This window comes from Streptomyces sp. NBC_00353 (genome assembly GCF_036108815.1).
Taxonomy (GTDB): Bacteria; Actinomycetota; Actinomycetes; order Streptomycetales; family Streptomycetaceae; genus Streptomyces.
Map to the genome: position 1 here is coordinate 6771453 of NZ_CP107985.1, position 227649 is coordinate 6999101.

Annotated in this window: 206 protein-coding genes, 4 tRNA genes, 5 pseudogenes and 1 riboswitch (1 of these 216 cut by a window edge); of the genes and pseudogenes, 90 read left to right on the forward strand and 125 right to left on the reverse strand. The window is 70.0% G+C overall.

Going from position 1 to position 227649, the window contains the following annotated elements; translation table 11 throughout:
- A protein-coding gene (locus OHA88_RS30460; protein WP_328627859.1) for a M4 family metallopeptidase crosses the window boundary here: on the reverse strand, window positions 1-766 show its 5' portion. Its footprint begins 308 nt before the window's first position; 766 of the gene's 1074 nt are visible here — the first part of the coding sequence; it begins with the start codon at window positions 764-766; the stop codon falls past the left edge of the window.
- A gap of 293 nt (window positions 767-1059) precedes the next feature.
- On the opposite strand from OHA88_RS30460, the gene leuA reads away from it, so the two are divergent.
- The 5 genes from leuA (at window position 1060) to OHA88_RS30485 (ending at window position 6058) form a co-directional block, all read left to right on the forward strand.
- The gene (gene leuA, locus OHA88_RS30465) at window positions 1060-2847 is read left to right on the forward strand and encodes a 2-isopropylmalate synthase (protein ID WP_328627860.1); all 1788 of its coding nucleotides are present in this window, start codon (window positions 1060-1062) and stop codon (window positions 2845-2847) included.
- Window positions 2848-3053: 206 nt separating this feature from the next.
- Window positions 3054-3731 (forward strand): TerB family tellurite resistance protein, encoded by a 678-nt coding sequence (locus OHA88_RS30470; RefSeq protein WP_326603654.1) that lies wholly within the window; start codon window positions 3054-3056, stop codon window positions 3729-3731.
- Between the two features lie 139 nt (window positions 3732-3870).
- Complete coding sequence (gene recO, locus OHA88_RS30475; protein WP_328627861.1) at window positions 3871-4617, forward strand: DNA repair protein RecO; 747 nt, start codon at window positions 3871-3873, stop codon at window positions 4615-4617.
- A 40-nt stretch (window positions 4618-4657) separates the two neighbouring features.
- Complete coding sequence (locus OHA88_RS30480; protein WP_030921038.1) at window positions 4658-5485, forward strand: isoprenyl transferase; 828 nt, start codon at window positions 4658-4660, stop codon at window positions 5483-5485.
- 42 nt (window positions 5486-5527) lie between these two features.
- A complete protein-coding gene (locus OHA88_RS30485) occupies window positions 5528-6058 on the forward strand; it encodes a YcxB family protein (RefSeq protein WP_328627862.1) in 531 nt (176 codons plus the stop codon).
- 81 nt (window positions 6059-6139) lie between these two features.
- On the opposite strand, the gene OHA88_RS30490 is transcribed toward OHA88_RS30485, so the two are convergent.
- From OHA88_RS30490 to OHA88_RS30505, 4 genes are all read right to left on the reverse strand, one after another.
- A complete protein-coding gene (locus OHA88_RS30490; protein ID WP_030921032.1) occupies window positions 6140-6580 on the reverse strand; it encodes a Fur family transcriptional regulator in 441 nt (146 codons plus the stop codon).
- A 65-nt stretch (window positions 6581-6645) separates the two neighbouring features.
- A complete protein-coding gene (locus OHA88_RS30495) occupies window positions 6646-7560 on the reverse strand; it encodes a metal ABC transporter permease (protein WP_328629828.1) in 915 nt (304 codons plus the stop codon).
- The gene (locus OHA88_RS30500) at window positions 7557-8339 is read right to left on the reverse strand and encodes a metal ABC transporter ATP-binding protein (protein WP_328627863.1); all 783 of its coding nucleotides are present in this window, start codon (window positions 8337-8339) and stop codon (window positions 7557-7559) included. The genes OHA88_RS30495 and OHA88_RS30500 overlap by 4 nt, the downstream gene beginning before the upstream one ends.
- A 38-nt stretch (window positions 8340-8377) precedes the next feature.
- Entirely contained in the window at window positions 8378-9331 is a 954-nt protein-coding gene (locus OHA88_RS30505) for a metal ABC transporter substrate-binding protein (protein WP_328627864.1), read from the reverse strand.
- Window positions 9332-9486: 155 nt separating this feature from the next.
- On the opposite strand from OHA88_RS30505, the gene OHA88_RS30510 reads away from it, so the two are divergent.
- Together OHA88_RS30510 and OHA88_RS30515 are read left to right on the forward strand one after the other, a co-directional pair.
- The gene (locus OHA88_RS30510) at window positions 9487-10869 is read left to right on the forward strand and encodes a glycine--tRNA ligase (protein ID WP_267005274.1); all 1383 of its coding nucleotides are present in this window, start codon (window positions 9487-9489) and stop codon (window positions 10867-10869) included.
- Between the two features lie 100 nt (window positions 10870-10969).
- Window positions 10970-11173, forward strand: a complete 204-nt coding sequence (locus OHA88_RS30515; RefSeq protein ID WP_267005275.1) for a hypothetical protein — start codon at window positions 10970-10972, stop codon at window positions 11171-11173.
- Between the two features lie 54 nt (window positions 11174-11227).
- Here the strand turns inward: OHA88_RS30515 and OHA88_RS30520 are convergent, their stop codons facing one another.
- Together OHA88_RS30520 and OHA88_RS30525 are read right to left on the reverse strand one after the other, a co-directional pair.
- A complete protein-coding gene (locus OHA88_RS30520; RefSeq protein ID WP_328627865.1) occupies window positions 11228-11812 on the reverse strand; it encodes a TetR family transcriptional regulator in 585 nt (194 codons plus the stop codon).
- An 80-nt stretch (window positions 11813-11892) separates the two neighbouring features.
- Window positions 11893-12900, reverse strand: coding sequence for an aldo/keto reductase (locus tag OHA88_RS30525; protein WP_328627866.1), 1008 nt, complete (start codon window positions 12898-12900; stop codon window positions 11893-11895).
- Window positions 12901-13181: 281 nt separating this feature from the next.
- On the opposite strand from OHA88_RS30525, the gene OHA88_RS30530 reads away from it, so the two are divergent.
- Window positions 13182-13400, forward strand: a complete 219-nt coding sequence (locus tag OHA88_RS30530; protein ID WP_267005278.1) for a DUF6243 family protein — start codon at window positions 13182-13184, stop codon at window positions 13398-13400.
- A gap of 96 nt (window positions 13401-13496) precedes the next feature.
- Here OHA88_RS30530 and OHA88_RS30535 read toward each other — a convergent pair whose 3' ends face one another.
- Window positions 13497-14966: an MFS transporter gene (locus OHA88_RS30535; RefSeq protein ID WP_383933475.1), complete on the reverse strand. Its 1470-nt coding sequence runs from the start codon at window positions 14964-14966 to the stop codon at window positions 13497-13499.
- 101 nt (window positions 14967-15067) lie between these two features.
- Here OHA88_RS30535 and OHA88_RS30540 point away from each other — a divergent pair, with 101 nt between their 5' ends.
- Complete coding sequence (locus OHA88_RS30540; protein ID WP_443044308.1) at window positions 15068-15976, forward strand: MmyB family transcriptional regulator; 909 nt, start codon at window positions 15068-15070, stop codon at window positions 15974-15976.
- Here the strand turns inward: OHA88_RS30540 and OHA88_RS30545 are convergent.
- Window positions 15949-17451, reverse strand: a complete 1503-nt coding sequence (locus tag OHA88_RS30545) for an MFS transporter (RefSeq protein WP_328627867.1) — start codon at window positions 17449-17451, stop codon at window positions 15949-15951. The two genes, OHA88_RS30540 and OHA88_RS30545, sit on opposite strands and share 28 nt — an antisense overlap.
- A 161-nt stretch (window positions 17452-17612) precedes the next feature.
- On the opposite strand from OHA88_RS30545, the gene dusB reads away from it, so the two are divergent.
- From dusB to OHA88_RS30565, 4 genes are all read left to right on the forward strand, one after another.
- Complete coding sequence (dusB, locus tag OHA88_RS30550; RefSeq protein WP_267005281.1) at window positions 17613-18761, forward strand: tRNA dihydrouridine synthase DusB; 1149 nt, start codon at window positions 17613-17615, stop codon at window positions 18759-18761.
- A gap of 624 nt (window positions 18762-19385) precedes the next feature.
- Entirely contained in the window at window positions 19386-22124 is a 2739-nt protein-coding gene (gene ppdK, locus OHA88_RS30555; protein WP_443044309.1) for a pyruvate, phosphate dikinase, read from the forward strand.
- Window positions 22125-22728: 604 nt separating this feature from the next.
- Window positions 22729-23838, forward strand: coding sequence for an ArsR/SmtB family transcription factor (locus OHA88_RS30560; protein WP_328627868.1), 1110 nt, complete (start codon window positions 22729-22731; stop codon window positions 23836-23838).
- A gap of 162 nt (window positions 23839-24000) precedes the next feature.
- Window positions 24001-24411: a VOC family protein gene (locus tag OHA88_RS30565; RefSeq protein WP_326603643.1), complete on the forward strand. Its 411-nt coding sequence runs from the start codon at window positions 24001-24003 to the stop codon at window positions 24409-24411.
- A 40-nt stretch (window positions 24412-24451) separates the two neighbouring features.
- On the opposite strand, the gene OHA88_RS30570 is transcribed toward OHA88_RS30565, so the two are convergent.
- The 4 genes from OHA88_RS30570 to OHA88_RS30585 form a co-directional block, all read right to left on the reverse strand.
- Window positions 24452-25381, reverse strand: coding sequence for an oxidoreductase (locus OHA88_RS30570; RefSeq protein WP_328627869.1), 930 nt, complete (start codon window positions 25379-25381; stop codon window positions 24452-24454).
- Window positions 25382-25457: 76 nt separating this feature from the next.
- Window positions 25458-25817, reverse strand: coding sequence for a nitrite reductase small subunit NirD (nirD, locus tag OHA88_RS30575; RefSeq protein ID WP_328627870.1), 360 nt, complete (start codon window positions 25815-25817; stop codon window positions 25458-25460).
- Window positions 25814-28402 carry a nitrite reductase large subunit NirB gene (gene nirB, locus OHA88_RS30580; RefSeq protein WP_328627871.1) on the reverse strand — a complete coding sequence of 863 codons (2589 nt, stop codon included), beginning with the start codon at window positions 28400-28402 and terminating at the stop codon, window positions 25814-25816. Before nirB ends, nirD begins: the two co-directional genes overlap by 4 nt.
- A gap of 1 nt (window position 28403) precedes the next feature.
- Complete coding sequence (locus OHA88_RS30585; RefSeq protein ID WP_328627872.1) at window positions 28404-29627, reverse strand: NAD(P)/FAD-dependent oxidoreductase; 1224 nt, start codon at window positions 29625-29627, stop codon at window positions 28404-28406.
- A gap of 193 nt (window positions 29628-29820) precedes the next feature.
- On the opposite strand from OHA88_RS30585, the gene OHA88_RS30590 reads away from it, so the two are divergent.
- The gene (locus OHA88_RS30590) at window positions 29821-30606 is read left to right on the forward strand and encodes a sulfite exporter TauE/SafE family protein (protein WP_328627873.1); all 786 of its coding nucleotides are present in this window, start codon (window positions 29821-29823) and stop codon (window positions 30604-30606) included.
- Between the two features lie 15 nt (window positions 30607-30621).
- Here the strand turns inward: OHA88_RS30590 and OHA88_RS30595 are convergent, their stop codons facing one another.
- The 3 genes from OHA88_RS30595 to OHA88_RS30605 all read right to left on the reverse strand — a co-directional run bounded on the left by OHA88_RS30595 (window position 30622) and on the right by OHA88_RS30605 (window position 33608).
- Entirely contained in the window at window positions 30622-31245 is a 624-nt protein-coding gene (locus OHA88_RS30595; RefSeq protein WP_328627874.1) for a class F sortase, read from the reverse strand.
- Between the two features lie 104 nt (window positions 31246-31349).
- Complete coding sequence (locus tag OHA88_RS30600) at window positions 31350-32366, reverse strand: hypothetical protein (RefSeq protein ID WP_328629968.1); 1017 nt, start codon at window positions 32364-32366, stop codon at window positions 31350-31352.
- Between the two features lie 450 nt (window positions 32367-32816).
- Window positions 32817-33608: an aminotransferase class IV family protein gene (locus OHA88_RS30605; RefSeq protein WP_328627875.1), complete on the reverse strand. Its 792-nt coding sequence runs from the start codon at window positions 33606-33608 to the stop codon at window positions 32817-32819.
- A 74-nt stretch (window positions 33609-33682) separates the two neighbouring features.
- On the opposite strand from OHA88_RS30605, the gene OHA88_RS30610 reads away from it, so the two are divergent.
- Window positions 33683-34300, forward strand: a complete 618-nt coding sequence (locus OHA88_RS30610) for an NADPH-dependent FMN reductase (protein ID WP_328627876.1) — start codon at window positions 33683-33685, stop codon at window positions 34298-34300.
- A 59-nt stretch (window positions 34301-34359) separates the two neighbouring features.
- On the opposite strand, the gene OHA88_RS30615 is transcribed toward OHA88_RS30610, so the two are convergent.
- Window positions 34360-36009 (reverse strand): M4 family metallopeptidase, encoded by a 1650-nt coding sequence (locus tag OHA88_RS30615; RefSeq protein WP_328627877.1) that lies wholly within the window; start codon window positions 36007-36009, stop codon window positions 34360-34362.
- A 206-nt stretch (window positions 36010-36215) separates the two neighbouring features.
- Here OHA88_RS30615 and cutA point away from each other — a divergent pair, with 206 nt between their 5' ends.
- On the forward strand, window positions 36216-36554 hold the full coding sequence (gene cutA / locus OHA88_RS30620) for a divalent-cation tolerance protein CutA (RefSeq protein WP_030970255.1): 339 nt from the start codon (window positions 36216-36218) through the stop codon (window positions 36552-36554).
- Between the two features lie 2 nt (window positions 36555-36556).
- Entirely contained in the window at window positions 36557-37024 is a 468-nt protein-coding gene (locus OHA88_RS30625) for a gamma-glutamylcyclotransferase family protein (protein WP_328627878.1), read from the forward strand.
- Here OHA88_RS30625 and OHA88_RS30630 read toward each other — a convergent pair.
- Complete coding sequence (locus tag OHA88_RS30630) at window positions 36984-39074, reverse strand: molybdopterin oxidoreductase family protein (protein ID WP_328627879.1); 2091 nt, start codon at window positions 39072-39074, stop codon at window positions 36984-36986. The genes OHA88_RS30625 and OHA88_RS30630 overlap by 41 nt on opposite strands.
- Before the next feature lie 132 nt (window positions 39075-39206).
- Window positions 39207-39920 carry a SanA/YdcF family protein gene (locus OHA88_RS30635; protein ID WP_326603632.1) on the reverse strand — a complete coding sequence of 238 codons (714 nt, stop codon included), beginning with the start codon at window positions 39918-39920 and terminating at the stop codon, window positions 39207-39209.
- A 159-nt stretch (window positions 39921-40079) separates the two neighbouring features.
- On the opposite strand from OHA88_RS30635, the gene OHA88_RS30640 reads away from it, so the two are divergent.
- From OHA88_RS30640 to OHA88_RS30665, 6 genes are all read left to right on the forward strand, one after another.
- Complete coding sequence (locus tag OHA88_RS30640) at window positions 40080-40907, forward strand: Cof-type HAD-IIB family hydrolase (RefSeq protein ID WP_443044310.1); 828 nt, start codon at window positions 40080-40082, stop codon at window positions 40905-40907.
- Between the two features lie 66 nt (window positions 40908-40973).
- Complete coding sequence (locus OHA88_RS30645) at window positions 40974-41909, forward strand: sirohydrochlorin chelatase (RefSeq protein ID WP_328627880.1); 936 nt, start codon at window positions 40974-40976, stop codon at window positions 41907-41909.
- A 36-nt stretch (window positions 41910-41945) separates the two neighbouring features.
- Complete coding sequence (locus OHA88_RS30650; protein ID WP_328627881.1) at window positions 41946-43256, forward strand: deoxyguanosinetriphosphate triphosphohydrolase; 1311 nt, start codon at window positions 41946-41948, stop codon at window positions 43254-43256.
- A gap of 442 nt (window positions 43257-43698) precedes the next feature.
- Window positions 43699-44958 carry an NAD(P)/FAD-dependent oxidoreductase gene (locus OHA88_RS30655; RefSeq protein WP_328627882.1) on the forward strand — a complete coding sequence of 420 codons (1260 nt, stop codon included), beginning with the start codon at window positions 43699-43701 and terminating at the stop codon, window positions 44956-44958.
- A gap of 150 nt (window positions 44959-45108) precedes the next feature.
- Window positions 45109-47013: a DNA primase gene (gene dnaG, locus OHA88_RS30660; protein WP_328627883.1), complete on the forward strand. Its 1905-nt coding sequence runs from the start codon at window positions 45109-45111 to the stop codon at window positions 47011-47013.
- Window positions 47014-47238: 225 nt separating this feature from the next.
- Entirely contained in the window at window positions 47239-48366 is a 1128-nt protein-coding gene (locus OHA88_RS30665) for an RNA polymerase sigma factor (RefSeq protein WP_328627884.1), read from the forward strand.
- A gap of 16 nt (window positions 48367-48382) precedes the next feature.
- Here the strand turns inward: OHA88_RS30665 and OHA88_RS30670 are convergent, their stop codons facing one another.
- The 4 genes from OHA88_RS30670 to OHA88_RS30685 form a co-directional block, all read right to left on the reverse strand.
- A complete protein-coding gene (locus tag OHA88_RS30670) occupies window positions 48383-50308 on the reverse strand; it encodes an ABC transporter ATP-binding protein (RefSeq protein WP_328627885.1) in 1926 nt (641 codons plus the stop codon).
- Window positions 50308-52041 (reverse strand): ABC transporter ATP-binding protein, encoded by a 1734-nt coding sequence (locus tag OHA88_RS30675; RefSeq protein WP_328627886.1) that lies wholly within the window; start codon window positions 52039-52041, stop codon window positions 50308-50310. Before OHA88_RS30675 ends, OHA88_RS30670 begins: the two co-directional genes overlap by 1 nt.
- A 170-nt stretch (window positions 52042-52211) precedes the next feature.
- Window positions 52212-53657, reverse strand: a complete 1446-nt coding sequence (locus tag OHA88_RS30680; protein WP_328627887.1) for an FGGY family carbohydrate kinase — start codon at window positions 53655-53657, stop codon at window positions 52212-52214.
- A gap of 60 nt (window positions 53658-53717) precedes the next feature.
- Window positions 53718-54023 (reverse strand): YtxH domain-containing protein, encoded by a 306-nt coding sequence (locus OHA88_RS30685; protein WP_326608456.1) that lies wholly within the window; start codon window positions 54021-54023, stop codon window positions 53718-53720.
- 204 nt (window positions 54024-54227) lie between these two features.
- On the opposite strand from OHA88_RS30685, the gene OHA88_RS30690 reads away from it, so the two are divergent.
- The 6 genes from OHA88_RS30690 to OHA88_RS30715 all read left to right on the forward strand — a co-directional run bounded on the left by OHA88_RS30690 (window position 54228) and on the right by OHA88_RS30715 (window position 59032).
- A tRNA-Asn gene (locus OHA88_RS30690) sits at window positions 54228-54300 on the forward strand.
- 5 nt (window positions 54301-54305) lie between these two features.
- A tRNA-Asn gene (locus tag OHA88_RS30695) sits at window positions 54306-54378 on the forward strand.
- 225 nt (window positions 54379-54603) lie between these two features.
- A tRNA-Ile gene (locus tag OHA88_RS30700) sits at window positions 54604-54680 on the forward strand.
- Window positions 54681-55383: 703 nt separating this feature from the next.
- Complete coding sequence (locus OHA88_RS30705) at window positions 55384-55575, forward strand: hypothetical protein (protein ID WP_267005305.1); 192 nt, start codon at window positions 55384-55386, stop codon at window positions 55573-55575.
- A 260-nt stretch (window positions 55576-55835) separates the two neighbouring features.
- A complete protein-coding gene (locus OHA88_RS30710) occupies window positions 55836-57719 on the forward strand; it encodes an ABC transporter ATP-binding protein (protein WP_328627888.1) in 1884 nt (627 codons plus the stop codon).
- A 44-nt stretch (window positions 57720-57763) separates the two neighbouring features.
- Entirely contained in the window at window positions 57764-59032 is a 1269-nt protein-coding gene (locus OHA88_RS30715) for an MFS transporter (RefSeq protein WP_328627889.1), read from the forward strand.
- Window positions 59033-59104: 72 nt separating this feature from the next.
- On the opposite strand, the gene OHA88_RS30720 is transcribed toward OHA88_RS30715, so the two are convergent.
- From OHA88_RS30720 to OHA88_RS30735, 4 genes are all read right to left on the reverse strand, one after another.
- Window positions 59105-59905, reverse strand: a complete 801-nt coding sequence (locus OHA88_RS30720; RefSeq protein WP_328627890.1) for a VOC family protein — start codon at window positions 59903-59905, stop codon at window positions 59105-59107.
- A 120-nt stretch (window positions 59906-60025) separates the two neighbouring features.
- Entirely contained in the window at window positions 60026-61396 is a 1371-nt protein-coding gene (locus OHA88_RS30725; protein ID WP_328627891.1) for a carboxyl transferase domain-containing protein, read from the reverse strand.
- On the reverse strand, window positions 61389-62861 hold the full coding sequence (locus OHA88_RS30730) for an acyl-CoA synthetase (protein ID WP_328627892.1): 1473 nt from the start codon (window positions 62859-62861) through the stop codon (window positions 61389-61391). The genes OHA88_RS30725 and OHA88_RS30730 overlap by 8 nt, the downstream gene beginning before the upstream one ends.
- Before the next feature lie 127 nt (window positions 62862-62988).
- The gene (locus OHA88_RS30735) at window positions 62989-64218 is read right to left on the reverse strand and encodes an MFS transporter (protein ID WP_443044311.1); all 1230 of its coding nucleotides are present in this window, start codon (window positions 64216-64218) and stop codon (window positions 62989-62991) included.
- A 126-nt stretch (window positions 64219-64344) separates the two neighbouring features.
- Here OHA88_RS30735 and OHA88_RS30740 point away from each other — a divergent pair, with 126 nt between their 5' ends.
- Window positions 64345-64776: an Lrp/AsnC family transcriptional regulator gene (locus OHA88_RS30740; protein WP_030925866.1), complete on the forward strand. Its 432-nt coding sequence runs from the start codon at window positions 64345-64347 to the stop codon at window positions 64774-64776.
- On the opposite strand, the gene OHA88_RS30745 is transcribed toward OHA88_RS30740, so the two are convergent.
- The 3 genes from OHA88_RS30745 to OHA88_RS30755 all read right to left on the reverse strand — a co-directional run bounded on the left by OHA88_RS30745 (window position 64754) and on the right by OHA88_RS30755 (window position 68105).
- Window positions 64754-66343 carry a GAF domain-containing protein gene (locus tag OHA88_RS30745; protein WP_328627894.1) on the reverse strand — a complete coding sequence of 530 codons (1590 nt, stop codon included), beginning with the start codon at window positions 66341-66343 and terminating at the stop codon, window positions 64754-64756. The two genes, OHA88_RS30740 and OHA88_RS30745, sit on opposite strands and share 23 nt — an antisense overlap.
- A gap of 18 nt (window positions 66344-66361) precedes the next feature.
- The gene (locus OHA88_RS30750) at window positions 66362-67399 is read right to left on the reverse strand and encodes a rod shape-determining protein (RefSeq protein ID WP_328627895.1); all 1038 of its coding nucleotides are present in this window, start codon (window positions 67397-67399) and stop codon (window positions 66362-66364) included.
- A 130-nt stretch (window positions 67400-67529) separates the two neighbouring features.
- Complete coding sequence (locus OHA88_RS30755) at window positions 67530-68105, reverse strand: hypothetical protein (RefSeq protein ID WP_326603603.1); 576 nt, start codon at window positions 68103-68105, stop codon at window positions 67530-67532.
- A gap of 78 nt (window positions 68106-68183) precedes the next feature.
- Here OHA88_RS30755 and OHA88_RS44705 point away from each other — a divergent pair.
- Window positions 68184-68462: pseudogene (locus tag OHA88_RS44705) on the forward strand (SCO2400 family protein); the annotation flags it as partial.
- A gap of 21 nt (window positions 68463-68483) precedes the next feature.
- Entirely contained in the window at window positions 68484-69137 is a 654-nt protein-coding gene (locus OHA88_RS30760; protein WP_328627896.1) for a hypothetical protein, read from the forward strand.
- A 171-nt stretch (window positions 69138-69308) separates the two neighbouring features.
- Here the strand turns inward: OHA88_RS30760 and OHA88_RS30765 are convergent, their stop codons facing one another.
- Complete coding sequence (locus OHA88_RS30765) at window positions 69309-69746, reverse strand: MarR family winged helix-turn-helix transcriptional regulator (protein ID WP_267005314.1); 438 nt, start codon at window positions 69744-69746, stop codon at window positions 69309-69311.
- A gap of 160 nt (window positions 69747-69906) precedes the next feature.
- On the opposite strand from OHA88_RS30765, the gene OHA88_RS30770 reads away from it, so the two are divergent.
- The 5 genes and pseudogenes from OHA88_RS30770 to OHA88_RS30790 all read left to right on the forward strand — a co-directional run bounded on the left by OHA88_RS30770 (window position 69907) and on the right by OHA88_RS30790 (window position 73253).
- On the forward strand, window positions 69907-70926 hold the full coding sequence (locus tag OHA88_RS30770) for an NADP-dependent oxidoreductase (RefSeq protein ID WP_328627897.1): 1020 nt from the start codon (window positions 69907-69909) through the stop codon (window positions 70924-70926).
- A gap of 88 nt (window positions 70927-71014) precedes the next feature.
- The gene (locus OHA88_RS30775) at window positions 71015-71443 is read left to right on the forward strand and encodes an organic hydroperoxide resistance protein (protein WP_328627898.1); all 429 of its coding nucleotides are present in this window, start codon (window positions 71015-71017) and stop codon (window positions 71441-71443) included.
- Between the two features lie 70 nt (window positions 71444-71513).
- Window positions 71514-71630: pseudogene (locus OHA88_RS30780) on the forward strand (alpha-L-arabinofuranosidase C-terminal domain-containing protein); the annotation flags it as partial.
- A 204-nt stretch (window positions 71631-71834) separates the two neighbouring features.
- Complete coding sequence (locus OHA88_RS30785; RefSeq protein WP_326603595.1) at window positions 71835-72623, forward strand: EI24 domain-containing protein; 789 nt, start codon at window positions 71835-71837, stop codon at window positions 72621-72623.
- A gap of 21 nt (window positions 72624-72644) precedes the next feature.
- Complete coding sequence (locus OHA88_RS30790) at window positions 72645-73253, forward strand: LysE family translocator (protein WP_267005318.1); 609 nt, start codon at window positions 72645-72647, stop codon at window positions 73251-73253.
- A gap of 7 nt (window positions 73254-73260) precedes the next feature.
- On the opposite strand, the gene OHA88_RS30795 is transcribed toward OHA88_RS30790, so the two are convergent.
- Window positions 73261-73866 carry a TetR/AcrR family transcriptional regulator gene (locus OHA88_RS30795; RefSeq protein ID WP_326814330.1) on the reverse strand — a complete coding sequence of 202 codons (606 nt, stop codon included), beginning with the start codon at window positions 73864-73866 and terminating at the stop codon, window positions 73261-73263.
- Window positions 73867-74026: 160 nt separating this feature from the next.
- Between OHA88_RS30795 and OHA88_RS30800 the strand changes: the two genes are divergently transcribed.
- Window positions 74027-76495, forward strand: coding sequence for a beta-glucosidase family protein (locus tag OHA88_RS30800; protein WP_328627899.1), 2469 nt, complete (start codon window positions 74027-74029; stop codon window positions 76493-76495).
- Window positions 76496-76581: 86 nt separating this feature from the next.
- On the opposite strand, the gene OHA88_RS30805 is transcribed toward OHA88_RS30800, so the two are convergent.
- Together OHA88_RS30805 and OHA88_RS30810 are read right to left on the reverse strand one after the other, a co-directional pair.
- Window positions 76582-77580, reverse strand: a complete 999-nt coding sequence (locus OHA88_RS30805) for an aldose epimerase family protein (RefSeq protein WP_328627900.1) — start codon at window positions 77578-77580, stop codon at window positions 76582-76584.
- Window positions 77581-77609: 29 nt separating this feature from the next.
- The gene (locus OHA88_RS30810) at window positions 77610-78527 is read right to left on the reverse strand and encodes an SGNH/GDSL hydrolase family protein (protein ID WP_328627901.1); all 918 of its coding nucleotides are present in this window, start codon (window positions 78525-78527) and stop codon (window positions 77610-77612) included.
- A 351-nt stretch (window positions 78528-78878) separates the two neighbouring features.
- On the opposite strand from OHA88_RS30810, the gene OHA88_RS30815 reads away from it, so the two are divergent.
- Entirely contained in the window at window positions 78879-79373 is a 495-nt protein-coding gene (locus tag OHA88_RS30815) for a DUF3145 domain-containing protein (RefSeq protein ID WP_030970308.1), read from the forward strand.
- A gap of 156 nt (window positions 79374-79529) precedes the next feature.
- On the opposite strand, the gene fabF is transcribed toward OHA88_RS30815, so the two are convergent.
- The 5 genes from fabF to OHA88_RS30840 form a co-directional block, all read right to left on the reverse strand.
- Window positions 79530-80792 (reverse strand): beta-ketoacyl-ACP synthase II, encoded by a 1263-nt coding sequence (gene fabF, locus OHA88_RS30820; RefSeq protein WP_030925891.1) that lies wholly within the window; start codon window positions 80790-80792, stop codon window positions 79530-79532.
- A 77-nt stretch (window positions 80793-80869) separates the two neighbouring features.
- Window positions 80870-81118 carry an acyl carrier protein gene (locus tag OHA88_RS30825; RefSeq protein ID WP_030925892.1) on the reverse strand — a complete coding sequence of 83 codons (249 nt, stop codon included), beginning with the start codon at window positions 81116-81118 and terminating at the stop codon, window positions 80870-80872.
- A gap of 63 nt (window positions 81119-81181) precedes the next feature.
- Complete coding sequence (locus OHA88_RS30830; protein ID WP_267005322.1) at window positions 81182-82183, reverse strand: ketoacyl-ACP synthase III; 1002 nt, start codon at window positions 82181-82183, stop codon at window positions 81182-81184.
- Window positions 82184-82196: 13 nt separating this feature from the next.
- Window positions 82197-83111, reverse strand: a complete 915-nt coding sequence (locus OHA88_RS30835) for an ACP S-malonyltransferase (RefSeq protein ID WP_328627902.1) — start codon at window positions 83109-83111, stop codon at window positions 82197-82199.
- Between the two features lie 89 nt (window positions 83112-83200).
- The gene (locus tag OHA88_RS30840) at window positions 83201-84400 is read right to left on the reverse strand and encodes a PucR family transcriptional regulator (RefSeq protein ID WP_267005324.1); all 1200 of its coding nucleotides are present in this window, start codon (window positions 84398-84400) and stop codon (window positions 83201-83203) included.
- Between the two features lie 171 nt (window positions 84401-84571).
- Here OHA88_RS30840 and OHA88_RS30845 point away from each other — a divergent pair, with 171 nt between their 5' ends.
- Entirely contained in the window at window positions 84572-85228 is a 657-nt protein-coding gene (locus OHA88_RS30845; RefSeq protein ID WP_326603584.1) for a pirin family protein, read from the forward strand.
- A gap of 31 nt (window positions 85229-85259) precedes the next feature.
- Here OHA88_RS30845 and OHA88_RS30850 read toward each other — a convergent pair whose 3' ends face one another.
- On the reverse strand, window positions 85260-86084 hold the full coding sequence (locus OHA88_RS30850; RefSeq protein WP_328627903.1) for a serine hydrolase domain-containing protein: 825 nt from the start codon (window positions 86082-86084) through the stop codon (window positions 85260-85262).
- 112 nt (window positions 86085-86196) lie between these two features.
- Between OHA88_RS30850 and OHA88_RS30855 the strand changes: the two genes are divergently transcribed.
- Together OHA88_RS30855 and OHA88_RS30860 are read left to right on the forward strand one after the other, a co-directional pair.
- Complete coding sequence (locus tag OHA88_RS30855; protein WP_030925902.1) at window positions 86197-86652, forward strand: MerR family transcriptional regulator; 456 nt, start codon at window positions 86197-86199, stop codon at window positions 86650-86652.
- Between the two features lie 5 nt (window positions 86653-86657).
- Entirely contained in the window at window positions 86658-87674 is a 1017-nt protein-coding gene (locus OHA88_RS30860) for an aldo/keto reductase (RefSeq protein WP_328627904.1), read from the forward strand.
- A 79-nt stretch (window positions 87675-87753) separates the two neighbouring features.
- On the opposite strand, the gene OHA88_RS30865 is transcribed toward OHA88_RS30860, so the two are convergent.
- The 3 genes from OHA88_RS30865 to OHA88_RS30875 all read right to left on the reverse strand — a co-directional run bounded on the left by OHA88_RS30865 (window position 87754) and on the right by OHA88_RS30875 (window position 90930).
- Window positions 87754-88713: a DUF4429 domain-containing protein gene (locus OHA88_RS30865; protein WP_328627905.1), complete on the reverse strand. Its 960-nt coding sequence runs from the start codon at window positions 88711-88713 to the stop codon at window positions 87754-87756.
- Between the two features lie 85 nt (window positions 88714-88798).
- Window positions 88799-90010: an alpha/beta hydrolase gene (locus tag OHA88_RS30870; protein ID WP_328627906.1), complete on the reverse strand. Its 1212-nt coding sequence runs from the start codon at window positions 90008-90010 to the stop codon at window positions 88799-88801.
- 224 nt (window positions 90011-90234) lie between these two features.
- On the reverse strand, window positions 90235-90930 hold the full coding sequence (locus OHA88_RS30875) for a TetR family transcriptional regulator (protein ID WP_328627907.1): 696 nt from the start codon (window positions 90928-90930) through the stop codon (window positions 90235-90237).
- Between the two features lie 117 nt (window positions 90931-91047).
- On the opposite strand from OHA88_RS30875, the gene OHA88_RS30880 reads away from it, so the two are divergent.
- Window positions 91048-92658, forward strand: coding sequence for an MFS transporter (locus OHA88_RS30880; protein WP_328627908.1), 1611 nt, complete (start codon window positions 91048-91050; stop codon window positions 92656-92658).
- A 197-nt stretch (window positions 92659-92855) separates the two neighbouring features.
- Window positions 92856-93242: a peptidase inhibitor family I36 protein gene (locus OHA88_RS30885; RefSeq protein ID WP_267005332.1), complete on the forward strand. Its 387-nt coding sequence runs from the start codon at window positions 92856-92858 to the stop codon at window positions 93240-93242.
- A gap of 82 nt (window positions 93243-93324) precedes the next feature.
- Here OHA88_RS30885 and aceE read toward each other — a convergent pair whose 3' ends face one another.
- Window positions 93325-96057, reverse strand: a complete 2733-nt coding sequence (aceE, locus tag OHA88_RS30890) for a pyruvate dehydrogenase (acetyl-transferring), homodimeric type (protein ID WP_326603568.1) — start codon at window positions 96055-96057, stop codon at window positions 93325-93327.
- A gap of 499 nt (window positions 96058-96556) precedes the next feature.
- On the opposite strand from aceE, the gene OHA88_RS30895 reads away from it, so the two are divergent.
- The 3 genes from OHA88_RS30895 (at window position 96557) to OHA88_RS30905 (ending at window position 98388) form a co-directional block, all read left to right on the forward strand.
- Window positions 96557-96994 (forward strand): DUF3052 domain-containing protein, encoded by a 438-nt coding sequence (locus OHA88_RS30895; RefSeq protein ID WP_030925917.1) that lies wholly within the window; start codon window positions 96557-96559, stop codon window positions 96992-96994.
- 189 nt (window positions 96995-97183) lie between these two features.
- Window positions 97184-97642, forward strand: coding sequence for a peroxiredoxin (locus OHA88_RS30900; RefSeq protein WP_328627909.1), 459 nt, complete (start codon window positions 97184-97186; stop codon window positions 97640-97642).
- A 170-nt stretch (window positions 97643-97812) separates the two neighbouring features.
- Complete coding sequence (locus tag OHA88_RS30905; RefSeq protein ID WP_030925919.1) at window positions 97813-98388, forward strand: TerD family protein; 576 nt, start codon at window positions 97813-97815, stop codon at window positions 98386-98388.
- On the opposite strand, the gene OHA88_RS30910 is transcribed toward OHA88_RS30905, so the two are convergent.
- Window positions 98378-98524 carry a hypothetical protein gene (locus OHA88_RS30910; protein WP_328627910.1) on the reverse strand — a complete coding sequence of 49 codons (147 nt, stop codon included), beginning with the start codon at window positions 98522-98524 and terminating at the stop codon, window positions 98378-98380. The genes OHA88_RS30905 and OHA88_RS30910 overlap by 11 nt on opposite strands.
- 51 nt (window positions 98525-98575) lie before the next feature.
- On the opposite strand from OHA88_RS30910, the gene OHA88_RS30915 reads away from it, so the two are divergent.
- The 3 genes from OHA88_RS30915 to OHA88_RS30925 all read left to right on the forward strand — a co-directional run bounded on the left by OHA88_RS30915 (window position 98576) and on the right by OHA88_RS30925 (window position 101240).
- A complete protein-coding gene (locus tag OHA88_RS30915; protein WP_267005336.1) occupies window positions 98576-99151 on the forward strand; it encodes a TerD family protein in 576 nt (191 codons plus the stop codon).
- Window positions 99152-99222: 71 nt separating this feature from the next.
- Window positions 99223-100365, forward strand: coding sequence for a DUF475 domain-containing protein (locus OHA88_RS30920; protein ID WP_328627911.1), 1143 nt, complete (start codon window positions 99223-99225; stop codon window positions 100363-100365).
- 140 nt (window positions 100366-100505) lie between these two features.
- Complete coding sequence (locus tag OHA88_RS30925) at window positions 100506-101240, forward strand: TerD family protein (protein ID WP_030925925.1); 735 nt, start codon at window positions 100506-100508, stop codon at window positions 101238-101240.
- A 111-nt stretch (window positions 101241-101351) separates the two neighbouring features.
- Here OHA88_RS30925 and OHA88_RS30930 read toward each other — a convergent pair whose 3' ends face one another.
- The gene (locus tag OHA88_RS30930; RefSeq protein WP_328627912.1) at window positions 101352-102239 is read right to left on the reverse strand and encodes a TerD family protein; all 888 of its coding nucleotides are present in this window, start codon (window positions 102237-102239) and stop codon (window positions 101352-101354) included.
- Window positions 102240-102459: 220 nt separating this feature from the next.
- Between OHA88_RS30930 and OHA88_RS30935 the strand changes: the two genes are divergently transcribed.
- From OHA88_RS30935 to OHA88_RS30950, 4 genes are read left to right on the forward strand one after another with little or no spacing between them, the layout of a single operon-like run.
- On the forward strand, window positions 102460-103623 hold the full coding sequence (locus OHA88_RS30935) for an HpcH/HpaI aldolase/citrate lyase family protein (protein ID WP_328627913.1): 1164 nt from the start codon (window positions 102460-102462) through the stop codon (window positions 103621-103623).
- 10 nt (window positions 103624-103633) lie between these two features.
- Entirely contained in the window at window positions 103634-106168 is a 2535-nt protein-coding gene (locus OHA88_RS30940) for a phosphoribosyltransferase (protein ID WP_328627914.1), read from the forward strand.
- Window positions 106169-106200: 32 nt separating this feature from the next.
- Window positions 106201-107121: an HAD family hydrolase gene (locus tag OHA88_RS30945; protein WP_328627915.1), complete on the forward strand. Its 921-nt coding sequence runs from the start codon at window positions 106201-106203 to the stop codon at window positions 107119-107121.
- A gap of 53 nt (window positions 107122-107174) precedes the next feature.
- A complete protein-coding gene (locus OHA88_RS30950; protein WP_328627916.1) occupies window positions 107175-107834 on the forward strand; it encodes an O-methyltransferase in 660 nt (219 codons plus the stop codon).
- Between the two features lie 21 nt (window positions 107835-107855).
- On the opposite strand, the gene OHA88_RS30955 is transcribed toward OHA88_RS30950, so the two are convergent.
- The 4 genes from OHA88_RS30955 to OHA88_RS30970 all read right to left on the reverse strand — a co-directional run bounded on the left by OHA88_RS30955 (window position 107856) and on the right by OHA88_RS30970 (window position 110973).
- Window positions 107856-108068 (reverse strand): FmdB family zinc ribbon protein, encoded by a 213-nt coding sequence (locus OHA88_RS30955; RefSeq protein ID WP_313937139.1) that lies wholly within the window; start codon window positions 108066-108068, stop codon window positions 107856-107858.
- Between the two features lie 29 nt (window positions 108069-108097).
- Window positions 108098-108697: a DUF4383 domain-containing protein gene (locus OHA88_RS30960; RefSeq protein ID WP_328627917.1), complete on the reverse strand. Its 600-nt coding sequence runs from the start codon at window positions 108695-108697 to the stop codon at window positions 108098-108100.
- Between the two features lie 66 nt (window positions 108698-108763).
- Window positions 108764-110131 (reverse strand): hypothetical protein, encoded by a 1368-nt coding sequence (locus tag OHA88_RS30965; protein WP_328627918.1) that lies wholly within the window; start codon window positions 110129-110131, stop codon window positions 108764-108766.
- A gap of 71 nt (window positions 110132-110202) precedes the next feature.
- The gene (locus tag OHA88_RS30970) at window positions 110203-110973 is read right to left on the reverse strand and encodes a DUF4097 family beta strand repeat-containing protein (protein ID WP_328627919.1); all 771 of its coding nucleotides are present in this window, start codon (window positions 110971-110973) and stop codon (window positions 110203-110205) included.
- Between the two features lie 199 nt (window positions 110974-111172).
- Between OHA88_RS30970 and OHA88_RS30975 the strand changes: the two genes are divergently transcribed.
- Window positions 111173-111247, forward strand: a tRNA-Val gene (locus OHA88_RS30975).
- Between the two features lie 68 nt (window positions 111248-111315).
- Here OHA88_RS30975 and OHA88_RS30980 read toward each other — a convergent pair.
- From OHA88_RS30980 to OHA88_RS31035, 12 genes are all read right to left on the reverse strand, one after another.
- The gene (locus OHA88_RS30980) at window positions 111316-112470 is read right to left on the reverse strand and encodes a tyrosine-type recombinase/integrase (RefSeq protein WP_328627920.1); all 1155 of its coding nucleotides are present in this window, start codon (window positions 112468-112470) and stop codon (window positions 111316-111318) included.
- Window positions 112470-112658 (reverse strand): helix-turn-helix domain-containing protein, encoded by a 189-nt coding sequence (locus tag OHA88_RS30985; RefSeq protein ID WP_328627921.1) that lies wholly within the window; start codon window positions 112656-112658, stop codon window positions 112470-112472. Before OHA88_RS30985 ends, OHA88_RS30980 begins: the two co-directional genes overlap by 1 nt.
- Window positions 112655-113935 (reverse strand): replication initiator, encoded by a 1281-nt coding sequence (locus OHA88_RS30990; protein ID WP_328629833.1) that lies wholly within the window; start codon window positions 113933-113935, stop codon window positions 112655-112657. Before OHA88_RS30990 ends, OHA88_RS30985 begins: the two co-directional genes overlap by 4 nt.
- A gap of 138 nt (window positions 113936-114073) precedes the next feature.
- Window positions 114074-114280: a hypothetical protein gene (locus OHA88_RS30995; RefSeq protein ID WP_328627922.1), complete on the reverse strand. Its 207-nt coding sequence runs from the start codon at window positions 114278-114280 to the stop codon at window positions 114074-114076.
- Between the two features lie 90 nt (window positions 114281-114370).
- Complete coding sequence (locus OHA88_RS31000; protein ID WP_328627923.1) at window positions 114371-114919, reverse strand: GGDEF domain-containing protein; 549 nt, start codon at window positions 114917-114919, stop codon at window positions 114371-114373.
- A 5-nt stretch (window positions 114920-114924) separates the two neighbouring features.
- The gene (locus OHA88_RS31005) at window positions 114925-115260 is read right to left on the reverse strand and encodes a SpdD-like protein (RefSeq protein WP_328627924.1); all 336 of its coding nucleotides are present in this window, start codon (window positions 115258-115260) and stop codon (window positions 114925-114927) included.
- A gap of 23 nt (window positions 115261-115283) precedes the next feature.
- On the reverse strand, window positions 115284-115439 hold the full coding sequence (locus tag OHA88_RS31010) for a hypothetical protein (RefSeq protein WP_326603548.1): 156 nt from the start codon (window positions 115437-115439) through the stop codon (window positions 115284-115286).
- 18 nt (window positions 115440-115457) lie between these two features.
- Window positions 115458-115649: a mobile element transfer protein gene (locus OHA88_RS31015; RefSeq protein ID WP_326603546.1), complete on the reverse strand. Its 192-nt coding sequence runs from the start codon at window positions 115647-115649 to the stop codon at window positions 115458-115460.
- 14 nt (window positions 115650-115663) lie between these two features.
- Window positions 115664-116329 (reverse strand): DUF2637 domain-containing protein, encoded by a 666-nt coding sequence (locus OHA88_RS31020; protein ID WP_328627925.1) that lies wholly within the window; start codon window positions 116327-116329, stop codon window positions 115664-115666.
- Between the two features lie 79 nt (window positions 116330-116408).
- Window positions 116409-116582: a hypothetical protein gene (locus OHA88_RS31025; protein WP_326603542.1), complete on the reverse strand. Its 174-nt coding sequence runs from the start codon at window positions 116580-116582 to the stop codon at window positions 116409-116411.
- An 80-nt stretch (window positions 116583-116662) separates the two neighbouring features.
- On the reverse strand, window positions 116663-118024 hold the full coding sequence (locus OHA88_RS31030) for an FtsK/SpoIIIE domain-containing protein (protein ID WP_328627926.1): 1362 nt from the start codon (window positions 118022-118024) through the stop codon (window positions 116663-116665).
- Window positions 118025-118029: 5 nt separating this feature from the next.
- The gene (locus OHA88_RS31035; protein WP_326603537.1) at window positions 118030-118371 is read right to left on the reverse strand and encodes an SCO3933 family regulatory protein; all 342 of its coding nucleotides are present in this window, start codon (window positions 118369-118371) and stop codon (window positions 118030-118032) included.
- A 415-nt stretch (window positions 118372-118786) separates the two neighbouring features.
- Here OHA88_RS31035 and OHA88_RS31040 point away from each other — a divergent pair, with 415 nt between their 5' ends.
- Window positions 118787-119863, forward strand: coding sequence for an XRE family transcriptional regulator (locus OHA88_RS31040; RefSeq protein ID WP_443044384.1), 1077 nt, complete (start codon window positions 118787-118789; stop codon window positions 119861-119863).
- Here the strand turns inward: OHA88_RS31040 and OHA88_RS31045 are convergent.
- Window positions 119847-120638 (reverse strand): NUDIX domain-containing protein, encoded by a 792-nt coding sequence (locus OHA88_RS31045; RefSeq protein ID WP_328627927.1) that lies wholly within the window; start codon window positions 120636-120638, stop codon window positions 119847-119849. The two genes, OHA88_RS31040 and OHA88_RS31045, sit on opposite strands and share 17 nt — an antisense overlap.
- A gap of 1266 nt (window positions 120639-121904) precedes the next feature.
- Between OHA88_RS31045 and OHA88_RS31050 the strand changes: the two genes are divergently transcribed.
- The gene (locus tag OHA88_RS31050) at window positions 121905-122975 is read left to right on the forward strand and encodes an IS630 family transposase (RefSeq protein ID WP_328627928.1); all 1071 of its coding nucleotides are present in this window, start codon (window positions 121905-121907) and stop codon (window positions 122973-122975) included.
- Between the two features lie 18 nt (window positions 122976-122993).
- Here the strand turns inward: OHA88_RS31050 and OHA88_RS31055 are convergent, their stop codons facing one another.
- Both OHA88_RS31055 and OHA88_RS31060 read right to left on the reverse strand, forming a co-directional pair.
- A complete protein-coding gene (locus OHA88_RS31055) occupies window positions 122994-123563 on the reverse strand; it encodes a DinB family protein (protein ID WP_328627929.1) in 570 nt (189 codons plus the stop codon).
- A gap of 129 nt (window positions 123564-123692) precedes the next feature.
- Window positions 123693-123902, reverse strand: a complete 210-nt coding sequence (locus tag OHA88_RS31060) for a hypothetical protein (protein ID WP_328627930.1) — start codon at window positions 123900-123902, stop codon at window positions 123693-123695.
- 231 nt (window positions 123903-124133) lie between these two features.
- Between OHA88_RS31060 and OHA88_RS31065 the strand changes: the two genes are divergently transcribed.
- Window positions 124134-125084 (forward strand): hypothetical protein, encoded by a 951-nt coding sequence (locus OHA88_RS31065; RefSeq protein WP_327239570.1) that lies wholly within the window; start codon window positions 124134-124136, stop codon window positions 125082-125084.
- A 901-nt stretch (window positions 125085-125985) separates the two neighbouring features.
- On the opposite strand, the gene OHA88_RS31070 is transcribed toward OHA88_RS31065, so the two are convergent.
- Both OHA88_RS31070 and OHA88_RS31075 read right to left on the reverse strand, forming a co-directional pair.
- Complete coding sequence (locus OHA88_RS31070) at window positions 125986-126432, reverse strand: hypothetical protein (protein ID WP_328627931.1); 447 nt, start codon at window positions 126430-126432, stop codon at window positions 125986-125988.
- A gap of 278 nt (window positions 126433-126710) precedes the next feature.
- Window positions 126711-127262, reverse strand: a complete 552-nt coding sequence (locus OHA88_RS31075) for a flavoprotein (RefSeq protein WP_328627932.1) — start codon at window positions 127260-127262, stop codon at window positions 126711-126713.
- A 443-nt stretch (window positions 127263-127705) separates the two neighbouring features.
- Here OHA88_RS31075 and OHA88_RS31080 point away from each other — a divergent pair, with 443 nt between their 5' ends.
- Entirely contained in the window at window positions 127706-129787 is a 2082-nt protein-coding gene (locus OHA88_RS31080; protein WP_328627933.1) for a restriction endonuclease, read from the forward strand.
- A 425-nt stretch (window positions 129788-130212) separates the two neighbouring features.
- Here OHA88_RS31080 and OHA88_RS31085 read toward each other — a convergent pair whose 3' ends face one another.
- The 8 genes and pseudogenes from OHA88_RS31085 to OHA88_RS31120 form a co-directional block, all read right to left on the reverse strand.
- Window positions 130213-131493: a PIN-like domain-containing protein gene (locus OHA88_RS31085; protein ID WP_328627934.1), complete on the reverse strand. Its 1281-nt coding sequence runs from the start codon at window positions 131491-131493 to the stop codon at window positions 130213-130215.
- Between the two features lie 1057 nt (window positions 131494-132550).
- The gene (gene snpA / locus OHA88_RS31090) at window positions 132551-133315 is read right to left on the reverse strand and encodes a snapalysin (protein ID WP_328627935.1); all 765 of its coding nucleotides are present in this window, start codon (window positions 133313-133315) and stop codon (window positions 132551-132553) included.
- A 485-nt stretch (window positions 133316-133800) separates the two neighbouring features.
- Window positions 133801-133944, reverse strand: a pseudogene (locus OHA88_RS31095) (polyphosphate kinase 2); the annotation flags it as partial.
- Between the two features lie 807 nt (window positions 133945-134751).
- Window positions 134752-135137: pseudogene (locus tag OHA88_RS31100) on the reverse strand (tyrosine-type recombinase/integrase); the annotation flags it as partial.
- Window positions 135138-135173: 36 nt separating this feature from the next.
- Complete coding sequence (locus OHA88_RS31105; protein ID WP_328627936.1) at window positions 135174-135977, reverse strand: hypothetical protein; 804 nt, start codon at window positions 135975-135977, stop codon at window positions 135174-135176.
- A gap of 182 nt (window positions 135978-136159) precedes the next feature.
- Window positions 136160-136585: a hypothetical protein gene (locus OHA88_RS31110; protein WP_328627937.1), complete on the reverse strand. Its 426-nt coding sequence runs from the start codon at window positions 136583-136585 to the stop codon at window positions 136160-136162.
- Between the two features lie 122 nt (window positions 136586-136707).
- Window positions 136708-137022 carry a DUF6416 domain-containing protein gene (locus OHA88_RS31115; protein WP_328627938.1) on the reverse strand — a complete coding sequence of 105 codons (315 nt, stop codon included), beginning with the start codon at window positions 137020-137022 and terminating at the stop codon, window positions 136708-136710.
- A 488-nt stretch (window positions 137023-137510) separates the two neighbouring features.
- Window positions 137511-137654 carry a hypothetical protein gene (locus tag OHA88_RS31120; protein ID WP_328627939.1) on the reverse strand — a complete coding sequence of 48 codons (144 nt, stop codon included), beginning with the start codon at window positions 137652-137654 and terminating at the stop codon, window positions 137511-137513.
- A 204-nt stretch (window positions 137655-137858) separates the two neighbouring features.
- Between OHA88_RS31120 and OHA88_RS31125 the strand changes: the two genes are divergently transcribed.
- Together OHA88_RS31125 and OHA88_RS31130 are read left to right on the forward strand one after the other, a co-directional pair.
- The gene (locus tag OHA88_RS31125) at window positions 137859-138425 is read left to right on the forward strand and encodes a SigE family RNA polymerase sigma factor (protein ID WP_328627940.1); all 567 of its coding nucleotides are present in this window, start codon (window positions 137859-137861) and stop codon (window positions 138423-138425) included.
- Window positions 138422-139639, forward strand: a complete 1218-nt coding sequence (locus OHA88_RS31130; protein ID WP_328627941.1) for a WD40 repeat domain-containing protein — start codon at window positions 138422-138424, stop codon at window positions 139637-139639. Before OHA88_RS31125 ends, OHA88_RS31130 begins: the two co-directional genes overlap by 4 nt.
- Here OHA88_RS31130 and OHA88_RS31135 read toward each other — a convergent pair whose 3' ends face one another.
- The 6 genes and pseudogenes from OHA88_RS31135 to OHA88_RS31160 all read right to left on the reverse strand — a co-directional run.
- Window positions 139640-139783 (reverse strand): hypothetical protein, encoded by a 144-nt coding sequence (locus OHA88_RS31135; protein WP_443044312.1) that lies wholly within the window; start codon window positions 139781-139783, stop codon window positions 139640-139642.
- A gap of 835 nt (window positions 139784-140618) precedes the next feature.
- The gene (locus OHA88_RS31140) at window positions 140619-141308 is read right to left on the reverse strand and encodes a hypothetical protein (RefSeq protein WP_328627942.1); all 690 of its coding nucleotides are present in this window, start codon (window positions 141306-141308) and stop codon (window positions 140619-140621) included.
- A gap of 761 nt (window positions 141309-142069) precedes the next feature.
- Window positions 142070-142735, reverse strand: a complete 666-nt coding sequence (locus OHA88_RS31145; RefSeq protein ID WP_328627943.1) for a hypothetical protein — start codon at window positions 142733-142735, stop codon at window positions 142070-142072.
- 142 nt (window positions 142736-142877) lie between these two features.
- A complete protein-coding gene (locus OHA88_RS31150; protein WP_328627944.1) occupies window positions 142878-143720 on the reverse strand; it encodes a YhjD/YihY/BrkB family envelope integrity protein in 843 nt (280 codons plus the stop codon).
- A 607-nt stretch (window positions 143721-144327) separates the two neighbouring features.
- The gene (locus OHA88_RS31155) at window positions 144328-145086 is read right to left on the reverse strand and encodes an SDR family NAD(P)-dependent oxidoreductase (RefSeq protein ID WP_328627945.1); all 759 of its coding nucleotides are present in this window, start codon (window positions 145084-145086) and stop codon (window positions 144328-144330) included.
- A gap of 116 nt (window positions 145087-145202) precedes the next feature.
- Window positions 145203-145433: pseudogene (locus OHA88_RS31160) on the reverse strand (aldo/keto reductase); the annotation flags it as partial.
- Between the two features lie 150 nt (window positions 145434-145583).
- Between OHA88_RS31160 and OHA88_RS31165 the strand changes: the two are divergent.
- Window positions 145584-146141, forward strand: a complete 558-nt coding sequence (locus OHA88_RS31165; RefSeq protein ID WP_328627946.1) for a helix-turn-helix domain-containing protein — start codon at window positions 145584-145586, stop codon at window positions 146139-146141.
- 178 nt (window positions 146142-146319) lie between these two features.
- Complete coding sequence (locus OHA88_RS31170; protein ID WP_328627947.1) at window positions 146320-147039, forward strand: hypothetical protein; 720 nt, start codon at window positions 146320-146322, stop codon at window positions 147037-147039.
- A gap of 88 nt (window positions 147040-147127) precedes the next feature.
- On the opposite strand, the gene OHA88_RS31175 is transcribed toward OHA88_RS31170, so the two are convergent.
- Window positions 147128-147673: a GNAT family N-acetyltransferase gene (locus OHA88_RS31175; RefSeq protein ID WP_328627948.1), complete on the reverse strand. Its 546-nt coding sequence runs from the start codon at window positions 147671-147673 to the stop codon at window positions 147128-147130.
- 557 nt (window positions 147674-148230) lie between these two features.
- On the opposite strand from OHA88_RS31175, the gene OHA88_RS31180 reads away from it, so the two are divergent.
- The 3 genes from OHA88_RS31180 to OHA88_RS31190 all read left to right on the forward strand — a co-directional run bounded on the left by OHA88_RS31180 (window position 148231) and on the right by OHA88_RS31190 (window position 150339).
- The gene (locus tag OHA88_RS31180; protein ID WP_326603490.1) at window positions 148231-148671 is read left to right on the forward strand and encodes a DUF7144 family membrane protein; all 441 of its coding nucleotides are present in this window, start codon (window positions 148231-148233) and stop codon (window positions 148669-148671) included.
- Window positions 148672-148700: 29 nt separating this feature from the next.
- On the forward strand, window positions 148701-150050 hold the full coding sequence (locus OHA88_RS31185) for a DUF1254 domain-containing protein (protein WP_328627949.1): 1350 nt from the start codon (window positions 148701-148703) through the stop codon (window positions 150048-150050).
- Between the two features lie 61 nt (window positions 150051-150111).
- Window positions 150112-150339, forward strand: coding sequence for a DUF2277 domain-containing protein (locus OHA88_RS31190; RefSeq protein WP_267005368.1), 228 nt, complete (start codon window positions 150112-150114; stop codon window positions 150337-150339).
- On the opposite strand, the gene OHA88_RS31195 is transcribed toward OHA88_RS31190, so the two are convergent.
- The 4 genes from OHA88_RS31195 to OHA88_RS31210 all read right to left on the reverse strand — a co-directional run bounded on the left by OHA88_RS31195 (window position 150326) and on the right by OHA88_RS31210 (window position 154260).
- Entirely contained in the window at window positions 150326-151006 is a 681-nt protein-coding gene (locus OHA88_RS31195) for a DedA family protein (protein ID WP_267005369.1), read from the reverse strand. The genes OHA88_RS31190 and OHA88_RS31195 overlap by 14 nt on opposite strands.
- A gap of 211 nt (window positions 151007-151217) precedes the next feature.
- Window positions 151218-151676, reverse strand: a complete 459-nt coding sequence (locus OHA88_RS31200) for a DoxX family protein (RefSeq protein ID WP_328627950.1) — start codon at window positions 151674-151676, stop codon at window positions 151218-151220.
- A 112-nt stretch (window positions 151677-151788) separates the two neighbouring features.
- Window positions 151789-153495: an alkaline phosphatase D family protein gene (locus tag OHA88_RS31205; RefSeq protein WP_328627951.1), complete on the reverse strand. Its 1707-nt coding sequence runs from the start codon at window positions 153493-153495 to the stop codon at window positions 151789-151791.
- Window positions 153496-153615: 120 nt separating this feature from the next.
- Window positions 153616-154260, reverse strand: coding sequence for an HNH endonuclease family protein (locus OHA88_RS31210; protein WP_328627952.1), 645 nt, complete (start codon window positions 154258-154260; stop codon window positions 153616-153618).
- 218 nt (window positions 154261-154478) lie between these two features.
- Between OHA88_RS31210 and OHA88_RS31215 the strand changes: the two genes are divergently transcribed.
- Window positions 154479-155213, forward strand: a complete 735-nt coding sequence (locus OHA88_RS31215; RefSeq protein WP_328627953.1) for an ABC transporter permease — start codon at window positions 154479-154481, stop codon at window positions 155211-155213.
- Window positions 155214-155260: 47 nt separating this feature from the next.
- On the opposite strand, the gene OHA88_RS31220 is transcribed toward OHA88_RS31215, so the two are convergent.
- Complete coding sequence (locus OHA88_RS31220; protein ID WP_328627954.1) at window positions 155261-155926, reverse strand: HAD-IA family hydrolase; 666 nt, start codon at window positions 155924-155926, stop codon at window positions 155261-155263.
- Window positions 155927-156101: 175 nt separating this feature from the next.
- Entirely contained in the window at window positions 156102-157130 is a 1029-nt protein-coding gene (locus tag OHA88_RS31225; protein ID WP_328627955.1) for a peptidoglycan-binding domain-containing protein, read from the reverse strand.
- Window positions 157131-157250: 120 nt separating this feature from the next.
- On the opposite strand from OHA88_RS31225, the gene OHA88_RS31230 reads away from it, so the two are divergent.
- Window positions 157251-159293 (forward strand): MFS transporter, encoded by a 2043-nt coding sequence (locus OHA88_RS31230; protein ID WP_328627956.1) that lies wholly within the window; start codon window positions 157251-157253, stop codon window positions 159291-159293.
- A gap of 63 nt (window positions 159294-159356) precedes the next feature.
- Here OHA88_RS31230 and OHA88_RS31235 read toward each other — a convergent pair whose 3' ends face one another.
- The gene (locus tag OHA88_RS31235; protein WP_267005376.1) at window positions 159357-159836 is read right to left on the reverse strand and encodes a GNAT family N-acetyltransferase; all 480 of its coding nucleotides are present in this window, start codon (window positions 159834-159836) and stop codon (window positions 159357-159359) included.
- Between the two features lie 586 nt (window positions 159837-160422).
- Between OHA88_RS31235 and OHA88_RS31240 the strand changes: the two genes are divergently transcribed.
- A complete protein-coding gene (locus OHA88_RS31240; RefSeq protein ID WP_328629835.1) occupies window positions 160423-162408 on the forward strand; it encodes a bifunctional glycosyltransferase 87/phosphatase PAP2 family protein in 1986 nt (661 codons plus the stop codon).
- A 156-nt stretch (window positions 162409-162564) separates the two neighbouring features.
- Here OHA88_RS31240 and OHA88_RS31245 read toward each other — a convergent pair whose 3' ends face one another.
- Both OHA88_RS31245 and OHA88_RS31250 read right to left on the reverse strand, forming a co-directional pair.
- The gene (locus tag OHA88_RS31245; protein ID WP_328627957.1) at window positions 162565-163539 is read right to left on the reverse strand and encodes an AEC family transporter; all 975 of its coding nucleotides are present in this window, start codon (window positions 163537-163539) and stop codon (window positions 162565-162567) included.
- Between the two features lie 154 nt (window positions 163540-163693).
- Window positions 163694-164971: a cytochrome P450 gene (locus tag OHA88_RS31250; RefSeq protein WP_328627958.1), complete on the reverse strand. Its 1278-nt coding sequence runs from the start codon at window positions 164969-164971 to the stop codon at window positions 163694-163696.
- A 282-nt stretch (window positions 164972-165253) separates the two neighbouring features.
- On the opposite strand from OHA88_RS31250, the gene OHA88_RS31255 reads away from it, so the two are divergent.
- Window positions 165254-166423, forward strand: coding sequence for a steroid 3-ketoacyl-CoA thiolase (locus tag OHA88_RS31255; protein ID WP_267005379.1), 1170 nt, complete (start codon window positions 165254-165256; stop codon window positions 166421-166423).
- Window positions 166424-166544: 121 nt separating this feature from the next.
- Here the strand turns inward: OHA88_RS31255 and OHA88_RS31260 are convergent, their stop codons facing one another.
- The 15 genes from OHA88_RS31260 to OHA88_RS31330 all read right to left on the reverse strand — a co-directional run bounded on the left by OHA88_RS31260 (window position 166545) and on the right by OHA88_RS31330 (window position 183939).
- Window positions 166545-166973 carry a transglycosylase SLT domain-containing protein gene (locus OHA88_RS31260; RefSeq protein WP_328627959.1) on the reverse strand — a complete coding sequence of 143 codons (429 nt, stop codon included), beginning with the start codon at window positions 166971-166973 and terminating at the stop codon, window positions 166545-166547.
- A gap of 285 nt (window positions 166974-167258) precedes the next feature.
- On the reverse strand, window positions 167259-168098 hold the full coding sequence (locus OHA88_RS31265; RefSeq protein WP_328627960.1) for an ECF transporter S component: 840 nt from the start codon (window positions 168096-168098) through the stop codon (window positions 167259-167261).
- The gene (locus OHA88_RS31270) at window positions 168095-169804 is read right to left on the reverse strand and encodes an ABC transporter ATP-binding protein (protein WP_328627961.1); all 1710 of its coding nucleotides are present in this window, start codon (window positions 169802-169804) and stop codon (window positions 168095-168097) included. Before OHA88_RS31270 ends, OHA88_RS31265 begins: the two co-directional genes overlap by 4 nt.
- Window positions 169801-170952, reverse strand: a complete 1152-nt coding sequence (locus tag OHA88_RS31275; protein WP_328627962.1) for an energy-coupling factor transporter transmembrane component T — start codon at window positions 170950-170952, stop codon at window positions 169801-169803. The genes OHA88_RS31270 and OHA88_RS31275 overlap by 4 nt, the downstream gene beginning before the upstream one ends.
- Window positions 170949-171641 carry an SCO2322 family protein gene (locus OHA88_RS31280; protein ID WP_425895458.1) on the reverse strand — a complete coding sequence of 231 codons (693 nt, stop codon included), beginning with the start codon at window positions 171639-171641 and terminating at the stop codon, window positions 170949-170951. The genes OHA88_RS31275 and OHA88_RS31280 overlap by 4 nt, the downstream gene beginning before the upstream one ends.
- Window positions 171638-172903: a prenyltransferase/squalene oxidase repeat-containing protein gene (locus OHA88_RS31285; RefSeq protein ID WP_328627963.1), complete on the reverse strand. Its 1266-nt coding sequence runs from the start codon at window positions 172901-172903 to the stop codon at window positions 171638-171640. Before OHA88_RS31285 ends, OHA88_RS31280 begins: the two co-directional genes overlap by 4 nt.
- A 64-nt stretch (window positions 172904-172967) precedes the next feature.
- Window positions 172968-173152, reverse strand: a riboswitch (cobalamin riboswitch).
- Window positions 173153-173236: 84 nt separating this feature from the next.
- Window positions 173237-174598, reverse strand: a complete 1362-nt coding sequence (locus OHA88_RS31290) for a phosphomannomutase/phosphoglucomutase (RefSeq protein WP_328627964.1) — start codon at window positions 174596-174598, stop codon at window positions 173237-173239.
- Window positions 174591-176195: a glycoside hydrolase family 13 protein gene (locus tag OHA88_RS31295; RefSeq protein ID WP_328627965.1), complete on the reverse strand. Its 1605-nt coding sequence runs from the start codon at window positions 176193-176195 to the stop codon at window positions 174591-174593. Before OHA88_RS31295 ends, OHA88_RS31290 begins: the two co-directional genes overlap by 8 nt.
- A complete protein-coding gene (locus tag OHA88_RS31300) occupies window positions 176192-177439 on the reverse strand; it encodes a Gfo/Idh/MocA family protein (protein WP_328627966.1) in 1248 nt (415 codons plus the stop codon). Before OHA88_RS31300 ends, OHA88_RS31295 begins: the two co-directional genes overlap by 4 nt.
- Window positions 177436-178509 carry a glycoside hydrolase family 130 protein gene (locus OHA88_RS31305; protein WP_328627967.1) on the reverse strand — a complete coding sequence of 358 codons (1074 nt, stop codon included), beginning with the start codon at window positions 178507-178509 and terminating at the stop codon, window positions 177436-177438. The genes OHA88_RS31300 and OHA88_RS31305 overlap by 4 nt, the downstream gene beginning before the upstream one ends.
- 7 nt (window positions 178510-178516) lie before the next feature.
- The gene (locus OHA88_RS31310; protein ID WP_328627968.1) at window positions 178517-179380 is read right to left on the reverse strand and encodes a carbohydrate ABC transporter permease; all 864 of its coding nucleotides are present in this window, start codon (window positions 179378-179380) and stop codon (window positions 178517-178519) included.
- Window positions 179381-179384: 4 nt separating this feature from the next.
- On the reverse strand, window positions 179385-180284 hold the full coding sequence (locus tag OHA88_RS31315; protein WP_326603452.1) for a carbohydrate ABC transporter permease: 900 nt from the start codon (window positions 180282-180284) through the stop codon (window positions 179385-179387).
- Window positions 180285-180292: 8 nt separating this feature from the next.
- Window positions 180293-181579: an extracellular solute-binding protein gene (locus OHA88_RS31320; protein WP_328627969.1), complete on the reverse strand. Its 1287-nt coding sequence runs from the start codon at window positions 181577-181579 to the stop codon at window positions 180293-180295.
- Window positions 181580-181657: 78 nt separating this feature from the next.
- Window positions 181658-182677: a LacI family DNA-binding transcriptional regulator gene (locus tag OHA88_RS31325; protein WP_326603448.1), complete on the reverse strand. Its 1020-nt coding sequence runs from the start codon at window positions 182675-182677 to the stop codon at window positions 181658-181660.
- A gap of 224 nt (window positions 182678-182901) precedes the next feature.
- Window positions 182902-183939 carry an MBL fold metallo-hydrolase gene (locus OHA88_RS31330; protein WP_328627970.1) on the reverse strand — a complete coding sequence of 346 codons (1038 nt, stop codon included), beginning with the start codon at window positions 183937-183939 and terminating at the stop codon, window positions 182902-182904.
- Between the two features lie 219 nt (window positions 183940-184158).
- Here OHA88_RS31330 and OHA88_RS31335 point away from each other — a divergent pair, with 219 nt between their 5' ends.
- Both OHA88_RS31335 and OHA88_RS31340 read left to right on the forward strand, forming a co-directional pair.
- Entirely contained in the window at window positions 184159-185640 is a 1482-nt protein-coding gene (locus OHA88_RS31335) for an aldehyde dehydrogenase (RefSeq protein WP_328627971.1), read from the forward strand.
- Entirely contained in the window at window positions 185640-185873 is a 234-nt protein-coding gene (locus OHA88_RS31340) for a ferredoxin (RefSeq protein ID WP_328627972.1), read from the forward strand. Before OHA88_RS31335 ends, OHA88_RS31340 begins: the two co-directional genes overlap by 1 nt.
- A gap of 83 nt (window positions 185874-185956) precedes the next feature.
- Here the strand turns inward: OHA88_RS31340 and OHA88_RS31345 are convergent, their stop codons facing one another.
- Complete coding sequence (locus OHA88_RS31345) at window positions 185957-187432, reverse strand: extracellular catalytic domain type 1 short-chain-length polyhydroxyalkanoate depolymerase (protein WP_328627973.1); 1476 nt, start codon at window positions 187430-187432, stop codon at window positions 185957-185959.
- Window positions 187433-187676: 244 nt separating this feature from the next.
- Here OHA88_RS31345 and OHA88_RS31350 point away from each other — a divergent pair, with 244 nt between their 5' ends.
- From OHA88_RS31350 to OHA88_RS31360, 3 genes are all read left to right on the forward strand, one after another.
- Complete coding sequence (locus tag OHA88_RS31350; RefSeq protein WP_328627974.1) at window positions 187677-188663, forward strand: aldo/keto reductase; 987 nt, start codon at window positions 187677-187679, stop codon at window positions 188661-188663.
- 96 nt (window positions 188664-188759) lie between these two features.
- Window positions 188760-189593, forward strand: a complete 834-nt coding sequence (locus OHA88_RS31355; protein ID WP_267005398.1) for a 3-hydroxybutyrate dehydrogenase — start codon at window positions 188760-188762, stop codon at window positions 189591-189593.
- Between the two features lie 45 nt (window positions 189594-189638).
- Entirely contained in the window at window positions 189639-191618 is a 1980-nt protein-coding gene (locus tag OHA88_RS31360; protein ID WP_267005399.1) for a helix-turn-helix domain-containing protein, read from the forward strand.
- 61 nt (window positions 191619-191679) lie between these two features.
- Here the strand turns inward: OHA88_RS31360 and OHA88_RS31365 are convergent, their stop codons facing one another.
- The 7 genes from OHA88_RS31365 to OHA88_RS31395 form a co-directional block, all read right to left on the reverse strand.
- Window positions 191680-192621 (reverse strand): alpha/beta fold hydrolase, encoded by a 942-nt coding sequence (locus OHA88_RS31365; RefSeq protein WP_328627975.1) that lies wholly within the window; start codon window positions 192619-192621, stop codon window positions 191680-191682.
- Window positions 192618-193772: a branched-chain amino acid ABC transporter permease gene (locus OHA88_RS31370; protein ID WP_267005401.1), complete on the reverse strand. Its 1155-nt coding sequence runs from the start codon at window positions 193770-193772 to the stop codon at window positions 192618-192620. Before OHA88_RS31370 ends, OHA88_RS31365 begins: the two co-directional genes overlap by 4 nt.
- Complete coding sequence (locus OHA88_RS31375) at window positions 193769-194656, reverse strand: branched-chain amino acid ABC transporter permease (RefSeq protein WP_326630718.1); 888 nt, start codon at window positions 194654-194656, stop codon at window positions 193769-193771. Before OHA88_RS31375 ends, OHA88_RS31370 begins: the two co-directional genes overlap by 4 nt.
- The gene (locus tag OHA88_RS31380; protein WP_328627976.1) at window positions 194656-195402 is read right to left on the reverse strand and encodes an ABC transporter ATP-binding protein; all 747 of its coding nucleotides are present in this window, start codon (window positions 195400-195402) and stop codon (window positions 194656-194658) included. The genes OHA88_RS31375 and OHA88_RS31380 overlap by 1 nt, the downstream gene beginning before the upstream one ends.
- A complete protein-coding gene (locus OHA88_RS31385) occupies window positions 195399-196190 on the reverse strand; it encodes an ABC transporter ATP-binding protein (RefSeq protein WP_328627977.1) in 792 nt (263 codons plus the stop codon). Before OHA88_RS31385 ends, OHA88_RS31380 begins: the two co-directional genes overlap by 4 nt.
- Window positions 196191-196193: 3 nt before the next feature.
- A complete protein-coding gene (locus tag OHA88_RS31390; protein ID WP_328627978.1) occupies window positions 196194-197441 on the reverse strand; it encodes a substrate-binding domain-containing protein in 1248 nt (415 codons plus the stop codon).
- Window positions 197442-197663: 222 nt separating this feature from the next.
- The gene (locus OHA88_RS31395) at window positions 197664-198275 is read right to left on the reverse strand and encodes a TetR family transcriptional regulator (protein WP_328627979.1); all 612 of its coding nucleotides are present in this window, start codon (window positions 198273-198275) and stop codon (window positions 197664-197666) included.
- Window positions 198276-198503: 228 nt separating this feature from the next.
- Between OHA88_RS31395 and OHA88_RS31400 the strand changes: the two genes are divergently transcribed.
- The 3 genes from OHA88_RS31400 (at window position 198504) to OHA88_RS31410 (ending at window position 201739) form a co-directional block, all read left to right on the forward strand.
- On the forward strand, window positions 198504-199838 hold the full coding sequence (locus tag OHA88_RS31400; protein WP_328627980.1) for a glycosyltransferase family 4 protein: 1335 nt from the start codon (window positions 198504-198506) through the stop codon (window positions 199836-199838).
- Between the two features lie 63 nt (window positions 199839-199901).
- A complete protein-coding gene (locus OHA88_RS31405) occupies window positions 199902-200666 on the forward strand; it encodes a class I SAM-dependent methyltransferase (protein ID WP_328627981.1) in 765 nt (254 codons plus the stop codon).
- The gene (locus tag OHA88_RS31410; protein ID WP_328627982.1) at window positions 200663-201739 is read left to right on the forward strand and encodes a prenyltransferase; all 1077 of its coding nucleotides are present in this window, start codon (window positions 200663-200665) and stop codon (window positions 201737-201739) included. The genes OHA88_RS31405 and OHA88_RS31410 overlap by 4 nt, the downstream gene beginning before the upstream one ends.
- A 24-nt stretch (window positions 201740-201763) precedes the next feature.
- On the opposite strand, the gene OHA88_RS31415 is transcribed toward OHA88_RS31410, so the two are convergent.
- Window positions 201764-202057 carry a hypothetical protein gene (locus OHA88_RS31415; RefSeq protein ID WP_030970483.1) on the reverse strand — a complete coding sequence of 98 codons (294 nt, stop codon included), beginning with the start codon at window positions 202055-202057 and terminating at the stop codon, window positions 201764-201766.
- 153 nt (window positions 202058-202210) lie between these two features.
- Between OHA88_RS31415 and OHA88_RS31420 the strand changes: the two genes are divergently transcribed.
- On the forward strand, window positions 202211-202762 hold the full coding sequence (locus OHA88_RS31420) for a hypothetical protein (RefSeq protein ID WP_328627983.1): 552 nt from the start codon (window positions 202211-202213) through the stop codon (window positions 202760-202762).
- Between the two features lie 40 nt (window positions 202763-202802).
- On the forward strand, window positions 202803-203579 hold the full coding sequence (locus OHA88_RS31425; protein ID WP_328627984.1) for a maleylpyruvate isomerase family mycothiol-dependent enzyme: 777 nt from the start codon (window positions 202803-202805) through the stop codon (window positions 203577-203579).
- Between the two features lie 9 nt (window positions 203580-203588).
- On the opposite strand, the gene OHA88_RS31430 is transcribed toward OHA88_RS31425, so the two are convergent.
- The 5 genes from OHA88_RS31430 to OHA88_RS31450 all read right to left on the reverse strand — a co-directional run bounded on the left by OHA88_RS31430 (window position 203589) and on the right by OHA88_RS31450 (window position 209403).
- Window positions 203589-204602, reverse strand: coding sequence for an LLM class F420-dependent oxidoreductase (locus tag OHA88_RS31430; RefSeq protein WP_328627985.1), 1014 nt, complete (start codon window positions 204600-204602; stop codon window positions 203589-203591).
- 113 nt (window positions 204603-204715) lie between these two features.
- Window positions 204716-205555 carry a DUF5336 domain-containing protein gene (locus OHA88_RS31435; protein ID WP_328627986.1) on the reverse strand — a complete coding sequence of 280 codons (840 nt, stop codon included), beginning with the start codon at window positions 205553-205555 and terminating at the stop codon, window positions 204716-204718.
- Between the two features lie 198 nt (window positions 205556-205753).
- On the reverse strand, window positions 205754-206695 hold the full coding sequence (locus OHA88_RS31440) for an N-acetylmuramoyl-L-alanine amidase (protein WP_328627987.1): 942 nt from the start codon (window positions 206693-206695) through the stop codon (window positions 205754-205756).
- 22 nt (window positions 206696-206717) lie between these two features.
- A complete protein-coding gene (locus OHA88_RS31445; protein ID WP_389726294.1) occupies window positions 206718-207305 on the reverse strand; it encodes a class I SAM-dependent methyltransferase in 588 nt (195 codons plus the stop codon).
- 298 nt (window positions 207306-207603) lie between these two features.
- A complete protein-coding gene (locus tag OHA88_RS31450) occupies window positions 207604-209403 on the reverse strand; it encodes an MFS transporter (RefSeq protein WP_328627988.1) in 1800 nt (599 codons plus the stop codon).
- Window positions 209404-209652: 249 nt separating this feature from the next.
- On the opposite strand from OHA88_RS31450, the gene OHA88_RS31455 reads away from it, so the two are divergent.
- From OHA88_RS31455 to OHA88_RS31465, 3 genes are all read left to right on the forward strand, one after another.
- Window positions 209653-211830, forward strand: a complete 2178-nt coding sequence (locus OHA88_RS31455; protein WP_328627989.1) for an acyl-CoA dehydrogenase — start codon at window positions 209653-209655, stop codon at window positions 211828-211830.
- Between the two features lie 231 nt (window positions 211831-212061).
- Window positions 212062-213258 (forward strand): lipid-transfer protein, encoded by a 1197-nt coding sequence (locus OHA88_RS31460; protein ID WP_328627990.1) that lies wholly within the window; start codon window positions 212062-212064, stop codon window positions 213256-213258.
- 55 nt (window positions 213259-213313) lie between these two features.
- Entirely contained in the window at window positions 213314-214840 is a 1527-nt protein-coding gene (locus tag OHA88_RS31465) for an MFS transporter (RefSeq protein WP_328627991.1), read from the forward strand.
- Window positions 214841-214879: 39 nt separating this feature from the next.
- On the opposite strand, the gene OHA88_RS31470 is transcribed toward OHA88_RS31465, so the two are convergent.
- The 4 genes from OHA88_RS31470 to OHA88_RS31485 are packed head-to-tail and all read right to left on the reverse strand — an operon-like array spanning window position 214880 to window position 218410.
- Window positions 214880-215512, reverse strand: coding sequence for a response regulator transcription factor (locus OHA88_RS31470; protein ID WP_267008115.1), 633 nt, complete (start codon window positions 215510-215512; stop codon window positions 214880-214882).
- A gap of 5 nt (window positions 215513-215517) precedes the next feature.
- A complete protein-coding gene (locus tag OHA88_RS31475) occupies window positions 215518-216738 on the reverse strand; it encodes a sensor histidine kinase (RefSeq protein ID WP_328629836.1) in 1221 nt (406 codons plus the stop codon).
- An 11-nt stretch (window positions 216739-216749) separates the two neighbouring features.
- A complete protein-coding gene (locus tag OHA88_RS31480) occupies window positions 216750-217475 on the reverse strand; it encodes an ABC transporter permease (RefSeq protein ID WP_328627992.1) in 726 nt (241 codons plus the stop codon).
- On the reverse strand, window positions 217475-218410 hold the full coding sequence (locus OHA88_RS31485) for an ABC transporter ATP-binding protein (protein ID WP_328627993.1): 936 nt from the start codon (window positions 218408-218410) through the stop codon (window positions 217475-217477). Before OHA88_RS31485 ends, OHA88_RS31480 begins: the two co-directional genes overlap by 1 nt.
- A gap of 283 nt (window positions 218411-218693) precedes the next feature.
- Between OHA88_RS31485 and OHA88_RS31490 the strand changes: the two genes are divergently transcribed.
- From OHA88_RS31490 to OHA88_RS31500, 3 genes are read left to right on the forward strand one after another with little or no spacing between them, the layout of a single operon-like run.
- A complete protein-coding gene (locus tag OHA88_RS31490; protein WP_327240344.1) occupies window positions 218694-219548 on the forward strand; it encodes a MaoC/PaaZ C-terminal domain-containing protein in 855 nt (284 codons plus the stop codon).
- Window positions 219549-219594: 46 nt separating this feature from the next.
- The gene (locus OHA88_RS31495; protein WP_267005424.1) at window positions 219595-220671 is read left to right on the forward strand and encodes a Zn-dependent alcohol dehydrogenase; all 1077 of its coding nucleotides are present in this window, start codon (window positions 219595-219597) and stop codon (window positions 220669-220671) included.
- Window positions 220672-220714: 43 nt separating this feature from the next.
- Window positions 220715-221662, forward strand: a complete 948-nt coding sequence (locus OHA88_RS31500) for a 3-oxoacyl-ACP reductase (protein WP_328627994.1) — start codon at window positions 220715-220717, stop codon at window positions 221660-221662.
- Window positions 221663-222047: 385 nt separating this feature from the next.
- Here the strand turns inward: OHA88_RS31500 and OHA88_RS31505 are convergent, their stop codons facing one another.
- Window positions 222048-223430: a hypothetical protein gene (locus OHA88_RS31505; RefSeq protein WP_328627995.1), complete on the reverse strand. Its 1383-nt coding sequence runs from the start codon at window positions 223428-223430 to the stop codon at window positions 222048-222050.
- Between the two features lie 210 nt (window positions 223431-223640).
- Between OHA88_RS31505 and OHA88_RS31510 the strand changes: the two genes are divergently transcribed.
- The 4 genes from OHA88_RS31510 to OHA88_RS31525 all read left to right on the forward strand — a co-directional run bounded on the left by OHA88_RS31510 (window position 223641) and on the right by OHA88_RS31525 (window position 227640).
- The gene (locus OHA88_RS31510; protein ID WP_328627996.1) at window positions 223641-224678 is read left to right on the forward strand and encodes an ABC transporter substrate-binding protein; all 1038 of its coding nucleotides are present in this window, start codon (window positions 223641-223643) and stop codon (window positions 224676-224678) included.
- A 153-nt stretch (window positions 224679-224831) separates the two neighbouring features.
- Complete coding sequence (locus tag OHA88_RS31515) at window positions 224832-225677, forward strand: Nif3-like dinuclear metal center hexameric protein (protein WP_328627997.1); 846 nt, start codon at window positions 224832-224834, stop codon at window positions 225675-225677.
- Window positions 225674-226417, forward strand: a complete 744-nt coding sequence (locus tag OHA88_RS31520; RefSeq protein WP_328629837.1) for a zinc ribbon domain-containing protein — start codon at window positions 225674-225676, stop codon at window positions 226415-226417. Before OHA88_RS31515 ends, OHA88_RS31520 begins: the two co-directional genes overlap by 4 nt.
- Window positions 226417-227640 carry a bifunctional RNase H/acid phosphatase gene (locus OHA88_RS31525; protein WP_328627998.1) on the forward strand — a complete coding sequence of 408 codons (1224 nt, stop codon included), beginning with the start codon at window positions 226417-226419 and terminating at the stop codon, window positions 227638-227640. The genes OHA88_RS31520 and OHA88_RS31525 overlap by 1 nt, the downstream gene beginning before the upstream one ends.
- Window positions 227641-227649 lie beyond the last annotated feature (9 nt).

A 227649-nucleotide genomic window follows, 5' to 3' on the forward strand; every position in this document is an offset into this window, starting at 1 on the left:
TGCCGAGCACATCGTCGTCGTACGCCGTTCCCGGCGCCTTCATCGAGCGCAGCGCCTGCCCCTGGACCCGGGGGGCCAGCAGTCCGGCGCCGATCAGCCAGTCGGCCCGGTCCGCGGTCTGGCCCAGCGAGTACTGCTTGACCAGGGAGCCGAAGACGTCCGACATGGACTCGTTGAGCGCGCCGGACTGGCCGAAATAGCTCAGGTTGGCCGTGTACTGGGTGAGGCCGTGCGTCAGTTCGTGGCCGATCACATCGATGGCGACGGTGAAGTCGAGGAAGATCTCCCCGTCCCCGTCGCCGAAGACCATCTGCTCGCCGTCGAAGAACGCGTTGTTGTACTGCTCGTCGTAGTGCACGGAGCCGATCAGCGGCAGCCCGTTGCCGTCGATCGAACGGCGGCCGTACGCCGTGAGCAGCAGTTCGAAGGTGGCGCCGAGTCCCGCGTACGCGCGGTTGACGCTCGCGTCCTGCGTCGGCTGCTCCCCCTCGGAGCGGACCTTGAAGCCCGGCAGCTGCGTGCCGTGCCGACAGTCGTACAGGATGCGCTCGGGCTTGTCGGACTCCGTCCCCGTCGCCACGGTGGGCACGGAGGGGACGAGGGTGGTCATCTGGCGGCGGGTGCGCCGGGCGGCGTCGCCCTCCAGGGTGCGGCGGGCCGGACCGGAGAGACCGGGGTCGTCGGCCTGCGACAGCTTGTCGAGAACATGGGGCGGCACGATCGTGCAGAAGACGGGATGGAACCCGTGCTGAGGTCGAGGCTGCATGGGGTCGACTGTGGCACCGCGTCACCGTCGTGTCACTGGTTGCCATCAGGATTGACGAAATGGAGTGATTGATCACTGTTTACCCGTTACCGGCACTCGGTCCCGCATACTGATACGGACCGACATCCCAGGCACCCCTCGGTTAGTCTCGTTGCATCATGCGTTACGGGCTGCTTCTTCTTAGCTGCCGCGGCGAGGGCCTGTAGTCGTAGGCCGACCCCCTCCCCGCGGAGTCTGGTGCTGCAGCGACACAGTCGGCCGTCCCATTGCTGGACCCCGAGGAGCCGTACGCCATGACCGCCGTGAATCCCGCCCGGACCTCTGCCGAGAACTCCGTGGGCCGCCCCACGCCGATCACCAACGCCACCGCGCTGCAGAAGCCGTCCGGGATGCCGATCCACAAGTACGGCCGGTACGCGGCCGTCGACATCCCCGACCGCACCTGGCCGGACAACCGGATCACCGTGGCGCCCCGCTGGCTGTCCACCGATCTGCGCGACGGCAACCAGGCGCTGATCGACCCGATGTCGCCGGCCCGCAAGCGCGAGATGTTCGACCTGCTCGTACGCATGGGCTACAAGGAGATCGAGGTCGGTTTCCCGTCCTCCGGTGAGACCGACTTCGCGTTCGTCCGCTCCATCATCGAAGAGGGCGCGATCCCCGAGGACGTGACGATCTCCGTCCTCACCCAGGCCCGCGAGGAGCTGATCGAGCGAACTGTTGAATCACTGGTCGGTGCGCGGCGCGCCACCGTGCACCTGTACAACGCCACCGCCCCCACCTTCCGCCGCGTGGTCTTCCGCGGTTCGAAGGAGGAGGTCAAGCAGATCGCGGTGGACGGCACCCGGCTGGTCATGGAGTACGCGGAGAAGATCCTCGGCGACGAGACGATCTTCGGCTACCAGTACAGCCCGGAGATCTTCACCGACACCGAGCTGGACTTCGCGCTGGAGGTCTGCGAGGCAGTCTGTGACGTCTGGCAGCCCGAGGAGGGCCGCGAGATCATCCTCAACCTGCCCGCCACCGTGGAGCGTTCGACACCGTCCACACACGCGGACCGGTTCGAGTGGATGTCGCGCAACCTGTCGCGCCGCGAGCACATCTGTCTGTCGGTCCACCCGCACAACGACCGCGGCACCGCCGTCGCCGCTGCCGAACTGGCGATCATGGCCGGCGCGGACCGGATCGAGGGCTGTCTGTTCGGCCAGGGCGAGCGCACCGGCAACGTCGACCTGGTGACGCTGGGCATGAACCTGTTCTCGCAGGGTGTCGACCCGCAGATCGACTTCTCGCAGATCGACGAGATCCGCCGCACCAGCGAGTACTGCAACCAGATGGAGGTCCACCCGCGCCACCCCTACGCGGGCGACCTGGTCTACACCGCCTTCTCCGGCTCCCACCAGGACGCCATCAAGAAGGGTTTCGACGCCATGGAGGCCGACGCGGCCGCCCAGGGCAAGACCGTCGACGAGATCGAGTGGGCGGTGCCGTACCTGCCGATCGACCCGAAGGACGTCGGCCGCTCGTACGAGGCCGTCATCCGGGTCAACTCGCAGTCCGGCAAGGGCGGAATCGCCTACGTCCTGAAGAACGACCACAAGCTGGACCTGCCGCGCCGGATGCAGATCGAGTTCTCCCGGATCATTCAGGCCAAGACCGATGCCGAGGGCGGCGAGGTCACGCCGACGCAGATCTGGTCCACGTTCCAGGACGAGTACCTGCCCAACCCGGAGAACGCCTGGGGCCGCGTACAGATCCGTTCCGGTCAGACGACGACCGATTCCGACGGCCGGGACACGATCACCGTCGACGCGACCGTGGACGGCACGGACACCGTGCTGACCGGATCCGGCAACGGTCCGATCTCCGCGTTCTTCGAAGCGCTGCAGGCCATCGGCATCGACGCCCGTCTGCTGGACTACACCGAGCACACGATGAGCGAGGGTGCGAGCGCCCAGGCCGCCTCGTACATCGAGTGCGCGATCGACGGAAAGGTCCTGTGGGGCATCGGCATCGACGCCAACACCACGCGGGCCTCGCTGAAGGCGGTCGTCTCCGCGGTCAACCGCGCGACCCGCTGACCGGCGCCCGAAAGGGCGCACAGGTGCATGATCGACGAACCCCGTCACCCGGTTCCCGGGGGCGGGGTTCGGCCATCTCCCGACGGTTGTGACGATCGAGGTGCTGACGCCACATCGTGACTGTGGTTAACATCACGTCGACACGGCAATGTTGCCGGAGCGTTACGGAGGTGTGCGACGTGCGGTCAGCCCTGGGACAACGCGCCATGAAGCTGCGTATCTGCGGCATCCGCACCATCTGGGACGCCGTCGCCGACGGCGAGTTCTTCTGCCCCGGCTGCGGCGGCGACCGCAACTACCGCCGTCTCACCGGCCGTCGGCGCTTCACCGTGCTCGGCGTGCCGCTGATGCGCCGCGGCACCGTGGGCCCCGTCGTCGAATGCGCCGCCTGCCGCACGCACTTCGACACCGACGCGCTCGACCACCCCACCACCACCCGGTTCTCCGCGATGCTCAGGGACGCCGTCCACACCGTCGCCCTCGGTATCCTCGCCGCCGGTGGCACCACCTCGCGCACGGTCCTGGAGACCGCGGTGGCCACCGTGCGCGGCGCCGGATTCGACGACTGCACGGAGGAGCAACTCTCCACCGTCGTCGAGGTGCTCGCCGCGGACATCGGCCACGGCTCCGCCTTCGACGCCGCGGCCGAGGCGTGCGGCGCCGCCCTCGCCATCGAGCTCCACGAGGCGCTGGAACCACTCGCCCCGCATCTGGCGCCCGCCGGACGTGAATCGATCCTGCTGCAGGGTGCCAGGATCGCGCTCGCCGACGGCCCGTACAGCCAGGCCGAGCGCGAGGTGCTGACCACGGTCGGTGCGGCGCTGCAGCTCTGCGCGGACGACACGGCCCGGCTGCTCGCCGCGGCGGCGCGTACCCCGTCCTAGCGCCTGCTCCCCGTGCCCCGGCGCGCCCCGCCCCGGCAGTTCCGGGCGGCGCAGCACGCGGTACCGGCCGGCGGAAGCCGAACCGTACGGTCTTCGGGGGCGGGCCCGCTCCGGTGCGCGCGTACAGGACAATGGACGCATGAGCTTGTTCCGGGACGACGGCGTGGTGCTGCGCACGCAGAAACTGGGCGAGGCCGACCGGATCATCACGATCCTGACCCGCGGCCACGGCCGGGTGCGGGCCGTCGCCCGCGGTGTGCGGCGTACGAAGTCGAAGTTCGGCGCCCGCCTCGAACCGTTCTCCCATGTGGACGTGCAGTTCTTCGCGCGCGGCAGCGAACTGGTCGGCCGCGGTCTGCCGCTGTGCACCCAGAGCGAGACGATCGCGCCGTACGGGGGCGGCATCGTCACCGACTACGCCCGGTACACCGCGGGCACCGCGATGCTGGAGACCGCCGAGCGCTTCACCGACCACGAGGGCGAGCCCGCGGTCCAGCAGTATCTGCTGCTCGTCGGCGGACTGCGCACCCTCGCCCGGGGGGAACACGCGCCGAACCTGATCCTCGACGCCTTCCTGCTGCGTTCCCTTGCCGTCAACGGTTACGCACCCAGCTTCGAGGACTGCGCGAAGTGCGGAATGTCCGGACCGAACCGATTCTTCTCCGTCGCGGCGGGCGGCGCCATATGCGGCGACTGCCGGGTGCCCGGCAGCGTCGTACCCTCAGCAGAGGCCGTCGCCCTGCTGAGCGCGCTGCTCACCGGTGACTGGGAGACGGCCGACGCGTGCGAGGCGCGGCATGTCAGGGAGGGGAGCGGGCTGGTGTCCGCCTATCTGCACTGGCATCTGGAGCGCGGACTGCGCTCGCTGCGTTACGTAGAGAAGTAACCGACACCGGCACAGCAGGCACAGGGAGACGAGACAGCTCATGGCAGTACGCGGGATCCTCGGTGGCCGTAACAGGCGCGTATACAAGACCCCCGAGCCGCACCCCTCCGGGGCCACGCCCCCGAAGATCCCCGGCGAGCTGGTGCCCAAGCACGTCGCCGTCGTGATGGACGGCAACGGCCGCTGGGCCAAGGAACGGGGCCTCCCGCGCACCGAGGGCCACAAGGTCGGCGAGGGCGTCGTCATGGACGTCCTCAAGGGCTGCATCGAGATGGGCGTCAAGAACCTCTCGCTGTACGCCTTCTCCACCGAGAACTGGAAGCGTTCGCCGGAAGAAGTGAAGTTCCTGATGAACTTCAACCGGGACGTCATCCGCCGCCGTCGCGACGAGATGGACGAACTGGGCATCCGCATCCGCTGGGTGGGCCGGATGCCGAAGCTGTGGAAGTCCGTCGTCCAGGAGCTCCAGGTCGCCCAGGAGCAGACGAAGGACAACGACAAGATGACGCTGTACTTCTGCGTCAACTACGGCGGCCGGGCCGAGATCGCCGACGCCGCGCAGCGCATCGCCGAGGACGTCGCGGCCGGAAAGCTGGACCCGGCCAAGGTCAACGAGAAGACCTTCGCGAAGTACATCTACTACCCGGACATGCCGGACGTGGACCTCTTCGTGCGTCCCAGCGGTGAACAGCGCACCTCCAACTACCTGATCTGGCAGAGCGCGTACGCCGAGATGGTCTTCCAGGACGTGCTGTGGCCGGACTTCGACCGCCGCGACCTGTGGCGGGCCTGCCTGGAGTACGCCCAGCGCGACCGGCGCTTCGGCGGCGCGGTGGAGGGTTCGGAAACGGCGGAGCCGACGGCCTGACCCTGCCGGTAGGATCACGGCTCTTCATACTCGGGAGGGGCCATGAGCGAGCAACAGGGGACCGTGCACGGTGCGGTCGAGCTGAGATACCGGCCGGTGCTGCAGGACTACTCGGCGGCGCTCCGCGCCCGCAACCGGGTCGGTGCGGCGGGCCGGCGGCAGCGGATTCTGGGGGTGGCCGCGACGGGGTGCGCCGTCGTGGCCATCGCACTGTCCCTGGTGAGTGGCACCGACGCCCCGGTGCCGCTGCTGGTGGCGCTGCTGTTCTGCGGCCCGGTGCTGCTCCTGAGCCCGTGGCTGGTGGCGCGCCAGCTGTTCCGGTTCGTGGGGCGGCAGGGCGAGTTCCGGGTACGGGTCGAGGAGTCCGGCGTCACCGTCGACACCGACAACTCCAGTACGGTCGTCAGGTGGCAGGCACAGCCGCGGTACCTGGAGACAGCAGATCTCTTCGTGATGCTCAGCGACGACAGGAACGCCGTCGGCCTGACCGTGGTGGCCAAGCGCGGCGTCCAGGACCCGTCCGACGTGGACCGCCTGCGTGAGATCTTCGACCGGCACCTGACAAAGGCCTGACAGTCGAAGTCCGGCACCGTCCAGACTCTCCGGCGCTTGCGGAGCGGAGGCCCGGAGGCGAGGCCGAGCCCCCGGAAGCGGTCACCCCGCCGTCGGGCACTCCGCGCACTCCGCACACGTACCGAAGACCTCCACCGTGTGCGCCACGTTCACGAACCCGTGCTGCGAGGCAATCGTCGCCGCCCACTGCTCCACCGCCGGCCCCTCGACCTCGACGGCCTTGCCGCAGACCCGGCACACCAGATGGTGGTGGTGCTCCCCGGTCGAGCACCGCCGGTACACGGACTCGCCGTCGGTGGTGCGCAGGACGTCCACCTCGCCCGCGTCGGCGAGGGACTGCAGGGTGCGGTAGACCGTGGTCAGCCCGACCGAGTCACCGCGGTGCTTGAGGACATCGTGCAGCTCCTGGGCGCTGCGGAACTCGTCCACCTCGTCGAGCGCCGCCGCCACCGCGGCGCGCTGCCGGGTCGACCGGCCGCGTACCGGGGATGCGTTCGTTCCACTGATCGGCGCCGTCGCCACAGGTGCCTCCTCGTGTCGCCCGTACATGTGTCGGGCCATTGTGCCAGTCCGCCCGCGTGCCGGGGTCAAACCCGGACGTCGTCCGAGGCCGGTCGGACAGCCGGTACGTCCGGAGTCTTCCCTTCCAGGGTGCACTGCGCCGTAGCCGTTTCGCTGCGGCGGGCGCGCCGTGCGGCCAGCGGTGCGGCGAGCAGGGTCAGGGCGACGAAGACGCCGATGGCCAGCAGCACGATCGTCGCGCCGGGCGGCACGTCCTGGTAGTACGAGGTCACGGTGCCGGCCAGGGTCACTGCCGTACCGATGACGACGGACAGCACGAACGTCACCTTGAAGGACTTCGAGATCTGTTGCGCGGCCGCGACCGGCACCACCATCAGCGCGCTGACCAGCAGCAGACCGACGACGCGCATCGCGACGGTGACGGTCACCGCCGCCGTGACCGCGATCAGCAGATTCAGTGCACGCACCGGCAGGCCGGTGACCCGCGCGAACTCCTCGTCCTGGCTGACCGCGAACAGTTGGCGACGCAGCCCCAGCGTCACCAGCAGCACGAAGGCGGCCAGCAGACAGATCGCGGTGATGTCCTCCGACGAGACCGTGGACAGCGAGCCGAAGAGGTACGAGGTGAGGTTGGCGTTGGAGCCGGTGTCGGAGAGGTTGATCAGCAACACACCGCCCGCCATGCCTCCGTAGAACAGCATGGCCAGCGCGATGTCGCCGCGCGTACGCCCGTACCAGCGGACCAGCTCCATGACGACCGAGCCGACGACGGCGACGGCCGTGGCCATCCAGACCGGGCTGGTGGAGAGCAGGAACCCGAGGCCGACCCCGGTCATCGCGATATGGCCGATTCCGTCGCCCATCAGGGCCTGGCGGCGCTGGACGAGGTAGATCCCGACGGCGGGGGCGATGACGCCGACGAGTACGGCGGCGAGCAGGGCCCGCTGCATGAAGGGGGGCTGGAGGAATTCCGTCATCAGGTCAGCAGTCCCGTCCGGGCGGGCTCGGAAGCCGCGTGGGGGTGTACGTGGTCGTGGCCGGGCAGCGCGTGCTGGCCCAGGGCCTTCGGGGGTGGCCCGTCGTGCATCACACAGCCGTCGCGCAGCACGATCGCTCGGTCGATGAGGGGCTCCAGCGGGCCCAGTTCGTGCAGCACGAGCAGCACGGTGGTGCCGGTGGCGACCTGCTCGCGCAGCGTCTCGGCGAGGATCTCCTGGCTGGCCAGGTCGACGCCCGCCATCGGCTCGTCCATGATCAGCAGCTCGGGTTCGGCGGCGAGCGCGCGGGCGATGAGCACGCGCTGGTGCTGCCCGCCGGAGAGGGCGCTCACCGAGTCCTTGGCCCGGTCGCCGAGGCCGACGAGCTCGATGGCCCGGTCGACGGCGTTCCGGTCCGCCTTGCGCAGCAGTCCCAGCTTCGTACGGGACAGCCGCCCGGCGGAGACGACCTCGCGGATCGTGGCAGGGACGCCGCTCGCCGCCGTCGTGCGCTGCGGTACGTAGCCGATCCGCGCCCAGTTACGGAAGCGGCGCAGCGGGGTGCCGAACAGCTCGACCGAGCCGCTGGTGAGCGGGACCTGGCCGATGACGGACCGGACGGCGGTCGACTTGCCGGAGCCGTTGGCGCCGAGCAGGGCGGCGACCTCACCGCGGCGCACGGTGAGATCGATGCCGCGCAGTACGGGGCGCGCGCCGAGCGTGGCCGTGGCTCCGCGCAGGGTGATCACGGGGTCGGGCTTGGTGCTCCGGGGCTCGGGCATGAGCGTCTCCGATACTGCTGTGGCGAGTGTTGCGTGGGTCACTTCGCGCCGAGCGCCTTCTGGAGCGCGGCGAGGTTGGACTGCATGACCTCGATGTAGTTATCGCCCTTGGACTTGGCGGTGATTCCCTCGAGGGGGTCGAGGACGTCGGTCTTCAGGCCGGTGTCCCTGGCGACGGTCTTCGCGGTCCTGTCGCTGGCGAGCGTCTCGAAGAAGACGGTGGTGGCGTTGCTCTTCTCCGCGATGGAGTGGATGTCCTTGATCCGGGCGGGGCTCGGCTCGGCCTCGGGGTCGATGCCGGCGATGCCCTCCTGGACGAGCCCGTAGCGCTCGGCGAGGTACCCGAAGGCGGAGTGGGTGGTGATGAACGTCTTGGTGGCGGTGTCGCTCAGGCCCTTCTTGTACGACGTGTTCAGCGCGTCGAGCTTCTTCACCAGGGCGTCCGTGTTGGTGCGGTAGTCCGCGGCGTGGTTCGGGTCGGCCTTCTCCAGGGACTTTCCGACCCCCTTGGCGACCTCGGCGTACTTCACCGGGTCCAGCCAGATGTGCGGGTCGGCCCCGGCCCCCTCGCCCTCGTGCGCATGGCCGTGCTCGTCGCCGCCGGTCTCCGTGCCGTGGTCCTCCAGCGTGGTGAGCTTTGCCGCGTCCACGGAGTTCCTGACCCCGGACTGCGCGATCGCGTCGTCGACGGCGGGCTGGATACCCTTGAGGTACAGGATGTAATCGGCGTCGCCGAGCCCGCCGATCTGCCGCGGGCTGAGCTCCAGGTCGTGCGGCTCGACGCCCGGCTTGGTCAGCGTGGTGACCGAGACATGGGTCCCGCCGATCTCCTCGGCCAGGAACTGCATGGGATAGAACGAGGCCACCACATCCAGCTTGTCCCCGTTCTTGCTCTCGGCGGCGTCGGAGGTGGAGCAGGCGGAGAGCGCGGTGAGACCGAGGGCGACGGCCCCGGCGACAGCGGCGGTGGGTATGAGGCGGCGTACGTTCATGACACTCATTTTCAACAAAAGTGGAAACGATTGTCAACAAGCTCGGTGAGAGGCCCTGCTCACCATCTGTCCGCGCACCGATTTGATCCAGGGGGCGTGCCCGCCGGTAATCTGAAGCATTCGCCGTTCGTCGTCGTCGTAATGAAGAGAGCACCGTGGCCGCCGACAAGATCGACTCCATCGTCAGCCTGAGCAAGCGCCGTGGCTTCGTTTACCCCTGCAGTGAGATCTACGGCGGCCAGCGCGCCGCCTGGGACTACGGGCCGCTGGGCGTTGAGCTCAAGGAGAACCTCAAGCGCCAGTGGTGGCGCTACATGGTCACTTCGCGCGAAGACGTGGTCGGTATCGACTCGTCGGTCATCCTCGCCCCCGAGGTGTGGGTCGCCTCCGGCCACGTCGCCACGTTCACCGACCCGCTGACCGAGTGCACCTCCTGCCACAAGCGCTTCCGCGCGGACCACCTGGAGGAGGCGTACGAGGAGAAGCACGGCAAGCCGCCCGTCAACGGCCTCGCCGACCTCAACTGCCCGAACTGCGGCAACAAGGGCACCTTCACCGAGCCCAAGCAGTTCTCGGGTCTGCTCTCCACGCACCTCGGCCCGACCCAGGACTCCGGCTCGGTCGCCTACCTGCGCCCCGAGACCGCGCAGGGCATCTTCACCAACTTCGGTCAGGTGCAGCAGACCTCGCGCAAGAAGCCGCCGTTCGGCATCGCGCAGATGGGCAAGTCCTTCCGGAACGAGATCACTCCGGGCAACTTCATCTTCCGCACCCGCGAGTTCGAGCAGATGGAGATGGAGTTCTTCGTCAAGCCGGGCGAGGACGAGCAGTGGCAGGAGTACTGGATGGAGCAGCGCTGGAACTGGTACACGGACCTGGGCCTGCGCGAGGAGAACATGCGGTGGTTCGAGCACCCGAAGGAGAAGCTCTCCCACTACTCCAAGCGCACCGCTGACATCGAGTACCGCTTCCGCTTCGGCGGCAGCGAGTGGGGCGAGCTGGAGGGCGTCGCCAACCGCACGGACTACGACCTCAAGGCCCACTCCGCCGCTTCCGGCACGGACCTGTCGTTCTTCGACCAGGAGGCCGGCGAGCGCTGGACTCCGTACGTCATCGAGCCGGCGGCCGGTGTCGGCCGTTCGATGCTCGCCTTCCTCCTCGACGCCTACATCGAGGACGAGGCGCCCAACGCCAAGGGCGTCATGGAGAAGCGCACCGTGATGCGCCTCGACCCGCGCCTCGCGCCGGTCAAGGTCGCGGTGCTGCCGCTCTCCCGTAACCCGCAGCTGTCGCCGAAGGCCAAGGGCCTCGCCACCGACCTGCGGAAGAACTGGAACATCGAGTTCGACGACGCGGGCGCCATCGGCCGTCGCTACCGTCGTCAGGACGAGATCGGCACGCCGTTCTGCGTCACCGTCGACTTCGACACCCTCGACGACAACGCGGTGACGGTGCGCGAGCGCGACACCATGAAGCAGGAGCGCGTCTCGCTGGACCAGATCCAGGCCTACCTCGGCGCCCGACTGCTGGGCTGCTGACGCACCACGGTTCCACGGCGAAGCCCCCGGTTCCTTGTACGGAACCGGGGGCTCCGTTGCACACTGGGCACACGCGACCACGCGTCAACAGGAGGCTCGGATGCCGTCCATGACCACCAGCAAGGTCAGCAGATGGGATCAGCACGGCCGTGAACATGTCGTCCATGTGCGGAAGTCGGGGATCCAGCGGCAGCTGAGCTGCGACACCTGCGACTGGCGCAAGGGCGTGCAGTTCCTGCCCTGGCTCAAGGCCGAGGAACACCTCGCCGAGGTCCACCAGGCCACGGTCGACCCGACGGCCTGACCCCGACGGCTGTCCGGCGGCGGCCTGCCGCGACCGGCTCCGTGTACAGCGCTGTTACGCGCGCAGGCCGCGCAGCAGCAGGTCCGAGACGGCGGTGAACTCGGCGCCGATGGCAGGGTTCTGCCATTCGGCGGCGTACGCCGGGTCGTGGAAGCGCGCCGTCGCGTCGAAGACCGCCTGAGCGGCGACCGCCGGATCGTCCACCGCGAACTCCCCGCTGCGCACACCCTCCTCGACGATCTCCCGCAGCTGCCCGACCAGTTCGCGGATGTGCGCCTCGACGACCGTGCTCTCGCCGATCAGCACGATGTAGGTCGCGAACAGCTCGGGGTCGTCACCGGCCTTGTGGCGCTTGGCCTCGAACAGCGCCGTCAGCCAGTGCTGCAGCTTCGCCGGGGCGGGCTCCGCCGACGTGTTGATGATCTCCGTGAGCGCCACCTCGGTCCGGGTCAGCCAGCGAGCGGTCACCGCCTCGCGCAGCGCCGACTTCGTACGGAAGTGGCGGTAGACGCTGCCGTGGCTGACGCCGAGCGCGCGGGCCACGTCGACCACCGTCGCCTTGGCGGGGCCGTAGCGGCGCAGCACGTCCTCGGTGGCCTCGAGAATGCGCTCGGGGGTCAGTGGGTCGGCTGACGGCATGGTGTCTGTGCTGCCTTTCGGAGGGCGCCGGTCGGGGAGCTGCCCGGCGGGGGCCGCACCCCGACGACCGTACCCGGAGCTCAGCGCTCGCTGTCGAGGTGGGCCATCTGGTTCTCCGGGTAGCGCGCACCGGCGGCCGCGCCTGCCGGGACGGCCTCCTCGATCGCGGCGAGGTCGGCGGCGTCCAGCGTGACATCCAGGGCGCCGAGAGCCTCGGTGAGCCGGTCGCGGCGGCGGGCGCCGACGAGCGGCACGATGTCCGTACCCCGGCCGAGCACCCAGGCGATGGCGATCTGGGCGACCGAGACACCCTTCTGCTCGGCGATCTTGCGCAGGGCATCGACCAGATCGAGGTTGTGCTGGAGGTTTCCGCCCTGGAAGCGGGGGCTCATCGCGCGGAAGTCCCCGGGGGCCAGCTCGCGGTCACGGCTGAAGTGCCCGCTGATCAGGCCGCGCGACAGCACCCCGTATGCCGTGACGCCGATGCCCAGCTCGCGGCAGACCGGCAGGATCGCGTCCTCGACGGACCGGGAGATCAGCGAGTACTCGATCTGCAGATCGGAGATCGGGGCCACCGACGCCGCCCGGCGGATCGTGTCCGCGCCGACCTCGGACAGGCCGATGTGGCGGACATGGCCGGCCTCGACCAGCTCGGCAATGGCACCGATGGTCTCCTCGACCGGCACGTCGGGATCGACACGGGCGATCCGGTAGATGTCGATGTGGTCGGTGCCGAGCCGCTGGAGCGAATACGCGGCGAAGTTCTTCACGGCGGCAGGGCGGCCGTCGTACCCCGTGAAGGCGCCTTCGACCGTGCGCAGCGCGCCGAACTTCACGCTGGTCAGCGCCTGCTCGCGAGCGGCGCCGGGGGCGGTGCGCAGCGCCTCGTTGATCAGCAGTTCGTTGTGACCCATGCCGTAGAAGTCTCCGGTGTCCAGCAGGGTGATGCCCGCGTCGAGCGCGGCATGGATGGTGGCGATCGACTCGGCGCGGTCGCTCTCGCCGTACAGCGCGGACATGCCCATGCAGCCGAGTCCCAGTGCGGAGACCTGCGGGCCGGTGGAGCCGAGCGTGCGGGTGGTGGTCATGAAGGACTCCCGTGGGGAAAAAGGGGGCGGGCCGTACACAACTGTGGCATGAGGGATGACAGATTTCAATATCTGTCAGTCCATCGTCGTGGCGCTCCACCCGGACGGCCCGAAAAGCTGGTGCTGGGCCCGGTGCGGCCGGGGTACCGTTCCCGTATGTCTTCGTTCTTCCAGATCTACGAGTGAGAGCGCGGCGGGCCCGGAATCTCTCCGCCCGCCGCCCATCGGATCGATCCCAGGTCGCTCACGACCTCACGACTCACCACGAACGGGAGAACCCCGTGGCCAAGAGCCGCAACAACCTTCTCGGCGTCGGCGGACAGCGCAAGAAGCTGTCCCGCGCCGAACAGCAGGGCGCGGGCACCGCGCGCGACGCCGACCGCAAGACGGCGGCCGACCAGAAGCAGGAGCTGCTGCGCAAGATGCGTGAGCGCGCGCAGTCCGCCGGGTCCGCACAGTCGGACGACTCCTCGGAGCAGGACCGGCAGGCGCAGAGCTGACGCCTTCTCATCATCCGTACGACGGTGGGCCCGGATCACATCGAGTGATCCGGGCCCACCTTCGTACCTGAACCGTGCCGCGTCCGTCCCCCGCACTCACGCCACCACGCGCGGCAGCCGCAGGCTCAGCAGCGTCGTCAGCGCCACCGCCGCCAGCTGCACCAGCAGCGCCACGATCAGCGCGTCCCGCATGCCCGATCCGGGGACCAGGGCGAGGAACAGCGTCCCGAGCGTCGCCACACCCAGTGCCAGCGCGGCCTGCTGCGTCGTCGTCATCACTCCGCCGCCCACCCCGGCCCGCTCGGCCGGTACGTCGGAGAGCACGATGCGGAACAGGACCGGCAGTTGCAGCCCCTGGCCGAGACCGGCGATCGCCACGCCCGGCAGCAGGGCCGGGAGCCCCAGGTCGGGCCAGCCGAGCCACACAGTGAGCGCGAGCACCGTGACACCCGCGCCCTGGATCAGCCCGCCCGCCGTCACGACCCGGCTGCCGAACCGCCGTACCAGCCGCGGACCGGCCAGCGAGGCCGCGAAGAAGGCCACCGCCATCGGTGCCAATGCCAGTCCGGCAGCGGCCGGACCCAGCTTCAGGCCCTGCTGCAGCGCCACCGCGATGACGAACATGAAGCCGCCGAAGCCGAGCGAGAACGGCAGCACCAGCGCCAGACCGCGCCGCAGCGAATCGAGCCGCAGCAGGCTCGGCGGGATCAGCGGGATCTGTCCGCGCCGGTCGGCCCGCTGTTCGACGCGGTAGAAGGCGGCCGCGGCGATCGGGAACAGCGCGAGGGAGATCCAGGTCCACACCGGCCAGCCCGCGGCCCGTCCCTCCGTCAGTGGCGCCAGCAGCGTCACCAGTGAAACGGCGAGCAGCAGCGTCCCCGGTACGTCGATGGGCGCGGGCCGGTCCGAGCGTGTCTCCGGCACCGCACGGGCGGCCAGGACCAGCCCCACCGCTGCCACCGGCACGTTCACCAGGAAGACCGACCGCCAGCCCGCGCTCTCGCCGAACACCGACGACAGCGGAGCGGCGGCGACCAGTACGCCGCCGAGGATCTGGCCGGCGACCATCGAGAGCCCGGCCGTCGCCCCGTAGAGGCTCATCGCACGCGCCCGCCGGTGTCCGGAGGTGGCGGCCTGGATGGTGGCGAGCACCTGCGGCAGCATCAGCGCCGCCGAGGCGCCCTGCGCCACCCGTGCCCCGACGAGCGTCCAGGCATCCGGGGCGAGCCCGCAGGCCAGTGAGGTGAGTGCGAAGGCCGCCATGCCGGTGAGGAAGAGCCGGCGCCGCCCTGCCATGTCGCCGAGCCGGCCGCCGAGGACGAGCAGGACGGCGTACGCGAGTCCGTAGCCCGCGACGACCAGTTCGAGCAGTGCGGGGCCCGCGGCCAGATCCTTGTCGATCGTCGGCAGGGCGACGTTGACGATGAAGAAGTCGATGAGCGGCAGGGCCGCACCGATCAGCACGGTGAACAGTCCGAGCGTGCCGAGTACCGGGGTGGGATGGTCGTGCCGCACCACACGGGTGGTGAGGGCGGATGTCTGCGTCCGTGCGGTGGATTCACTCACGGCATCGACGATCGCCCGAATCGCAGCCTGGTACCAGAGTGTCTTTATCCTGGTACAAACGGCACCTGGCACAGGGCCGGGGCGTTCGGCACGCTGGGAGCATGACGACGATGGTGACCGAAGCGCAGCAGCTGCCCCACGGTCCCGGGTCGGCCGGTTCGGCCGAGCCGCCGGAGACAGAGGTCCGGCGGCATGAACTCGCGGGCTTCCTGCGCAGCCGGCGCGAGCGCATCACCCCCGAGCAGGTGGGTCTGCCGCGCGGCCGCCGCAGGCGCACCCCCGGGCTGCGCCGCGAGGAGGTCGCCCAGCTCTCGGCCGTCGGCGTCACCTGGTACACATGGCTCGAACAGGCACGTGACATCCAGGTCTCGCCCCAGGTCCTGGACGCCCTCGCCCGCGCCCTGCTGCTCGACCGGAGCGAGCGCACCCATCTCTTCTCCCTGGCGGGCGCCGTCGACCCCGCCCCGGGTACGGAGTGCCCGAGCGTCACCCCGGCGCTGCGCGAGATGCTGTGGCAGCTGGACCCGATCCCGGCCTGTGTGCAGAACAGCCGGTACGACATCCTCGCCTACAACAAGACCTACGGGCGGCTGCTCTGCGACCTGGACGCCGTCGCCCCCGAGAACCGCAACTGCATGCTGTTGTCGTACACCGACGAGAACTGGCGCGCGTCCGTCGTCGACCTCCCTGAGATGAACCGGGTGATGGCCGCCAAGTTCCGCGCCTCGATGGCCGAGCATCTCGCCGAGCCCGCCTGGAAGGCCCTGGTCCAGCGACTGGAGACGGCCTCACCGGAGTTCCGGGAGATCTGGGCGCGCCACGAGGTCGTCGGCCCCGGCGGCCGGACCAAGCTCTTCCGCAACGCCCAGGTCGGACTGGTGCGCCTGGACCACACCGACCTCTGGCTCGGCCCGTCGACCGGTCCGCGCATGGTGACGTACGTCCCCGCCGACGAGGAGTCCCGGGAGCGGCTCGAGCGCCTTCACGCTTTGGCGCTCACCGAAGTCTGACCTCCGTACCCGGCCCCGGACCCGGTCTCGGCCCCGGCCGGGGCCTCCAGCCGTCCGGCCGTGCGCTGCGCCGTCTCGCGGGCCCACCGCCCACTGGTCAGCGCCCCCACCAGCAGGACGGCCAGACCGCATCCGGTGATGATCCACCAGGCGGGCTTGCTCGCGTCCACGAAGGCGGTGGCATACCCGGCGCCGCGCGGGGAACCGCTACCCGCCACCCCCGCCGCCAGCACCGCGCCGATCACGGCGACGCCCAGCGTGCCGCCGATCTGCCGGCTGGTCGAGGCGACCGCCGCCGCCACGCCCGCCTGAGAGCGCGGCATCCCGGAGACGGCGGTGTTGGTGATCGGCGCATTCACCATGCCGAAGCCGAGACCGAACAGCACATAGCCCGTGAACAGCAGCACGTTCTGCGTCTCCGCGTCGAACGCCGCGAACATCAGCCCGCACGCCGTCATGGCCGCACCCGCCACGAGCAGCGAGAGCCGGGGCCCCCGGCTGCCGACGAGCCGCCCCGACAGCGGGGCGCAGACAAAGGTGAGAGCGGCCATCGGAAGCATGTACAGACCGGCGTGCAGGGCGCTCAGACCGCGCACGTTCTGCAGGTACAGCGTGTTCAGGAAGAGGAAGCCGCTCAGGGCGGCGAAGGCGCAGACCGCGATGGCGGTGGCGCCGCTGAACGGGGCGCTGCGGAAGAACCGCAGGTCGATGAGGGGCTCGGCGCGCCTGGGCTCGTACAGCAGGAGTCCGATCAGGGCGCACGCGGCGAGCGCCGCGAAGCCCAGGATCTGCGGCGAGGCCCAGCCGGCCGAGGGCGCCTCGATGATCGCGTAGGTCAGTGAACCGAGCAGTGCGATCACCAGCAGCTGTCCCACGGGGTCGGGGCGGCGCGGCTTCGGGGCGCGGGACTCGGGGACGTACCGCCAGGTGAGCAGCAGCGCGGCGAGACCGACCGGCAGATTGATCCAGAAGATCGACCGCCAGCCGACCGAGTCCACCAGCAGGCCGCCGACCACCGGTCCGGCCGCCATGGAGATGCCGACGACACCGCCCCACACACCGATGGCGCGGGCGCGCTCGCGCGGGTCGGTGAAGGTGTTGGTGATGATCGACATCGCGACGGGGTTGAGCATCGAGCCGCCGACCGCCTGCACCATCCGGAACGCGACCAGCGACTCCAGGTTCGGAGCGACGGAGCAGAGCACCGAGCCGAGGGTGAAGAGCACGAGCCCGATCTTGAAGACCTTCGCCCGTCCGATCCGGTCGGCGGTGGAGCCCGCCAGCATCAGCAGCGAGGCGAGGACGAGCGTGTAGGCGTCGATCGTCCACTGCATGCCGGCGACGGTCGCATGGAGCTCCCGCTGCATGGAGGGCAGAGCGACATTGAGGACGGTGTTGTCGAGACTGACGATCAGCAGACTCATGCAGCAGATCGCCAGAACCAACTGCCGTCGGCGGTGGGTGAGCTCAGGCATACATAGATAGTACGGTTAACTAACGACTGTCGCCGCCGGAAGGCCCCGACCGGCGCCCCTGGTATGTCTGTCCGGCGCCATCGCCGGTACGGACTGCGGCACCCGTCCCCCGTTCCGCGGTGCCTGCCGAAGCTGCTTCTGTCGTACGCGACAATGGAGCAATGACCACGCTCGCCCCCTCGCTCCCGCTGCTCCGGATCGGCCCGCACACCGTGCAGCCGCCGGTGGTGCTCGCACCCATGGCCGGTATCACCAACGCGCCGTTCCGCACCCTGTGCCGGGAGTTCTCCGGCGGCAAGGGACTGTTCGTCAGCGAGATGATCACGACGCGGGCGCTGGTCGAGCGCAACGAGAAGACCATGCAGCTCATCCACTTCGACGCGAGCGAGACCCCGCGCTCGATCCAGCTGTACGGAGTGGACCCGGTCACGGTCGGCAAGGCCGTCCGCATGATCGTCGACGAGAACCTCGCCGACCACATCGACCTGAACTTCGGCTGCCCGGTCCCCAAGGTGACCCGCAAGGGCGGTGGCTCGGCGCTCCCGTTCAAGCGGCCCCTGCTGCGCGCGATCCTGAACCAGGCGGTCTCCAATGCGGGTGACCTGCCGGTCACCATCAAGATGCGCAAGGGCATCAACGACGACCACCTCACCTACCTCGACGCGGGCCGGATAGCGGTGGAGGAGGGCGTCACGGCCGTCGCGCTGCACGGCAGGACCGCCGCTCAGCACTACGGCGGTACCGCCGACTGGGACGCGATCGCCCGCCTCAAGGAGCACGTCCCGGAGATCCCCGTCCTCGGCAACGGCGACATCTGGTGCGCGGACGACGCCCGCCGGATGATGCGCGAGACCGGCTGCGACGGCGTGGTCGTGGGCCGTGGCTGCCTGGGGCGCCCGTGGCTCTTCGGCGACCTGGTGAGCGCCTTCGAGGGTACGCAGACGCGGCAGGCGCCGACGCTGCGGGAGGTCGCCACCGTCATGGTGCGGCACGCGACGCTGCTGGGGGAGTGGATCGGCGACGAGACCCGTGGCGTGATCGACTTCCGTAAGCACGTGGCCTGGTACCTCAAGGGCTTCTCGGTCGGCTCCGAGATGCGCAAGAAGCTCGCGGTCACCTCGTCGCTGGACGAGCTGGGTGCGCAGTTGCACGAGCTCGACCTGGACCAGGCGTGGCCGGACGGGGCCGACGGGCCGCGCGGGCGCACCTCGGGCAACAACCGTGTGGTGCTGCCGGACGGCTGGCTGAAGGACCCCTACGACTGCTCGGGCGTGAGCGCGGAGGCGGAGCTCGACACGTCGGGCGGCTGAGGCGACGGCTCCGGTTCGGACAGGGCCCTGCGGAGGGTGTCACTCCACCCCCGCGGGGCCCTTTCGTATCTCCGGCATCAGGCACCGGGTGCCCTTGCCTCGCGTCTGCTCATCTGAGCGCAGATCGGGTGCGGGTTGGAGGCGAACCGGGCGGCGTGAGGTGCCGCGCCGGGCGATCGAGGCGCCCTGCTCCCATTTCCCTCGCCCTGTGCGGTCGTCCTGTGACCATACGTAGCTCTCGGGGTGTCCGGATGATGACATCTGAGCGCCTGGTGCAGCGTGATTCTCGCCACCCCTGAGGTCATCATTGCTCAGATGAGCGGGATTTTGGGGACTGCATTTCTCAAATGATGGCACTCGGTGCCATCCGACTTTACTTTGATCGATCGATGCATCCACTACCCAGCGTGCCGAATATCTGCCATCTCCAACGCTCTGGGTGATTATGAGTTCAAGAGTCGAACGGCCGTGTCCGGGAGGCGGAACCGTACGCAACTTTCGATCTGCTGGCGGACGAGTGGTTAAGGCCGCATGACGCGCAAGTGGACGTACCCAGGCACCTTCGATCTGGGTATGTTCCTGGCCGTCAGGGCAGCCACCCGCGTCCTCGAGGAGTCGAGACCCGTGTCGGAAAACAAAGATCCCCACGTATCCACCCCGGAGCTCCAGGGTCAGAAGTTCGTTTATGACTTCACCGAGGGCAACAAGGATCTGAAGGACCTGCTCGGCGGGAAGGGCGCCAACCTCGCCGAGATGACCAACCTCGGGCTGCCCGTCCCTCCGGGCTTCACCATCACCACCGAGGCGTGCAAGGTCTACCTCGACAGCGGCGAGGAGCCGAGGGCGCTGCGCGACGAGGTCAGTGCGCACCTCGACGCCCTCGAGAAGCAGATGGGCAAGAAGCTCGGCCAGGCCGACGACCCGCTGCTGGTCTCCGTCCGCTCCGGCGCGAAGTTCTCGATGCCCGGCATGATGGACACGGTTCTCAACATCGGCCTCTCCGACGCGTCCGTCGTCGGCCTCGCCGCCCAGGCCGGCGACGAGCGGTTCGCGTGGGACTCGTACCGCCGCCTCATCCAGATGTTCGGCAAGACCGTCCTCGGCGTCGAGGGCGACCTCTTCGAGGAGGCGCTGGAGGCCGCGAAGCAGGCCAAGGGCGTCACCGTCGACGTGGATCTCGATGCGGCCGACCTGAAGAAGCTGGTCAAGCAGTTCAAGAAGATCGTCACGCGGGACGCCGGACGCGACTTCCCGCAGGACCCGCGCGAGCAGATGGACCTGGCCATAAAGGCCGTCTTCGACTCGTGGAACACCGACCGGGCCAAGCTCTACCGCCGCCAGGAGCGCATCCCCGGCGACCTCGGCACGGCCGTCAACGTCTGTTCCATGGTCTTCGGCAACCTCGGCCCGGACTCCGGTACGGGGGTCGCGTTCACCCGCGACCCGGCCAGCGGCCACGCCGGCGTGTACGGCGACTACCTGCAGAACGCGCAGGGCGAGGACGTCGTCGCCGGTATCCGCAACACCGTCCCGCTCGCCGAGCTCGAGTCGATCGACAAGAAGTCGTACGACCAGCTGATGCAGATCATGAAGACGCTCGAGACGCACTACAAGGACCTGTGCGACATCGAGTTCACCATCGAGCGCGGCCAGCTGTGGATGCTCCAGACCCGGGTCGGCAAGCGCACGGCCGGTGCCGCCTTCCGGATCGCCACACAGCTGGTCGACCAGGGGCTCATCGACGAGGCCGAGGCGCTGCAGCGGGTGACCGGGGCGCAGCTGGCGCAGCTGATGTTCCCGCGCTTCGACGAGGACGCCAAGACGCAGCTGCTCGGCCGTGGCATCGCCGCGTCTCCGGGCGCCGCGGTCGGCAAGGCGGTCTTCGACTCGTACACCGCCGTCAAGTGGTCCCGCTCCGGCGAGAAGGTCATCCTGATCCGCCGGGAGACCAACCCCGACGACCTCGACGGCATGATCGCCGCCGAGGGCATCCTGACCTCCCGCGGCGGCAAGACCTCGCACGCCGCCGTCGTCGCCCGCGGTATGGGCAAGACGTGTGTCTGCGGCGCCGAGGAGATCGAGGTCGACACCAAGCGTCGTCGGCTGACCGTCGGCGGGACCGTCGTCGAGGAGGGCGACATCGTCTCCGTGGACGGCTCCACCGGCAAGGTGTACCTCGGTGAGGTCCCCGTCGTCCCGTCCCCGGTCGTCGAGTACTTCGAGGGCCGGATGCACGCGGGCGCCGACGACGCCGACGAACTGGTCGCCGCCGTGCACCGGATCATGGCGTACGCCGACCGCGTCCGCAGGCTGCGGGTGCGGGCCAACGCCGACAACGCCGAGGACGCTCTGCGGGCCCGCCGCTTCGGCGCCCAGGGCATCGGCCTGTGCCGCACCGAGCACATGTTCCTCGGCGAGCGCCGCGAGATGGTCGAGAAGCTGATCCTCGCGGACACGGACGAGGAGCGCGAGACCGCGCTTGCCGAGCTGCTTCCGCTGCAGAAGGCCGACTTCATCGAGCTGTTCGAGTCGATGGACGGACTGCCCGTCACCGTACGGCTGCTCGACCCGCCGTTGCACGAGTTCCTCCCGGACATCACCGAGCTGTCGGTACGCGTCGCGCTCGCCGAGTCCCGCAAGGACGCCAACGAGAACGACCTGCGTCTCCTGCAGGCCGTGCACAAGCTGCACGAGCAGAACCCGATGCTCGGTCTGCGCGGCGTACGACTCGGTCTGGTCATCCCCGGCCTGTTCGCGATGCAGGTCCGGGCGATCGCGGAGGCGGCCGCACACCGCAAGAACGCCAAGGGCGACCCGCGCGCCGAGATCATGATTCCGCTCGTCGGCACGGTCCAGGAGCTGGAGATCGTCCGCGAGGAGGCCGACCAGGTCATCGCCGAGGTCGAGGCGGCCACCGGCACCGCGCTGAAGCTGACCATCGGCACGATGATCGAGCTGCCGCGCGCCGCGCTGACCGCCGGTCAGATCGCCGAGGCCGCACAGTTCTTCTCCTTCGGTACGAACGACCTGACCCAGACCGTGTGGGGCTTCTCCCGGGACGACGTGGAGGCCTCGTTCTTCACCGCGTACCTGGAGAAGGGCATCTTCGGGGTGTCGCCGTTCGAGACGATCGACAAGGACGGTGTGGGCTCCCTGGTCCGCAGCGCGGTCGCGGCCGGCCGGGCCACCCGCCCGGACCTCAAGCTCGGCGTCTGCGGCGAGCACGGCGGCGACCCGGAGTCGGTGCACTTCTTCCACGAGGTGGGCCTCGACTACGTCTCCTGCTCGCCGTTCCGGATCCCGGTCGCGCGTCTGGAGGCGGGCAGGGCTGCCGCGGAGTCGAAGGGCAGCGACAGCCGCTGACCTGAATCCACCCCGGACTCCAGGGCTGTCGTCGGCTCACCCGGACCCTCACCGACTCGACGACAGCCCCGGACAACCCGGAAGCGGCGGCACCCTGTGCGGGGGTGCCGCCGCTTCGTCATGTCCGGCAGCCGCCAGGGCGGGTGCCGGGTTCCGTAGGCCGGACGGTGTGTGGAAACGGTCGGTCGTGAGTGGCCGTGGGTGAATGGGGCATCCGGCCTCGCACAAAGGAAAAAGGCGCAAGCGCTTTCGGTGTTCGCCGTTCGCCCATCGGCCCATTGCATCGTTCAATACGCAAAGATATAGACGGTGAACGGACCGGGGTGCGGCCCATGGATCCCCACCCATGGGCCGCACCCGGCTTACCCCCGTCGGACACGGAGCCGCACCGTCCGCCGACCGCCGCCGAACGAGCAAAACCCCCCACGGCCTTCACTCGCTCTTACGGTCGGCTCAGGTTCGTGCCCGACGTCGTACAGCTTTTCCGGTGACGGTGGGGTTCGGCGAGACGTTTCACCTCTGGCCGAAACCCCGTGGTGACGTCCTGTGACGGTGCGCATACCCTTGAGCGGGGGTAATTGCGGATGCAACAGGTGGGGGTTCGGTGCTGCGTATCCATGTGTCCGGGATGGACCTTTCCAAGGTGCGGATGGCCACACGGCCGGACGCATTGTGGGAAACCATTCTGAGTTTTCACCGGCTGAGGGACCGGCGCGCTTCCACGGTGTTCGGGAAATGGCGCACGGAAACCCGGCCCCGGCTGAATGGTGAGACACGCCTGCTCGCAGCCCTCGTGCCACCCCGCGGCTATTTCCCGGACTTTCTGACGCCCTCCCGGGAAGGCAGTGAGCCGCACGGCTTCGATGCCGGAATGGAGGCGCTGCGCGACACCCCGGCCGAGCGGCTCCACGCCGAACTGGGCCTGCTGCGCGCCGACTGCCGTGAGCCCGGACGGCCGTTGTCGCTGGGCGGCCGGCACGGCGGCGGGCACGGCTCCGGGCGCGGGGTGCGGTCCGGCGGCGTACGGCCCGCGGGCGGGCGGCCGGGGGACGGACGGCCGGTGCCGCCCGTCCGGCTGGACGCGCTCTCCGAAGGGCGGACCGAACCTCTCGGGCGGCTCATCACCGCCCTGCGCGGCTACCACCGCGCCGCCGTCGAGCCGTACTGGCCGCACATCCAGGCCAGCATCGAGGCCGACCGGGCCGTCCGCGGCCGCGCCCTCCTCGACGGCGGCGCCGACGAACTCCTCGCCTCCCTCCCGTCCATGATCCGCTGGCGGGCCCCGGTGCTGGAGGCGGACTATCCCGTCGACCGTGAACTGCACCTGGACGGCCGGGGGTTACTGCTCCAGCCGTCGTTCTTCTGCCGCTCCACCCCGGTCGTCTACCGCAACTCGAAGCTCACACCCGTCCTCGTGTACCCGGTCACCCACTCCGCCGCCCCGGTCTTCGCCGAGCCCGGCCCGGGCCCCTGGCTCGGCAGGCTCCTGGGCAACACCCGGTCGACGGTCCTCCAGGCCATCGGCACGGGCTGCACGACCAGCGAGCTCGCCCGCCGGGCCGGGGTGTCCCTCGCCTCGGCCAGTCAGCATGCGTGCGTGTTGCGCGAGGCGGGGCTGGTACGCACCCTGCGGCACGGCAGCTCGGTCCTGCACACGCTCACCCCGCTGGGCGGCTCGCTCCTCAGGGGAGGCGCACCGCTCGCGCTCCCATGACAGGTGGGAGCGGACGGCTCGGGGGGTGGGGACACTCCGCTCAATGGGTGGGGCGGGCTGCTCCGGATGATTTCCTCGCCCGTCGCGATGAGTTCCGCGCCGACCTGCCGTCTACCCTTCGACCGCGCTCACCCGGAGCGCCGCCGAGGAGAAGAGACGGACATGACCCAGATGATCTTCGTGAACCTTCCGGTCAAGGACCTGGAGACGACCAAGGGCTTCTTCGGCAAGCTCGGCTTCTCGTTCAACCCGCAGTTCTCCGACGAGACCACCGCGTGCCTGGTCATCAGCGACACCATCTTCGCCATGCTCATCACCGAGCCGCGCTTCAAGGAGTTCACCAAGAAAGAGATCGCCGATGCCTCGAAGACCACCGAGGCGATCATCGCGCTCAGTGCCGAGAGCCGCGAGGAGGTCGACGAGCTGGCCGACACGGCGCTCGCCTCCGGGGGATCGCCCGCCAACGAGCCCATGGACCACGGGTTCATGTACGGCCGTTCCTTCCAGGACCCCGACCACCACATCTGGGAGGTCGTGTGGATGGACCCGGCCGCAGTTCAGAGCCAGGGCTGAGCCGTCCAGGGCCGAGCCGCAACGTTCGCCCCGGGCCCGGTCAGGACTTGAGGCCCGGCCAGGTCACCCCCGTGAGCTGCTCGGACGCCACCCACAGCCGTTCGCCCGCCACGTCGTTCAGCGTCCAGCGCGCCCGCCAGGACGGGGCGGGCGCACCCCGCCAGCCCAGCAGCTTCGGGCCGGTGAACGAGTCGGGGCGCACGCCGGGCGCGGTGGCCGCATACAGCGTCGGCAGCGCACCGGACGACGCGGGCTGGGCAACGAGCCGGTTGCCCAGTTCGAAGACCCGTTCCGCCGCCTTGCGGTTCTCCATCCGTACGCCCGCGGTCTGCAGATTGGTCGCCGCGTAGCCGGGGTGTGCGGCGGCGGCCACGATGTCGGATCCGGACGCCGCGAGCCGGCGCGCCAGCTCGTGGACGAAGAGCAGGTTCGCTGTCTTCGAGCGGCCGTACGCGATCCAACGGCGGTAGTTGCGCTCGCTGTTGAGATCGCCGATGTCGATGTTGGACGCGGCGTGCATCGCGCTGGACACGCTCACCACCCGGGCGCCGGGGGTGTCGAGCAGTTTGGGCAGGAGCAGGCCGCCCAGAGCGAAATGCCCGAGGTGGTTGACGCCGAACTGGGTCTCGAAGCCGTCGGCCGTCCTCCCGTACGGCAGGGCCATCACACCCGCGTTGTTGATCAGCAGATCCAGCCGGTCGGACGGGTACGCCGCGGCGAACGCCCTCACCGAGGACAGATCGGCCAGATCCAGGGGTGCGAACTCCACCCGCGCGTCCGGCACGGCAGCCCGGATGCGTGACTCGGCCTCCTTGCCGCGGCTCTCGTCCCGGCACGCCAGCAGCACCCGCGCGCCGCGGCGCGCCAGCTCCAGTGCCGTGACGAGTCCGATGCCGCTGTTGGCTCCGGTGACCACGGCCGTACGGCCGCTCTGGTCGGGGATGTCGCTCGCGTTCCAGCCCTGGGTCATGGATCAAGCGTACGGCCGGGACCTGTTGGCCGGAATCGGCTGCGGGGCGTTCCTGTCCCGGGCTTCGCGGAGCCCGTCAGGCGGCGCGCACCGCGAAGACCGGGACGCGCACCTCGTCGTCGTCCAGGCAGGCGCCCGTCGCCAGGTCGAAGCGCTGCTTCAGCAGCGGCGAGGCGACGAACGGACGCCCCTCGACGGACCCGAGCAGGCCGCGCGAGAGAACGTACGCCCCGGTGAACGGATCGCGGTTGTCGATCGCGTACGCGCGCCCTGCCCGGTCGACGAAGAGCGCGACCTGCCGGCCGTCCGGGAGGAGTGCCGCGATGCCCCGCCCGGGAGTCAGCCGCGACAGCTCGCAGACCGTGAACCAGTCAGTTCCGTCGGCGAGTTGGAGGACCGGAGTCTGCTGTGCCGTAGCCATCGTCTGTGCGGTCATCGGGAAGAGGTCCCTTCGAGAGTGCGGACAGCGAGCACCGGGCCGGCGAGGATCTCCAGGTCGGGCTTGACCTGGTCGCGTTCCGGGACGAACTTCACCGACGGGTCGGGTGCGTCGGGTGCGTTGACGAAGGTGACGAATCGCCGCAGCCGCTCCGGGTCGTTGATGGTCTCGGCCCACTCGTCGCGGTAGCCGGCGACATGGTCGGCCATCAGCCGCTCCAGCTCCTCGCAGAGCCCCAGCGAGTCATGGACGACGACGTCCCGTACGTGGTCGAGGCCGCCCTCGATGCGGTCCAGCCAGGTCGAGGTGCGCTCGAGACGGTCCGCGGTGCGGATGTAGAACATCAGGAACCGGTCGATGAGGCGCACCAGTTCGGCGTCGGAGAGGTCCTGGGCGAGCAGGTCCGCGTGGCGCGGTTCGGCGCCGCCGTTGCCGCCCACGTACAGGTTCCAGCCGCCTGCGGTGGCAATGATCCCGAAGTCCTTGCCACGGGCCTCCGCGCACTCCCGGGCGCAGCCGGACACCGCCGACTTCAGCTTGTGCGGCGAGCGCAGCCCGCGGTAGCGCAGCTCCAGGTCGATCGCCATCCGTACCGAGTCCTGCACGCCGTACCGGCACCAGGTCCGGCCCACGCAGGACTTGACCGTGCGCAGCGACTTTCCGTACGCGTGCCCGGACTCGAATCCGGCGTCCACCAGACGCGTCCAGATCAGCGGCAGCTGGTCGACACGGGCGCCGAACATGTCGATCCGCTGGCCCCCGGTGATCTTCGTGTAGAGGCCGAAGTCGCGGGCGACCTCGCCGATCACGATCAGCTTCTCCGGGGTGATCTCGCCTCCCGGGATGCGCGGCACGATCGAGTACGAGCCGTTGCGCTGGAGGTTGGCCAGGAAGTGGTCGTTGGTGTCCTGGAGGGCCGCCTGCTCGCCGTCCAGCACATAGCCGCTCGCGCCGAGCGCCGGAGCCAGCGACGCGATGATCGAGCCGACCGTCGGCTTGCAGATCTCGCAGCCGTCCCCGCCGCGCGCGGCCTCACGGCCGTGGGAGTCGAGCAGTTCCGCGTACGAGGCGATACCGAGGGTGCGGACGATCTCGTACAACTCGCTGCGGGTGTGCGAGAAGCAGCCGCACAGACCCTTGTCCTGGCTCTGCGGCAGCAGCTGCCCGATCACCTTCACGCAACTGCCGCAGCCGGTACCGGCCTTGGTGCACTTCTTCACCTCGGGCAGCGTGGTGTGCTCGCAGATCGCGCCCTTGGTGACGTTGTGGCAGGAGCAGATCACCGCGTCGTCCGGCAGCGCGGACGGGCCGAGCGTGACCGGGCCGCCCGCACCGGCCGGCAGCACCAGCTGCTCCGGGGCGACCGGCAGGACCGTACCGGTCATCGGCCGCAGCGTGCCGTACTGCTCGGCGTCCCCGACCAGCACCCCGCCGAGCAGGGTGCCGTCCCGGCCGATCACCAGCTTCTTGTAGACGCCGGTGCGGGAGTCCGCGTACACCACGTCGAGGCAGCCCTCGGCCGTGCCGTGCGCGTCGCCGAACGACGCCACGTCCACCCCGAGCAGCTTCAGCTTCGTCGACAGATCGGCGCCGGTGAACGCCGCCGCCCTGCCCGCGATCACCTCGGCGGCCGCCTGCGCCATCTCGTAGCCGGGCGCGACGAGTCCGTACACCCGGCCGTCCGCGGCCAGTGCGCACTCGCCGATCGCGAAGATCGCCGGGTCGGAGGTACGGCACTCCTCGTCGACGACGATGCCGCCGCGTGGTCCGACCGCCAGACCGCAGTCGCGGGCCAGCTGGTCCCGGGGGCGTACCCCCGCCGAGAAGACCACCAGGTCGGTGGCGAGCGACGAACCGTCGGAGAGTTCCATCCCGGTCACCGCGCCGTCCTCGCCCGCGGTGACCTCCTGCGTACCGACGCCCGTGTGCACGGTGAGGCCCATGGACTCGATGGTGCGCAGCAGCGCCGCGCCACCGCCTTCGTCGACCTGCACCGGCATCAGCCGGGGCGCGAACTCCACGACGTGTGTGTCGAGCCCGAGCCCCTTCAGCGCGCCCGCCGCCTCCAGCCCGAGCAGCCCGCCGCCGACCACCGCACCGGTGGTCGCCGTCCTGGCGTACTCCTCGATGGCGAGGAGGTCCTCGATCGTGCGGTAGACGAAGCAGCCCGCGGCGTCCTTGCCGGGGACCGGCGGCACGAAGGGGTACGAGCCGGTGGCCAGCACCAGCGTGTCGTACGCGAAGGTCTCTCCGGAGCGTGCGGTGACCGTACGGGCCTCGCGGTCCACGCTCTCGGCAGGGTTGCCGAGATGCAGCTCGAAGCCGTGCCGGTCCATGAAGCCCGGCTCGGCGAGCGACAGGTCGTCCGGGGTCCGCCCGGCGAAGTAGGAGGTGAGCTGGACCCGGTCGTAGGCGGCGCGGGGTTCCTCGCAGAGGACGACGACCCGGGCGGTGCCCGCGGTCGCGGTCAGTCCGCGGTCGGCGAGCGCCTCCAGGAACCGCTGGCCGACCATGCCGTGTCCGACGACCACGATCGTGGGCACCGGGGCGGTGTGGTCGGTCGGGGGAGTGGACACCGGCATCTCAGAAGCCTCCGTCGTTGGTGAGCAGATGGAGCAGGGACGTTTCGGCGGGGAGCGGTTCGTCGTCCTCCCAGGTCCGGGCGAGCGTGCCGACCGCGGCGAGATCGCCGAGCAGCACCCCGCCCGCCAGCCGGTCGCCGCGCACGACGACCGAGCGGTACGCGCCACGCGTGGCGTCGGCGAGCCGGACGACGTCGTCGCCGGGCAGCGGCCGGGACTCCCCGAACGCGGCCAGATCGAAGGGGCCCGCGGGGCCGGCAGCCGGACCGTGCAGAGTGAGGCGGGTCAGGGCGCGGGTCCCCTCGTAGCGGGCGGGCCGCCCGGCCAGCACCTGGGCGAGCACATCGGCCTGCTCCAGCGCCGGGCCCGCCAGGCCGTACACGGTGCCGCGGTGCTCGGCGCAATCGCCGATCGCATGGATGTACGGATCGGAGGTACGCAGCCCGTCGTCGACGACGATGCCCCGGCGTACGTCCAGGCCGGCCGCCTGCGCGAGCCCGGTCCTGGGACGTACACCGCAGGCCAGCACCGTGATCTCGGCCGCCAGCTCGTAACCGTCGGCGAGCTCCACCGCCCGCACCGCGCCGTCGGCGCAGCGCAGTCCGCGAACCCGGCACTCGGTGTGCACCTCCACGCCGAGACTCTCCAGGTGGCGCCGGAGCAGCCCGGCAGATTCGGCGTCCAGCTGCCGCTCCATGAGGTGTTCGCCCTGCTGGGCAAGCACCACCTGCGCACCGCATGCGGCCAGCGCCCGGGCGGCGGACACACCGAGCAGTCCGCCGCCGATGACGACGGCGCGCGCACTCCGGGTGCCGGCACGCACCGCTTCCCGCAGCGCAAAACAGTCGTCGAGGGTACGGAACGCATGCACCCCGTCCGGCATCTCGGTGCCGAGCCCGCGCAGCGGCGGCAGCACCGGGTTCGACCCGGTGGCCAGTACCAGCCGCCCGTACCGCACGACGCTTCCGTCGTCGCAGTGGACCAGCCGGTCCGCCCGGTCGATCCGCACCACCCGCACCCCGCGCCGCACCTCGGCCGGGGGCAGGGCGATGACCTCGGCCGCGTACCGTCCGGCCAGAACCTCGGCCAGCAGCACCCGGTTGTACGGGGCGTGCGTCTCCTCGCCGATGACGGTGACGCCGGGCATCCGGGCGGCGAGCCGTGCGCCCGCCATCCCGGCGCCGATCACCACCACACGTGCCGTGTCCGCCGTCTCTGTCGTCATGGTGAGCAGCCTGAGCGGCGGGTGTTACCCGACCGGATCCTCGCTGTTTCCCGGGAGGAACCTTGCGCTCAGCGTCCCCGCAAGCCGTCTGTGAGGGTGCTGCGGTCCGGGAACCTCAGAGTTGGCTCAACTTTCCGGTGATCCGGACGGGAAAGTTGGACGGGACACGTATCTCGTCCTTACAGTCGCGACCATGCCCGACATCACGCTGACCACCCTTGTCGTCCTCTGCCTCGCCGCTGCCGCCGCGGGCTGGATCGACGCGGTGGTCGGCGGCGGCGGACTGCTCCTGCTGCCCGCGCTGCTGCTGGGCCTGCCGCACGTCCCGGCCGCGCATGTCCTCGGCACCAACAAGGCGGTCGCGATCGTCGGTACGTCGGGCGCCGCCGTGACCTACGCGCGCAAGGCGCCGGTGAAGGTCGGGACGGCCGTCCGGATCGGGCTCATGGCGCTGGCCGGATCGATGACCGGAGCCTTCTTCGCCGCCGGGATCAGCAGTGACGTGCTGCGTCCGGTGATCATGGTGGTACTGCTGGCGGTCGCGGCATTCGTGATGCTGCGGCCCCAGTTCGGCAAGGAGGCCGCCGAGGCCACGGACCGCAAGGTCACCCGGGCCCGTACCGTCACCGCGATCGTGCTGGTCGGCGGCGGCATCGGCTTCTACGACGGGCTGTTCGGACCCGGCACCGGCACGTTCCTGGTGCTCGCGCTGACGGCCGTGCTCCACCTCGATCTCGTGACGGCGTCCGCCACCGCCAAGATCGTCAACGTCTGCACCAACGGCGGCGCCCTCGCGATGTTCGCCTACCAGGGCAATGTGATGTGGCAGCTGGCCGCGCTGATGGCGGTGTTCAACCTGGCGGGCGGGCTGCTGGGCGCGCGGACGGCGCTCCGGAAAGGCAGTGAGTTCGTCCGGGGTGTACTGCTGGTCGTGGTGTTCTCACTGGTCGCGAGACTCGCCTTCGACCAGTGGTCGTAAGGGCGCGGGCGGGGGTCACCGCACGCCGGTGAGGTGCGCGTACGCCACCACATTGCCCTGGTAGCCGGTGGTCTTCGAGAAGCCGCCGCCGCAGGTGATCAGCCGCAGCGAGGCGTTCGGCGATGCGCCGTACACCCTCTGGTCGGGGAAGTCCTTGTTCGCGTACACCTCGATGGCGTCGAGCGAGAAGACGGCGGTGTGCCCGTCCCGGCGGTCCACCTCGATGGTGCTGCCCTTCGCCAGGGACCCCAGGTTGTAGAAGACGGACCGCCCCTGCACGTTGTCGACATGACCGACGACGAGCGCGGTGCCCTTGGCGCCGGGCGGGGTGCCGTCCTTGTACCAGCTGACGACGTTACGGTTCTCGGCCGGCGGCACGGCGAGACTGCCGTCGGACCTGAGTCCGAGCCGGATCATCGGGGCGTCCACCCTGATGCTGGGGATGCGGAGACGGATGGGTGTCGAAGGGCGTAGCGGTTCGGCGATCGGTGAGCCGGGCTGCACTTCGGGACCGGCCGCGAAGGCCTGGGCAGCGGTCGGCTGCGGCGGCATCAGCTGGGTTTCGGAGCCGTTCCGGATCAGCCAGATGCCGACCAGCACTGCGACGGCGACCAGCCAGCCCTTGGCCTTCTGGGGCACGGTTGTCCTCCGGAGTGGGAAAGGTGGGAAATTGGTCCCGTCCCGGTGGCGCGGGGCCACCGGGACGGAATCCTGGCGGTGACGGGGGCGTGGATACGCCTCCGTCAGCTGCCGGCCTGCGTGCCGCTCGCCCGACGACGCAGGAGCCAGGCTCCGCCGACGGCGGATGCGGCGAGAACGCCGACGCCCGCCGCGATCTGGGTGGTGTCCGGGCGGACGGAGCCGCCTACACCAGTTTTGACGTGCCCGGAAGGACCGGTGGGCGAGTCGTAGCCGCCGCCGTCCCCGTTCCCGGTGTCGCGTCCGCCGATTCCGTTTCCGTTTCCGGTGTCGCGTCCGCCGTTCCCGTTCCCGTTCCCGGTGTCGCGTCCGCCGTTCCCGTTCCCGTTCCCGGTGTCGCGTCCGCCGTTCCCGGTGTCGCGTCCGGTTCCGTGTCCGCCGTTCCCGGTGTCGTGTCCGCTGTTCCCGTTCCCGTTCCCGTTCCCGGTTTCGCGTTCGCCGTTTCCGGTTTCGCGTTCGTCGTCCCCGTCCCCGTTCCCGTTCCCGTTCCCGTTCCCGGTTTCGCGTTCATCGTCCCCGTTCCCGTTTCCGGTGTCGCGTTCGCCGTTTCCGGTGTCGCGCCCCGTGTCGCTTCCCGTGTCGCGCTCGGGTGGGGTATCGGATTGCCCGATGGAGGTGCCGAGCCCGAAGGGGTTCGCGTTCCCGATGAGGCTCTCGCCCCTGGCGGCCAGGTCGTCCAGGGAAGGCAACTTGGACCCGGTGCCCGGGTCGTCACTGGAGGCGTTGTCCTGCCCGGTGTCCCTACCGTCGTCCTGTCCGGTGACCCGTCCCGCACCGGTCTTCTCCGGCACCCTGAACGTGTCGGCGAGCGCCTCCGTTTCGCTGGCCGGTGTCCGTGCGGATACCCCTGCCTCCAGGGAGTCCGCACGCCCGGTGGCCTTCGTTTCGCTCCCGGAGGCCGTGGTTCCGACCGTGTCCCCCGAAGCCGCGGCGGCCGGAGGTATCTCCAGTGGACCGAGCTCACCTGCGTACGCTGACGGCGCGGCAGTGAAGAGGCCGATCGCAGCAACGGTGAGAGCTGCGGCGGCGGTGCCGGTCACGGAGCGGGCAGGACGGGGCATGGGGGGTTCCTCCGAGCGAAGGCGCTGGCTGGTGTCTCCTGACTCCGAGCTAACGGGCGGCCCGCCACCCACGCCTGCTGACGTCGAGTCAGCTTTCACTCGATCGGCCCGGCCCTGCCTCCTTGTCGGGCGGTATATCTGCAGGTCACAACCCTGTTCGAGGAGGGCTCGGCCCGCCTCGCGACACGCCGTGCCGATTGGGTGACGACCTTCGGGGCGGGGGTGGTGTACGTCACATGCATGGCCTCGCCTACCCCGGGCACACGCACATCACCCCCCACGGGACGGCTTCCTCCGGCCGCCCGGCCGCCGTCCCCGTCGGACCCACTCCCCCCTGGGCCCGACGGGGACGGCCTCCCTGTGTGCGGGGAGGGCGAAGCCGATCGGCCCGGCGACGGCGATGCAGCCGGCCGGGCGGTCGAGCACCCCGGAGCCGCCGCGTGGGCGGCCTCAGACGGCGTCCCAGGGGGCGCCCTCGTACGCCAGCCCCACCTGCTTCATCAGTTCCTCGTCGACGGTGAACTCCGTGTCGTCGATCCGCCGGATCGGCGCGATGCCCTGTGAGTTGGTGAGGAACGCCGACCGGAAGGCGCCGATCCCGTCCAGCGTCACCGGCCGCCGTACGGATGCCGGCCCGGCCCCCGGAAGCTCCTGTTCCAGCAGGGCCATGGTGACGCCGCGGAGCGACGGGGCGGCGGGCCAGACGACCGAAGTGCCGTCCCAGAAGGCGATGTTGGTGATCGCGCCCTCGGCCACCGCCCCGTCCGGCGCGGTCAGCAGGGCCTCGTCGAAGCCGGAGCGTGCGGCCAGCCGCCCGTAATACGTCTGGCCGAACTCGCCGGGCCGCTTGATGTGCGGCACGGTGCGGACGTACGGAACGGACATCAGGCTGTGCGGTTCGGGGGACTTCTGCGCCGGTCCGCGCACCGTGACCATGACCGTCGCCTCCGTGTCGCCGGGCGGCAGGAAGGCGTACACCCGGGTCGAGGCGTCCCGTACTCCCGCACCGTCGAGTGCGTGCCGGATCAGCTCGCGGATCCGTTCGCCGTCCAGGCCATGGCCGAACAGTTCCTGATTTGCGGCGTCCAGGCGGGCCAGGTGGAAGGCGAGGCCCCGCACCTTTCCGTCCCTGACCTGCATGGCCGTGAAGTGGCCGTAGTTGGAGAAGGCGGGGATCAGGAGATCCGCCTCCGTGGCTGCGTGTCCGTTGAACTCGGCGTACAGGGGTTCGGCGGTCGTCATGTGTTCCACCGTAAGCCGAAGGGGTGGACGATGCGGCTTGACCTCAACCTTGGTTGACGTACGAGGCTCGCTGCATGGACCTCATGACACCTGCCCCTGTCGCATCCGCCACCACCGCGCCCCTGAAGGTCGCGGTCATCCTCGCCAGTAACCGCGAGGGCCGCTTCGCCCCCGTGATCGCCGACTGGTTCTTCTCCCGTACCGCGGACCACCCGGACATCGAGACCGACCTCATCGACGTCGCCGACCTCGATCTCCCGTTCGCCCTCTCCCACCGCCCCGGCCCCGACGTACAGGCGCAACTGGCCGAGGTATCACCCCGGTTGGCCGCCGCCGACGCCTTCGTCGTCGTCACGCCCGAGTACAACCACTCGTTCCCTGCCCCGCTGAAGAACCTCATCGACTGGCATCACGCCGAATGGCAGGCCAAGCCCGTCGCCTTCGTCTCGTACGGGGGAGTGTCCGGCGGTCTGCGCGCTGTCGAGCACCTCCGTCAGGTCTTCGCCGAACTGCACGCCGTCTCCATCCGCGACACGGTGTCGTTCCACAACGCGGGCGCCCTGTTCGATGACGACCGCAGGCACAGGGATCCGGCGGCCGTGGACGCGGCGGCGAAGACGCTGCTCGATCAGCTCGTCTGGTGGGGGCAAGCGCTGCGCGAGGCCAAGGCGGTGCGTCCGTACGGTAATTGACGGGTGACCGAGCAGGTGCAGGTCCCGAAGCGGGCAGCCGCTCCGGGACCTGCTCCAGGTCAGCCGACCGACACCGCCGACCAGGCCGCGGCCACCGCGTTCTGCTCCGCGCTGCCGGCGCCGTACAGGTCCTTCGCCGCGTCGAGCGTCGCGGTGCGGGCGCCCGCGTACTTGGTGGAGGACGTCATGTAGACGGTCAGCGCTCGGTACCAGATCCTGCCGAGCTTGTCCTTGCCGATGCCGCTCAGTGTCGCCCCGTTGCACGTGGTGCCGTTGTGCTGGACGCCGCCGATGACCTTCGGGCCGCTGCCCTCGGCCAGCAGATACGCGAAGTGGTTGGCGACACCGGACGAGTAGTGCACATCCAGATTGCCGACCGAGGAGCTCCAGCAGTCCGCCGAGTTGCCGTCCTTGGAGGGCTGGTCCATGAACCGCAACGCGGCCTTCCCGAAGCCGGACTTCACGATCTTCTCGCCGATGAGGTAGTCGCCCGGGTCCTGCGGGTTGTTCGCGTGGAACTCCACCAGCGTGCCGAAGATGTCGGAGGTGGCCTCGTTGAGACCGCCCGACTCACCGGAGTAGGTGAGGGCCGCCGTCTTGGACGTCACGCCGTGCGACATCTCGTGCCCGGCCACATCCAGCGCGACCAGCGGTCCGAAGGTCGAGCCGTCGCCGTCCCCGTACGTCATGCAGAAGCAGCTGTCGTCCCAGAAGGCGTTGTTGTAGCCATTGCCGTAGTGCACCCGGTTGTACGAGCCCTTGCCGTCCCCGGCGATGCCGTTCCGGCCGTGCACGTTCTTGTAGTAGTCCCAGGTGGTGTCCGTGCCGTACTGGGCGTCGACCGCCGCCGATGCGCGGTCGGAGGTGGTGCCGTTGCCCCAGTGGTTGTCGGCGTCGGTGAACAGCACCGCGGGCGCCCGGCTCCAGCAGATGGTGAGGATGCAGCCGTCGGTCTTGTTCTGCGCGTCACCGGAGTAGGTGTTGCCGCGCGTCGCATCCTTGAGCTGGTACGTCGATCCCGACTGGGTCGTCTGCAGCGGGACCGTACCGCTGTACAGCGACCGGCCGTCGCCGGACGCCGTCTCCAGGCTGTCCCAGGCATCGATCTGCCGGCCCGTGCGCGCGTCGGTGAGCACGACGCGGGCGACCGGGTTGCCCAGTGAGTCCTTGCCTGCCGCCTCGGTGCGCCAGGCCAGCCTGGGTGCGCCGTGCAGGGCGTCCACGACGAGCTGCGGCTGTGCGGCGACCTTGCTGAGCTTCACGCCGCGGTGGGCCGAGCGCAGTGCGGCCGCGCCCAGGTCGGCGGCGCCCGACGCGGAGAGCGACGGGGTCACGGTCGGCACGGCGAGATCACCGCGGACGGCCCGGTCGGCACTCCTGTACGCGCCGTCGGGTGCGAGGTGGACGATGAAGTCGCCGCCGAGGACCGGAAGATGGCGGTAGGTGCGGTCGTAGCGCACATGCTGGCTGCCGTCCTTGTCGACGACCACATCGCGCACCGCGGTGTCCTGGGCGCCGGTGAGGCCCAGTGCGGTGGCGTGCCCGGTGAGCGCGGCCTCGGCGTGACGGACGGCGGTGGCGGGGCTCGGGGCCGGGTGGCCGGCCGCGGCGGCGCCCGTGGTCGCGGTGAGGGTGGAGGTCAGCAGGGCGGCGCCGACGGCGGCTGTGCCGAGCAGGGTGAGGCGCGATGCATGCCGAATCGATCTCATCGGACTCCTCGGGGTGCGGGGGGAAAGGGCGATCTGAGCGGTGCTTCTGAGCTCGCCTCAGATTTAAGGGTTCATGACATGTCATGTCCATACCGCAACGGTGATGAAGGAGGACACAGCACCGAACCGCCCCGACAATCGACGAGAAGGACACGCCACAGGCACAAGATCCGAAGAGCAGGGCCGAAGAGCTGAGGAGACCGACGGTGACAACGCCGGCATGGCTGACCGTTCTGACCACCACGGACAGCGAGGAGAAGGCCCACGCCCTCGCCCAGGGCGCGGTGGAGGCGCGACTTGCGGCATGCGCGCAGATCTCCGCGCCCGTCACCTCCGTCTACCGGTGGCGGAACGCCATCGAGACCACGGAGGAGTGGCAGGTGCTGTTCAAGACGGTGGCCGGACGCTACGACGAACTGGAGGAACACCTCCGGGCGGCGCACGACTACGAGACCCCGGAGATCATCGCGACGCCGGTGGTACGGGGAAGCGACCGCTACCTCGCCTGGGTGACTGCGGAGACGGCTCCGGTCACGGCCCTCTGACCATGCCGCGGACCGACCCCGAACTGCCCTTCTTCGTCTACGGCACGCTGCTGCCCGGCGAACCCAACCACGACCTGTTCCTCCGGGACCGGGCGATCGCGGAACAGCCGGCCCTGCTGCCGGGAGCCCTGCTGTACGAGGGCCCCGGCTACCCGTACGCGATCGAGGGCCACGGCACCGTGCGCGGCACGCTCGTCACGGCCGCGCCCGCCAGGTACGCGGAGCTGCTCGTCGTCCTCGACCGGCTGGAGGAGTACGTCGGACCGGGGCACCCGCGCAATCTCTACGAGCGGGTCGCCCGCGAAGTCCGCCTTCCGGGCGCGGTCCCGCCCGCCACCGGAACCGCCCGCGCCTGGGTCTACCTCGCCGCCGCCCCCGTCACCCGCACCCTCCGTACCGGCGGCATCCCCATCCCGGGAGGCGATTGGCTCACCCGGCGGCCGCCTCCACCCGCACCGCGCACACCTTGAACTCCGGCATCCGCGACACCGGGTCCAGGGCCGGGTTCGTCAGCGTGTTGGCCCGGCCCTCACCCGCCCAGTGGAACGGCATGAAGACGGTGTCCTGCCGGATCGCCCCGGTGATCCGGGCGGGCGCCACCGCCCGCCCGCGCCGCGACGTGACCGCCACCGGATCGCCCTCCGCCACCCCGATCCGCTCGGCGAGCCGAGGATGCAGTTCCACGAACGGGCCGGGGGCTGCGGCGTTCAGCTCGTCGACCCGGCGGGTCTGCGCACCCGACTGGTACTGGGCGACCACCCGACCCGTCGTCAGTACCACCGGATACTCCCGGTCGGTCTCCTCGGCGGCCGGACGGTGCGTCACGGGTACGAACCGCGCCCGCCCGTCGTCGGTGGCGAACCGGTCCAGGAACAGCCGCGGCGTACCGGCATGCTGCTCGTCCGGGCACGGCCAGAACACCCCGTTCTCCGCCGCGATCCGCCCGTACGTGATCCCCGCATAGTCGGCGGGACCGCCCGCGGAGGCGCGCCGGAGCTCGTCGAAGACCTCCTCGGGGTCGGTGGGGAACCCCTTGCCGTGCCCGAGGAGCGCGGCCAGCCCGTGCAGCACCTCCAGATCGCTGCGGACGCCGTCCGGCGCGGTGACCGCCCGCTGCCGCAGCAGCACCCTGCCCTCCAGACTGGTCGTCGTCCCGGTCTCCTCCGCCCACTGCGTCACCGGCAGCACCACATCGGCCAGCGCCGCCGTCTCCGACAGCACCACATCCGCGACCGCGAGGAAGTCCAGCGACCGCAGCCGCTCCTCCACATGCGCGGCGTGCGGCGCGGACACCACCGGGTTGGACCCCATCACCAACAGCGACCGCACGTCCGTCCCCAGCGCGTCGAGGAGCTCGTACGCACTGCGCCCCGGCCCCGGCAGCGAGTCCGGGTCAACCCCCCACACCTGCGCCACATGGCTGCGCGCCGCCGGGTCGGTGAGCTTGCGGTAGCCGGGCAACTGGTCTGCCTTCTGCCCGTGTTCGCGCCCGCCCTGGCCGTTGCCCTGCCCGGTCAGACAGCCGTAGCCGGACAGCGGTCTGCCCGCCCGGCCGGTGGCCAGACAGAGGTTGATCCAGGCGCCGACCGTGTCCGTGCCCTTGGACTGCTGCTCGGGTCCGCGCGCGGTCAGCACCATGGCGTTCTGCGCATCGCAGAACATCTCGACTGCCTCCCGCAGCTGCGGCACCGGCACCCCGGTCAGCCGCTCCACCAGCTCCGGCCAGTGCGCCATGACTCCGGCCCTGGCCTCGTCCCAGCCGGTCGTACGGTCGCGCACGAACTCCTCGTCCACCCGGCCGGCCGCCACCACCAGATGCAGCATTCCGAGCGCGAGCGCGAGATCCGTGCCGGGCCGGGGCGCCAGATGCAGATCGGCCTGCTCGGCGGTGCGGGTCCGGCGCGGATCGATGACGATCAACCGGCCACCGTTCTCACGCAGTTCGGTCAGAAAGCGCAGCGCGGGCGGCATGGTCTCGGCGAGGTTCGACCCGACGAGGATCACGCACCCGGTGCGCGCGATGTCCTCCAAGGGGAACGGCAGCCCGCGGTCGAGGCCGAAGGCCCGCTGGTGCGCGGCGGCCGCCGACGACATGCAGAACCGCCCGTTGTAGTCGATCTGCGAGGTCGACAGGACGACCCGGGCGAACTTCCCGAGCGCGTACGCCTTCTCGTTGGTGAGCCCGCCGCCGCCGAACACCCCCACGGCATCGGGCCCGTGCGCGGCCCGGGTGCGCCGGAGCCCGTCGGCGATCGCGGCCAGCGCCTCGTCCCAGCCGGCCGGCTCCAGCTCGCCACTGACCGCGTCACGCACGAGCGGTCCGGTCAGCCTCACCCGTGAGGAGAGCACGGCCGGTGCGGTCCGGCCCTTGCCGCACAGGGCGCCGCGGTTGACGGGGAAATCGGTACGCTCCACGACCTCGACCACCGGGCCGCCGGTGACCGGTCGCAGATTCATCCCGCACTGCAGTGAGCAGTACGGGCAGTGGGTCGCGGTGGGGGCAGTCTCGGTGCGGGCCATGTGCCCCAGCGTGCGAGCCAGGTGTTACGCGGACGCCCGCGACCGGTTACGCCGCCGGAACGTGGACCTCAGCCCGCCTCCGCCGGGCCCGTGAGGTCGGCCTCCGCCGGGCCGGAGAGGCGGTCGGCGTCCTCACCGCCCGCCGGTCGCCAGGGCCTCCCCGACCCCGGGCTCCTCGGGCCCCAGGAAGTGCGGATCCGGCTTGAACATCGCGTCCAGGGCCGCCTTCCCCGCCGCGAACACCTCTCGCGTCCCGCCGTAGTACCAGGTCGCATCGTGCTTGGCGTCGACCCCGACCCCGTACGCGTCGATACCCGCGGCCCGGCACAGCGCGATTGCCCGCCGGATGTGGAACCCCTGGCTCACCAGCACGGCCCGGTCGACCCCGAAGATCTTCTTGGCCCGCACGCAGGAGTCCCACGTGTCGAACCCGGCGAAGTCGCTGACGATCCGCTTGTCCGGGACCCCGTGCGCCACGAGATACGCCCGCATGGCATCCGGCTCGTCGTACTCCTCCCGGCTGTTGTCCCCGGTCACCAGCACGACCTTCACCTTGCCGTCCCGGTACAGCTCGGCGGCCGTGTTCAGCCGGTTCGCGAGGTACGGCGACGGCTTCCCGTCCCACAGCCCGGCCCCGAACACCACGGCGACCTGCTGCGCGGGCGCGTCCGCGGTCGTCCGGACACGGGCGTCGGCGACGGAGTACATCCAGGTCGCGGGAGCCAGGCCCAGCACACAGGCTGCCATCACCCCCTGCACGACCCACCGCTGTCCACGCCGCGTGCGCGGCCGGCGCGGCCGCAGCCGCCCGAGCCACCCCAGCCATTGCGGCCGCTTCCCTCGCATCGGAGTCCCTCGGTCGGTGTCATTGCGTCAACTGATCGGACGAGTATCAGGTCAAAAGGGTTCTCCACGCCGCGACTTTCTTCACCCGGACCGGCCCCGGTCGCAGGCCCGCGTGCCGTACGCACACCGGGCGCGGACCCCGCCCAATAAAATCGGCCGATGTTGCTTCCCCGGCTGATCGCCTCCGACCTCGACGGCACTCTTCTGCGCCGCGACGGCACCCTCTCGTCCCGCACCCTCCGCGCGCTGCGCTCGGCCGAGAGCGCCGGTGCGGAGGTCGTCCTCGTCACCGCCAGGCCGCCCAGGTTCGTCGACCGGCTCGCCGAGGCGACGGGTCTGACGGGGACAGCGGTGTGCAGCAACGGCGCGCTGGTCTACGACATCGGGACGCGTACGGTCGTCTCCTCCCGCGCCCTGCCCGTCACCGTCGCCCAGCGCGTGGCCACCGCACTCGCCGCCGTCCTGCCCGAGGTGGGGTTCGCCCTGGAGACCGGCAACCAGGTCCTGTACGAACCGGCGTACCGGCTGCGCCTGTCGGAGGACATCGACGCCGAACTGCCCGTAGCGTCCCTGGCGGACCTGTGGCTGACCGACGTACCCGTCACCAAACTCCTCGCCTGGTCCGACCGGCTCGACGCGGACACCCTGCTGGCCGCAGCCCGGCAAGGGGTGGGCCCGGCGGGCAGCGAAGTCCAGTTCACCCACTCCGGCGGGCGCGGGCTCCTGGAGATCAGCGCGTCCGGGGTCACCAAGGCGGGCACTCTCGCGGAGCTCTGCGCCGGGCGCGGCATCGACGCCACGGAGGTCATCGCCTTCGGCGACATGCCCAACGACCTGACCGTCCTCGACTGGGCGGGCACCGGATACGCCATGGGCAACGCCCACCCGGCCGTGCTCGCCGCCGTACCGACACACACGATGTCCAACGAGGAGGACGGGGTGGCCCACGTCCTGGAGCGCCTCTTCGGGCCGCCGACCGCGCCGTGAGCCCGTGGCAAAGACCCGTCACCCCTGCGCAACGACCTGGCAACCTGCGCCCGCCACCATCGGTGCATGACGGAGTCGGCATCGGCACAGCCCCGTGAGTCCCTGCCTCTCGACAGCACAGCGCAACTGTTGACCCGAATCACCGCCCAGCTCGGCGCCCAGCTCAGCCATGTCTCCCTGAACGGAACGCGCAGACCCATGCACCACCGCACCGGCGGCTCCGCACCGGGCTCCGCCACCACCACCCACGCCCCCGCCCTCGTCGCCGTGGCGCACGGCAGCCGCGACCCGCAGGCGCTGCGCACGGTCATGACGCTGCTGGACCGGGTGCGGGAACTGCGCCCGGGGCTGGACGTCCGGCTCGGCCACATAGAGCTGAACGAGCCGCTCCTGCCGGCAACCCTGGCCGGCCTGGGGTCCGGTGCCGCCGTTCTCGTACCGCTGCTGCTCGGCCGCGGCCACCACGTCAAGCGGGACATACCTGCGGCACTCGCCGTCGCACCTGCCCTGCGGGCCACGATCGCCGCGCCGCTCGGGCCGCACCCCCTGCTCGTCGAGGTGCTGTACGGGCGGCTCGTCGAAGCGGGCTGGCCGGCCGAGGAAGCCGACAGCCGCGGCTCCGCCGTGGTCCTGGCCGCCGCCGGTTCCCGCGACCCCGATTCGGCCGCGGACACCCGCCGCACCGCACGGATGCTCAGCGAACGGCTCGGCGGAGTGCCCGTCGTCGCCGCGTACGCCTCCGCCACCACGCCCACCGTCCCCGTCGTGGTGCGCGCCCTCGCCGCCCGCGGCCGGCACCGGGTCGCGGTCGCCTCGTACTTCACCGCACCCGGCCGGTTCGCGACGGCCGCCGCCGCTGCCGCCCCCGGCACCGCCGCGGCCCCGCTCGGCGCGCACCCCGCGATGGCGCGACTGCTCCTGCACCGGTACGACCAGGCGTTGGCCGGCGCACTCCCGGCAGATGAAGTCGCGACGAACGGCCATCTCCTGGCGTCCGCCTGAGCATTCTTGTCGGTCCGGCCGTTTACTGTCGTGACCATGGACGGTACGCGGGGCACACAGGAACACGGCACCACGCCCTATGGCGCGGCCGACACCGAGCGCTGGGACACCGAGCCCGACAAACGGCCGGGCCGCACCGCCTTCCAGCGGGACCGCGCCCGGGTGCTGCACTCCGCCGCGCTGCGCAGACTCGCCGGGAAGACCCAGGTCGTCACGCCCGGCACCCGCAGCCTCGTCTGGGACGCCAGTCCCCGGACCAGACTCACGCACTCCCTGGAATGCGCCCAGGTCGGCCGGGAGCTCGGCGCGGCGCTCGGCTGCGACCCCGATCTGGTCGAGACGGCCTGTCTGGCGCACGACATGGGCCACCCGCCGTTCGGGCACAACGGCGAGCAGGCGCTCAACGACTTCGCCTCCGACTGCGGCGGCTTCGAGGGCAACGCCCAGTCGCTGCGGCTGCTGACCCGGCTGGAACCGAAGCGGTTCGTGCGCGACGTGCGGACCGGCGAACTGGTCAGCGTCGGGCTCAATCTGACCCGGGCGGCGCTGGACGCCGCCACCAAGTACCCCTGGCCGCGCGGCGGCCACCCCACCGACCCCGGCTCCCGGAAATTCGGGGTGTACGAGGACGACCTGCCGGTCTTCGAGTGGGCCCGCAAGGGCGCCCCGTCGTACCGCAAGTGCTTCGAGGCCCAGGTGATGGACTGGTCCGACGACGTCGCGTACTCGGTGCACGACTTCGAGGACGGTCTGCACGCCGGCCACATCGACCCCAACTGCCTCTTCGCGGAGCCGGAGCGCCGCGAGATCTGGGACGTGGCGATCGGGCGCTACGTCCCTCTCGACACCGACCCGCAGGAGCTGGCCGACGCCCTCGACCGGCTCATCGGCCAGGAGTGGTGGCCGCACGGCTACGACGGATCCGCCGTCGCCCAGGCCCGGCTGAAGGACGCGACGAGCCAGCTGATCGGCCGGTTCTGCCTCGCCGCCGAGACCGCCACCCGCCAGGCGTACGGAGCCGGTCGCCTCGGCAGGTACGCGGCCGAGCTCGTCGTCCCGCGCGGGGCACGCAATGAATGCGCGGTCCTCAAGGCGGTGGCCGACCGCTATGTGATGCAGCGCGCCGAACAGGAAGCGATCCGTGCCGACCAGCGGATCGTCATCGCGGAACTGGCCGCGGCGCTGACCGCGCGCGCCCCCGAGGGCCTGGAACCACAGTTCCGCGCGCTGTACGAGCACGCCTGCGACGACCGGTCCCGCAAGCGCGTCCTGGTCGACCAGATCGCGGCCCTCACGGACGCCTCGGCCCGCTCACTGCACACCTCGCTCACCTCCCGGGGACGGTGAGGGGCCGCCGGGCGGTACCCCGGTGCGGTCACGTCCCCCAGCGCCCTGCCGCCGCGCGCCCTGCCCGGAGGCGGACCGGCCGCCCGCGCTCCGGGCCACCTGTGTGCTGCGGGCGAAAGGTGCCCCGGCGGGCCGCCGTCCGGCATACGGATGCCTGCCCCCGTACCCCCGTATTCGCCTGCCTGTTCGGCGGCCGCGGGCAAGTCCTGCGGCCGTGGGGCGCGGCGATGGCGGTCGGCAACGGCGCAGGTGATGTGCTGGGAGCACATGCCACGCCGGGCGGGCGCGCGGCTCCGCCCGGGGCCCGTTCCGCGCGGCGTGGGCCCCGGCCCGTGGCCACCGGGTGTGACCTGATCGGGGTACACCCTCTTTCGCCATCACGCTGCGTGCGGGACGCTCGCAGGTGGCGGCGGAGCGCAGCAAGCACCGAGGAGGCACCAAAGTGGTCGACGCACATCGGACGTTCGTCATCGTCGGGGGAGGACTGGCCGGAGCGAAGGCAGCCGAGACACTCCGTTCGGAGGGTTTCAGCGGCCGGGTGATCCTGGTCGGCGATGAGCGCGACCATCCGTACGAACGACCTCCCCTCTCCAAGGGCTATCTGGCCGGCAAGGAGGCCCGTGAGAGCGTCTTCGTCCATGAGACGGCCTGGTACGCGGGCGCCGATGTGGAGCTCCACCTCGGCCAGCCCGTCACCGCCATCGACCGTGGCGGCCGCTCCGTGGAGCTCGGCGACGGCACCGTCATCCACTACGACAAGCTGCTGCTCGCCACCGGCGCCGAACCCCGCCGTCTCGACATCCCCGGTACGGATCTGGCCGGCGTCCACCATCTGCGCCGCCTCGCCCACGCCGACCGGCTGAAGAACGTGCTGTCCGCGCTCGGCCGCGACAACGGCCATCTGGTGATCGCCGGGGCCGGCTGGATCGGCCTGGAGGTCGCGGCGGCGGCCCGGGGATACGGTGCCGAGGTCACCGTCGTCGAGCCGGAGGCGACCCCGCTGCTCCGGGTCATCGGCCCCGAGCTCGGCCAGATCTTCACCGAACTCCACAGCGACCACGGCGTCCGCTTCCACTTCGGCACCAGGCTCACCGAGATCATCGGTCAGGACGGCATGGTCCTCGCCGCCCGCACCGACGACGGCGAGGAACACCCCGCCCACGACGTCCTCGCCGCGATCGGCGCCGCCCCGCGCGCCGCCCTCGCCGAAGCCGCCGGTCTCGCGATCGCCGCCCGCAGCGACGGCGGCGGCATCGCGGTCGACGCCTCTTTGCGCACCTCCGACCCGGACATCTACGCCGCCGGGGACGTGGCCAACATGCCGCACCCGCTGTTCGGCACCCGGCTGCGCGTGGAGCACTGGGCGAACGCGCTCAACAGCGGCCCGGCCGCGGCCCGCGCCATGCTCGGCCGGGACGTCGGCTACGACCGCGTGCCGTACTTCTTCTCCGACCAGTACGACCTGGGGCTCGAATACTCGGGCTGGGCGCCGCCGGGCTCGTACGACCAGGTCGTCATCCGCGGCGACGCGGGCAAGCGGGAGTTCATCGCGTTCTGGCTGAAGGACCGCAGGGTGCTGGCCGGGATGAACGTCAATGTGTGGGATGTCACCGAGACCGTGCAGGAGCTGATCCGGACCGGCCGGCAGATCGACCCGGACGCGCTGGCGGACCCGTCGGTGCCCCTGGAGTCGCTGATCTGAGCGGTATCAGGACGGTGTTCTGCGCCGTGTTCCCCGCCGTCTTCTCCATCGCGTTCTCCGTCGCCGGGCGGTCGTGATCAGGGTGTCGTCCGGCGCCCGCGACGACGTCCGCGGGCTCCTGCTGTCCGCCCTCACCCGTAGACTTCACCCGTGGCAGGCAGGATCAATGACGACGATGTGAAGGCGGTCCGGGACGCGGTCCCGATCGACGCCGTCGTTTCGGAGTACCTCCAGCTGCGGAACGCGGGCGGGGGCAACCTCAAGGGGCTCTGCCCGTTCCACGACGAGAAGTCGCCCTCCTTCCAGGTCAGCCCGAGCAAGGGACTCTTCCACTGCTTCGGCTGCCAGGAGGGCGGCGACACCATCGCGTTCGTGATGAAGATCGACCACCTCTCGTTCTCCGAGACGGTCGAGCGGCTCGCTGCCAAGGCGGGCATCACCCTGCGCTACGAGGAGGGCGGCTACAACCCCTCCCACCAGCGCGGCGAGCGCATCCGGCTGGTCGAGGCGCACAAGGCCGCCGCCCAGTTCTATGTCGAGCAGCTGGACAGTCCCGAGGCGGAGATCGGCCGGAAGTTCCTCGCCGAGCGCGGCTTCGACCAGGCGGCGGCCGCCCACTTCGGCGTCGGCTACAGCCCGGCCGGCTGGGACCACCTCACCCGCTACCTCCGGGGCAAGGGGTTCAGCGACCGGGAGCTGATCACCTCGGGCCTCTCCCAGGACGGCCGCCGCGGCCCCATCGACCGCTTCCGAGGCCGGCTGATGTGGCCGATCAGCGACACATCCGGCGAGGTCGTCGGCTTCGGTGCCCGCAAGCTCCGCGACGACGACAACGGGCCGAAGTACCTCAACACCCCCGAGACCGCGATCTACAAGAAGTCGCAGGTGCTGTACGGCATCGACCTCGCGAAGAAGGACATCGCGAAGGCCAGCCGGGCCGTCGTCGTCGAGGGCTACACCGACGTCATGGCCTGCCACCTCGCCGGCATCACCACCGCCATCGCCACCTGCGGTACGGCCTTCGGCGGCGACCACATCAAGATCCTCCGCCGGCTCCTGATGGACAACGGCAGCGCCCGGGTGATCTTCACATTCGACGGCGACGCGGCCGGTCAGAAGGCCGCCCTGCGGGCCTTCGAGGACGATCAGAAGTTCGCCGCGGAGACGTACATCGCGATCGCCCCGGACAACATGGACCCGTGCGATCTGCGGCTCGTCAAGGGCGACGAGGCCGTCCGCGACCTGGTCGAACCACGCACGCCGCTCTTCGAGTTCGCGCTCCGCCAGATCGTCGGGCGGTACGACCTGGAGACCCCCGCTGGCCGCGGCGCAGCCCTCGACGAGGCCGCCCCCGTCGTCGCCCGGATCAAGAACAGCTCCTCGCAGCACGAGGTCGCCGTCCAGCTGGCCGGGATGCTCGGCATCCTCGACACCCAGTTCGTCGTCAAGCGCGTCGCCCAGCTGGCCCGCTGGGCCCGCGACCGCGGCGACCGGGGCCCCGCCCCTGCGCCCACCCGCGGCGGCCCCCAGCACCAGCAGGCCCGGCCCACCGCCGGCCCGTCGGGCCCCGCGCTCCATCTCCGCAGCCCCGCCCACCGCACCGAGCGCGAGCTGCTCAAGCTCGCCCTGCAGCGGCCCGCCCTGGTCGCCCCGGCCTTCGACGCCTACGGGGTCGACGAGTTCACCGCCCCGCCGTACGCGGCGGTGCGGCAGTGCATCGCGGAGGCGGGCGGTGCCGAGCGGGGCCTCGCCGACACCCGCGAGTACCTGGTCGGCGTCCTCGGTGCCGCTCCCAACGACACGGTGCGCAAGCTGGTCACCGAGCTCGCCGTGGAGGTCTTCCACGGCAAGTCCATCGACGAGGCGTACGCGGGTGAGCACCTGGTCAAGGTCCGGCTGCGTGCCGTCGACCGCCGGATCAACGACGTCCAGGGCAGCCTCAGCCGTCTCGGCAGCAATGTGGCTCCCGACCATCTGGCGGCCGCGCAGAACGAGGTCTGGGTCCTCCAGCAGTACGCCCAGTCCCTGCGGAACAACGGCGCCGACGCGCTCTGACGCGACCGGGGCCGGTCCGGCGGATCATGGCCGGGCCCGGCCTCCCCGCGCGTAACCGGCCGGTTACGGACCGGACTCAGAAAGTCCGCGCACGCCCCTCGTGGCGGCGATGTGTCTTCCCCCACACTGGGGGGCGGTGCCTGAGTCATCGGAGCGCGGTCGGCCCACTGCACGGTGGACCTCCCATCCCCGCGATCCGGCAGCGATCACCTGGAGGTCGCCCCCGTGCAGACCCGGACCGTGACCACAACCGAGCGTGTCTCGGCCGTCCCCGCGCAGAACCGGGCCATGCATCATCCGGAGGCAGCGGTGGACCCACTGACACCCGAACCGCCCGAACCGTCGGAACCGCCCGAGTCGGTCGTCGCAGCCGACGCCGTCCTGGAGGAGCAGGCGGAGGTGCCCGAACTCCCGGAGTCGCGCGGCCGCACCGACACCGGCGGCCCGTCCTCCGACCTCTTCCGTCAGTACCTGCGGGAGATCGGACGCATCCCGCTGCTCAGCGCCGCCGACGAGGTGGAGCTCGCCCGCCGTGTCGAGGCCGGCCTCTTCGCCGAGGAGCGGCTCGCGAGAACCCCGGACCCGGACTCCCGACTCGCCGTCGATCTCGACCGGTTGGTGGTCATGGGGCGGATGGCGAAGCGCCGCCTGATCGAGGCGAACCTGCGCCTCGTCGTCTCCGTCGCCAAACGCTACGTCGGCCGCGGACTGACCATGCTCGATCTGGTCCAGGAGGGGAACCTCGGACTGATCAGGGCCGTCGAGAAATTCGACTACGCCCGGGGCTACAAGTTCTCGACGTACGCGACCTGGTGGATCCGGCAGGCCATGTCCCGCGCCCTCGCCGACCAGGCGCGGACGATAAGGGTCCCGGTCCATGTCGTCGAGCTGATCAACCGCGTCGTACGGGTGCAGCGCCGGATGCTCCAGGAACGCGGCTACGAGCCGACGCCCGAAGAGGTCGCCGCCCAGCTGGACCTGACGCCGGAACGGGTCGGCGAAGTGCTGCGGCTCGCTCAGGAACCCGTCTCGCTGCACGCACCGGTCGGCGAGGAGGACGACGTCGCGCTCGGCGACCTGATCGAGGACGGAGACGCGGCGTCCCCCGTGGAGTCCGCCGCGTTCCTGCTGCTGCGCGAGCACCTCGAAGCGGTGCTCTCCACCCTGGGCGAGCGGGAGCGGAAGGTGGTCCAGCTGCGCTACGGGCTGGACGACGGCCGGCCCCGCACACTCGAAGAGATAGGCCGGATCTTCGGCGTGACGCGCGAACGCATCCGCCAGATCGAATCCAAGACCCTCAACAAGCTGCGGGACCACGCCTTCGCCGACCAGCTCCGCGGCTACCTGGACTGAGGTCGTACCGAAGAGATCAGTCGACCTCGGCGACCGCCTGCGCGAACTGCGCCGCGTACAGCCGGGCGTACGCCCCCTGCGCCTCCAACAGCTCGTCGTGCGTGCCCTGTTCGACGATCGACCCGTCCTCCATCACCAGGATGACGTCCGCATCCCGGATGGTGGAGAGCCGGTGCGCGATCACAAAGCTCGTACGGCCGTGCGCGAGACGGGCCATCGCCTTCTGGATCAGCACCTCGGTACGGGTGTCGACGGAGCTCGTGGCCTCGTCGAGCACCAGGATCACCGGGTCCGACAGGAACGCCCGCGCGATGGTGATCAGCTGCTTCTCGCCCGCGCTGACCCCGGTGCCCTCGTCGTCGATCACCGTGTCGTAACCGTCCGGCAGGGTACGGATGAAGCGGTCGGCGTGGGCCGCCCTCGCCGCCTCCTCGATCTCCTCCCGGGTGACCTCGCGCGAAGCGCCGTACGCGATGTTGTCCGCGATCGACCCGCCGAACAGCCAGGTGTCCTGCAGGACCATGCCGATCCCCGACCGCAGCTCGTCCCGCGACATCTGCGCCACGTCGACGCCGTCGAGTGCGATCCGGCCGCCCGTCACCTCGTAGAACCGCATCAGCAGGTTGACCAGCGTCGTCTTGCCGGCGCCGGTCGGGCCGACGATCGCGACCGTGTGGCCCGGCTCGACGTTCAGCGACAGATTCTCGATGAGCGGCTTGTCCGGCTCGTACCGGAACGACACCTTCTCCAGCGAGACGCTGCCGAGCAGCTCTGCCGGGCGCCCACCGGTCCGGGCGTCGGGGCCCTGCTCCTCGGCGTCCAGCAGCTCGAAGATCCGCTCGGCCGAGGCGACACCCGACTGCACCAGGTTCGCCATCGAGGCGACCTGCGTCAGCGGCATCGAGAACTGCCGCGAGTACTGGATGAACGCCTGGACGTCACCGATCGACAGTGCACCCGACGCCACCCGCAACCCACCGACGACGGCTATCAGCACATAGTTCAGGTTCGACACGAACATCATCAGCGGCTGCATGATCCCGCTGTTGAACTGCGCCCGGAAGCTCGCCTCGTACAGTGCGTCGTTCTGCTCGGCGAAGTCCCTCGCGGACTCCTCCTGCCGCCCGAAGACCTTCACCAGGGAGTGCCCGGTGTACATCTCCTCGATATGGGCGTTGAGCTTTCCCGTCACCTTCCACTGCTGCACGAACTGCGGCTGCGACCGCTTGCCGACCTTCGTCGCCACGACCACCGACAGCGGCACCGTCACCAGCGCCACCAGGGCCAGCAGCGGCGAGATCCAGAACATCATGATCAGCACGCCGACGATGGTGAGCAGGGAGTTGATGAGCTGGCCCATCGTCTGCTGCATCGTCTGAGAGATGTTGTCGATGTCGTTCGTCGCCCGGCTGAGCACCTCGCCGCGCTTGGCCCGGTCGAAGTACGACAGCGGCAGCCGCGCCAGCTTCGTCTGGATGTCCTCGCGCAGCTGGAACACGACCTGGTTGATGATCCGGATCGACAGCCGGGTGGCCACCAGCATCAGCAGACCGGCACCGACATAGACCGCCAGCGCCGTCAGCAGTACGTCGCCCACTGCACCGAAGTCGATGCCGTGGCCGGGGACGAAGTCGACCCCGGAGAGCAGGTCGGCCAGGCCGCTGTTGGTCTTGCGCAGGCCCTCGACGGCCTGCTCCTTCGTCGTGCCCTCGGGCAGCCGCCGGCCGATGACCCCGGCGAACACCAGGTCGGTCGCCCTGCCGAGGATCTTCGGTCCCACCACCGAGAGGCCGACGCTCAGCACGCAGGCCGCCAGCATCCCGTAGAGCGAGGCCCTCTCCGTCGCGAAGCGCTTCAGCAGCCGCTTCGAGGACCCCTTGAAGTCCATGGACCGGTCGGTCGGCGCCCCGCCCGCCATCATGCGTCCGCCAGGCCCGGCCATTACGCGGCCTCCGCTTCCGTCAGCTGGGAGAGCACGATCTCCCGGTAGGTTTCATTGCCGTCCATCAGCTCGTGATGGGTACCGGAGCCGACGACCCGGCCCTCGTCGAGCACCAGGATCCGGTCCGCGTCACGGATGGTGGACACGCGCTGAGCCACGATCACCACGGTCGACTCGGCGGTCTCCTGCGACAGCGCCCGGCGCAGCGCGGCATCCGTCGCATAGTCGAGCGCGGAGAACGAGTCGTCGAAGAGATAGATCTCCGGTCGCTGCACCAGCGTCCTCGCGATCGCGAGTCGCTGCCGCTGCCCGCCGGAGACATTGGTGCCGCCCTGCGCGATCGGCGCGTGCAGCCCGTGCTCCAGCTCCTCGACGAACTCCTTGGCCTGCGCGACCTCCAGCGCGTGCCACAACTCCTCGTCGGTCGCGTCCGGGTTTCCGTACCGCAGATTCGTCGCCACCGTCCCGGAGAACAGATACGGCTTCTGCGGAACCAGACTCACCGTCTTCGCCAGCAGCGTAGGCTCCAGCGTCCGTACGTCCGTGCCGTCGACCAGTACGTGACCGTCCGTCACATCGAACAGCCGCGGTACGAGACCGAGCAGCGTCGACTTCCCGCTGCCCGTCGACCCGATGATCGCGGTCGTCTCACCGGGCCGCGCCACCAGATCCACTGACCGCAACACCGGCTCCTCGGCGCCCGGGTAGCGGAAGTCCGCGGCCCGCACCTCCAGATGACCGTGGGCGCGCAGCTCCCGCACCGGCTCGACCGGCGGCACCACGCTCGAATCGGTCTCCAGCACTTCCTGGATGCGCTCGGCACACACCTCGGCGCGCGGCACCATCATGAACATGAAGGTGGCCATCATCACGGACATGACGATCTGCATCAGGTAGGAGAGGAACGCGGTCAGCGCGCCGATCTCCATACCGCCGCTGTCGATCCGGTGCGCACCGAACCAGACCACGGCGATCGACGACACGTTCACGACCGTCATCACGGTCGGGAACATCAGCGCCATCAGACGCCCGGTGGAGAGCGCCACATCGGTCAACTCGGTGTTGGCGCCCCGGAACCGCTTCTCCTCGTACCCGTCGCGGACGAATGCGCGGATGACCCGGTTGCCGGTGATCTGCTCGCGCAGCACCCGGTTCACCGTGTCGAGCCGCTCCTGCATCGTGCGGAACAGCGGCCGCATCCGCCGCACGATGAGACTCACCGCGATGCCGAGCACCGGCACCACCGCGAGCAGCACCGCCGACAGCGGAACGTCCTGGCCGAGCGCCATGATGATGCCGCCGACACACATGATCGGCGCCGAGACCATCATGGTGAACGTCATCAGGACCAGCATCTGGACCTGCTGGACGTCATTGGTCGTACGGGTGATCAGCGAGGGTGCCCCGAAGCGCCCGACCTCACGTGCCGAGAACGACTGAACCCGGTCGAAGACCGACGCCCGGACATCCCGGCCCAGTGCGGCCGCAGTTCGCGCACCGTAGAAGACCGCCCCCGTGTTGCAGACGACCTGGGCGACGGAGACGGCGATCATGATGCCGCCGTACGTCAGGATGTAGCCGGTGTCCCCCTCGACGACACCGTTGTCAATGATGTCGGCGTTGAGAGAGGGGAGATAGAGAGTGGCGCAGGTCTGCAGCAGCTGGAGAGCCACCAACAGCATGATCGGTTTCTTGTACGGGCCGAGACAGGCCCGCAGGAGTTTTATGAGCACGCGTGTCTCTCGGAGTCGGCAGGAGGTCGGGAGTCGACTCATTTTCCGGCAAGGCCCGGCGTGACCGCGAACGTTTTTCCTCAAGCCCAGGTCAAAAACATGACCCGGTCCACCTGTCGGAGACCGAACCTCCGGCCGGGGGACCGGCCTTGTCACCCAGAGCGGTCGGATCAGAGCGCGGAGTCGAACGCCCCGGGATGGATCTGGTCCCGCGTCGCCCGGTACTGCTGCCGCACCGCTTGACCGACCGGCAGCTCCTCGCCCGGCTCCAGCACCTGCGCCGCCGCGCCCTGCCAGGCCGGGGGGGTGCGCGGATCGAGCGTCCCCCGCGAGACCCCCAGCGCCCAGGCCGCCTGCCGGGCCGCACCAAGCGCCGCGTACTCGGCCGGCTGCGGTACGACGACCTGTGTACCGAACAGCGCAGGCGCAAGCCCCTGCACGGCACTCAGCTCGGCCGCCGCACCCAGCAGGAACACCCGCCGCACCTCGACCCCGCGGTCACGCAGCACATCGAGCGCGTCGGCCAGCGAGCACAGCATGCCCTCGAACGCGGCCCGGGCCAGATGCTCCGGCTTCATCGACTCCCGCCGCAGCCCGCTCAGCGTGCCCGCGGTGTGCGGCAGATGCGGGGTGCGCTCGCCCTCCAGATACGGCAGCAGTACGAGCCCGGAAGCGCCCGGCGTCGACTTCAGCGCCAGCGCGGACAGCTCCTCCAGACTCTCCAGACCCAGCATCTCGGCGGTGCCGCGCAGCGCACGCACCGCATTGAGCGTGTACACGACCGGCAGATGCATCCCGGTGGCATCCGCGAACGACGTGATCATCCCGGACGGATCGGCCAGCGCCTCGTGGTGCACCGCCATCACCGAACCTGAGGCCCCCAGCGACACCACCGCGTCGCCGGGCCCGACCCCGAGCCCGAACGCCGCCGCCATCGTCTCGCCGGTCCCGGCCGAGATCAGCAGGCCCTCCGGCGTCGTCCCGGCCGCATCGGCGGGGCCGAGCACCTCCGGCAGCGCGGCCTGGTGCCCGAGCGCGAGCTCCACCAGATCGGGCCGGTACGCCTCGCTCCCCGCCGACCAGTACCCCGTCCCCGACGCGGCACCCCGGTCGGTGGTCCGCCGGTTCGGCCGGCCCAGCAACTGCCAGACCAGCCAGTCGTGCGGCTGCAGCACCGAAGCGACCCGCTGCGCCGCCTCCGGCTCGGTCCGCGCCAGCCAACGCAGTTTCGACACCGGTTGCGCGGCCTGCGGCACGGCCCCGACCGCCTGGGCCCAGGCCTGCCGCCCGCCGAGCCCGTCGATCAGATCGGCCGCGGCGACCTGCGCCCGCTTGTCGTTGCCGAGCAGCGCCGGGCGTACGAGGTTGCCCTGCCGGTCCAGCGGCACCAGACCGTGCTGTTGCGCGGACACGCCGATGGCCTGGACGCCTTCGAGCAACCCGCCGGTGGCCGCCTCACCGAGTGAGAGCAGCCACACCTGCGGATCGACCTCGGTGACCTTCGCCTCGACGGGATGTGCGGCGTACCCCTGCCGGAGTACGGCACCCGTGTCCGCATCGCAGACGACGATGTGTGTGAAGGCCGAAGAACTGTCCAAGCCGGCGACTATGCCCATGATGAAGATTCTGCCGCACCGCCGGAGCTTTCCCGTACGGAAGGCGGGTGGCCACCCCTGTTACGTATTGCTGGTGCCCCAGTCGTCCTCGACACCCTGGCCCTGGCTCCGCTCCCGCACCGACCGCACCCGCTCGACCACCGAGGCGGGCACCTTGTCACCGACCTTGACGCTCACCGCGTGGTACGCCTTGCCGGCGAACTCGCGGCTGCTCTGTGCCGCGGACTCGGCGGTATTGCGCACGGCCGGGTTCTGGGCGATCTGACGTGCGGACTTCTTCAGCTGCTCGTAGCGCTCGCGTCCGGCCCGAGTGCCGATGACGTAACCGAGGGCCAGGCCGGCGATGAACGTGAGCCGGTACCGCATGGCTGCCACCCTTCTCCTGCTCCGTGCTTGCTGCGTATGTGCTCGGTGCGACGTGTGCTGCCCGCCTACCCGCCGGGGCCCGAGATCACCCGGGGCGATACCGATTGGCGGAGCACCCCCCTGCTTGCGCTAATGTATGTGTCGCAGCGAACGCGCGCCGCCCGGCAGCAGCCAGGCAGGTAGGGTTCGGTGCAAACGCAGCAATCCCCTGTAGCTCAATTGGCAGAGCAGCCGGCTGTTAACCGGCAGGTTACTGGTTCGAGTCCAGTCGGGGGAGCGCGATCCCCTGTAGCTCAATTGGCAGAGCATTCGGCTGTTAACCGGAGGGTTACTGGTTCGAGTCCAGTCGGGGGAGCGGAACGGAAGAGGACCCTTCGGGGTCCTTTTTCGCGTGCCGGGCCGGAGGCTGATCCGACGGCCGGTGCCGGACTCTTTCGTGTCCGCTTCGCGCCGTCCGGAACCGGGCAGCCGGCAGCGCAGTCCTCAAGGTCAGGCGAAGCCGACCATCCGGAGCGAGAGATCGTATGACCGGCTATGCTGCGGCAGACGGCGCGCACACATGTGCGCGCCACGCCGAAAAGGGGCGGTAGCTCAGCCGGTTAGAGCAGCGGACTCATAATCCGTCGGCCGTGGGTTCGAGTCCCACCCGCCCCACCACGACGGCCGCAGCGCAGGAACGTTCCAGCCTCCTGGAAACAAGGATGCACGCGCGGCGGCGTCGAACGTGCAAGACACGCTGAAGGCCGTTCGCAGGCCCACTGTCGGCTCAGAGGCCGACGCTCACGAGGTGACGGAGCCCCGACCGCGCATGCGGCCGGGGCTCCGTCGATATCCCGAACTCCGTGTGTACCGACCGGTTTCGTCCGGGCGTGCGTCAAGTGGGTCGGCTGCTGGTGGTGTTGAGGCGGCGTGTGAGGGCTGTGGCGCCTCGTTGCTGCGCCCTGACGCTCGGTACGAGCATTTTTCTTTGCGTTAGCAACGCGCTTCGCTCATCGTGACTCCGGGGCGCACCCTCGAACGGTAGTGGCGCGCCGTCACGCTCCGGTGCCGTTCCGTCGCGCCCCGCCCATGCCTGCGGGTGCCTGGCGGCTGTCGACCCGGATCTGTGGGGGTGTGGGGCCGCTGCGGCCGATTTCGTCAGCGATGCTGCGGGCGTGCTCCGTTGTGCCGATGAGGCGCCCCGTGGACCGCTTTGTGCCCGCGCATCACGCCGGGCGATACCCGAATATTCGCCTAGAAATATGGCTTTTGCCCGAATTCGTACGCGTACGACTTGTTGGTCCCGTGAAGGCGTCGTAGTGTCGATAGTGCCGCGGCAGAAACAGGGTGCGGCATACCAAACTTCCCAAAGGAGGCGAAGATGAACGTTCGTGACATCTTCCGCCATGGGGGTGGCAGGGACCGTTGGGGCGGCTGGGGCGGCTACGGCGGCTACGGCGGTTACGGCGGTTACGGCTACGGCTTCGGCCGACGCGGACGTGGACGCCGCTTCGGGCGCCGAGGCTACGGCGGCTACGGCGGCTACGGCGGCTACGGCGGCTACGGCTACTGACCGGTCACCCAGAATCTCCAAACCCCTTACACGAGGCTGGCCCGCGCAACCGCGCGGGTCACGCCTCGTGGTTTTGGGGCCCGCACCCCAGGGGCCTCCCGTTCGGACCATGTCGACCTGCGGCCCCTGGCAGGCGTTCCGCAGCGCTCTTCAAAGGTTGAATCACGACGGCATCGCAGATCGCGCCGTGATCCGGCCCCGATCCGGGAACAGGCTCCGGCGGTTGTCCGCGTTCCGCACTCCTCAGTGATGTGAGGCTCATGCGCCTTCTCGGCCCCCTCGCGCGCCCCGACGAGCCGCCCCCGGAATCGGTGACGGACGTTCCGATCCGTACCGACCCCATCAGCGTGGTGCGGTCGTTCCGACGGTTCTGGCCGCTCACCTATGGCGACCGGCGCTGGCTCCTGCTCATCTGCGTCCTCGCCAGCGTGACCGCGGTCGCGGAGACCATCACCATCCTTCTCTTCGCGGAACTGACCGACAACGCTCTGCAGCAGGGATCCGTCAGTGCCTTCTGGAAACCTGCTGGTCAGTGGCTCACCGTGGCCGTCATCGGTGCGATCGTGGGGTATCTGTGCAGCTCGCTCGCGGTCTGGACCGCCGAACGCTTCGTGATGCGGCTGCGGGCCCGCGTCTTCAGTCATCTGCAGACGCTGCCGCCCCACTTCTACCAGCGCAATCGCCGCGGTGACCTGGTCGAGCGGCTCACCGGCGATGTGGAAGCCATCGAAGCCCTCGTGGTCTCCGGCATCGTCGGGGCTGCGACCGCTCTCTTCAACACCTTCTTCTACGCTGCCGCCGCTGTGTGGCTGAGCTGGAAACTGGCCCTCGCCACGTTTGCCATGATCCCGCTCTTCTACCTCGTCACCCGCGTGTTCACGGGCCCTCTGCGCGCGGTGTCCCGGCGCGGACGTGCGGCGGACGGTGCCATCACCGCCGTGGTCGAGGAGACGCTGGTCAACGTCGTCATGACCCAGGCGTACAACAGGCAGCACGACGAGGAGGAACGGCTCCTCGGCAAGGCGCGTGCCCGGTTCAAGGCGGCGGTGCGAGGCACCCGGCTCGCCGAGCTCTACGAACAACTCGTAGAGGTCCTCGAAACGGTGTGCGTCCTGGTGATCATCGGCCTGGGGGCGTGGCAGATCTCCACGGGCGGGATCACACTCGGGCAGCTCCTCGCCTTTGCCGCCTTCGTCGGCTCCCTCTACCCGCCGATCCGCTCCCTGGGCCAGCTCGGTCTGACGGCCACCGCCGCGACCGCCGGAGCCGAGCGGCTTCTGGAGATCCTCGACACCCAGCCCACCGTCACCGACCCGGGCGCATCCGTCGCGGCCCCGGCCCGGCGGCGCGCTGTTGGCGAGGTGGAGGCGCGGCAGGTCGACTTCCACTACCCCGGTAACCCGGAGCCGGTTCTCCGCGGTCTCTCGTTCACCGCGGTCCCCGGCGAGCTGCTGGTCATCACCGGCCCCAGCGGAGCCGGCAAGTCGACCCTGGCCGCTCTGCTGCTGAGGTTCTACGACCCGGACTCCGGCAGCATCCGGCTGGACGGCACATCCGTGGACCAGTTGCCGCTGACCTACCTCCGCCGGAACATCACGCTGCTGCCGCAGGACACCCTCGTCCTGCACGACACCATCGAGCAGAACATCGCGTGCGGGCGCACCGACACAACTTTCCGTGACATCGAGGAGGCCGCGCGGGCAGCCGACGCGCACGATTTCATCCGTGCGCTTCCCGACGGCTACGACACCGTTGTCTCACCCGGCACGTCCCGGCTCTCCGGAGGCCAGTTGCAGCGCATCGCGATCGCCCGTGCCATGGTCCGCGACGCGCCCGTTCTCCTTCTCGACGAGCCCACCACCGGCCTGGACGCACTGGCCGCACAGCGCATCCTCGGCCCGCTGCGACGCCTCGCCGAGGGACGCACCACCATCGTCATCACGCACGACCTGGCCCTCGCCGCCGACGCCGACCGCATCCTCGTGCTGGACGAGGGGCGTCTGGTGGAGTCGGGCACGCACGCCCAACTGCTCGACCGCAGCGGCCTGTACGCCACGCTGTTCGACGCCAAGCCCTCGCGTGGCAACGGCACCGTGAACGCACTCGCCAAGCATGCGCGCCCATCGGGGATCCATTGGCGGTAGGGCCCTAGAAGGAGCCGGCTCCGGACCGGTCGTTACCATCCGCTGTGACCGAAACGACCGAAGAACCTGTACATCGCACGCGCATACTCGCCGACCTGACTCCGCTGCGGACCTCGCCCGACTACCGGCGGCTGTGGTTCGGGAACACGGTTTCCTGGATCGGGCAGGGGATGACGGCGCTCGCCGTGTCGCTCCAGGTGTACGACATCACCGGGTCCGCCTTCTCGGTCGGGCTCATCGGGTTCTGTTCGTTTCTGCCGCTGGTCGTCTTCGGGCTGTACGGCGGAGCCATCGCGGACACCGTCGACCGGCGCAAACTGGGGCTGGCCAGCTCCTCCGGTTCGTTCGTCCTCGCCGTCGCACTGGTCGCCGCGACCGTCGCCGGGGTCGAGCAGTTGGGGCTGCTGTACGCGGTCGTCGCCCTGCAGGCGGTCTGCTTCGCGCTCAACTCACCGGCCCGCAGCTCGATGGTCGCGCGCCTTCTGCCGGCCGAGCAGCTGCCCGCCGCAAACGCGCTCAGCTCGATCACCAGCACCACCGGTGCGCTGGTCGGGCCGATGCTGGGCGGACTCATGGTCGGCTGGTGGGGGTACCGGGCCGCCTACACCGTCGACGCCGTCACCTTCACCGCCGCGCTGTACGCGATGTGGCGGCTGCCCTCGATGCTCCCCGAGCGCGGGGACGACGCGGGGAGCGAGAAGCGGGCGTCCGTGGTGGGCGGGCTGCGGTTCCTGGCGGCGCGGCCCATTCTGCGGATGACCTTCTTCACCGACCTGTGCGCCATGGTCCTCGCCCACCCGCGGGCGCTCTTCCCGGTCGTCGCCGTGGTCTGGTACGGCGGTGACGCGAAGACCACCGGGCTGCTGGTCGCGGCTCCGGCGCTGGGCGCACTTCTGGGCGGGGTGTTCTCCGGCTGGCTGAGCCGGATCAGACGGCACGGACTCGCGGTGATCGCCGCCGTGACCTGCTGGGGCAGCGCCATCGCCGTCTTCGGGCTGACCCGCCAGCTCTGGCTCGGGCTGGTCCTGCTGGCGCTCGCCGGCTGCGCGGACACCGTCTCGATGGTCTTCCGGAACACCATGCTCCAGGCGGCGGTGCCGGACGAGATGCGGGGGCGGCTGCAGGGCGTGTTCATCGTGGTGGTGGCCGGTGGGCCGCGGCTCGGGGACTTCCTGGCGGGTTCGGTCGCCGATCTGGCGTCCCCGACGGTGGCGGCCACCGGGGGCGGCATCGCATGCGTGGTCGCGGTGTCGCTGCTCGCGTTGAAGTGGCGGGGATTCGCCCGGTACGACGCCCGGGATCCGCAGCCCTGACAGGGCGGGGCCGTGGCCCGGGCCCGGCCGGTCACGCGGGCCGGCCGGCCCCCGGCGGCGCGGCTCCTCCGTTCAGGCGGTCGCGTCGGAGAACTTCGGCATCTCGCCCTCGGTCGTCTTGACGTCGATCACGGAGAATGCCGCGCCCTGCGGGTCGCTCAGCGCCGCGAACCGGCCGAACGGGCTGGTCATCGGGCCGAACCGGAGAATCGCCCCGCGCTCCGTCGCCTTTGCGACCGCCGCGTCGCAGTCCTCGACGGTGAAGTACACATTGAGGTACGGCGGTACCTCGGGCGGGAAGTCGTCCGTCATCTTCATCCGCCCCAGGACCGGGTCGGCGCCCAGGTCGTAGAGCGCGAAGTCGATCGCGTCGTCCTGCATCTGCTTCACGCGGTACGGGAAGACACCGGGGAAGAACGCGTCCGACTTCGCCGGGTCCCGGGTGAACACCTCGGCCCAGCAGTACGCGCCCGGTGTTGCCCTGGCCTCGAACCCTTCGTGCCGCCCCGCCTGCCACACACCGAAGACCACCCCGCCCGGGTCGCGGGCCAGTGCCATCGAGCCGAAGTCGCCGACCTGCATCGGCTCCATCAGTACCTCGCCGCCGTTGTCACGGATCTTCGCGGCGGTGGCGGCGGCGTCCGGCGACGCGAGGTACAGACACCATGCCGACTGGCCTTCCTGGCCGGGCATCGGGGGCACGACGGCGGCCACCGCCTTGCCGTTCGCGTACGCCTGCGTGTAATTGCCGAACTCCGACGACGACTCGCCGAACGTCCACCCCAGCACGTCACCGTAGAAGCTCTTCGCTCCCTCGACATCGGTGAACATCGCGTCCGCCCAGCACGGGGTGCCCTCTGGTTCCACAGCCATGGTTCAGCGCTCCTGACTCGGTGATTCGGTCCGGGTTTTCACGCTAAGGGCTGTCCCGTAGTCCCTGGTGGACCGGCGCGCGGCGTCGGATGCGGTGCATCGCAAGGCGGAGGGGCATCCTCATAGCGGCCCGCCGGCGGCCGTGGCCTCCGGGCCCGCGATGCCGCGGGCGACCCCCAGCTCCACCAGGTCCTGCGGACGCAGGCGCAACTGGTCGGCCGTGGCCTGCACGGCGTCGGGGGAGCGCTTCAGGATGGCTGCCGCGAGCTCCGGGGCGATGACGGAGAAGTAGCTGTCCTGGGTGACATATGTGTTCTCCGGCGCCGCCAGGGCGAGTGCCCCGCCCGAGCCGCCCTCGCCGATCACCAGGGTCGTCACCGGGACCCGGGCCTCGGCGATCGCCGCGAACGCATCGGCGATGGCGGCCCCCGCGCCCGCCCGTTCCGCCTCGGCGTCGTTCGCCGCCCCTGGGGTGTCGATCAGGGTCAGGACGGGCACGCCGAGCCGGTCCGCGAGCCGGATCACCCGGGCCGCGGTCCGGTAGCCGGCCGGGCGGGTCGCGGTGCCGCACTGGGCGACGTACGCGATCGGCCGGCCGCCGCGTACCCCGAACCCACAGAGCAGCCCCGGATCCGTACCGCCGCACCGGTCGCCGCTGAGCGGCAGCAGGTGATCGAAGTACGCGTCGAGATACGCCCCGGCACGCGGCCGGGCCGAGGAACGGGCCTGCTGCACCGCGTCCCAGCCGGTCGCCGGCAGCCCGGTGGCCGCGAGAGTGCCCGGGACCGGCGCGGGGACGGCGGACTCGTCGACGGCTGCCGCCCTCAGCGCGCCCAGCCACCGCCCCAGCGTCCGTGGCAGCTCGTCCGGTTGGACGACCGCGTCGATCTGGCCCGCCGCCAGTTGGCCCTCCGCCGCGTACGCCGACGGGTCCGCGTCCGCCGGCCGCACCCGCGATCCGGCGAACCCGATCTGGGCCCCGGGCAGCGCCAGGATCACGTCGGCGCCTGCCCCCAGCGTGGCCCAGCCGCCGCCCGTCGTCGGATCGCGCAGGACCGCGAGCTGCGGCAGACCCGCCGCCCGCAGCCGTGCCGAGGCACGTGCCACCCGCTGGAGCTGGGTGAGCGCGATCATGCCCTCCTGCATCCGGCTGCCGCCCGTCGCGACGATCGAGACGAGCGGCAGCCGCCGGGTGAGTGCGGTCCCGTAGGCGGCTTCCAGCAGGTCCCCGGTGCGCTGCCCCAGCGATCCGCCCAGGAATCCGAACTCGAACGAGACCAGCACACACGGCCGGCCGCCGACCGTGGCACGGCCGTGGACGACGGACTCCTCCTCGCCGGTACGTGCCGCGGCGCGGGCCCGGGAGTCCGCGTAACCGGACCAGGAGAGCGGACCGTCCACCGGTATCTCCGCGCCGGGCGGGGTGTCGGACTCGGTGAAGTCGTCGGTGACCGCCGCGATCGCCTGCCGCGCCGTCAGGCGCCTACGCACCGAGCGACCGCTTCATGATCTTGCCCATGTCGTTGCGGGGCAGCGCCTCCAGATAGCGGACTGTGCGGGGGCGCTTGTGCGGGGCCAGCTGGGCCGCCACGTGGTCTGCGAGCTCGGCCTCCGCGGGCGGTGCGGCCGGGTCGGCCGGCACCACCCAGGCGACGATCCGCTCGCCCAGGTCCGGGTCCGGCTCCCCGGTGACGGCGGCCTCGCGGACGCCCGGGTGGTCCAGCAGCGCGTTCTCGATCTCGCCCGCGCCGATCTTGTAGCCGCCGCTCTTGATCAGGTCGGTGGCCTTGCGGCCGACGATCCGTACATAGCCGTCGGCGTCGAGGGCGGCCATGTCGCCGGTACGGAACCAGCCGTCCTCGGCGAAGGCGGCCGCCGTCGCGTCGGGGCGGTTCAGATAGCCGGCGAAGAGGTTCGGGCCGCGCACCTGGATCTCGCCCACCGCACCCTCGGCCGTCGGATCGTCGAGCGGGGTGCCGTCCTCCTCGACGAGCCGGAGTTCGACGCCCCGCAGCGGTGCGCCGACCGTCCCGGGGCGAGGCTCGCCGTCCGCCCGGACGCCTGTGTTCATCAGGGTCTCCGTCATGCCGTACCGCTCGATGACCCGCCGGCCGGTCGCCGCCGCGATGCGTTCGTGGTCATGGACCGGAAGGGCGGCCGACCCCGATACCAGCAGCCGGGCCCCGGCGAGAGCCTTCGCCAGCTGGGCCGCCTCCGGTGTCGCCGTACCGAGCGCCTCGGCGAGCCGGTGGTACATCGTCGGCACGCCGAACAGCATCGTGGCGCCGGACGACAGCTCCCGGGCCACGCCCTCGGTGGAGAACCGCCCCAGATGCCGCACCGATCCGCCCCGGCGCAGCGGCCCGAGCACACCCAGGATCAGGCCGTGCACATGGAACAGCGGCAGGGCGTGCACAAGGACGTCGTCGCCGGTCCACTGCCAGGCGTCCGCCAGCGCGTCCAGCGAGGCGGCGATCGCGCGGCGGGGCAGGATCGCCCCCTTGGGCGGGCCGGTGGTGCCGGAGGTGTAGACGATCAGAGCGGGGGACTCGGGGGAGGGTTCGGGAAAGACGACGCCCTCGGCCGCCGCTGCTGCCGTGTCGACATCCGTACGGTCCAGCGCGGCGAGCATCGGCGGGAGCACGTCGCCCGCCCGGGCCAGCACCACCGACGGGGCGCTGTCGGCCACGATGTGCGCCAGTTCGCGTGCGCCGGTCTTCGGGTTGAGGGGGACGGCGGGCACCCCGGCCCGCAGCGCCGCCACCACCGCGACGACGGTCTCGGCGGTCGGCGTGGCCCAGACGGCGACCCTTCCCACGCCCGCGAGCCGCGCGGCGAGTGCGTCGGAGGCCGCGGCCAACTGTGCGTACGTCAGGGTGTGTTCACCGAACCGGACGGCTTCCCGGGCGGCCGCGGGGCCGGTTCCGTCATGCAGCGCAGGCAGAAGAGAAGTCACCCTCCGACCCTAAGGGCTGTCCCGAGATCCCGGGCGGGTGCACGACGACGGCGACGGCACCTCTCCCCCGTAGCCTCAACGGCACGGGGGTACCCCCTCCGTTGCCGGAACGCCCGCGGGACAGCCCTCAGACAGCCGGCTCGGGCGTCCTCCGGTCCCGCTGAATGTTCCGCATCCGCCCGTACGCGTACACGCATCCGGCCAGTGCCAGGTCGGACAGCAGCATGAAGCCGATCGAGTACGAGCCCTTCGCGCTGTAGATCGCGCCCATCACCAAGGGTGGGACGAAGCCGCCGAGTCCGCCCATCGCGCCGACGATTCCGGTGACGCTGCCCACCTTCGGCTGCGGTGTCACCTGCGAGACGAGGGCGAAGATGCTGCCGCTCGACGTGCCCAGTCCGGCCGCCATGCAGAGCAGTGCGATCGTGCCGCCCGGCGCCAGCTTCGGGTCGAAGGCCTGAACGATCGCCATCAGTGCGGCCAGCCCCAGTGCCGCCGAGGTGACCAGCGCCGGGTGGATGTGGTCCGAGAGCCAGCCGCCGATCGGCCGGAAGACGACGGTGACCAGGGCGAACCCGGCGGCTTTCGTGCCGGCGTCGGTCGGCGAGAGGCCGTACCAGGTCTTCAGATAGGTCGGCAGATAGACGCCGAACGCCACGATGCCGCCGAAGCCGATCGCGTACAGCGCGGAGAGTTCCCAGGTGACCCGCAGCCGCCCGGCGTCGCCCAGCCGGTGGCCGAGCGAGTCGGTCGGTACCTTCCGGTCCGGGGGGTCGCTGATCAGCGCCGCAGCCAGTGCCGCGTACACCACCAGAGCACCGGCGACCACGAGGAACGGAAGGTTGTCGCCGTGCCGGGCGATCCGCGGGGTGAAGTAACCGGAGAGTGCGACACCCCCCATGCCCATGCCGAACACACCCAGCGCGAGCCCTCGATCGGAGGGCGGGAACCACGAGTTGACCAGCGGGATGCCGATCGCGAACGTCGTGCCGCCCAGCCCCAGCAGAAAGCCCACGGCGAGCATCGCCCCGTACGAGTTCCTCGCCGGGATCAGCAGCAGTACGGGGACGATGGTCAGCGCCGAGACCAGCGGGAACATCAGCCGGGCGCCGTACTTGTCGGTGAATGCCCCCGCCGCGATCCGGCCCAGCGAACCGACCAGCACCGGCACGGCGACCAGCAGCGACTGCTCGAACGAGCTCAGCCCGAGCCGCTCCTTGTAGTCCCCGGAGAGCGGCGCAATCAGGTTCCAGGCCCAGAACGTGAGTCCGAAGCCGATCGTGGCCACCACAAGGTTGCGGTATGCGGCCGCGGACGGCCGGCCTGTCCGAGCGGGAGACTGCTTGACGGCTTCCACCCTGCAAGTCAAGGCCGGGCGGTGCCGGTGGGCCCGTCGGCCTACGCCAGGCGGGTCACGGGTCCACCGGCCCGGCCGAGGCGGTCTCCGCAGTCGTAATTCGGCACAAGCTGCGACAATCGCGGTATGGACCGTCTGGACAGGGAAATCCTCAGCGTCCTCCAGGAGGACGCGCGGATCTCGTACCGCGATCTGGGGGTACGGGTCGGCCTCAGTGCCAACGCCGCGGCCGACCGGGTGCGGCGGCTGCGCCGCGACGGCGTGATCCGCGGCTTCACCGTGATCATCGACCCGGCCGCCGACACCCGAACGGGCCTGGTCGTCTTCATCGATGTGACGCTGCGTATCGACACGACCAACGAAGTGTTCGAACGGGCGGTTCTCGCCCTGCCCGGCATCACCGAAGTGGTGCACGTGACGGGCGGGCACGACTACCTCGTACGGGCCACGGTCGCCGACACCGCCGCCCTGGACGGACTGCTGCGCCGGCTCAAGCGGGAAGCGGGCGTGGCCCACTCCAGCACTCGGGTCGCGCTCAGAGCGGCGCCTGCCAGGTGAACGTCGTGGAGCGCGAGCCGTCGTCGCCCCGCCCGTCGTCGGCGACCGCCAGCCGGACTGCGGCCCGCCCGTCGGGCAGCCGCGCCGTCGCGTCCACCTCCACCTCGATGGCCGACACCCCGGTCCGACGGTGCGCCGCCGCGAGCGCGCCGCGCAAAGCCGCGAGGAGCTGCCGGTCCGCGGGCTGCCGTACGAGTGAGTCCACCGCCCCGGTGAACTGCACCGACGGCTGGAAGCCGAGGACGGAGGCCGCGCCCCCGGTCTCCCGGAGCACCCGGCCGCGAAAGGTGCTGGGTGCCTCGGTGGGCGGCTGCTGGAGGGCGAAGATCGCGGTCCGTACTTCCTGAATGGTGGAGTTCAGCTCGTCGACGGCCTGGGTGAGCAGCTCGTCCGTCTCCGGGGCGGCCGCCCGGCGGCGGGTCGACTCCAGCATCATCTCGGTCGCGAAGAGCCTCTGGACGACGAGATCGTGCAGATCGCGGGCGATCCGGTCACGGTCCTCGTACACCGCGAGCTGTTCCCTGTTGTGCTGGGCGTCCGCCAGCACCAGGGCGAGTGCGGCCTGCGAGGCGAACTGGGAGGCCAGCAGCCGGTCCACGGCCGTGTACGGGCGGCCGCCGCGCCGCCGGGGCAGTGCGAGGGTGCCGATGAGCCTGCCGCCGCTCTGCAACGGCAGCATCATGCTGGGACCGAACCGGGTCCGCACATGTGTCGTCATCCGCGGATCCGTCGCCGAGTCGTCGATGAAGACCGGCTCTCCGCCCAGCAGCTGCACCAGAACGGGGGAGCCCGGCTCGATGGTGGTGCCGACGATGCCGGCCGGGTCGTCGAGCGTGGACGCGGTGACGATCTCCATCCCGCCGTCCTCGGTCGGCTGGAGGATCACCCCGGCCGAGGCATCGGCGAGAATGCGGGCCTGCTCGGCAACGGTCATCAACGCGTCCGTCGCGTTCGTGCCGCCCAGCAGGGCCGTGGTGACGGCTGCCGCGCCCTCGATCCAGCGCTCCCGCTGGCAGACCGTCTCGTACAGCCGGGCGTTGCCGATCGCGATCCCTGCCTGAGCGGCGAGGACCCGCAGCAGCGCCATGTCCGTGTCGGTGAAGTGCCCGGTGCGTTTCTCGGTGAGATAGAGATTGCCGAACACCTCGCTGTGCACCCGGATGGGTGTCCCGAGGAAGGAACGCATCCGTGGATGGCCGGGCGGCACGCCGCTGGAGCGCGGGTCGGCGGTCAGATCGTCCGAGCGCAGCGGTTCGGGTTCCTCGACGAGCACGCCGAGCAGCCCCGAGTGCCCGTCCGGGAAGCGGCCGATGCGCTGCTGTTCGGCATCGGTCAGACCGGAGGTGAACAGTTCGGTGATGGTGTTGCGGTGGGGGTCGAGGACGCCGAGCGCGCCGTACCGGGCCTCGGTGAGCGCGGTGGCGGTGTCCACGATCTGCTGGAGGGTGGCCCGCAGTTCGAGATCGGTGCCGACGCTGAGCACCGCTTCCAGGAGTATCGGCAGCTTGCGGGGTCTGCTGCTCGGTGGTCCGCCCGCCGGACCCCGGCCTTCGCTCTCGTAAGTCATCCGCCGCCCCGGCGGTCGTCAGGCGACCAGCGGGTTGAGGACCATCGGCTCGACCTTGCCGTCCAGCATGGCGCCGAGCCCCAGGACGGCGCACACATCGGGGCGCTCCGCGATGTGCACCGGCATGCCCGTCGCATCGCGCAGCATCTGGTCGAGCCCGGGCAGCAGCGCACTTCCGCCGACCATCATGATCCCGCAGTCCGCGAGGTCGGCCACCAGATCGGGCGGGCAGTCGCGCAGCACCTTGCCGAGACCGTCGAGGACCGCGGTCAGCGGGGTGTGGATGGCGCGCCGCACGGCGGCGGTGTCGACCTGCACCGAGCGGGCCAGGCCGGTCACGACGTCACGGCCGTGGATCTCGGTCACGGCGGGCCCGTGCGGGGTCAGGCCGTTGCCGCTGAGGGCCAGCTGCAACGGGCGTACCGACTGGCTCGGCAGCATCAACTCATGCTGCTGGCGCAGATGCTGGATCACCGCGTGGTCGATGGCGTCGCCGCCGATCGGGATCCGTACGGCGGTCACGATCGAACCGAGCGAGAGCACGGCGATCTGCGTGGTCGCCGCCCCGCACACCATGATCATGCTCCCGACCGGTTGCTCGACCGGGAGGTCGCAGCCGACCGCCGCGGCAAGCAGGGTGTCGACCAGCTCGACCCGCCGGGCGCCTAGCCCGACCAGGGTCTCGATGGTGGCGCGCTGGGCGAGCGGATCGCTGTCGTGCGGGGTGCAGGCGGCTGCGCGCAGCCGCGGCTTGCGGCGCAGCTGACGGCGGAGCTTCTCGCCGAGCAGATGGCGGAGCATGCGCTGGGCCATTTCGATGTCGATGACGCTCCCGCCGGAGACCGGGCGGACCACCCGGATGTAGTCGGGGGTGCGGCCCGTCATCTTCTCGGCGAGCTCACCGACGGCGATGAGCGAACCGCTACGGGTGTTGATGGCGGCGGCACTCGGTTCGTCGACGACGAGCCCGAGCCCTTTGATGTACACGCGGGTCCGGGCGGCCCCGAGGTCGACGGCGACGTGGCAGCGGCGCAACTGCTCAAGACTGACGGTCACGGCAGGTCTCCCGGGAGCGCTGATGGGGGGTGCCGGCGGTGGCCGGCCCTCTTCGCATCGTGCGGCGCGCGCGGTGCCGCCGCCCGCTGGGATGGGCCATCAGGGGGCGCGGAGCCGGCGGACTGCCAGGTCAGGGTTGGGGTGTGCCCTGGAGCAGTCGCTGGAACAGCCCCCAGGTGAACTCGGCGACGTACGGCGCACCCGTCCCGGGGTCGGTGATCGCGAGCGCCCACCGGGTCGGTGCGCTGCCCTCCATCGGGCGGGCCGGCGGGAAGGCCCGGGCGACCTCGTCGACAGTGCACGACCAGGGGTGCAGATCGTCGGTCGTACGGAGCTCGGGGCCGGTCGCCCCCGGGGCTCTGACCAGCCACTCGTTCCATACGGCCCCGCCCGGTGCGACCATCACCTCGAATCGCAGCTCCGGCCAGAGCGGCACCGGCCAGAGCAGGGCGTCGCACTCCAGATCGCCGATCCGGCGGTGTACGGAGGACTCGGGTTCGCCCAGCACCGAGCGGTAGCGGCGCAACGAGCCGCGGCCGCGGGGTGCCCGCACCATCGCCTGCCAGCGGCGGTTGGCCTCTCGCATCTCGGCGAGCGAGGCGCTGAGCTCGTGCCGGGCGTCCTCGACGAGGCCGGGCTGGTGGTCGGCCATCCGGCGGAGCAGGACGAGCTGGAACTCGAGTGGACCAAAAGGGGCGACGGTCATGGAATTAAAGTTTCCACACAGGATCCTCACGTGAGCGGCTTTCTCTGTTGTCCTATCGGCACTTAATCTTCGGGCGCCATGGATTACTGCCACCCGTGTCAGCGGCATCTCAACGGCGCCCTCGCCTGTGCCGGGTGCGGAACCCCCGCCGAGGCGCTGAGCCACTACGCCACGCCCGCCCTCTCCGGCCACGAACCGGACGCGGAGCGTGTGAAAGCCCTGCCGTCAGCGCCGGGCGGACGTCGCCGCCGGTCCCGCGGCGCTGCCGAGCCTGCCCCGGGCGGCCGCGCTGCGCGCGGGTCCGGAGGCAGACGCGGGTCCGCGAATGCGCGCGCATCGGGCGGCTCGCGTCGAGCGCGCCGGGACGAGCGAGACGGCATGGACGAGCGCGCTGCCGGGGACGAGCTTGTCGCCGGGGAGGAGCTTGTCGCCAGGGACGAGCTTGTCGCGAGGGACCAGCGTGGCGGCCGGGGAGAACGAGGCGCCAGGGGGCAACGTGGCGGCCGGGGAGGGCGCGGCCGCCGTTCGCACCGCCGTCGCGGCCGTACCGCCCTGCTCGCCGTCCTCGGTGTCGTGCTCGCCGCCGGGGCGCTGAGCCTCGCCGAGCTGGCCATCGAACCGAAGGGCGACGACGGCGCCTCGGACTACGTGCGCGAGGCCACCGACGTCACGACCGCGCCGGCGCCGAAACCCTCGTCGAGCCACGACATCGACCGCCCCGGACCGGTGGACAGCCCCTCCACCGTCCCCTCCACCGACGCGCACACCTCCGGCACCGTCCGTCCGGGCACGGGGACCGGCACCGGCGCCGGTGCCCCCGGAGGTGCGGGCTCCGGCCCGCCCGCGGCCACCATCACGCCCTCCGACGGCGCCACGTCCTCCACGGATCCGTCGTCCGGACCGAGTCCTTCCGGATCGCCTCGCGACCCGTCGGGTACCCCGACCGGCAACCCGTCACAGCCCCCGAACCCCGCGCCGCCCAAGCCCAGCCCGACCAAGACCGAGTCGTGCTGGCTCATTTTCTGCTTCTGAGGGCTGTCCCGTGATCCCTGGTGGATCAGCGCGCGGCGTCGGATGCGGTGTATCGCGAGGCGGAGGGACGTCCTCGTACGGGGCGTGTTCGGCCGTTCCGGCAACGCGGGGAGGTGCCGTAGCTGTCGTGCCCCCGCCAGGGATTACGGGACACCCCTCGGGCCTGCAGCTCTAGGACTCCGTGTCCACGCCCAGCATCCGTCGCAGCAGGTCCCGCAGCACCGCACGCTCCGCGTGCGACAACTCGGCGAGCGGCTCGCGTGCGAAGCCGAGCGACTCGCGGAGCTGCAGCGCGGTCCGGGCACCCTTCTCCGTCGCGGCGGCCAGCTTCACCCGCCGGTCGGCCGGGTCGGGCCGACGCTCCACCAGGCCACGCGTCTCCAGCCGGTCGACGATCCCCGTCACGTTCGACGGCTCGCACTTCAGTTTCTGGGCGATCTTGCGCATCGGCGTCGGCTCCAGGGAGAGCAGCCCGAGGACCCGGGCCTGCGCACCGGTGAGCGAGTGCGCGGCCGCGGCCCGGTCGTACTCCTCGTAGTAGCGCGCCACGACCGTGCCGATGAGCTCGACGACTTCGAGGGTCAGTGGGTCTGTTCGCGTGGTGGCCATGACACCCAGGATACCCAGTTACTTGACAACATGAAATATTCAGGAGCATGGTTGTTTCACGTCATGAAGCTTTTCTGCGACGGAACCCGGCGGGCCGAACCCGGCGGGACCCGGCGAAACGCTTCCCCCACTCGTAGGACATCGAGGAGAACCCGAGCCCATGTCTGCAGCACTTCCCACGTCGAGCCGTGAATGGCACCTTGTCGCCCGCCCCCACGGCTGGCCGAAGGCCGAGGATTTCGCGCTGCGTGAGGCCCCGGTCACCGCTCCCGCCGAGGGTCGTGTCCTCGTCCGCAATCTGCACTTCTCGGTCGACCCGTACATGCGGGGCAGGATGAACGACGTGAAGTCGTACACCCCGCCCTTCAAGCTGGATCACCCCATGGAAGGCGGCGCGGTCGGCGAGGTCATCGCCTCCAACGCCGAGGGGATCGCGGTCGGTGACCACGTCCTGCACGGTCTGGGCTGGCGTGAGTACGCCGACGTCCCGGCCCAGCACGCCGTCAAGGTCGACCCGGACCTGGCCCCGCTCTCCGCCTACCTCGGCGTGCTCGGCATGACCGGGCTCACCGCCTACGCGGGCCTCTTCGAGGTCGCGTCCTTCAAGGAGGGCGACGCCGTCTTCGTCTCCGGTGCCGCCGGTGCCGTCGGCAGCCAGGTCGGCCAGATGGCGAAGCTCAGGGGCGCCTCGCGGGTCATCGGCTCGGCCGGATCCGACGAGAAGGTCAAGCTCCTCGTCGAGGAGTACGGCTTCGACGCCGCCTTCAACTACAAGAACGGCCCGGTTGCCGAGCAGCTGCGCCAGGCCGCCCCCGACGGCATCGACGTCTACTTCGACAACGTCGGCGGCGAGCACCTCGAAGCGGCGATCTCCTCGCTCCATGTGCACGGCCGCGCCACCATCTGCGGAATGATCGCCCAGTACAACGCGACCGAGCCGACCCCCGGCCCGCGCAACCTCGCGCTCGTCATCGGCAAGCGGCTGCGTCTGCAGGGCATGCTCGTCGGCGACCACACCGCGCTCCAGCCGCAGTTCGTCCAGGAGGTCGCCGGCTGGCTGGCCTCCGGTGAGCTGAAGTACCGCGAGACCGTCGTCGAGGGCATCGAGAACGGCTTCGATGCGTTCCTCGGCCTGATGCGCGGCGAGAACACCGGAAAGATGATCGTTTCCCTCGGCTGACAGCCGTTCGCCGTCACCGCTAGTCTCATCCGCAGGCCGTCGCGATCGTGGGCGCGAGTTGCGGCGCTACAGCAGAGGAAACCTCAGCATGGCCATTCAGGACATAACCGTCGCGTACACCGCTGTCGCCACTGCGGAGAACGGCCGTGACGGCCGCGTCTCCTCCGACGACGGCCGGCTCGACGTCGTCGTCAACCCGCCGAAGGCGCTGGGCGGCAACGGTGCGGGCACCAACCCGGAGCAGCTCTTCGCAGCCGGCTACAGCGCCTGCTTCCAGGGCGCCCTCGGTGTGGTGGCCCGTCAGGAGAAGGCCGACATCTCCGGCTCCACCGTGACCGCCGCGGTCTCCATCGGCAAGACCGCCGAGGGTGGCTTCGGCCTGGAGGTCGCGATCTCCGCGACCATCCCGAACGTCGACACCACCACCGCGCAGTCGCTCATCGAGAAGGCCCACCAGGTGTGCCCGTACTCGAACGCCACGCGCGGCAACATCAAGGTCGAGCTGTCGGTCGTCTGATCGTCCGCACTGCCTGTACGCAGTTGAGGGCCGCACCCCGCCGGGGTGCGGCCCTCAACTGCGTACCCCCCTGATCATCGCGCTGCTCCGCCACGCGGACCGGGTGACCGTCGCCCGCCTCGCCCAACTGGTCGATGTGATCGCCCCGATCATGACGGGCGTCCGCCGCAGGGCACGACGCTCGACGGTGCAGTGCTGAGGGTGGCACTGGAACCCATGTCCTGGAACATGATCCGCCTGGCCTGACCGCGGACGGATCCGACCGCGGACGGATCCGACCGCGGACGGATTCGACCGCGCGGAGAGCGAGGGCGGAACGTCCGGGGAAGTCCGGTCCGGCCCCCAACTCCCCGGTCAACACGACCCCTACCACCCCCGTTACGCTGACGCCATGCGCGATCTAGGGGTGGGTTTCAGCTATTTGATCAAGGGGCAACGCTGGGTCGGCCGGCACGGACGCTGGTTCGGCTTCGGCCTGATCCCCGGCCTCGTCACGCTCGTCGTGTACGCGGCAGCGCTCGTCGGACTCGGCTACGGCGCCGACGACTTCGTGGCCTGGGCGACCCCGTTCGCCGACGACTGGTCCTCGCCCTGGCTCGGCCTGCTCCGGGTCACGCTCACCGTGCTGGTCTTCGCCCTCGGGCTGTTCCTCGCCGTGATCACGTTCACCGCCGTGACGCTGCTGGTCGGCCAGCCGTTCTACGAGTCGCTCTCCGAGCAGGTGGACCGGTCGGAGGGCGGCGACGTCCCCGAGTCCGGGCTGCCGCTCTGGCGCGAACTGTGGATCTCCGCCCGTGACAGCCTCCGCATCCTCGTGCGCGTCTCGCTGTACGCCGTACTGCTCTTCGCCCTCGGGTTCGTCCCGGTCGTCGGCCAGACCGTGGTCCCCGCGATCGGTTTCTGTGTCACCGGCTACTTCCTCGCCGAGGAGCTCACCGCGGTCGCGCTCCAGCGCCGCGGCCTGGTCCTGGCGGACCGGCTCGTCCTGCTGCGCGGCCGCCGCATGCTGACCCTCGGCTTCGGGGTACCGCTGGGACTCGCCTTCCTGGTCCCGTTCGTCGCGGTGTTCCTGATGCCGGGCGCCGTCGCCGGAGCCACCCTGCTCGCGCGGGACCTGACGGCGCCGCCCTCCGACGACGAGGACGCGGCCCCTTCCCCGTACACCCTCAACAAGGACTGAGGACCGAGGAGACCCCGAGCCATGACCGAGATCATCGCCGTCGCCGTCATCACCGTCCTCGCCGTCATCAGCCCGGGCGCCGACTTCGCGATGGTCGTGCGCAACAGCTACCTCTACGGCCGGACGACCGGTCTCCTCGCGGCCACCGGAGTCGCCGCGGGCGTCCTCGTCCATGTCACGTACACGATGCTCGGCGTCGGGCTGCTGATCGCGTCCTCGACCGCCCTGTTCACCGCGATCAAGCTGGCCGGCGCGGCGTATCTCGTCTACATCGGGGTACGGACGTTCTTCGCCCGCAACGATCTCGTCGTCGATCTGGAGTCGAAGCCGGCCCTGACCCGGCTCGGGGCTCTGCGCACCGGCTTCCTGACCAACGCGCTGAACCCCAAGACCACGCTCTTCGTCGTGTCGACCTTCACCCAGGTCGTCGGGGAAGACACCGGTCTGTGGCAGCAGGCGGGTTACGGGCTCTTCATGTCCGCCGCCCACCTCGGCTGGTTCGCGCTGGTCGCGCTGTTCTTCTCGCACGAGCAGCTGCGCACCGCGATGCTGCGGTGGCAGAAGGTCCTCAACCGCGGCATCGGTTCGGTGCTCATCGGGCTGGGTGTCACGCTCGGCCTCGCCCGCTGAGCGACGCTCAGCCGCTGTGCACGTCGGGCTCGTCCGGGGCGTCCGCGGGCTCCGGCCGCAACAGTCGCAGAAAGTCCTGGAACGCGGCCGGCATGTCCACCGCTCCGGGGTCGAGCAGCCACTGGTACTGGAGTCCGTCCAGCACCGCGACCAGCAGCGGTGCCGCCCGCTCCGGGGTGAGACCGCCGGGCAGCGTCTCGCCGTACTCCCCGCGGAGCATGGCCGCCATGCTCGCGCGGACCTGCGTGTAGCGCCGGGTGAAGAACTCCCCGGCCGGATGCCCTTCCGTCACACTCTCGCCGAGCAGCGCGGAGAACGTCTGGACGACACCGGGCCGCATCGCGTTGTACTCGACGAGCGAGCCCAGCAGATCGGCCCGCCAGGTGCCGTCGCTGCGGGCCCCGCCGCCCGTGTCCCACTGGTCGCGTTCCTCCAGCACTGCTACGAGCAGCGCTTCCTTGGTCGGGAAGTAGTGCAGCAGCCCCTGCTGGCTGAGGCCCACCCGCTCGGCGACCGCGCCCAGCGTGGCGCCGCGATAGCCGCGCTCGGCGATCACTTCGAGGGTGGCCCGGAGGATCTCCGCCCGCCGCTCCTCGGTTCTGGCCCGCGCCATCGCCCGGCCCCTTTCGGCCTTTCGGTGCTGTCCGTCCCTGCCAGCAGGACCGTACGCCATCCCCGTGGATAACAGGAAGGTAACGAATCCTACTGTTCTACTGGCAAGGGGTTCGTTATGGAGACATTCTCCGGAGGACCTACGACGAGGAGGTACGGCCGTGGCAGAAGCGTCCATCACTCACTCCGATGCGGCCCGTGAGGCCGTGGTCGACGCGGCACTGGCCGCGCTGGGACTCGACGACAAGGCCCGGCTGCTGGCCGGCCAGGACATGTGGTCGCTGCCCGCGCTCCCCGCCGTCGGCCTGCGGTCGCTGGTCATGTCCGACGGTCCGATCGGCGTCCGCGGCGTCCGCTGGACCGCCGAGGACCCGTCCGTCGCCCTCCCTTCGCCCACCGCGCTCGCCGCGACCTGGGACCCGGCCCTCGCCCGGCGGGCGGGCCGGCTGCTGGCCCAGGAGGCCCGCCGCAAGGGGGTGCACGTCCTCCTGGCCCCGACCGTGAACCTCCACCGCTCCCCGCTCGGCGGCCGCCACTTCGAGGCGTACAGCGAGGACCCGTACCTCACCGGCGAGATCGGCACCGGCTATGTGCGCGGCGTGCAGGACGGCGGCGTCGGCACGACCGTCAAGCACTTCGTCGCCAACGACGCGGAGACCGACCGCTTCACCGTCGACAACGTCGTCGCCCCGCGCACGCTGCGCGAGATCTATCTCGCCCCGTTCGAACGGATCGTCAGGAACGCCCGTCCGTGGGGCATCATGGCCGCCTACAACCAGGTCAACGGCTCCACGATGACCGAGCACCGCTATCTGCAGAACGCGGTGCTGCGCGGCGAATGGGGCTTCGACGGCTCCATCGTCTCCGACTGGCTGGCCGCCCGATCCACCACCGCCGCGATCACCGGCGGCCTCGACGTCGCCATGCCGGGACCGAGGACCGTGTACGGGAAGGCGCTCGCCGACGCAGTCCGCGCCGGTCGGATCGAGGAGTCCGTCGTCGACGGGGCCGTACGCAACGTCCTGCGGCTCGCCGCCCGCGTCGGCATCCTGGACGGCGCCCCGCCCGTCGTCGGCCCGGCGGACCATCCAACCGGCATCGACGGCGACGCGCTCGCCCGCGAGATCGCCCGCCGCTCCTTCGTCCTCGTACGCAACGAACGCGCCACACTCCCCATCGCCCCGGCCGCCGTCCGCAAGATCGCCCTCAGCGGCGCCCTCGCCCGCGACGCCCGCGTCCTCGGCGGCGGCTCCGCACAGGTCTTCCCGCACCACATCGTCTCGCCGCTCGACGGCCTCACCGCGGCCCTGCCCGAGGACGCGCTCGACTACCGCATCGGCGCCGACCCGAACAGTGACCTCGCCCCCGCCGAGCAGGGCTTCGAGCTCCGGGCCGTCTGCTACGACACGGCCGGCACGGTCCTCGGCTCGGCCCCGCTGCACAGCGGCACCGTCCAGTGGATCGGTGACGACCTCCCCGACGGTGTGACCCACGAGACGCTGCACAGCGTCGAGATCACCGGCACGTTCGTCCCACGCGACACCGGCGAGCACGCCTTCGGTACCCGCGGTACCGGCGCGCTCACCCTCACCGTCGCGGGCGAGACCCTGTACGACGGAATCCACCGTGTCACCGGCTCCACCGACCCCGGCGAGGCGTTCTTCGGCAGCCCGCTGGAGCGCGGACGGACCACCCTCACCGCGGGCGTCCCCGTCGAGGTATCGCTGCGCCAGGTCCCCGAGACCCTCGCCGCCGACTCACCCATCCCCGGCGTCTCGTTCTCCTTCTGCCACCTCGGCCCGCGCCGTGACCCCGACGAGCTGATCGCCGAGGCCGTCGAAGCGGCCCGCGCCGCGGACACCGCGGTCGTCGTGGTCGGCACCACCGAACGCGTCGAGTCCGAGGGCTTCGACCGCACCGACCTGAGGCTCCCCGGGCACCAGGACGACCTGGTCCGCGCCGTCGCCGCGGTCAACCCGAACACCGTCGTGGTCGTCAACTCCGGCTCCCCGGTGGAGCTTCCCTGGCGCAACGAGGTCGCCGCGGTGCTGCTCAGCTGGTTCCCGGGCCAGGAGGGCGGAGCTGCCCTCGCCGACGTCCTGCTCGGTGCCGCCGAACCGGGCGGCCGCCTGCCCACCACCTGGCCGGTCGCGCTCGCCGACGTCCCGGTCTCCACCACCACCCCCACCGACGGAGAACTCCACTACGACGAGGGCGTCTTCGTCGGCTACCGGGCCTGGGAGAAGGCGGGCACCGCACCCGCGTACCCCTTCGGCCACGGACTCGGCTACACCACCTGGGAGTACGAGTCCCTGGCGGCCACCCCCGACTCCGCCACCGTCCGCCTGCGCAACACGGGCAACCGCCACGGCGGCGAGACCGTCCAGATCTACCTGGCACCGCAGTCGGAGAGCGCCGAACGCCCGGCCCGGTGGCTGGCCGGCTTCGCCCGCGTCGAGGCGGCGCCGGGCGAGACCGCCGAGGCCGTGATCGAACTGGAGCGGCGTGCGTACGAACTCTGGGACGAGACGGCGTACGACTGGACCCTCGTGCCGGGCAGCTACGAGGTGCAGGCGGCACGCTCGCTCGGGGACGTACGCCTGACGGCGACCACGGAGATCAAGGAGTAACACCCCCTCGGACCGAAGAGCCCCGGAGCGGCACCTGACCCCGCCCCGGGGCTCTTCCCCTGCCCGTCGTCCGCCGCGTTCCCGCGTCAGCGCACCGAGAACCCGTACACCGTCGTCGACACGTACTCCTCGCCCGGCCGCAGCACCGTGCTCGGGAACTCCGGCCGGTTCGGCGAGTCCGGGAAGTGCTGCGTCTCCAGTGCGATCCCGTCGCAGGGCCCGTACGGCCGGCCGTCGAAGTGGTCGGCGGTGTACAGCTGCAGACCCGGCTCGGTCGTCGTGACGGTCAGGACGCGCCCCGACGCGGGGTCGCACAGCTCGGCCACCGGACCGTCGGCGGCGGCGTCCAGAACGAAGTTGTGGTCGTACCCCCCACCGACGGTCTTCGTCTCCCGGAAGTCGAACCGGGTCCCGTCCACCGGCAGGAACTCACCCGTCGGCAGCGACTCGGCGTCCGTCGGCGTGATCCGCCCTGCCGCGATCCGCAGCGTGTGCCCGACCGCGCTGCCGCTGTCGGCGCCGGCCAGGTTCCAGTACGTGTGATTGGTCAGGTTGAGCACGGTCGGCGCGTCCGTCGTCGCCCGGTACGCGATGCGCAGCGCCCCGTCCTCGTCCAGGGAGTACGCGGCCGAGACCGTCAGCCGCCCCGGGAAGCCCTCCTCGCCGTCCTCCGCGACCAGGGAGAGCTCCACACCGTCGGTGAGCTCCCGCGCCTCCCACACGCGTCTGTCGAAGCCACGGGCCCCGCCGTGCACATGGTTGCGCCCCTCGTTCCGGGTCACCTGGTGGGTCTGCCCGTCGAGTACGAAGGAGCCGCGCGCGATCCGGTTCGCGTACCGCCCGACCAGCGCCCCGAAGTACGGGCCGGAGGACTTCTCGTACGCCGCGAGATCCGGCAGCCCGAGCGCCACCGGGGCCCGTACACCGTCCCGCCCGGGCACCTCGACCGATTGCACGACGCCGCCGTACGTCAGGACGCGTACGCGCGTACCGGCCCGTTCCAGCGTCCAGCGGTGGACGGCGGTGCCGTCCGCGAGGGTGCCGAAGACTTCCGCACGTATCGCCGTGCTCAAACCCGTGTTCATGATCACGGACCTTAGACCACGTGGCTGTGCTACGCCGGGGGCTTCCGCGCCGTGACATTGCGGTACGCGATCTCCGCGAGCCGAGCCTGTCCGTTGCGCCCCGGATGGAACCAGTCCCACTGGCTGAGCTGCCTGCCGGTGAACCGGTAGCCGAAGACCGCACCGCCGTCGTACCGGCAGCGCAGATCCTTCGCGCACACGTCCCGCAGCACCTTGTTGTACGCCACGACCCGCTTCTGCACCGAGGCGCGGCGTGCCACGGCCGCGGCACTCATGTCATCCGCCTCGCCCAGCATCGACCTGCAGATGCCCAGCTTCCAGATCTGCTTGCCCAGTGCGTTGCCACGCCCCGTCGACCAGAGGCGCTTGAGATCCGGCACGCTCGACACGTAGACCTGCGTCTTCGGCGCCGTGCTGCGCAGCTGACGCATCGACGCCTTGAACGACGCCCGGAAGTCCGCCACCGGTGTCATCACCTCCGCCGAGTCCCGGCAGGCGTCATTGGCGCCGATCATCACCGTCACCAGATCCGGCTTCTGCTGCGCGGCGAGGGCCATCTGCTCCGGCAGCTGGGCGATCCGGGCGCCCGTCTCGGCGTGGTTCCAGCTGTGCGCGGCCGCGCGCGAGGTGCCGAGCAGCCGCACCGCGAGGCTCCGGACCTCGCTGTCCGTGCCGGTCGCCCAGGATACCTCCGGGCAGTCCGTCAGCACCGAACAGGCATCGAACCCCCGTGTGATGGAGTCCCCGACGGCGGCGACCGACCCGGGGCTGCGGTCCCAGACGGGGGCATGCGCAGCGGAGGAGCGGTGCTTCGCGGCGGCCGTCCCCTTCGTCGTCCCGTCCTGCCCGATGTCACAGCCGGTCAGCGCGGCTGCGGCGATGACCGGAAGCACCGTCAGCACGGCGACAGCGGTGCGCGAGCGGTGGCTTGCGAAACGATTCTGCATCCCTCGTGCCCTCCCGTTTATGCCCCCGGCAACTCCTTATAGCCCCAGGCAGCAGGCCCGGGCGCCCTGCCGGGTGAATGCTGAGCGAATCATGGGCCCAGGACCGACGGTACGTCACACCTGGGGCGCCGCCGCACGGTAGCTTTTCCCCGTCGAACCAGCGCCACGTTCCGCCACCCGGCTCCAATTGAGTGGTATCGGAAAATCACATCACGTCACGTACTGTCCCTTTTCAGGAGATTCACTCCCGATGCTGTTTACTGATGACAACCTCGGGATCCGGCCAGGAAGAGGCGGTACGGGCGCGAGGCCGCTGGGGAAGGCGAACCTCGACCCACACTGGAGGTCTCGGTGACGACACGTGGAGTTCTGTACGTTCACTCCGCACCGCGCGCGCTCTGCCCACATGTCGAATGGGCGGTGGCGGGTGTCCTCGGTGCGCGGGTCCAGCTCGACTGGATCAGACAGCCGGCCGCGCCCGGCACCTGGCGGTCCGAGTTCTCCTGGAAGGGCGCCGCGGGCACCGCGTCGAAGCTCGCCTCCGCGCTGCGCGGCTGGGATCTGCTGCGCTTCGAAGTGACGGCGGAGCCGTGCGCCACGGCAGAGGGCGAACGCTACAGCTCCACGCCCGAGCTGGGCATCTTCCACGCGGTCACCGGCATGCACGGCGACATCCTGGTGCCGGAGGACCGGCTGCGGGCTGCGCTGGCGCGCTCGGTGCGCGGGGAGACGGACCTGGAGGCGGAGATCGCCAAACTCCTCGGCAAGCCGTGGGACGACGAGTTGGAGTCCTTCCGGCACGCAGGCGAGGGCGCCCCGGTCCGCTGGCTCCACCAGGTGGTGTGAGGGGCGTCTGCGGGCGGGCCTGTTCCCCCTGCCGCCCCTTCCCGAACCGGGATCACGCGCCTCGAACGCCGGCGAGGCCGAGAGCGAAGCGGACGAAGCCCGCCTCCCCGGTCGAGCGGGGAGGCGGGCTTCGTCGTACAGCCTGGGCGGTGGGGATCAGACGCTGCGGAACGCCAGCACCACGTTGTGTCCCCCGAACCCGAACGAGTTGTTGATCGCAGCGATCGACCCCTCCGGCAGCGGCCGCGGCTCATCGCGCACGATGTCCGCCTCCACCGCCTCGTCGAGGTTCTCCACGTTGATCGTCGGCGGAGCCATCCGGTGGTGCAGCGCCAGAACCGTCGCGACGGTCTCGATGCCGCCCGCGCCACCGAGCAGGTGACCGGTCATCGACTTCGTCGCGGAGATCGCGACATGGTCGAGGTCGTCGCCCAGAACCTTGCGCAGAGCCTTCAGCTCCGCGACATCACCCTGCGGCGTCGACGTGGCGTGCGCGTTGAGGTGCACGACCTCCGACGGCTTGAGATCCGTCTGGTCCAGCAGGTTCTGCATGGCGGCAGCGATCCCGCGACCGGTCGGCTCGGGCTGGGCGATGTGGTGGGCGTCCGCGGACAGGCCCTGGCCCAGCACCTCGCAGTAGACCTTGGCGCCACGCGCGGCCGCGTGCTCCGCGGACTCCAGGACGACGACACCGGCACCCTCGCCGAGCACGAAGCCGTCACGGCCCGTGTCGTACGGACGCGACGCCTTCTGGGGCTCGTCGTTGTTCTTGGACATCGCCATCATGTTGGCGAACGCCGCGATCGGCAGCGGGTGGATGGCCGCCTCGGTGCCACCGGCGAGGACCACGTCGGCACGGCCGGTGCGGATCATCTCGACGGCGTACCCGATGGCCTCGGCACCCGACGCACAGGCGGAGACCGGGGTGTGGACACCGGCCTGGGCGTTGACCTCCAGGCCGACGTTGGCGGCGGGGCCGTTGGGCATGAGCATGGGCACGGTGTGCGGGGAGACGCGGCGTACGCCCTTCTCCTTCAGCACGTCGTACTGGTCGAGCAAGGTGATCACGCCACCGATGCCGGAGGCGATGACCGAACCGAGCCGCTCGGGCTGGATCGCGTCGTCCTCACCGGCCTTGCCGGTGAAGCCGGCGTCCGCCCACGCCTCGCGGGCCGCGATCAGCGCGAACTGCGCCGAGCGGTCCAGCTTGCGGGCGAGCGGGCGGGGCAGTACGTCGCCCGGGTCGACGGCCGCGAGGGCAGCGATCCGGACGGGCAGTTCGGCGAAACGTTCGCCCTCGAGAGGCTTGACGCCGGAACGACCGGCCATCAGACCTTCCCAGGTCGACGCGGAGTCGCCACCCAGCGGAGTGGTTGCGCCGATACCGGTGACGACCACGGTGCGATTGGTCGAGTTCACTGGAAAATCTTCTCCACGTGTAGAGGGTCGTGAATCAGCGGCGCCACCGCCGGGTGGCGACACACGAGCCGGCTGGATCAGGCCTGGTGCTTCAGGATGTAGTCGGCAGCGTCGCCGACCGTCTTGAGGTTCTTGACGTCCTCGTCGGGGATCTTCACGTCGAAGCGCTCTTCGGCGGCGACGACGACCTCGACCATGGACAGCGAGTCGACGTCCAGGTCGTCGGTGAAGGACTTGTCCAGCTGGACGTCCTCGACCGGGATACCGGCGATCTCGTTGACGATCTCGGCGAGACCGTTGACGATCTCTTCCTGGGTGGCGGCCATGTTGGCGCTCCTTCGATGTATTTCAGCAGGGTTCGGACGTCCGGACCGGAAGGTCCGGTGTGCCTAGGGGAGAGTAACGACCGTCGCGGCGTAGACGAGACCCGCCCCGAAGCCGATGACGAGCGCGGTGTCGCCGCTCTTCGCCTGACCGGTCGCCAGAAGCCGCTCCATAGCGAGCGGAATCGAGGCGGCGGAGGTGTTGCCGGTGGTCTCCACGTCGCGGGCGACCGTGACGTGTTCCGGCAGCTTCAGGGTCTTCACCATCGAATCGATGATCCGCATGTTGGCCTGGTGCGGGATGAAGACGTCCAGGTCTTCCGGAGCGATCCCGGCCGCGTCCAGCGCCTGCTGGGCGACCTTCGCCATCTCGAAGACGGCCCAGCGGAAGACCGCCTGGCCCTCCTGCGTGATGGCCGGGAACTTCTCGGGACGCTCGGCGTGGAACTCGTCCCACGCCACGGTCTGCTTGATCGTGTCGGACTTGTCGCCCTCGGAGCCCCAGACCGTCGGGCCTATGGCGGGCACATTGGAGGGGCCGACGATGACCGCGCCTGCGCCGTCGCCGAAGAGGAAGGCCGTTGCCCGGTCCTCCAGGTCGGTCAGGTCGCTGAGCCGCTCCACGCCGATGACCAGCACGTACTCGGCCGAGCCCTCGACGATCATGCCCTTGGCGAGGGTCAGGCCGTAGCCGAAGCCCGCGCAGCCGGCGGAGATGTCGAAGGCGGCGGGCCTGCCCGCGCCGACCTTGTGGGCGATCTCGGTCGCGACGGCCGGGGTCTGCTTGAAGTGCGAGACGGTGGAGACGATGACCCCGCCGATCTGCTCGGGCGTGATCCCGGCGTCGGCGATGGCCTTCCCGGCCGCCTCGACGGACATCGCGGCCACGGTCTCCTCCTCGGAGGCCCAGTGACGGGTGGCGATGCCGGACCGGGAGCGGATCCACTCGTCGGACGAGTCAATCTTCTCGAGAATCACCTCGTTGGGCACGACACGGGTCGGGCGGTAGCCGCCGACACCCATGATCCGTGCGTACGGGGCGCCCTGGCTGGGCTTGATCTTCGACATGCTCTCGGGCTCCTTAGGCGTCTGCGTGCTCGGAAATGAGCGCGCGGGCCGCGTCGAGGTCGTCGGGGGTCTTCAGCGCGAGGGTCTGCACCCCGGGCAGTGCGCGCTTGGCGAGACCGGTGAGGGTCCCGCCCGGGCAGGCCTCGATGAGCGCGGTGACGCCCAGCGCCTTGAAGGTCTCCATGCACAGGTCCCAGCGGACCGGGTTGGCGACCTGGCCGACCAGCCGGGAGATGACCTCGTCGCCCGTGGCGACCGTCTTTCCATCGGCGTTCGAGACATATGTCACGGTCGGGTCGGCGACCGTCAGTGCCGCGGCGGCCTCGCGGAGCCGGTCGACCGCAGGGGCCATGTGGTGCGTGTGGAAGGCGCCGGCGACCTTGAGGGGCACCACGCGGCGCACGCCCTCGGGCTTGTCCTCGATCAGCGCGGCGATCTGCGCGGCGGTGCCGGCGGCGACGATCTGACCGCCCCCGTTGACGTTCGCCGGGGTCAGGCCGAGCTTCTCCAGGTGCGGGACCGTCACCTCGGGCTCGCCGCCGAGCAGCGCGGCCATGCCGGTCTCGGTGATCGCGGCGGCGTCGGCCATGGCGAGCCCACGGGTGCGTACGAGACGGAGCGCGGCCTCGTCGTCGAGAACGCCCGCGAGAGCTGCGGCGGTGATCTCACCGACGCTGTGACCTGCGACGACACCGGGCGACGCGTCAAGCGCGGCAGCGGACAGCAGACCCGCGGCGACCAGCAGCGGCTGTGCCACCGCGGTGTCGCGGATCTCGTCCGCGTCGGCCCGGGTGCCGTAGTGGGCAAGGTCGAGCCCGATGGCGTCGGACCATGCCGCGATGCGGTCGGTGGCACCGGGGAGGTCGAGCCAGGGAGTCAGGAAGCCGGGCGTCTGAGCGCCTTGGCCGGGAGCGACGAGTACGAGCACCCTCACACTCTCTCTTGTGAACGGTCCGGAACACCCGTGGGGACAGGGACGAAGAACCGTAGGGGGAATTGTTGAAGTTCGACAAAAGTCTAGGACTGGGGATCTCTGTCGGCCAGACGCCCCAGAATCAGGGCGATGCGCAGAGTGAACGCGGAGCGGACATCGGAAGGCGACCATCCGGTGACGTCCGTCACACGTCGGAGCCGGTAGCGCACGGTGTTGGGGTGGACGAACAACATCCGGGCAGCGCCCTCCAGACTGCTCGCCTGTTCCAGATACACGCTCAGCGTTTCCAGCAGCGCGGAGCCCGCCTCTTCCAGCGGTCTGTAGATCTCCTCCACCAGTTGGTCACGCGCGGCAGGGTCGCCCGCCATGGCGCGCTCCGGCAGCAGATCGTCGGCCAGGACCGGCCGCGGAGCGTCCTGCCAGGCGCTGCACGCCTTGAGCCCGGCGGCGGCGGCCTGCGCGGACCGGGTGGCCGCAAGGAGGTCCGACACCACCGGTCCGGCCACGACGGGACCGGCCGCGTACGGGCCGATCAGGGCCTTCGCGACATGCAGCGGGTTGTCGCTGCCGCCCGCGATGACGACCAGCCGGTTGCCGAGCACCCCGGTCAGCACCTGGAGCTTGGCGTGCCGGGCGGCCCGCCGGATCGCCTCGACGGTCAGTTCGCTGTCGCCGTCGGGGGCCGTACCGAGGACCACACAGACATGTTCGGGGGAGTTCCAGCCGAGTGCGGCGGCCCGCGACACGGCGCCCTCGTCGGCCTCGCCGGACAACACCGCGTTCACCACGAGTGATTCGAGCCGGGCATCCCAGGCGCCGCGCGCCTCGGCGGCCTGCGCGTACACCTGCGCGGTCGCGAAGGCGATCTCCCGCGCGTAGACGAGCAGCGCCTCGCGCAGCACCGATTCGTCGCCGGGCGCGGCGACCTCCTCGATCGCGGCCTCCATCACCTCGATCGTCGTCCGCACCATCTCGACGGTCTGGCGCAGCGTGATGGCCCGGGTCAGCTCGCGCGGGGCCGTACCGAACACATCGGTGGAGATGGCCTGCGGGGTCTCCGGGTGGCGGAACCACTCGGTGAAGGCGGCGATTCCGGCCTGGGCCACCAGGCCGATCCAGGACCGGTTCTCCGGTGGCATCGCCCGGTACCACGGCAGCGACTCGTCCATGCGGGCGATCGCGTTCGCGGCCAGCCGGCCGGAGGACTGCTCCAGTCGCTTCAGGGTCGCGGCATGCAGGTGGGCGTCATTCGCAGCGGGCTGCTCAGGATCGGATCGGGGCACGAACACAAGACTGCCTTATCGGACCACGGGCACGGAGGGCCGGGGCGGCCGCGGGTCGTACTGCCGAGTAGCGGACGGCCGGTTTCCGACCGGACACGGCCGGTCCCGGACCGGGATCCGGCCGTCCCCGACCGGGACACAGGGGGCGCCCGGCCGGGCTACCGTGGACCCGTGATTTCCGTACAGCGCGCGGACGACCGGTATACGGGCGGCGACGAGGCCGCGGGCATCCTGTCCCGGCACGCCTTCTCCTTCGGCTCCTTCTACGACCCGGACAACCTGCGCTTCGGCGCGATCCTGGCCTGCAACGAGGAACGGCTGGCGCCCGGTGCGGGCTTCGACGAACACCCGCACAGCCACACGGAGATCGTCACCTGGGTCGTCGAGGGTGAACTGACCCACCGCGACTCGGCCGGTCACGCCACGGTCGTACGGGCCGGGGACGTCCAGCACCTCAGCTCGGCGGCCGGGGTACGCCACGTCGAACGCAACGACGGGGACATACCGCTGACGTTCCTTCAGATGTGGCTGGCGCCGCTCGAACCGGGTGGCGAACCCTCGTACACGACCGTCCCCGGCATCGCCGACTCCACCCCGTACGCCCTCCCGGAAGCCGGAGCGATGCTGCATGTGCGCAGGCTGGCCGCCGGGGAGCGCACGGCGGTGCCGGACGCGGCGCGGGCGTATGTGCACGTGATCGGCGGCGAGGTGCGGCTCGACGGCGAGACGCTCGGTCCTGGGGACGCGGCGCGGATCACCGGGGCGGTGGGGCTGGAACTGGTGGCCGAGGCGCCGGCGCAGGTGCTGGTGTGGGAGCTGTCGGGCTGAGCGAGGCCTCGGCCGGAGCCGGCTGAGGGCGCTACCCCGCTGAACGTACGAGCTCCGCGAGCACCGCGTCCGTGAGCGGCGGCCAGACCTCGGTCGCCCACGGGCCGAAGGCCCGGTCGGTCAGGGCGATGCACGCCGCGCCCGCGGCCGGGTCGATCCACAGGAACGTTCCCGACTGCCCGAAATGCCCGAAGGTCGCGGGTGACGAGGAACTGCCCGTCCAGTGCGGCGACTTGTGGTCCCTGATCTCGAAGCCGAGCCCCCAGTCGTTGGGGTTCTGATGGCCGTAGCCCGGCAGGACGCCCTTCAGGCCGGGGTGTACGACGGTCTGCGCGGCCAGCACCGTACGCGGATCGAGCAGCCGCGGGGCCTGCACCTCCGCCGCGAACCGCAGCAGGTCGTCGACGGTCGAGACGCCGTCCCGGGCGGGCGAGCCGTCCATCGTCGTCGATGCCATGCCCAGCGGCTCCAGGACCGCCTGGCGCACATACTCGGGGAACGGGATGTCGGTGGCCTTGGCGATGTGGTCGCCGAGCACCTCGAAGCCCGCGTTGGAGTAGAGCCGCCGGGTGCCGGGAGCGGCCGTCACCCGGTGTTCGTCGAAGGCGAGCCCGCTGGTGTGCGCGAGCAGATGCCGGACGGTGGAACCCTCGGGTCCGGCCGGTTCGTCGAGCTCCACCGCGCCTTCCTCGTACGCCACGAGCGCGGCATAGGCGGCGATCGGCTTGGTGACGGAGGCGAGCGGGAAGCGGTGCGCGGTCGGCCCGTGACTGCCGACGACGGTGCCGTCCGCTCGTACGACGGCGGCCGCCGCGGTGGGGACGGGCCAGTTCTCTATCATCGCCAGGCTCTGCATGACTACGAGACTAAGACCTGCCGCCGAACACCCGTCATCCGGCCGGTGGCCGGAAAACCTGTCGCTGATGGCGCTTGCTTCGAGTGCACTCCAAGGTTCTAGCGTGGAGGCCATGACGGTGATGGAGAGCACTACCGCGACGACCGACGCCTGTGCATCCGCTCCACGGGCGCATCCACGCCCCGAGGGCCAGGACCGCTACACCATCAGCGAGGTCGCGGCCTTCACCGGGCTCACCGCGCACACCCTGCGCTGGTACGAGCGGATCGGCCTGATGCCGCACGTCGACCGGTCGCACACCGGCCAGCGCCGGTTCACCAATCGCGATCTGGACTGGCTGGCCTTCGTGGGCAAGCTGCGGCTGACCGGGATGCCGGTCGCCCACATGGTCCGGTACGCGGAGCTGCTGCGGGAGGGCGAGCACACCTTCGAGGAGCGGCAGGAGCTGCTGGAGGCGACCCGCCGCGATGTGAAGACGCGGATCGCGGAGCTCCAGGACACCCTCGCCGTCCTCGATTACAAGATCGACTTTTATGCGGGCGCCCGGCGGGCGTCGGAAAGGCCTTGAACCTGATGACCGACAACAAGATCGCAACTGTGGAGCTCGGCAACGGCGGCCCGCAGGTGGGCGTGCAGGGACTCGGCTGCATGGGTATGAGCGAGTTCTACGGGGACACCGACGAAGCCGCCGCCCGGGACACCCTGGAGGCCGCACTGGAGGCGGGCGTCACGCTCTTCGACACCGCGGACATCTACGGCAGCGGTGCCAACGAGACGTTCCTCGCCCCGTTCGTGGGGGCGCACCGGGACGAGATCACGCTCGCCACGAAGTTCGCCATAGAGCGCAAGGACGACGACCCGCAGTACCGGGCGGTGCGCAACGACCCCGCGTACATCCGCCAGGCCGTCGAGGACAGCCTGCGCCGACTGAACACCGACGTCATCGACCTGTACTACATGCACCGTCGCGACCCCTCCGTGCCGCTGGCCGAGTCCGTCGGCGCGATGGCCGAGCTCGTGCAGCAGGGCAAGGTCAAGCAGCTCGGGCTGAGCGAGGTGACCGGCGCGGAGCTGCGCGAGGCGTACGCGGTGCACCCGATCGCCGCCCTGCAGTCGGAGTGGTCGCTCTTCAGCCGGGACGTCGAGCGCAGCGCCGTGTCCGCGGCGGTCGAACTCGGGGTCACCTTCGTGCCCTACTCGCCGCTCGGCCGCGGTTTCCTGACCGGGGCGTTCGCCGACGCCGCCAAGGACCTGTCCAAGGGCGACTTCCGTCAGTACCAGCCCCGCTTCACCGGCGAGAACGCGAAGACGAACGCCGCGCTCCTGGAACCGGTCCACAAGATCGCGGCGGCGCACGGGGCGACGGCCGCGCAGGTGGCGCTCGCCTGGGTGCAGCAGCGCGCCGAGGTGCACGGTCTGACCGTGGTTCCGATCCCCGGCACGCGCAAGCGCAGCCGGCTGCTGGAGAACGTCGGGGCGACCCGGCTCACCCTCACGCCGGAGGAGCTGGCCGTGCTGGAGCCGATCGCCGGCCAGGTGGCGGGCGACCGCTACCCGGACATGAGCTCGACGTCGGCGGCGCGCGAGTAGCCGTTCCGGGGGTCCGGGGCGCCCCGGCCCCGTTCTCCCCGTAAGTGCCGGACGGGCTGGTTCTCTCCCGTCCGTCCGGCTACAGCTCTGAGAGCAGCTGGGCCTTCTTGGCACTGAACTCGTCGTCCGTCACCAGACCCGCCTGGTGCAGCTCCCCGAGGTGCCGGATCCGCTCGGCGATGTCCGCCGGATCGCGCCGCACCGCACTCGTCGGCACGGCGACGGGCGTGGACTGTTTCCTGCGCACGGACTCCAGTACGGCGGCGGCGAACGGCAGCGACTCGTGCACCGGGCCGTAGCCGAGCCCGAAGATCACCGCGGCCGGGTCCTGATCGGCCTGGGTGGGCCGTGGGGCCGATGGCTGCGGACCGGCCGGCGCGGTGTCCGTACGGAGCACCGCCGCACCGTTGCCCGTAACGGGAGACAGGCCCGTGCCCGCCCCGGTGTCCGTGCTCCGAGCGCCTCGTGGCACCAGTCGCAGATAGCCGTCGAAGGCCTCCGGCGAGCGCCACTCGACCCCGCTCAGCTCGCTGACCGGGAACGTCTGGTCGCCCGCCTTCCACTTCGCCGTGGAGGCACCCGTCCAGAACCACCGGAAGGAGATCCGGTCCCCGTCGAAGCTGGCCCTGCCGTCGTACGCCTTGAAGTGCATCGGCGCCTCGGGGGCCGCGACCAGGAACCTTTCGGCGGGCTCCGCCGCGTCCGGGCCGAGCAGCGCGCGCAGCTCGTCCGCGTAGTACTCGGCGAGTGTCTCGCGTTCTGCGGGCAGCACCAGCCGGTACGGATCGCTGCCGTCCTTCAGCTGCCCGGCCGCGGCCTCCAGCAGTGGATCGGCACCGGGTCTCGGCACCGCATGCAGAACCACCGTGCCTCGCTTGCCCGGGGTCAGTGTCACCGACGACAACGCCGCGTGCGGAATGCGGCGTTCACGCAGGCTCTGGAAGAGCTTCGGCGTGCGGATTCCCCGTTCGAAGCGGATGAGCACGGAGTCGGTGTCGAACTCCCAGGTGGCATGAATTCCGGCCAGCACATCACCCATGTGCCTCATCGTATGCGGCACTCGTCCGCACGTCCCCCCTCCGAGCGGACCGCAATTCACCGGCGGCTGCGGTGCTCTACGCGCGTCAGACGACCTCGGCGCCGGAAATTCCGTCGCGACAGGCGCTGTCGGCGCTCGCACAGGTCACCGAACCGTATGCGCCGACGCCGATGGCGGCGAAGTTGCTGAGGCTCTCGGTGCCCGGCTCGAAATAGCCGCTGTGCCCGATCGCGTCGCCCGCCGAGACGACGCGCGCACCGAAGCCGCGGTCCACCGGATCGGCGCCGTGGCCGAGTCCGCCGACCTCCATGTTCGGTACGTCCTGGATCCAGTCGTCGCGGTCCCGCATCGCCCAGACATCGGCCGTGGTGTGCAGTTGGGCGGCGTTCTTCGCCCGCATGCCGGGGCTGCCCGCGACCGCGATGTCGGCGACCCTGGACGGCAGTTCGTTGGCGGCGACACCGCACAGCACGGAGCCGTAGCTGTGGCAGAACAGCGAGATCTTCGACGTGCCGGGCAGGGCGTCGACCAGCGCGGTGAGTCGGACGGCCCCGCGCTCGGCGAGGTTCCCCAAGGCCGCGTCCATCCCGATGCCGGCGGGCGCGGTGTAGTCCGCCCAGGCGATGACCGCGGTCCGGGTGCCGGGGCTCGCGGCGCGCTCCGCCGCGTACAGCGACTTCGCCATGCCGACGGGTGCGGCGTTGACCTTGGGTCCGGTCCGCTCCAGCGTCAGCAGGCTGGTGTCGACACCGGGCACGACCAGCGAGACCCGCTCGGCCTCGTCGAGGTCTCCGAACACCTCGGCGGCGTGGCCCTTCCCGGACGGGTCGAACGCCAGGAAGTGCCGGCCGTGGGCAAGCATCGACCGGAAGCGCTCCATCCGGCGGAACGCGTCGCTGCGGCCGTCGGGGGAGAGCCGCACGTCGTGCACGCGCTGCTGCTCGACCGCCCGCGCCTGCACCAGGGCCCGCCTGTTGGCGTGGTAGCGCAGGGTGACCGGCGCGCCGTTCAGATTGCCGACGACCAAGGGGTACTTGTCGGCGAGAGCGGTGCGCTGCGCGGCGGTGAGCGAGGCGAAGAACTGGGCCAGCCGGTACGGGGACGCATCGACGTCCGGCAGGGGGTGACCCGCTATCCGGCCCCGCGCCCAGGACGTGAGTGCGATATCGCGTGGCTCGTCGGAGCGTTGGTGACGTACGGCGGTCCAGCCTGTGGTCGCCAGCATCACAAACACGACCGCGACGGCGAGAAGTGCGCGCCATGCGGTGAGCGTGGGGGAGGAGTCGAAGGAAGTCACTGCCGCCCACATTAGGAGACGCGCGACGGCAGCTGTGAAGCGGGTGACGCACATCACCCGTCGATGGGGAATTGGAGGGGCGCTTCCTTACGCTCCGTGCGCGCCTCGCGCACGCTCCGGCGAACTCCCACGCCTGGCGGTCGCCCCATGTGGCAGTCCTGGCAAGGCTGTTGTGAAGTCTGTCATGTTCGCCTTTGAGGTGTTCGGCACATTCGGGTGCGGAACTACCCGGCGGAGGTGTGAGGTGTCTCGGCCGTCCGTTCGACCGGTGTGCGCCAGTTCCCCGCGAGCGCCGCTCCGAGGTGGTCCAGGTAGGTCTCGGTCAGCGTCCGCAGTGAGTCGACGCTGGTGTCCCGCCCCTGCCCCCACAGCTGCCCGGTCACCCGCATCACGCCGGAGAATGCGGCGACGGCGACCCGCGGCCGCGGGTCCGTCGCGATGTCGAGACCCTCGCGCGCGGCGATCACCTCGGCGATCTGGTTCTCCAGATCGATGCTGCGCCGCAGATGGGCCGCGAGCAGGGAGGGGGTCGACTCGATCATCCGGTACGTACGCATGTGGAGTTCGACCGTGACGAGTTCCTCGATCGCCTCGCCGATGCTGTTCCATGCGCACAGCACCGCGCTGCGCATGGCTTCGAACGGACTTTCCGCGGCGGGTCGTCGGCGCAGCTCCGAGAGGAAGCGCGACTCCACCATCTCCTGGACGGCGAAGGCGGTCTCCTCCTTGCTGGCGAAGTAGCGGAAGAAGGTGCGCTGGGAGACGTCGACGGCGTCGACGATCTCGTCGACGGTGGTCTCCTCGTACCCCTGGGTGGTGAAGAGCTCGAGAGCGGCGTGCAGCAAGGCGTCCCGGGTGCGTCGCTTCTTGCGCTCGCGCAGCCCGGTCGGGTGCTCCACGGCTCGCTGCCCGTCGGTCACTGAACTGGTCCTCTTTCTGGTATTTTGTCCGACTTGGTGAACCTGTGAGCTACGAGACAGTTACCGACTTGTGAAACAGTTTGTCAACTGTCAGTGACTGACACTAATCTCCCGGGCATGACTAGTCAGACCACCGTAGAAAAGGCGTCGCGGGAGCCGCAGGACACCCTCGCTCCCGCCCCGGCCAAGGGGCTGCGCGGCCACCCCTGGCTGACGCTCTTCTCCGTGGCCATCGGCGTGATGATGGTCGCGCTCGACGGCACGATCGTCGCGATCGCCAACCCCGCCATCCAGCAGGACCTGGGCGCCTCGCTCGCCCAGGTCCAGTGGATCACCAATGGCTACATGCTCGCACTCGCGGTCTCCCTGATCACCGCGGGCAAGCTCGGTGACCGGTTCGGCCACCGCCAGACCTTCCTGATCGGGGTCGTGGGCTTCGCCGCGGCCTCGGGGGCCATCGGCCTCTCCAGCAGCGTGGCCCTGGTGATCACGTTGCGGGTGCTGCAGGGCCTCTTCGGCGCCCTGCTGATGCCGGCCGCGCTCGGCCTGCTGCGCGCCACCTTCCCGGCCGAGAAGCTGAACATGGCCATCGGTATCTGGGGCATGGTCATCGGCGCCTCGACCGCGGGCGGCCCGATCCTCGGCGGTGTGCTCGTCGAGCACGTCAGCTGGCAGTCCGTCTTCTTCATCAACGTGCCGGTCGGTGTGATCGCACTCCTGCTCGGCGTGGTGATCCTCAAGGACCACCGGGCCGAGAACGCCCCGCGCTCCTTCGACATCGGCGGCATCGTGCTGCTGTCGCAGGCGATGTTCTGCCTGATCTGGGCCCTCATCAAGGGTGCCGAGTGGGGCTGGGGCGACTTCAAGACGGTCGGCTTCCTGGCGGCCGCCGTGGGCCTGTTCGCGGTGTTCGCCTTCTCGCAGAAGAACGTCAGGGAACCGCTGGTCCCGCTGGCCATGTTCCGCTCCGTGGCGCTGTCCGCGGGTGTGGTCCTGATGGTGCTGATGGCATTCGCCTTCCTGGGCGGACTGTTCTTCGTCACCTTCTACCTGCAGAACGTGCACGGCATGAAGGCCGTCGACGCGGGTCTGCACCTGCTGCCGCTGACCGGCATGATGATCGTCGGCTCCCCGCTCGCGGGCGTGCTGATCACCAAGTTCGGCCCGCGCGTCCCGCTCGTCGGCGGCATGGTGTGCACCGCGGTCGCCATGTTCGGGATGTCGCAGCTGGACACCGGCACCGGCACGGCGACGATGTCCATCTGGTTCGGTCTGCTCGGCCTCGGCCTCGCCCCGGTAATGGTCGGCGCCACCGAGGTCATCGTGGGCAACGCCCCGATGGAGCTCTCCGGTGTCGCGGGTGGTCTGCAGCAGGCCTCCATGCAGGTCGGCGGCAGTCTCGGTACGGCGGTGCTGGGCGCGGTCATGGCCTCCCAGGTCGACTCCCACCTCGCCGGCAACTGGGCGGACGCGAAGCTTCCGCCGCTCTCGCCCCAGCAGCTGGACCAGGCGTCCTCGGCCGTCGAGGTCGGCATTCCGCCGGTGGGATCCGGCGTGCCCGCGCCGGTCGTGGAGAAGATCACGGGCGTCGCACATGACACGTTCGTGTCCGGCATGAGCACCGCGTTCATGGTCGCCGGCATCGTCGCGGTGGTCGCGGCGCTGGTCGCCACGCTCACCAAGCGCGGTGAGAACGCCGAGGCAGGCGCGGGCGCAGGCCACATCTGATCCCGCCGCCGGTCGTCGCCGACCCCTCGCGCCGATGACGCCCGAGCGTCAACACAGCGGATACGACAGCCCCGCCGGACCTCTCCGGCGGGGCTGTCGCCTATCCGGGTGGTGTGGCCCGGAGCCCCTTCCGGTGAAGCTGCCGCGCAGGTCAGGGTGCGTGCAACTGATCCACACCACCACGGGGGTTGATTGATATGCGTACGACCGTCCTTGCCGCCGTACTGACCGCCACCGCCCTGATCCCACCGGCCGCTTCGGCGTCACAGACCGCACCGGCCGCGCACGCGGCGCCGGTCCGTCTCGGGACATGCGGGAGCGGTCAGCTCTGCCTCTGGGCGAAGCCGGACTTCACCGGCGCCCGGCAGATCCATGAACTGTCGGACACCGGCATCGAGAGCTGTGTCCCGCTGCCGCCGGGCAGCAAGGCCCAGGCGCTCGCCAACCGCACCGGCCGTCCCGTCACCACCTACCAGTCCGCGGAGTGCGCCGAGACCGGCGAGTTCGAGACGTATCCGGGCGGCGGGACCTGGGTGCCGCAGTCCCCGTACCAGGTCAGGGCATTCAAGATCTGGGAGAACTGACCGCGGAGCCGACCGGGGAACGCCGAAGGGCGGCGGACCAGAGGTCCGCCGCCCTTCGACTCGGCTCGTCCGCCGGTCGTGCCTACGCGTCGCCGCCGGCCGCGCCGGGATCGGCCGCGGCCACATCCAGGAGCTCGTACCGGTCGATCGCCGTCTTCAGCACCGAACGGTCGATCCGGCCCTCCTTCGCGAGCTCGGTGAGCACCGCGAGGACGATCGACTGGGCGTCGATGTGGAAGAACCGGCGGGCCGCGCCACGGGTGTCGGCGAAGCCGAAGCCGTCCGCACCCAGCGACTGGTACGCGCCGGGCACCCACCGTGCGATCTGGTCCGGCACGGAACGCATCCAGTCCGAGACCGCGACGAACGGGCCCTCGGAGCCGGAGAGCTTCTGCGTGACGTACGGGACACGCAGCTCCTCCTCCGGGTGCAGCAGGTTGTACCGCTCCACCTCCACGGCCTCGCGGCGCAGCTCGTTCCAGGAGGTCGCTGACCAGACGTCCGCCTTGACGTTCCACTCGTCGGCGAGGATCTGCTGCGCCTCGACCGCCCACGGGACCGCCACACCGGACGCCATGATCTGGGCCGGGATCATGCCCCGCTCGCCGCTCTTGAAGCGGTAGACGCCCTTGAGGATGCCCTCGACGTCCACGTTCTCCGGCTCGGCCGGGTGCTGGATCGGCTCGTTGTAGACGGTGAGGTAGTAGAAGACGTCCTCGCTGTTCTCGCCGTACATCCGTCGCAGACCGTCCTTGACGATGTGCGCGATCTCGTACCCGAAGGCCGGGTCGTACGCGACACAGCCCGGGTTCGTCGAGGCGAGCAGCTGCGAGTGGCCGTCCGCGTGCTGCAGACCCTCACCGGTCAGCGTCGTGCGGCCCGCGGTCGCACCCAGTACGAAGCCGCGCGCGAGCTGGTCGGCCATCTGCCAGAACTGGTCACCGGTGCGCTGGAAACCGAACATCGAGTAGAAGACGTACACCGGGATCAGCGGCTCGCCGTGCGTGGCGTACGCCGAACCCGCGGCGATCAGCGACGCCGTGCAGCCGGCCTCGGAGATGCCGTCGTGCAGCATCTGACCGGTCGGCGACTCCTTGTACGCGAGCAGCAGATCGCGGTCCACCGCCTCGTACTGCTGACCCAGCGGGTTGTAGATCTTCGCGCTCGGGAAGAACGCGTCCATACCGAAGGTGCGGTACTCGTCGGGCGCGATCAGCACGAAACGCTTGCCGATCTCCTTGTCCCGCATGAGGTCCTTCAGGATGCGGACGAACGCCATGGTCGTGGCGATCGACTGCTGGCCCGAACCCTTCTTCGCGGTCGCGTACGTCTTGTCCTCGGGCAGGACCAGCGGCTTCGCGCGCACCACACGGGTCGGGACATAGCCGCCCAGACCCTTGCGGCGGTCGTGCATGTACTGGATCTCTTCCGAGTCGCGGCCCGGGTGGTAGTACGGCGGGTAGCCCTCGTCCAGCTGCTTGTCCGTGATCGGGATGTGCAGCCGGTCGCGGAACCGCTTGAGGTCCTCGACCGTGAGCTTCTTCATCTGGTGGGTCGCGTTGCGGCCCTCGAAGTTCGGTCCGAGCGTCCAGCCCTTGACCGTCTGCGCGAGGATCACCGTCGGCTGGCCCTTGTGGGCCTTGGCCGCCGCGTACGCCGCGTAGACCTTCTTGTGGTCGTGACCGCCGCGGCCCAGGTGCAGGATCTGGTCGTCGGTCATGTCCTTGACCATGTCGCGCAGCCGCGGGTCGTCCCCGAAGAAGTGCTCACGGATGTACGAGCCGGACTCGGTGGCGTACGTCTGGAACTGGCCGTCCGGCGTGGTGTTCAGCTTGTTGACCAGGATGCCCGTGCGGTCCTGTGCCAGCAGCGGGTCCCAGGAGCGGTCCCAGACCAGCTTGATGACGTTCCAGCCGGCCCCGCGGAACTGCGACTCCAGCTCCTGGATGATCTTGCCGTTGCCGCGCACCGGGCCGTCGAGGCGCTGCAGGTTGCAGTTGACCACGAAGGTCAGGTTGTCCAGGCCCTCACGAGCGGCGATGGAGAGCTGGCCGAGCGACTCGGGCTCGTCCATCTCGCCGTCACCGAGGTAGGCCCAGACGTGAGACTGGGACGTGTCGGCGATGCCGCGCGCCTCCATGTACCGGTTCATCCGGGCCTGGTAGATCGCACCCAGCGGACCGAGGCCCATCGAGACGGTCGGGAACTCCCAGAAGTCCGGCATCAGCCGCGGGTGCGGGTAGCTGGACAGGCCGTTCGGCGCCTTCGACTTCTCCTGGCGGAAGGCGTCGAGCTGCGCCTCGCTCAGCCGGTCGAGGAGGAATGCGCGGGCGTAGATACCGGGGGAGGCATGCCCCTGGAAGAAGATCTGGTCGCCGCCGAGGCCGTCGTCCTTGCCCCGGAAGAAGTGGTTGAAGCCCACGTCGTACAGCGAGGCGGAGGAGGCGAACGTGGCGATGTGGCCGCCGACGCCGATCCCCGGGCGCTGGGCGCGCGACACCATCACGGCCGCGTTCCAGCGCGTCGCGTTGAGGACCTTGCGCTCGATCTCCTCGTCGCCGGGGAAGAACGGCTCGTCCTTCGTGGCGATCGTGTTCACGTAGTCCGTGCTGCGCATCTCCGGCACGGCGACACGCTTCTCGCGCGCGCGCTCGATGAGCCGGAGCATCAGGTAGCGGGCCCGCTCACGCCCGCGCTCGTCGACGGCGGCGTCGAGGGAGTCGAGCCATTCCTGGGTTTCTTCGGGATCGAAGTCCGGGACCTGGCTCGGAAGGCCGCCAATGATGATCGGGTTGCGATCGGATCCGGAAGCCACGCTGTTCCTTCGCTGTTCGGTGGTGCTCTACGGGGCCTGATAACGGGAGGCATGCCCCCGGGATGTATGCATGTACGTCATCACCATCGTGTACCGCGAGGACGCAAACGTCATCTCTACCCAGGGGTAACCGTCAGGTTGTGAGACATCACGTCCGGTACGCGAGGAGGGTCCGGCAGACGGGTGGGACCAAACCGCAACCATACGCCCAACCCGTCCAAGCGTTCCCAAAGGCTGTTCGACACCGATTGGCGGACCGAAACGGCATAAGCTGTTCAAGGACGTAATGCTGTTCAAGCACGTAAAGGGTGTGGACGGCAGCGCCTGGCCCCGCAAGGGACATGCCGATCGTGCGGCGACGTGGCAGGGAACGTCACCGTTTAGGCGGTCTCGCACGCTGGGTACTTGCGCGATCCGCCGCGCCCGTGTGGACTACGGCCAACGCCCCGCGCACGCGCGTGGCTGAAGCATTTTCCGAAACATGATCAGGAGGCAACCCGTGAGCGCGACCGCGGACCACGCGGAGGAACGGACCAACTCGGCTGCACGGCTGGGGTTCGAGCCCGGACAGGTGGTCCAGGAGATCGGCTACGACGACGACGTCGAGCAGGAGCTCCGTGAGGGCATTGAGGCCACTACCGGCCAGGAACTCGTCGATGAGGACTACGACGACGTCGCTGACGTCGTTCTGCTCTGGTTCCGCGACGAGGACGGCGACCTTACGGACGCGCTGGTGGATGCCATTGGTCTGATCGAGGACGGCGGTGCGGTCTGGCTGATGACGCCGAAGACCGGCCGCGAGGGATACGTCGAACCGAGCGACATCAACGAGGCTGCACAGACAGCCGGTCTTTCCCAGACCAAGAGCATCAATGCGGGCAAGGACTGGACGGGCAGCCGTCTTGTCACCCCGAAGTCGGCCAAAGCCAAGCGCTGAACCGCACTCACCACGAGGCCCCCGCCGGTCGTGCACCGGCGGGGGCCTTCGTATGCCCGGGAGCGGGCCCGCAGGCGCCGGTACGTGGGTGGCGTGTGGCCCGCCGAGGGGCCCGCGGGTGGGCTCTGCGTAGGGTGGGAGTCCACCCGGACAGCCCAGCCCGGTGAAGCAGTGAAGGGACGCGTATCCATGGCGATCGAGGTCGGTACCAAGGCCCCGGATTTCGAGCTCAAGGACAACCACGGCCGGACCGTGAAGCTCTCCGACTTCCGCGGCGAGAAGAACGTGGTCCTGCTGTTCTACCCGTTCGCCTTCACCGGCGTGTGCACGGGTGAGCTCTGCGCCCTCCGCGACGAACTGCCGAAGTTCGAGAACGACGACACGCAGCTCCTCGCCGTCTCCAACGACTCCATCCACACCCTCCGTGTCTTCGCCGAGCAGGAGGGCCTCGAGTACCCGCTGGTCTCGGACTTCTGGCCGCACGGCGAGACCTCGCGTGCCTACGGCGTCTTCGACGAGGAGAAGGGCTGTGCGGTGCGCGGCACCTTCATCATCGACAAGGAGGGCGTGGTGCGCTGGACCGTCGTCAACGGCCTGCCCGACGCGCGCGACCTCAACGAGTACATCAAGGCCCTCGACGCGATCTGATCCGGATCCGGCGGATCTTCCGGCGACGATCCGGACGATCTCCCGGCCTCCCGGCCAAAAGCCTGTTTTGGCCGGGAACCGGTCACTAGGATCCACTCGTTGATCCGATGCCAACGCACGATGGAGGCGCCGGCACCTGTCGGCCTCTAATGAAACCAATGGGAGGACTCGTGGGAGTCAGCCTCAGCAAGGGCGGCAACGTCTCGCTGACCAAGGCCGCGCCCAACCTGACCGCGGTCATCGTCGGTCTCGGCTGGGATGCCCGTACCACCACCGGCGGAGACTTCGACCTCGACGCCAGCGCCCTGCTGACGAACGCGGCGGGCAAGGTCGGCAACGACGGGAATTTCGTCTTCTTCAACAACCTCAAGAGCCCCGACGGCTCCGTCGAGCACACCGGTGACAATCTCACCGGTGAGGGCGAGGGCGACGACGAGGTCATCAAGGTGAACCTGGCCGGCGTTCCGGCCGATGTCGACAAGATCGTCTTCCCGGTCTCGATCTATGAGGCCGAGTCCCGCCAGCAGAGCTTCGGCCAGGTGCGCAATGCGTACATCCGCGTGGTCAACCAGGCCGACAACAGCGAGCTCGCGCGGTACGACCTGAGCGAGGACGCCTCGACGGAGACCGCCATGGTCTTCGGCGAGCTGTACCGCAACGGTGCGGAGTGGAAGTTCCGTGCCATCGGTCAGGGTTACGCCTCGGGTCTGCGCGGCATCGCGCAGGACTTCGGCGTCAACGTCTGAGCACGGCCCAGAAGGCGTGACCGGGCGGCGCCTGCGAAAGCACTGCCCGGGCCACGTCCAGCACGTCCCCGTCCGGCGCCGCACCCAGTGCGGCGCCGGACGCGCACAACAGACGGTCCGTCGACGGTCGGTTCATCGATAGACGGTCACTGACAGACGGTTCATCGACTCGGGGAGGACACACACCATGGGCGTCACGCTCGCCAAGGGAGGCAATGTCTCCCTCTCCAAGGCCGCACCCAACCTCACCCAGGTGCTCGTCGGCCTCGGCTGGGACGCGCGATCCACCACCGGAGCCGACTTCGACCTCGACGCCAGCGCGCTGCTGTGCCAGTCGGGCCGGGTGCTGGGCGACGAGTGGTTCGTCTTCTACAACAACCTCACGAGCCCCGACGGCTCCGTGGAGCACACGGGCGACAATCTCACCGGTGAGGGCGAGGGCGACGACGAGTCGATCATCGTGAACCTCACTCAGGTGCCCGCCCACTGCGACAAGATCGTTTTTCCGGTCTCCATCCATGAGGCCGACAACCGCGGGCAGACTTTCGGCCAGGTCAGCAATGCGTTCATCCGTGTGGTGAACCAGGCGGACGGCCAGGAACTCGCGCGCTACGACCTCAGTGAGGACGCCTCGACGGAGACCGCGATGATCTTCGGCGAGCTCTACCGGTACAACGGCGAATGGAAGTTCCGTGCGGTGGGACAGGGGTACGCGTCGGGGCTGCGAGGCATCGCTCTAGACTTCGGGGTCAACGTTTCGTAAAGCCGCGCACGGCGCGGGGGAGCCCCGCACACACCCGGGGGAGACCCGTTACATACACGATGGGGTAGCCAGTGCTTCTGAAAACCTTCGGCTGGTCGTTCGCGATTACCGCGCTCGGCCTGGTCGCAGCGGTGTTCTACGGGGGGTGGGAGGCCCTCGGGGTGGTCGCGATCCTTTCCGTCCTCGAGATCTCGCTGTCCTTCGACAATGCGGTAGTCAACGCCGGAATCCTGAAGAAGATGAGTGCCTTCTGGCAGAAGATCTTCCTCACGGTCGGCATTCTCATCGCGGTCTTCGGTATGCGGCTGGTCTTCCCTGTCGTGATCGTGGCCATCACCGCCAAGTTGGGGCCCATCGAGGCGGTCGATCTCTCGTTCAACCAGCCGGACCGCTATCAGGAACTGGTCACGGACGCCCACCCGGCGATCGCATCCTTCGGTGGCATGTTCCTGCTGATGATCTTCCTCGACTTCATCTTCGAGGAGCGTGACATCCAGTGGCTTCGCTGGATCGAGCGTCCGCTCGCCAAGCTCGGCAAGGTCGACATGCTGTCGGTCTGCATCGCGCTCATCGTGCTGCTGATCTCGGCACTGACCTTCGCCACCCAGGCGCACCAGCACGGCGGCGGTCACGCGAACAAGGCGGAGACCGTTCTGCTCGCGGGTGTCGCGGGTCTGATCACGTACCTCATCGTCGGCGGTCTCTCCAGCTTCTTCGAGAACAAGCTCGAGGAAGAGGAGGAGCGCGAGCACGAGGCCGAGGAAGAGGCCAGGAAGAGCGGCAAGAAGCTCTCCGCGGTGGTCCTCTCCGGCAAGGCCGCGTTCTTCATGTTCCTCTACCTCGAGGTCCTCGACGCGTCCTTCTCGTTCGACGGCGTCATCGGCGCCTTCGCCATCACCAACAACATCGTGCTGATGGCCCTCGGCCTCGGTATCGGCGCCATGTACGTCCGGTCGCTCACGGTCTACCTGGTCCGTCAGGGCACCCTCGACGACTACGTCTACCTGGAGCACGGCGCGCACTACGCCATCGGTGCGCTGTCCGTCATCCTGCTCGTCACCATCCAGTACCAGATCAACGAGATCATCACCGGCCTCGTCGGCGTCGTGCTGATCGCCTGGTCCTTCTGGTCCTCGGTCCGGCGCAACAAGGCGCTGGAGGCCGGAGGCGGCGACAACTCGGGCTCCAAGGCGGAAGTCCCGTCCGGGGTGTGACCCGGTAGGGATTGAGGAACGCTCTCAGCGGGGCGGTCCGTACGGCGACGGTTCTCCGGGGACACCCGGAGCCGGCCCGGGGGCCGCCCCGCAGTGATGCGCGCGGGGCCGGGCAGTACCGAGAAGTGTGGGGGTTGGGGATGGCGTTCTGGGACGGCCTGTGGCCGAGGCGAGAAGCGCAGTTCGAGTCGGGCAACGCGGCCACCAACTCCATCGTGCTCTCCAAGCGGCACGCCACGGTCTCGCTGACCAAACAGGGCGCGCTGACCGGCAACCTCCGGGTCAATCTCTCCTGGCGGATGCGTACGTCCGACATCGAGGGCCGATCGCGGCAGAGCGGCCGCCTGCTGCGGCCGTTCAAGCTCTTTCAGCCCGATGTCGTCCAGGCGCACACCCAGGGCGTGGTCAACGTCGACCTGGACCTGGGCTGCATGTACGAGCTGAAGGACGGCACCAAGGGCGTCGTGCAGCCGCTGGGCAACCTGATCGGCGACCTGAACGGGCCGCCGTACATCAGGCTCAGCGGGGACGACCGCTTCGGGGCGCCGTCGGGGGAGACCGTGTACGTCAACCTCGACCAGCGGGACCAGATCAAGCGGCTGCTGTTCTTCGTCTACATCTACGACCAGACGCCGGCCTTCGACCGCACGCACGCCAAGGTGACGCTCTACCCGGGCAACGGGCCGCGGATCGAGATCGAGCTCGACGAGAGGGCCCCGCAGGCCCGCTCGTGCGCGGTGTTCACCGTCGAGAACGTCAAGGACGAGCTGATCGTGCGGCGCGAGGTGAAATTCGTCTACGGCTTCCAGTCGGAGCTGGACCGGCTGTACGGCTGGGGGATGCAGTGGGGCCGCGGCTACAAGTCACGGGCCTGAGGCCACCTGTGCTCGACTCCCCGGGCCTGAGACCCGAGTCCCGGCCCTGAGCCCCGGCTGAGACCGATCGCCGGTCCTCGGACCCGGATCCGGCCCGCGGCGCCGGACCGGTCAGGACCGGACGAACTGCGGCCCCTGCGGCGGCAGGACGAAATTCGGGTCCGGGGCGGGCTGCGCGGCCGCCGCGGGCTGCGGGTAGCCGTACGCGGGCTGTGCGGAGGCCGGCTGCGGATAGCCATAGGCCGGCTGGGGAGCCGGGACGGGCGCTGCAACCGCTGTCGGCTGCGGGTAGCCGTACGCGGGCTGCTGGTGCTGGACCGTGGCCTGAGGGTCGGGGCCGGGCGCCGGGGCGGGGGGAAACACGGGGGCGGGCGGTGCGGCAGCCGGCCCGGTGACCGGCGCCGAGGCGGGCGAAGGGCTCGCCGATGCGACCGCATCGGGTTCGGCCGCGGCCTCCGCCTCGTCGACCGAGATGCCGAACGCGGTCGCGAGACCCACCAGACCCGTCGGGTAGCCCTGGCCGACCGCCCTGAATTTCCAGCCATCGCCGCGCCGGTAGAGCTCGCCGCAGATGATCGCGGTCTCCTCGCCGGTCTCCGGCCGCACATCGAACACGGCGAGCGGATCCCCGCCCGCCGAGCCCGCGTCGTACAGCAGGATGCGCAGATCGCGGACCTGCTGGAAGGCCGCGCCGTCCGAGGACGCGGCGATGACCACCTGCTCGACGGAGGGGTCGAGCGCGCCCAGGTCGGCCTCGATGGTGTCGGTCAGCCCCTCGGCGACACTGCGCTTCGGCAGCCGTCGTACCAGGCCGGAGGGGTGCCTGGGCTGGTTGTAGAAGACGAAGTCCTCGTCGGAGCGCACACGGCCACCGGTGCCGAGAAGCAGGGCCGAAGCGTCCACATCGGGGACCCCGGCGCCCGGGGTCCAGCGCAGCACGGCCCGTACGGCCGTGGTGTCGAGGGGGACGTTCGAGCCCTTCAGCATCGCGTGCGTCATGGCGGTCATCCTGCCTGCTGGCAGCCCGCGCAGACAACGCGGGGGTAGCAACCCATGTCTCGGCAGTGCGTCGGAACCACGCCGTCCGCGCTCTGTGGAACCGTCGGGAAATGGACGAGTTACCCGAAATTCATGCACGCAGGGAACTGTCGACACCAGTCCGTACGTACTATTACCGGCCATACGTTGTCCGGCCGGTCAGGCAGTTCGGGGGAATCACATGCGTCATTTCGGGCACATCTCGCCCGCTGCGCGGAAGGGCCTGTTCCACCGGGAGCCGGCCGAATTCGATGCGGGCTCGCCCGCCGGCATGCTTTCGGCCGCCCTGGGCGCCACCCTTTACTCCCCGGCCACCCGGCCGCGGCTCGCGGACGACATCATCAAACAGGCCGGGCGCGGTGTCGTCTCGATGGTGCTGTGCCTTGAGGATTCGATCGACGACTCCGAGGTGACGGCGGCCGAGGAGAACCTGGTCAGGCAGTTCGCCGACCTCGCGGCGCGCGGCGTCGAGGTGCCCCTGCTCTTCATCCGGGTCCGTGAGCCGGAGCAGATAACGGACCTGGTGAACCGGCTCGGCAGCTCCGCCGGATTGTTGTCCGGTTTTGTACTTCCGAAGTTCACCGAAGAGCGTGGTGTGCCGTTCATGGAGGCACTCACCAAGGCCGAGACGGCCACGAGCCGGCGGCTCTTCGCGATGCCCGTCCTCGAATCCCCGGAGCTGCTGCATCTGGAGTCCCGTGGCGCGACGCTGCAGGGAATCGCCCGTACCGTTGACAGGTACCGGGACCGGGTGCTCGCACTGCGGCTCGGGGTCACCGACTTCTGCTCGGCGTACGGACTGCGCAGGGCGCCGGACATGACGGCGTACGACGTGCAGCTCGTCGCCGCGGTCATCGCCGACGTGGTCAATGTGCTGGGCCGGGCGGACGGCACCGGTTTCACCATCACCGGCCCGGTGTGGGAGTACTTCCGACTTCAGGAGCGCATGTTCAAGCCGCAGCTGCGCCGCAGCCCCTTCCTGGAGGGCCGGGCCGAGGAGCTGCGCACGGAGCTGATCGAGCACGACCTGGACGGGCTGCTGCGGGAGATCGAGCTCGACCGGGCCAACGGGCTGCTCGGCAAGACCTGCATCCACCCGTCGCACGTCGCGCCCGTCCACGCACTGTCCGTGGTCAGCCACGAGGAGTTCAGTGATGCACAGGACATCCTGCGGCCGGAGCGGGGAGGCGGTGGAGTCATGCGCTCCGCGTACACGAACAAGATGAACGAAGTGAAGCCCCACCGAGCCTGGGCCGAGCGCACCCTGCGGCGGGCCGAGGTCTTCGGCGTGGCGAAGGAAGACGTCGGGTTCGTGGATCTGCTGGCCGCGGGCCTCGCGGAATGAGCGCGTCTCGATGAGCGAGCGCGCAGCAAGGAAAGAGACGGCGAACGTGGTCTGGTCGGGTAGCTGGGTGGCGGAGCGACTGGGCGTCGAGCTCGTCGGCAACGGGGCGTCCGGAGGGGACGGGGAGCTCCGGGAGCTGCTGGGCCTCGCTCTGCGCCGCAACCCCAAGCGGGCCCACCTGCTCGTCTCCAACGTGCTGGGCAAGCACGTGCCGCAGAGGCCGTCCGTGGTCTACGGGGCGGGCTTCGAACTCGGCCTGCGGGTGCGCGAGCTCCTCGGGGAAGCGCTGTCGCGCCGGTCGGTGGTCCTCGGGTACGCGGAGACGGCCACCGGTCTCGGCCACGCGGTCGCCGACGGGCTGGGAGTGGCGCCGTATCTCCACTCGACGCGCCGCCCGGTCGAGGGCGTGGCCCGGGCGGGCGGCTTCGAGGAGTCGCACTCGCACGCGACCTCGCATCTGCTGCTGCCGGAGGACCCGACGCTGCTCGCCGGCGGTGGGAGCGGGCGGGCGGGAGAGCCGCTCGTGCTGGTGGACGACGAGTTCTCCACGGGCAACACCGTGCTCAACACGATCCGCGCGCTGCACGAGCTGTACCCGCGCGACCGGTACGTGATCGTGGCCCTGGTGGACATGCGGTCGCCGGCCGACCGCGGACGCCTGACCGAGTTCGCCGCGGAGATCGGCGCACGCGTCGACCTGGTGGCGAGGGGAACGGGCACGGTCCGCCTCCCGGACGGCGTCCTGGAGAAGGGGCAGGCGCTGGTCGCCGCCCATGAGCGGGCCGCCGAGGCAAGCGAAGGCGGCCGTGTGGCTGCTGCAGCCCGGGCCGGATCGTCGGTACCGGGGCAAGAGACCGATGCCTTCTGCACCCGAGTGGAGCTGGAGTGGCCGGCCGCGGTGCCCGACGGCGGCCGGCACGGCTTCACCCCCGCGCATCGCGCGACCCTGGAATCGGCCCTTCCCGCCATGGCCGCCCGTATTGCCGACGCCCTGGACGGCGACGCCTGCCGCGTACTGGTCCTCGGCTTCGAGGAGCTGATGTACGCACCGCTCCGGCTCGGCACGGCCCTGGAGGACCACACCGAGGCCGAGGTGCGGTACTCCACCACCACACGTTCCCCCGTTCTCGCCGTCGACGACCCCGGCTACGCGATACGCAGCCGTCTGGTCTTCCCGGCCCATGACAACCCGGCCGACGGCCCGGGCGACCGCTTCGCCTACAACGTCGCGGGTGCCGGTTTCGACGCGGTGGTGGTGGTCGTCGACTCCGCTGCCGACACTCCGGAGCTGCACGCCCCCGGCGGCCTGCTGGCGGAGCTCGCCGCGCACACCTCCCACGTCCTGCTGGCCGTCGTTCCCTCGTACGTCCCCTCACCCGCCCCCGAACGGCAGGAACCCCCCATGCTGCCCGAGCCCCTTCGCGGCCCCGTCTTCTCCTCCTACGAGCCGGACGACGTCGGCTGGCTGCTCCAGGACCTCTCGGACACCGAGCTGGAGGCGCCCACCGAGGAGCGCGAGGAAGCGATACAGAGCGGTGGCGCGCACTACGCCGAGTCGCTGCCCGTCGAATACCAGCCGTCCGCCGAGTACCAGGACCTGTTCAAGGCGGCCCTGGACCTGTCGGCCGCCCGCATCGCGCGGGCCGTCGGCACCGTCACCGAGACGGTTCTCGCCGAGCGCAGCCCCCGTCCCGTTCTCGTCTCCCTCGCCCGGGCCGGAACCCCGGTCGGTGTGCTGATGCGCCGCTGGGCGCAGCACCGCCACGGACTCGATCTGCCGCACTACGCCGTCTCCATCGTGCGCGGACGGGGCATCGACGCCAACGCCCTGCGCTGGCTGGCCGCCCACCACGACCCGGCGGACGTCGTCTTCGTCGACGGATGGACCGGCAAGGGGGCGATAACCCGTGAACTGTCTGCGGCGCTCGCCGAGTTCGAGGGCTTCGATCCCGAGATCGCGGTCCTGGCGGACCCGGGCGGCTGCGTCCGCACCTACGGCACCCGCGAGGACTTCCTCATCCCGTCCGCCTGCCTCAACTCCACCGTATCCGGACTGATTTCGCGCACGGTGCTCCGCTCCGATCTGGTCGGCCCGCACGACTTCCACGGCGCGAAGTTCTACCGGGAGCTGGCGGACGCCGATGTGTCCGGCCACTTCCTCGACACCGTCGCCGAGCACTTCGACGAGGTCGTCGACGCGGTGGACGCCGAGGTCAAGGAGCTGCTCGCCGCGGACCGCGCCCCGACCTGGGACGGCTGGGCGGCCGTCGAGCGCATCAGCGAGGAGTACGGCATCCACGATGTGAACCTGGTCAAGCCGGGCGTCGGCGAGACCACACGCGTACTGCTGCGACGCGTCCCGTGGAAGATCCTCGCCAAGCGCGGCGCCGGCGCCGACCTCGAGCACATCAGGCTGCTGGCCGAGCAGCGCGGAGTGCCGGTCGAAGAGGTCGACGAACTCCCGTACACCTGCGTCGGACTGATCCACCCGAAGTACACCCGGGGAGCGACCGGCGCGGACGGCAAGGCGGTGGCGTCACAGTGACCACCCCGAGCTCCCGGGCCACCCCGGGCTCCGTGACCATCCCGACGCCCACGGCCGCCCCGGCCCCCCCGATCGCTCGGGCCGGCCCCGTGACGCTGATCGCCAGCGACCTCGACCGCACCCTCATCTATTCGACAGCGGCGCTCCAGCTCTCCATGCCGGACGCCGAAGCCCCCCGGCTGCTCTGCGTCGAGGTGTACGGCCACAAGCCGCTCTCCTATCTCACGGAGACGGCCGCCGCACTCCTCGACGAGCTGGCCCGCACCACGGTCTTCGTGCCCACGACCACCCGCACCCGTGAGCAGTACCACCGCATCAGGCTCCCCGGCCCCGCACCCGAGTTCGCGATCTGCGCCAACGGGGGACACCTCCTGGTCGACGGGGTGTCCGACCCCGACTGGCAGACACAGGTGGCCCGCCGGCTCGCCGACGAATGCGCCTCGCTCGCCGAAGTCCGCGCCCACCTCGTCGCCGCTGCGGACCCTGCCTGGCTCCTCAAGGAACGCGTCGCCGAGGACCTCTTCGCCTATCTCGTCGTCGAACGCTCGCTGCTGCCCGCAGGCTGGGTGAGTGAGCTGGCCGAGTGGGCGGAACCCCGTGGCTGGACCGTGTCGCTCCAGGGCCGCAAGATCTACGCCGTGCCCAAGCCGCTCACCAAGAGCGCCGCGATGAACGAAGTCGCCCGCCGCGCCGGCGCCACGCTCACCCTCGCTGCCGGTGACTCGCTCCTCGACGCCGATCTGCTTCTCGCCGCCGACCACGCATGGCGCCCCGGTCACGGCGAACTCGCCGACACCGGCTGGAGCGCCCCGCACATCGACGTACTGACGGAGAACGGTGTGGTGGCAGGTGAGGAGATCCTCCGGCGTTTCCTTCGGGCTTCCGTCCCGCAACAGGGCCTCCGGCAGGGAACAGTGGTACCTGAGGCCGTGACCGGTCTGCCCGGCAGGTGACCAGCGTGCCGGGCAGGTGACCGCCTGCCCGGCAGGCACAGAGGGAGTGCGCGATGAGCAAGGGAAACGAAACCAGGATCACGGACGAGCTGTACGCGTACATGCTGGCGCACAACCCGCCGCTCGACGCGGTACAGCGTGAACTCGTCGAGACCACGTACGCGCAGCTTCCCGAACAGGCGGGGATGCAGTCCGCCGAGGAGCAGGGCCCACTGCTCGCCTTCCTCGTACGGCTGACGGGTGCCCGGCACATCGTCGAGGTCGGGACGTTCACCGGGTTCTCGGCCCTTGCGATGGCGCAGGGACTGCCCGCCGACGGACGGCTGATCGCCTGCGACATCTCGGAGGAGTGGACCGCCTACGGCCGCGAGGCGTGGGAGAAGGCGGGCGTCGCCGACCGGATCGAGCTGCGCATCGCCCCCGCTCTCGACACCCTGGGAGCGATGCCGTCCGAGCCGCACGTCGATCTGGCCTATCTGGACGCGGACAAGGGCAACTACATTCCGTACTGGGAAGAGCTGGTGCCCCGGATGCGCCGGGGCGGCCTGATCGTCACCGACAACGTGCTGTTCCACGGCGGTGTGACCGACCCACGGGCGACCGGCGGAGCGGCGGCCATCAAGGAGTTCAACGAGCATGTGGCCGGCGATCCGCGGATGGACAGTGTGATGCTCACCGTGGCGGACGGACTGACCCTCTCCCGCAAGCGGTAGCGACCCGCCCGCCCGGCCGGGTCAGCCGCAGCAGCCCCCACCGCAGCAGCCGCCGCCCGACGGGGCGGCGGGCGCGGACTTTGCCGACGCCCCGCCCACGGCCACCGTGGAGAGGAGCTTCACCGTGTCCTCGTGTCCGGCGGGGCAGGAGGCAGGGGCAGACGACTCGGCCATCGGACGACTGAGTTCGAACGTGTCTCCGCAGGAGCGGCAGCGGTATTCGTAGCGAGGCATGGCCCCAGGCTAACCGGCGGGCACCACGGCTACCGCGCAATACGGCTCCGGCCGGCAACCGGCATCGACGAACTCCGGTCGTGGCGCTGTTCCACGTCGGCCTCATCGGGATGGCGGGCGCGCCAGTACGGATTGTCGTGCGGGAGCCCGCCGCTGACCCTTCCGTACATCCCGAACATCATCAGCATCAGCCCGACGACAAAGCTGAACAGGACGTTCTGCATACGGAAGGCGAGGAAATTGAAGCCGGTGTCGAGCAGTGCCAGATTGACGAAGCCACTGAGGATGAACGCGATGCCCAGGACCATGTTGACCGTCGAGGCGAAGTTGCCGCCGATCACCATCCCGACGAACAGGAGCAGGCCGACGCAGATGGAGAGGACGCTGAGCGCTCCGTTGGTGTTCAGGCCCCCGACAGTGGCGTCGCCCGTGTTGAAGAAGCCGATCTTGTCGATGAGTCCCAGGATGCCGAAGGCAAGCAGCACCAGCCCCATCAACCCCGCCCCTATGCGGTAGACGCTGTTGAGCCGGTGATCGACCGGGAGATGGTCGTCGAACCGGGCGGCTCTGCTGCGCCGTGCGGGCTTCTGTGCACGTCGCCGCGGGGGATGCACTGCATGGGTAGCCATGGTGGCCTCCTTCGCGCTACCACCAGGATCCGCCCCGCGCAGGGCCGCGACAACTCGGCTCAGCCGTCAGCCGCCGGCGCCCCGCTCCTCACGGATCCCCGAGACCACCCGCGCCGCCGTCTGCCGCACGGCTTCGGTCTCGGTCAGGAAGTGCCAGTAGTCGGGGTGGCGACCCTCCAGCCCGGCGATCGCGTGCTCCAGCCGGGCCACGGCATCATCCAGCGGCCGGGCGTGGCGCGGCTCGGGTGTGCTGCGCCCCGCCATGGCCAGGCGCTGGGCGTCGCGGATGGCGAACCTGGTCCGCTGGATCTCGTGCTGGGGGTCCTTGGCCACGTCGTCGAGGCGGCGCAGCCGGTCACCGGCCGCGGACACGGCCTCGTCCGTCGCGTTCAGCAGGGCCCGTACGGTGGACAGCCGCGACGTCGCATCGGCCCAGCGCTGCTCGTCCCGCGCCTTGGTGGCCTCCTTGAGCTTCTCCTCGGCCTGCCGCACATTGACCGCGGCCTGCTCGGGCACGGGCTGGAGGTCCTGCCAGCAGGCAGCGGTGAACCGCCGCCGCAGCTCGCTCAGCACGGGCTCCACCGAGCCCGCGCGCGTCGTCAGCGCCTGGGCCCGCGTGCGCAGCGACACCAGCCGGTGGTCGATCTCGGCGGCGCGCTCGGGAAGCTGCGCCGCCTCGGCCCGCACGGCCTCGGCGCCGCGCAGCACGTGATCGGCGCGTTGCAGCGTCTCCGGTACGCCGTGCCGGCCGGCGCCCTGGTTGAGCTTGGTCAGTTCGGGGGCGAGGGCCGCCAGGCGTGCAGCGAGATCGTCTGCCCGCAGTCCGGACGCGCGCGCCGCATCGAGAGCATTGCTCGCACCGAGGAGCGCCTGTCGCGCCCGTTCGACGGCGGGCGCGAGCCGGGCGAGCTGCGTCTCGGCGTTCCCCAGGAGCGGACCGAGTCCCTGCGCGAACCGTTCCAGCTCGCCCTTGACCCGCACGAGCTCGTCCTTGGCGCCGGTCAGCTCCGTCCGGGCACGAGCCGCGACCGCCGGTTCAAGATCGTCGCGATCCAGGTCGTGGGCGTCGACCGCCGTGATGTACGCATGGCTGGCCTCGTCGATCCGCCGCCCCAGCGCGGCGAAATCGTCCACGACCTTCCGCGCGGCGGGCGAGCTGTCCACCGCGGTGATCGTCTCGATCGAGATCTGCAGATCGCGCTGAGCCGTGTCCAGCTCGTAGAAGGCCTCCGCGGCCGCGTCCTTCGCCGCCTGCGCATCGGCGCGCTGACTCTCCCCGCGACCGCCGAACCAGCGCCGCGTACCACCACCGGCAAAGGCAGCCGGCAACGCCGCGGCCAGCAACGGCACCGGCAGCAGCATCAATCCGAGGACGTCCCTGACGGCGGTTCTGCCACCCGCTCTTGCCTGCGGCCGCGCGTGTGTCGCCGTCACATCCCTCTCCCGTGCCGTATCGCCTTGCCCGGTTCATTCTCCCACCAGGTAAGGACGAACACACGGGCCCGTTAGTTCGCGCTTCGAACCGTGATTTCCCCGTTGTCGCTGTGGGCCTTCACCACATGCGGACTGCTGTCGCTGCGCGGAACCCGCACCGAGATGTCCCCGTTGTCGGCGACGGCGGTCACCGCGTACGCCTGCGACCCCTTCGGCAGCTCGATGGTCACCCGACCGTTGTCACTGACGGTGTCCACCCGATCCGGCACGGCCGTGAACCCGAGCCGGATCTCTCCGTTGTCGGACTGCGCGGAGACGGACGCGCTGGAGATCCGCTCCGTGACGATGTCCCCGTTGTCGCTCTCCAGCTTCAGCGGCGCACTGGAGTCACGGACGGTCACCTTCCCGTTGTCGGAGCGCAGAGTGAGAGGAGTGTCGAACCCGGAGGCGACGACCCTGCCGTTGTCACCGTCCACCGTCACCGCGACCCCACGCGGCACCTTCACCTGATGCAGGGCCTCGCAGTTGCTGACGACCGCCGTGCACTTCATCTGGAGCGTGAGCTTGCCGTCCCGCATCGTCCAACGCGCGTCGGGCCCCTTCCCGAGCACCACCCACCCGTCGACACGACGCGTCACCTCGACCTTGTCCACATCGGCCGGCACGAGCTCCACGGCCGTATTGCCGGAGTCGATCGTCAGAGACTTTCCCTCGAACGCGAACGACTTGTGCTCGACCGGTGCGTCATCCACATCCGCACTTCCGCAACCGGACAGCCCCAGGGCGACGACTACGGCCCCGACGGACGCGACGAGTGTGCGAGTGCGGGTATGGAGTGCCATGGTGATCGATCCCCCGTCCGGTCCGGGGGGCCTTTCCCGCCGGTGTGGGACCACCGTAGGGAGCGCGACAGCCCAGGGAGAATCCGGACGGCTACCGTATGCGGGGTGGGGATATCCCCCCGATCCCCCGCTCCTCGTCGGCCCGGGCAACCGTTTGTGAGCATGGGCCGTACGCCATGTAGGCTGTTCCTTCATCCACGGGTGCGTAGCTCAGGGGTAGAGCGCTGCTCTTACAAAGCAGATGTCGGCGGTTCGAAACCGTCCGCGCCCACCAGTACAAAGGCCCCCAACCGATCATGGTTGGGGGCCTTTGACATCCAGTTTTGACATCAACGGGTGCGGTCACTCACGGTCGGGACGCCGCTTGAGCATGCGGTCCAGGTGGCTCACGGCCTCGCGCTGTGTGTCCTGGACGACGTGGGCGTAGATGTTCATCGTGACGGCGATCTGGCTGTGCCCAAGGATCTCCATGACGACGCGGGGAGCCACCCCCGCAGCGGTCAGCAGGGTCGCGCAGCCGTGCCGGGCATCGTGCAGCCGGATCACGCGGAGCCCGGCGGTCCCGGCGACCCGGGTGAACGAGCGGTACAGGTTGCGCGGCTCGATCGGCCGGCCGGTACGGGTGGTGAAGACGTAGCCGGTCTCCTTCCACTGGTCACCGGCAGCGTTGCGCATGGCTGTCTGCCGCATCCTCTGCCAGCGCAGGGGAGCGAGGCAGATGGCGGGCAGGGGGAGTGTCTGCTTCCTGCGTCGTCCCTTGGGATCGTCTTCGTACGCCTCACCACGAACACGCTGGCGTTGGGTACGGACGCGGATCTCTCGCTTGTCGAGGTCGAGGTTTTCCCAGCGGAGCCCCACGACCTCACCACGGCGGAAGCCGAGCGCGATGGCGAGCATGAAGGCCGCGTACAGCGGGTCCTTTCGGGCAGAGTCGAGGAACGTCAGCGTCTCGTCCAGCGACCAGGGCGACAGCTCCCGAGCCTCGGCCGAGGGAGGTTCGACGAGGGTCGCCACATTCCGCAAGACGAGTTCTTCCCGGCAGGCAGCGGTCAGAGCGGTGCGCAGCACCCGGTGCGATTCCTTCGCGGTTGCCGCGGTGGTCTGCTGCTCCAGGCGGACGAGGAAGCGCCGGACATCGGCAACGCTCAGTGATTCGAGGCGCTTGGACCCGAGCATGGGCACCAGATAGAGCCGGACGTGAGTCTCGTACTTCGCGTACGTCGTGCGCTTGCGGCGAGGCTTGATGATGTTGTCGAGCCAGTAGGGCAGCCACTCGGAGAGCCTGGCCGAACGGGTGGGCACGGGGACGCCTTGGTCGACCTTGTCGAGTAGTTCGCGGCGCTTGGCGTCGCACTCTGCCCAGGTCTTGCCATAGGCGAACTTGCGGGCGCGGGTGCCGTCCGGCTGGAGGACATAGACCGCGGCTTGATACCGACCGTCTTTGCGCTTGGTTATCGTTCCAGCCCCGTTGGGGTTGCGCTTGCGCGGGGAGGGCATCAGGCCGCCTCCTCGATCTCGTGGACGATGAAGTCCCGCACGGCGTCGGCGGGGATGCGACGGGACCGGCCGATGGTGATCGAGGTCAGTCGGCGCGAGCGGATCAGGTCATAGACCGTGGAGCGTCCGAGCTTGAGCCGCGCCATGACCTCGGGCACGGTCAGCAGCTCGGCGGTGGCGGTGGTCATGCTGCGGCTCCTTCCAAGTCGGGTGTGATGGAGGCGGCGAGCCATTCCTCGCCGCGGGTGAGTCCGGTTCCGGCGAAGTTCCAGTGGGCGAGGACGAGGGTGGTGTCGTCACTGTCCGGATCGGCCGGCACGGGGGTTTGGTCACCGTGGGCGATGGCGGCTTGGAGGCGTCGCCATTCGGCGCGGGCGGTGCGTAGGGCGCCGAGGGTGGTGGAGTAGCGGCGCGTTTTGGTGGAGAAGTGGCCGCGGAAGCCGAGCATGTGGGCCCAGGCCCGCAGCCGGAGCTCTGCGAGGTCCTTGCGAGCGCCGAGGGTCCAGGCGGTGCGGATCATTTGGCGGGCGTGGTTGGTAAGGGTCATGCGGGCGAGTTCGGCGAGGAATTTGATGGGGCGGTCGAGGGTGCCGGTCGCGGTCTCTGCTCCTTTGGTTGCGTACTTGGCGATGTAGGCGGCGACGGCTCGTTCGGTGAGTTCGGTGCCGCCGTCGAAGTCGGCTGTGCGGATGGGGCGGATGTCGAGCTGTCGGCCGAAGGCGAAGGTGTGGGCGCGGCCGTCGACGATTGGCCCGGGCACGTCGGCAGCGGTGGCGGCGGCGCGGATGGCGTCGGCGAGGAGGTCTGGGGTGGCCCAGGCCGGGGGCGGGGTGTCGCCGCCGTCGGGGCCGTCGAGGCGGATCACGGCGTGGAAGTGGATGGCGCCGCGGCGCTGGTACTCGGCGACCTTGGCGAAGGAGACGCGGGCGTGGTCGGCGAAGGCGCGTTGGGAGAGGCCGGCGCGCTTGGCGACTTCCCGGCGCAGGTAGATGGAGAAACGGGCCCAGATTTTCGAGGCGTGCGCGTTCCAGAGCACGGCTGCTTCGTAGTCGTAGGCGGCGGGCGCGAGCGGGGTGCCTAACTCGGGTGCGTCGTCCGGGTGCTGAGTGCCGCAGCGGCAACGGCCGGAGGTGGGTTGGTTGTGGACGGGCCCGAAGCTGGGGGCGGTGAAGGTTGCGAACACCCGTGGGTGGGTGGCGACTTGTGCGGGGGTGCCTTTGCCGCCGTGGAGTCCGGCGGTGATGAGTTGGTAGGTGTCGCGTCGGTAGGTCTCTGCGCAGGCGGGGCAGCGGGTGGCGCGGCGGTTGTTGCAGCGGACCAGGAGGTTCCCGGCGGGCAGATCCGAGGAGTGGAGTTCGCCGAGGATTTCGCCGGTGGCGGGGTGGATGTCGGTGCGCTGTCCGTCGAGGCGGATGGGTGTGGTGCAGCCGCCGAGGCCGCGCAGTTGGCGCATGAGGCCGGGCATGGTGCCCAGGCTGGCGAGGAACGCGAGGTCGCCCACCGGGGCCGGTGCGGTCGTCGTACTCACTGTGGAGTCCTCCTCTCAAAAGGCAGAGGCCGGGACACCGGGGCCGGAAGGGCGCGCGGTGTCCCGGCGGCGGGGTTAGCGGTGGGTGAAGGCGGCGGTGGCCGCGGTATCGAGCAGGGTGCGCAGGGGCGATGTGGTGCCGGTGCCGTGGCAGATGCGGCAGTGGGCGGTGATGGTGCGCCGGTTGCCGTTGCGGTCGCGGCCGCCGAGGGTGATGGCGACGGAGGCGAAGCCGTCGCAGCAGGGGCAGATGCGTACCGGGGCAGGGGTGGGCTGGGCCATGATGGGGTTCTCCTTCGGTCCTTTGGGATTGAGGGGGCAGGGCTCTCGGGGCGGCGGAGACTTGGCGGTTGAGGCCGCCCCGAGGGCCGGTTACAGATGAGTCGTGCGGCGGCCGTGGCCTTTGGCCGCGTACATGGCGGCGACAGCTGCGGCAAGTGCGTCGGTGAGGGTCGCCACGGGCAGATCAGCGATGCGGCAGCTGCCGACCGAGGCAGAGACCGGCAGCAGACAGCCGCGGTAGGGCACCGGGCGACGCAGAGCGGCTGTGAGGGCGGCGAGGCCGGTGGTGCGGTCAGGGTGGGTGACGATGGCGGTGAACTCGTCTCCGCCGAGCCGTGCGGCGATGCCGTCCCGGTCGCACCAGGCGGTCAGCCGGGCGGCTGTGGCGGTGAGGACGGCGTCCCCGGCGGCGTGTCCGTGGGTGTCGTTGATGGCCTTGAAGTCATCCAGGTCGAGCAAGAGGACGAGCGAGTCCGGGGAGCGGGTGATCAGGCGCTCAGCGCCGGCGGTCCATCCGGCGCGGGTATGGAGGCCGGTCAGCGGGTCGCGGCGAGCGGTGGCCAGGCGGCGGGCAAGGAAGCCACCGTGCAGGGCCCAGCCGACGGCGGGTAAGGCGATGGCGACTGCTTGCAGGTCCATTGCCCTCACCGCTTCCGGGGGTCGTTGAGCAGGGAGCGCAGGACGACGGCGCAGACGGCGACCGAGGCGCCCGTGATGGCGACGGCCAGCAGCATCGAGACCAGGACCGCGCCGACGACGAGCACGACGGCAGCGCCACCGCCGACCACCGCGAGAACACCGGCCGGGGACAGCCGTACCGCTGGCCCGGAAGCGACCGGGGCGGGCGCCGGGGTGGTGTGCTGGCAGGCGCAGTCCGCAGCGTGGTGCTGCTCGACCGGGGCCGGAGCCGGGGCGGTGGTGATGAGCGGGGTGACGATGCCGGTGGGCAGCGGGTTGACCGGGATGCGGGGGCGGATCATGGGGTGTTCTCCCTTCGGGCGGGTTACTTGACGGCGGTGTCGATGACGGGGGCCAGGAGGCTGTCGGCGAGGAGGTAGCCGCCGAGGAGGAGCACGACGACGAGCCAGGCCGGGGGACGGAAGAGCTTGATGCCGAGCCAGCCGACGACGATCAGGGCGAGCCAGAGAGGGACGTCCATGGGGGTCGGTCCTTTCGGTCAGTGGGTGCGGCAGCGGTGGGTGCGCGCGGCGAGCTGGGCGGCGGACTGGCTGGAGTAGTCGGCGGACCAGCCGCAGTCGTCGTTGCCGCAGACGGCGGCGTGCTTGGTGCGGCCGTGGCGGTCGCGGTGGGTGCCGATCTGCACCGGGCCGATCCGCATCACGGAGTGGAAGAAGTCACGGGCAGCCATCACGGGCCTCCTTGTCAGGCGAGGTGGGTAGCGAGCTGGGCGGCCATCGGACCGGGCAGGCCGAGGCGGTCGCGCAGGGTGTCGGCGTCGATCGGGTTGCCGGTCGCAGAGCGGTGCGCGTCGGCGAGCTTGCGGGCGTGGTCGACCAGAGCGGGCGGAACATCCACCGGTGGCGGAGCGGGCAGTGCGGGGACGGGCTCGGCAGCTTCGACCGCGTCCGGGAACGGCTCAGGTTCGGGGGCCAATTCGGCCGGCACGATTGCCGGAGCCGCCGCGGGAGTGGGTTCGGGGGCGGTGTCCGGCTCAGTGGTCGGGGTGTGGACGAGGAGGGTTCCGCCGAGGAAGGCGAGGGCCGGCCATCCGGCGACGAGGATGCGGAGCCAGGCGGGGACGTCGGTGAGGTCGAGGAGTCCGGCGGTGGCGATGTTCGCGCCGAGGGATGCGGCCAGTGCGACGGCGAACCAGGTCCATGCGGCGCGGGTCGGCTTGCCGGTGGTGCGGAGGATGCGCAGGCGCCGCCAGGCCGCGACGAGGAGCAGGTCGACGGAGATGGGGTAGGCCCAGGCTTTCCAGCCGTCCTGTCCGGCTGCCGCGGCAATATCGTGCAGGTGGGCGAAGGACAGGGCACCGGCGATCACGGCTTGCACGAGGACGGCGTCCGGGCGGATCGAGTGGGTCATGTCTTCACCTCCTTCGCTGGGGTGTTGGGGCCGAGGCCGGGCGGGGATCCATGTCCTGCCGCCCGGCCCCGGCGGGGATCTACTCGGGGGCGTGGCCGGTGCCGAAGCAGGTCAGGCAAAGGGCTTCCTGCCGGTCGGCGGAGTCGCGCTTCTTGCGGCCTCCGACCTGGAAGGACTCGGAGACCTGACCGGCCCTCTTGCAGTCCGGACACGGCCTCTTGCGCGCGGTACGAGGCCTCTTCGCGGCGGGCATGACGTCCTCCCTTTCAGGCATGGCGGGGGTAGGGACTTGGCGCGTGGGCGGTCGCGCCGACCGTGGTGCGAAGGGGAGTGTCAGGCCGTGGCGGGGGTGCTGGCCGGGGCCGGAATCTTGACCAGGGACACGTCCGGCAGGACCGGCCGGAACGCGGCGAGCCCGTCGAGTGCCGGCGTGCGGTGCGCGTGCGCATTGCAGGCGGTCACGGCCTGGCGCAGCGTCGTAAACGGGGTGCGGATACGGACCCAGCCGCCGGAGGAGTCACCGGCCACGGCCATGCCGGGGCGTTCGATGGGGATCTGTGTGGTGGCCGACACCGCATCGGGGGAGATGTCGCCGAACGCCATCTTGGCGGAGGCTTCATCGTTGACCCGGTGCGAGACGCGGCCGGTCAGCTGGGCCCGGAGCATGGTGATGCCGTCCCCGAGTTCGGCGCCGAATCGCTGCCCGCAGATCTCCACATAGATCCCCGCAGCCCGGCCGAGCTGGACCAGGCGAACCAGGGCCGTGATGATCCGCTCCCGCCGCTTCTTCTCCGCCGAGGTGGAGAACAGGGCGAGTTCCGCCACCTCATCGACGAGGAGCACGACCGGCACCGGCCGCAGATCATCCGGGAGCCCCCAGATGTCGGCAGTGATCTCCCCATCCGGGGTGTCCGCGCTGATGCGCTGTTCGCTGCGGATCACCTGGTACGTGTCGGCCATCCGGACCACGAGGGCTTCCAGCAGCTCGGCAGCGTCATCGGGGTTGTCCGCCAGGGCGGAGAACCGGCGAGCGAGCGGGGCGAGCTCGACTCCTTCCTTGCAGTCAATCCCGACCAGGGCGACATTGAGCGGCGCGAGTTCCTTGACCAACTGCCGCTGGTAGACGGACTTCCCGGACTTGGTCGCCCCGAGGTTCAGGGCGTGCGGGACCTCCTGGTAGTCCCGGTAGTGGACCGCTCCGTCCTCCCGCAGCGCGACTGGGACACGCAGCCCTTCCCGGTTGACCTTGGCGGGCATCTGGACCCGCTTGAGGACGTCGTAGCCGGTCATCCGTAACTCGATGACACCCGACTTGATCTCACGCGAGGTGATGCCCTGCATGGCGAACGAGTGCCGCAGCCGGTCCGTGGATGCCATGAAGTCGAACGCATCCTGACCGGGCCGCATCTTCAGCCGCAGCACCAGCCCGGTACGGGTCGGCCGTATCCGCAGGATCCGCGGCGGACGGGAGTCCGGGGCCGGGCGGTTGGTCATCCTGGCCCACGTCAGCCGCAGCCGGGACGGCGGAACCGTCAGCCCGCACGCATCCATGACCGACGCGTACCGGAAGGACACCCGCACCATCGCGAAGACGACGCCGAACGTCATCCAGTACCAGGCCGGACGCTTCGACCGCAGAACCAGCACGGCGGCGACCAGGAGCACACTGACGATCAGCAGGACGTTTCCCGACATGGTGATCAGGCCTGGGCGCTGGACGGGGTGACCAGGGCGACGGCGCGGAACGCGATGCCGAAGCGCTTCTCACCGTTGAACGTGTTCTCCCAGTCACGGGCCTTGAGGCCGACGACCTTGACCGGCATCCCGAGCGTGACGCCGGCCGGGATACCCGTCTCCGGGATCGAGACGGTGTAGAGGTTCGCCTCACCCTCGTCCGCGATCGTCAGGCCAACCGTCATCATCTTGGCCTTCGTCTCGCGGTCTACCGCGATCTCACCCGTCTCCTTGTTGATCACCTTGAGCTTCGGCTCCACCGCAACGAACACAACGGCGGTCGAAAGATCAATCTTGAACGATGACATGATGGAAGCTCCCTTGTAGGGGCGGAAGCGGCGACTTGCTTGGCGGTAGGGCGCCGCTTCCTGCGTTTGAGTTCTTGGAGCCCTGTCGGCGACAGCCGCGGGGCTTTTCGCTTTCCCGTCTGGTGCGCACCAACAGGTTGCAACTGGTGCGCACCAGATGTCAAGCGGTTGGTGCGATCGTCTGCCTCAACTCGCTTTGCTCTGACGCTTCTAGAGAAGCGCCTTGCTCAACTGACCGGTAGCCAACAGAGGTTCACGGCGATCTTGTTAACCTCGTTGTTAACCCCTGCCTACCTGCGCCGACGTAAGGCATGCTGCTGTGGAGAGTTGGCGGACCAGGAGCAGGGTGGCGGTGCAGGTGCTCAACCGGCTACGGGAAGCAAGAGGCGCACGAGAGTGGTCGCAAGCGCGGCTCATCCACGAGCTTGAGCACTACGCACGCAGACATGCGCTCGACATCGGCTCCACCGCCAGCCTGCGTGTCTATGTCTCGGAGTGGGAGAACGGCAAGCGCCCGATCAGCGAGCGCTACGCGAAGATCCTGCGGCCGGTGCTGGGTGTCACCGATGAGGAGCTATTCGGCCGGCAGGTTGCCGTGGAGGCACCCCCCGCGGTCGACGGATACGACGACCTGATCAACCGGATCGACTCGGCGCGGAGCGTCAGCCTCACCATGGTGAAGACGTTCATGGATCAGACGGAGCTACTCCGCACCGTGGACCGCCAGATGGGCGCCGCATCCCTCATCGATCAGATGACGGGCCACCTCGCGACCCTGGAAGACGCTCTTACGTTTGCAGTGCTCCCCGAGACCCGTCGCCCCGTCGCCCTAGCGTTGGCCGGAGCTGCCACGCTCGCCGCCTGGCAAGCGCTCGACGCCGGAGGGGTCGAACGGGCCTGGCGGAACTACGAGTTAGGGAAGCGCGCCGCTCAGGAGGCTGGCGAGCCGATGTACCTCGCCCATGCCACGGCGGAGCAGGCATACGTACTCAACGAAGCGGGCCGCCCCGAGATGGCGGTAGCTCTCGTGCGCGAGGCTCAGCGCTTGGGCGGTCAGCAGATATCGCCACGACTGCGGGCATGGCTGTACGCAGCCGAAGCGGAACTTTGCGCCAAAGCCGGGGCGTCGGATGACTGCCGACAGGCACTCGACCGAGCCGCCGCTTGCCTCCCCGAAGGCGAAGAAGCCCGCGACCCAGACATGTTGAGCATCTTCCTGAACGGTGGCCATCTGGCCCGATGGCGCGGGAGCGCACTTGCGCTGCTCGGAGACGACGACGCGCTCGGAAGCCTGTACGAGGCGCTGGACAGTGCGGACCCGACGTTCATCCGCGCCACCTCGGGCCTGCGCTGCGACCTCGCTCAAGCCCATCTTGCACGTGAGGAACATGCCGAGGCTCAGGAGCACCTACAGCAGGCACGCCTGTTGGCAAACCGGACCGGATCCGTGCGTCACCGCCGACGTCTCGAGCAGCTCACGCAGAAGCTGTAGAGGCGCCTTCTCCGCGAGAAGCGAGGACGTGCAGCAAGGCAACCAACGTGCCCGAGCCCATCAGCTCACCTCTCGCCATCAGCCCTGGGATATCCGCGAGCGGCACCCATGCGACGTGCCCGGCTTCCTCGATGTCGGTGGGGTCGCCCACATGCTGTGCGCCTTTACCGACGTAGATCGCGTGTGGCGAGTCGACCATGCCGATCATGGGCTGGAAGGTGACCACGTGATCCAGGGAGTCAGGCCGCCAGCCGGTCTCTTCCTCCACCTCGCGTAGCGCCGTCGCGCGGGCGTCCTCGCCCTCATCTACGATGCCGCCGGGAAGCTCCCAACCCCACTTATCGGCGACGAACCGGTAGCGCCAGAGCATGAGTACGCGATCTTGGGCATCGAGGACCGCGGCGATCGAGACGTGATGGAGCCGTACGACGTGATGCTCGAAGCGCTCGACACCCGGCGGCTCGACGTCGACAAGCGTCAGCTTCACCCAGCGGTTGTCGTAGACCGTCCGCTCGCCGTGAATCTGCCACGGCTCCAGGTCGGCCGGCCGCTCGATGCTCACGTCATGGGATGGCACTCGGTAGGAGCTGCGGGCGTACGACTCAAGCACCTTCTCCGCGACGAGCTTGGCAAGCACCGTGCGGAGTTGGGTCCTGCCGATGTCGAGGTCTTTCTCTAGGGTGCGCTCAGAGGGCAGCTTCTCGCCGGGCTGCAACTTCCCCGACGCAACCCACTCGCGAATCGTGCGGTACACCCGCGCCGACTTCGGTCCCATCCCCTGGCACGCTCCCTGATGTCATCATCTGGCTCGCACCAGCGTAGCCGTCGAGGCTGACCATCGACAGGTGACGATCACGCGCCAACTCCCCATGGCGATGGACTGAGTAGAAACCTTCTCTACGGGTTCAAGGCTCCTCGCTCCGCTCGTCGCGCGCTCCCCGGCTCACCGCCGGGGCCCTGCGCTCCTGTCTCCGCCCCGCTCTGGGCCCCGGCTACGCCGGTCGCGCAACGAGAGAGCCTGGACGAGGAGGAAACAGGAGGCACAAGACATGCCTCCGGCGGGGGCGCTCAGACTCCGGGATGGGTCGGGGCGCCGTTCGCGAGTGCCGGCCGGATCGTGGCGAGCGTCGAGGGGGCTCCCATCCCGACCACCTTCAACCCAGGCAGAGCCGAGCAGTCGCGGCCCAGGGCGTCAAGGTCGTTCGTACAGTGGCGCGCTCCACCTTGACGCCCTGAACCACGCCCGCTCCACAACGTGTGGGCCGAAGGCGGACGGGATGGGAGCTGAGGTAAGTGGTGGGCTGAGGTGGCCGAGCAGCCCACCAGATCCCATACCCAGTTATTGACGGGCCCCGCGTGGTCTGCGATGAATCAATCTTCGTCATCCGAAGAGGAGCCCCGTCGTACGGAGATCACCAAGATCACAACCAGCGTCAGGATGATCAGGACCGCGGCAAGGCCCCAGATTCCGGATGGCCAGCCACTGTCGTCATTCTTGAGAGGCGACAGGCCGCCAGGACCCACAGCCAGGATGCCGAAGCTCGTATCCCCCAGTTTCGTGGGGCGAGCGTATTGCTGCCAGCCATCCGACGCTAGAGACGAAGGAGCGGCAGCGAGGCGAGGGCGCCACCCCGTCGAACCCCCGCGCATAAACGGCGGCACACCTCACGATTCAAGGGGCCACAAGGCCGCCGGCTGACGGCAGTCTGGCGGCAACGACGACGGACGCCACAGTACGCAGCTGTATGCCACGGGCTGTCGACGCTGATCGTTGTCGGGACCGAAAGTGATCCACTCCACAAACGGACTCGCCTGAAAGCAGAGGGTCGGCTGTGCCCCCCGTGCCCGTTGCGTGCCCGGTCCGGCGGGACGCAGTGGGGACTCACGGGGAACAGCGGCACCGATCGGGCTTCAGCCCAGGTCGGCGAGTTGCCAGGTCAGCCGCCATCCGCATACGGCGTCTTCGACACTAGAGATCTTTAAGGGTGTGGGTTACGCGGGGGGTCGTGACGGCTGCCGTGGGCCGCGCTATGCCAGAGGGATGAGGTATCCCGATGGCGGAGGGCTGACGGCTGAGGAGCGGGTTCAGCGTGAGCGGGTCCGGTTGGCGGCCGCCGATCTGATCGAGGCAGGGGCCAGTGACCGGGAGGTGGCCCGGGGGTTCAGGGTGACCCGGATGTCGGCGAACCGCTGGCGGCGGGGTTTGGCTTCGGGCGGGCGGCAGGCCATGGTCTCCAAGGGGCCCGGCGGTGCCCGCTGCAAGCTCGATGCGACTCAACTGCGTGTGCTGCAGGTGGTGTTGGATACCGGCCCGGCCGCCGCCGGCTGGAGCGACCAGTGCTGGACTCTGGCGAGGATCGCCGAGGTCGTGCGACGCCGGTTCGGCGTCGAGTACACCTTGACCGGGATGGACCTGCTGCTGCACCGCATCGGCTGGACCGTACAGATCCCGTCCCGCAAGGCCGCCGAGCGCGACGAGGAGAAGATCGCCGCCTGGAAGGACGAGCAGTGGCCCGTCATAAAAAAGACGGCGGCGGACCTGGGCGCCTGGCTCTGTTTCGAGGACGAAGCCGGCCAGGGGCTGAGGCCGCCCAAAGGCCGCACCTGGGGCCGCCGAGGCCACACTCCCGTCGTGCGGGTCACCGCCGCAGGCACTAAACGCGTCTCCATGGCGGGACTGATCTGCACGAAGTCCGGCCATCGGCCCCGGCTGATGTACCGCACCCACCTCGACCGCGGCCCCGCCAAAGGCCGCCGCAAAGGCTTCACCGAGGCTGATTACGCACGCCTGCTCGACGCCGCGCACCAGCAACTCGGCGGCCCGATCGTCCTGGTCTGGGACAATCTGAACACGCATGTCAGCCGCACCATGCGGCAGCTGATCGACACCCGATTATGGCTGACCGTCTACCAGCTGCCGCCGTACGCCCCGGAGTTCAACCCGGTCGAGGGCGTCTGGTCGCACCTGAAACGGTCCCTGGCCAACCTCACCAAGCACAGCCTCGACCAGCTCACCGCGCTGGTGAAGACCAGGCTCAAACGAATGCAGTATCGACCCGGCGTCATCGACGGTCTCCTCGCCAAGACCGGCCTCGACTTCCAACCGCCGTAACCTCAGCCATTGGATCTCCTAGAAGGTGAAGTCCTCGGGCGCACCTTCGCCAACGCGGCCATCCACTGTCTCGCGAAGGATGTCCGCGTGGCCCGTGTGCCGCGCGTACTCCTCAATCATGTCCAAGAGCATGTCCCGGACGCTGGGCGTGCGACCGTCCGGCCAGGTGAAGGACGCCGGTCCGTCGAGCCCGCGCTCCTTGATGATGTCAGCGACGAGCTCGCGCGATCGCTCGACAGCATCTCGCCACACTGTGTAGACATCATCCGGGGAGTCCAGAGCCCCGGTGCGCCATTCCCAGTCGGGGTTGGCGTCGAAGTCCACGGCGTCCCAAGGGGCGCCGTACTCGTGACCGGCCAGCTTCACGGCCAGCCAGTCCGCCTCGACCAGGGCCACATGTTTGACGAGGCCACCGAGCGTCATCGAACTGGCGGCCGTGGTCGCGCGCAAAGCCTCCTCATCGAGCCCTGACGTTTTCCAGGCGAAGGTCCGCCGGTTGCGCTCGAGAACTGAGCGCAGGGACTCCGCCTCAGCGAGGGCCGCAGACGGGTCAGGAAGGGGAGTTGACTCGCTCATGACCAGGAGCATAGTCGGACACGGCCCTCGGCTACCGCTTTATCCAGCGACGATACGCAAGTGACATCGCGGACCTCATCGAGCGACCACGTCCGGCATGTCCACCCGGAGCTGGATCTCAAATCTCAGTAACGCCCACGGTTAAAGATCTCTAGTGATATGGCGGATGGTCTCGTCAGTGTGATTGCGCAGCTCTTCACGCACCGAGCTGTCTTCTGGCAATAGCGCCAACCGGTCCAGATCGGCCTTCGCTCGGTCCCGCCCCTGTGCCCTGTTGTAGCGGCGCTGCGCCATGACGCCTATCAGCCCGATCACTCCGACAGCAACGGTTGCGATCGCCTTCCAGTCCACGCTGTGACTCCCTCATGCCTTACCTAGGTTCCTCAAGCCCGAACAGTCCGCGTAGTCCGATCAGGCAGGTTTGTCGGACTATTCGAGGGACAAGCCGATCGCCCCCGACGCTGCGCTGTCCGGCCGGGGCACCACATGTTCGATCACGGGGTGCTCGCGCCGCGCTGAGAGAACGACGTTAGGGCTTACCTCTTTCCCGCATATGCGTACTGAAAGGCCAGGAGAAGCCAGATGCTCATCGAAGTAAGCAGGTTCCTACGGCGCCGCTGGCTGCCACAGGCGACAGTTGCGGTAGCAGCAGGGGCAGCCGGCCTGGCCGGAGTGGTACCGGCCGCGGCTGCCCAGGTGACCACGGTGAGCTGCAGCGCCAACCCCAACGCCCTGCAGCCCGCCATTACCGCCGCTTCGCCCGGCGACACCCTGCTGGTGAGAGGGACCTGTACCGGCCCCTTCACCATCGACAAGGACCTGACCCTGAGGGGCGTCGGTGGGGTGGTGCTCGACGGTAACCAGGCAGGCTCCACCGTCACGGTCGGCAGCGGAGCCCGGGTTCTCCTGGACCACGTGATCCTCACCCATGGCAGCGCTGCGTCCTCCGGCGGCGGCGTCGACAACGAGGGCACGTTGACGGTGAGCCACTCCACGGTGAGAGACAACACGGCGCCCTCAGGCGCGGGTGGAGGCATCCACAACCTGGGCACGCTGACGGTGGTCAGCTCCACGGTGAGGGACAACTACTCAATCGGCGCCGGCGGCGGAATCAACAACAACGGGTCCCTCACAGTGCGTGACTCCAGTGTGTTCGGCAATTCCGGAGACAATGGCGGAGGCATCTTCAATTACCTCGCCGGCCAAACGGTCACGCTGATCCGCTCGTCGGTGCACCACAACACCGCGAGAGTGAGTGACGGCGGCGGCATCCTCAACTACCTGGGCGAGATGACGGTCTCCGGCTCCACGGTGTACAGCAACACTGCCCCCTTCGGCGGCGGCATCTGGAACCAAGGAACGCTGACGGTGACCCGCTCCACGGTGCAACGCAATACCGCGACGGGCGGTCCCGGCAGTGGCGGTGGCATCTACAAAGCCGGCGGCTCCTTGAGCCTCGACCGGTCCGTGGTTCGTAACAACACCCCGGACAACTGCGCTCCGCCCGGAAGTGTCCTGGGCTGCACAGGCTGAACACCGCCGTCCAGCCCTGGAGGCACCGCCACCCACCCGCTCCGCCGACCTTCGGACACTGTCCACGGGGCACGCATCCGGGGTGAACCCGCCTACGGATCAGATGCTGCCCGTGCCCTAGCCGGCGTGCCCCCGCGTGCCTGATGGGATGGCTCCGCATGGGGAGGCTCGGGGAACTGCGGGGAGGCTGGTGGGAACGTGCAGGTCAGTGGGGTGGCTGCTCGGGCAGGAGGTGCGTACGCGATCTTCCCAACTAGTGCTCCAGGCTGGAGAGAAGGCCGCGCTTGTCAAGACTGCGTGCGGCGGATGACACCTGCGGCTGACACCAACAAGCACGAACAGCAGCGATCGGCGCCGAACCTCCAGCGGACGATCGGCCGAGGCTCGGGCCCGGTTCGCCGATGTCTACAGTCCCGGTGATCGACCTGATAAGGATGAGGCCGCAGGTTCAAGCCCTGTGAGCATCAAAACGAAGATCCCCGGTCTACCAAGGCCGGGGATCTTTGCAGAGCAGCAGGTCAGAGCGCTTCCTTCGACGGGGTGAGCGGTTCCCCCGACTTACGTACTACAGGCAAAACACTCCAGGGCGAGTTGCTCCACTCACCGGACTTCGCTCCATGGGTCCTCGGCGACTAGGTCTGCCGCCTGTCGAATGCGTGTCGAAGGCCGGTCGATGAGACGCCAGGCACGGGAAGAGAAGCAGGTCAGCAGGGGTGTACCACTCGTCCCGCTAAGCGCCTTCTAATCGCTTGTCCCATCCACCCATCGCTCGACGCTGAGGCACGATAACGCTGCCAGCACGTGGGCAGACAGAAAGCGGCCCCGAAGGCGAGTGCTCTTCGGGGCCGTCTGTGGGCCGTGAAAGCTGGGCCGACGTACCTACGCTGCCGCTTGACCCTGCTCAGTGCGATGGGGCAGTGCTGGGGTCGCTAACCAGCGTGACGCGGATTGCCTGCGCTGTCTGACACGGCCAGACGATCCGACAGGTCGGGCAGTACCCGTCCGGGGCGTAGTAATGCAGTTGCATGACCGTGGTCCGCAGGTTGGCCGCCGCCTTCGGCCACTTCGACGTGTTCAGCCACAGCAGTGCCGCGCCCGCCGCTAGACCGGCGCCTCCCACGATGCCGCCGATCAGAGACATGCTCCAGCCCTGAGATCGGCACTCCGGCTGGAGGGCAATGCTGGTCTCGTCGGTGCCGTAGGTGGTCCGGTCGGAGAGCGCGGCGAAGATGGCCGGTCCGCAGGTCCCGGTGGTACCGAAGATGCTGATGGTCACGGGGTACATGCAGATCACCCCGCCGATAGCGAGTGCGGCGATGGTGACGAGTGCGGCGGCGAGGCGGCGCATGCGTGCTCCTGTGCGGTGAGGGCGGGGCGCCAGTCTCGACGGTTCACGGAATCATTGCAATATCAACTTCAGATCTCCATGGTCTGCAGTCTTCGTCTACACCGGACGCGGCCCTCTCGGTCAGCTTGACAGCACCGGTGCCAGTGCTTTGCGGATCCTGACGGCAGAAGATGACGGCAACAGAGCTGCACACACGGGGACCTTGGCGGTTACGGAGGGACTGCCCTGAGCACTTGTGGTAGCAACGCGGCAGCACGCATGTAGCTGAGAATGAACTCCTAAAGCGGGTGTCGAGCAGCCCGGGCCGTCACGTGCTGGATGGACTCCATGATCGCGGTCCAGGGGAGCTGTCGAAATGCTGGCCCTTCGCGGGGTTCATAGAGCGGCCAGACGTCAGGACTGTGGATGAGCTCTACGTCCGCCTTCCGTAGGGCCGCGACATGCCCGTCCCACGCTGGGTGCCGTACGTGTGCTGCGTTGACCCGCGGGACCACCACGACCGGAACGTCGATCGTGCCGAGTGCCTCGCTCACTTGCGTCAGTGCTTGGTTGTCGGCGATGCCCGTCGCAAGCTTGGCAACGTAGTTCGCGCTCGCGGGGGCGACGACGTAGCAGTTGGCGACCGGGTGTGGGCGAGCCTCGGTCGGCAGGCGAGGCGCATCCCGTACTGGCAGGCCGGTCACAGCCTCCAGGCGTTCGAGCTCGCCGTTCGCCCTGAGCCAATGGCCGGCATTCGGAGTCAGGGTCACGGCTACCTGCCAGCCGAGGGCGATCGCTGGCTCGACCAGGCCGGTGCGTAGTTGCTCGACTCCATCGGCTGCCGTGCCCACGACTCCCAGCACTCCGCGGCTGCCTGCATTCACGGTTCCACCACCCCGTATCGGTCCGTCCCCTCGGCCAGCAGTACAGCAGAGAAGTACCGCAACCACAGCGACTATCAGCAACCGCTGTTGGTCCCTAAACCCCTTGCGGACAGCCCTACAGCCCTCAGCAACCGCCGTGCCGATAGTTCGCATTGAGGGGGTCACCGTGCCGGCCGCGTCGGCATCCACGAGACACGCGTCTCGAGCCGGACCGCACCTTCACGTGGCTATACAGCGAACAGCTCCCGATCGCTCCCCAGCCTGAGTGACGACTAAGGACGGTCGCTGCCCGTGGCAAGTGACTAGGCGAGTTGCCGGTTGCCGACTAGAGTCGCCTCGTTACTGTTAGTCGTGGGGCCAGGACTAGGTGAGCGGGGACGCCGAGGTTCTGGGGGGAGGGCCTATAACCCATGAGTCGTCGCTCCAATGGATTGGTCGGCATCTGGGCTGAGGCCCAACGCCAGCAGCAACGCCAGCTTGAGGCGCAAGCCAGGCAACAGCGTGAACATGAACGTCAACACCGCGCCCACCAGCGGGAACTAGCACGCAGCCATCGCGAGCAGCAGGCAGCGTACCGGCAGCAGCGAGAGGCCGATGCCAGGCGGCGGACGGAGGAGCTGGAGGCCCAGGTCGAGTCCCTGCTGGGCTTGTTGTCCGCCGGATGTCGGACTGCAGCATTCAGAGCCACCACGCTCACCCGACCCGAGGACATCGAGGCATTCTCCCCGGGCCAACTCGCGTACCCCATCGCAATGCCGAATCCGAACCAGTACCAAGCACAGGGCGGTTGGACCTCCAACCGGCGAGCTCAGGCGCAGGCCGAAACGCGGGCCCGGTTCGAGCGTGACTGGCACGCCGCGCAGGCCGCAGAGGCACAGCGTCAGCAACAGTTGGCGACGTATCAGAGGCAGTACGAGCAATGGGCCAATGCTCAGCTGGCGGAGATCCGCCGGCACAACACCGGCATTGCCGAGATGACAACGGCACTTCGCAACGCTGATCCCGAAGCAGCGGTGGAGTACTTCTCTGCTGCTCTCTATTCGTCTGCCGCGTGGCCGGAGGGGCTGCCGCGTCAGGTGTCTGCTGCGTACGACTCTGCTGCGCGCCAGCTGGTTCTGAACTGGGAGCTGCCGAAATACGACGTCATCCCGGAAATGAAGTCGGTGCGCTACATGCCTTCGGCGGATCAGGACAAGGAGACAGCTCGCCCCGCAGCCCAGCGTCGAGCGATGTATCGGGACGTGCTCGCGCAGTGCGTTCTCCTCGTTCTGCACGACCTCTTCGCAGCGGATGAGTTCGGCGCTTTGGAGTCGGTCGCGTTGAACGGGTTCGTGGACGACCACGACCCGGCGACGGGCAGACAGGCGCAGGTCTTCCTGGCCACCGTCATGGCTTCGCGTTCAACCTTCACCGAGCTCCATTTGGAGCAGGTGAACGCTGCCGATTGCCTGGTGGACGGTCTCCGAGGCCAGCTGTCTCCGCGCCCTGATCAACGCGCTACGGTACGGCCTGGCCGGGTGCCCGAGGATGTAGGCAACGGCGTCGTCACCCACGGAGGAGACGATGAGCCGGATCTATACGAGATGGATCCGATCGCCTTCGAATCGCTGGTCGCTGATCTGTTCCGCGCCATGGGCATGCAGGCGGTGACGACTCAGCGCTCGAACGACGGCGGTGTGGATGTCGACGCGCTGGATCCGACCCCGATCCGGGGTGGCAAGATCGTCGTGCAGGTGAAGCGCTACCGCAACACCGTGCCGCCGACCGCCGTCCGTGACTTGTACGGCACCGTCCAGGACGCCGGCGCCAATAAGGGCGTACTGGTCACGACTTCCGGATTCGGCCCCGGCTCGCACACCTTCGCCAACGGCAAGCCCCTAGAACTGGTATCTGGCGCCGAATTGGTCGACCTGCTGCACCGGCACGGACTGCGTGGACGACTGGGCAGCGGCGGACGCTCGGTTCCTGCCCATCGGACGACACCGCGTGCTGCGGACGAGGCGGATGACGCCAACATCTTGAGCATGTCCTGGTCAGGCACCGTCGCCGTGGACGTGTGCGCGCTCGTCTGCCATGGCAACCGAGTTCTGGACGACGACCACTTCGTCTTCTTCAACAATCCCCAGACACCAGATAGCACGGTCCGCGCGCATACCGCTGCAGCGCCGGACAAGGCCGCAATCCGGGTGTCCTTCGACGCACTGCCCGATAGCGCTGACCGACTCGTCTTGGTCGCCGCGGTCGACCCCGCCATCAATCCTGAGGCAGACCTTTCCGGGTTCGCCCAGGCTCGCATCCGACTGCTGGACCTCTCGGGGGCCGAGCTCGACCAGCTAGAGGTCTCAGACGGCCGCGCCAACGAAACCGCTTTGGTGCTTGGGTCCTTCCGCCGCCGCGCCAGCGACAACTGGGAGTTCGTTATCGGAGGCAAGGGATACAGGGGCGGGCTGGAGGAGCTGATCCGGGAGTACGGCATTGACGTGGGTTCGTAATGGCCTTCCTGCGAACACGGCAGGACGGGCGGCGCAGCGCGTGCCAGATCCGGGCCAGATCAAGCAGTCAGCCACGGTCAATCAGGGTGCGAGGCGGTGCAGGTACGTGCTGACAGGCTTGGTGCTGCCGTACGGCTGTTGACCAGCCAAGACTGTCCTATGGCCAGCGCCAGGCTTACAAAGCAGATGTCGGCGGTTCGAAACCGTCCGCGCCCACCAGCCAGAACGCCCCCGCAGCGAGCCGCTGCGGGGGCGTTGACGGTAGTAGGTGACGGCAGTTGCCACCCAAGGGGTTGACGTGACGGAATCGTGCGTTTCGTTGGCGCTCTCGTGACCCTTGCCTCCGCTGCCCCCGGTGTGGTGTCGGGCTGAGGCCATGCCTGCCTGGAGTGGCTGCCACCTGATAACCAGATCTGGGTCCGAACTTATGGCCCCAAGACGATGGACCTTGCTTGGCCGGCAAGCGAGAGAACGGCCTTAGTGAGGTGAACTGAATTGGAGCGTGTTGGATGCCAAGTGACAGCATCCAATGGTTTGGTCGACCCCTCCGCCAGGTCCATGAGAATATCGCGATCTCTCGCATTCAACGGCTTGGGTGTTACGAGCAGGATGGCATCAAACTTGCGTCCGTTGATGGCTTGAGTGAGAAGCTGAGTGGTATTGCGGCGTGCGAACGTGGAATCTAGAGTTATTACCAGCCCTACCACCACGGAGCCAACCCGAACTGCTAGATCGACTGGCGAAAATTCCTGCAGGTATTGGGTGATATCTGGGGCAGGAAACTGCGTAAGTAGTTCCGAATGGACCGAGCGTTCGAATGCTGATCCTGAAAGGACAGATGCGGATATCCCTACCACTTGCCTGACGGTTTTTTCGGAAACTGGCTTGTGGAGAAACGCGCCCGCCCGCTGGACAAAGAGGGACAACGGTTGTTGGTAATATGCAACCCCCGCCGAATCCTGCATCTCTCGGACAAGTTCGATCCGTGGGCCTATTGTCTTTCCACCGTGGCGCCTATACCAGTCATCCTTTACGTCGTCCGTTATCAGTAGAGTTGGCGACTTAGCAACTCTGGCTTTGTTGAGAAGTTGTAGCCATAGCATCCCGTCCCCGTGAGAATTATCTGGCTTATCTTCGTCCTGCAAGCCAGGCGGGATTCCCTCCGTATACCGCTTGATGACGGCCTCGATCATTTCGTTATGGCTCTCAGGGCTAGGGCGTTCGCCTGTGCGCGATTCCAGAAGATCCTCCCATTTTTTCAGGATTGGGTCATTGCGTAGGGAATCTTCCAGTCGTGAGTCGCGTCCTTTCTGGAGGGTGTGCACTTTGGAAATTAGTTGATCGATGCCATTCAGGATGTCCTTCGTGTCCAGTGGCGTTATTACCGGATGCCCTGAAATGCTCTTGAGGTGTTCTTCGACTTTTCTGCGCGCCGTAATCAGTGGAGTTTCGAGGGACTGATATACCTTCTCTTCCCCTGCCATTACGGCAGGTCGGTTCTTAAAGAATTCGTAGCCTGCTTGATAGGGGACCCAGAGTCGATCTTTGAGTTGGGTTAGAATATCGAAAATCTGCCGCCGGGCGTCGCCGTCGACCTTGTACGGGGCGAGGAGGACGTTTGCGTCTAGAGCGATTATTCCCCCTTCCAGGAACTGTGAGTATTTCGCATCGGAGGGTGAGTAGTACTCGCTAAATGTGTTTTTCACTTGGTCCTCTCTCGTCGGGATGAATTAAAATATCGGACTTGAGAGTGTCATGTAGGACGTTTGGCGTAATTCGCTGGAGCGCCAGCCGTTCGTCGCCTGGTCTCGACTGAGGTGTGGCGCCTTACCAGCGAGTCTGTACATCCGCCACTCGGAGATGACGAGGGCGTGCGAGGAGCGTGGCGCTCCCTTGTCCAAGGTGCGCCCGTTCGTTGACGTCTCGGGCCGTGGCAAGGTGCTGGGCAAGCCGCTGGCGTAGTGGCCGGCCGTATGGGAGAGGCTCCACCCGGCGCGCTGATCGAGTGGAGCCTCTGGGGCCCTAAGCGGACCCGCGAAGCCCCCTGCTGCTCCCGTCATGCTCGTTGGCCAAGGGCCATAGCTCGACCAGTCCGGTGCGCAGCGTCTCGACTCCATCGGCTGCCGTACCCACGACCGCTAGCACTCCGGACTACCTACGCTCACCATTCCACCGCCCCGCGTCGGTTCTGTCCCCAGGGCCAGCAGTACAGCCGTCGGGCGGAGGAACTGACATCTACAGCTGACATCAACGGCGGTGGATCTCAGCAGCCATGCACGTCTCCTCGCGACACAGGCAGCCAGAGGAGTACCGGCAACAGGGGGCGTGCGGTTGAACTTACAAAGCAGATGTCGGCGGTTCGAAACCGTCCGCGCCCACCAGTGCAAAGGTGGCCCCCAACCGATCATGGTTGGGGGCCTTTGACATCTACTGCCAGCGCAGGGGAGCGAGGCAGATGGCGGGAAGGGGGAGCGTCTGCTTCCTGCGTCGTCCCTTGGGATCGTCTTCGTACGCCTCACCACGAACACGCTGGCGTTGGGTACGGACGCGGATCTCGCTTGTCGAGGTCGAGGTTTTCCCAGGGCCACGTTCAAGGTCACCGACCAGTGAGGGTTGGCTTTGCCTCCCGGCTGCGCCCTCCCAGGACAGCCATACGAAGCACCAGCGTCTGTCGGCCGGCCTGCATGAGTGCTCAGACGACGGTCTTGAGCATGTGGCTGAAGCCATCCTCGACAGCGAGCCGCTTCCCACTTGGGAACGCAATCAATTCCAGGACGTGCGGTGGTGCGGACGCCCCGGACCGTGGCCCGGAGCCACGGTCCGTACCGACGGTGCAGCGCTCGGGTGGTCAGCGGGCTGGTTCACCGTGCCCGGGGCCTGCGCGAGTCCGGTGGCCCACAGCTGGTCGACACGCGAGCGCTCGGTGGCGTTCGGGTAGCGGTTGGTGCAGGACGGGCCGGGGCCGCCGCCCGACATCAGCTCACTGCACGGCCCGCTGTAGTCGTCCGGCAGGCCCAGCACGTGCCCGGTCTCGTGGGTGACGACGCGGACCGAGTCGTTCTGCTGGTTCTGGGCGTAGTCAAGGAAGATGTTGCCGCCTCCGTGGCCGTTGGTGGTGGCGTAGGACCCGCGCGAGTAATTGCCCTCGTGGTAGGAGAAGTCGGCACCGCTCGAAGCCTCCTGGAGCTTGACGTTGGACTCGGAGCTGTTCCAGATCGAGGCCGCGCTCGATATCTGCGAACGGAAGCTCGGTGCCTGGGAGGCGTTGTAGTAGACGGTCACCGCCTGCGCGTTGGGCTGGGCGGCGCGCTTTTCGGCGACCGACTTGAGCACAGCCTCGAAGAACGCCTTGTTGTTCGCGGCCTCCTCAACCGACCCGTTGTAACGCGCCACGGAGGTACCGGCGGAAGCGGACTGGGTGGCGGCCGTCTGGGCGCTTGCCGGCACCGCCGCGCCCAGCGCGCTGGAGGCCAGACCCAGGCCGAGAGCGAGGGCGAGGAGTTTCGCGGACGTTCGGGACGACTTCATGTGGGGCTCCTACTCACTCGGTGACGCCGAGCGCCCGGTGCGCGGTCGGCTCTGCGTGAACACCGGTTTCGAACTGCAGCGACGTCCTGTGGGTCGTCATTCTTAGAACGGCTCGACAGGGAGCGCAAAGGGTCCCGTCACTACGTCGCCTCGTAGGTCCCAGGACCTCGCCAGGGCAGTGCGCGGGTCTCCAATCCGCACATGGCGGCGGGAGGGAAAGCTGTCGCGACGTCAGAAGCCTTACGCCACAGGGCAGCGGGCGTGCAGGACCGCCGGGCGGAATTCCGGGACACACGGCGGGATCCGCATCTAAGACAAAACGGACAAATCCTTAGATATCCGCCACTCTGCATCTACTAAGTACGTCGGTTGGTTGCCGGAGCGTTGTGACCGACGTCATAAAATATGGGCTTCTGTTTCTTTCGCGCTCCACCGGCCCCGAGTCGCCCCCCCAGGGAGTGACCCTCGGCACTGAGCGGCATCCCTCACTGCTGAGCCGCCGCCGCTCGGTCTCGATCAGGATGGAAGCCGGGCCCGCGGTGCAGCCCGGCGAGCGGCGTGGGGGAGAGGTCGGTCGGTTCCTCGCCCGCCTCCAGCAGCGTGTCCGCCGCACCCAGTGGCTTCGGGACTGTGCGGGCCGGGCTGTCGTCAGCCACGTAAACGAGGTGCGTGCCCTGCCGTAGGCAGTGGTCGGGCTGATGTCTGAAAGCCGCTGACCGCCGGGTTGCTGCGTATGCGGCCCTCTACCTTGATGCAGCCGGCCCGCACGGACCCAGCAACACGGCTGGGCGAACTGTGGCCTGCGGCGTAACTCCAGCCTGGCGAGGCCCGTCTCGTACGGCATGGGAGACATCAATGCTGTGCTCGTGTCGGAGCCTGGGTCGGCGGTGGTGGAGATTGTTGCGGGAGATGTAGCGGCGCTGCGCGCGATCGGCGCCCGCCGCCGACCGATGGGCATCGACCGGCGTCCCGGTCGACCACGAGGCGGTGGGCGGCGGTTCGGGGTGCCGAGGCAGTCGGTGCACTCCGGGGTGCGCAAGTACGAAGCCCGGGACCCGACTTGAGTGACCGGAACCCCCGCGGCGACCTCCATGACCGCGTGATACCGCTGCTCGACCACGCTCAACTCCACCAGCACGGCCCCGGCCCTCAACGACTTGCCCATAGTTCGCGTCGAGGAGGCAGGCGCAGCCCCAGGCCCGCGCCACTCTCGTGCCGGAACGGGCGGGGACTCACGGGGAACTGGGGCGCTGAGCGGGCAGTACGGCCGCACTGCGCCAAGCCAGGAAAGTCGCAGTTCGGGCACGTGATCGCCCAACCTCGCTTACAAGGCAGATGTCGGCGGTTCGAAACCGTCCGCGCCCACCAGTACAAAGGCCCCCAACCGATCATGGTTGGGGGCCTTTGACATCTACTTATGACATCAACCGGGGCGGTCACTCACGGTCGGGACGCCGCTTCGGGATGCGGTCCAGGTGGCTCACGGCCTCGAGCTGTGTGTTCTGGACAACGTGGGCGCAGACGTTCATCGTGACGGCGATCTGGCTGTGCCCGAGGATCTCCATGACGACGCGGGGAGTGACCCCGGCGGCGGTCAGCAGGGTTGCGCAGCCGTGCCGGGCATCGTGCAGCCGGATCACGCGGAGCCCGGCGGTCCCGGCGACCCGGGTGAACCAGCGGTACAGGTTGCGCGGCTCGATCGGCCGGCCGGTGCGGGTGGTGAGACGTAGCCGGGCTCGTCCCACTGGTCACGGGCAGCGTTGCGCATGGTTGCCTGCCGCATCCTTTGCCGGCGCAGGGGAGCGAGGCAGAGAGCGGGCAGGGACCGGCCGTCGTCCGCAGGGATGCACTCCCCTGGTCAGTGGGTGAAGGGGCCGCCGAGCGTGGTGTACGACAGCTTGAGCGAGATCACGGTGTACGACTTCGAGCCGGTGCCGATAGTCCCGGACGTCGAGCCCTTCAGCATGTGGACAAGGCCCGACCGGGTGTTGTCCAGCCAGTCGTTCGTGTCCACCATGAGGTCGGCGCGGCCATCCCGGGTGTAGTCGGTGAGCTTGAGGTTCCGTCCGAAGTAGTCGTCGTTCTCCACGGCACCCGCGATACCGGAGGTGCTCTGGTCGTACGCCTTGGCTCCGCTGCCGGACAGACCCCCTGCACGGCCGAGCAGCACCGTGACCATGCCGGCCTGGCGCTTGCCCGCCAAGTCCTCGCCGGGGGCCCCGATGGCAAGGTCCGCGTATCCGTCGCCGTTGACGTCGCCGGCGGCGACGGCGGCGCCGAAGTAGTCCTCGTTCTCCGAAGAGCCGGGTACGCCCGCCGTGTCCTGAGTGAACTTCATCGGTTTGCGTGCCGTGTTCGGCCCGGTGGAGCCGCCGTACTGGACTGTGACGTAGCCCCGTTCCCCGTCCGGCAGCTCGTAGGCGCGGCCGATGGCGAGGTCGCCGTAGCCGTCCTTGTCGAAGTCGCCGATGGTGGTTATGGGGCCGCCGCCGATCTGATGGCCGCCGTCGTCGGGCACGCGCATCTTGCCCGCGCGCCGGGTGAAATCGCTGCCTCCGCGGTGGAAGTAGGCCCGCAGGTCCACGTCGTCGTAGCCGCCTTGGAGATCGCGGCCAAGGATGTACAGGTCAGTGGCGGCATCGGCGGTGACCCGGCCTGCCACCAGCTGGGAGGCGTCCAGATAGCCGTAGCCGTCGCCGAGGGACTGCCAGCCGCCGTGTCCGCCGGTGCGGGTGAAGGGGCCCTTGAGCAGGACGACACCAGCCCGGCTGCCGCTGAGAGCGGTGAGGTCCTGGTCGCCGTCGCCGTCAGGCGATTGAGGCCCCGCCTGCCTAAGCGCAACATCTACCCGTATGTCTCCGAGCCGGGCTCCTCAGTGAGGAGGTACAGGCCCAAGTGCCGGCGGAGAAAGCTCTCCAACCGTGGAAGCTCGATCGCGTCGGCCGGGAGATCACCGGAACGGGGACGGTAGAACTCAACCAGTTTGGCCATCAGCTCTTCGTCAAGCAACGGCGCCTGATAGCGATCGATCGTCCCGATGTAGAAGAGCCAGCTGTGCAGCCGGTTGGCAGGGCAGTGTCCTTGGCCCGCATACAGATTCTCCGGCTCGTGCTCGTCACCCCAGGAACCGACGTAGAGGTAGGAGGCGCGACGCAAGCCTTCGTCCAGAACCGGGGTCGGATCGTCCTTGCAGTTCCAATGGACCCGAGCCTCTTCCTCAGGTATGGGGCTCGGCACGGCCGCCAACCACAAATGGTAGATCTCCTCCACGGCCGCAGTCTGGCATGCCGAGCCAAGGCGAAGCCCAGGATTGGCCAAGCCACGGGTCACAGCGTTGATCGTTTACATGGTCGCAGGTCACGACCGCCCAAAGTCTGCTGTGGCTGTTCAGATCACGCAGCGCCGAGCTGAGCGGCGAGGAACACCGCTGCCACCGAGGGGCGGACTGCGTACGTTGCGCCCGCGCTCCCCTCAGGAGCCTCCCACCAGTAGAACGGAAGTCGGCGTCCACTGTTGCTGTGTCCCTTGCTCATTCCCCCCACCACGCCTGCCACGCGCTGTGCCGGAGCGCCCTCAGTTGGACCGCCCAGGGCCATATCCACCAGCTCCGTGCAGTGGATCCTCCGGCCGGGGTTGCACAGCAGGTACTCGAGCATCCGCCGGGCCTGCGGCGCGAGTTCAGCCAAGAACCTTGTAGCGCGTTCCAAGTCCTCCGGGCCCCATTCCGGGGCACCGTAGTGCCCCTCTTCGCCAGAGTGCTTGGCCCAACGCGGATCAGCCTCAGACAGATACTCCGTCATGCCCGCCCCCAACAGTTAGTCCCCAGCGTGTGTCGTTCGCACCGTACAGATCCGCCAGGACGCTGTGTGTCGAACCCGTGTCGAAGTTCTACCGGCAAGCCGCTCAGCAGAGGAAGAGTCAGAGGCCAAGAGGGAGTCGAGACGCAGCCACAACGCGCCTTCCAAACACCTGCTCCAGTGCGGCGACCGGCATCACTACCCGACATCAACGGCGTCGAACACGACGGCGGATCAGGCCACGTATCGGCGGCGCGGCGCCTGCCAGATCCGTGCCAGATCAAGCAGTCACCCACGGTCAATCAGGATGCGGGGCGATGCAGGCAAGCGCTGACAGGAAGGGCGATCGCTGTGCACATGTGCCTGCGGAGCTGTGGCCGATCAGTCGATGCGGTCGCTCAGCCCAGCACCTTCGGGTCGTCACTCGGGAAGCTCCTGAGCATGCCCGGCACGTCGATGGTGCGCCGGTACACGCCGGCCAGGAACTCCACGGCACCGACCGGGAACTCCGACCAGTCACCGTTGGCCCCACGCACCACCACTGGCCAGGTGTCCGGGTCGGGAGAGCTCGTCCTCCTGTAGAACCCAGGAACACGGCCCCGGATTTACCAACAGCGTCCGGATCCCGGTGCGGGCCGCCCGCTTATTTTTTGCGTACACACAGGCATAGTGGGGGGCCGCCGCGGACGTCATCAAGGACAGCAAGCCCGCCGAGGAAGATCCCAGAACAACAAGAGAAGGTGACGATGGATGCCGAGGGCCAGGAAAACTTCCGGGAGTTCGTGGAGAACAGGTCGACCGCGCTGCTGAAGACCGCCGTCTTGCTCAGCGGCGGCGACCGGCACGCGGCCGAGGACCTGCTGCAGAACGCACTGATCAAGGCCGCGGGACGCTGGCACCGCATCGACGAGCCCGAGGCGTACGTACGGCAGATCCTCTACCGGCAGCAGGTGAGTCGCTGGCGGCTGAAGTGGCCGCGGCGCGAACTGAGTGTTCCCGAGCCGCTGGAGAACCCCGCGCGCCACGGCGCCGACGACGGGCCTGGCGCCGCCGACCTGCGCATCGTCATGCGCGCCGCACTGGCCCGGCTCACCGCCCGTCAGCGCACCGTCCTCGTCCTGCGCTACTTCGAGGACCTGCCCGAGGCCGACGTCGCCCGTCTCCTCGGCTGCTCGGTCGGCACGGTTCGGTCCACCGCGCACCGCTCCCTCGCCCGGCTGCGGCGCCTCGCTCCCGAACTGGCCGCACTCGGCCCCGCGGGCGCCGAGCAGCTGCCGTCCCGTGACTTCTCGCCTGTGGAGGTGCGTCCGTGAACGTCGACGAGCTGGTGCGCGACTCGCTGCGCGAACAGGCCGCCGAACAGCCGACACTGGGGCCGGGCTTCGCCGAGCGGGTGCTGACGGTCCGACGGCGCCGTCGGACCCGGGCGCTCGCGTCCGCCGCCGCGGCCACCGCCGCCGTGGTCGCCGTCGCGGTGGCGGTCCCGCTCCTCGACTCCGGCAAGGACGACGGGCGCCTCGCGAGCGAGATGAACCCGGGCGACATCGTCGCCCACCCGGACCAGACACCGCCGCGCGACCTGATCGCGGCGGGGGACGTCGCGCTGGCCGCCTACTACACCTCGAGCAACGTCAAGCAGACGGACGACCGCGGTGTCGCCCTCCGCACCTACCGGCTCCTCGACCAGAAGACCGGCACGTACGTGAAGACGACCAAGTGGTCCGTCATCGACGTCGCCCCCGGCATGCGGACCGCCGCCGTCCTGGAAAAGGACCTGCCCGCCAAGCGGATCGGCCTGCTCAACCTGCTCACCGGCGAGGTCGAGCGCTGGATCCCGGTCGACCGCGGCGTCGCGGGGGTCGAGTTCTCGCCCGACGGCAGCAAGATCGTCGCGACGACGTACAGCAAGAACCCCGACCTGCGGTACAAGGCGGATTACGACAGCGACGGCGACGGCAAGAAGAACGACTGGTTGCCGCCGTACGGTCAGCCGAACCGGACCGGCTTCTACGTCCTCGACGTGGACTCCGGCAAAGGCTCCTGGAGCGAGGTCACGTACAAAAGCGAGGACCTCAACGTCCGCCAGGATTTCGCCTTCAGCCACGACGGCAAGCTGGTCTACTCCGGACTCACGACGAGTCCCCACATGCAGTACTACGACTTCGCGGGCAATGAGGTCGCCAAGCCCGCGAACGAGGGGTACGTGCACTGGTTCAACGACGCGGGGCTGTCCCCGGGCGGCAAGCTCGTCGCGGGCGGCTACGCAGGTAACAACAAGAAGTCCGCATCCGATCTCCTCGACCCCTACACCGGCAAGCGGGTCACCAAGGTGAACGGACAGCAACTGCTCGCCTGGGTCGACGACAAGCGGCTCATCGCCTGGGACATCACGCCGGGATCGAACGAGTTCCACAACCGGCTCGTGCTCGTCATGATCGGCAGCGACAAGGTCGTACCGCTGAGCGGTTTCCGCAAGGGAAACGACGGCGCGGCCGGGCGCTGGACGCCGATCTTCGCCGAACGCTGATCAGACGACCGCCAGCCGCTCGTACGCCGCCAGCATCCCGTCGGCCGCCTCCCGGCCGGCGGGCCGCAGCGCTGCATGGACCGGGCCCGCGGGCAGCCCGAGCGACCCGAGCAGCACCGGCTCACCGCTCCGCTCGTCGCGCACTCCCCGGCTCATCGCCGGGGCCCTGCGCTCCTGTCTCCGCCCCGCGCAGGGCCCCGGCTGCGCCGGTCGCGCATTTGTTCATGCTTCGACTGCTCTTCACTTGTTTCCCGTCGCGTGGCCGCGTAGTGCCCAGCGAGCGGTTGCTGGAGGCAACCCCTGAGTCATGACTGGTTGAATCCGGGAAATCCTTCCGCGCGACATCCTCGAAGAGAACGCGCAAGGTGTAAGGGCGGGGGTTCGACCTGGAGTTACACGGAGTTGCTTCTGCCAGTCCCGCCACTACGTCAGCGTCACGCCGTAGCCACGATGGTTATGGCCCGCCGCTGACGACGGCACGCGACTGGGATCGCAAGCACAGTGCCGAAAAGGAGAAAACCATGAGAGGGAAGATCGCCCTGAGTGCCGCCGCGGCAGTTGCGCTTGTCGGAGGGATGGCTGCGATCACGGTCGAGCCGGCTTCCGCTGCCCCGAACCAGAAGTGTCGGGTAGTAGCAAGTAGCCTGACCGGAGAGAACTTCGCTCCCAATGGGACGTTCAACGTCTCGCCTGCTGGGATGATGGTGCGCTCTTCCTCTGACGGTCGCATCGGACCGACCACCGTTACGGGCACGGGCAACTTCTCCGTAGGTCCTGTGGCCTGCACCGGGGCGGCAGCGACATCGGCAGGAAGCGGAACAGATGCAGCCGCTGCGACAGCTGCCGGGACGCGTGCAGCACAAGCGGCGATAAATAGAGGCGCCTCCCCGCAAGCTGCGAAGGCGCAAGGCATAGCAGCGGCACAGACCACGGCGAGAAGCCTTGGCTTGTCGCAGACGATGATCAACCAAGTCATCAATCAGACAACCAACAACATGACCCAAATCCAGAATTCCAGCGTCATCAATGCCCCTGTCAATGTGGGGACGGGACCGATTACGCAGCCGACGACGACCACGACGGGTACGCCGACGACGACCACGACGGGTACGCCGACGACGACCACGACGGGTACGCCGACGACGACCACGACGGGTACGCCGACGACGACCACGACGGGTACGCCGACGACGACCACGACGGGTACGCCGACGACGACCACGACGGGTACGCCGACGACGACCACGACGGGTACGCCGACGACGACCACGACGGGTACGCCGACGACGACCACGACCGGTACGCAGCCGACGACGACCACGACCGGTACGCAGCCGACGACGACCACGACCGGTACGCAGCCGACGACGACCACGACCGGTACGCAGCCGACGACGACCACGACCGGTACGCAGCCGACGACGACCACGACCGGTACGCAGCCGACGACGACCACGACCGGTACGCAGCCGACGACGACCACGACCGGTACGCAGCCGACCACCACCACGACCGGCACGCAGCCGACCACCACCACGACCGGCACGCAGCCGACCACCACCACGACCGGCACGCAGCCGACCACCACCACGACCGGCACGCAGCCGACCACCACCACGACCGGCACCCTGGCCGGCAACCAGTGATGGAGCAGGCGCCGCGTGGGCACTTCGCCAGCGTCCTGCGCCCGTAGTTGATCGTTAGCCTCGATCGGTCATGAGCCCTCATCGGTTTCTTGATGAGGGCTCATGTGCCTGTGCGGTGCGTCCTCTCCGGAGCGGGGGCAGCCTGGCGGCCCGGCTGTCTCGCGTCGGGTCGGCGCCGGGTTCCACTCTCCGGTGTGCTGTCAGTACAGGGCCATCGGGCGGTGAAGCGGAGCCAGCGGCGGCAGTCGGTGTAGACGAGCTGGGCATCTGCATCAACCCGCGCCCTTCCCCTTTCAGTTCACTCCTAGCCTTTGGGCTGATGAACATGAAGAAGAAAACCTTGCGGAGCGTCAGTGTCGCAGCGGCGGCCTCTTTCTGCTTGGAGGCCGGCATATTGGGCACATCGGCGAGTGACTCCGTTGCTTCACCACAGAATTCCCAGGTCGCACCGGCGGTGCTCAAGTGCTATACGACCATCAGTGATCCAAACACGATCGTGTGCTATCGGGTTTCGAAGCGGATCCTGAACAGGGGCGGCCAGATTACATTCTTCCCCTTCCTTATCCAGGTGCCCACGCCTTCGAATGCCCCAGCTCCGGTCGTCGTGAACGTTTTGCCCCCGCCCCCGCCCGATCTGCCAGGGGAACTTCGCCCCGAATCCTCCAGCGGCACGGAACACTCACCACAGCCACCAGTTGGCTGAGATCGCCTTCACCGGGTACCGCCGAGCTCCCCGCGGACCACAGGCCCGGAGGCCATCGACGGCCTCATTGCGTTGGCCTGGTCATTGATCGCAGGAAATCTCGGCCAACCACTCAGGGGTGTAGCACTCAGCGAACGACCACTTCCGGTCCGTGTAGCGGTCGTCCGTGCTGTCGGTGTACACCTCGAGCCTGCCTTGCGGCGTCAAGCGGTAGTACTCGCGAATCGGGTCACCCTCCACGGTGGGATAAGTCACCTTCAGTTCTGCGCTCTCGCCACTCTTCAGGGCTCGCCGGAGGCAGACGATTTCCGGAACCGCCTGCTTCTGTATCTCCTCACCCTGAGCCAAGCTCACCTTGCCACAACTTGAGAATTCGGTTCTGGATTCCCAGCGGTCCTTGACCGGATCGTCCAGCGTGCCGCAACTTGCAGCCAGCAAGGACGTGGCCGCTACCGCGACGAGCCGCGCGCGGACCGAGACAGCCGCCACACAGCGACGAGAGGCCACACTCCGACCTGTCGTCCGCGCCAGGTCCGCCGGCCCCACTCGTCGCAACTGGTCCGCCACGTCGTTGTCTGCGTACCCGAGCAGACCTGTCTTCGCTCTCAAAGCCCCTCCCCAACTCGATGCTTGATCGCGGCCGCACCATACCCGCAGCTCCGACATGAGATGCCCCGATGCCGCCTCTTCGGGCCGGTACTTGGCGTCGCGCGCCTCAGCCCGTGCCTTCAGGAACTGGGCAGACACGGTGCGCAGGGTCTCTCTGTCCCGCTCGCCTGTGTCCCGTCGCCAACGCACTCGGTCTGTGGCGACGCCGAAGCCGTTCCGCCGCTCCTTCTGTGGGAGCAAGCGGTCCTTCGACCGTGTCGGGCGGTGGCCGCCGTGCCCGTCAATGGTTCGAGTTCTTGATCCGACGATGAGAGACCTGTTCCCGTGCCGTACGCCACCGGGACCGGGTCTGCTCGACCACGCTGTCCCACTGCCGGCGGACCTCATGGTCGGAAGGGCGGTGGCCCTGACGGATCCGGCCGAGCTCGTCCTGTACTTCTCGTCCCAGTGCCGCCGACGCAACCAGGGCGAGCATGGCTGCGAAGAGCGCGGAGAGCATCGCGAAGACAGCACCGACCACCCCGTAGCGTGCTGCGGAGGAGTTGAAGAGATGCGGCATGTAGATGCTTGCGCCCACGGAATAGGCCGCCGTCAGGACGGCGCCGGTGACGCCGAAAGGAAGCAGGTCCGGCCAGCTGATCCGCTTCGCCGACAGGATCCGGCCGCTCCAGACGAGGAATGCGGCGGTCACCAGTACGCCGCACACCACGGCGACCAGACCCAGCGCGCCCTCGCCATGGAGCGTGGAGAGCAACGTGGTGACCACTACGTAGCCGCCGAGAGTGAGGATCCACCACAAGCCGTTGCGCGTGTTGCGCACACTGAGGGGCTTGAGGTCCCATGCCTGTTCGAAGAGTCGCTGTGCGGCTCGCGCGAAGCTCAGCACCGAGATCGTCAGAAACACGACCCCGAAGATGCCCACGCTTGCGCTGGTCGCTTCGGCAGGAGAGAACAGCGAGCTGACTGCCGTGGCGCCTGCTCCGGTGAGGTTGTAGCGCCTGATGATCTGCTCTGCGGCGTCGTAGTGCACGAAGTTGCCCAAGACAGTGCCGAGGAGGATGGAGAGCGGGACCAATGCCGTCAGGGCGCTGGACGCCAGGGCCATCGAGCGGTCGAAACCCACGATCTTCTGAAACCGGTTGATGACCCGCAACGCGAAGGCAGGCCGCAGCCAGAACGTCAGTGTTCTGACGAGGCGCTCTCGATTGATCCCCGTCGTCCTGCCCTCCGTGAAGATCGGGACCTCTGTGGCGACGCGAGCCTAACGGTCGGTCGCCCGACCGATGAAGGGCGACACGAGAAGCAGCATGCCGGCCGCACGACATCCCGATGCCTCACATCATCCGTAGTCCGCTGTGCTCCGGGAGATCGGGGCTGACGGGGAGCACGGCAAAGGCCCAGGTCACCGGTAGTAGGCCGGGAGCCTGGGCCTTGATCGTTCCCCGCGATTCCGGCGAGGGCGTGGCGTCGTGCCACTCACGTGCCGGATGCCTCCTCCGGGTCCTCCCCGGAGGGTCCGTCCGGGCGGGCCTTTTGATCTACTCATCGCCGTGGGCGGCGATCGCGTGGTCCCGCCCTTTGACCAGGCGCTGATGGATCAGCGCGGCCCGCACCGACGAGTGCCCCATGTGCTGCATCACGTCGCGCGTTGCTGTGCCACCGGTCGCAGCGAGGATGTCGACGCGCGCGTCTGGTTCCGGATCGTTCCGTTGGTGCGGGCCGGCCGGCCGTCAGGGCACGGTGTACCCGCCGTCGACGGGCAGCGCGATGCCCGTGACGAAGCTCGCCTTGTCCGAGCAGAGCCAGACCACGGCGTCAGAAATTTCGCCTGCGTCGGCGATGCGTCCCAGGGGGTGGGCAGCGATGAGCGATTTCAGCGGGTCCTCGTTCGGGTCCAGGGACGCGAGCATCGGAGTCTCCACCAGACCGGGGCACACGGCGTTGATCCGGATGCCGTGCGGTGCGACCTCGAGCGCCGAGCTCTTGGTCATGGCGACCTCGGCGGCCTTGGTGGCCGTGTAGCCGGAGAACCCGGGGACACCCACCAGCGCCGCGCCGGAGGACATGTTCACGATCGAGCCGGAGCCTTGCGCCACCATGTGCCGGAGCTCGTGCTTCATCGACAGGAACACGCCACGCACGTTGAGGGCGATCATGTGGTCGAGCATCTCGGTCGAGTAGTCCTGGGTGAGCTGGAACTCGCCGTCGTAGCCCGCGTTGTTGACGGCGACGTCCAGGTGGCCCATGTCTGCGACAGCGGCCTGGACGGCTTTCTCCACCTGGGACTCGTCCGTCACGTCGGCCACCACATAGCGGGCCGAGCCGCCGGAGGCCTCGACCAGGCGAACGGTCTCCTTCAGGGTCTCCGCCGTGCGGCCGGCGACCGTCACCAGCGCCCCTTCGGCCGCCAGGGCCAGGGCGCTCGCCCGCCCGATGCCGCTGCCGCCCCCGGTGACGAGCGCCGACTTGCCTGCAAATTGCTGGTTCATTTCTTTTCCTCTCTATAGCTCTGCGTGTGTTGTCTTTGTTGGAGTGGTCGGTCAGGAACGCTCAGGCCGGGCATGCTGCGCGCCGCGGCCGTCACGTGCGATCCGGACCGGGGAGGTCACCGCCGGCGCAGGCGCTTGTCGACCAGGGCCGGCGGGGTGGCGTTGTAGTTGTCGGCCGCATTGACCTCGGTGCCGGGCGCGACGATCTCGTCGATCCGGTCGAGGATGTCGTCGCTCAGTTCGGTGTCGGCGGCGGCCAGCAGACCGTCCAGCTGCTCGCGGGTCCGCGGCCCGATCAGTACCGAGGTGACGGCCGGATGCGATCGGACGAAGGCTAGGGCCAGGTTGGCCGAGGTCAGTGACATATCCAGAGCACCGCCGGTGCAGATATCCCGGAAGGGCACGACTTGACCCGGGGTGTGGTCTACGGGGGGGGGCAGCAGAACCCCTCACGGCTGAAGACGCGCCCCGCTCGCAGAGCTAATAGCCTGACAATCATGAGTGAGCACGTTCCCGAGACTGGTCTTCGGGAATTCCTGCGGACCCGCCGGGCCCGCATCACCCCGGAGCAAGCAGGCCTTCCCCCGCATCCTGGTGTGCGCCGGGTGCCCGGTCTCAGGCGCGAGGAAGTCGCCCAGCTGGCCGGAGTCAGCGTCGACTATTACGTACGGCTGGAACGCGGGCGCAGCACGAGTGCCTCCGTTTCGGTCCTGGAGGCCGTGGCTCGCGCACTGCAACTCAATGACACCGAGCGTAACCATTTCTTCGCCCTGGCCAAACCCGCTCGGCATCGGCCGCGCACGACAGCGACGCAGTGTGCCCGCCCCGGGCTGTTGCGAGCCCTGGAGAATGTCGCCGATATCCCGGCCCTCCTTCTGGGGCACCGTCTGGACCTTCTGGCCACCAATCGCCTGGCTTGCGCCCTCTATCTCGATTTCGACGCTCTGCCGGCCGGCGAGCGGAACATGGCGCGCTACATCTTCCTGAACGACGCCGCCCGTGACCTTTACAACGCGCACATCAGCCCCGCAGGAGCCGCCAAGCACGAGCAATGACACGGCCGTTGCCCTGGCGGGGGCATCAACTCCCCAGACGCCTGCGCAGGAGCCCGGCCATGGTCGGTCGCCGAGGCCGCCGCCCGGCTCGAAGGCGTCGCCCGGCGCCGAGCCCGACGACAGATCCACTGGCACGCTTTCGGGACAACCCATCAGAATGGGCTGGAGGAGACCTGACATGAACGAGCTGCTCACCCGGGCAATCGAAGCCCACGGTGGGGTCACACGCTGGCAGGAGCTGGCCCAGGTGCAAGCCGTCATCGTCAGTGGTGGCCACCTGTTCGCCATCAAGGGCCTGCCGCAGGATCCCGCGCCGCGCGAGATGACCGTCCGCCTCCACGAGGAGCACGCCTCGGTCAAGCCCTTCGGTGCCCCTGACCAGAAGACCGACTTCACGCCCGGACGAGTGACCATCGACAAGCTCGACGGGCGAGTGGTGGCCGAACGCAAGGACCCGCGGACGTCCTTCACAGGCCACGTCCTGGAGACCCCCTGGGACCCGCTGGACCGCGCCTACTTCAACGGCTACGCACTGTGGACCTACCTCACCACGCCGTTCCTGCTGTCCATGCCCGGCTTCGCGGTCACCGAGATCGAAGCGTTGCGGGAAGGAGGCGAAGTACGGCGAGGACTGCGCGCCACCTTCCCGTCCGAGATCGCCAGTCACAGCACCCACCAGGACTTCTACTTCGGCCCCGACCACCTCCTGCGCCGGCACGACTACCACGTCGACGTCGCCGGTGGGTTCGCCGCCGCGCAGTACGTATACGACTACGTGGAAGCGGACGGCATCGTGCTGCCCACCAGACGCCGGGCCTACCGCCGCGACACCAACGGCCACCCCGTCCTCGATGAGGTCATGGTCTCGATCGACCTCAGCAGCATCCACTTCAGCTGACAGGAGACGTGGCTGAGGCCGTCAAGGCTGCGGGCGTCCCACCGCAAGCCTCATGAGGGGTCGTCAGCCCCTCGACGATCGTTCACTTTCAGAGCGGAGCAAGGATCATCAGGACCTCGTCACGGGTGTCGTCGGGTGTGAGTCGGAGGGCGCCGGGCCAGCGCCCGATCTCTCGCCATCCGAGCCGTCCGTAGAAGTCCTCCAGCCCCTCGCCTCCCCGGGCTGCGAGGTGCAGCTGTTCAAGGCCCAGCTCATCGCGGGCGATCTTCCGGAGCTCGTGGACGAGGGCGGATCCGATGCCACGTCCGCGGAAGGCGGGGCGGGTCTGCAGATGATGGACCGTGCCCCAGTGTCCGACGAGCCGGTAAGGATCGCGGTTGAGGACGACCCAGCCGGCCAGGAGGCCGTCGGCGCGGGCGACGAGAAGTCTGCTCTGTTGTGGGTCGAGGCGGCCGAGGAGCTTGTCCGCGACAGGGGTGACGTCCTCCTCGCTGACAGGCGGGAACGGGAATCCCGCGGCGCCGCCGGTGTTGGTGACCGTGACCCAGCAGTCGATCAACTCCCGCCGGAGTTCAGGGGTGACATCGCGAGGGTCGGATATCTGTACCAGGTCGAGGGCGCTGTCGTGCGGCATGAGGAGGAGGATGCCAGAGGGATCCGACATCCTCGCCGCGGTCAGGATCTCGTGGTGCGTTCGCCGGCTTCGGCCAATGCAGTTCCGTGTGCGTCGTGTGCGTCGTGTGCGTCGTGACGCCTTCGGCGCCGGGGCACCGGGGGCGGAGCTACACGTGTTGGCGTGACCTTCCTGGTGGCCCATGGTGGTGTCTCGCCTTCTCGCCGGGGCTGGGGGCCCACGTTCGAGCGCATCCGGAGCAGTGCCAGTGCCACAGGTGCGGGGCGGCCGGTGTCGTGCGAGTTGTGTCGCGCCAGAGTGCCCGGTGATCCAGGCAATGGGGGCAGTTCGGCGACTGGTGCACCACGGCGTCCTCCTGCGTCGATTGATGGTCAGCGTGGTACGGCGGCCGGTGGTTCGGTGTGCCGACCCGCCCTTCCCACTCGTACGGGGGACCCGTGCCGAGGTCGGGGCCGCGATGCCGTCACCCGAATGGATGCGTACAGGTGGTCGCACGGGAACGGGCCGCGCAAGGTCGGTTCTGTCCGGCTCCATCCCGTTCCGGCTCAGGAGTTTCCATGGCACAGACAGCGCCCACGCCCGGCACGTCCGCCCGTTCTTCCGGTCCGGGGGACGGCAGCAATCCCTGGGCGGCCGGTGGGGTCATGTTCGCCGGTGTTCTGCTGATGGTGGACGGCGTCCTGGGGGTGATCAAGGGCATTGCCGGTATCGCGTCCGACGATGTCTACGCACGCATCAGGAACTACACGTTCAAGTTCGACGTGACGGGCTGGGGATGGATCCATCTCGTTCTCGGCGTGATTCTTGTCGTGATCGGTCTGGGCATTCTCAAAGGCGCCGGGTGGGCCAGGGTGCTGGGCATCGTGATCGCGGCACTCAACATGATCGCCAACTTCATGTGGCTGCCGTACGTGCCGATCTGGGCGATCATCTCCATCGCCATCGACACGTTCGTCATCTGGGCCCTGTGCACGGACCGATCCAAGGCGCTCGTCTGAGTGCTGGTCGTGACGGAGGACGTGCACTCATGGCTGCTGCATCCGATCCGTCGGAAGAGCTCGTCGCTCTTGCCGCCGAGGCGTATGTCTACGGATATCCGCTGGTCTTCGACCTGTCGACGGCCGAGGACTTCATGCAGGTGGGTGTCGGTCCGCTGGCGCCCACCCCGTTCAATCACTTTGCGCACTCGGGCCGATTGGCGGACCCCGGCACCCACCTCGCCTCCGTCGGCATCGACACGCTCTGCTCGGTCGCCCAGCTCGACCTCTCCGGTGGGCCGATCCGGCTGCATGTCCCCGACACCGACGGTGCGTACTACGTGCTGCAGTTCGTGGACACCTGGACCAACAACTTCGCGTACGTCGGCCGCCGCGCCACCGGGACGGATGAGGGCGACTGGCTCGTCGTGCCGCCGGGCTGGGCGGGCAGTGAGCCCCGTGGGGTGCGTGGGGTGATCGATGCGCCGACCTCCGTGGTCTCCGTCGTCGGCCGCATCGCCTGCGACGGCCCCGACGACGTGGAGCGGGTCCGGGCGCTGCAGAAGCAGCTCACGCTCACCCACCTCGAACCCGGGACGCACCGCACGGGACTGCCCGCGCCCGACACCGACGTACCGGAGCAACTGCGCTTCTTCGAGCAGCTCAGGGTGTGGATGGCCGACTTCCCGCCGGCTGCCGCCGACTGTGCGTACCAGGACCGGTTCCAGCCGCTGGGGCTGCTGGAGGAGGGGCCTTCGCCGTACGTCTCGGCCGATCCCGCCCTGGTACGCGCACTCGTCGAAGGGATGGAGCGCGGCAGGGCCCGCGTGGCGGAGGCCGGGCGGCCGGGTGCGGCGGAGGGTGGGCGCTGGGTGATGGATCCGCATCTCTTCGACTACAACCTGGACCGTTTCGGGGTGGGGACGATCGACTCGCCGGAGTGGAAGATCGCCGACCGGGAGGCGTCCTACCTGGTCAGGGCAGTGGCGGCGCGCACCGCGCCGTGGGGGGCCCATGGGTACGAGGCCGTGTCCGCACACACCTCCCACGACACCGACGGTCATCGGCTGAACGGCGCCCACTCCTATGTGCTGCGCTTCGAGCAGCCGCCGCCGGTCGGGGCGTTCTGGTCCGTGACCATGTACGACGCCCCGGACGGCCGCCTCGTCGAGAACCCGGCGGGCCGGTACGCGATCGGTGACCGCACGCCCGGGCTGGTGCGTGCGGACGACGGGTCGCTGACCATTCACCTGCGGAAGGAACGCCCTGCGGACCCCGCGGCGGCGGCGAACTGGCTGCCCGTGCCGGACGGGGACTTCCGGCCCGTGCTCAGGCTCTACACGCCGGGGCGTGCGGTGCTCGACGGCAGTTATGAGATCCCCGCGGTCGAGCGGGGCTGAGACCGGTCCGGGGCACCCGCTTGCCGGGGGCGATGTCAGTGGGCCGGTACACACTGGAGGCATGTGCCGCAGCATCAAGACCCTTCGCCCGCCCGCCATCCCCGAAGAGGCCACCGAGGAGGACATCCGGGCCGCCGCCCTGCAGTTCGTACGCAAGGTGTCCGGCTTCCGCGCTCCGGCCGCGCACAATCAGGAGGTGTTCGACCGGGCCGTCGACGAGATCGCCGAAGCGACCGCCCGACTGCTGGACGGTCTTGAGGTGAGAGGGGCGCCCGTCAGGACGTCTTAGGTGCCGAAGCCGCTGCGGTGGCCGTCGCGGGGGTGGCTGCTGCCGCAGCGGGGCGGCGCATCAGGTACGCGGCCAGCGCGCCGGCCACGAACAGGGCCAGCACCGAGACCGCCGTGCCCAGCCATGTCGTGCCGAGCCACTGCCCGCCGAAGTAGCCGAGGCCCACGCTGTAGCCCGCCCAGGCCACGCCGGCCAGGGCCGACCAGGGCAGGAATTCCTTCACCTTGCGGTGCGCCGCGCCCGCGCCCAGGGAGACGACCGAGCGGCCCGCCGGGGCGAAGCGGGCGATGACGACGAGGATGCCGCCGCCGCGGCTCAGGGCCGCGCCGAGACGTTCCTGCGCGGTGGTGAGGCGGCGGGAGCGGGCGATGGCGCGGTCCAGCCGGTCTCCGCCGCGCCAGGCCAGGCGGTACGCGACGAGGTCGCCGAGCACCGAGGCGGTGGCCGCGCTCAGGATCAGCGCGAGGAGCGACGGAACCTGAGGGACCTCTCCGGCGGAGCCGGCCGCGCCCGCGACCGAGGTCGTGCCGGCGGCGGCCGCAGTGGCCGCGGTGATCACCAGGACCCCGCTGGGCAGCACGGGCAGGAAGACGTCCAGGAGCACCGAGAGGGCGACCACCGCATAGATCCATGGGCTGCCGGTCAGCGCACCCATACTCTCGAGCACCTTCGCGTACTCCCCGTTCGTTTCAACGCCGCGACGTCGCAGGGGAGCGGCAGGGGCGGCAGGGCCAGCTGTACAGCGTACGCCTGCCGTTTACCTGCACATCATTACGCGCGGGGGATGTTGTGCACCTCACGTGTCACATGTGACACGCCTGCCCCACAGGCCTCGGGGGCCGGTGGGGCAGGCGCGGCAACACGGGACACGCTGCGGCTCAGGCCGCGACCGCCGGTGCCTGTTCGTGGGTGCGGTCCTCGCTGGGCTCCGCATCACTCCGCCGCGCGAACAGCCGGTCCAGGGCCAGGGAGCCGGGGCCGGTGAAGACCAGCAACAGGAACACCCAGCAGAAGACCGCCGACGGCTCGCCGCCGTTCTGCAGCGGGAAGAGCGCCTCGGGCTGGTGGACCTTGAAGTACGCGTACGCCATGGAGCCGGAGGCGACGAAGGCGGCGATACGGGTGCCGAGGCCCAGGACGATCAGGGTGCCGCCGACGAGCTGGATGAGCGCCGCGTACCAGCCCGGCCAGGTGCCGGCGGGTATGGAGCCGCCGCCCATCGCGCCGCCGAGGACGCCGAAGAGCGAGGCGGCGCCGTGGCAGGCGAAGAGCAGGCCGACGACGATCCGGAACAGGCCGAGAGCGTAGGGCTGTGCCCGGTCAAGGCGTGTGTACATGGGGGGAGGGCTCCTTCGGTCGTGGGGGACGAGTACCGATTGAGCGCCTCAGGTTAGGGTGACCTCACTAGTGCTTGCAAGTTCAACATTTTGCCGACTGGCTGAAAGTTGCTTACTTGCCGGCGGTCAATGTCTGCTCCAGCACCGTCTCCAACTGCGCACCTGTGGCCTTCTCTTTGGCCTGAACCAATGTCAGCGCAGCATTCCGGCCACGCAGTGTCAGCGTCATCAGCTGATTGCCGAACCACGGTCCGCCGGTCTTCTGCCACCGGATCGGCGCCGGGCCGGTCCGGCCGTGCCGCGCCAGCAGCCGGCCGAGCCGCCGTCCTGCCCGGCTCCAGCCGAAACGGAATCCGGCTTTGAGCAGGCCGGGGACCGAGTTGTGCACGGGAGAACAGGTCAGCTGGAGGATGCGCGCCCCGGGGTCGGCGTCCGGTGCGTCGGCCGGCCACGTGGGCTCCGCGATGTACGCGTGGTGCACATCGCCTGACAGCACACAAACCGTCGCCGGGGCGTCGGGACCGCTTCCCGCCTCCCTGATCAGCTCCGTCAGCCGGCGGAAGGAGTCCGGGAAAGCCGCCCAATGCTCCAGGTCGGAGCGGCGCCGCAGATTCTCGCCGAACCGCGCCCATCGCCCGCCGGGCCCGCCCCGCTCGCCCCGGCACAGCGCGGCGTTCCACTCCTCCGCGTCATGGACGAGCGGGGGCAGCAGCCACGGCAGCGAGGTGCCGATCAGGAGATGGTCGTACGAACCGGGGTCGGCGAGGGCCTCCTCGCGCACCCAGTGCGCCTCCTTGTCGTCGAGCATCGACCGGCGCTCCTCTTCGAGTACGCGGGCCGCTCGGGTGTCCACCATCAGCAGCCGTACTCGGCCGAAAGCACGCCGGTAGCTCCAGCGGGTGCGCGTGGGGTCGGCGTCCGCCTCGGCGGCGAAACGACGCAGCGTCTCGGTGCCGTCCGGGGCGGCGCGTACGGCCGCGTAGACCGGGTCGGCGGCCAGGGCGGCGGGGGAGAGGTTGCCGAGGTGCTGATAGACCCAGTACGACGCCAGTCCGCTGACGATCCGCTCGTGCCACCAGGGGGTCGAACGGATGGAGGCGAGCCATGCGGCGCTGGTGTTCCAGTCGTCCACCACGTCGTGGTCGTCGAAGATCATGCAACTGGGGACGGTGGAGAGCAGCCAGCGCACCTCGGGGTCGCGCCAGGACTCGTCGTAGAGGTGGGTGTACTCCTCGTAGTCCGCGACCTCGGCGCCCGGCGGCTCTGCGAGGTCCCGGCGCGCGGCGAGGCGGCTGCGGGTCGCCTTCGACGTCTCGTCCGCGTACACCTGGTCGCCGAGGAGGAGCAGTACGTCAGGGCGTACGGCGCCGGGGTCGGCGGCGAGCCGGGCGGCAAGGGTGTCGAGGGCGTCGGGACCGGCGGCGTCCCGCTCGCCGATGGGGGGAGCGGCCCAGCGGCAGGAGCCGAAGGCGATCCGGACGGGCGTCGGCTCTGCGTTCTCGTTCGGCGCGGAGGGTGCGGCGCATATGGGGGGTGTGGTGATCGTGCTCGCGGGGAAGCGGGAGCCCTCGAGCGGCCAGACCTTTCGGCCGCCGAGCAGCACCTCGTACGCCGTGGTCGAGCCCGGTGTCAGGCCCGTCACCACCACCAGCGCGTAGTGGTGACCCGCGATCGCGAACGTCCGGGAGGAGCCCGACGCGCCGTCCGCGCACCGGACTTCGGCCGTGGTCGGCCGGTCGGCCTCGACCCAGACGGTCGCGGTGGAACCCGTCTCCCAGTCGACGTACCGCAGTAGTGGTCCCAGGCGCAGTCCGGCCATGAGGTGTCCTCCTCGCGTCGTTCCGTACGGACGGGGCCCGTGCACGTACGGACGAAGCCCGTCGCGTGCGAGTGGGCTCCGTACCGTACGGAACGGCGGGGGAGGGGTGAGCGGTTCCGGTCAGCAGCCGTTGAGAACGGACTGGAGTGCGCTCTTCTCCGCCGAGTCGACGGTCAGGTTGTAGTAGTGCTTCACGTGTACCCAGGCGCGCGCGTATGTGCAGCGGTACGCGGTGCGCGACGGCAGCCACTCCGCCGGATCCTGGTCGCCCTTGGACTGGTTGACGTTGTCCGTGACCGCGATGAGCTGCGGGCGCGTCAGGTCGTTGGCGAAGGACTGGCGTTGGGCGGTGGTCCAGCCGCTCGCACCGGAGCGCCAGGCCTCGGCGAGCGGGACCATGTGGTCGATGTCCAGATCGGAAGCGGCGGTCCAGCTGGCCCCGTCGTACTCCGAGTACCAACTGCCGCTGACGGCCGTGCAGCTGGAGTTCTGCGTCACGTTCGTGCCGTCCCGCTTCAGGACGACCTCGCGGGTGTCGCAGGCGCCCGACTGGGTTATCCAGTGCGGGAACAGGTCCCGGCTGTAGCCGGTCGACGATCCTTCCGCCGAGACGGTCAGCTGGCTCAGGTAGGTGCGTGCGGTGGACGCGGCGACCGGCGTGGGCATGGCGGCCTGGGCGGTGGGCGCGGTGAGCAGTCCGCTGGTTACGGCCAGTGCGGCGGATGCGACGACGACGCCGATGCGACGCGCGTAGATACCTGACATGCGAACTCCCTTGATGTGGGGGGGATCTTGGGCGGGCGACCTGTGGACCCGGTCATCGTGGCGGCGCCAGGTTTCTGTGGAGTGGGCGCCAGGTAACAGAGTGGCGACATGTGCACGTCACATCAAGGGGTACGACAGCTCTGACGCACCGACAGTTCGGCGCCGCGGGGAGCTGATTCGTGTCGGACGCCGGGGCGGGCCCGTCCTATGGTGGCCGCGTGCTGCTTCCGGTCAACATCACGCTCGGCGTCGTCCTCGCCCTGTTGCTCGCGGCGGCTGCCGTCGTCGCCGCCGTGGCCTCGCTCGGCCGGTCGCGCGAGATCGTCCTGGCCGGGCTGCGGGCCGCGGTCCAACTCGCCGCCGTCTCCGTGCTCATCGGCTGGGTGGTCCGCTCGTTGCCGGCGCTGCTCGGCTTCGTGGCGCTGATGTACGCGGTCGCGGTACGGACCGCCGGGCGCCGGATCACCGGGAACCGCACCTGGTGGTGGGCTGCCCTGCCGATCGCCGCGGGGGTCGCGCCGGTGATTGCCGTCCTGTTGCTCACCGGGCTCCTGCCGGTCCGCGGCATTGCGCTGATCCCGGTCACGGGCATCCTCATCGGAGGTGCGCTCACCGCGACCGTGCTCGGCGGGCGGCGCGCCCTGGACGAACTGACCATGCGGCGCGGGGAGGTGGAGGCGGGGATGGCGCTCGGGCTGCTCGACCGTGACGCGCGGATGGAGATCGCCCGGCCCGCGGCGTCGGAGGCGCTGCTGCCGGGGCTGGACCAGACGCGGACGGTGGGGCTCGTCACGCTGCCCGGGGCGTTCGTGGGCATGCTGCTGGGCGGCGCCTCACCGGTTCAGGCGGGGGCTGTGCAGCTGTTCGTGCTGGTCGCGCTGATGGCCGTGCAGGCAGTGGCCGTCGCGACGGTCCTCGAACTCGTGGCGCGCGGACGGATGTACCGGGACTGAGCTTCCGGGAAGGGGCCGGGGGCTGTCCCCGGCCGACCGGCCGGACGCTACTGGAGGGCGCTGATGTGCAGGTGGATCGAGCCGTCGGCCGACGCCTCCACGCGGATCTGCGTCAGATCCTCGACGTGCGCGTCCGGCGCCAGCGCCGCGGCGCGCGGGCCGACGCCCACGACACGCATGCCGGCCGCCCGGCCCGCCGCGATGCCGGCCTCCGAGTCCTCGAAGACGATGCAGTCCGCCGGGGCGAAGCCCAGTTCGGCCGCGCCCTTGAGGAAGCCCTCGGGGTCGGGCTTGCTGGCGCCGACGCATTCCGCTGTGACGCGGATGCTCGGCATCCGCAGTCCCGCTGCCGTCATCCGGGCCCGGGCCAGCGCCTCGTCCGCCGAGGTCACCAGGGCGTGCGGGAGTCCGGTGATCGCGTCCAGGAAGGCGGGGGCGCCGCCGATCGGGACCACTCCCTCGGTGTCGGCGGTCTCCTCGGCGAGCATCACGCGGTTGTCCGCGTAGTTCTGCTCCATCGGGCGGTGCGGGAGAAGCACCGCCATCGTGGCGTACCCCTGGCGCCCGTGGACCACCTTGAGCGCGGCCTCCGGATCCAGACCCTCCCGCAGTGCCCACCGCCGCCAGCAGCGCTCCACCACGGCGTCGGAGTTCACGAGGGTGCCGTCCATGTCGAGCAGGAGGGCACTTGCGGTGAGGACGGTGGCCGGCATCGGCGGTCTCCAGGCGGGGGGAAAGAGGGCAACGCGGGGTGACGCGAACAAGCAGGTGAAGAGAACAAGCAGCCCCGCCCGCCGGTCAGGGAGTGCGGGCGAGGGCTACTTTGTTCCATCACGATACAAAAACCTGCCCAGGAAAGCGAATCCCCACCGTGGCGTATCCCTGCCGTCAGGACCGGCCGCGGCCCGTCGTCTCCGCCTCCAGCGCGCGCCGGGTGTTCGGACCGTAGACGCCGGCCGGATCGCCCTCGATGGACTTGTACGACTGATAGACGCTCACCGCGTGCTCGACCTGGCCCGTGTAGTCGCCGTCGTCGGGCCCCCGGTACAGCCACACCTCCTGCAGCCGCCGTTGCAGCTCGGCCACCGCGGGGCCGTGATCGCCGCGCTGCAGCGTGCGACCGTGCGGTTTCGCGATCGACGGGGCGGACGACGTCCCGGCGGACTCCTCGGCGGAGGCCGGGGCCGACGGCACGGCCGGATGCGACGAGCCGGCGGACGGGGAGGGCGAGGCGCTCGCCGACGGCGAGGCGGAGGCGGATGCGGACGGAGACGCGGAGGCCGAAGGTGAGACGGACGGAGATGCGGACGCCGACGGCGATGCATCGGGTGAGGTGGACGCATCGGGGGCGGTCGACACCACGGTGCTCGGCAGAGCCTGCTCGCGGTCGGCGTCCCCCTGGCCGTCCCCGCTGAACAGTCCGCCGACGAACGTCGCGGCGCCCACCACCGTGATCACGGCCGCGCCCACGGCGAGCGCCGCGAACGGGCGGCGACGGCGTGGCTGCACCGGATCCACCCGGCCCACGGCGTCCATGGTGTCCGTGGCGTCCATGGTGTCGTAGCGGGGCTCCGGCGCTCCGGTGCTCTCCGGCAGTGCGGACGGCGGACCCGCCATCGCCTCCCGGTCGAGGAACAGCGGCATCGTCGTGGCCGCGGCCGCGTCGTTCCCCGACGGGGTGTCGGCCGCCATCGCGTCGGCCGCCGTCCCGTCGCCCCCCAGCGTCACGTACGGCCGGATCCGCAGCGGATCGAAGTCCTCCGCCGCCGCTGTCTCCGCCTGCGCGGCGGCCCGTCGCGCCGCCCGCTCCGCGCACCCGCAGCCGGGCCCGGCGGAGGGTCTCCCCTCCGGTGTCCCGTCGGGTCTCTCCGCCGATCTGTTGTCCGTACCGCACTCCGGGCAGACCTGTCCGGTCATTGTTGGGTCCCCTCCCCTTGAACTGCCTGCGATTATGCAGTCCGCCGCGGTGACGCCCCAACAGGCCATAACGGTCCACTGCAGCCAGGATGGGGATGTAGTGGACCCGAGGAGAGTTTTATGGCCAACCAGCTGAGCCCCCCGGCCCTGGCCCCCGGCGAAGCCCGCTCCCAGCGGACCGTCCTTGTCGCCATCGGCGCCCTGCTCCTCGGCATGCTGCTCGCCGCACTCGATCAGACCATCGTCTCCACCGCCCTGCCGACCATCGTCAGTGATCTCGGCGGCCTGGAGCACCTGTCGTGGGTGGTCACCGCCTATCTGCTGGCGTCGACCGCCGCGACCCCGCTCTGGGGCAAGCTCGGCGACCAGTACGGGCGCAAGAAACTCTTCCAGATCGCCATCGTCATTTTCCTCGTCGGCTCCGCACTCTGCGGCATGGCCCAGAACATGCCGCAGCTGATCGGCTTCCGCGCTCTCCAGGGCCTCGGCGGCGGCGGTCTGATAGTGCTCTCGATGGCGATCGTCGGTGACATCGTCGCCCCGCGCGAACGCGGCAAGTACCAGGGCCTGTTCGGTGCGGTCTTCGGCATGACGAGCGTCCTCGGACCGCTGCTCGGCGGCCTCTTCACCGAGCACCTCAGCTGGCGCTGGGTCTTCTACATCAACCTGCCGATCGGTGTCGTCGCGCTGCTCGTCATCGCCGCCGTACTGCACATCCCGGTCCGCGCGGCCAAGCACACCATCGACTACCTGGGCACCTTCCTCATCGCCGCGGTGGCCACCTGTCTGGTCCTGGTCGCCTCACTCGGCGGCACCACCTGGGCCTGGGGCTCGGCACAGATCATCGGGCTGGCCGTCCTCAGCGTGCTGCTGCTGATCGCTTTCGTGTACGTCGAGCGGCGCGCCGCCGAACCCGTACTGCCGCCGAAGCTGTTCCGGATCCGGACGTTCAGCCTCGTCGCCGTCATCAGCTTCGTCATCGGCTTCGCCATGTTCGGTGCGATGACCTATCTGCCGACGTTCCTGCAGGTCGTGCACAACATCACGCCGACCCTGTCCGGTGTGCACCTGCTGCCGATGGTCGTCGGCCTCCTCGTCACCTCGACCCTGTCCGGCCAGATCGTCAGCCGTACCGGCCGCTGGAAGGTCTTCCCGATCCTGGGCACCGCCATCACCGCGATCGGCCTGATGCTCCTGCACCGGCTGACGGAGTTCAGCAGCACCGGGCAGATGAGCGCCTACTTCTTCGTCTTCGGTGCCGGGCTCGGTCTGGTGATGCAGGTCCTCGTGCTGGTCGTGCAGAACGCCGTCACGTACGAGGACCTGGGCGTCGCCACCTCCGGGGCGACGTTCTTCCGCTCCATCGGCGCCTCGTTCGGTGTGGCCATCTTCGGCACGATCTTCACCAACCGGCTCACCGACAAACTCGGCGCGGCGCTCACCGGCATCACCCTGCCACCAGGCGTCGACGCCGGCCGGCTGGCCGCCGACCCGCGCGCCATCTCCCAACTGCCCCCCGCACTGCGACCCCCGGTGCTCCATGCGTTCTCGACCTCGATCACCGATGTCTTCCTGTACGCCGCCCCCGTCGTCCTGGTCGCCTTCGCCTTCGCCTGGTTCCTCAAGGAGGACAAGCTGCGCGGTTCGGTGACGGCCCCCGACAGCACCGAGACCCTGGCGTCGAATCCCGTCGAGCGGTCCTCGTACGACGAATGCGCACGGGCCCTTTCGGTGCTCGCCACCCGCGAGGGGCGACGCGATGCCTATGTGAAGATCACCGAGCGTGCGGGGTACGACCTGCTGCCCGCGGCGAGCTGGATGCTGCTGCGCATCAAACGGCACGGCGCCGTCGAACCCGGGCTGCTCGCGGACACCGTCCCGGTGCCGCTGCGGGTGATCAGCGACGCGGCGCGGCAGCTCGAGGAGCGAGGTCTGGCCCGGCGTGAAGGGGTGCAGCTGGTGCTCACCGACAAGGGCTCGGAGGTCGTGATGAAGCTTGCGCAGGCCCGCGAGGAATCGCTGGCCGAGCTGTTGGGCGACTGGTGGGGGCCGGAACGGCCGACCGACCTGCACAAACTCGTGGCGGAGCTGACCGCCGAGACGTGCGGATCGAGGGAGGAGCAGCCGCACGGTCCGGAGCCGAAACGGGACCACGCGGCCTGAGCCGGGCGGCCCGGTCCGCGCGCCCCGGCAGACGCCGCCCGATCCGGGGCAGCCTCGCCCGGTCTACAGCTCCTTGGCGAACCAGCGCTCCGCGTACGGGCTCCGGTGGTGGAACGCCGGGACTTCCGCGTAACCGTGCTTGGCGTACAGCCCGCGCGCCTCCACCAGATCGTGGCGGGTGTCCAGCCGGATCTGCCGTATGCCGAACGCACGCGCCGCGCTCTCGACGGCCGCCAGCAGCAGCCCGCCGCCACCCGTGCCGCGGAACTCCGGGCGTACGAACACCCGGGTCAGTTCCGCCACGTCCGCGTCGACCAGGAGCAGCCCGGCGCAGGCCGCCGGCTTCCCGTCGAACCTGCCGACGACGAACTCACCGGTCGGCGGGGTGAGCCGGTCGACACCGTCGTCGGCGAGCCCCTCGTCGATCTCCCGGGCGGTCGCGGGCCGCCCCCAGTACCGGCTGGCGACCTCGTCGTAGTAGTCCCGGCGCAGCGCGGTGGAGTCGGGGGAGTCGAAGCGATCCGGGGCAACGGTCCAGGTCATGTGCGTGATTGTCACTTGTGCATGATCGGAAGCCAAACGGATTGACCGGCGGACCGGCCGACACGGATCGCCCCGTGGACCGGTCGGTGCCGGATCCCCGTACCGCGCTTCACTCTGCGCACAACTGTTCGTGGCCCTCTCGTGGCCGGCGCTCATGCCAACGGCGGCGGGCCTTCCCGCCGATCGGACTGCTCGGCTCCATCCGGTGAGCGACCAGCACCTGCAGGGCCGGCCGCGGGGTCGGTCGCCGCCGGGCGCGCCACGTCGAACGGGCCGAGCTGCTCCCTGCCGACGACCGTCACCGGGGGTGCGGCAGCAGATGGTGCGGCCCCGGCCGGACTTCCGGCCGCTGCGTCCGGGGCCGATCGGCGATCCGAGCATTCTTTCGGACAAAAGCGGGGTGACAGCCAGGCGGATAGGGGTTGATTGTGTCTATCTCATAGCGTAATGCGAAGGTTTCACAGCACGTCCTGGGACGAGGACGGCGGATGAAAAGCAGTGGGAGGGTCGGCGCAGCGTGGCGAATGCGGAGCACAGTGTGCGCGGAAACGCGGCGACGGGGGCGAGGACCGGGGCAGCCCGGGCTGTGCTCTGGCTGATTGTCGCCTTGCTGGCGGGACGGCAGATGGCGGTGGTGCTGCGGCAGCCGCCCGGCGAACGGCTCACCGATCTGGAGACCTGGATCGGTGAGAACGGTGTCCTGCATGTGACGGGATCGCTCTACGACAGCGACCGGTTCACCGGCACCCCCTTTGCCGGGCTGGTACTCAAGCCGCTGGCCCGGACGGCCGAACAGAGCCTCGGCGTCGCCTGGACCTTCGGTTCGCTGCTGCTCGTCGCCGCACTCGGCCTCGTCGCGGCCCGCGCCCTGCCAGGGCCCGTCTCCCGTCGCACCGCCCTGCTGGCCGCCCCCGTCGCGATCAGCCTGCTGATGCTGTCCCTGCCGGTTCGTAATGCCCTCCACCTCGGTCAGACCAGCATCCTGCCGGTCCTGCTGGTGCTCCTCGGCTGTTTCGTGGCCCGGGGAGAGCGCGCGTCCGGCGTACTGATCGGGATCGCGGCCGCGCTCCAGCCGACCGTGCTGCTCTTCGCCGCCCTGCTCTGGCTGACAGGCCGCCGCCGGGCCGCCGTGACCGGTGGCACCGCATTCGCCGCCTGCACCGCGCTGGCCTGGGCCGTGATGCCGCACGACTCGTGGTCGTACTGGGTGCACCATGTCGCGGGCGCCGGACTCGGCGACAGTGCGGACAGCCTCGCCAACCAGTCCCTGCACGGCGCGCTGCTCCGCTTCGGCCTGGCGGGCCCGCTCGAGGTCGGGCTGTTCCTGCTGCTGGCCGCCGCCGTCTGCTACGTCGGGCTGCGGCGCGCCGTGCGGTACGCGAACGACGGCCAGCTGCTCCTCGCCGTCGCCGTGACCGGCTGTGTCGCCGTGGCCGTCTCACCGACCGCCTGGCAGCACCAGCTGCTGTGGGTGCTCCTTGCCGTGGTCGGCCGGGCCGGCGAGCGGGCCTCCGACCGGCTTGTGTGGCCGGCCGTCGTGGTGCTCGTGATCACGCTGCCCGGGAAGATACTTCTGCCGAACATCCCGGTGGCCTTCCCGGTGCGGGACAACGTGCTGCTCCTCGCTGCGCTGGGCGCCGCCTGCGCCGCGCCGTTCCTGCCGCGCACCTCGCCGTACTGGCAGCGGCCGATCCCCACGGACTACGCCGTCCCGGTCCCGGCCCGCTGGAGCCGCGTACCGCTGCTGCCGTTCTGGCGGCGGGTGCTCAGCCGTCCCAACCTGCTGCTCGAACTCCTGCTGATCCGGGTCGTCTACTCGGGGTATGCGCACGTCAGGCTGGCGGCGACGGCCGGCCGCGGCACCGCCGAGGCGCACGGCCGGCAGATCCACTCGCTCGAAAAGTGGCTGCACATCGACATCGAGCACTGGGCCAACCACGCGGTCGTCCACATCGGCTGGCTGAAGAGCTTCTTCGACTACTACTACTCGACGTTCCACTTCATCGTGCCGCTGACCATCCTCGGGGTGCTGTACGTACGACGCCCCGCGGACTACCGCTGGGCCCGCTCCACTCTCGGTTTCGCCACCCTGGTCGCGTTGCTCGGCTTCTGGCTCTACCCGCTGGCGCCGCCGCGGCTGATGCCGGGGCTCGGCTTCATCGACACGGTCCATGGTGTCCAGGACTTCGCGAAGCCGGACTACGGGACGCTCACCTCGATGACCAACCAGTACGCGGCGATGCCCTCGCTGCATTTCGGCTGGTCGCTCTGGTGCGGCGTCATGATCGTGATGCTGGCCCCGAAGCTGTGGATGAAGGCGCTCGGACTGCTGCACCCGCTGTTCACCGTCTCGGCGATCGTCGCCACCGCCAATCACTGGGTGCTCGACGCGGTGGGCGGGGCGCTGGCCATCGGGCTCGGCTTCGTGCTCACGTACGTCCTCGCGGGACCGCGGAAGCTGCAACCGGTGGTGGACCGGGCAGCGGCAGCCGGGGCGGAACGGAACCCGCCCGCGGCGGATCGGGCCGCTTCCCCGGAGGCGACCGGCGAGACGGTGGGCAGCAAGACCTGAGTGGCGACCGGCTGTACGTGTGCCGAAGGGGTGCCTGAACGACCTGTGTCGTCCGGCACCCCTTCGGCGTGGATCGCCGCTTACTCAGCATCCGCCTGTCCCGGGCGTCCCGCCACTCGAACAGCTCACCCCTCACTCGAACAGCCCAAGGGGCGGTCAGTGGGACGGCCCGAGTGCCCAGGTGGCGAACGACAGGGTGGCCATGGAAGCGACCGTGGAGGCGACGACGGAGTTGCGGGCGAGCCTGGTGTCCAGACCGTACTGGCGGGCGTAGATGAAGGCGTTCTGGGCCGTCGGCAGCGCGGAGCACACCACTACGGCCAGCAGTTGATGGTCCGGCAGCCGCAGCAGCGGGCCGCCGACGAGGAACGCGATCAGCGGCTGGACCAGCGTCTTCAGCACGACGGCGACCCCGACCTCCGCACGCTCCCCGGGATCCGCCGTCGTCTGCGATGGTGCGCCGGTCGCCGACGGGTGTCCGTTCAGCGACAGGCCGAGGGTGATCAGGGCCGTGGGCACGGCCGCCGCGCCGAGCAGATCACAGGAGTGCGTGAGGGCCGTCGGCAGTCGCAGCCCGATCGCGGAGACGGCGACACCGAACATCGAGGCCATGATGATCGGGTTGCGGACCGGCATGGTCAGCATCCGCCGGAAGGTGACGCCCCTTCCGGAGCCGGCCCCCGTCCCCGTGTCCAGCAGTGTCAGGATCACGGGGGAGACCAGCAGCACCTGGAACAGGATGATCTGCGCGACGAACGACGCGTCGCCCAGCACCTGGACCGCCACCGGGATGCCGAGATTGGCGGAGTTCACGTAGCCGGACGCCATGCTGCTGATCGCCTGGTCGGCGGTCTTGCGGCCGAAGAGGCGCCGGGCCAGGACGAAGCCGAGGGCGCAGACGAGCGCCGTGCCCGCGCCGAAGGCCACCATCGAGGAGTTGGCGAAGGCGTCCAGCTGTGCGCCGGAGACCATGATGAACAGAGCTGCGGGCATGGCCACGTGGAAGACGAACCGGCCGAGCACGGCTTCCGCCTGCTCTCCGAGGAGGCCGCTGCGGCCGACCACGTAACCGATGCCGGTGAGCGTCCAGATGGGGGCGAAGCCGGAGAGCAGGGCGTGCATGGACGCCATGATCCTCGTACGCCCCTGTGCCTCCCGGAGCGGGGTGCGGGCAGGTCGCGGGGTGCGGATGGACAGCGGCCGCTGACAGGTCGCGGGACACGGACGGGCGGCGGGGGCCGGGGCGTAGGGGGAAGGCCCCCGCCGCCCGAAATCCGCGAACCGGTCAGCCGGCGGGCGTACCGGCCTTGTCCGCCGTACCGGCCGTGCTGACCTGGAGTTGTTTGATCCCGTTGAGCCAGGCGGAGCGCAGCCGCCGCGGGTCGCCGACCAGCCGCAGGTCCGGCAGCACGTCCGCGATCGCGTTGAAGATCAGGTTGATCTCCATGACGGCGAGGGACTTGCCGAGACAGAAGTGCGGTCCGCCGCCGCCGAAGCCGAGATGGGGGTTGGGGTCCCGGGAGATGGAGAAGCTCTCCGGGTTCTCGAAGACCTCGGGGTCGTTGTTGGCGGAGGAGTAGAACAGCCCGACCCTGTCCCCCTTCTTGATCCGCTGCCCGCCCAGTTCGACGTCCTGGGTGGCGGTCCGCTGGAAGGAGACCACGGGGGTGGCCCAGCGCACGATCTCCTCGGCGGTCGTCTCCGGCCGCTCGCGCTTGTACAGCTCCCATTCGTCGGGGTGGGTCAGGAAGGCGTGCATGCCGTGGCTGATGGCGTTACGAGTGGTCTCGTTGCCGGCGACGGCGAGCAGGATCACGAAGAAGCCGAACTCGTCGGAGGAGAGGTTGCCTTCGCCCTCCGCGGCGACCAGCTGGGAGACGATGTCCTTGGCCGGGCACTCCTTGCGATCCGCCGCCAGGTTCATCGCGTACGAGACGATCTCCATGGCCGCCTCGGTGCCGACCTCTTCGGTGATCGCGTACTCGGGATCGTCGTACGCGGCCATCTTGTTGGACCAGTCGAAGATCTTCGACCGGTCCTCCTGCGGTACGCCGATGAGCTCGGCGATGGCTTGGAGCGGCAGTTCGACGGCGATATTGGTGACGAAGTCGAAGGAGCCGTCGTCGTCGGCGGAGGCGAGCGCCGTCTCGACGATCGAGCGGGCGCGGCTGCGCAGCGCCTGCTCCAGGGACCGGATCGCACGGGGCGTGAAGCCGCGCTGGACGATCTGGCGGACCCGGGTGTGCTCGGGCGGGTCCATGTTCAGCATGATCAGCTTCTGGACCTCGATCTGGTCGCGGCTGATCGACTCGTTGAAGCGGATGACTGCCGTGTTGGTGTGGGACGAGAACAGTTCAGGGTGTGTGGAGACGTACTTGACGTCCGCGTGCCGGGTGACCACCCAGTAGCCCTCGTCGTCGAAACCGGAGATACCGGCCGGCTGGGTGCACCACCAGACCGGGGCGGTCTCCCGCATCCGGGCGAACTCCGGGTAGGGGATGCGGGCTTGGAGCAGGTCGGGATCGGTGAAGTCGAACCCTTCGGGCAGATGGGGGCAGGGCATCGGCAACTCCAGGTCGGTCCGAGGGCCGCCCGAGCCATGCCTGACGACCCATCAGAAGTTGCCGGAAAGGTAGTAACGAGTTCTACAACTCGCAAGGGGCATGGCCGGATCTGTTGCGTGAAGACTGGGTGCGCCAGGCAGGAAGTGGGCGCAAGGTGCGTGCACGGCTCTTGCGTACCGGGGGTAAGCCTCATAAGACTGCTTGCAGAACTAGAACGCGTACTAGTTCCTTCCGCGGGCGCCGGGACGCCCCCTGCGGAAGTGCGAGGAGAGGACGAGCTCATGGCCGCGGAACCCGTCATCGTCGAAGCCGTACGCACCCCCATCGGCAAGCGCGGAGGCGCGCTCGCCAATCTGCACCCCGCCTATCTGCTGGGCGAGACCTACCGTGAACTCCTCGGCCGGACCGGCATCCATGCCGACTGCGTCGAACAGATCGTCGGCGGCACGGTCACCCATGCCGGCGAACAGTCCATGAACCCGGCGCGCAACGCCTGGCTCACCGTGGGACTTCCGTACGAGACCGCCGCCACCACCGTGGACTGTCAGTGCGGCTCCTCGCAGCAGGCTTCCCACATGGTCGCCAATATGGTCGCCGCCGGAGTCATCGACGTCGGTATCAGCTGCGGTGTCGAGGCCATGTCGCGCGTACCGCTGGGCAGCGGCTCCAAGCACGGCCCCGGGAAGCCCTGGCCGGACGAGTGGAACGTCGATCTGCCCAACCAGTTCGAGGCCGCCGAACGCATCGCCCGCAAAAGGGGCCTCACGAGGGAGAACGTCGACTCGCTCGGGCTGATCTCGCAGGAGCGGGCAGCCGTGGCCTGGGCCGAGGAACGCTTCAAACGGGAGACGTACGCGGTTCAGGTGCCGACCACCGAGGAGGAACAGGCGGCGGGGCAGGGCATGTGGCGCCTCGTCGACCGCGACGAAGGGCTGCGGGACACCACCATGGAGGGGCTCGCCCGGCTCAAGCCGGTCATGCCCACCGCCGTCCACACCGCGGGCAACTCCTCGCAGATCTCCGACGGTGCCTGCGCGATCATGTGGGCGTCCAAGCGGATGGCGCGGGCGCTCAAGCTCAAGCCGCGCGCCCGGATCGTCGCCCAGGCGCTGGTCGGCTCCGACCCGCACTTCCACCTCGACGGGCCGATCGACGCGACCCGCGCGGTGCTCGGCAAGGCCGGGATGTCGCTGAGGGACATCGACCTCGTCGAGATCAACGAGGCGTTCGCGTCGGTGGTGCTGAGCTGGGCACAGGTCTTCGAACAGGACCTGGAGAAGGTCAACGTCAACGGTGGGGCCATCGCGCTCGGCCACCCGGTGGGAGCCACCGGGGCCCGGCTGATCACCACGGCACTGCACGAATTGGAACGCAGGGACAAGGAGTTCGCGCTCATCACCATGTGTGCGGGCGGCGCGCTGGCCACCGGAACGATCATCCAGCGGCTCTGAGACGACCCCGGCCGGGGTTGTTGCCAGGTACACCCCGGCCGGGGGTCACGCCGTCCGGGCAGGGCGAAGGCCCCGACCGGAACCCGGTCGGGGCCTTCGTGTGAAGCTGCTCGCCACCGGCTCAGTACCAGTGGTTGGCCTGCCAGAACGTCCAGGCGGCGCACGGGCTGCCGTAGCGGGAGTTCATGTAGTCCACGCCCCACTTGATCTGGGTCGAGGGGTTGGTCTTCCAGTCGGCGCCGGCCGAGGCCATCTTCGAACCGGGCAGTGCCTGGACCAGGCCGTAGGCGCCCGAAGAGGCGTTGGTCGCGCTGGGGTTCCAGCCGCTCTCGTGCGACACGATGTTGCTGAAGCACTGGAACTGCGCCTCGTTGCCGATCATCGCTCGCGCCGTGCCCTGTGCGCCGGTGGCGACGGACGCCGGCGCGGCCATGGCCGGGGTGACGCCGAGGGCCAGACCGGTGGCGCCGAGGACCGCGGCGGCACCGGCGACGGCGGCCTTGCGGTGAGCGGTGCGGGGCTGGGCGAGGAGGTTACGGACGAACGACACAGGCGAACCTAACCGTTGGGGACGGGGGAGTCGCGGACCGGGCCCAACAGTGCAGGGGACCGGTGCTCGTTGACCGCGTTCCGTTCCGGTGAACGCTTGCGGTGCTCGGCGACGTGACCAGTGTTAGCCGCGGCCTTCAACCGTGGCAATGACCCCTGATACGGTCTTGCCTCGCATCAAGGGCCAACGGTCCCTAACCACCCCAAAAGGTTTCATAGCAGGTCGGAGGGGGTGAAGTGGGTTCCATATGTGGCTGGAAACACTACTACTCGCGATAGTGGAGGACTAAGGTCCTGTGGGCGCCTTCACGCCTTCGGGACCGTCGAATGTGACCTGGGCCTCGAAGGACGCGCGGCGTGTGGCCCGTCGCAGCGCCTTCAGCAGCGTGGCGCCGATGGTGAGGGTCAGTGCCATGGTCAGCACGGCCCGGCCCAGGTCCCAGCCCAGTGAGGTGGCCAGGCAGTACGCGAGGAACCGGACCAGATTCTCGGGCAGCGGGTCACCGGGGTGGAACGAGATGCCCGAGCCGAGGCCCGGCACGATCGTCCAGCCGTACAGGTTCATCACCGTGCCGTACGCGAAGGCCGCCACACCGCCGTACGCCGCCAGCATCAGCAGCTCGGCCCGCCCGCGCAGCCGGTCCGGGGCCGGCAGCAGGCCGGCGCCCATCGTGAACCAGCCCATCGACAGCATCTGGAACGGCATCCACGGGCCCACCCCGCCGGTGAGCAGGGCGGACGCGAACATCGTCACCGAGCCGAGCACGAAGCCGAAGCCGGGGCCGAGCACCCGGCCGCTCAGCACCATCAGGAAGAACATCGGCTCCAGGCCCGCCGTACCGGCGCCGAGCGGACGCAGCGCGGCACCGACCGCAGCGAGCACACCCAGCATCGCCACCGCCTTCGCGTCCAGGCCGGAGTCCGCGATGGTGGCGACGACCACACCGACCAGGAGCGGAAGCAGTGCGGCGAACAGCCACGGTGCGTCCTGGGAATGGGCGAGACCGGAGTCCGCGTCCGCGAGCAGCGGCCAGCCGATGGAGGCGACGCCGATCGCGCTGACGAGGAGGAGTGCGGCGATCGCACGGGGGCCCAGTCGTACCGGACGGCTTCGGAGGTCGCTCATGCGCCGGCCTCCAGCGCCCCGCGCACCTGTGTCACGGTCAGCCACTCCTGCGGGGCGAGGATCTTCGCGGTCTGCGGTGCGAATGCCGGTGACGAGACCACCACCTGCCGGGTCGGCCCGTCCGCGACGGTCTCCCCGTCCGCGAGGATCACCACCCGGTGGGCCAGCTCGGCGGCGAGTTCCACGTCGTGCGTGGCCAGCACGATCGCATGGCCCCCGGCTGCCAGGCCGCGCAGCACACGTATCAGCCGGGCCTTCGCCGCGTAGTCCAGACCGCGGGTGGGCTCGTCCAGCAGCAGGAGCGGGGGCCGTGCGGTCAGCACAATGGCCAGCGCCAGGGCGAGCCGCTGCCCCTCGGAGAGATCACGGGGGTGGGTGTCGTCCGGTACGTCGGGCAGCAGCTCGGAGACCAGGGCCCGGCAGCTGCCCGCCGCCGCGCCCGCGTCGGCGTCGGCCGCCGCGCACTCGGCGGCGACCGTGTCCGCGTACAGCAGATCGCGCGGTTCCTGCGGTACGAGCCCGACCCGGCGCACCATGTCGCGCGGATGCGTGCGGTGCGGGGCCCGGCCGCCGACGAGGACGCTTCCGGTCGTGGGCTCGACCATGCCGACGAGGGCGGCGAGCAGTGTGGACTTGCCCGCGCCGTTGCGGCCCATCAGGGCGACGGTCTCGCCCGGCGCGACGGAGAACGTCACCCGGCGCAGCGCCTCGACACGCCCGCGCCGCACCCCCAGGCCCTCGACCCGGGTGGTCGCTTCCGCGACAGCTTCGGGAGCGGATCGGGGAGCGGGCACGCGACGGCGCCCGAACAGACCACGGCGTACGGGCGTGGTTGCGGGCAGCGGCGCCGGGGCGGCGGACGCCGACGGAGCGGGCGACGGCGGTTCGGCCGAGGCCAGCCGCTCCCGCAGATCCGTCGCGCGGCGCCGCGCATCGCGTACCGACAGCGGCAACGGCTCCCAGCCCGCCAGCCGGCCCAGGGCCACCACCGGCGGGTGGACCGGGGAGACCGCCATGATGTCGGCGGGGGCGCCCATCACCGGTGCGGCGCCCGGCGACGGCAGCAGAACGACCTGGTCCGCGTACTGGACGACGCGTTCCAGGCGGTGCTCCGCCATCAGGACCGTCGTGCCCAGGTCGTGCACCAGCCGCTGGAGCACCGCGAGGACCTCCTCGGCCGCCGCCGGGTCCAGCGCGGACGTCGGTTCGTCGAGGACCAGGACCTTGGGGTGCGGGGTCAGCACCGAGCCGATCGCGACCCGCTGCTGCTGGCCGCCGGAGAGCGTGGCGATCGGCCGGTCGCGCAGCCCGGCGAGGCCCAGCAGGTCGAGGGTCTCCTCGACCCGCCGCCGCATCACGTCGGGGGCAAGTCCCAGCGACTCCATGCCGTACGCCAGCTCGTCCTCGACGGTGTCGGTGACGAAGTGGGAGAGCGGGTCCTGTCCCACCGTGCCGACGAGATCGGCGAGTTCGCGCGGCTTGTGGGTACGGGTGTCACGGCCGTCGACCATCACCCTGCCGCGCAGCGTGCCGCCCGTGAAGTGCGGTACGAGACCGGAGACGGCGCCCAGCAGCGTCGACTTGCCGACCCCCGAAGGGCCGACGAGCAGCACCAACTCGCCCTCGGGGACGGTCAGATCGACCCCGGACAGGGTCGGGCGCGCGGCCCCCTCGTACTGCACCGAGACCTGCTCGAACCGGATCACTGGCTCTCCTCGGAGTTCGCGACGGCCACAACGGGCGGCGCGGGCGCCACCGCCGCGGGCAACAGCCCGATCAGCACCGCCGCCGCCGGCCACAGCGGGAACACCGGCGCCGTCAGCGGTACGACTCCGGGATGCAGCGCCTCCGGGTCGGCACTGCCCGCCCAGATCATCGCCGCCGCGACCACCGCACCCGACCCGGCCACCAGCCAGGCCCTCGCCCCCCACCGGTCGGGCCGGTAGCGGGTGCGGACCGAGCGGGCACCGCCGAGCCGGAGCCCGGCCATCGCGGCGACGAGCCCGGCGAACAGCAGCGGCAGCCCGTACACCGCACCCTGCGAGGCCAGCAGACCGTACGTGCCGGCGCAGACCCCCAGCAGCCCGCCGAGCGTGAGGACGTTCGTGGTGTGCCGGACGGCGCGCGGCACCTGGGCCGTACGCCCGTATCCGCGCGCGTCCATCGACGCCGCCACCGCCACCGACCGCTCCAGCGCACCCTCCAGCACCGGCAGTCCGATCTGCAGGACGGCCTTGATGCCACCGGCCGGGCGGCCCCGCAGCCGCCGTGCGGTGCGCAGCCGCACCACATCGGCAACCATGTTCGGTGCGAACGTCATCGCGACGACGACCGCGACGCCCGCCTCGTACAGTGCGCCCGGCAGCGACTTCAGCAGCCGGGCCGGGTTGGCGAGCGAGTTCGCCGCGCCGATGCAGATCAGCAGGGTGGCCAGCTTCGCCCCGTCGTACAGCGCGAAGAGCAACTGCTCGGCGGTGACCCGGCCGCCGATCCTGACGCCCTGCGCCCAGTCGGGGAGCGGGACTTCGGGGAGGGTGAACACCGGGTGCGTACCGGGGATCGGTGAGCCGAGAAAGACGGAGAACAGCAGCCGCACGCCGACGACGAACAGCCCGATCCTGATGAACGCCCCGTACGAACGGGCCCACGGCGCATCCGTCCGGCGCGCCGCCACGACGTAACCGGCCACCCCCACCAGCAGCCCGAGCAGCAGCGGATTGCTGGTCCGGGAGGCGGCGGTGGCCAGCCCGATCGCCCACAGCCACCAGGCCCCGGCGGGCAGGGCGTTGCTGCGGGTCGCCTCGGGGGCGCGCAGGGCACGGCCCGGCCGGGCAGGGCCGGCGGAGACGGTCATCCGCGGCGGCGGCGGGCCTGCACCACTGCGGCGACGCCGAGCAGAAGGACGGCGGCGACACCGGCGAGCACCCCGGCGGACGGACCGCCGCGGCCGCTCCCCGGGTGGGCCGAGGCGGACGGGCTCGCGGGTGCCTGCGACGTACCGTCGGCGTGCCCGGTGCCGGAGACCTGCTCACCGCAGCCCGAGGCCGGATAGCCGGAGATCGCGCAGAGCAGTGCCTCGCTGCTGTAGCGCAGCGGCTTGGCCACGGAGGCGAGGGCCTCCGCGGCGCTCGCGTCCTCGGCGACCTGCGCGCATGCGGTACGCGGCGCGGGCGGCGTCTCCCCGTCCGGGGCGTCCGCCGCCGTGCCGGGGTCGATGACGAGCGCGATCCGCTTGGTGCCGTCCTTGGCGGGGGTGTCCGCACAGATCACCGCGAAGTCGGGGGCGCGGCGCGGTTTCGCCGAGTCCTGGGAGTCCTCGCTCACCGAGAACCGGAAGCCCTGCACCGCACCGTCGTCGGGCCGGACCAGCGACGGGCCCTGGGTGGCGTACGCCCAGCCCGTCCCCTTGCCCTCCCAGAACGACCAGTAGCGGTAGCCGGCCGCGTGGGCGGTGCCCGCACCGAGCACGGTCAGGACGGCGCCGAGAACGAGCAGCAGGGCGCCCGCCGTCGGCCACCCGGATCGATTGCCCGCCCGGTTCACAGCTGCGGGGTCTTCCGGCGGCTGCTGATGAGGAAGCCGACGCCGGCACCGGCGGCGAGACCGATACCGACGAGCCACCACACCCCGAGACCGGCGTCGTCGCTGGTGCCGTCCTGCGCCGCGTAGTCGCTGGTGGCCGGCGAGGGTGTGTGGGCGGCGGCCGGCTTCGGTCCGGTCGCGTTCAGCCGCTCGACCAGGTCGACGCCGCCGAAGTCGCGGGCATCGGCGCCGGTCGTGTGCGCGGCCACGACCAACTGGGCGTAGGCGGCCGGGCCGTTCTCGGCCGCCCAGGGCGCGGCGTTCTTCTTCAGCCAGCCGAGCGCGCCGGCCGCCTTGTCCTGGTGGCCCGTGGCGGCCAGGGCGACGACCGCGTCCGCGGTGTTGCCGAAATCGGGCTGCTCGGTGGTGTCGGTGGCGCCCGGCATCGGGGGCTGGTTCAGGTGGCCGGTCTTCGCGAGGGCGCCCGCGAGATAGTGGGCACCGTTCTGGGCGGCCTGCTCGGGCTTGACGACGGCACCCTTGTGGCAGGTGGGCGCCTTGTCCTCGGACGCGGAATTGTTCCAGGCGGCCAGCCCCTTGCCCATCGAACCGAGCACTCCGGCCGCGGTGGCGTCCGCGTTGGCGGCGAGCTTGCCGGCCTTGTCGGGCTGGTACGCGAACGCGCCGCCGTCCTTGCCGCCGCACGGGATGGCCAGTTCGAGCAACGCGTCGTACGGCGTCCTGCCGCCCTTGGTCGTCACATCGCCGAGCCGCTGGCCCCGCTTGGCCAGGGCGCCGATCACGATCGAGGTGGAGTTGGCGTCGCTGGGCGAGCCCGGGTTGTAACCCCAGCCGCCGTCCTCGTTCTGAACGGACTTCAGCCAGTCGACCCCGTTGTCGACGGCATCGCCGTGCCCGCCGACCTCGGCCAGCGCCTGGACCGCGGCGGCGGTGGCATTGGTGTCCGTCATGGTCTTCGCGTCGCACGGCTTGCCGGCATCTGCGCGGTACGAGGCGTAGGCGCCGCTGTCGCACTGCTGGGCGACCAGCCAGTCGACGGACGCGGCGGCGGGCGTGACCCCTTCGAGCCGCTGGGCGATGAAGGCCAGCGACTGCCTCCAGACCCCGTCGTACGTCGGGTCCTTGGTGCCGTACAGCCCGGACGGCAGTGCGACGGACGGGGTGGGCGACGGAGACGGCGCCGCCACCGCGGCCGGGGCAGCGGCCGCACAGAGCACGGTGGCGGTGGCGGCGAGCGTTGCTGCGGTGCGGCGAACGGTCATGGTGGGCTGGGCCTCTCCTGCGGTGGGAACCGGGCACAGGCACACTCAGGCACCAGGCTCCGGCCCCGTATGCCTCGACGGTGCCGGTCACCGGGGTTCCGGTGACGCGAGCCGGTCACGACCGCGGACAGGGCATTCCGACTTACCGCTGTGTCAGCGGCTCACGGTTGCGTGGTCAGCGCCGGATTCGCACCGGCTTCCCCCTGAACGGGCATGATGACGACTCGCACACTCTACCGGGGCGTAGCCCGCCCCTTCGGGCGGAGGGGCGCCCGGAACAGCGACGTACGTCACCCGTGGGGCCGGGGCGGGACGGAGCGGTGGGAGAGGAGGTCAGCCCCTGATGACCGCCAGTGCCTCGTCGCGAACCCTGGCCATGGTGGCCTCGTCCCGGGCTTCGACGTTCAGGCGGAGGAGCGGCTCGGTGTTGGAGGGGCGGACATTGAACCACCAGTCCGCTGCCGTGACGGTCAGGCCGTCGAGTTCGTCGAGGGTGACTCCCTCACGGCCGGCGTAGGCAGCGGTGACCGCGGTGAGGCGGTCGGCCCGGTCGGCGACCGTGGAGTTGATCTCGCCGGAAGCGGCATAGCGGTCGTACCCCGCGACCAGTGCGGACAGGGGACCGTCCTGCCCGCCGAGCGCCGCCAGCACATGCAGGGCAGCGAGCATCCCGGTGTCGGCGTTCCAGAAGTCCTGGAAGTAGTAGTGCGCGGAGTGCTCGCCCCCGAAGATCGCCCCGGACCGGGCCATCTCCGCCTTGATGAAGGAGTGCCCGACGCGCGTACGCACCGGGGTGCCGCCGTGCTCACGGACCACCTCCGGCACCGACCACGAGGTGATCAGATTGTGGATGACCACGCCCGAGCCGCCGTGGCGGGCCAGCTCCCGGGCCGCCACCAGCGCGGTGATCGCCGACGGCGAGACCGGATCGCCGTGCTCGTCGACGACGAAACAGCGGTCCGCGTCTCCGTCGAACGCGATACCGAGGTCGGCGCCCTCGTCACGCACCCGCTTCTGCAGGTCGACGATGTTGGCCGGATCGAGCGGGTTCGCCTCGTGGTGGGGGAACGTCCCGTCCAGCTCGAAGTACATCGGGACCAGATCCAGCGGGAGGCCCGCGAAGACCGTCGGCACGGTGTGCCCGCCCATTCCGTTGCCCGCGTCCACCACCACCTTCAGCGGCCGGATCGACGTCACGTCCACCAGAGAGAGCAGGTGGGCGGCGTAGTCCTGCAGGGTCTCCCGTTCACCGACCGCGCCCGGCGTCGCGACCGGCTCCGGGGCGCCCGACTCCTGCCATGCCTCCACCAGCTCCCGGATCCGGGACAGGCCGGTGTCCTGGCCCACCGGGGCCGCGCCCGCACGGCACATCTTGATGCCGTTGTACCGGGCCGGGTTGTGCGAGGCCGTGAACATCGCTCCCGGCAGGTCCAGCGCCCCCGACGCGTAGTACAGCTGATCCGTCGAGCACAGCCCGATCAGTGTCACCGCTGCGCCACGGTTCGACGCACCCCGCGCGAAGGCGGCCGCGAGCCCGGGCGACGAGGGCCGCATGTCATGCCCGATCACGATCGCCTCCGCGCCCACGACCTGCACGAAGGCCGCCCCGAACAGCTCGGCCAGCGACTCGTCCCACTGGTCCGGAACCACCCCTCGTACGTCGTACGCCTTGACGAGCTGCGACAGATCAGCCATGGGAATGACCGCTTTCTTCCTTGGTGGTGAGCCAGACGGCAGTGTCCGGCGGGAGGGTGCGTCCCTGCAGGGGGGCGCTGCTCAGTACGGGGCGGCCGGGCAGGCCGAGGGTGTCGAGCGACAGTGGGTCGGGCCCGAAATTCACCACGCACCCCAACTCGCCCCGCCGGAAGGCGAGACAGTGGTCGCCGGGTGCGGTGTACCAGCGCAGGGCTGCGTGGGCCTCGGCAGGGTGCTCGCGGCGCAGGAGCAGCGCGGCGCGGTAGAGCGCGAGGGTGGAGTGCGGGTCGGCCAGCTGGGCCTCCACCGTGTGGGCGGCCCAGCCTTCCGGCTGGGGAAGCCAGCAGTCGTCCGGGGCGGCGGTGGTGAAGCCGTAGGGCGGCCGGCTGCCGGACCAGGGAATCGGGGTGCGGGCGCCGTCGCGTCCCCGGTCGGTGTGACCGGAGCGTTCCCAGAGCGGGTCGCGTATGCGGTCGTCGGGGACAGCGGCCTGCGGGAGGGCGAGTTCCTCGCCCTGGTAGAGGTAGGCGGCTCCGGGGAGGGCCAGCATCAGCAGGGCCGCGGACCGGGCCCGCAGCTCGGATCCGTAGCGGGTGACGGGGCGTACCGCGTCATGGCTGGAGAGCACCCAGGTGACGGGTGCGTCCACGGAAGCGGTCGCCGCGAGGGAGTCGTCGATGACGCCGCGCAGCGCCTGCGCCTCCCAAGGGGCCTCCAGGAAGGCGAAGTTGAAGGCCTGCTGCATTTCGTCCGGGCGTATGTACCGGGCGAGGCGTTCCGGCGCGAAGACGGCGGACTCGGCCACCAGCACACGGTCCGTCGGGGCGACGGCGCCCGGCGGGGCCGGATGGGTGCTGAGAAGGGCGCGCCACTCCCGGTAGAGGGGGTGCAGCTCCTCCTGGTCGTAGTAGGGCATGAGGTGGTTACGGAGCGGGTCCTGGTGCTGGCCGGGGCCCGCGTCGGGCAGGCCCTCGGCCTTGAAGAGAGCGTGGGCCACGTCCACGCGGAAGCCGTCCACGCCGTGGTCCAGCCAGAACCGCAGGACGTCGGCGAAGTCGGAACGCACCTGCGGGTTGCGCCAGTTGAGGTCCGGCTGTTCGGGGGCGTGCAGGTGGAGGTACCAGTCGCCGTCGGCGACGCGGGTCCAGGCCGGTCCTCCGAACGCCGACTGCCAGTCGTTCGGGGGCAACCCGCCGTCCGGCCCCTGTCCGCGGCGGAAGAGGTAGCGGTCGCGGGCCGCGCAGCCCGGTCCCCCCGACAGCGCCTCCTGGAACCACGGGTGTGCGTCGGAGGTGTGGTTGGGGACCAGGTCGACGATGACCTTCAGGCCGAGTCCGTGGGCGTGCCGGGTGAGCGTGCCGAAGTCGTCGAGCGTGCCGAGGTCCGGGGCGACACCCGTGTGGTCGGCGATGTCGTAGCCGCCGTCGGCGAGGGGGGACGGATAGCAGGGGGTGATCCATACGGCGTCGGCGCCCAGGTCCCTGAGGTGACCGAGCCGTTCGGTCACGCCCGGCAGGTCCCCGACTCCGTCGCCGTTCGAGTCGGCGAAGGACCGGGGGTAGACCTCGTAGCACACGGCGTGCCGCCACCAGGTCATGCGGCGCTTCCCTCGGAGAGGGCGACAGCCGGCCGGGGAGCAGCGGCGGGCCGCCCGGGAAGTACGACCTTCTGTTCCGTGCCGGTCTCGGCTGCGAGCGTCGCTGCCCGGGCCACGGCCACGGCGGTCAGTCCCGCGTAGGCATCCGCGACCGGTGCGCCACCCCCGCCGGCGCTGTGCAGCAGGTCGGCGACGGCGGCCCGCACGCTCTCCGTGTACACATACGGCTTGCAGGGCTCGCCGCCGAGGTCGATCACGGCTTCGACGCGGTGCGGGACGGTGCGTTCCGTACCCCTGCCGCGGGCCGGGGCGGCGTCGCCCGCATCGCGGTGCACGGAGACCGTGATGCGTTCGCCGCCGTGCGGACGAGATCCCGGAACGGTCAGCAACTGACCTGACCTGTCCGGGAGTTGCTCCCATCGCGCGGCTTCCTGATCGTCCACCCAGGCCGTGATGGTGGCGTACGTCGGGATCCACCCGGTGATACGGGTCTCGGCGAAGCCGTGGTCCAGGCGCATCAGCTGGCGTTCGCAGCGGTGGGCGTGGGTGAAGGAGTGCAGATGGGTGGCGAGCACTCCGCCCGGGTGCACGGCGTCCGCGATCACCATGTCGACGGGGCCGCCGGGGCGGCGCACCGCCGTCGCGCGGACCGATTCGGGCTCACTGCCCAGCAGCGCACGGGCCGCGTCGAAGAAGTGGACGCCGTGTTCGACGAAGATGCCGCCGCTGTGCTCCGGGTCCCAGAACCAGTGGTCGGGGCCGAGGTCCTGGTCGGCTGCGTCGTTCTCGAAGAGGAAGCGGCGGGGCGGGTCCAGCAGCCCTTCGGCGATGAGCTGCTGGACGGCGCGCAGCAGGGGGTTGTAGCGCAGGACGTGGTCGACGACGAGAGTGCCGGCCGAGCGGTCCGCCTCGTCGCGCACCCGGGCGGCGTCCTCGGTGGTGGTGGCGAGCGGCTTCTCGCAGAAGACGTGCTTGCCGGCGCGCAGGGCGGCGACGGCCATCCCCGCGTGGGTGGCCGGCGGGGTGGCGAGGGCGATGATGTCCACGCCCTCGGTGGCGAGCAGGGCGTCGAGTCCGTCCAGGGCGGCGACGCCGTGACGGTCGCCGAGCGGCTTCGCGCGCGACGGCTCGGGGTCGGCGACGGCAGCGATGTGCAGACCGGGCAGGCCGGCCACGGCGTCCAGGACATACGCCCCGAACGATCCGCAGCCGACCAGTCCGAGGCCGAGGGACGGCACCGTCACGAGGTGCGCTCCAGGAGAGCGACTCCGATGTGGGCGTCGGCCATGCCGTAGAAGACGTACAGCTTGCCGTCGACCTCCTCGATGGCGGTGGGGAAGACGACGTTCGGGACGGTGCCGGAGCGCTCCTTCTCCGTCTCGGGTGCCATCAGCGGCTGGTCGGAGCGTGCGATGACCTGCGACGGGTCGGCCGGGTCGAGGATCATCGCCCCGGCGGCGTAGGACACCTTCTGGTTCTGCGCGAAGGGGTCCTCGATGGAGCCGGACACACCGTGGTGAATGAGCAGCCAGCCCTCGTCCACGCGGATCGGCGCCGGACCGCCACCGATCTTCAGGGACTCCCAGGGGTACTCGGAGAGGGCGACCAGACGGTGCTGACGCGGGCGGGTGAGGGCGCGGATGTCCTGCTCGACCTCGGCGACCGGAACGTACGAGATCCAGATGCCGGGCCGCTCGTCGGTCACTCCGGCCGGGAGGTGGACGCCCTCGCCGGGGCGGAACCAGCCGAGGTCCCACATGGGGCGGTGCAGCATCGCGTACGCCATCTCGCCGTCCGGGCCCGGGACCGGCTCGGGGAAGTGGACGACGTCCTTGTTCGGGAAGAGGTTCAGGTCGGTGTCGAGGTCCGGCTGGTACGCGAACTGGATGGGGCCGAGCCGGGTCCAGTCGGTGAGATTCTCCGAGACGGCGAGAGCCGGCTTGGGGCCGAGCGGACCGTAGGCGACGTACGACATGACGTGCTTGCCGAGGGAGGGGACCCAGGTGACGCGGGGGTCCTCGACACCGGCGTTGTTCTTGCCGCGCTCCCAGCCCTCGTCGGGGGCGAGGACCACGCCGCGGCGCTCGACGCCGGAGGGGACCCCGTCGGTGAAGGTGACTTCGGCGAGGCCGACGCGGGAGACATTGCCGTCGGCGACCAGACGCGGCAGCAGATGCAGCCGGCCGTCGGGGGTGCGGCCGGAGGCGGGGTTGAGGACTCCCTCGACCTCCGTGGACTCGCCCGGCAGCGGCGACATCACGACGCCCTTGCGGACCAGACGGAAAGGAATGTGGGTAGGGGTGGTGGTGCTCATACGGGGTTCAGCCCTTTGTTCCGGAGTCGATGTCGGTCGAGGTGAAGTGGCGCTGGAAGAGAAGGAACAGCACCACGGCGGGGGCGGCCAGCACACAGGCGCCGGCCATCAGCGCGCCGGTCGGGTTGGCGACCGTGCCTTGAAGGTTGCTGAGGAAACTGGCCAGGGAGACTGCCAGCGGCTGCATATCGGTGTTCTTGGTGACGAGGAAGGGCCAGAGGAATTCGTTCCAGGGGCCGATGAAGGTCAGCAGGACGCCGCTGAGCAGTGCGGGCCGGGCCATCGGAATGGCGATCCGGGTGAGGATCTGCAGTTCGCCGGCGCCGTCGATGCGGGCCGCCTCGAAGAGCGAGGCGGGCATCTGGATGAAGAACTGGCGGAAGAGGAAGACCGCGGTCGAGTTGATCGCGAACGGCAGGATCATGCCGAGGTAGTTGTCGCCGAGGCCGTAGTCGCGGACGACCAGGACGTACAGCGGGAGCATCAGCAGCTGGAACGGGATCATCTGGACCAGCAGCAGGGTGGCGAAGAGGCTGCCGCGGCCGCGGAAGTGCAGCTGGGCGAGGGCGTATCCGGCGAGGAGCCCGAAGACCAGGGTGCACAGCAGTACGCCGCCGGTCATGATGCCCGAGTTGAGCAGCGAACGGCCCAGCGAGATGGCGCTGTTGATGGCCGCGTAGTTGCCGCCGGTGAGGTCACCGGGGACGGCGGAGGAGAGATCGCCGGTGGTGGTTCCCCGAAGCGACCCGACCACCATGTAGTAGAAGGGGAAGAGAAAGGCGACGGCACCGATCAGGAGGATCACGAGCCGGACGGTCCGGCTCAGCCGGCCCCAGAGCCGCGGGGGCGTGGTGGCAGTGGTTGTGCTCATGGCGTCAGTTGCCCCTCTCGGTGAGCTTGCGGGCGACCAGCGAGACGGCGAGCACGACGGCCACCAGGACGATGCCGAGCGCAGCGGCGAAGTCGGGGTGCCCCTGCTCGATGCCCTTCTGGTACATGATCAGCACCGGGGAGGCGGAAGCGTGGTCGGGGCCGCCTCCTCCGGTGAGCAGATAGGGCTCGCTGAAGAGGTTGGCGCCGGTGATGATCGCGTAGATGACGACCAGGGTGGTCGCGGGGCGGACACCCGGCACGGTGACGGAGAAGAACTGGCGGATCCGGCCCGCCCCGTCGACGGACGCGGCCTCGTAGAGCTCCTTGCCGACGTTCTGCAGTGCGGCGAGATAGAGCATCACGAAGAATCCGAGCTGTTTCCAGGTGACGAAGAAGGCGATCACCGGCATCGCGAGTTCCGAGTTGACCAGCCAGGACGGGTCGGGTGCCAGCCCGCCGAGCAGGTTGTTGACCAGCCCGTCGCCGCCGAACAGGAACTGCCAGACCGCGACCAGGGCCACGCTCGCGGTGACGTACGGCACGTAGTACGCGGCCCGGAAGAAGGACCGGAACGGCAGCTTGGCGTTGAGTGCCGAGGCGAGGACCAGGGAGAGGCCCACGGTGAGCGGCACATTGATGACCAGGAAGATCAGGATGTTGAGGAAGGCGCGCCCCACCACCGGATCCGTGAACACCGCCTGGTAGTTGTCCAGCCCCACCCAGGGGGTGTCGGCGTCGGCGCCGGGGGCGGTGAAGTAGAAGCGGTGGAAGGAGATCCACACCGTGTAGCCGAGCGGGACCGCGAACACGGCGAGGATGAACAGGACGTACGGGGTGACGAAGAGCGCGCCTATCCGGGAGGTGCTGCGCCGGGCAGGGGCCTTGGTGTGCAGGAGAGTCATGGCAGGCCTCAGTACTCGGCGAGGATCTTGGCGATCCTGACGTCGGCGTCGTGCAGGGCGGATTCGGTGGACTGACGGCCGAAGATCACTGATTTCGTCCAGGCGTCGCGGAACGCCTGCCACATGTCGATCGATCCGGGCACGTTGGGGACCTCGACGACGCGTTCTGCCTGGTCGGCGAAGGCCTTGTAGGACGGGTTCTCGGCGAAGAAGCCGGGATAGGCGGAGGTCAGGTTCTCCCGCATCGGCATCTGGCCGGTGGTGGCGAGGAACTTGCCGTCCTGCTCCTTGGACGTGGCGAACTTCATCACGTCCCAGGCGGTGGCCCGGTTCTCGCAGGAGCTGAACATCCCGATGGACTTCTCGTCGCTGAAGGTGTGGACCTCGTTCGCGGGTCGGCCGTCGGAGGTCGGGACCGGGACGACACCCCAGTCCAGGCTGTCCCTGTAGGCCGCGACGGCCCAGGGGCCGACCGTCGACATCGCGGTCTTCTGCTCGCCGAGCGCGTCGCCCGGGTAGGACTCCTGCGGGGCGAGCTTCTCCGCGTACAGCTGCCGCCAGAAGTCGGCGACCCTGCGGCCCGCTGCCGTGTCGAACTGCGGTTTGCCGTCCTTGACCAGCTGCTTGCCGCCGCTCTCGGCGATGAAGGCCGGGTAGAAGTCGAACCACGACTGGAAGAACTCGCTGCTCGGGGCGGGCCAGATCGCGGCCTTGGCGGCGCCGCTCCTGACGATCTTCCGGGAGCTCTCCAGGAACTCGTCATACGTGGCGAGCCGGGGGTGCTCCGGGTCGAGGCCGGCCTTCTTGAAGATCTTCTTGTTGTAGAGGATCATCCCCGGATTGCTCTTCCACGGCATCTGGTAGTACGAGCCGTCCGCGGAGCGGTACTGGGCGGCCAGCGAGCCGCTGCGCCCGTCGATGTACTTGTTGCCGTCGGGGAAGTCGCTCAGCGGGACCAGTCCGACCTGCTTCTCGAACTGCGGAACGGACGCCGGTGGTGTGTTGAACACCAGACAGGCAGTGCTCCCGGCAATGATCGAGGCGCTGATCGCCTCCTCGGAGGTCTTGCCCGCCGGAATGTTCCGCGCCGTGATCTTCTGATCAGGGTGCTGACCGTTCCAGTCGGCGACCATCTTTTTGCCCCACTCGACCTCTTGGGCGTTGTTGGACAGCCAGACGGTGATCGGGCCGCGCGACGCGGCAGCGGTGGCCGCGTCGGGCCCCGACCGGGCGCATGCCGTCACCGTGGCCGACAATGCGAGCCCGAGCAGCGCGTACGCCGTTCTCCTCAGCATGAGTGTCTCCGAACTGTGCGTGCCCGGCTTCGTTGCCGGGCGGATACCCCGCCACTTCTTGGACCGGACCGCTCGCGCCTAGTCGCGCGGGGCGGGACCGATCGAGCCTCGTGGAAGGAATTCGGCGGGCGGCAGCTCCACATCGGGGGCGCTGCCGTCGGCGATCACCGCGTCGAGTGCACGGGCGGCCGCCGCTCCCCAGCCCTGCGCGTCCGCGCGGGCGGAGGTCAGGGGCGGGTGGGTGTACTGGGCGAGGATGGTGTCGTCGTAACCGACGATGGACAGCCGGTCGGGGACCGGGACTCCGAGTTCCTGGGCCACAGCCAGGCCGGCGGTGGCCGACAGGTCGTTGCCGTAGACGATCGCGGTGGGCGGTTCGTCGAGCGCCAGCAGCTCGCGGGTGGCCGCGGCGCCGCCCTCGGCGGTGAATCCGCCGGGGCGCAACGGCCCTTCGGGCAGACCGAGTTCGCGGAGGGTGTCCGCCCAGGCGGCCCGGCGACGCTGTGCGTGCCGGTACTCCTGGGGGCCCTCCACATGGGCGATCCTGCGGTGGCCCAGCTCGGCCAGGCGCCGGATCGCGGTGACGAACGCCGGCCGGTCGTCGAGCTCGACCGCGCACAGCCCGTCCGCCCAGCCGCGGCGGCCCACGGCGACGGCGGGCAGGCCGAGTGCGGCCAGCAGGGCCGGGCGCGGGTCGTCCTGGCGGACGTCGGTCAGCAGGACGCCGTCGACGCGACGGTCGGCCGCGAGCCGCTCGTACACGCTGCGTTCCTTGTCGGCCGGCGTGACATGCAGGACCAGGCCGTCGCCGCGCCCGGCGAGGACGGACTCCACGCCGGCGATGAAGGCCGGGAAGAAGGGGTCCGCGCCGATGAGTCCCGGCTCGCGGGTCACCACCAGTCCGACGGCACCTGCTTTGCCGAGCGACAGCGCCCGCGCCGGACGGCTCGGCGTCCAGCCGAGCTCCTCGGCGGCGGCCAGGATGCGCGCCTTGGTCTCCTTGGCCAGACCGGGGCGGTTGTTGAGCGCGAAGGACACGGAACTACGGGAGACGCCTGCACGACGCGCGACATCAGCGATGGTGGGCCGCTGCCCCATGACGCCTCCTCGAGGGAATCCGACCGCCAGCGGGTGAGCCCGCTCTAAACCGGTTTAAGTGATCCAGTGAGCGTCACTAAACCGGTTTGAATTAACGAAGTCAATACGCCACGGATGTGCAAAACCGCACCCGGGACGGGTCGCCTGCAGAGGCTCCGCGCGGTGCGCTACGGGTGCTGAGCGGCCCGACGGGCGTCGAAAGGGGTCGCCGGTGGGCGCACCCGTCACACTGCGATGTACGTCACGGGGGTGCTGCCCGTCACCACTTCCGCGCGCCCCAGCTTCACCAGTCGGCGGACGTGGGCCTCGGCCTCGGAGACCGCGATGTTCCGGGAGCCGTGCGGGATCTGTTCCCACGGCCGGTTCCACTCCATCCGCTCGGCCAGCTGCCACGGCGTGAGCGGGGTGGCGAGCAGTGCGAGCAGGCCGGTCAGCCGTTCCTCGTGGTGGTCGAGGAGTTCCTGTACGCGCCTGGCCGCGTCCGGGAACGCGTACTGGTGGGCGGGCAGCACCTCGGCGACCCCCAGTCGGCCGATGCGCTCCAGCGAGTCGAGATAGTCGCCCAGCGGGTCGGTGGCCGTCGCATCGTCCGGGTCCTCGTACAGCCCGATGTGCGGGCTGATTCCGGGCAGCAGATGGTCGCCGGAGAAGAGCCGGCCGCGACCGGGCAGGTTCGCCGGGTGGTCCTCCTCCAGATGCAGGCATACGTGGCCGGGGGTGTGGCCCGGCGTCCAGACCGCCCGGAGCCGGCGGCCCGCCAGGTCGAGCAGCTCGCCGGGGACGATCTCGCGGTCCGGGAGGGCGGCGCGCAGGCCGGGCAGGGTGCGCATCCGGCCGGTGGCGCGGGCGGCGCGCAGTGGGGCGAGGTGGTTCTCGGGGGCGCCGACCGCGGTGAGTTTCGCCGTCAGGTAGGCCAGCCAGGTGCCCGGCTCGGACTCGCGGGTACGGCGCACGATCGCGGTGTCCGCGGCGTGCATCGCGATCCAGGCCCCGGATGATTCGCGGACCTGGCCGGAGAGGCCGTGGTGGTCGGGGTGGTGGTGGGTGATGACCACGCCGTGGATGTCGGTGATGTCGACTCCGATGGCGGTGAGGCCTGCGACCAGGGTGTCCCAGGCCTCCGGGTCGTCCCAGCCGGTGTCGATCAGGACCGGTCCGCGGTCGGTGTCCAGGACGTGCACCAGGGTGTGGCCGAGCGGGTTGTCCGGGATGGGGACCTTGATGGACCACACGCCGCCGCCGTGCTCGGTCACCTGTGTCATGAGGTCCCCATCTCTCGTCCCGGCATGCGGCCGTGCTGCGCCGAACCCACTGTAACGAGAACTCGTTCCAGTAGTAGCCCCGGTCGACTATTCGTCCGAGGTCGATCGCCGTCGGATCCGTGGACTCCTGGAACTGGAACTGGTATCAGTTCTGACACAGAGTCAGGTATGGAGTCAGGTGCGGAGTCGGTACGTGCCGGGTCGCGGGAGGCAGCAGCCATGACCGAGCTTGTCGAACACGGAAAACTGTTCATCGGCGGGGAGTTGGTCGATCCGCTCGGCCAGGACGTCATCGAGGTGATATCGCCCCACACCGAGCAGGTCATCGGCCGGGTGCCGCACGCCTGCGAGGCGGACGTGGACCGGGCTGTCGCCGCCGCCCGCCGGGCCTTCGACGAAGGGCCCTGGCCGCGGGCGTCCCTCGACGAGCGGATCGAGGTGATCACGCGGATCAAGGACGCGTTCGCCGTGCGGTACGAGGAGATCGCCCGCGTCATCAGCTCCGAGAACGGAACTCCGTACAGCTCCAGTGTGATGGTGCAGGCGCTCGCCGCGATGATGGTGTGGGACGCGGCGATCACCGTCGCCCGTACCTTCCCGTACGAGGAACGGCGCGACGGCGTCCTCGGGCCGCTGCTGGTGCGCCGGGAGCCGGTCGGCGTCGTCGCGGCCGTCGTGCCTTGGAACGTCCCGCAGTTCACCGCCGCCGCCAAGCTCGCGCCCGCGCTGCTGGCCGGCTGCACGGCCGTCCTCAAGGTCTCGCCCGAATCACCCCTTGACGCCTACATCCTGGCCGAGATCGCCGCCGAGGCCGGGCTCCCCGAGGGCGTGCTGTCGATCCTTCCGGCGGACCGTGAGGTCAGTGAGTACCTGGTCGGGCATCCGGGCATCGACAAGGTGTCGTTCACCGGCTCCGTCGCGGCCGGCCGACGGGTCATGGAGGTCGCTGCGCGCAACCTCACCCGGGTCACCCTGGAGCTGGGCGGCAAGTCCGCCGCCGTCATCCTCCCCGACGCCGATCTCGACGCGGCCGTCGCGGGCATCGTCCCGTTCGCCTGGATGATCAACGGCCAGGCGTGTGTCGCCCAGACCCGCATTCTCGTCCCGCACTCCCGCTACGACGAGATCGCCGAGGCGTTCGCCGCCGCGGCGGGCGCGCTGAAGGTCGGCGACCCGCTCGATCCCGCCACCGAACTCGGCCCGCTGGTCGCGCAGCGTCAGCAGCAGCGTTCCCTCGACTACATCCGGATCGGCCAGGAGGAAGGCGCCAAGATCCTCACGGGCGGCGGCCGCCCGGCCTCCCAGGAGCGCGGCTGGTATGTCGAGCCGACCCTCTTCGGGTCCGTCGACAACTCCATGCGCATCGCCCGCGAGGAGATCTTCGGCCCGGTCATCTGCCTGCTGCCGTACGGCGACGAGGCGGAGGCGGTGAAGATCGCCAACGACTCGGAGTACGGGCTCAGCGGCAGCGTCTGGACCGCCGACACCGAGCGCGGCATCGACATCGCCCGCCGGGTCAGGACCGGCACGTACAGCGTCAACACGTTCAGTCTCGACATGCTCGGCCCGTTCGGCGGCTACAAGAACTCCGGCCTGGGACGGGAGTTCGGCCCTGAGGGGTACGGCGAGTACTTCGAGCACAAGATGATCCATCTGCCCGCCGGGTACCAGCCCGTGCAGCCCGGACCGCAGGAGGCGTGATGGGGGACCGCTGGCACGTGGAGGTCGACCGGAGCGTCTGCATCGGCTCCGGGATGTGCGTGAACCATGCTCCGGACGGCTTCCGGCTGGACTCCGCCCGGCAGTCCCACCCGGACGCCCCGGAGTCCGACGCCAACGAGCAGGTGCTCGCGGCGGCGGAGGGGTGTCCCGTCGAGGCGATCACGCTGACGCTGCTCGACTCGGGCGAGGTGGTGTTCCCGCCGGAGGACTGAGGACTCTGCCCTGCGGCGGGGAACGTGAGCGGGAGGTGCGGCCCGACGCGGGCCTGTCGGGCCACACCGCCGATGGCCGGGTACTACGCGGTGCAGCCGGTGTCGGCGATCACGAAGTAGCCCGCCGGTGACTCCCGCAGGGTGTGCGTGACGAACACGTTGTACAGCCCCATGTTCTGCTCCGAGCCGTTGGCGTACACATAGCCGCCCGTGGTGTGCGCCCTGCCGGCCGCCACCTGGGCGTAGTTGGTCGCCGTGTAGCAGGCGCCGCCGCCCGTCCCGCCGGTCGTGGTCGCCGTCACCGCGGCCGAGACGGTACCGACCGCGCCCGATCCGTCGACGGCCGCCACCGTGTAGCGGTACGCAGTCCCGGCGGACAGCCCCGCGTCGGTGAACGCCGTCGACGTGGGCCGGCCTACCTCGGTGCCGTTGCGGTAGACGGCGTACGAGGAGGCTCCCGTCACCGCGCCCCAGGACAGCGAGGCGCTGGTGCCCGTGACACCGGTGACCGTCAGACCGGAGGGGGCCGGGAGCGGGTTCTCGCCGCCGCCGGGTGCGCCCTGGTCCAGCCCCCAGAAGACGCCGGTGTAGTACGACGAGCAGATCGAGTTCAGGAAGTACGCGGCCGTGGACCCGCACCGATCGGTCCCCGAGCCGGGAGAGACGGGCAGGCCGTGGCCCATGCCGGAGATGGAGTACGTCTCCACCGCGGGCTTTCCGGAGGCGTCGTTGTAGACGCTCCGGGTGGTGTTGCCGGGGAGCGTGTCGGTGCTCGACGGGGTCTGGCCGATGCCCCACACATCGGTCCACTGGTCACGCAGCGCGGTGGCGTTGGCCGGGTACACCGTGTAGTCGGACGTGCCCTGCCAGATGGCGACGCGTGGCCATGGGCCGGTGTAGCCGGGGTAGCCTGCGCGGACCTTGTCGCCCCACTGGGCGGGGGTCAGCTTCTGCGGGCCCGTCTGGCAGCCGGAGGCGGCGGCCTGGCTGGTGGCGCACTGCGCGGGCAGGCCGGACGCCACGGAACCGCCCGCGAACACGTCCGGGTAGGCGGCCAGCAGGTCTGCGGTCATCCCGCCGCCCGCCGACAGGCCGGTGACGTACACCCGCCGCCCGTCGGAGCCGTACTGCTGCTTCGCGTGCTCCACCATCTGCACGATGGAGGCGGCCTCGCCCTTGCCCCGGGTGTCCTCGGCCGGATCGAACCAGTCGAAGCAGGAGAGCGAGTTGTTGGCGGACGTGGTCTGCGGGAAGACCACGGCGAACTTCCACAGGTCGGCGTATTTCGGCCAGCCCGAGTTGGTGTAGTAGTCGTTGGCCGTCTGCGTGCAGCCGTGCAGGGCGATCACCAGGGGTGCGCCCGCGGGCAGATCGGCGGGGGCGTACTCGTACATCTGCAGGTTGCCGGGGTTGGTGCCGAAGCCGGTGACCTGCTGCAGGCCGCCGGCGGCAGCGGCGGGCTGGGCGGCGCCCACGGTGCTCAGCGTCGCCGCGACGACGCCGAGGACAGCCGTGGACGCGACGCGCCGTAGCAGGCGTCGCAGGATCGATGGGCGCACGGGGGGCCTCCCTGTTCGGAACGTGCGGGCGTGCGGACATACGGACTGCTGCCGGAACCTACGAGTCCGCGTCGCCCCGGCCCATGGGGCGGGCTGACATCCCTCGGGCCCCGCTGTGTGCGGCGCCGCCCTTGCGCCGCGAGCACCGGCGGGGAGCGGGCGTTGACATCGAGTGCGCTCGAAGATGCAGACTCCCGGTCAGCAACGCCCTTATCCACAAAGGGCTGTTGGGAGGGAGACAGGAATGCGCTACCGCACGATCGGCACGGACCCGAAGACCCGCCGCGAGGTGAGCGTGCTCAGCCTCGGCGCCATGCTGATGGGCACGCTCACCGACGAGGCGACCTCGTTCGCCGTCCTCGACCGGTACGCCGAGGCCGGCGGGACCTTCATCGACACGTCGAACAACTACGCGTTCTGGGTCGACGGCAGTCAGGGCGGGGAGAGCGAGCAGCTGCTCGGCCGCTGGCGCCGGAGCCGTGGTGTCGGCGACGAGATCGTCATCGCCACCAAACTCGGTGCCCGGCCGAATGCCCCCGCCACCGGCTTCACCCGCGACATCGAGGGACTCTCGCCGAAGGTCATCCGGGAGTCCGCGGAGCGGAGCCGGGAACACCTCGGCGTCGAGAGGCTGGACCTGCTGTACGCGCACGTCCAGGACCACGGCGTGCCGATGCGCGACACCGTCGAGGCGTTCGGAGAGCTGGTGACCGAAGGGACCGTCGGACTGCTGGGTGTGAGCAACCACTGGGCGTGGCAGGTGGAGCGGGCCCGGGCCCTTGCCGAGGCCGCCGGACTGCCGGGGTACGAGGCGCTCCAGTACCACCACAGCTATCTGCGGCAGCGCACGGACCTGCCGAGCCTGCGCTCACCGGACGGCCAGGAGGGCGTGGCCGCCGGGGACCTCCTCAGCTACCTGCGGGCCGAACCCGCCCTCGTACCGATCGCCTACTCGCCACTGCTGGCCGGGTCCTACGTCCGGGCGGACAAGCCGCTCGGCCCGGAGTTCGACCACCCGGGCACGCGGGCGCGGCAGGCGGCACTGCGGACGGTGGCCGAGGAGACCGGGGCGACCGTCAACCAGGTGGTCCTGGCCTGGCTCATCGGCGGCGAGGTCCCGGTCGTCCCGCTGGTCGGCGCCTCCTCGGTGGCGCAGCTGGAGGAGAGCCTGGCGGCGGTGGACCTGGAGCTGACCACGGAGCAGCGGGCGACGCTGGACGCCGCCCACTGACCGCCCGCACCATGTACGCCGCCACCATGGCGACGTACGACGGTGTGTGCACCGACCCCGTGTGACGTGGGCTTCGACCTCCTTACGGTGACGACCATGGAGACTCCCCAGAGCCCGGTCCACGGGCCCGCGCCGCTCACCGTTCCCCCACCCCGCGCCGCCGCTCCGTCGCCGTCACCCGCAGATCCGTTCCTGGCCGGGCGCACCGCCCTGGTGACCGGAGCGGCGAGCGGCATCGGGCAGGCCTGCGCCGAGGCCCTTGCCGCCGCGGGTGCCCACGTGTACGTGGTGGACAAGGCCGCCGACGCGGCCAAGAGCCTGGCGGAGCGGATCGGCGGAACGGCCTGGGTGGTCGACCTGTCCGTACCCGAGGCGGTGGACACGCTGCCGGACGACGCGGACCTGGTGGTCAACAACGCGGGGCTGCAGCACGTCGCTCCCGTGCACGAGTTTCCGCCGGACCGGTTCGCGCTGATCCACCGTGTCATGGTGGAAGCACCGTTCCGCATCTTGCGCCGCACCCTGCCCGGCATGTACGAACGCGGCTGGGGGCGCGTCGTCAACATCTCCTCCGTCCACGGGCTGCGTGCCAGCCCCTACAAATCGGCGTACGTATCGGCGAAGCACGCACTGGAAGGACTCAGCAAGGTGGTCGCTCTCGAAGCAGCACCGCACGGGGTGACCAGCAACTGCGTCAATCCCGGCTACGTGCGCACCCCGCTCGTCGAGAACCAGATCGCCGACCAGGCCCGTACGCACGGCATCTCGGAGGAGGAGGTGGTGGGCAGGGTGATGCTGGAACGCAGCGCCATCAAGCGCCTCATCGAACCCCGGGAGGTCGCCGAGGCGGTGCTGTGGCTGTGCGGACCGCACACCGGGCACATCACCGGCACCTCGCTCGCGATGGACGGCGGCTGGACCGCTCACTGACACTCTCCAGGTACACATCGAATCCCCGACGAACGATGGCCGCCCATGTCTGCACCGCCCCATTCCGCCGCGCCCCACCTGCGTCGCCTCCTCGACCTGCTGACCGAGGACGCTCCCGCCGAGGCGCTGGGCGCCGTCTCCTCCGAGGCGCGGGCCGCCGGTGTGCCCGCGGGCGACCTCGCCGAGGTGGAGCGGGCCACCGCCACCGCACTGCGGATCAGGGGCGCCCTGCGCCAGCACCGGCGCCGCGAGCTCCAGCTCACCGCGCTCTTCGACACCGCGGGAGATCTGGCGGCCTCCCGCGATCTGGACGACGTACTGAAGGCGATCGTCCGGCGGGCCAGGATGCTGCTCGGCACGGACACGGCGTATCTCACCCTCCCCGACGAGGAGGCGGGGGACACCTACATGCGGGTGACCGACGGTTCGGTGTCGGTCCTCTTCCAGCGGCTGCGGCTGGAGCTCGGCGAAGGGCTCGGGGGTCTGGTCGCCCAGACCGCGAGTCCGTACGCGACCCCCGACTACCGCACCGACAATCGCTTCCGTCACACCCGCAACATCAACGCCGGGGTCCTGGACGAGGGGCTCGTCGCCATTCTGGGCGTGCCCCTGCTCCTCGGCTCCAGCCGCGGCGGTACGGGGAAAGTCATCGGAGTCCTCTTCGCCGCCGATCGCGCGCCGCGCGTCTTCAGCCCCGACGAGGTCGCTCTGCTCTGCTCGCTCGCCGCACACGCCGCAATCGCGATCGACACCGCCCGCGCCCTCGCCGACACCCGCTCGGCCCTCGACGAACTCGCCGGCGCCAACGCCGAGCTGGCCGAGGCCAACGCTGCGGTACGGGAGCACTCGGCCGCCATGCAGCGGGCCGAGGAGGCGCACGACCGGCTGACCGACCTGGTGCTGCGCGGCGGTGACGTCAAGGACGTCGCGACGGCCGTCGCGGGGCTGCTGGACTCCCCGCTCACCATTCACGACCCGGGCGGGCGCCCGCTGGCGGCCGTCCGGCCCGACGGTGCGGACCTCGCCGCCGACAGCATGGACGCCGGATGGCTGGCCGAGACCGCCGAGGAGTCCCGCACCGGGGCGCGCGCCGTGCACCGCGACGGCCGGTGGATCTGCGCCGTGCTCGCCGGGCAGGAACTCCTGGCCCAACTGGTTCTGCACCAGCGCCGACGGCTCGACGACTCCGACCGGCGGCTCTTCGAACGCGCTGCAGTGGTCACCGGCCTCCTTCTCCTGTTGCGGCGCACGGTCGCCGAGACCGAGAACCGGATACGCGGCGAGCTGATCACCGACCTGCTGACCGACGCGGAACGCGACCCGGCCGGTCTCGCCGAGCGCGGCCGCCGCCTCGGCATCGACCTGGACCGCCCGCATCTGCTGCTGGTGGCCGAGGCCGGCGCCCGGGAGAAGCTGTGTGCCGCTGCTCTGCGCTACCTGTTCGGCGGGGACATTCACGGGGTGAGCGCCGAACACGCGGGCACAGTGGTGCTGTTGGTCGCATGCGACGACGAGGACACGGGCGCCGGTGACGCGGCGCGGGCGGCGGCGGCCCAGCTCGGCCAGCTCGTCCAGGCCCCCGTCACCGTCGCCGCCACCGGGCCGGCCCGTGGCCCGCGCGAGCTGGCCGCCGCCCACCGGGAGGCCGCCCGCTGCCTGCGCGCGATGCGGGTGCTGGGGCGTACGGGTGAGGGTGCCTGCGTCGACGAACTCGGCTTCCTCGGCGTGGTGCTGGGCAACGCGCAGGATGTCGACGGATTCGTCAACGCGACGCTGGGGCCGCTGCTGCGGTACGACGCCCAGCGTGGCACCCATCTGGTGCGCACGCTGAGCGCGTACTTCGGTGCCGGTGGCAGCCTCATTCGTGCCAAGGACGAACTGCACGTCCACGTCAATACGGTGGTGCAGCGGTTGGAGCGGATCCAGGTGCTGCTGGGGCGGGACTGGAACGAGCCGGACCGGGCGCTGGAGCTTCAGCTGGCGCTGCGGCTGAACCTGCTGGCGGGGGGCCAGGAGCGGTCGTGAACCGGGGCTGCCGGTTACTGCCGTTCCGTCCTCGAGCGCCGGACGGGCTCGAAGGATGTCCTCAAGCGCCGGACGGGCTGGGTTGTGCCCGGGCGGTCCTGAGGGTGTCCTCAGGCGGTGTCTTCGCCAGTGCCACCAGGCGTGTGGCGATCTCGTGCGCGCCCGCGCCACCCGTGAGCACCGTGTAGTGGTTGACGTCCGGTACCGCCACCGGTTCCACTCGCGTGTCCCCGAGGCCGGCCGCCGCCAGTCGCTTCTCGTCGTACAGCCCCTGCTCCTCGTCCATCAGGCCGCGAGCCGCCCACAGCAGCGTCGCCGGTACCGGCAACTTCCTTACGGCCGAAAGAACTTCGTCGTCGAAGAGGCCTATCCCGTCCGTGCGCACCGCCTCGATCCGGCAGGTGGAGTGCATCGCCGGTTCCTCGCCCGTCAGGTCGCGCTGGATGTACGCATCGACCTCCGGCGACCAGGCGTCCCCGGCGAACGCGGGGTGCGCCTGCCAGAACGCCCGGTAGGCGGCTCGGTCGGCGAAGGTCATCGACAGCCGGTCCATGGCCGGGCCGATCACCGCCGTCATGAGTTCGTCCGGGGACAGATGGGTGGGGGCCGGGAAGCCGACCCCGCCGTCGACGAGCAGCAGCGGACCGAACCGGTCCGGATGCCGTACGGCGGCCAGGGCCGCCACGAACGCGCCCATCGAGTGACCGGTCAGCGCCACCCGGTCCAGGCCGAGCGCCTCGGTCAACGCGGCGATGTCATCGGCGTGTGCCGCGATCCCGTACGGGCCGGGCAGCCCGGCGCTCGCCGCCCGGCCGCGCAGATCCGGGGCGATCAGCGTGGCCCGGCCGGCCAGCAGCCCGGCCACCGTGCCCCAGGAGAGCGCGTTGGCCGTGATGCCGTGCAGGGCCACGACCACCGGCGCACCGGGCTCCCCGGCCGGCCAGCGCAGCGCCGCCAGCTCGCCCCCGGCGACCGGGACACGTATCTCCTCGTACGGGGTCATGAGTGCCGGTTCTCCTTCCGGGCGGCTGCGCCCGCTCTGGTTGCGCCTCTGGGTGCACGGAGTGCGGAGCCCAGCCGGGACGGCAGCCGTGCCAGGCCGCCCGGCAGCAGATGTACCACGGCCACGAAGAGCACACCGAGCAGGAACAGCGGCTGGGAGAGCGGTACCCGCAGCACCGCGGGCAGGTCGGCGACCGCACCCGAGCCGGCGAGATCGCCGAGCCGGTGATCGGCCCAGGTGTACAGGATGCCGCCGACCATCGGCCCCCAGCGGGTACCCGACCCGCCCAGCACCACCATCACCAGCAGCGACAGCGTGAAGTCCGAGGTCGTCGTCTGGGGTGTGGAGCCGCCGGTGAGCAGCAGATGGACGAGTCCGCCGAGCGCTGCCAGCGCACCGGCCAGGACGAAGGCCGTCAGCTTGAACCCGTACGGCCTCAGCCCCAGCACTTCCACCCGGCGCTCGTTCTCCTTGATGCCCTCCCAGACCCGCCCGGTCGGGGAGCGGACCGCCCAGTGGACGACGGCCAGGGTGAGCACCAGATAGCCGAGCGCGACCCAGTACAGGTTGGCCGTGTGCTCGATGCCCACCAGCCCGGACGGCAGCAGCTCGGCGGGTGCGGCCCGGCCCTCCTCGCCGCCGGTGAAGCCACCGGGGTTGCGGGAGACCAGGATCGAGCCCGCCTGGGCGAAGGCCAGCGTCACCATGGAGAAGCCGATCCCGGTGACCCGCAGGCTCACCGAGCCCAGCACCAGAGCGAGCGCGATCCCGAAGCAGACGCCGACCAGGGCCGAGACGGCGAACGGCAGACCGGCCTCCAGCATGATCGTGTTGGTGGCGTAGCTGCCCGCGGCGAAGTACAGCGCGTGGCCGAAGGAGAGCAGTCCGGTACGGCCGAGCAGCAGGTCGTATCCGGTGGCCAGGGCGCCGAACAGCAGGCAGGTGGCGAGGAGTTGCAGGCTTCCCGCACTTCCGACGGGGCCGTCGAGCAGGCCCGGCAGCGGCAGTGCGCTGTACGGCGCGACGATCAGCACCACCAGCACGGCGGCCGGCCACCAGCGCAGCAGCCGGGCGGTGTCGGCGGCCGGTGCGTCGGACGGCGCCGCCGGTGTTCCGCTCGTGCGGTCGGGTGTCCCGGTCACGGTGCTCACGCGAGCCTCCCGGTCAGTCCGCGCGGCCGTACGAGCAGCAGCGCGGCGAGCAGGACGACGACGGCCAGGTCGCCGAGGCCCGCTGCGGTGTAGTAGTTGGCGAACTGCTGGACCAGGCCGATCACGACGGACGCCGCGGCGGCGCCGGTCACCGAACCCATGCCGCCGGTGACCACCACGACGAACGCGAAGATCAGCAGCGAGGTGCCCTGCCGGGGGTCGACCGAGCCGAAGTACAGCCCGCCGAGCGCCCCGCCGAGCGCGGCGGCCGAGCCGCCGATCGCGAAGACGAGGGTGAACGCCTTCCGTACGTCGATGCCGAGCGCGGTCACCATCGCCCGGTCCTCGACCCCCGCCCGTACGACCAGTCCGTGCCGGGTCCGCCCGAGGAAGAGCCGCAGCGCGACCAGCACCACGGCCGCGGCCGCGACCAGCACCAGGCGGTTGACCGGAACTTCCGCGCCCAGCAGCGAGAACGTGCCGGACAGTGCCTCGGGCCCGGGGAAGCGCAGGGCGTCCGAGCCCCAGATGCCCGACAGCAGCGCCGGGACGGCGAGCCCCACCCCGACCGTGGCGAGCACCTGCTCGCGCGGCCGGGTGTACAGCGGGCGGACGACGGCGAGCTCCAGCACCACGGCGGCGACGGTGCCCACCGCCGTACCGAAGAGGACCGCGAGGACGAAGCCCGCGCCGCCGGGGCCCGCGCCCGGCAGGTTCCCGGACGCCGCCCACCAGGTGCCGTACGCGCCGATGGAGAGCAGCGCGCCGTGCGCGAAGTTGAGCACGTCCATCAGGCCGAAGATCAGCGAGAGCCCGGAGGCGATCAGGAAGTAGAGCGCTCCCAGACCGAGTCCGGTCATGGTGAGCAGAACGACGGTGGACATCAGGAATCCGCCTCCACGGAAGGTGCCTCGGTGGCCGGGCCGCGCCCCACGCCCAGCAGCCGGCGTGCCGCCTCCGCGTCGCCCAGCAGCTCACCGGCCGGGCCCTGGTGGGCGGTTCGGCCGTCGGCGAGCACGGTGCAGTGTGCGGCCAGGCGCCGTACGACCGCGAGGTTCTGCTCCACGAGCAGCACCGGCACCGCCTCGGCGGCCCGCTCCAGCACCTCGGTGACCTCGGTGACCACCTTGGGCGCCAGTCCCTTGGTGGGTTCGTCGGCGATGATCAGCCGGTTGCCGTTGAGCAGGGTGCGGCCGATGGCGACCATCTGCTGCTGACCGCCGGAGAGTGTCCCGGCCAACTGCCTCTCCCGGAGCTTCAGTTCGGGAAAGAGTTCATGGACGAGCGGGTACGCCGGCTCGCCCGCCCCGCGCCGCTCGGCCAGCCGCAGGTTCTCCGCCACGGTCAGCCCGGCGAAGACGCCGCGGTCCTCGGGGGCGTAGCCGATGCCCCGCCGGACCAGCGTGTGGGTGGGCAGCGCCACGGTCTCCTCGCCGTCGAGCCGGACGCTGCCGGTGCGCGGAACGAGGCCCAGGATGCCGCGGACGGTCGTCGTCTTCCCGGCGCCGTTCCGGCCGAGGAGCGCGGTCACCCCGTGCCGGGCGACGTCCAGGTCCACCCCGTGCAGGATGTGCCGGCCGCCGATGAGGACCCGCAGGTCCCGTACGGCGAGAAGCGTTCCGGTCGTCACAGCCCCTCCCCGAGGTACGCCTGCTGCACGGTCGGGTCGGCGGTCACGGCCTCGGGGGTGTCCAGCGCCAGCAGCCGGCCGTGGTGCATCACGGCGAGCCGGTCGGCCAGCCCCAGCAGGACGTCCATGTGGTGCTCGACCATGAGGACGGTGCGGCCCTCGTCCCGGTGCAGGGTGCGGATCAGTTCGGTGAGCGCAGGGACCTCCTCCGCGCTCACCCCGGCCATCGGCTCGTCGAGCAGCATCAGCCGCGGCTCTCCCACCAGCAGCACCGCCAGCTCCAGCTTCCGTTTCTCGCCGTGCGACAGCTCGGACGCCAGGGCCCCGGCGCGGTGGCCGAGCCCGGTGCGCTCCAGTACGCCGTGTACGTCGTCGGTGTACGGGGAAGCGCGCCGCCACACGCGGTACGAACCGCCGCGGGCGGCCTGCGCGGCCAGCCGGACGTGGTCGGCCACGCTCATCCCCGGCCAGAGGCTGGACGTCTGGAACGTCCGGCCGATCCCGCGCCGGGCCCGGGCGTGCGCGGGCCGGCCGGTCATGTCCGTGCCGTCCAGCGCGATGGTGCCCGACGTGGCCGTGGTCAACCCGCTGATCAGGTTGAACAGTGAGGTCTTGCCCGCCCCGTTGGGGCCGATGAAGGCGAGGAACTCGCCCTCGCGGACGTCCAGCGTGATGTCCTCGACGATGGTCGCCCCGCCGACGCCCCAGCCGAGGCCGGTCAGCCGGAGCACGGGGGCGGTGGTCCCCGCCCCGCTCCCGTGTTCCGTCGTGATGCCCGGTGCGGCCATCGGTCAGCCCGCCGAGGGCTTCGCGGGCGGCGCCACCTTGTCCATCGGCTCGGTGGTCACCAACTTCGGCTCGGCGGTGGCGCCCTTCCCGGTCAGCTTCGCCACGAACATCGGCTGAATCAGGGCGTGGTCCTCGGCCCGCACCTGCTCCTTGCCCTTCACCCCGTCGAAGGTCCAGCCCTCCAGGGCCTTCGCCATGGCGGCGGGATCGGTGGCGCTGCCCTCCTCCACCGCGTGCACGATCATCTGGGCGGCGGTGAAGCCGTCGGGGGTGAACAGGTCAGGGGTGCCGCCCGCCTCGGTCACCGCGTCCAGCATCGACTTCTCCACGGCGTTGCCGCCGCCCGCACCGGGGAAGTAGTGCGCCAGGAACGAGACCTTGGAACCGGCGGCGCCGAAGATCGGGTACGAGGCCGTGCCGGCCAGGCCGGTGACGACCTTGGACGCGCCCAGCACACCCTGCTGGTCCAGCGCGGTCCACAGCGCGGGGGCGGTGGAACCCGCCCAGGCCACGAAGACCAGATCCGGACCGGCGGCCTTCACCTGCCGGGCGAACGGGGTCAGGTCCGTGGCGCTCGGCGGGGCCAGCACGGAGCCGACCGTCGCGCCCTTGCCACCGAGGACGGCCTTCACCGCGGCGACGTTGGCCTGGCCGAAGGTGGAGTCCTGGGCCAGCACGGTGACCTTCTTGCCCTCGGCCTCGCCGAGCATCGTCCCGGCGGTGAGGATGTCCTGGTAGGACTGCCGGCCGGAGCGGAACGTGTAGTCGTTGATCCCGGTCACGGCGTCGGTCGCGGCCGGCCCGCTGACGTACAGGACCTTGTTCTGCGCGGCGAGCGGCGCCATCTGCAGGGCGACCCCGGAGTCCGTGGTCCCGGCGAGCACCTTGTAGCCCTTGCCGATCAGGTTCTTCGCGGCGGAGACAGCCTTGCCCGGGTCGCCCGCGTCGTCCTGCTCGGTGACCTCGATACGGTGCCCGGCGACCTTGCCGGTGCCGTTCGTCGCGTAGTCCAGGCCTGCCATGAACCCGTCGCGGTACTGCTTCCCGTAGTCCGCGAGCAGCCCGGTCCGGGAGTAGACCAGCCCCACCTTGACGGTCTGGCCCTTCGTGCCCTTGCCGGACGCGGAGTCCGCCTCACCCGCCTTCCCGGCGGCGGTGCAGCCGACCAGCAGGAGTCCTGCGGCGGCCAGGGTGACGACGGCGGAGAGGGATCTGCGGTGGTGGACGGTGCCTGTGGCTCTGCGACGCATGGTGACCGGCTCCTCGGCGGGATTCCTGTGATGTCGCCGAACCGTATGAACACCGTGGCGCCGTCGACATGGTGCAGGACGCCCCACCTGAGGCAGTGTGCATGTGCGGCCCGCACATGGGCCGGGGCCGGGGGTGACGGGGCACGGCCCGCAGGTGGGAACCCGTCAACACCCCGTCATCTGCGGGGACATGACCCGGCCGTGGTCCGTCGGTACGGATCGTTAGGACGCTTCCGGGGGTGTCGTCACGTCGATCAGCCGGCACACCGTCTCGATGTCTATCTTCACCTGGGCGATCGACGCCCGTCCCGACAGCCAGGTGATCAGCGCCGAGTGCCAGGTGTGCTCGATGACCCGGACCGCGGACAGTTGCTCGGGCGTAGGGTGCTCCAGCCCCATCGAGTCCAGGATGATCGCCGTCGTGAGCCGCGAGACGGTGTCCACCTCGGGGCTCACGCTGCGGTCCGCGAAGGTCAGCGCCCGCACCATCGCGTCCGCCAGATGCGGTTCGCGCTGCAGCGCACGGAACGCCCGCATCAGGGTGTCGGCGACCCGCTGCGCCGCGTCTTCCCCGGCCGGGGGGCGTTTGCGCAGCGTCCCGTGCATGTGCTGGAGCTGGTCCTGCATGGTGGCGACCAGCAGATGGATCTTGGACGGGAAGTACCGGTACAGCGTGCCCAGGGCGACCCCGGCGGCCTCCGCCACCTCGCGCATCTGCACCGCCTCGAACCCGCCCCTGCTGGCGAGCTGGGCGCTGGCGTGCAGGATGCGGCGGCGACGGGCCTCCTGCCGTTCCGTCAGGGGCGGCGATGCCGGCTTGGCTTCCGCTGTCATGTGTCCCCATCCATGGCTTCTGTCCGCAACCGGAGGAGGCGCGTGGGCTCCCGGCGGCGCACAGCATGCCAGGGTGCCGGTCGTGGCGCGAATCACCTGATCCGGCCGTTGCGCCGACGCTACCTGCCGGTAGATTCGTAGCTCATTGCACGATCCAGTCTGAAACTTGTTCTAGATTAGCGTGAGCGGTTACGCTCCGGCGAACACGCAGTGAGAAGGGGGCCGAGTGTGACCGCTGAGGCCATAGAGACGGGCCCCCGCACGGGCAGTGACACGTCGGCCGCCACCGCCGACGGGCGACCGTTGCGTATCGCACTCCTCACCTACAAGGGCAACCCCTTCTGCGGCGGCCAGGGTGTGTACGTACGCCACCTCGGCCGCGAGCTCGCCCGCCTCGGTCACAGCGTCGAGGTGATCGGCGCCCAGCCCTATCCCGTACTCGACGAGGGCGTCCCGCTCACCGAGCTGCCGAGCCTGGACCTGTACCGCCAGCCCGACCCGTTCCGCACCCCGAAGCGCGGCGAGTACCGGGACTGGATCGACGCCGCCGAGGTCGCCACCATGTGGACCGGCGGCTTCCCGGAACCGCTCACCTTCAGCCTCCGCGCCCGCCGCCATCTCGCCGCCCGTCGCGGCGAGTTCGACGTCATCCACGACAACCAGACCCTCGGGTACGGACTGTTGGCGGACCTCGGTGCCCCGCTCGTCACCACCATCCACCACCCCATCACCGTCGACCGGCAGCTGGAGCTGGACGCCGCCGACAGCCGTCTCCGCCGCGCCTCCGTGCGCCGCTGGTACGCCTTCACCCGCATGCAGAAGCGGGTCGCGCGCCGGCTGCCGTCGGTGCTCACCGTCTCCGGCTCCTCCAAGCAGGAGATCGTCGACCATCTCGGGGTGCGGCAGGACCGGATCCATGTCGTGCACATCGGCGCGGACACCGACCTGTGGTCGCCCGACCCGTCGGTCGCCGAGGTGCCCGGCCGGATCGTCACCACCTCCAGCGCCGACGTCCCGCTGAAGGGCCTCGTCCACCTCGTCGAGGCGCTCGCCAAACTCCGTACCGAGAACCCGCAGGCGCACCTCGTGGTCGTCGGCAAGCGGGCCGAGGACGGACCCGTCGCGCAGGCCATAGAGCGGTACGGACTCCAGGACGCCGTCCGGTTCGTCAAGGGCATCAGCGACGCCGAACTCGTCGACCTGGTGCGCAGCGCCGAGGTCGCCTGTGTCCCCTCGCTGTACGAAGGGTTCTCGCTGCCCGCCGCCGAGGCCATGGCCACCGGCACCCCGCTCGTCGCGACCACCGGCGGGGCGATCCCCGAGGTCGCGGGTCCGGACGGCGAGACCTGTCTGGCCGTGCAGCCCGCCGACGCCGGGGCCCTGGCCGCCGCGCTCGCCCGGCTGCTCGGCGACCCGGAGCTGCGGGCCCGGCTCGGCACCGCGGGCCGCGCCCGGGTGCTGGCCCGGTTCACCTGGAAGCAGGCGGCCATCGGCACCGCGGAGCTCTACCGGCAGGCGATCGCCGCCCGCGCCGCCACCACGCAATCCGGCGGCCGACGGTGACCCCGCTGTCCGCCCCCGCTGTCCCCGCCCCCTGAACCCCCTCGACCGCGAAAGCAGGCACTTGTGCTGACCGTGGACTTCACCCGCTTCCCGCTCGCCGCAGGCGACCGAGTGCTCGACCTGGGCTGCGGCGCCGGACGCCACGCCTTCGAGTGCTACCGGCGCGGCGCCCAGGTCGTGGCACTCGACCGGAACGGCGAGGAGATCCGCGAGGTCGCGAAGTGGTTCGCGGCGATGAAGGAGGCCGGGGAGGCCCCCGTGGGCGCCACCGCCACCGCGATGGAGGGCGACGCGCTCAACCTGCCGTTCCCCGACGAGTCCTTCGACGTCGTCATCATCTCCGAGGTGATGGAGCACATCCCCGACGACAAGGGCGTGCTCGCCGAGATGGTCCGGGTCCTCAAGCCGGGCGGCCGGATCGCGATCACCGTGCCGCGGTACGGCCCCGAGAAGGTCTGCTGGACGCTCTCCGACGCGTACCACGAGGTCGAGGGCGGCCACATCCGCATCTACCGGGCCGACGAACTCCTCGGCAAGATCCGCGGTGCCGGCCTCAAGCCGTACGGCACCCACCACGCGCACGCGCTGCACTCCCCGTACTGGTGGCTCAAGTGCGCATTCGGAGTCGACAATGACAAGGCGTTGCCGGTCCGCGCGTACCACAAGCTGCTGGTCTGGGACATCATGAAGAAGCCCGCCGTCACCCGGGTCGCCGAGCAACTGCTCAACCCGGTCGTCGGCAAGAGCTTCGTCGCGTACGCCACCAAGCCACACCTGCCCAAGGCCGCTGCCGCTGCCGCGAATGACCTTTCGAAGGCTGAGGCGTGACCACTCCCGAGCAGACCGAACACCTCGTGCTGCCCGGAGTGCTCACCGCTGAGCAGGCGACGGAGACCGTCGCCGCGCTGCTCGCCGTGCAGCGCGAGGACGGCGCGCTGCCCTGGTTCCGAGGCCACCACCTCGATCCGTGGGACCACACCGAGGCCGCCATGGCCCTCGACGCCGCGGGCGAGCACGCCGCCGCGGAACGCGCGTACGACTGGCTGGCCCGGCACCAGAACAAGGACGGCTCCTGGTACGCCGCCTACCACGACGGCGACCCGGACCGGCCGACCGACCGGAGCCAGGAGTCCAACTTCTGCGCGTACGTGGCCGTCGGCGTCTGGCACCACTACCTCGCCACCGGCGACGACGGGTTCATCGACCGGATGTGGCCGACCGTGTACGCGGCCGTCGAATTCGTCCTGCGGCTCCAGCAGCCCGGCGGCCAGATCGGCTGGAAGCGCGAACCCGACGGCACCCCCGTCGACGAAGCCCTGCTGACCGGCAGCTCCTCCATCCACCAGGCACTGCGCTGCGCACTCGCCATCGCCGAGCAGCGGGAAGAGCCGCAGCCGGACTGGGAGCTGGCGACCGGCGCGCTCGCGCACGCGATCCGCAGCCACCCCGAACGCTTCCTCGACAAGAGCCGCTACTCGATGGACTGGTACTACCCGGTCCTCGGCGGCGCGCTCACCGGAGCGGCCGCCAAGGAGCGGATAGAGGAAGCCTGGGACCGCTTCGTCGTCCCCGGCCTGGGGGTGCGCTGCGTGCTGCCCAACCCCTGGGTGACGGGCGGCGAAAGCTGTGAACTCGCCCTGGCTCTCTGGGTGATGGGGGAGTCCGACCGGGCGTTGGAGATCCTCCAGTCCATCCAGCATCTGCGCGCCGAGGGCGGCATGTACTGGACGGGGTACGTCTTCGAGGGCAACCGGGCGTTCTGGCCGGAGGAGCTCACGACCTGGACCGCCGGATCGCTGCTGCTCGCCGTGGCCGCCCTGGGGGGCGACGAGGCGACCATCGCGGTCTTCGGCGGCGAACGGCTGCCGACGGGCCTGGAGCCGGACTGCTGCGCCCCCTAGGGGCCCAGCGGCCGGGCCGGGAGCTTACGGACGGCGGATTCGGCCCGCCACCGCATGTCCGATGAAGAGATAGACGATGGCGGCGAGGCCGTATCCGGAGACCACCCGCGCCCAGGCCTCGTCGAACGTGAACAGGTCGTACGACCAGCCGGCCAGCCAGCGGGCGGCGTTCTTGACGAAGGCCACGAGGTCGTTGCCCCGGTTCGCGTCCAGCAGGTACATCAGGATCCACAAGCCGATGATGAAGGCCATGACATCGGCCACCACGGCTATGACACGTGCGGCGGTGCTGCTTCTCGTGCCTATTCCAGGAGACATGGATATCGAGTTGCCGTTTTCCGCGGGCCGAAACCCGGTCGGCACCTCTTGAGTGGCGCGGCACCCGGACCCGGGCGAGCCTGGCAGGGCGTGCCGCACTGCGGTACCCGCCGTAGAACTCACCGTTGATGTGCCCCGTCAGGGAGGCCCGCTGTGCCCAGTTCCGTACCGCTCCGCCGTCTGTTCGTGGCGTTGCTGTTGTCCTGCACCGTAATGGTGAGCGCCACGGCGTGCGGCAACGACTCCGGCACCGGCGCGAGCGCCTCCGCGTCACCGAGCGGTACGGCGTCGGCGGAGAGGCAGAAGCTCGCCAAGACGCGGTTCGTCGCCAACGCCGGGCTCGCTGCGGGTGCGACCTACCAGTGGATCATCAAGCCGTACCGTGCGGGCAAGTTCAAGAAGGGCGCGGACGGACGGACGTTCGCACTGGTCAAGGCCGGGCTCGCGGGCGGCTTCGCCTACAACCGGCTCAAGGCGGCAGCGGAGAACGCCAAGGGCGACCCGCTGCTGTCGAAGGCGGTCGCACCGCTGACGGCGGGCATCGAGTCGCTCAAGGGACTCGGCACCAAGCTCCGCAACGGCCAGGCGGGCGCGGGGGACGTCGGCGCCTTCGAAGACGTCATCACCAACATCAAGGACGCCGGCAAGAGTGCGGGCGCCGAGGTGAAGGACCAGGTGCCGTCCACCTCCCAGCTCGGCGGATAACCGCATGGGGGAGGCGTCAGACGAGCAATAGGGTGCCGTCATGACGCTTCTGGCACACGACCACTACTGCGAAGAGATCCTCCGTCAGACCGACGGACTGAGAGCCGTGATCGACGGCGCGGACCTCGACGCGAAGGTTCCGACCTGCCCCGAATGGACGCTGCGCGACCTCGCCGTCCACGTCGGCGGCGCCCACCGCTGGGTCAACGAGATCGTCCGTACCCGGGCGGCCGAGGCGGTCCCGGACGAGCGGGTGCCGCAGTTCACGCCGGACGGTGACGACCCCGCGGTGCTCGACGCGTGGCTGGCCGACGGGGCCGCGAAGACCGTCGCCGCCCTGCGCGAGGCCGGTGCCGGGCAGCCGGTCTGGGCCTGGGCATGGGACCGGAGCGCCGGATTCTGGGCGCGGCGCATGGCCCACGAGACGGTCGTCCACCGCGCGGATGCGGCCGTCACGGTGAACGCCGACTACGAAGTGGCGCCCGAGCTGGCGGCCGACACGATCGACGAATGGCTGGAGATCGTCGCCTTCGCGCAGTCCGAGGGGGACAGAGAGGCCGTGGAGCTCCGAGGGGCCGGAAGGTCCCTTCATCTGCATGCCACGGACACGCCCGGGGCGGAGTGGCTGATCGAGTTCGGCGACGACGGATTCACCTGGCGGCGGGCGCACGAGAAGGCGACGGTCGCGGTGCGCGGGCCGCTGACCGATCTGATGCTGGTGTTCAACCGGCGCCAGGGCGTGGACAGCGGGCGCGTCGAGGTGCTGGGGGAGCGGGAGCTGCTGGACTTCTGGCTGCAGCGGGCGAGGTTCGCATGATGCCGGCACTCAGGCGTTGTTGAGATCTGCCAGTACGCGCAGCGTGTGGGGGTCCGGTGCCGTGACCAGCAGGTCGGTCACCGGGCCCTTGCGCCACAACTCCAGCCGTTCCGCGATCCGTTCACGCGGTCCGACGAGCGAGATCTCGTCGGCGAACGCGTCCGGCACGGCCAGCACCGCCTCCTCCTTGCGGCCCTCCAGGAACAGCCGCTGGATCCGCCGCGCCTCCTCCTCGAAGCCCATCCGGGCCATCAGGTCGGCATGGAAGTTGCGGGCGGCATGCCCCATCCCCCCGATGTAGAAGCCGAGCATCGCCTTCACCGGCAGCAGCCCCTCCGCGACATCGTCACAGACGTGCGCGCGGGCCATCGGCGCGATCATGAAGCCGTCGGGGAGACCGGCCAGCGAAGCCTCGTACACGTCGGTGCGCAGCGGCGACCAGTACAGCGGCAGCCAGCCGTCCGCGATCCGTGTCGTCTGCGCGATGTTCTTCGGCCCCTCCGCGCCCAGCAGCACGGGCAGCCCGGCTCGCAGCGGGTGGGTGATCGGCTTCAGCGGTTTGCCGAGGCCGGTCGCGTCCGGACCGGTGTACGGGTGCGAGTGGAAGCGCCCGGCCAGCTCAACAGGGGCCTCACGCCTGAGCACTTGACGGATGACCTCGACGTACTCGCGGGTGGCGGTCAGCGGACTCTTCGGGAACGGGCGCCCGTACCAGCCCTCCACCACCTGCGGCCCGGAGAGCCCGAGCCCGAGCATCATCCGGCCGCCGGAGAGATGGTCGAGGGTCAGCGCGTGCATGGCGGTCGCGGTCGGGGTGCGCGCCGCCATCTGCGCGATGCCGGTGCCCAGCCGGATACGGGAGGTGTGGGCGGCGATCCAGGTCAGTGGAGTGAAGGCGTCGGAGCCCCAGGCCTCCGCCGTCCACACCGAGCCGTAGCCCAGCCGCTCCGCCTCGCGGGCGAGCTCCAGATGGGCGGGGTTCGGGCCGCGGCCCCAGTAGCCGAGAGCGAGTCCGAGCCGCATAACGGTCCCTCCGACCATACGTGACGAGGCGTCAGATAAATCCGCACGGACGGAGGGTACGACAGCGGCCCCCCGCCCGGAAGGGGCGAGGGGCCGGCAGGAAGGGGCTGTGGTCAGCCGCGCTGGATGCCCGTGGTGTCCTGAAGCACACCGCGACGGCCGTCCTGGGTCTGGGCGATGAGGCCCGGGCCGCGCTGCTCCACCGCGAGGTACCAGGTGCCCGGAGCCAGTTCGGCGATCGGGCTCGGCGAACCGTCCTCGCCGTACAGCGGACGGGCCACCGGCACCGCGAACCAGAACGGCGTGAAGTCACCGGCCGGCGCCGAGCCGCCCTGCGGGGCCTGCTGAGCCTGCGACGCGTGCGCCATGGCGGGATCGGGCTGACCGGGCTGCGGCTGCGCACCGTACGGCTGCGGCTGGCCGGGCTGGGCGCCGTACGGCTGCTGCTGGGCGCCGGGGTAGCCGTAACCCTGGCCCGGCTGCGGCTGGGCGCCGTACGGCGGCTGCACGGCCTGCGGACGCGGAGCGCCCACCAGGGGAGCCTTGAGCGCCGGGACGAGCGGCGTCGCGACCGCACCGCCGGCGAGCACGATGGCCGCGAGCAGGCCGAGGATCAGGCCGGTACCCGCGTCGCCGGCGTCGATGGTCGTCCAGAAGGCCGTCCACAGCGCGAAGACACAGAAGGCGGCTCCGAATTGACCGAGGTCGAGGCCGACAACCTTGCGGCCCGGCATGGCTCGGCCCACAACCACCAGCGCCGCACCGATGATTCCGGCCAGGAAGACGCTCATGAGGACCCCGAGGGCGTCCCAGGCATTCGGGGTCTCGTAGCTGGAGCAGTTGAGGCCCGCAGGGCAATCGAAGCCGGAGAGGTCGAGGAAAGAGGCGATGAACAGCACCACCGCTGCGCCGATCACCACGCCATCGCCTCGAGTGAGGGAGCGGATATTCACGTGAAGGTCCTTAGTCGGTCGTCTCGTCGGGGCGGTCGTCGCTGCCGCCGGTACGGCGGGCACGGCGCGAAGCTCGGAGGCGGCTCCCCGCCGTACGGATGAATCTATCGTCTGCCCGGACGGGTTGCGTCCCGGCCCGGACGTTGGGCGGTCATCCCCGGAATACCACCGCACAACTACCGCACAACTCCCTCTGCTTTACCCCTTGAAGTAGGAGCTGATGCCGTCCGCAATGCCTTGTGCGGCCTTCTGGCGCCAACCCGCGCTGGTGAGCAGAACGGCGTCCTTCGGATCACGCATATTGCCGCACTCGATGAACACCTTGGGCACGGTCGACAAATTCAGCCCGCCCAGATCACCACGGGTGTCCAACCCCGTATTGCCGCCGACGTAATTGGAAGGTGCACTTCCGGTGGCGCGGACGAAGAGCCCCGCGATACGGGTGCCGAGATCGCGCGACGGATCCACGATCTTCGAGGTGTCAGCGGCTCCGCCGCGCACGAGCGCGGGAAGGATCACATGGAACCCCCGGTTGCCGACCGCGGAGCCGTCCGCGTGCACCGAGACGACCGCATCGGCCTCGGCGTTGTTGCCGATCCGGGCCCGCTCGTCGACGCACGGGCCGTACGGGCGGTCGTTGTCGTACGTCAGGATCACCTTCGCGCCCTGAGCCCGGAGCAGCGCACGCAGCCGGTGCGACACATCCAGCGTGAACTGGGCTTCCGCGTAGCCGGAGTTGGTGGACGTACCGGTGGTGTCGCACTCCTTGTGCGTGGTGCCGATGTCCACCTGGCGGCTGATCTCGCGGGTGTGCAGATGATTGTTCGGGTTGTGCCCGGGATCGATGACGACGGTCTTCCCGGACAGTGGCCCCGACGCCCGGCCGCCCGTGGACTTCGAGGGCGACGCGGACGGCGGCGATGCGGACGCCTTCCCCGGCGCCGGAACGCTCTTCGACGGCGAGAGCGACGGCGGCGCGGCGGAGGTGGCGCTGCCGCCCTGCCGGGGCCGGGCCTGAGCCCCGCCGCTGTCACCGCCCGCGCCGCAGCCCGCGGCACTCAGGCACACGGCGGCGAGCGCGGCGGCGACGAACAGGGGCCGGCGGTGCGGGGTGGGGGAAACGCTGTCGTCGTACGGCACCCGGCGATGCTATCGGGGCGGCTCAGATCCCCGTTCCCGTACGGCGCAGGACGCGCAGCGAGTCCGTGACCGACACCTCGGTGAACGCCCCGGACTCCAGCGCCCGCAGATACACCCGGTACGGGGCCTGGCCGCCGTGCGCGGGATCGGGGAACACGTCGTGGATCACGAGGAGCCCGCCCTCGGCGAGATGCGGCGCCCAGCCCTCGTAGTCGCCGTTCGCATGCTCGTCGGTGTGCCCGCCGTCGATGAAGACGAAGCCGAGCTTCCCGCCCCAGACGGCCGCGACCTGCGGGGACCGGCCGACGAGTGCCACGACATGGTCTTCGAGCCCGGCCGCGTGCAGGGTGCGGCGGAACGTCGGCAGTGTGTCCATCCGGCCGACCTCCGGGTCCACGACGGTCGGGTCGTGGTACTCCCAGCCGGGCTGCTGCTCCTCGCTGCCACGGTGATGGTCGACGGTGAGCGCCGTCACACCGGCCGCCCGGGCGGCATCGGCGAGCAGGATCGTGGACCGCCCGCAGTACGTCCCGACCTCCAGCAGCGGCAGACCGAGCGCGGCGGCGTCGGTGGCGGCCGCGTGGAGGGCGAGCCCCTCGACCACCGGCATGAACCCCTTGGCGGCCTGAAAGGCGGCGAGAATCTCGGGCTTGGGCTCGGCGGCCACGGGGTTCCTCCTGGCGGTACGGGGATCGAACGGCGCCCCATGGTGCCGTACGGCCTGGTCGGCGTTGTCGGCGGGGGTCAGCAGCGAGGCATGTCGGGGATGGCCTTCCCGGCGAGGTCGATCAGCGCCTGAACCTTCGGCAGATCGGCCGCGACTTCCTCCGCCGTCACAGCCGGTGCTTCGGTGGAGCGGTACTCGACTTCGTTGCGGCGAGCGGGTTGCCTCCGCGTCGCTCAACCGCTCAGGACGGCACCGCGGTTCGACGCTCCGGTGCGCTGACCGTCAGTACGAGGTCGACCTCGGCCGGCAGGCCGTTCGCCGGGTACGTCGCCGGGCAGGCGCGCGGCGCGTATCCGGTGGCGGAACCGGCCAGGACGAAGGTGCCGGTGGACGGGGCGGCCAGGGTGTACCGGCCGGCTTCGTCCGTCACGGTGAGCCCCGCCTGCCGCCCCATCCGGTCGATCAGCGTGACGTTGGCGTGGGCCACCGGCGTACCGTCCGCATCCAGCACCCTGCCCCGGAAGCCGTCCGGTCCGGCGACGGGACGCGAGGCCTCCCCGGCGGACGCCGCCGCGTCCGTGTTGCCGGCCAGCAGCACCGGCCGCAGCGCGTCGCGCTGCGACGGCAGGAACGCGGCCAGCACCAGACCGATCAGCACCGCACCCGTCGCGATCATGAACGAGGTCCGGAATCCCTCCATCGAAGGCACCTGTACCGGACCCATACGCACCGAGGTGTTGGCCAGCACCATGCCGATCACGGCGCTCGACACCGACGTGCCGATCGACCGCATCAGGGTGTTCAGACCGTTGGCCGCGCCGGTCTCCGACGGATCGACGGCCCCGATGATCAGTGCGGGCAGCGAGGAGTACGCGAGCCCGATACCGGCCCCGAGCACCACCGCGATCATCACGGTCTGCCAGGCGGCACTCATCAGGCCGAGCCCTGCCCCGTAACCGATCGCGATGACCAGCATGCCGAGCATCAGTGACACCTTGGGGCCGCGGCGGGCCGACAGCCGGGCGTACAGCGGGGCGACGAACATCATGGTCAGACCCAGCGGCGCCACGCACAGCCCCGCCACGACCATCGACTGCCCGAGGCCGTACCCGGTCGACACGGGCAGCTGGAGCAGCTGCGGCAGGACGAGCGAGACCGCGTAGAACGCGACGCCGACCATCACCGAGGTGAGGTTGGTGAGCAGTACCTCGCGCCGGGCCGAGGTCCGCAGGTCGACCAGCGGCGCCGGGCTGCGCAGCTCGAAGAGCCCCCACAGCACCAGGATCAGCAGGGATGCGGCGATCAGTCCGAGTGTGGTGGCCGAGGTCCAGCCCCAGTCGCTGCCCTTGGTGATCGGCAGCAGCAGGCAGACCAGGCCGAGCGAGAGCCCGAGCGCACCGGGCAGATCGAACCGGCCGGGCGCACGCAGCGAGGTCTCCGGTACGGCGAGGACGGTCAGCGCCATCGACAGCACCCCGAGGCCGGCCGCGCCGAAGAACAGCGTGTGCCAGTCGGCGTGCTGGGCGACCAGCGCGGCGGCGGGCAGCGCGAGCCCGCCGCCCACCCCGATCGAGGAGCTCATCAGCGCCATCGCCGAGCCGAGCTTCTCGCGCGGCAGCTCGTCGCGCATGATGCCGATCCCCAGCGGGATGGCGCCCATGGCGAAGCCCTGGAGCGCGCGCCCCGCGATCATGACCACGAGTTGATCGGTGAAGGCGCAGATCAGCGAGCCGATCACCATGACGGCGAGGCTGGTGAGCAGCATCTTCCGCTTGCCGTAGAGGTCGCCGAGCCGGCCCATGATCGGTGTGGCGACGGCACCTGCGAGCAGGGTCGCGGTCAGCACCCAGGTGGCGTTGGACGGATCGGTGTGGAGAAGGGCGGGCAGGTCCTTGATGACGGGGACGAGCAGGGTCTGCATGACCGCGACGGTGATACCCGCGAAGGCGAGAACCGGGACGACACCGCCACCCGCACGGTGGGTCCGCGGATCGGGGAGCGGCTGCTCCCCGGCGTGCTGATCGTGCGTCGCTTGTGGCATGCGTGCGGCCTCCGGGCAGCGGAAGAAAGCGGGTGGAGGTGGAGTGCGGTCCGGCGGCGGGCAGCAGTGACCGCCAAGTACGTGCAGCTTGAACACTTCCGGATGTCCGCCGTATTCCTGTGAACGCCGGGCGAATGGGACGCGACGCGGTACCCGGCGGGAAGCGTACGGTCGTCCGACCTTCCATCGAATTGGAACGTGTTCTACTCTTGCGCCGTTCCAGTGGCCGCGACCGGCGAGGATCCGCACATGGGCATCGCAATCACCCAAGAACAGAGGGAGCTGGCGCAGTCCGTACGGGGGTGGCTGGCGCGTGCCGTGCCGCCGGAGAAGATCCGCAAGCTCCTCGACGCGAGCGCCCCTTCTGCGCCGGGCGTGCGCCCCTTCTACTGGGACGGTCTCGCGGAACAGGGTCTGCTCGCCCTCCATCTGCCCGAGGAGTACGGGGGAGGGGGCGGTGCACTCCTCGACCTCGCCGTGGTCCTGGAGGAGACGGGGCGGGCCGCGCTCCCCGGCCCCTACCTGGCGACCGCACTCGCCTCGGCGGTGCTCGGCGAGGCAGGCGTGAGTGACCTTGCACCCGTCCTTGCGGCCGGCACCCGCATCGGCGCCGTCGCCCTCGGCCCCGGCACCCTCACCGCCGTGGAGTGCGAGGGCGGCCATCTCCTCGACGGCGTCGCCCCGCCCGTGCTCTGCGGCGCAGACGCCGACCTGCTCATCCTCCCCGCCGCATCGGCCGGTGGCACCCGCTGGTTCGCCGTCGACTCCGCCGCCGAAGGGCTGACCGTACGCCCGCACCGCGGCGCCGACCCGACCCGCCCCACCGCCGAGGTCCGCGCCGGCGGTGTACTCGTCCCCGCGGCCCGTGCCGTGCGCATCGACTCCGGGACCGTCCGCGACCTCGCCGCCGTCCTGTTCGCCGCCGAGGCGTGCGGCACCGCTGCCTGGGCGCTGGACACCGCCGTCGCGTACGCCAAGGTCCGTGAACAGTTCGGCCGCCCCATCGGGCAGTTCCAGGGCATCAAACACCTCTGCGCCGACATGCTCGTACGCGTCGAGCAGGCCCGCGCGCTCGTGTGGGACGCCGCCCGCGCGGCGGACGAAGCCCCGGAGACACGCGCACTGGTCGCCGCCCTCGCCGCGGGCACCGCGCTCGACGCCGCCTACAGCTGTGCCAAGGACTGCATCCAGATCCTCGGCGGTATCGGCTTCACCTGGGAGCACGACGCCCACCTCCACCTGCGCCGGGCCCTGGTGGCGCGCCAGCTGCTCGGGGCCGGGGACGCCCATCGGCTGCGGGCCGCCCGGCTGGCCGAAGGCGGGGCGCGCCGCGAGCTCTCCCTGGAACTCCCCGCCGAGGCCGCCCGCCACCGCGCCGAGGCGCGCGAGACCATCGCCGCCGCCCGGGGCCTCGACCCGGAGGCGGCCCGCCGCGCCCTCGCCCCGACCGGCTACGCCGCCCCGCACCTGCCCGCCCCGTACGGCCTGGACGCCGGACCGGTGCATCAGCTGGCCGTGCAACAGGAGCTGGAGGAACAGGGCGTGAAGGTGAGCGGCCTCGGAATCGCCACCTGGGTGGTGCCGTCGCTCCTCGCACACGGGACACCGGAGCAGCAGGACCGCTATCTCCTGCCCACCCTGCGCGGCGAACTCCTGTGGTGCCAGCTGTTCTCCGAGCCCGGCGCCGGCTCCGACCTCGCCTCGCTCCGCACGAAGGCCGAGCGGACCGCCGACGGCTGGCGGATCAACGGCCAGAAGGTGTGGACGAGCGCCGCCCAATGGGCCGACCACGGCATCCTGCTCGCCAGGACCGACCCGGACGCCCCCAAGCACCAGGGGATCGGCTACTTCCTCGTCGACATGAAGAACACCGCCGGCATCGACATCCGCCCGCTGAAGGAGATCACCGGCGACTCCCTCTTCAACGAGGTGTACTTCGACGACGTCCTGCTGCCCGCCGACGCCGTCGTCGGCGACATCGACGAAGGCTGGCGGGTCGCCCGCAACACCCTCGGCAACGAACGCGTCCACATGGCCGACCAGATGACCTTCGAAACGGGCCTGGAAGCGCTGATCGCCTGCTCCGGCGAACTCGACGGCACGTACCGGGCACGGATCGGTGCGCTCGCCGCCGAGGCGCACGCGCTCGCCTGTATCGGGCTGCGGACCACCATGCAACAGGTCTCCGGCCTGGAGCCGGGCGCCGGGGCATCCATCCGCAAACTCGTCCAGACCACCCACCAGCAGAAGGTCGCCGAGCTCGCCCTGGAACTTCTGGGACCGGCCGGTGCGACCGACGAGGGCACCGGGGCGCGGGCCCTGCACAGCTTTCTGATGTCCCGCTGTCTGACCATCGCGGGCGGCACCACCCAGGTCCAGCTCAATGTCGTCGCCGAGCGCATCCTCGGCCTGCCCCGGGACCCGTGACACCCGGCCCGGTCCGCCGGCGCCGGGTCGGCATTGTCTGAGGGGTTGCCGTCTGCTGTCGGTCTGCTGAGCCGAGTGAGCCCTCGCCGGAGTATCCGGTGATCCGGCACCTGAACAACCTGGAGTCCGTCGCTCACCGGTCACGCAGCCTTCCGCCGACCGGTCGCCGCTGCCATTATCTGACGCATCGTCAGATGAGTCGGAACGTGGCAGCGGCCCGGGAGGAAGACCATGAAGGCGTACATCGTCGGTGTCGGAATGACGAAGTTCGAGAAGCCCGAGACGCGCGACTGGCAGTACTGGGACATGGCGAAGGAGGCCGGGAGCGCGGCGCTCGCCGACGCCGGGGTCCGCTACGAGCAGGTGCAGCAGGTCCCCGTCGGCTACTGCTTCCAGGCCTCCACGGCCGGCCAGCGCGCCGCGTACGAACTCGGACTGACCGGCGTACCCGTCTACAACGTCAACAACAACTGCGCGACCGGCTCCACCGCGCTGATGATGGCCCGCCAGTTCGTCGAGGGCGGCATCAGCGACTGCGTGCTCGCGCTCGGCTTCGAGAAGATGGCGCGCGGGGCGCTGGGCGGCGGCGGATCCGACGGCGGCGCCGCCGACTTCCGGACGTCGCCCGTTGCCCGGCACTACGGGATCATGGCCGCCGCCCACGGCTTCGAGATGTCCCCGCCCACCGCCCAGATCTTCGGCAACGCGGCCCGCGAACACATGGAGCGTTACGGGACGACCGAGGCGCAGCTCGCGGCGGTCGGCGCCAAGAACCACCGGCACTCGGTGAACAATCCGTACGCCCAGTTCCAGGACGCCTACACGGTCGACGAGATCCTCGCCGCCCGGACCGTCCACCGCCCGCTGACCAAGCTCCAGTGCTCGCCCACCTCCGACGGGGCGGCCGCCGCCGTCGTCGTATCGGAACGGTTCGTCGAGAGCCACGGGCTGGGCGACCGGGCGGTCGAGATCGTCGCCCAGGCCATGACGACCGACACCGGTGAGTCGTTCGCCTCCGGCACCTGCATCGACGCCGTCGGCCGGCCCATGTCCCGGGCCGCCGCCCAGCAGGTGTACGACACCTCGGGGCTCTCGGCCGCGGACCTCGACGTCATCGAGCTGCACGACTGCTTCTCCATCAACGAACTCCTGACCTACGAGGCGCTCGGCCTGTGCGGCGAGGGCGAGTCCGGCAAGCTCGTCGAGTCCGGGGCCACCACCTACGGCGGCCGCTGGGTCGTCAACCCGTCCGGCGGGCTGATCTCCAAGGGCCACCCGCTCGGCGCCACCGGTATCGCCCAAGCCGCCGAACTCACCTGGCAGCTGCGCGGCGAGGCGGGCCCCCGGCAGGTGCCCGATGCCCGGGTCGGACTCGCCCACAACATCGGGCTCGGCGGCGCGGCGGTGGTCACGCTGCTCCGTCGCTAGTCGGAGGCGGGGCCCGACCATATACCGATGTACGGGGCGCAGAGTGCCTGCGAGTATGACGCCCATGGCAGACGTCACGACCCCCGCGCATGTGCAGAACCGGCGAACAAACCGCACCTGGGCGGTGGTGCTCGCCGCCTGCGTCGGCCAGTTCCTCGTCGTCCTCGATGTGTCGGTCGTCAATGTGGCGCTGCCGTCCATGCGGTCCGACCTGGGGCTGAGCGCCGCGCAGCTGCAGTGGGTGCTCAACGCCTACGCGATCGCGTTCGCCGGCTTCATGCTGCTCGGCGGGCGGGCCGCAGATCTGTACGGCCGCAAGCGGATGTTCCTGGTCGGACTCGGTCTGTTCACCGCCGCCTCGCTGGCCGGCGGATTCGCGCAGGAGGGCTGGCAGCTGCTGGCCGCCCGCGCGGCGCAAGGGCTCGGCGCCGCCGTACTGTCCCCCGCGACCCTCACCATCCTCACCGCCGCCGTCCCCGAAGGCCATGCCAGGACCAGGGCGATCGGCACCTGGATGGCCGTCGGCGCGGGCGGCGGCGCGGCGGGCGGGATGGTCGGCGGGGTGCTCACCGACGTCCTCAACTGGCGCTGGGTCCTGCTGATCAACGTGCCGTTCGGCGTGCTCGTCCTGATCGGCGGCGCCGCCTGGCTCGCCGAGAGCCGGGCGCGCGAGCGGCACCGTATCGACCTGCTGGGCGCGGTGCTCGTCACGGCGGGCCTGGCCGCCGTCGCCTACGGCATCGTGCAGACCGAGCAGGAGGGCTGGGCCGCACCGGCCACCCTGGTGCCGCTGCTCGGCGGACTCGCGCTGCTCGCGCTCTTCGTCCTGGTGGAGGCCCGGACGGCGGCGCCGCTGATGCCGCTGCGGGTGCTGGGCACGCGGGCGGTGGCGGCGGCGAACGTGGCGATGATCGTGATGGGGTCCGCCACCTTCTCGATGTGGTACTTCATGACCGTGTACGCACAGTCGGTGCTGGGCTATACGCCGATGCAGGCCGGATTCGCGCTGCTGCCCACCTCGTTGGCGGTCGTCCTCGGCTCGACGTTCGCGCCGCGGATGATGGCACGGGTCGGTGCGAAGAATCTTGTCCTGATCGGTCTGGCGGTCACCGCCGCGGGCTTCGGATGGCAGTCCACGATGGGCGCCGACGGCTCGTACGTCACGTCGATCTGCGGACCGGGCATCCTGATGATGGCGGGTGCGGGATTCGCGTCGACCCCGCTCGCCTCCCTCGCCACCTCGGGCGCGGCGCCCGGGGATGCCGGGCTGGTCTCCGGGCTGGTCAACACCTCGCGGACGATGGGCGGTGCGCTGGGTCTCGCCGTGCTCTCCACCGTCGCGGCGGCGCGCACCGGGGGCGGAACCGGGGCGGAGGACCTCACCGCCGGTTTCGCGCTGGCGTTCCGCACGGCGGGCTCGGTGCTGCTCGGCGGGCTGCTGCTGATGACACTGTGGCTACCGCGTCACCGCTCGCCGCGCTCCGGTACCCCGAGCCCGTCGGGCACTTCGAGCCCGTCCCGTACGTCGAGCCCGTCCGGGACGCCGAGCGCGTCGGGCATGTCGAGGTCGTCCGGCGACTGAGGACGAGGCGGCCGCCGGCCGCTTCCCGGAGCCGACCGCCTACAACCACCCCTGCTGCCGCGCCGCCCGCACCGCCTCCATGCGATTACGGGTCCCCGTCTTCCCGATCGCGGACGACAGATAGTTGCGCACCGTCGACTCCGACAGATGCAGCTTGGCCGCGATGTCCGCGACCGTCGCCCCGTCCACCGACGCGTTCAGCGCGTCCCGTTCACGCGCGGTGAGCGGGCTGGGCCCCGCGCTCAGGGCGGCAGCGGCGAGGGCGGGGTCGATGACGGTCTCGCCGGTCAGCACCCGGCGGATCGCCGCGGCGAGCTCCTCCACCGGGCCGTCCTTGACCAGAAAGCCTGCGGCCCCGGCCTCCATCGCGCGGCGCAGATAGCCGGGCCGGCCGAAGGTGGTGAGGATCAGCACCCGGCAGTCCGGCACCTCCTCGCGCAGATCGGCGGCGGCGTCCAGTCCGCTGCGGCCCGGGAGTTCGATGTCGAGGAGTGCCACATCGGGACGGGACATCAGCGCGGCGTCCACGATCTTGTCCCCGGCGGCCACCTGGGCCACCACCTCGATGTCCGGTTCCAGACCCAGCAGCAGGGCGAGCGCGCCGCGCATCATGCCCTGATCCTCGGCGAGCAGCACACGTACGGCCTTGGTCGGCCGGTGATTCTGGGGCATCTCGTTCACCGGCCCAGCGTATGGGGTGGGACCGAGCCGTCGGCGCTATCCATCCCGTCCGCGGCGTCCGTCGCGTCCACCGGCAGTTCCGCCGTGACCCCGAAGCCACCGTCCGGACCGGAGCCCGCCGTGAGCGAGCCGCCGGCCGCCGCGAGGCGTTCGGTGAGGCCCTTCAAGCCGGTGCCGCCGATGCCCGGAGCAGGCGGCTCGGCGCCCTGCCCGCGGCCGTCGTCGGTGACGGTCAGCCGGACCCGCTCGGCCGTGCCGTCGACCGTGAACGAGCAGGTGGTCGCATCGCTGTGGCGTACGACGTTGGTCACCGCCTCCCGCACCACCCAGCCCAGCAGCGCCTCCGTCTGCGGGGCGAGCGGCGGTCCCGATCGGCGGACCACCGGTTCGATCCCGGCGGCGGTCAGCGCGGACCTCGCCCGGTCGAGTTCGGTGGCCAGACTTCCCTCGCGGTAGCCGGTGACGGCCTCCCGGATCTCGGTGAGGGCCTGGCGGCCGACGGACTCGATGTCGGCGACCTGGAGCAGTGCCGCGTCCATGTCGCGCGGGGCCAGCCGGCGCGCGGCCTCCGACTTGACGACGATCACGGAGAGCGTGTGCCCCAGCAGGTCGTGCAGATCGCGGGAGAACCGGAGCCGCTCCTTCTCCACGGCGGTCCTGGCCAGTTCCTGCCGGGTGGCCCGCAGTTCCATCACGGTCTCCGACAGGGTGAGGATCGCGGCGGTCACGGCGCCCGAGATGAAGGTGCCGTATCCGATGGTCCACGGGTCCGCGACGTTGTCCCCGCGCCGGACGGCGACGAGGCCGGCGACGACCGCGAGCCCGAGCAGGCCGAGCACCAGCTGCCGGTGACGCAGGACGGTGCCGCAGGCCAACGAGAGCAGCGGGAAGAACAGCAGCCAGCTGCCGCCGTAGCCGATCGCCAGCCCGAACGTGACCACGGCCATCACGGCGAGCGTCACGTACGTCACGGGGCTCTCACGCGATTTCTTGTGGAATCCCCGGAACACCACGGAGATGTAGAGGGAGTTGAAGACGAACAGCCCGATACCGCCGATCCAGGGGTTCGGCGTCTTCCCCTGGAAGAGGTTGGAGAAGGCGCCGAGCCCTATCAGCAGCCAGGGCAGCAGGGCGTACGGGCCGGGCGGCCCGAGGCGCCCTTCCTCCCGGTACCGCCTGCGCCGTTCCCTGCGTGATTCCGATCCGTCCCGGCTCATGCCCGTTCCGCTCATGCCGTCCTCGCGGACCGACGGTACGAGACGACGGCGTACGCACCGAACAGCAGGAGCCATCCGGCGAGCACGGCGATCGTCCCCGCGGACGGCGCGTGGCCGCCGGTGGCCGCCCAGCCCAGGTCGGCGAACCGGTGGGCGGGGGTGTACGCGCCGATGCTGCGCACCCACGACGGGAACAGGGAGAGCGGGAACCACAACCCGCCGACGATCGCGAAGCCCATCAGGGCGGCCACGTTGACCACCCCGGTGGCCTGCGGGGTGAGCCGGTAGCCGTTGCCGATGCCGAGCAGGGTGAACGGCAGTGCGCCGATCCACAGCAGCAGCGTCAAGGAGATCCACTGCCCGGCCTCCAGCCGTACGCCGTTGACCAGCGCCCCGGCGAGCAGCACCGCCAGGACGGTGGGCAGCACGGTCACCGAGCCGCTGATCGCGCGCCCCGCGACCACCCGGGACGGATCGAGCGGGGTGATCCGGAGCTGCTGGAGCCAGCCGAGGGACTTGTCGGACGCGACGCCCGTACCGATGGACATGGCGGCACCCAGTGCCCCGTACGCCGCCATGCCGACCATGGACATGACCTTCCATTCGGCCGCGCCGTCGCCGTCGGCACCGAGGTTGGTGAAGAGCAGATACATCAGCACCGGCATCCCGATCCCGAAGATCATGAAGAATCCGTCGCGCAGGGTACGGCGGATCTCCAGGACGATGTAGGGCAGCATCAGACGATCTCCTTCTCCGAGAGGGTGGCAGGGGCGGTCAGAGCGAGGAACGCGTCCTCGAGGGTGGCCCGGGAGACCTGAAGGTTGCGGACCCGGCCGAGGCGGGCCAGCTCGATCACGGTGGCGTCCGAGTCGTCCGTACGCAGCAGCGCCCGGTCCCCGCGGACCTCGACGGCGACGACGCCGGGCAGCAGCTCCAGACCCTCCGTACCGCCGCCCGCCAGGTCGAACGAGACATGGTTGCCGCCGACCGACTCCTTGATCCGGTCGCCGCTGCCGTCGGCGACGATCCGGCCGTGGTCGATGACGACGATCCGGTCGGCGTTCTCGTCGGCCTCCTCCAGATAGTGCGTGGAGAAGAGAACCGTGTTGCCGCGCCGGGCGTAGGCCCGCATGGAGTCCCAGAACGCGCGCCGGGCCTCGACGTCCAGCGCGGCGGTCGGCTCGTCCAGGACGATCAGCTCCGGATTGCCGGCCAGCGCGACGGCGAACCGGACACGCTGGACCTGCCCGCCGGAGAGCTTGTCGACGCGCCGGTCCGCGTACGCGGTGACACCCGCCAGAGCCAGCGACTCGGGGACCGGCATCGGGCTCGGGTACGTGGAGGCGACGAAGGTGATCAGCTCGCGGACCGTCACCCGGGGGATGGGCCGCCCGTCCTGGAGCATGGCGCCGACCCGGCCGGCCCGTACCGCCTGCTCGGGGGTCCGGCCGAGCAGCCGCACACCGCCGGAGTCCGGTTCGTCGAGTCCGAGCAGGAGGCTGATGGTGGTGGACTTGCCCGCACCGTTGCGGCCGAGCAGGGCGACGGTCTCGCCGCGTTCGACGGTCAGGTCGATCCCGTCGACGGCGCGTACGGTCTGCTCCGCCCGGCCGAAGGTCTTGACTGCCCCGGTGAAGATCACCGCGGGCCCGCTCCCCGTTGTCTTTTCCATGCCCCCGACGCTACGGAACCGGGTGGCTGTCCCGGCAGAGGCGCATGTACGGACTCCGGGATGACAAATGTCATCGCCGGCCCGTCGTCACGCGTTGCCCCGTAAGGCATCTGACGGGATGTCAGCAGTCTTCACAACTACTGGGAGCTGCGTTATACATAGGGCCAACCGGCTAGAACGCGTTCTAGAAGGGGCGCTGCGGCCGGCCCCGCACGACCTCGGTGCGGCCGACGGTGCGGACGGCCGTGCCGAGGTCTTCCCACCATCAAGGAGCAGCTTCCCCATGCCCATTGATGCCGCAAAGGCGGTCGCGGCCGAACCCCGGACCGCCGAGATCTCCTGGGACCACAAGGACGTCCAGCTCTACCACCTGGGACTCGGTGCGGGCGCCCCCGCCACCGACCCCGCCGAACTGCGCTACACCCTCGAATCCCGGCTCCACGTACTGCCCAGCTTCGCCACCGTCGCGGGTGCGGGCACGGGCGTCGTCGGCGGACTGTCCTCGCCAGGGATCGACGTCGACCTGGCCGCCGTGCTCCACGGCGGCCAGACCGTACGGGTGCACCGGCCGATCCCGGCCGAGGGCAGGGCCGTCCAGACGTCGAAGGTCGCGGCGGTGTACGACAAGGGCAAGGCGGCCGTCCTCGTCCTGCGCACCGAGGCCGCCGACGACGAGGGGCCCTTGTGGACCAACGACGCCGAGATCTTCGTCCGCGGCGAGGGAGGCTTCGGCGGCGAACGCGGGCCGTCCGGGCGGCACGCCGACATGGCCGTCGCCCCGAACCACACGGTCGAACGGCCGGTCCGCGAGGACCAGGCGCTGCTCTACCGGCTCTCCGGGGACCGGAACCCGCTGCACGCCGACCCGGAGTTCGCCCGGAAGGCAGGCTTCGACCGGCCCATCCTGCACGGGCTGTGCACCTACGGCATGACGCTCAAGGCCGTGGCCGACACGCTGCTCGGCGGTGAAGTGGCCCGCATCCGCTCGTACCGCACCCGATTCGCCGGGGTGGTCTTCCCCGGCGAGACCCTCCGCATCCGGATGTGGACCGGGGACGGCCACGTCCGGGTCGCCGTGACCGCCGTCGAGCGGGACGAGGCACCGGTCCTGGCCGACACGCTCGTCGAACACTCCTGAATCACCCAAGGACCGACACACGCCACGACTTGAGGGGAGCCGCACCATGCGCGCAGCCGTACTGCACGAGATAGGTCAGGACAAACTGGAAGTCCTCGATGACGTCGAGGCGGTGGGCTTCGGCCCCGGCAAGGTCAAGCTCCGCGTCCGGGCCACCGGACTGTGCCACTCCGACGTCTCGGCGATGAGCGGCGTGCTGCCGCAGCCCGCCCCCTTCATCCCCGGCCACGAAGGTGCCGGCGAGGTCATCGACATCGGCGACGGTGTGACCGGGCTGAGCGCGGGGGACCGGGTGCTGGTCTGCTGGCTGCCTGCCTGCGGGACATGTCCCGCCTGCAGGCGCGGCCAGACGCAGCTCTGCCTGGCCGGCTTCATGAACGCGGGGACGCCCAACTTCAAGCGCCCCGGCGGCGATGTGTTCGGCTTCGCCGGGACCGGCACCTTCACCGAGGAGGTCGTCGTCGACGCGGGTTGCGCGGTGCCGATCCCCGACGACGTGCCGTTCGAGATCGCCGCGCTGATCGGCTGCGGAGTCACCACCGGACTCGGCGCCGCGATCAACACCGCGCAGGTGGAGGCCGGTTCGTCGGTCGCCGTGATCGGCTGCGGCGGCGTCGGCATCTCCACCATCCAGGGCGCCAGGGTGCAGGGCGCCGCCCAGATCGTCGCCGTCGACCCGGTCGGGTCCCGGCGCGAGGCGGCTCTGCGGTTCGGCGCGACCGAGGCGGTCGCACCGGACGGACTCGCCGACGCCAAGCAGCGGATCACCGCCGGTGAGGGCTTCGACTACGTCTTCGAGGTCGTCGGCAAGTCGGTCACGGCCCGCACTGCGTACGAGAACACCCGGCGCGGCGGCACGCTCTGCATCGTCGGTGCGGGCGCGATGGACGACAACTTCCAGGTGAACATGTTCGAGCTGTTCTTCGACGAGAAGCGGATCCTGCCCTCCATGTACGGCGGAGGGGACGTGCTCCGGTCGTACGAACGGGCCATCGCGCTCTGGCGGGCGGGCCGGATCGACCTTGAGTCGATGATCACCCACCGGGTGCAGCTCGCCGAGATCAATGACGCGCTCGACCAGATGAGGACCGGTGAGGCCCTCCGTACCTGCATCGAACTCTGACTGGCTGTCAGCTGCCGTGCTCCGAGAGGACTCCGAGGTTCCGATGTCACAATCCCTGCCCCTGGACGGGCTGTCCGCCATCGTCACCGGCGCGGGCCGCGGCCTCGGGCGCGCCGAAGCGCTGGAACTGGCCCGGCTCGGCGCGGCCGTCGTCGTCAACGACTACGGGCAGCCGGGCCGCGACGGCTCCGGCGAAGCGTCCGCGGCACCCGCCGAGGAGGTCGCCGAGGAGATCCGCGCGGCCGGCGGCCGCGCGGTCGCCCACCTCGGCGACGTCTCCGACCACGATCAGGCCCGCGCCCTGGTCGAACTGGCCGTCAGTGCGTACGGCAAGCTCGACATCCTGGTCAACAACGCGGGGATCCTGCGCGACCGGATGGTCTTCTCGATGACCGAGGACGAGTGGGACTCCGTCATCCGGGTCCACCTCAAGGGCCACTTCAACACCACCCACTTCGCCGCTTCCCACTGGCGCGCCCGGTCCAAGGAGTCCGGCTCCCCGGTCTACGGCCGGATCGTCAACACCTCGTCCGAGGCGTTCCTCGCGGGCTCGGCGGGCCAGCCGAACTACGCGGCGGCCAAGGGCGGCATCGTCGGCCTCACCACCTCCACCGCCCTGGCCCTCGCCAAATACGGCGTCACGGCCAATGCGATCTGTCCACGGGCCCGCACCCGCATGACGGAGGACGTCTTCGCGGGCTTCGAGGAGCCGACGGACGGCCGGCTCGACGCGCTGGCCCCCGAGCACGTCTCCCCCCTGGTCGGCTATCTGGCCTCGCCGGCGGCTGCCAAGGTCAACGGGCAACTGCTCGTGGTGCACGGCGGGATGGTCGCGATCGTGGAACGCCCCAGGGTGGCGGCGAAGTTCGACTCGTCCAAGGAGGCCTTCTCGTTCGACGAGCTGGACGAGCTGATCTCCCCGTACTACGAGGACCGCCCGGCGAACGAGACGTTCGCGGCGGCGGAGGTGCTGGGCCTCAAGCGGGACTGACGCTCCGGGGCACCGCACAAGGAAGGGCCTCCGCAGCACGTGGTGGTGGTGCGGAGGCCCTTCCTTCCCTCGTTGATTTCGATGCGGTCAGGCCGCCCTGCGGCCCCCCTCGGAGGGGCGCCGGTGGCGACCGTGCGGCTGCGCGTCCGTGCTGTCCATCGACACACCCCCTCGGTGCTTTCCGGAGCCGCCGGCTTCGGCCCGTTCGGCGTCCGCCCCCGGCGGGCGCGTCTGGGTCGTGTCGGTTCGGGCTTCAGACATGTGGGAAGTCACCCCGTTGTGATCGCTTACGTGTGTGTCACCGGGACCATCGCGCCACCACCATCCGACGCGGTCACCGTCGGCAACCGCGCCGATTGGCTGCGTAGCCCCCAGGCCCGGAATCTTAACCAGGAGCCGTACGCCCCACGAGAGGCGCCTGCCCCAGTGGAACCGGCTTGCACACTGCAGGAGGCGCGCCGGCCGCGGATGGTTGCATACCGCTTTCCGTGGCCGTCGCCCATACCTGCCCGACGCCGCGTTCCTCGTCCGCCGGCGCCTCCACCAGGGCCACCCCGCACGGCACGTCCCCGTTCGCGTACGGAAGCTTGAGCACACCGTCCCTGGTCCACAGCCCGGATCCGGCCAGCCATCCTTCGGGGGCGGGGAGTTGATGCAGCCGGTGCCCTGTCGGCCGCCACACCCCGACCCAGCTGCCTGCCGCCCCGTCGATGCGCATTGCCACCGCACAGCTCTCCGGCATCAGCGTCTGCCCCGGCTGTACGGCGAACGGCGTCACCGCCACATCCGCCGGACGCAGGCACTCCGGGAAACGTACCGGCAGACAGCTGCCGAGCACCCCCCACCCGAGCCGGTCGTGGCCCGGCGCGTCGGAGCGGATCAGCAGCAGCCCGCTGTCCGTATCGGCGAGCAGCAGCCGGTCGTTGCTCTCCGGCGCGATCTGCAGCAGCGGCGTCACCTCGCCGCCCCGCCCCAGGTCCACGGCGACCGCCTTCACCGGACCGCCGCCCACGGGCTCCCGGTCCAGAGCCAGCAGCCGCCCCGCCCGGTCCAGCCAGGCCCCGCCGGAGCACCGCCCCGGCACATCCGCGACATGAACCGGTCCGAACGCCCCACCCGCCACCAGCCAGACGGCGGTGGAATGTTCCCCGACCGAAAGCGCGTACGCACTCGCACCGTCCGGCGAGGGGGGCAGCAGAGTCAGGTGCACGCCGTCCGCGCGCCCGAGGGCGCCGAGCGGCAGTTCGCCGGTGCCGGGTCCGGTCGGATAGAGCAGCGAGAAGGTGTGACGGTCCGCCACCTGGCGCCGGATCAGTACGCGGCCGTCGGCGAGCGGCAGCACATCGGAGTCGGGCTCCTCCGGCTGGTCGAGCGGAAGCGGCACGGCGTACGGCTCGTGCCCGTCGAGCGTCCAGCGCTCGGGGAACCAGGCCGCGGCGTCCGCCGCTCCGGAGAGCGTGAGCCGTGCGGCGTACGAACCGTCGGCGGCAATGGTGAACGCGGCCGCACGTGGGGCGGCCCCGACGTCACCACCCGGCTGACCGGGCTCATCGGGCACGGGCGGCTCAACGACCCCGTGGGACTCCGCCGGTTCGTACGGCCCCCAGGCTCCCTCCGGCCCCCGTGCTGCCTCCGGCCTCTCGGGTTCCTCCGGCTCCTCCCGGCCCTCGGGTCCCTCCGCTTCTCCCGCTTTTCCCGCTTCTCCCGACACGGGGCTCACCGTCGCGGCGGCCCCGGCGGTCTCACCCTCGATGGCACAGGCAGTCATGGACTCGTCACCTCCGGCAACCGACGCTAGTTTTCGCACTTCCTGCCGAACAACACGAGACACGCCACTTCACACATAAGGGTGGTGATGCCCGGATTCACCTGAAGGGGAGGGGGCGGTTGTGCTCCCCGTAAAGCCCGCAGCTAAGGTTAGGCATCCCTAAGCGTTTCCTGTGAGTCTGATTCCTCAACTGGAGCAAGTGAGTACGTGATGTCCATACGACGCCGCAGCACCGCCGCCGTCGGCCTGGCAGTGGCCGCCGCCCTCTCCCTCTCCGCCTGCGGCAGCGGGGCATCCGACGACTCGGCCGAGTCCGGGGCCGGCAGCGACAAGAAGGCAGCCGTCGCGACCGGCGGCAAGGACTTCGCCGACGCGGCCAAGAAGACGGCCGCGTACGGGACGGACGCCGAGGCGGGCCAGTTCCCCCGGACCCTCACGCACGCCATGGGCAAGACCGAGCTCAAGTCCGCGCCGAAGCGCGTCGTCGTGCTGGACGTCGGCGAGTTCGACAACGTCGTCTCGCTGGGTGTGAAGCCGGTCGGCTACGCCCCCTCCGAGGGGGACGCGGCCATCCCCTCGTACCTGAAGAAGGACGCGGGCAACCCGAAGAACGTCGGCACGATCAACAACCTCAACCTCGAGGCGATCGCGGGTCTGAAGCCGGACCTGATCCTCGGCAGCCAGCTGCGCGCCGCCGACAAGTACGACCAGCTCTCCAAGATCGCGCCGACCGTGTTCTCCATCCGTCCGGGCTTCACCTGGAAGGAGAACTATCTCCTCAACGCCGCGGCGCTGGACAGGACCGCCAAGGCGAAGAGCGAGCTCGACGCGTACGAGAAGAAGGCCACGAAGCTCGGCGAGGACATCGGCCCCGACAAGCCGACGATCTCCATGGTCCGCTACCTGCCGGACCGCATCCGCCTCTACGCGAAGGCGTCGTTCATCGGCACGATCCTTGAGGACGCAGGTCTCCCGCGGCCCAAGAACCAGCAGATCAACGACCTCGCCGCCGAGATCAGCCCGGAGAAGATCGACGAGGCGGACGCCGACTGGATCTTCACCGGCGTCTACGGCGACCCGAAGGCGACCAAGCGCGACACCGCCCGGTCCAACCCGCTCTGGAAGAACCTCAAGGCGGTCAAGGAGGGCCGGGCGAAGGACGTCCCGGACGAGACCTGGTACCTCGGCCTCGGTGTCACGGCGGCGAACCTGGTCCTCGACGACCTGCGCGCGGACCTCGTCAAGTAGCGGACCGGATCAGCAGGGGCCCGGGTCGGGCAACGGCCCGGGCCGAACTGCGTGTGAGGATCCGTGACCGGCTGTCGCCGGTTGTTCGTGGAGTCCTCACAGGTCACCCCAGTCATGGGCGGCGGGGCACGGACGGAAGGTAGCCTTTCCTCCGTGCCCCGTCTGTCTGAAGTCCTCGCCGCGCTCGACGCCCTCTGGCCTCCCGAGCGGGCCGAAGGTTGGGACGCGGTCGGCACGGTCTGCGGAGACGTCGACAACCCGGCCGCCGAGGTCGGCCGCGTGCTCTTCGCCGTCGACCCCGTCCAGGAGGTCGTCGACGAGGCGATCAAGCTCGGCGCCCAGCTGATCGTCACCCATCACCCGCTCTATCTGCGGGGTACAACGACGGTCGCCGCCACCACCTTCAAGGGCCGGGTCGTGCACACCCTCATCAAGCACGACATCGCCCTGCACGTCGCGCACACCAACGCCGACACCGCCGACCCCGGCGTCTCCGACGCCCTCGCCGGCGCCCTGGACCTGCGCGTCACCGGACCCCTCGTACCGGACCCGACCGACCCCAAGGGCCATCGCGGCCTCGGCCGGATCTGCGAGCTGGACCACCCCGAGACCCTCCGCGACCTCGCCGCCCGCGCCGCCGCCCGGCTGCCCGCCACCGCGCAGGGCATCCGCATGGCCGGTGACCCGGACGCCGTCGTCCATACCGTCGCGGTGAGCGGCGGCTCCGGCGACAGCCTCTTCGACGCGGTGCGCGCCGCGGGCGTCGACGCCTTCCTCACCGCGGATCTGCGCCATCACCCGGCCTCCGAGGCCGTTCAGCAGTCCGCGATCGGCCTGATCGACGCCGCGCACTGGGCCACCGAGTGGCCCTGGTGCGAGCAGGCCGCCGCGCAGCTCGACGCGATTTCCGACCGCCACGGATGGGGCCTGCGGGTCCATGTCTCGAAGCAGGTCACCGACCCCTGGACCACCCACCACTCTTCTGGAGCCCCCAACTGAACGCCGCGCCCGCCGACCAGATCCGACTTCTCGACGTCCAGGCCCTCGACGTACGGCTGTCGCAGCTTGCGCACAAGCGCAAGTCGCTCCCCGAGCACGCCGAGATCGAGTCGCTCAGGGCCGACCTCGCACAACTGCGTGACCTGCTGGTCGCGTCGCAGACCGAGGAGAGCGACACCGCCCGCGAGCAGACCAAGGCGGAGCAGGACGTGGACCTGGTGCGCCAGCGCGCCGTCCGCGACCAGCAGCGGCTGGACTCCGGCGCGGTCACCTCGCCGAAGGACCTGGAGAGCCTCCAGCGCGAGATCACCTCGCTGGCCAAGCGCCAGGGCGACCTCGAGGACGTCGTCCTCGAAGTCATGGAGCGCCGCGAGTCCGCGCAGGAGCGCGTCACCGAGTTCACCGCACGGGTCTCGGCCGTCCAGGCCAAGGTCGACGACGCGACGGGCCGCCGGGACGCCGCGACGCAGGCTCTCGACGACGAGACCGCGACCGTCACGAAGGAGCGCGAGCTCGTCGCCGGCTCCGTACCGGCGGACCTGCTCAAGCTGTACGACCGGCTCCGCGCCCAGTCGGGCGGGGTCGGCGCCGCCCGCCTCTACCAGCGCCGCTGCGAGGGCTGCCGGCTGGAGCTGAACATCACCGAGGTCAACGACGTGAAGGCGGCGTCCCCGGACACGGTGCTGCGCTGCGAGAACTGCCACCGCATTCTGGTCCGTACGGCGGAGTCGGGCCTGTAATGACGCAGCCCCGCCAGTTCGTCATCGAGGCCGACGGAGGGTCCCGGGGCAACCCGGGGCCCGCCGGTTACGGCGCGGTCGTGATCGACCCGGTGACGGGGGAGACGCTCGCCGAAGCCGCCGAGTACATCGGTGTCGCGACGAACAACGTGGCCGAGTACAAGGGCCTCATCGCGGGCTTGAAGGCCGCGAAGGCACTGGTGCCGGACGCGTCGGCGGAGGGTGCGCTGCAGGTGCGGGTCCGGATGGACTCCAAGCTGGTCGTGGAACAGATGTCGGGTCGCTGGAAGATCAAGCACCCCGACATGAAGCCGCTCGCGGCGGCGGCGGCGCGGATCCTTCCGGCGTCCGCGGTCACGTACGAGTGGATCCCGCGCGAGAAGAACAAGCACGCGGACCGGCTCGCCAACGAGGCGATGGACGCCGGCAAGAGGGGCAAGCAGTGGGAGCCGTCGGCATCGACGGCAGCCCTCGACCTGCCCCCGGTCTCCGGTCCGCCCGGGGACGCGGCGGCGGGCGCCGCGAAGGCACGGGCGGCGATGTCCACCAGCCGTGATACCGCGGCCACCCCGCAGGTCGGCTGGGGCGCCGCCGACCTCGGGGCGCCGGCCACATTCGTCCTGCTCCGGCACGGCGAGACGGCCCTCACGCCCGAGAAGCGGTTCTCGGGCAGCGGCGGCAGCGACCCCGAACTCTCGGCGGCCGGCCGCCACCAGGCCGAACGGGTGGCGGAGTCCCTTGCCGCCCGTGGCACGATCCAGGAGATCATCAGCTCCCCGCTGCGCCGCTGCCGCGAAACAGCGGCGACGGTGGGTGCCCGCCTGGGCCTGCCCGTCCAGATCGAGGACGGCCTGCGCGAGACGGACTTCGGGGCCTGGGAGGGCCTGACGTTCGCCGAGGTCCGTGAACGGTACGGCCCCGACCTGGACGCCTGGCTCGCCTCCACGCGAACGCCCCCCACCGGCGGCGGTGAGAGCTTCGCCGAGGTGGCCCGGCGGGTCTCGGCCACCCGGGACCGCCTGACCACCCGCCACGCGGGCCGCACGGTGCTCCTGGTCACTCACGTGACCCCGATCAAGACCCTGGCCCGACTGGCCCTGGGTGCACCACCGGAGTCCCTGTTCCGCATGGAGCTCTCGGCGGCGTCACTGTCGGCAGTGGCGTACTACGCGGACGGCAACGCGTCACTGAGGCTGCTGAACGACACGTCGCACCTGCGGTAGGGAGCGAAG

Coding starts and splice junctions, on each gene's coding strand:
- leuA (WP_328627860.1), top strand. CDS start 1,060: ATGACCGCCGTGAATCCCGCCCGGACCTCTGCCGAGAACTCCGTGGGC.
- OHA88_RS30470 (WP_326603654.1), top strand. CDS start 3,054: ATGAAGCTGCGTATCTGCGGCATCCGCACCATCTGGGACGCCGTCGCC.
- recO (WP_328627861.1), top strand. CDS start 3,871: ATGAGCTTGTTCCGGGACGACGGCGTGGTGCTGCGCACGCAGAAACTG.
- OHA88_RS30480 (WP_030921038.1), top strand. CDS start 4,658: ATGGCAGTACGCGGGATCCTCGGTGGCCGTAACAGGCGCGTATACAAG.
- OHA88_RS30485 (WP_328627862.1), top strand. CDS start 5,528: ATGAGCGAGCAACAGGGGACCGTGCACGGTGCGGTCGAGCTGAGATAC.
- OHA88_RS30500 (WP_328627863.1), bottom strand. CDS start 8,339: ATGCCCGAGCCCCGGAGCACCAAGCCCGACCCCGTGATCACCCTGCGC.
- OHA88_RS30505 (WP_328627864.1), bottom strand. CDS start 9,331: ATGAACGTACGCCGCCTCATACCCACCGCCGCTGTCGCCGGGGCCGTC.
- OHA88_RS30515 (WP_267005275.1), top strand. CDS start 10,970: ATGCCGTCCATGACCACCAGCAAGGTCAGCAGATGGGATCAGCACGGC.
- OHA88_RS30520 (WP_328627865.1), bottom strand. CDS start 11,812: ATGCCGTCAGCCGACCCACTGACCCCCGAGCGCATTCTCGAGGCCACC.
- OHA88_RS30525 (WP_328627866.1), bottom strand. CDS start 12,900: ATGACCACCACCCGCACGCTCGGCTCCACCGGCCCGCAGGTCTCCGCA.
- OHA88_RS30540 (WP_443044308.1), top strand. CDS start 15,068: ATGACGACGATGGTGACCGAAGCGCAGCAGCTGCCCCACGGTCCCGGG.
- OHA88_RS30545 (WP_328627867.1), bottom strand. CDS start 17,451: ATGCCTGAGCTCACCCACCGCCGACGGCAGTTGGTTCTGGCGATCTGC.
- dusB (WP_267005281.1), top strand. CDS start 17,613: ATGACCACGCTCGCCCCCTCGCTCCCGCTGCTCCGGATCGGCCCGCAC.
- OHA88_RS30565 (WP_326603643.1), top strand. CDS start 24,001: ATGACCCAGATGATCTTCGTGAACCTTCCGGTCAAGGACCTGGAGACG.
- OHA88_RS30570 (WP_328627869.1), bottom strand. CDS start 25,381: ATGACCCAGGGCTGGAACGCGAGCGACATCCCCGACCAGAGCGGCCGT.
- nirD (WP_328627870.1), bottom strand. CDS start 25,817: ATGACCGCACAGACGATGGCTACGGCACAGCAGACTCCGGTCCTCCAA.
- nirB (WP_328627871.1), bottom strand. CDS start 28,402: ATGCCGGTGTCCACTCCCCCGACCGACCACACCGCCCCGGTGCCCACG.
- OHA88_RS30585 (WP_328627872.1), bottom strand. CDS start 29,627: ATGACGACAGAGACGGCGGACACGGCACGTGTGGTGGTGATCGGCGCC.
- OHA88_RS30590 (WP_328627873.1), top strand. CDS start 29,821: ATGCCCGACATCACGCTGACCACCCTTGTCGTCCTCTGCCTCGCCGCT.
- OHA88_RS30600 (WP_328629968.1), bottom strand. CDS start 32,366: ATGCCCCGTCCTGCCCGCTCCGTGACCGGCACCGCCGCCGCAGCTCTC.
- OHA88_RS30605 (WP_328627875.1), bottom strand. CDS start 33,608: ATGACGACCGCCGAACCCCTGTACGCCGAGTTCAACGGACACGCAGCC.
- OHA88_RS30610 (WP_328627876.1), top strand. CDS start 33,683: ATGGACCTCATGACACCTGCCCCTGTCGCATCCGCCACCACCGCGCCC.
- OHA88_RS30615 (WP_328627877.1), bottom strand. CDS start 36,009: ATGAGATCGATTCGGCATGCATCGCGCCTCACCCTGCTCGGCACAGCC.
- OHA88_RS30625 (WP_328627878.1), top strand. CDS start 36,557: ATGCCGCGGACCGACCCCGAACTGCCCTTCTTCGTCTACGGCACGCTG.
- OHA88_RS30630 (WP_328627879.1), bottom strand. CDS start 39,074: ATGGCCCGCACCGAGACTGCCCCCACCGCGACCCACTGCCCGTACTGC.
- OHA88_RS30635 (WP_326603632.1), bottom strand. CDS start 39,920: ATGCGAGGGAAGCGGCCGCAATGGCTGGGGTGGCTCGGGCGGCTGCGG.
- OHA88_RS30640 (WP_443044310.1), top strand. CDS start 40,080: ATGTTGCTTCCCCGGCTGATCGCCTCCGACCTCGACGGCACTCTTCTG.
- OHA88_RS30645 (WP_328627880.1), top strand. CDS start 40,974: ATGACGGAGTCGGCATCGGCACAGCCCCGTGAGTCCCTGCCTCTCGAC.
- OHA88_RS30650 (WP_328627881.1), top strand. CDS start 41,946: ATGGACGGTACGCGGGGCACACAGGAACACGGCACCACGCCCTATGGC.
- OHA88_RS30670 (WP_328627885.1), bottom strand. CDS start 50,308: ATGGCCGGGCCTGGCGGACGCATGATGGCGGGCGGGGCGCCGACCGAC.
- OHA88_RS30680 (WP_328627887.1), bottom strand. CDS start 53,657: ATGGGCATAGTCGCCGGCTTGGACAGTTCTTCGGCCTTCACACACATC.
- OHA88_RS30685 (WP_326608456.1), bottom strand. CDS start 54,023: ATGCGGTACCGGCTCACGTTCATCGCCGGCCTGGCCCTCGGTTACGTC.
- OHA88_RS30705 (WP_267005305.1), top strand. CDS start 55,384: ATGAACGTTCGTGACATCTTCCGCCATGGGGGTGGCAGGGACCGTTGG.
- OHA88_RS30710 (WP_328627888.1), top strand. CDS start 55,836: ATGCGCCTTCTCGGCCCCCTCGCGCGCCCCGACGAGCCGCCCCCGGAA.
- OHA88_RS30720 (WP_328627890.1), bottom strand. CDS start 59,905: ATGGCTGTGGAACCAGAGGGCACCCCGTGCTGGGCGGACGCGATGTTC.
- OHA88_RS30740 (WP_030925866.1), top strand. CDS start 64,345: ATGGACCGTCTGGACAGGGAAATCCTCAGCGTCCTCCAGGAGGACGCG.
- OHA88_RS30745 (WP_328627894.1), bottom strand. CDS start 66,343: ATGACTTACGAGAGCGAAGGCCGGGGTCCGGCGGGCGGACCACCGAGC.
- OHA88_RS30755 (WP_326603603.1), bottom strand. CDS start 68,105: ATGACCGTCGCCCCTTTTGGTCCACTCGAGTTCCAGCTCGTCCTGCTC.
- OHA88_RS30760 (WP_328627896.1), top strand. CDS start 68,484: ATGGACGAGCGCGCTGCCGGGGACGAGCTTGTCGCCGGGGAGGAGCTT.
- OHA88_RS30765 (WP_267005314.1), bottom strand. CDS start 69,746: ATGGCCACCACGCGAACAGACCCACTGACCCTCGAAGTCGTCGAGCTC.
- OHA88_RS30770 (WP_328627897.1), top strand. CDS start 69,907: ATGTCTGCAGCACTTCCCACGTCGAGCCGTGAATGGCACCTTGTCGCC.
- OHA88_RS30775 (WP_328627898.1), top strand. CDS start 71,015: ATGGCCATTCAGGACATAACCGTCGCGTACACCGCTGTCGCCACTGCG.
- OHA88_RS30785 (WP_326603595.1), top strand. CDS start 71,835: ATGCGCGATCTAGGGGTGGGTTTCAGCTATTTGATCAAGGGGCAACGC.
- OHA88_RS30790 (WP_267005318.1), top strand. CDS start 72,645: ATGACCGAGATCATCGCCGTCGCCGTCATCACCGTCCTCGCCGTCATC.
- OHA88_RS30795 (WP_326814330.1), bottom strand. CDS start 73,866: ATGGCGCGGGCCAGAACCGAGGAGCGGCGGGCGGAGATCCTCCGGGCC.
- OHA88_RS30805 (WP_328627900.1), bottom strand. CDS start 77,580: ATGAACACGGGTTTGAGCACGGCGATACGTGCGGAAGTCTTCGGCACC.
- OHA88_RS30810 (WP_328627901.1), bottom strand. CDS start 78,527: ATGCAGAATCGTTTCGCAAGCCACCGCTCGCGCACCGCTGTCGCCGTG.
- OHA88_RS30825 (WP_030925892.1), bottom strand. CDS start 81,118: ATGGCCGCCACCCAGGAAGAGATCGTCAACGGTCTCGCCGAGATCGTC.
- OHA88_RS30830 (WP_267005322.1), bottom strand. CDS start 82,183: ATGTCGAAGATCAAGCCCAGCCAGGGCGCCCCGTACGCACGGATCATG.
- OHA88_RS30850 (WP_328627903.1), bottom strand. CDS start 86,084: ATGCAGAGCCTGGCGATGATAGAGAACTGGCCCGTCCCCACCGCGGCG.
- OHA88_RS30855 (WP_030925902.1), top strand. CDS start 86,197: ATGACGGTGATGGAGAGCACTACCGCGACGACCGACGCCTGTGCATCC.
- OHA88_RS30860 (WP_328627904.1), top strand. CDS start 86,658: ATGACCGACAACAAGATCGCAACTGTGGAGCTCGGCAACGGCGGCCCG.
- OHA88_RS30865 (WP_328627905.1), bottom strand. CDS start 88,713: ATGGGTGATGTGCTGGCCGGAATTCATGCCACCTGGGAGTTCGACACC.
- OHA88_RS30880 (WP_328627908.1), top strand. CDS start 91,048: ATGACTAGTCAGACCACCGTAGAAAAGGCGTCGCGGGAGCCGCAGGAC.
- OHA88_RS30885 (WP_267005332.1), top strand. CDS start 92,856: ATGCGTACGACCGTCCTTGCCGCCGTACTGACCGCCACCGCCCTGATC.
- OHA88_RS30900 (WP_328627909.1), top strand. CDS start 97,184: ATGGCGATCGAGGTCGGTACCAAGGCCCCGGATTTCGAGCTCAAGGAC.
- OHA88_RS30910 (WP_328627910.1), bottom strand. CDS start 98,524: ATGAACCGACCGTCGACGGACCGTCTGTTGTGCGCGTCCGGCGCCGCA.
- OHA88_RS30915 (WP_267005336.1), top strand. CDS start 98,576: ATGGGCGTCACGCTCGCCAAGGGAGGCAATGTCTCCCTCTCCAAGGCC.
- OHA88_RS30925 (WP_030925925.1), top strand. CDS start 100,506: ATGGCGTTCTGGGACGGCCTGTGGCCGAGGCGAGAAGCGCAGTTCGAG.
- OHA88_RS30930 (WP_328627912.1), bottom strand. CDS start 102,239: ATGACGCACGCGATGCTGAAGGGCTCGAACGTCCCCCTCGACACCACG.
- OHA88_RS30935 (WP_328627913.1), top strand. CDS start 102,460: ATGCGTCATTTCGGGCACATCTCGCCCGCTGCGCGGAAGGGCCTGTTC.
- OHA88_RS30940 (WP_328627914.1), top strand. CDS start 103,634: ATGAGCGAGCGCGCAGCAAGGAAAGAGACGGCGAACGTGGTCTGGTCG.
- OHA88_RS30950 (WP_328627916.1), top strand. CDS start 107,175: ATGAGCAAGGGAAACGAAACCAGGATCACGGACGAGCTGTACGCGTAC.
- OHA88_RS30955 (WP_313937139.1), bottom strand. CDS start 108,068: ATGCCTCGCTACGAATACCGCTGCCGCTCCTGCGGAGACACGTTCGAA.
- OHA88_RS30960 (WP_328627917.1), bottom strand. CDS start 108,697: ATGGCTACCCATGCAGTGCATCCCCCGCGGCGACGTGCACAGAAGCCC.
- OHA88_RS30970 (WP_328627919.1), bottom strand. CDS start 110,973: ATGGCACTCCATACCCGCACTCGCACACTCGTCGCGTCCGTCGGGGCC.
- OHA88_RS30980 (WP_328627920.1), bottom strand. CDS start 112,470: ATGCCCTCCCCGCGCAAGCGCAACCCCAACGGGGCTGGAACGATAACC.
- OHA88_RS30985 (WP_328627921.1), bottom strand. CDS start 112,658: ATGACCACCGCCACCGCCGAGCTGCTGACCGTGCCCGAGGTCATGGCG.
- OHA88_RS30990 (WP_328629833.1), bottom strand. CDS start 113,935: ATGCCCGGCCTCATGCGCCAACTGCGCGGCCTCGGCGGCTGCACCACA.
- OHA88_RS30995 (WP_328627922.1), bottom strand. CDS start 114,280: ATGGCCCAGCCCACCCCTGCCCCGGTACGCATCTGCCCCTGCTGCGAC.
- OHA88_RS31000 (WP_328627923.1), bottom strand. CDS start 114,919: ATGGACCTGCAAGCAGTCGCCATCGCCTTACCCGCCGTCGGCTGGGCC.
- OHA88_RS31005 (WP_328627924.1), bottom strand. CDS start 115,260: ATGATCCGCCCCCGCATCCCGGTCAACCCGCTGCCCACCGGCATCGTC.
- OHA88_RS31010 (WP_326603548.1), bottom strand. CDS start 115,439: ATGGACGTCCCTCTCTGGCTCGCCCTGATCGTCGTCGGCTGGCTCGGC.
- OHA88_RS31015 (WP_326603546.1), bottom strand. CDS start 115,649: ATGGCTGCCCGTGACTTCTTCCACTCCGTGATGCGGATCGGCCCGGTG.
- OHA88_RS31020 (WP_328627925.1), bottom strand. CDS start 116,329: ATGACCCACTCGATCCGCCCGGACGCCGTCCTCGTGCAAGCCGTGATC.
- OHA88_RS31025 (WP_326603542.1), bottom strand. CDS start 116,582: ATGCCCGCCGCGAAGAGGCCTCGTACCGCGCGCAAGAGGCCGTGTCCG.
- OHA88_RS31030 (WP_328627926.1), bottom strand. CDS start 118,024: ATGTCGGGAAACGTCCTGCTGATCGTCAGTGTGCTCCTGGTCGCCGCC.
- OHA88_RS31035 (WP_326603537.1), bottom strand. CDS start 118,371: ATGTCATCGTTCAAGATTGATCTTTCGACCGCCGTTGTGTTCGTTGCG.
- OHA88_RS31045 (WP_328627927.1), bottom strand. CDS start 120,638: ATGGGACCGAAGTCGGCGCGGGTGTACCGCACGATTCGCGAGTGGGTT.
- OHA88_RS31050 (WP_328627928.1), top strand. CDS start 121,905: ATGAGGTATCCCGATGGCGGAGGGCTGACGGCTGAGGAGCGGGTTCAG.
- OHA88_RS31055 (WP_328627929.1), bottom strand. CDS start 123,563: ATGCTCCTGGTCATGAGCGAGTCAACTCCCCTTCCTGACCCGTCTGCG.
- OHA88_RS31065 (WP_327239570.1), top strand. CDS start 124,134: ATGCTCATCGAAGTAAGCAGGTTCCTACGGCGCCGCTGGCTGCCACAG.
- OHA88_RS31070 (WP_328627931.1), bottom strand. CDS start 126,432: ATGCGCCGCCTCGCCGCCGCACTCGTCACCATCGCCGCACTCGCTATC.
- OHA88_RS31080 (WP_328627933.1), top strand. CDS start 127,706: ATGAGTCGTCGCTCCAATGGATTGGTCGGCATCTGGGCTGAGGCCCAA.
- snpA (WP_328627935.1), bottom strand. CDS start 133,315: ATGAAGTCGTCCCGAACGTCCGCGAAACTCCTCGCCCTCGCTCTCGGC.
- OHA88_RS31125 (WP_328627940.1), top strand. CDS start 137,859: ATGGATGCCGAGGGCCAGGAAAACTTCCGGGAGTTCGTGGAGAACAGG.
- OHA88_RS31155 (WP_328627945.1), bottom strand. CDS start 145,086: ATGAACCAGCAATTTGCAGGCAAGTCGGCGCTCGTCACCGGGGGCGGC.
- OHA88_RS31165 (WP_328627946.1), top strand. CDS start 145,584: ATGAGTGAGCACGTTCCCGAGACTGGTCTTCGGGAATTCCTGCGGACC.
- OHA88_RS31170 (WP_328627947.1), top strand. CDS start 146,320: ATGAACGAGCTGCTCACCCGGGCAATCGAAGCCCACGGTGGGGTCACA.
- OHA88_RS31175 (WP_328627948.1), bottom strand. CDS start 147,673: ATGCCGCACGACAGCGCCCTCGACCTGGTACAGATATCCGACCCTCGC.
- OHA88_RS31180 (WP_326603490.1), top strand. CDS start 148,231: ATGGCACAGACAGCGCCCACGCCCGGCACGTCCGCCCGTTCTTCCGGT.
- OHA88_RS31185 (WP_328627949.1), top strand. CDS start 148,701: ATGGCTGCTGCATCCGATCCGTCGGAAGAGCTCGTCGCTCTTGCCGCC.
- OHA88_RS31190 (WP_267005368.1), top strand. CDS start 150,112: ATGTGCCGCAGCATCAAGACCCTTCGCCCGCCCGCCATCCCCGAAGAG.
- OHA88_RS31200 (WP_328627950.1), bottom strand. CDS start 151,676: ATGTACACACGCCTTGACCGGGCACAGCCCTACGCTCTCGGCCTGTTC.
- OHA88_RS31205 (WP_328627951.1), bottom strand. CDS start 153,495: ATGGCCGGACTGCGCCTGGGACCACTACTGCGGTACGTCGACTGGGAG.
- OHA88_RS31210 (WP_328627952.1), bottom strand. CDS start 154,260: ATGTCAGGTATCTACGCGCGTCGCATCGGCGTCGTCGTCGCATCCGCC.
- OHA88_RS31220 (WP_328627954.1), bottom strand. CDS start 155,926: ATGCCGGCCACCGTCCTCACCGCAAGTGCCCTCCTGCTCGACATGGAC.
- OHA88_RS31225 (WP_328627955.1), bottom strand. CDS start 157,130: ATGACCGGACAGGTCTGCCCGGAGTGCGGTACGGACAACAGATCGGCG.
- OHA88_RS31230 (WP_328627956.1), top strand. CDS start 157,251: ATGGCCAACCAGCTGAGCCCCCCGGCCCTGGCCCCCGGCGAAGCCCGC.
- OHA88_RS31235 (WP_267005376.1), bottom strand. CDS start 159,836: ATGACCTGGACCGTTGCCCCGGATCGCTTCGACTCCCCCGACTCCACC.
- OHA88_RS31245 (WP_328627957.1), bottom strand. CDS start 163,539: ATGGCGTCCATGCACGCCCTGCTCTCCGGCTTCGCCCCCATCTGGACG.
- OHA88_RS31250 (WP_328627958.1), bottom strand. CDS start 164,971: ATGCCCTGCCCCCATCTGCCCGAAGGGTTCGACTTCACCGATCCCGAC.
- OHA88_RS31255 (WP_267005379.1), top strand. CDS start 165,254: ATGGCCGCGGAACCCGTCATCGTCGAAGCCGTACGCACCCCCATCGGC.
- OHA88_RS31265 (WP_328627960.1), bottom strand. CDS start 168,098: ATGAGCGACCTCCGAAGCCGTCCGGTACGACTGGGCCCCCGTGCGATC.
- OHA88_RS31275 (WP_328627962.1), bottom strand. CDS start 170,952: ATGACCGTCTCCGCCGGCCCTGCCCGGCCGGGCCGTGCCCTGCGCGCC.
- OHA88_RS31285 (WP_328627963.1), bottom strand. CDS start 172,903: ATGACCGTTCGCCGCACCGCAGCAACGCTCGCCGCCACCGCCACCGTG.
- OHA88_RS31290 (WP_328627964.1), bottom strand. CDS start 174,598: ATGGCTGATCTGTCGCAGCTCGTCAAGGCGTACGACGTACGAGGGGTG.
- OHA88_RS31295 (WP_328627965.1), bottom strand. CDS start 176,195: ATGACCTGGTGGCGGCACGCCGTGTGCTACGAGGTCTACCCCCGGTCC.
- OHA88_RS31305 (WP_328627967.1), bottom strand. CDS start 178,509: ATGAGCACCACCACCCCTACCCACATTCCTTTCCGTCTGGTCCGCAAG.
- OHA88_RS31310 (WP_328627968.1), bottom strand. CDS start 179,380: ATGAGCACAACCACTGCCACCACGCCCCCGCGGCTCTGGGGCCGGCTG.
- OHA88_RS31315 (WP_326603452.1), bottom strand. CDS start 180,284: ATGACTCTCCTGCACACCAAGGCCCCTGCCCGGCGCAGCACCTCCCGG.
- OHA88_RS31320 (WP_328627969.1), bottom strand. CDS start 181,579: ATGCTGAGGAGAACGGCGTACGCGCTGCTCGGGCTCGCATTGTCGGCC.
- OHA88_RS31325 (WP_326603448.1), bottom strand. CDS start 182,677: ATGGGGCAGCGGCCCACCATCGCTGATGTCGCGCGTCGTGCAGGCGTC.
- OHA88_RS31330 (WP_328627970.1), bottom strand. CDS start 183,939: ATGACACAGGTGACCGAGCACGGCGGCGGCGTGTGGTCCATCAAGGTC.
- OHA88_RS31335 (WP_328627971.1), top strand. CDS start 184,159: ATGACCGAGCTTGTCGAACACGGAAAACTGTTCATCGGCGGGGAGTTG.
- OHA88_RS31340 (WP_328627972.1), top strand. CDS start 185,640: ATGGGGGACCGCTGGCACGTGGAGGTCGACCGGAGCGTCTGCATCGGC.
- OHA88_RS31350 (WP_328627974.1), top strand. CDS start 187,677: ATGCGCTACCGCACGATCGGCACGGACCCGAAGACCCGCCGCGAGGTG.
- OHA88_RS31355 (WP_267005398.1), top strand. CDS start 188,760: ATGGAGACTCCCCAGAGCCCGGTCCACGGGCCCGCGCCGCTCACCGTT.
- OHA88_RS31360 (WP_267005399.1), top strand. CDS start 189,639: ATGTCTGCACCGCCCCATTCCGCCGCGCCCCACCTGCGTCGCCTCCTC.
- OHA88_RS31365 (WP_328627975.1), bottom strand. CDS start 192,621: ATGACCCCGTACGAGGAGATACGTGTCCCGGTCGCCGGGGGCGAGCTG.
- OHA88_RS31375 (WP_326630718.1), bottom strand. CDS start 194,656: ATGTCCACCGTCGTTCTGCTCACCATGACCGGACTCGGTCTGGGAGCG.
- OHA88_RS31385 (WP_328627977.1), bottom strand. CDS start 196,190: ATGGCCGCACCGGGCATCACGACGGAACACGGGAGCGGGGCGGGGACC.
- OHA88_RS31390 (WP_328627978.1), bottom strand. CDS start 197,441: ATGCGTCGCAGAGCCACAGGCACCGTCCACCACCGCAGATCCCTCTCC.
- OHA88_RS31395 (WP_328627979.1), bottom strand. CDS start 198,275: ATGACAGCGGAAGCCAAGCCGGCATCGCCGCCCCTGACGGAACGGCAG.
- OHA88_RS31415 (WP_030970483.1), bottom strand. CDS start 202,057: ATGTCTCCTGGAATAGGCACGAGAAGCAGCACCGCCGCACGTGTCATA.
- OHA88_RS31425 (WP_328627984.1), top strand. CDS start 202,803: ATGACGCTTCTGGCACACGACCACTACTGCGAAGAGATCCTCCGTCAG.
- OHA88_RS31430 (WP_328627985.1), bottom strand. CDS start 204,602: ATGCGGCTCGGACTCGCTCTCGGCTACTGGGGCCGCGGCCCGAACCCC.
- OHA88_RS31445 (WP_389726294.1), bottom strand. CDS start 207,305: ATGCCGGTGGTCGAGGGGCTCGCCCTCCACGCGGCCGCCACCGACGCC.
- OHA88_RS31450 (WP_328627988.1), bottom strand. CDS start 209,403: ATGCCACAAGCGACGCACGATCAGCACGCCGGGGAGCAGCCGCTCCCC.
- OHA88_RS31455 (WP_328627989.1), top strand. CDS start 209,653: ATGGGCATCGCAATCACCCAAGAACAGAGGGAGCTGGCGCAGTCCGTA.
- OHA88_RS31460 (WP_328627990.1), top strand. CDS start 212,062: ATGAAGGCGTACATCGTCGGTGTCGGAATGACGAAGTTCGAGAAGCCC.
- OHA88_RS31465 (WP_328627991.1), top strand. CDS start 213,314: ATGACGCCCATGGCAGACGTCACGACCCCCGCGCATGTGCAGAACCGG.
- OHA88_RS31470 (WP_267008115.1), bottom strand. CDS start 215,512: ATGCCCCAGAATCACCGGCCGACCAAGGCCGTACGTGTGCTGCTCGCC.
- OHA88_RS31475 (WP_328629836.1), bottom strand. CDS start 216,738: ATGAGCCGGGACGGATCGGAATCACGCAGGGAACGGCGCAGGCGGTAC.
- OHA88_RS31480 (WP_328627992.1), bottom strand. CDS start 217,475: ATGCTGCCCTACATCGTCCTGGAGATCCGCCGTACCCTGCGCGACGGA.
- OHA88_RS31485 (WP_328627993.1), bottom strand. CDS start 218,410: ATGGAAAAGACAACGGGGAGCGGGCCCGCGGTGATCTTCACCGGGGCA.
- OHA88_RS31490 (WP_327240344.1), top strand. CDS start 218,694: ATGCCCATTGATGCCGCAAAGGCGGTCGCGGCCGAACCCCGGACCGCC.
- OHA88_RS31495 (WP_267005424.1), top strand. CDS start 219,595: ATGCGCGCAGCCGTACTGCACGAGATAGGTCAGGACAAACTGGAAGTC.
- OHA88_RS31500 (WP_328627994.1), top strand. CDS start 220,715: ATGTCACAATCCCTGCCCCTGGACGGGCTGTCCGCCATCGTCACCGGC.
- OHA88_RS31505 (WP_328627995.1), bottom strand. CDS start 223,430: ATGACTGCCTGTGCCATCGAGGGTGAGACCGCCGGGGCCGCCGCGACG.
- OHA88_RS31510 (WP_328627996.1), top strand. CDS start 223,641: ATGTCCATACGACGCCGCAGCACCGCCGCCGTCGGCCTGGCAGTGGCC.
- OHA88_RS31525 (WP_328627998.1), top strand. CDS start 226,417: ATGACGCAGCCCCGCCAGTTCGTCATCGAGGCCGACGGAGGGTCCCGG.